The 179,203-nt window shown below is 43.8% G+C and carries 149 protein-coding genes and 1 riboswitch; of the genes, 94 read left to right on the top strand and 55 right to left on the bottom strand.

From position 1 onward, the window contains the following. Positions 1–594 precede the first annotated feature (594 nt). On the top strand, positions 595–1,794 hold the full coding sequence (locus VXP95_RS00745) for a PilT/PilU family type 4a pilus ATPase (protein WP_005246179.1): 1,200 nt from the start codon (positions 595–597) through the stop codon (positions 1,792–1,794). Positions 1,795–1,874: 80 nt separating this feature from the next. Here VXP95_RS00745 and VXP95_RS00740 read toward each other — a convergent pair whose 3' ends face one another. The 4 genes from VXP95_RS00740 to VXP95_RS00725 all read right to left on the bottom strand — a co-directional run bounded on the left by VXP95_RS00740 (position 1,875) and on the right by VXP95_RS00725 (position 7,094). Then, positions 1,875–3,077, bottom strand: coding sequence for an MFS transporter (locus VXP95_RS00740; RefSeq protein ID WP_416711183.1), 1,203 nt, complete (start codon positions 3,075–3,077; stop codon positions 1,875–1,877). 213 nt (positions 3,078–3,290) lie between these two features. Further along, complete coding sequence (gene gcvH, locus VXP95_RS00735; protein WP_004280423.1) at positions 3,291–3,665, bottom strand: glycine cleavage system protein GcvH; 375 nt, start codon at positions 3,663–3,665, stop codon at positions 3,291–3,293. Between the two features lie 82 nt (positions 3,666–3,747). Continuing rightward, positions 3,748–4,776 (bottom strand): AraC family transcriptional regulator, encoded by a 1,029-nt coding sequence (locus VXP95_RS00730; protein WP_064102928.1) that lies wholly within the window; start codon positions 4,774–4,776, stop codon positions 3,748–3,750. 464 nt (positions 4,777–5,240) lie between these two features. Beyond that, entirely contained in the window at positions 5,241–7,094 is a 1,854-nt protein-coding gene (locus VXP95_RS00725; protein ID WP_064102927.1) for an ABC transporter ATP-binding protein, read from the bottom strand. Positions 7,095–7,300: 206 nt separating this feature from the next. Between VXP95_RS00725 and VXP95_RS00720 the strand changes: the two genes are divergently transcribed. Beyond that, positions 7,301–7,954, top strand: coding sequence for a hypothetical protein (locus VXP95_RS00720; protein ID WP_416711180.1), 654 nt, complete (start codon positions 7,301–7,303; stop codon positions 7,952–7,954). Positions 7,955–8,067: 113 nt separating this feature from the next. On the opposite strand, the gene VXP95_RS00715 is transcribed toward VXP95_RS00720, so the two are convergent. Then, entirely contained in the window at positions 8,068–9,321 is a 1,254-nt protein-coding gene (locus VXP95_RS00715; protein WP_064096836.1) for a mechanosensitive ion channel family protein, read from the bottom strand. Positions 9,322–9,844: 523 nt separating this feature from the next. On the opposite strand from VXP95_RS00715, the gene VXP95_RS00710 reads away from it, so the two are divergent. Next, complete coding sequence (locus VXP95_RS00710; RefSeq protein WP_064102925.1) at positions 9,845–11,638, top strand: NAD-dependent malic enzyme; 1,794 nt, start codon at positions 9,845–9,847, stop codon at positions 11,636–11,638. A 196-nt stretch (positions 11,639–11,834) separates the two neighbouring features. On the opposite strand, the gene VXP95_RS00705 is transcribed toward VXP95_RS00710, so the two are convergent. From VXP95_RS00705 to VXP95_RS00685, 5 genes are all read right to left on the bottom strand, one after another. Next, on the bottom strand, positions 11,835–12,371 hold the full coding sequence (locus tag VXP95_RS00705) for a DUF2058 domain-containing protein (protein ID WP_416711179.1): 537 nt from the start codon (positions 12,369–12,371) through the stop codon (positions 11,835–11,837). 12 nt (positions 12,372–12,383) lie between these two features. Then, positions 12,384–13,061: a YoaK family protein gene (locus VXP95_RS00700; RefSeq protein ID WP_064102923.1), complete on the bottom strand. Its 678-nt coding sequence runs from the start codon at positions 13,059–13,061 to the stop codon at positions 12,384–12,386. Positions 13,062–13,103: 42 nt separating this feature from the next. After that, positions 13,104–14,300: a serine/threonine transporter SstT gene (gene sstT, locus VXP95_RS00695; protein WP_416711177.1), complete on the bottom strand. Its 1,197-nt coding sequence runs from the start codon at positions 14,298–14,300 to the stop codon at positions 13,104–13,106. 326 nt (positions 14,301–14,626) lie between these two features. Further along, positions 14,627–16,375 carry a SulP family inorganic anion transporter gene (locus tag VXP95_RS00690; RefSeq protein WP_064096687.1) on the bottom strand — a complete coding sequence of 583 codons (1,749 nt, stop codon included), beginning with the start codon at positions 16,373–16,375 and terminating at the stop codon, positions 14,627–14,629. Between the two features lie 183 nt (positions 16,376–16,558). Next, the gene (locus VXP95_RS00685; protein ID WP_064096688.1) at positions 16,559–16,876 is read right to left on the bottom strand and encodes an ArsR/SmtB family transcription factor; all 318 of its coding nucleotides are present in this window, start codon (positions 16,874–16,876) and stop codon (positions 16,559–16,561) included. 281 nt (positions 16,877–17,157) lie between these two features. On the opposite strand from VXP95_RS00685, the gene cysK reads away from it, so the two are divergent. The 4 genes from cysK to VXP95_RS00665 all read left to right on the top strand — a co-directional run bounded on the left by cysK (position 17,158) and on the right by VXP95_RS00665 (position 21,685). Continuing rightward, complete coding sequence (gene cysK / locus VXP95_RS00680) at positions 17,158–18,156, top strand: cysteine synthase A (RefSeq protein WP_064096689.1); 999 nt, start codon at positions 17,158–17,160, stop codon at positions 18,154–18,156. A gap of 184 nt (positions 18,157–18,340) precedes the next feature. Further along, complete coding sequence (locus VXP95_RS00675) at positions 18,341–21,034, top strand: heavy metal translocating P-type ATPase (RefSeq protein ID WP_416711175.1); 2,694 nt, start codon at positions 18,341–18,343, stop codon at positions 21,032–21,034. Then, a complete protein-coding gene (gene cueR, locus VXP95_RS00670) occupies positions 21,034–21,441 on the top strand; it encodes a Cu(I)-responsive transcriptional regulator (RefSeq protein WP_064096691.1) in 408 nt (135 codons plus the stop codon). The genes VXP95_RS00675 and cueR overlap by 1 nt, the downstream gene beginning before the upstream one ends. A gap of 49 nt (positions 21,442–21,490) precedes the next feature. Next, the gene (locus tag VXP95_RS00665; RefSeq protein ID WP_144724668.1) at positions 21,491–21,685 is read left to right on the top strand and encodes a heavy-metal-associated domain-containing protein; all 195 of its coding nucleotides are present in this window, start codon (positions 21,491–21,493) and stop codon (positions 21,683–21,685) included. A gap of 94 nt (positions 21,686–21,779) precedes the next feature. Here the strand turns inward: VXP95_RS00665 and VXP95_RS00660 are convergent, their stop codons facing one another. Next, a complete protein-coding gene (locus VXP95_RS00660) occupies positions 21,780–22,385 on the bottom strand; it encodes a TetR/AcrR family transcriptional regulator (RefSeq protein ID WP_064096693.1) in 606 nt (201 codons plus the stop codon). A 498-nt stretch (positions 22,386–22,883) separates the two neighbouring features. Here VXP95_RS00660 and VXP95_RS00655 point away from each other — a divergent pair, with 498 nt between their 5' ends. From VXP95_RS00655 to VXP95_RS00645, 3 genes are all read left to right on the top strand, one after another. Then, entirely contained in the window at positions 22,884–24,665 is a 1,782-nt protein-coding gene (locus tag VXP95_RS00655) for an acyl-CoA dehydrogenase C-terminal domain-containing protein (RefSeq protein ID WP_416711173.1), read from the top strand. Positions 24,666–24,748: 83 nt separating this feature from the next. Continuing rightward, positions 24,749–25,918, top strand: a complete 1,170-nt coding sequence (locus VXP95_RS00650; RefSeq protein ID WP_416711172.1) for a thiolase family protein — start codon at positions 24,749–24,751, stop codon at positions 25,916–25,918. Between the two features lie 125 nt (positions 25,919–26,043). After that, a complete protein-coding gene (locus VXP95_RS00645) occupies positions 26,044–27,540 on the top strand; it encodes a succinate CoA transferase (RefSeq protein ID WP_416711170.1) in 1,497 nt (498 codons plus the stop codon). Between the two features lie 106 nt (positions 27,541–27,646). Here VXP95_RS00645 and VXP95_RS00640 read toward each other — a convergent pair whose 3' ends face one another. After that, positions 27,647–28,714 (bottom strand): zinc-binding metallopeptidase family protein, encoded by a 1,068-nt coding sequence (locus VXP95_RS00640; RefSeq protein ID WP_312209466.1) that lies wholly within the window; start codon positions 28,712–28,714, stop codon positions 27,647–27,649. A 403-nt stretch (positions 28,715–29,117) separates the two neighbouring features. On the opposite strand from VXP95_RS00640, the gene VXP95_RS00635 reads away from it, so the two are divergent. The 11 genes from VXP95_RS00635 to VXP95_RS00585 all read left to right on the top strand — a co-directional run bounded on the left by VXP95_RS00635 (position 29,118) and on the right by VXP95_RS00585 (position 38,177). Then, positions 29,118–29,561, top strand: a complete 444-nt coding sequence (locus VXP95_RS00635) for a GNAT family N-acetyltransferase (RefSeq protein WP_416711169.1) — start codon at positions 29,118–29,120, stop codon at positions 29,559–29,561. A gap of 299 nt (positions 29,562–29,860) precedes the next feature. Further along, positions 29,861–30,745: a SphA family protein gene (locus VXP95_RS00630; RefSeq protein WP_416680294.1), complete on the top strand. Its 885-nt coding sequence runs from the start codon at positions 29,861–29,863 to the stop codon at positions 30,743–30,745. 34 nt (positions 30,746–30,779) lie between these two features. Next, positions 30,780–32,114, top strand: a complete 1,335-nt coding sequence (locus VXP95_RS00625) for an acetamidase/formamidase family protein (protein ID WP_416680293.1) — start codon at positions 30,780–30,782, stop codon at positions 32,112–32,114. An 88-nt stretch (positions 32,115–32,202) separates the two neighbouring features. Next, the gene (locus VXP95_RS00620) at positions 32,203–33,405 is read left to right on the top strand and encodes an aromatic ring-hydroxylating oxygenase subunit alpha (RefSeq protein WP_064096700.1); all 1,203 of its coding nucleotides are present in this window, start codon (positions 32,203–32,205) and stop codon (positions 33,403–33,405) included. 11 nt (positions 33,406–33,416) lie between these two features. Further along, positions 33,417–33,770, top strand: a complete 354-nt coding sequence (locus tag VXP95_RS00615; protein ID WP_416711167.1) for a hypothetical protein — start codon at positions 33,417–33,419, stop codon at positions 33,768–33,770. 11 nt (positions 33,771–33,781) lie between these two features. Beyond that, positions 33,782–34,243 (top strand): nuclear transport factor 2 family protein, encoded by a 462-nt coding sequence (locus VXP95_RS00610; protein ID WP_416711166.1) that lies wholly within the window; start codon positions 33,782–33,784, stop codon positions 34,241–34,243. A gap of 56 nt (positions 34,244–34,299) precedes the next feature. Beyond that, entirely contained in the window at positions 34,300–35,571 is a 1,272-nt protein-coding gene (locus tag VXP95_RS00605) for a styrene monooxygenase/indole monooxygenase family protein (protein ID WP_416711164.1), read from the top strand. Beyond that, a complete protein-coding gene (locus tag VXP95_RS00600; protein ID WP_416680287.1) occupies positions 35,558–36,082 on the top strand; it encodes a flavin reductase family protein in 525 nt (174 codons plus the stop codon). The genes VXP95_RS00605 and VXP95_RS00600 overlap by 14 nt, the downstream gene beginning before the upstream one ends. Next, complete coding sequence (locus tag VXP95_RS00595) at positions 36,079–36,849, top strand: SDR family oxidoreductase (protein ID WP_416711162.1); 771 nt, start codon at positions 36,079–36,081, stop codon at positions 36,847–36,849. The genes VXP95_RS00600 and VXP95_RS00595 overlap by 4 nt, the downstream gene beginning before the upstream one ends. Further along, complete coding sequence (locus tag VXP95_RS00590; RefSeq protein WP_395519626.1) at positions 36,846–37,178, top strand: non-heme iron oxygenase ferredoxin subunit; 333 nt, start codon at positions 36,846–36,848, stop codon at positions 37,176–37,178. Before VXP95_RS00595 ends, VXP95_RS00590 begins: the two co-directional genes overlap by 4 nt. A 6-nt stretch (positions 37,179–37,184) precedes the next feature. Then, positions 37,185–38,177 (top strand): 2Fe-2S iron-sulfur cluster-binding protein, encoded by a 993-nt coding sequence (locus tag VXP95_RS00585; RefSeq protein ID WP_416711161.1) that lies wholly within the window; start codon positions 37,185–37,187, stop codon positions 38,175–38,177. Positions 38,178–38,207: 30 nt separating this feature from the next. Here the strand turns inward: VXP95_RS00585 and VXP95_RS00580 are convergent, their stop codons facing one another. Continuing rightward, on the bottom strand, positions 38,208–38,855 hold the full coding sequence (locus VXP95_RS00580; protein ID WP_416711159.1) for a response regulator transcription factor: 648 nt from the start codon (positions 38,853–38,855) through the stop codon (positions 38,208–38,210). Beyond that, complete coding sequence (locus VXP95_RS00575) at positions 38,846–40,327, bottom strand: PAS domain S-box protein (RefSeq protein ID WP_416711157.1); 1,482 nt, start codon at positions 40,325–40,327, stop codon at positions 38,846–38,848. Before VXP95_RS00575 ends, VXP95_RS00580 begins: the two co-directional genes overlap by 10 nt. A 378-nt stretch (positions 40,328–40,705) precedes the next feature. On the opposite strand from VXP95_RS00575, the gene VXP95_RS00570 reads away from it, so the two are divergent. Next, positions 40,706–41,593, top strand: coding sequence for an EamA family transporter (locus VXP95_RS00570; protein WP_416711156.1), 888 nt, complete (start codon positions 40,706–40,708; stop codon positions 41,591–41,593). Between the two features lie 75 nt (positions 41,594–41,668). Here VXP95_RS00570 and pcaD read toward each other — a convergent pair whose 3' ends face one another. The 12 genes from pcaD to VXP95_RS00510 all read right to left on the bottom strand — a co-directional run bounded on the left by pcaD (position 41,669) and on the right by VXP95_RS00510 (position 52,894). After that, on the bottom strand, positions 41,669–42,448 hold the full coding sequence (gene pcaD / locus VXP95_RS00565) for a 3-oxoadipate enol-lactonase (protein WP_064102910.1): 780 nt from the start codon (positions 42,446–42,448) through the stop codon (positions 41,669–41,671). 91 nt (positions 42,449–42,539) lie between these two features. Further along, on the bottom strand, positions 42,540–43,745 hold the full coding sequence (pcaF, locus tag VXP95_RS00560) for a 3-oxoadipyl-CoA thiolase (protein ID WP_416705587.1): 1,206 nt from the start codon (positions 43,743–43,745) through the stop codon (positions 42,540–42,542). A 133-nt stretch (positions 43,746–43,878) separates the two neighbouring features. After that, positions 43,879–44,535: a 3-oxoacid CoA-transferase subunit B gene (locus tag VXP95_RS00555; RefSeq protein WP_416705588.1), complete on the bottom strand. Its 657-nt coding sequence runs from the start codon at positions 44,533–44,535 to the stop codon at positions 43,879–43,881. A gap of 21 nt (positions 44,536–44,556) precedes the next feature. After that, complete coding sequence (locus VXP95_RS00550) at positions 44,557–45,228, bottom strand: 3-oxoacid CoA-transferase subunit A (RefSeq protein WP_086044785.1); 672 nt, start codon at positions 45,226–45,228, stop codon at positions 44,557–44,559. 37 nt (positions 45,229–45,265) lie between these two features. Next, positions 45,266–46,486, bottom strand: coding sequence for a benzoate/H(+) symporter BenE (gene benE / locus VXP95_RS00545; protein ID WP_064096714.1), 1,221 nt, complete (start codon positions 46,484–46,486; stop codon positions 45,266–45,268). A gap of 58 nt (positions 46,487–46,544) precedes the next feature. Then, positions 46,545–47,330 (bottom strand): benzoate diol dehydrogenase BenD, encoded by a 786-nt coding sequence (benD, locus tag VXP95_RS00540; RefSeq protein ID WP_262737472.1) that lies wholly within the window; start codon positions 47,328–47,330, stop codon positions 46,545–46,547. Between the two features lie 18 nt (positions 47,331–47,348). After that, positions 47,349–48,365, bottom strand: a complete 1,017-nt coding sequence (gene benC / locus VXP95_RS00535; protein WP_416711154.1) for a benzoate 1,2-dioxygenase electron transfer component BenC — start codon at positions 48,363–48,365, stop codon at positions 47,349–47,351. A 92-nt stretch (positions 48,366–48,457) separates the two neighbouring features. Continuing rightward, on the bottom strand, positions 48,458–48,949 hold the full coding sequence (gene benB / locus VXP95_RS00530; RefSeq protein ID WP_071320743.1) for a benzoate 1,2-dioxygenase small subunit: 492 nt from the start codon (positions 48,947–48,949) through the stop codon (positions 48,458–48,460). Continuing rightward, a complete protein-coding gene (gene benA / locus VXP95_RS00525) occupies positions 48,946–50,334 on the bottom strand; it encodes a benzoate 1,2-dioxygenase large subunit (protein WP_416711153.1) in 1,389 nt (462 codons plus the stop codon). Before benA ends, benB begins: the two co-directional genes overlap by 4 nt. A 72-nt stretch (positions 50,335–50,406) precedes the next feature. Further along, positions 50,407–51,327, bottom strand: a complete 921-nt coding sequence (gene catA / locus VXP95_RS00520; protein ID WP_064096719.1) for a catechol 1,2-dioxygenase — start codon at positions 51,325–51,327, stop codon at positions 50,407–50,409. 153 nt (positions 51,328–51,480) lie between these two features. Beyond that, positions 51,481–51,771 carry a muconolactone Delta-isomerase gene (gene catC, locus VXP95_RS00515; RefSeq protein WP_064096720.1) on the bottom strand — a complete coding sequence of 97 codons (291 nt, stop codon included), beginning with the start codon at positions 51,769–51,771 and terminating at the stop codon, positions 51,481–51,483. 13 nt (positions 51,772–51,784) lie between these two features. Further along, positions 51,785–52,894 (bottom strand): muconate/chloromuconate family cycloisomerase, encoded by a 1,110-nt coding sequence (locus VXP95_RS00510; protein WP_064102901.1) that lies wholly within the window; start codon positions 52,892–52,894, stop codon positions 51,785–51,787. 115 nt (positions 52,895–53,009) lie between these two features. Between VXP95_RS00510 and VXP95_RS00505 the strand changes: the two genes are divergently transcribed. The 3 genes from VXP95_RS00505 to VXP95_RS00495 all read left to right on the top strand — a co-directional run bounded on the left by VXP95_RS00505 (position 53,010) and on the right by VXP95_RS00495 (position 56,948). Further along, positions 53,010–53,924, top strand: a complete 915-nt coding sequence (locus VXP95_RS00505) for a LysR family transcriptional regulator (RefSeq protein ID WP_064096722.1) — start codon at positions 53,010–53,012, stop codon at positions 53,922–53,924. A gap of 219 nt (positions 53,925–54,143) precedes the next feature. Then, the gene (locus tag VXP95_RS00500) at positions 54,144–55,517 is read left to right on the top strand and encodes an MFS transporter (RefSeq protein ID WP_064102900.1); all 1,374 of its coding nucleotides are present in this window, start codon (positions 54,144–54,146) and stop codon (positions 55,515–55,517) included. 108 nt (positions 55,518–55,625) lie between these two features. After that, positions 55,626–56,948, top strand: a complete 1,323-nt coding sequence (locus tag VXP95_RS00495) for a DcaP family trimeric outer membrane transporter (protein ID WP_416711152.1) — start codon at positions 55,626–55,628, stop codon at positions 56,946–56,948. A gap of 42 nt (positions 56,949–56,990) precedes the next feature. Here VXP95_RS00495 and VXP95_RS00490 read toward each other — a convergent pair whose 3' ends face one another. Continuing rightward, a complete protein-coding gene (locus VXP95_RS00490; protein WP_416711150.1) occupies positions 56,991–58,409 on the bottom strand; it encodes a PLP-dependent aminotransferase family protein in 1,419 nt (472 codons plus the stop codon). Between the two features lie 470 nt (positions 58,410–58,879). Here VXP95_RS00490 and VXP95_RS00485 point away from each other — a divergent pair, with 470 nt between their 5' ends. The 4 genes from VXP95_RS00485 to VXP95_RS00470 all read left to right on the top strand — a co-directional run bounded on the left by VXP95_RS00485 (position 58,880) and on the right by VXP95_RS00470 (position 63,631). Next, on the top strand, positions 58,880–60,517 hold the full coding sequence (locus VXP95_RS00485) for a long-chain-fatty-acid--CoA ligase (protein ID WP_416711149.1): 1,638 nt from the start codon (positions 58,880–58,882) through the stop codon (positions 60,515–60,517). Positions 60,518–60,816: 299 nt separating this feature from the next. Further along, positions 60,817–61,839: a flavin reductase family protein gene (locus tag VXP95_RS00480; RefSeq protein ID WP_064096727.1), complete on the top strand. Its 1,023-nt coding sequence runs from the start codon at positions 60,817–60,819 to the stop codon at positions 61,837–61,839. A 42-nt stretch (positions 61,840–61,881) separates the two neighbouring features. Beyond that, the gene (locus VXP95_RS00475) at positions 61,882–63,048 is read left to right on the top strand and encodes a fatty acid desaturase family protein (RefSeq protein WP_064102898.1); all 1,167 of its coding nucleotides are present in this window, start codon (positions 61,882–61,884) and stop codon (positions 63,046–63,048) included. A gap of 232 nt (positions 63,049–63,280) precedes the next feature. Continuing rightward, on the top strand, positions 63,281–63,631 hold the full coding sequence (locus VXP95_RS00470) for a hypothetical protein (RefSeq protein ID WP_064096729.1): 351 nt from the start codon (positions 63,281–63,283) through the stop codon (positions 63,629–63,631). An 81-nt stretch (positions 63,632–63,712) separates the two neighbouring features. Here the strand turns inward: VXP95_RS00470 and VXP95_RS00465 are convergent, their stop codons facing one another. After that, the gene (locus VXP95_RS00465) at positions 63,713–64,423 is read right to left on the bottom strand and encodes an HAD family hydrolase (protein ID WP_416711148.1); all 711 of its coding nucleotides are present in this window, start codon (positions 64,421–64,423) and stop codon (positions 63,713–63,715) included. Positions 64,424–64,704: 281 nt separating this feature from the next. Between VXP95_RS00465 and VXP95_RS00460 the strand changes: the two genes are divergently transcribed. The 4 genes from VXP95_RS00460 (at position 64,705) to uca (ending at position 70,957) form a co-directional block, all read left to right on the top strand. Next, positions 64,705–65,598 carry a LysR family transcriptional regulator gene (locus tag VXP95_RS00460; protein ID WP_004280389.1) on the top strand — a complete coding sequence of 298 codons (894 nt, stop codon included), beginning with the start codon at positions 64,705–64,707 and terminating at the stop codon, positions 65,596–65,598. Positions 65,599–65,804: 206 nt separating this feature from the next. Further along, a riboswitch (guanidine-I (ykkC/yxkD leader) is annotated at positions 65,805–65,918 on the top strand. Positions 65,919–65,948: 30 nt separating this feature from the next. Beyond that, complete coding sequence (locus tag VXP95_RS00455) at positions 65,949–66,686, top strand: urea amidolyase associated protein UAAP1 (protein ID WP_064102896.1); 738 nt, start codon at positions 65,949–65,951, stop codon at positions 66,684–66,686. Positions 66,687–66,697: 11 nt separating this feature from the next. Beyond that, positions 66,698–67,348 carry an urea amidolyase associated protein UAAP2 gene (locus VXP95_RS00450; protein WP_144724712.1) on the top strand — a complete coding sequence of 217 codons (651 nt, stop codon included), beginning with the start codon at positions 66,698–66,700 and terminating at the stop codon, positions 67,346–67,348. Positions 67,349–67,351: 3 nt separating this feature from the next. Continuing rightward, positions 67,352–70,957, top strand: a complete 3,606-nt coding sequence (gene uca / locus VXP95_RS00445; protein ID WP_416711146.1) for an urea carboxylase — start codon at positions 67,352–67,354, stop codon at positions 70,955–70,957. Positions 70,958–71,029: 72 nt separating this feature from the next. Here uca and VXP95_RS00440 read toward each other — a convergent pair whose 3' ends face one another. Continuing rightward, on the bottom strand, positions 71,030–72,925 hold the full coding sequence (locus tag VXP95_RS00440; protein WP_416711145.1) for an AAA family ATPase: 1,896 nt from the start codon (positions 72,923–72,925) through the stop codon (positions 71,030–71,032). 613 nt (positions 72,926–73,538) lie between these two features. Here VXP95_RS00440 and VXP95_RS00435 point away from each other — a divergent pair. The 4 genes from VXP95_RS00435 to VXP95_RS00420 are packed head-to-tail and all read left to right on the top strand — an operon-like array spanning position 73,539 to position 76,945. Further along, the gene (locus VXP95_RS00435) at positions 73,539–73,670 is read left to right on the top strand and encodes a hypothetical protein (protein WP_004647016.1); all 132 of its coding nucleotides are present in this window, start codon (positions 73,539–73,541) and stop codon (positions 73,668–73,670) included. After that, positions 73,663–74,106 (top strand): CopG family ribbon-helix-helix protein, encoded by a 444-nt coding sequence (locus VXP95_RS00430; RefSeq protein ID WP_004894906.1) that lies wholly within the window; start codon positions 73,663–73,665, stop codon positions 74,104–74,106. Before VXP95_RS00435 ends, VXP95_RS00430 begins: the two co-directional genes overlap by 8 nt. An 11-nt stretch (positions 74,107–74,117) precedes the next feature. Then, positions 74,118–75,926 carry an allophanate hydrolase gene (gene atzF, locus VXP95_RS00425; protein ID WP_416711143.1) on the top strand — a complete coding sequence of 603 codons (1,809 nt, stop codon included), beginning with the start codon at positions 74,118–74,120 and terminating at the stop codon, positions 75,924–75,926. Then, on the top strand, positions 75,923–76,945 hold the full coding sequence (locus VXP95_RS00420; protein ID WP_416711141.1) for an ABC transporter substrate-binding protein: 1,023 nt from the start codon (positions 75,923–75,925) through the stop codon (positions 76,943–76,945). Before atzF ends, VXP95_RS00420 begins: the two co-directional genes overlap by 4 nt. Before the next feature lie 66 nt (positions 76,946–77,011). Here VXP95_RS00420 and VXP95_RS00415 read toward each other — a convergent pair whose 3' ends face one another. The 5 genes from VXP95_RS00415 to VXP95_RS00395 form a co-directional block, all read right to left on the bottom strand. Next, positions 77,012–77,341, bottom strand: coding sequence for a DMT family transporter (locus VXP95_RS00415; protein WP_416680243.1), 330 nt, complete (start codon positions 77,339–77,341; stop codon positions 77,012–77,014). 8 nt (positions 77,342–77,349) lie between these two features. Then, positions 77,350–78,231 (bottom strand): hypothetical protein, encoded by an 882-nt coding sequence (locus tag VXP95_RS00410; RefSeq protein WP_416705601.1) that lies wholly within the window; start codon positions 78,229–78,231, stop codon positions 77,350–77,352. After that, the gene (locus VXP95_RS00405) at positions 78,228–79,235 is read right to left on the bottom strand and encodes an isopenicillin N synthase family dioxygenase (protein WP_416711139.1); all 1,008 of its coding nucleotides are present in this window, start codon (positions 79,233–79,235) and stop codon (positions 78,228–78,230) included. Before VXP95_RS00405 ends, VXP95_RS00410 begins: the two co-directional genes overlap by 4 nt. A 77-nt stretch (positions 79,236–79,312) precedes the next feature. Then, the gene (locus VXP95_RS00400; protein WP_064096740.1) at positions 79,313–80,194 is read right to left on the bottom strand and encodes an ABC transporter ATP-binding protein; all 882 of its coding nucleotides are present in this window, start codon (positions 80,192–80,194) and stop codon (positions 79,313–79,315) included. Further along, entirely contained in the window at positions 80,194–81,138 is a 945-nt protein-coding gene (locus VXP95_RS00395) for an ABC transporter permease (RefSeq protein ID WP_416680239.1), read from the bottom strand. Before VXP95_RS00395 ends, VXP95_RS00400 begins: the two co-directional genes overlap by 1 nt. 318 nt (positions 81,139–81,456) lie before the next feature. Here VXP95_RS00395 and mtlD point away from each other — a divergent pair, with 318 nt between their 5' ends. Further along, positions 81,457–83,583, top strand: coding sequence for a bifunctional mannitol-1-phosphate dehydrogenase/phosphatase (gene mtlD / locus VXP95_RS00390; RefSeq protein ID WP_416711137.1), 2,127 nt, complete (start codon positions 81,457–81,459; stop codon positions 83,581–83,583). 65 nt (positions 83,584–83,648) lie between these two features. Here mtlD and VXP95_RS00385 read toward each other — a convergent pair whose 3' ends face one another. Beyond that, complete coding sequence (locus VXP95_RS00385) at positions 83,649–84,653, bottom strand: CmpA/NrtA family ABC transporter substrate-binding protein (RefSeq protein ID WP_416680235.1); 1,005 nt, start codon at positions 84,651–84,653, stop codon at positions 83,649–83,651. Between the two features lie 10 nt (positions 84,654–84,663). Then, positions 84,664–85,242, bottom strand: a complete 579-nt coding sequence (locus tag VXP95_RS00380) for an ANTAR domain-containing response regulator (protein ID WP_004280362.1) — start codon at positions 85,240–85,242, stop codon at positions 84,664–84,666. Between the two features lie 503 nt (positions 85,243–85,745). Here VXP95_RS00380 and nirB point away from each other — a divergent pair. The 13 genes from nirB to VXP95_RS00315 all read left to right on the top strand — a co-directional run bounded on the left by nirB (position 85,746) and on the right by VXP95_RS00315 (position 101,591). Further along, positions 85,746–88,292, top strand: coding sequence for a nitrite reductase large subunit NirB (nirB, locus tag VXP95_RS00375; protein ID WP_416711136.1), 2,547 nt, complete (start codon positions 85,746–85,748; stop codon positions 88,290–88,292). Between the two features lie 24 nt (positions 88,293–88,316). Further along, on the top strand, positions 88,317–89,927 hold the full coding sequence (gene nirD, locus VXP95_RS00370; protein ID WP_416711135.1) for a nitrite reductase small subunit NirD: 1,611 nt from the start codon (positions 88,317–88,319) through the stop codon (positions 89,925–89,927). A gap of 182 nt (positions 89,928–90,109) precedes the next feature. Beyond that, positions 90,110–92,887, top strand: coding sequence for a molybdopterin-dependent oxidoreductase (locus tag VXP95_RS00365; protein ID WP_416711133.1), 2,778 nt, complete (start codon positions 90,110–90,112; stop codon positions 92,885–92,887). Then, the gene (gene mobA, locus VXP95_RS00360) at positions 92,884–93,510 is read left to right on the top strand and encodes a molybdenum cofactor guanylyltransferase (protein ID WP_416711132.1); all 627 of its coding nucleotides are present in this window, start codon (positions 92,884–92,886) and stop codon (positions 93,508–93,510) included. The genes VXP95_RS00365 and mobA overlap by 4 nt, the downstream gene beginning before the upstream one ends. Before the next feature lie 230 nt (positions 93,511–93,740). Beyond that, entirely contained in the window at positions 93,741–94,769 is a 1,029-nt protein-coding gene (gene moaA, locus VXP95_RS00355) for a GTP 3',8-cyclase MoaA (RefSeq protein WP_416711131.1), read from the top strand. Positions 94,770–94,771: 2 nt separating this feature from the next. Continuing rightward, complete coding sequence (locus VXP95_RS00350) at positions 94,772–95,038, top strand: MoaD/ThiS family protein (RefSeq protein WP_416680223.1); 267 nt, start codon at positions 94,772–94,774, stop codon at positions 95,036–95,038. A 1-nt stretch (position 95,039) separates the two neighbouring features. Continuing rightward, a complete protein-coding gene (locus VXP95_RS00345) occupies positions 95,040–95,549 on the top strand; it encodes a molybdenum cofactor biosynthesis protein MoaE (protein WP_416711129.1) in 510 nt (169 codons plus the stop codon). A 78-nt stretch (positions 95,550–95,627) separates the two neighbouring features. Then, a complete protein-coding gene (gene moaCB, locus VXP95_RS00340; protein ID WP_416711128.1) occupies positions 95,628–96,551 on the top strand; it encodes a bifunctional molybdenum cofactor biosynthesis protein MoaC/MoaB in 924 nt (307 codons plus the stop codon). After that, the gene (locus VXP95_RS00335) at positions 96,548–97,789 is read left to right on the top strand and encodes a molybdopterin molybdotransferase MoeA (RefSeq protein ID WP_416711126.1); all 1,242 of its coding nucleotides are present in this window, start codon (positions 96,548–96,550) and stop codon (positions 97,787–97,789) included. The genes moaCB and VXP95_RS00335 overlap by 4 nt, the downstream gene beginning before the upstream one ends. A 26-nt stretch (positions 97,790–97,815) precedes the next feature. Beyond that, positions 97,816–98,580 carry a molybdate ABC transporter substrate-binding protein gene (gene modA / locus VXP95_RS00330; RefSeq protein WP_416705680.1) on the top strand — a complete coding sequence of 255 codons (765 nt, stop codon included), beginning with the start codon at positions 97,816–97,818 and terminating at the stop codon, positions 98,578–98,580. Positions 98,581–98,586: 6 nt separating this feature from the next. Next, positions 98,587–99,270 (top strand): molybdate ABC transporter permease subunit, encoded by a 684-nt coding sequence (modB, locus tag VXP95_RS00325; RefSeq protein ID WP_416680215.1) that lies wholly within the window; start codon positions 98,587–98,589, stop codon positions 99,268–99,270. 1 nt (position 99,271) lies between these two features. Beyond that, on the top strand, positions 99,272–99,913 hold the full coding sequence (locus VXP95_RS00320) for an ATP-binding cassette domain-containing protein (protein ID WP_064096754.1): 642 nt from the start codon (positions 99,272–99,274) through the stop codon (positions 99,911–99,913). A 328-nt stretch (positions 99,914–100,241) separates the two neighbouring features. After that, positions 100,242–101,591 carry an MFS transporter gene (locus VXP95_RS00315; RefSeq protein ID WP_064102881.1) on the top strand — a complete coding sequence of 450 codons (1,350 nt, stop codon included), beginning with the start codon at positions 100,242–100,244 and terminating at the stop codon, positions 101,589–101,591. Between the two features lie 302 nt (positions 101,592–101,893). Here the strand turns inward: VXP95_RS00315 and cynS are convergent, their stop codons facing one another. After that, the gene (cynS, locus tag VXP95_RS00310; RefSeq protein ID WP_064096756.1) at positions 101,894–102,343 is read right to left on the bottom strand and encodes a cyanase; all 450 of its coding nucleotides are present in this window, start codon (positions 102,341–102,343) and stop codon (positions 101,894–101,896) included. Positions 102,344–102,629: 286 nt separating this feature from the next. Between cynS and VXP95_RS00305 the strand changes: the two genes are divergently transcribed. The 3 genes from VXP95_RS00305 to VXP95_RS00295 all read left to right on the top strand — a co-directional run bounded on the left by VXP95_RS00305 (position 102,630) and on the right by VXP95_RS00295 (position 105,676). Next, positions 102,630–103,439 (top strand): formate/nitrite transporter family protein, encoded by an 810-nt coding sequence (locus tag VXP95_RS00305; RefSeq protein ID WP_064096757.1) that lies wholly within the window; start codon positions 102,630–102,632, stop codon positions 103,437–103,439. A 66-nt stretch (positions 103,440–103,505) separates the two neighbouring features. Beyond that, a complete protein-coding gene (locus VXP95_RS00300) occupies positions 103,506–105,236 on the top strand; it encodes a protein kinase domain-containing protein (protein WP_416711125.1) in 1,731 nt (576 codons plus the stop codon). Between the two features lie 239 nt (positions 105,237–105,475). Continuing rightward, the gene (locus VXP95_RS00295) at positions 105,476–105,676 is read left to right on the top strand and encodes a hypothetical protein (protein ID WP_064096759.1); all 201 of its coding nucleotides are present in this window, start codon (positions 105,476–105,478) and stop codon (positions 105,674–105,676) included. Between the two features lie 161 nt (positions 105,677–105,837). On the opposite strand, the gene VXP95_RS00290 is transcribed toward VXP95_RS00295, so the two are convergent. Then, positions 105,838–106,005 (bottom strand): hypothetical protein, encoded by a 168-nt coding sequence (locus VXP95_RS00290; protein ID WP_416711123.1) that lies wholly within the window; start codon positions 106,003–106,005, stop codon positions 105,838–105,840. 305 nt (positions 106,006–106,310) lie between these two features. Here VXP95_RS00290 and VXP95_RS00285 point away from each other — a divergent pair, with 305 nt between their 5' ends. Both VXP95_RS00285 and VXP95_RS00280 read left to right on the top strand, forming a co-directional pair. Continuing rightward, a complete protein-coding gene (locus VXP95_RS00285) occupies positions 106,311–107,228 on the top strand; it encodes a LysR family transcriptional regulator (protein WP_064096760.1) in 918 nt (305 codons plus the stop codon). A gap of 467 nt (positions 107,229–107,695) precedes the next feature. Then, positions 107,696–109,861, top strand: coding sequence for a TonB-dependent receptor family protein (locus tag VXP95_RS00280; RefSeq protein ID WP_416711121.1), 2,166 nt, complete (start codon positions 107,696–107,698; stop codon positions 109,859–109,861). A 20-nt stretch (positions 109,862–109,881) separates the two neighbouring features. Here VXP95_RS00280 and VXP95_RS00275 read toward each other — a convergent pair whose 3' ends face one another. Together VXP95_RS00275 and VXP95_RS00270 are read right to left on the bottom strand one after the other, a co-directional pair. Then, the gene (locus VXP95_RS00275; protein WP_225215744.1) at positions 109,882–110,493 is read right to left on the bottom strand and encodes a MarC family protein; all 612 of its coding nucleotides are present in this window, start codon (positions 110,491–110,493) and stop codon (positions 109,882–109,884) included. A 25-nt stretch (positions 110,494–110,518) separates the two neighbouring features. Continuing rightward, positions 110,519–112,555, bottom strand: a complete 2,037-nt coding sequence (locus tag VXP95_RS00270; RefSeq protein WP_416705615.1) for a choline transporter — start codon at positions 112,553–112,555, stop codon at positions 110,519–110,521. A 269-nt stretch (positions 112,556–112,824) separates the two neighbouring features. Between VXP95_RS00270 and betI the strand changes: the two genes are divergently transcribed. The 5 genes from betI to VXP95_RS00245 all read left to right on the top strand — a co-directional run bounded on the left by betI (position 112,825) and on the right by VXP95_RS00245 (position 120,007). Next, positions 112,825–113,403 carry a transcriptional regulator BetI gene (gene betI / locus VXP95_RS00265; protein ID WP_416680196.1) on the top strand — a complete coding sequence of 193 codons (579 nt, stop codon included), beginning with the start codon at positions 112,825–112,827 and terminating at the stop codon, positions 113,401–113,403. 20 nt (positions 113,404–113,423) lie between these two features. Further along, positions 113,424–114,899, top strand: coding sequence for a betaine-aldehyde dehydrogenase (betB, locus tag VXP95_RS00260; RefSeq protein WP_416711120.1), 1,476 nt, complete (start codon positions 113,424–113,426; stop codon positions 114,897–114,899). Between the two features lie 11 nt (positions 114,900–114,910). Then, positions 114,911–116,566, top strand: a complete 1,656-nt coding sequence (gene betA / locus VXP95_RS00255) for a choline dehydrogenase (RefSeq protein ID WP_416711118.1) — start codon at positions 114,911–114,913, stop codon at positions 116,564–116,566. 129 nt (positions 116,567–116,695) lie between these two features. Further along, complete coding sequence (locus VXP95_RS00250) at positions 116,696–117,466, top strand: hypothetical protein (RefSeq protein WP_416711116.1); 771 nt, start codon at positions 116,696–116,698, stop codon at positions 117,464–117,466. Positions 117,467–117,805: 339 nt separating this feature from the next. Continuing rightward, positions 117,806–120,007, top strand: coding sequence for an OsmC domain/YcaO domain-containing protein (locus VXP95_RS00245; protein ID WP_416711115.1), 2,202 nt, complete (start codon positions 117,806–117,808; stop codon positions 120,005–120,007). 258 nt (positions 120,008–120,265) lie between these two features. On the opposite strand, the gene VXP95_RS00240 is transcribed toward VXP95_RS00245, so the two are convergent. Together VXP95_RS00240 and VXP95_RS00235 are read right to left on the bottom strand one after the other, a co-directional pair. After that, a complete protein-coding gene (locus tag VXP95_RS00240) occupies positions 120,266–121,978 on the bottom strand; it encodes a 4Fe-4S dicluster domain-containing protein (protein ID WP_416680186.1) in 1,713 nt (570 codons plus the stop codon). A 228-nt stretch (positions 121,979–122,206) separates the two neighbouring features. Beyond that, positions 122,207–123,043 (bottom strand): IclR family transcriptional regulator, encoded by an 837-nt coding sequence (locus VXP95_RS00235; RefSeq protein ID WP_416711113.1) that lies wholly within the window; start codon positions 123,041–123,043, stop codon positions 122,207–122,209. Between the two features lie 494 nt (positions 123,044–123,537). Here VXP95_RS00235 and VXP95_RS00230 point away from each other — a divergent pair, with 494 nt between their 5' ends. The 6 genes from VXP95_RS00230 (at position 123,538) to VXP95_RS00205 (ending at position 131,615) form a co-directional block, all read left to right on the top strand. Continuing rightward, positions 123,538–124,692, top strand: a complete 1,155-nt coding sequence (locus tag VXP95_RS00230) for an acyl-CoA dehydrogenase family protein (RefSeq protein ID WP_416711112.1) — start codon at positions 123,538–123,540, stop codon at positions 124,690–124,692. A 31-nt stretch (positions 124,693–124,723) separates the two neighbouring features. Next, positions 124,724–125,923, top strand: coding sequence for an acyl-CoA dehydrogenase (locus VXP95_RS00225; protein ID WP_416711110.1), 1,200 nt, complete (start codon positions 124,724–124,726; stop codon positions 125,921–125,923). Between the two features lie 254 nt (positions 125,924–126,177). Further along, positions 126,178–127,458: an MFS transporter gene (locus VXP95_RS00220; protein WP_416711108.1), complete on the top strand. Its 1,281-nt coding sequence runs from the start codon at positions 126,178–126,180 to the stop codon at positions 127,456–127,458. A gap of 40 nt (positions 127,459–127,498) precedes the next feature. Continuing rightward, complete coding sequence (locus tag VXP95_RS00215) at positions 127,499–128,170, top strand: 3-oxoacid CoA-transferase subunit A (RefSeq protein WP_086044821.1); 672 nt, start codon at positions 127,499–127,501, stop codon at positions 128,168–128,170. Then, positions 128,170–128,829 (top strand): 3-oxoacid CoA-transferase subunit B, encoded by a 660-nt coding sequence (locus tag VXP95_RS00210; protein ID WP_416711184.1) that lies wholly within the window; start codon positions 128,170–128,172, stop codon positions 128,827–128,829. Before VXP95_RS00215 ends, VXP95_RS00210 begins: the two co-directional genes overlap by 1 nt. A 206-nt stretch (positions 128,830–129,035) precedes the next feature. Then, positions 129,036–131,615, top strand: a complete 2,580-nt coding sequence (locus VXP95_RS00205) for an EAL domain-containing protein (protein ID WP_416711107.1) — start codon at positions 129,036–129,038, stop codon at positions 131,613–131,615. Between the two features lie 170 nt (positions 131,616–131,785). On the opposite strand, the gene VXP95_RS00200 is transcribed toward VXP95_RS00205, so the two are convergent. From VXP95_RS00200 to VXP95_RS00190, 3 genes are all read right to left on the bottom strand, one after another. Next, complete coding sequence (locus VXP95_RS00200) at positions 131,786–132,985, bottom strand: MFS transporter (protein ID WP_416711105.1); 1,200 nt, start codon at positions 132,983–132,985, stop codon at positions 131,786–131,788. 17 nt (positions 132,986–133,002) lie between these two features. Continuing rightward, entirely contained in the window at positions 133,003–134,268 is a 1,266-nt protein-coding gene (locus VXP95_RS00195) for a DcaP family trimeric outer membrane transporter (RefSeq protein ID WP_416711103.1), read from the bottom strand. A gap of 114 nt (positions 134,269–134,382) precedes the next feature. Next, positions 134,383–135,681: an MFS transporter gene (locus tag VXP95_RS00190; RefSeq protein WP_416711101.1), complete on the bottom strand. Its 1,299-nt coding sequence runs from the start codon at positions 135,679–135,681 to the stop codon at positions 134,383–134,385. A 454-nt stretch (positions 135,682–136,135) separates the two neighbouring features. Between VXP95_RS00190 and VXP95_RS00185 the strand changes: the two genes are divergently transcribed. The 3 genes from VXP95_RS00185 to VXP95_RS00175 are packed head-to-tail and all read left to right on the top strand — an operon-like array spanning position 136,136 to position 139,675. After that, on the top strand, positions 136,136–136,909 hold the full coding sequence (locus tag VXP95_RS00185) for an enoyl-CoA hydratase (protein WP_005096905.1): 774 nt from the start codon (positions 136,136–136,138) through the stop codon (positions 136,907–136,909). A 2-nt stretch (positions 136,910–136,911) separates the two neighbouring features. Next, positions 136,912–138,432: a 3-hydroxyacyl-CoA dehydrogenase gene (locus VXP95_RS00180; protein ID WP_416711098.1), complete on the top strand. Its 1,521-nt coding sequence runs from the start codon at positions 136,912–136,914 to the stop codon at positions 138,430–138,432. A gap of 25 nt (positions 138,433–138,457) precedes the next feature. Further along, a complete protein-coding gene (locus tag VXP95_RS00175; RefSeq protein ID WP_416711096.1) occupies positions 138,458–139,675 on the top strand; it encodes a 3-oxoadipyl-CoA thiolase in 1,218 nt (405 codons plus the stop codon). Between the two features lie 113 nt (positions 139,676–139,788). Here the strand turns inward: VXP95_RS00175 and VXP95_RS00170 are convergent, their stop codons facing one another. After that, complete coding sequence (locus VXP95_RS00170) at positions 139,789–140,226, bottom strand: PaaI family thioesterase (protein WP_416705629.1); 438 nt, start codon at positions 140,224–140,226, stop codon at positions 139,789–139,791. A gap of 110 nt (positions 140,227–140,336) precedes the next feature. On the opposite strand from VXP95_RS00170, the gene VXP95_RS00165 reads away from it, so the two are divergent. From VXP95_RS00165 to VXP95_RS00130, 8 genes are all read left to right on the top strand, one after another. Then, complete coding sequence (locus VXP95_RS00165) at positions 140,337–141,092, top strand: class II aldolase/adducin family protein (protein WP_416711095.1); 756 nt, start codon at positions 140,337–140,339, stop codon at positions 141,090–141,092. Continuing rightward, positions 141,089–142,012, top strand: coding sequence for a 2-hydroxyacid dehydrogenase (locus VXP95_RS00160; RefSeq protein WP_416705631.1), 924 nt, complete (start codon positions 141,089–141,091; stop codon positions 142,010–142,012). Before VXP95_RS00165 ends, VXP95_RS00160 begins: the two co-directional genes overlap by 4 nt. 36 nt (positions 142,013–142,048) lie before the next feature. Next, entirely contained in the window at positions 142,049–142,837 is a 789-nt protein-coding gene (locus tag VXP95_RS00155) for an enoyl-CoA hydratase-related protein (protein WP_416705632.1), read from the top strand. An 11-nt stretch (positions 142,838–142,848) separates the two neighbouring features. Continuing rightward, complete coding sequence (locus tag VXP95_RS00150) at positions 142,849–143,829, top strand: NAD(P)H-dependent flavin oxidoreductase (protein WP_416711094.1); 981 nt, start codon at positions 142,849–142,851, stop codon at positions 143,827–143,829. Positions 143,830–144,039: 210 nt separating this feature from the next. Continuing rightward, on the top strand, positions 144,040–145,839 hold the full coding sequence (locus VXP95_RS00145) for an acyl-CoA dehydrogenase C-terminal domain-containing protein (RefSeq protein ID WP_064101551.1): 1,800 nt from the start codon (positions 144,040–144,042) through the stop codon (positions 145,837–145,839). Positions 145,840–145,968: 129 nt separating this feature from the next. Continuing rightward, positions 145,969–146,808, top strand: a complete 840-nt coding sequence (locus tag VXP95_RS00140) for an alpha/beta fold hydrolase (protein ID WP_416711092.1) — start codon at positions 145,969–145,971, stop codon at positions 146,806–146,808. Positions 146,809–146,820: 12 nt separating this feature from the next. Further along, positions 146,821–148,317, top strand: a complete 1,497-nt coding sequence (locus VXP95_RS00135) for a flavin-containing monooxygenase (RefSeq protein ID WP_416711090.1) — start codon at positions 146,821–146,823, stop codon at positions 148,315–148,317. Between the two features lie 76 nt (positions 148,318–148,393). Next, positions 148,394–150,076: an AMP-binding protein gene (locus VXP95_RS00130; RefSeq protein ID WP_416711089.1), complete on the top strand. Its 1,683-nt coding sequence runs from the start codon at positions 148,394–148,396 to the stop codon at positions 150,074–150,076. A gap of 70 nt (positions 150,077–150,146) precedes the next feature. Here the strand turns inward: VXP95_RS00130 and VXP95_RS00125 are convergent, their stop codons facing one another. Then, positions 150,147–151,370, bottom strand: a complete 1,224-nt coding sequence (locus VXP95_RS00125) for a CaiB/BaiF CoA transferase family protein (RefSeq protein ID WP_416711087.1) — start codon at positions 151,368–151,370, stop codon at positions 150,147–150,149. A 358-nt stretch (positions 151,371–151,728) separates the two neighbouring features. Between VXP95_RS00125 and VXP95_RS00120 the strand changes: the two genes are divergently transcribed. After that, complete coding sequence (locus VXP95_RS00120) at positions 151,729–153,000, top strand: MFS transporter (RefSeq protein WP_144723717.1); 1,272 nt, start codon at positions 151,729–151,731, stop codon at positions 152,998–153,000. A gap of 75 nt (positions 153,001–153,075) precedes the next feature. Here VXP95_RS00120 and VXP95_RS00115 read toward each other — a convergent pair whose 3' ends face one another. Next, on the bottom strand, positions 153,076–153,567 hold the full coding sequence (locus VXP95_RS00115; RefSeq protein WP_064096841.1) for a MarR family winged helix-turn-helix transcriptional regulator: 492 nt from the start codon (positions 153,565–153,567) through the stop codon (positions 153,076–153,078). A 502-nt stretch (positions 153,568–154,069) separates the two neighbouring features. Here VXP95_RS00115 and VXP95_RS00110 point away from each other — a divergent pair. From VXP95_RS00110 to aliA, 4 genes are all read left to right on the top strand, one after another. Then, entirely contained in the window at positions 154,070–154,834 is a 765-nt protein-coding gene (locus VXP95_RS00110) for a glucose 1-dehydrogenase (protein ID WP_416711085.1), read from the top strand. A gap of 75 nt (positions 154,835–154,909) precedes the next feature. Beyond that, complete coding sequence (gene badI / locus VXP95_RS00105; protein WP_101162355.1) at positions 154,910–155,692, top strand: 2-ketocyclohexanecarboxyl-CoA hydrolase; 783 nt, start codon at positions 154,910–154,912, stop codon at positions 155,690–155,692. A gap of 12 nt (positions 155,693–155,704) precedes the next feature. Beyond that, positions 155,705–156,862 carry a cyclohexanecarboxyl-CoA dehydrogenase gene (aliB, locus tag VXP95_RS00100; RefSeq protein ID WP_416711083.1) on the top strand — a complete coding sequence of 386 codons (1,158 nt, stop codon included), beginning with the start codon at positions 155,705–155,707 and terminating at the stop codon, positions 156,860–156,862. Positions 156,863–156,910: 48 nt separating this feature from the next. Continuing rightward, positions 156,911–158,578, top strand: a complete 1,668-nt coding sequence (aliA, locus tag VXP95_RS00095; protein WP_416711081.1) for a cyclohexanecarboxylate-CoA ligase — start codon at positions 156,911–156,913, stop codon at positions 158,576–158,578. Positions 158,579–158,688: 110 nt separating this feature from the next. Here the strand turns inward: aliA and VXP95_RS00090 are convergent, their stop codons facing one another. Together VXP95_RS00090 and VXP95_RS00085 are read right to left on the bottom strand one after the other, a co-directional pair. Continuing rightward, positions 158,689–159,366 carry a type 1 glutamine amidotransferase domain-containing protein gene (locus VXP95_RS00090; RefSeq protein WP_064101540.1) on the bottom strand — a complete coding sequence of 226 codons (678 nt, stop codon included), beginning with the start codon at positions 159,364–159,366 and terminating at the stop codon, positions 158,689–158,691. 169 nt (positions 159,367–159,535) lie between these two features. Continuing rightward, positions 159,536–160,420, bottom strand: coding sequence for a LysR family transcriptional regulator (locus VXP95_RS00085; RefSeq protein WP_064101539.1), 885 nt, complete (start codon positions 160,418–160,420; stop codon positions 159,536–159,538). A gap of 177 nt (positions 160,421–160,597) precedes the next feature. On the opposite strand from VXP95_RS00085, the gene VXP95_RS00080 reads away from it, so the two are divergent. The 6 genes from VXP95_RS00080 (at position 160,598) to VXP95_RS00055 (ending at position 167,832) form a co-directional block, all read left to right on the top strand. Continuing rightward, on the top strand, positions 160,598–162,127 hold the full coding sequence (locus tag VXP95_RS00080) for a CoA-acylating methylmalonate-semialdehyde dehydrogenase (RefSeq protein ID WP_416705641.1): 1,530 nt from the start codon (positions 160,598–160,600) through the stop codon (positions 162,125–162,127). An 11-nt stretch (positions 162,128–162,138) separates the two neighbouring features. Beyond that, a complete protein-coding gene (mmsB, locus tag VXP95_RS00075) occupies positions 162,139–163,029 on the top strand; it encodes a 3-hydroxyisobutyrate dehydrogenase (protein WP_416711079.1) in 891 nt (296 codons plus the stop codon). 86 nt (positions 163,030–163,115) lie between these two features. Continuing rightward, positions 163,116–164,765: an AMP-binding protein gene (locus tag VXP95_RS00070; RefSeq protein ID WP_416711078.1), complete on the top strand. Its 1,650-nt coding sequence runs from the start codon at positions 163,116–163,118 to the stop codon at positions 164,763–164,765. 59 nt (positions 164,766–164,824) lie between these two features. Beyond that, entirely contained in the window at positions 164,825–165,952 is a 1,128-nt protein-coding gene (locus tag VXP95_RS00065) for an acyl-CoA dehydrogenase family protein (RefSeq protein WP_416711076.1), read from the top strand. 19 nt (positions 165,953–165,971) lie between these two features. Further along, entirely contained in the window at positions 165,972–166,745 is a 774-nt protein-coding gene (locus tag VXP95_RS00060; RefSeq protein WP_416711074.1) for an enoyl-CoA hydratase, read from the top strand. A 25-nt stretch (positions 166,746–166,770) separates the two neighbouring features. Continuing rightward, the gene (locus VXP95_RS00055) at positions 166,771–167,832 is read left to right on the top strand and encodes an enoyl-CoA hydratase/isomerase family protein (protein WP_416711073.1); all 1,062 of its coding nucleotides are present in this window, start codon (positions 166,771–166,773) and stop codon (positions 167,830–167,832) included. Between the two features lie 85 nt (positions 167,833–167,917). Here the strand turns inward: VXP95_RS00055 and VXP95_RS00050 are convergent, their stop codons facing one another. Together VXP95_RS00050 and VXP95_RS00045 are read right to left on the bottom strand one after the other, a co-directional pair. Then, positions 167,918–168,088, bottom strand: a complete 171-nt coding sequence (locus tag VXP95_RS00050; RefSeq protein WP_004280276.1) for a hypothetical protein — start codon at positions 168,086–168,088, stop codon at positions 167,918–167,920. Positions 168,089–168,300: 212 nt separating this feature from the next. Beyond that, the gene (locus tag VXP95_RS00045; RefSeq protein WP_416680141.1) at positions 168,301–169,170 is read right to left on the bottom strand and encodes an SDR family oxidoreductase; all 870 of its coding nucleotides are present in this window, start codon (positions 169,168–169,170) and stop codon (positions 168,301–168,303) included. A gap of 661 nt (positions 169,171–169,831) precedes the next feature. Between VXP95_RS00045 and VXP95_RS00040 the strand changes: the two genes are divergently transcribed. The 5 genes from VXP95_RS00040 (at position 169,832) to VXP95_RS00020 (ending at position 175,905) form a co-directional block, all read left to right on the top strand. Next, the gene (locus VXP95_RS00040) at positions 169,832–170,605 is read left to right on the top strand and encodes a glucose 1-dehydrogenase (RefSeq protein WP_064096798.1); all 774 of its coding nucleotides are present in this window, start codon (positions 169,832–169,834) and stop codon (positions 170,603–170,605) included. 289 nt (positions 170,606–170,894) lie between these two features. Next, the gene (locus VXP95_RS00035) at positions 170,895–171,947 is read left to right on the top strand and encodes an NAD(P)-dependent alcohol dehydrogenase (RefSeq protein ID WP_416711072.1); all 1,053 of its coding nucleotides are present in this window, start codon (positions 170,895–170,897) and stop codon (positions 171,945–171,947) included. A 274-nt stretch (positions 171,948–172,221) separates the two neighbouring features. Further along, positions 172,222–173,907 (top strand): phosphoethanolamine transferase, encoded by a 1,686-nt coding sequence (locus VXP95_RS00030; RefSeq protein WP_416680139.1) that lies wholly within the window; start codon positions 172,222–172,224, stop codon positions 173,905–173,907. A gap of 1 nt (position 173,908) precedes the next feature. Next, complete coding sequence (locus tag VXP95_RS00025) at positions 173,909–174,580, top strand: response regulator transcription factor (protein WP_191730716.1); 672 nt, start codon at positions 173,909–173,911, stop codon at positions 174,578–174,580. Between the two features lie 5 nt (positions 174,581–174,585). Beyond that, a complete protein-coding gene (locus tag VXP95_RS00020) occupies positions 174,586–175,905 on the top strand; it encodes an ATP-binding protein (protein WP_416711071.1) in 1,320 nt (439 codons plus the stop codon). 50 nt (positions 175,906–175,955) lie between these two features. Here VXP95_RS00020 and VXP95_RS00015 read toward each other — a convergent pair whose 3' ends face one another. The 3 genes from VXP95_RS00015 to VXP95_RS00005 all read right to left on the bottom strand — a co-directional run bounded on the left by VXP95_RS00015 (position 175,956) and on the right by VXP95_RS00005 (position 178,240). Further along, on the bottom strand, positions 175,956–176,642 hold the full coding sequence (locus VXP95_RS00015; RefSeq protein ID WP_416711070.1) for a phosphatase PAP2 family protein: 687 nt from the start codon (positions 176,640–176,642) through the stop codon (positions 175,956–175,958). Between the two features lie 38 nt (positions 176,643–176,680). After that, the gene (locus tag VXP95_RS00010) at positions 176,681–177,067 is read right to left on the bottom strand and encodes a diacylglycerol kinase (RefSeq protein WP_064096803.1); all 387 of its coding nucleotides are present in this window, start codon (positions 177,065–177,067) and stop codon (positions 176,681–176,683) included. Between the two features lie 672 nt (positions 177,068–177,739). Next, positions 177,740–178,240 (bottom strand): Hsp20 family protein, encoded by a 501-nt coding sequence (locus tag VXP95_RS00005; protein ID WP_064101534.1) that lies wholly within the window; start codon positions 178,238–178,240, stop codon positions 177,740–177,742. Positions 178,241–179,203: the final 963 nt, after the last annotated feature.

Genomic DNA, 179,203 nt, shown 5'->3' with positions numbered 1-179,203 from the left:
TGTGCTTGACTTGGAAATGTCCATATAGGACATTTCTATTTGGTTATTAGGTAGGACATTTCTACTTGGGAATAACATCAATTTTTTATTTCTTATAAATCATGTTTTTATGGATTTTTCATGTTCCACGGTCATTTAGCAATCAATGTTCCATGGTTCTATTGAGTTTTAATAAATAATATCCAGTTTTTTAATGAGTTATTATTCCATATGCGGAAACTCAAATTGGATTTATAGAAGCGAGTAAGTTGGGTAATCATAAGAAACGAAAATATGTTATGTCTTTGATAGATATTAAATGCGCCGTTCAAAGAAACTTTATTTATTGTAAATCATAAATAATGAGTCATCTACGAGAATTCAACCTTTAAAATTACAATCCTATTTTTTTGGCAGAGTTACTTTAAAAAGCTTGAATACTTCTACTTAATTTAATTTTTATTGAAGTACATCACACAAATATTAAAAAATATTTTCTTTATAAATCAAATATATTTGAGCATATTTATAAAACGCTGCACAATGAAATCAAAATATATTGGCATAAATCTAAGATCAAGATTTGTGCAGTTGTGCATTTCCGGGGGAAAGAAAATGTTCACGGCAGAACTGTTGGACGAAGCAAAAAAATTCATGCATCACATGCTGACTAAAGTAGTGGAATATGGTGGCTCAGATTTATTTATTACGGCTGATTTTCCACCGAGCATCAAACATCAAGGCTTAATGAAACCTTTTGGACAACAGGAACTTACAGCTGAAAAAACCAAACTGTTTGCCTACAGTCTGATGAATGATAAACAGCGTAAAGAATTTGAAACTGAACTTGAATGTAACTTTGCCATTACTGTACCGGGCGTCTCCCGTTTCCGGGTCAATGTGTTCCAGCAACAACTTAATGTGGGTATGGTGATTCGTACCATTACTGCAGAAATTCCAAATTTCCAGAAACTGAAATTACCGGAATCCCTGAAACATGTGATTATGGAAAAACGTGGACTGGTACTGGTAGTCGGAGGAACGGGTTCAGGTAAATCAACTTCACTCGCAGCCATGATTGACTACCGAAATGAAAATTCAGCAGGGCATATCATTACCGTAGAAGATCCGGTTGAATATGTGCATAAACATAAAAAATCCATGATTACTCATCGTGAAGTCGGAGTGGACTGCCATTCCTGGCATAATGCGCTGAAAAATACCTTGCGTCAGGCTCCGGATGTAATTCTGATCGGGGAAATTCGCGATACTGAAACTATGGAACATGCGATTGCTTTTGCGGAAACTGGCCATTTGTGTTTGGGAACTCTGCATTCCAATAATGCCAACCAGACTTTGGACCGGATTATCAACTTCTTCCCTGAAGAACGCCGGAATCAGTTATTGATGGATTTGTCTTCAAATATGAAGGCGATTATTTCACAGCGTCTGATTCGGACTCAAGATGGTAAAGGCCGTCGGGCAGCGATTGAAATCATGCTGAATACACCTTTGATTTCCGACCTGATCCTGAAAGGCGAGTTTCATGAGCTGAAAGCCATTATGGCTAAATCCCGTGAACTGGGCATGCAGACTTTTGACCAAGCCTTATTTGACCTGTATAACCAAGGCGCCATTTCCTATGAAGAAGCTTTGCGTAATGCCGATTCTACCAATGAGTTACGTCTGCAGATCAAGCTGAAAAGCAATCGTCAGGACAGTACTGCACCAGCTAGTGAAGCAACCCAATTCACCATGATGCAAGATCCAAAAGCGGATGAGAAAGAAGCAGAGAATACTTCGGTGTCAGAATAAACCTTTACTCAAAACATCACAGGCAGAATTTTCTGCCTGTTTTGACTTATATTATTTATTATTCAATCCAATCCATAAAATTAGTCAGTTTTGCGTTGTATCAGCAGCTTAAAATAAACAATGCTGCTCAGCGTTAAAAGACCACACAAAATAAAAGCCAACTGATAACTATAAGCGGCAATGATGGCGCCAATGAGCAATGAACCGATGGCAATACCCAAATCATAGAATGTATAAAAAGTTGAGGTTGCATAGCCAATCCGATGCTTGGGGGCACGTTGAATCGCCAAGGTTTGAATACAGGGCTGCACACTGCCAAAACCTACTCCAATCATGACAGCAGCAAGCATGAATCCCCATAAGCTCTGGATCTGGCTCAGTAAAAATAGGCCCAAACTAAAAGCCAACAATGCCGGATAAATCACATATTGTGGACCTTTACGATCATAAATTTTTCCGGTGATCGGCCGTAAGCTCATCATGGAAATTGCAAAAACCACAAAGAACAAACCAGCATAAGCCATTAAACCTTTGCTGGCTGCAAAGGGAGCAATAAAGGACATAATGCTGGCATAAGAAAAAGAAATCAGCATGGCCAGTACCGCAACAGATAATACCGTCTTTTCTACAAAATCTGTCAGCTCAAGTGATGTTTTCTTGTTAGAATTTTCAATTATTTTTTCAGGTTCTTTGACCGGAATCAGAAAACAGAAGGTAAATCCGATAAAGACCAGGGCAACCAGCAGTATGCTGACCTGAAAATAAGACCAGTATTCCATCAGGCTCAGACCTATAAATGGCCCTAAAACAATCCCCAGATTAACCGACATGACAAAATAGCCCATACCTTCGCCTTTACGCTGTTCCGGAATAAACTGGTTTACGACAGGCACACAAACTGTGGTCAAGATACTAAACCAGATACCATGCAAGAAACGGATGATAAACAGAATCGTGAGCTGATCAGCGAACAGGTAAGCTAAGGAAAAAATATTGAAAAATATTTCTGAGACAATTAAGGTTTTGCGTATACCGAATCTTTCGATAATTAAGCCGCTAAAAGGACGCACTGCAATGGCAGAAACCATAAATAAAGTCATGGCCAGACCGGCCTGGGTTAGATTACCGCCTAACTCTTTCAAGATGTAAATTGGCAAAATTGTAGTTTGTGCAAAATAGAAAATAAATAAAAACAGGTTATTGGACAGACAAAGTACAAATGACTTGGTCCAAAGAAGTGAAGTATTGTCGTTCATGAGGATCCTGAATAATATGTGCGACAAGCGCTGAGACTGCACATGAGTATTATTTTTATAAGCAAGCACGACAGATGGGCTGCAAAGCAAGTACCTTAATCACTTTAAGAAATATATGTGAAAAGTGCAATAAGTTTCCGACAGAAATACCTTGAGTTTAATCGGGAAAAATAAGTAAAAAGTTTGTCTTTTCTATAAAAAAATCAGCCCGGAGGCTGATTATCTGAATCTTGGACCAGCTTAGAGTCCAGCTTCATATTCTGTGTTGGAGAGCAGTTTTTCGACATCGGCCATATTGTCCGGCTTGATTTTATAGATCCAGCCTTTGCCATATGGATCATCATTAATAAAATCAGGATCATCTTCAAGATCAGGATTAATTTCAACCACTACACCAGACACCGGTGCATGAATATCGGAAGCAGTTTTGACAGATTCAACTACACCGGCCTGTTCGCCCGCAGTGATATGTGAATCAAGATCTGGTGCTTCGACATAGACCAGATCGCCTAATGCATCCTGTGCATGGTCGGAAATACCGGTCACAACAAGATCACCCTCAATGCGCACCCATTCATGTGTACTTGCGTACTTTAATTCTGCAGGATGATTCATTGATAACTCCTTAAAAATCTTAAGATCATTTTTGACATGTTTTATACATTCTTTTTAAGCAAAACAAAAGGCTTATACTTCCTTATAAATAAGGATCTTTGCGCCAGTTGCTCGGGCTGCGACCACTCCAGCGTTTAAACGCCCGGCTAAAATTGGCGACATCGCTATAACCCAGTTCATCGGCAATCTGTTCCAAGGTAAAATCTGTCCGGGATAATAACGAGGTAGCATGCCGGTAACGCACTTCATCGACCAGGGTAGAAAAGGAGGTGCCTTCGGCGGCAAGTTGACGTTTTAAGGTACGGTCAGACATATGCAAGCGATCAGCCACACTTTCAATACTGAGATAGTGTTGCTCGGCATGGGTCAAGATATCCCGGACACGCATGGCAATCCGGTGCCGTTCGCCCAAGGCAGAAAGTTCTGTTTCACACTGGTTAATCGCAATCTGGCTGGCAATCGGATCGGCATGTACCAGCTTGTTCATCAGGTAGCTTTTATCAAAACTCAGAATTAAATGCGGCTGTTCAAAGCGGAACTGATGAGTAGGGAACTTTGCCATAAAGCGTTCAAAACCTTCCGGCTTCTTAAAATCGAAGTCGATTTCTCCCGTTGCATCGTTAACGCCTGTAATCGCTTTGGCCATACTGATCAGACCAATCATCAAGGCAATGGAAATTTCGGTGCGCAGCGGTTCAAGCTGAATATCGGTTTGCAGTTGTACCGTGGCTTTAGCACCAAAAGTCGAGAAAAATAGTTGCAGAAAGGGTAAGCGAAGTTGAATAAATCGATTCGCCAGTACCAGCGCATCAGTAATATTATTCGCCGTCATAATGGCATAGCCAATAAAGCCATGAATCGAGATCCGCATCTGTGTGCCGAGATGATAGCCCAAGGTCGGTTCCCCGGTCAGTTTCAGGGCATATTTGACCAGTTCATTGGCGACAGGAGTTGGAATACGAAAATCAGGATCTGCCAACTGTTCACTGGTCAGGCCAAAAGGTTTGAAAAGCGACTCATTATTATAACCCCAGCGGGAAATGACATCGAGAAGCAGGAGACCGTAAACACCTGGAATTCCTTGGTCTTGGCGTGGAGCAATTGTTTTCATGCGCGATCCGTTGCACTCATTCAAATTTTTTTATTTATGAATAGATATTGGCATGAAGCCACCAAATTTTTCATTAAAATTGTTGGACAAAATTTTGGCGATTGTGACTGTGCCTCTGGCAGATTAGCCTGAATTCAGCCTTAAAATCAATTAAACCACATAATTTTGTTGATGAAATTAGAATTATTTTATTGAACCTGTCGTATTTCTGCATGGGCTAGCCCAAAATCTGAGAATACGGCGTAAGTGTAAATTAAAATTGAAACATGCTTCATGAGGGTACTTTCAATGCCCATATGCTGGGGAATTTCAGTAAAAAATATCGGATAGATGGCAACTCAAGGTTCATCTGTAGAGAAGATTTTAAAAAGAAAGGTCTGGGCAAAGTTTTCTTTTGTCCCAGACCTGTTCAGTATTGAAGCCGATCAAATCATCAGAAGTTTTGAAATCTTCTAGAGATCATATTATTCATGATCTTTTGATGCTTTGATTTGTTGCTCAATCAGCATGCCGCCAGTTTGACGCTGCCAAAGCTGGGCATAGATACCATTTAATGCCACCAGTTCATCATGCGTGCCTTGTTCGGCAATTCGACCCTGATCCATTACAATCAGACGATCCATCTGCGCAATGGTCGAAAGGCGATGCGCAATGGCAATTACGGTTTTACCTTTCATCAGTTCATCCAGGCTGTTCTGAATGGCAGCTTCTACTTCAGAATCCAGTGCACTGGTGGCTTCATCCAGAATCAGAATCGGCGCATCTTTCAGGAATACACGTGCAATTGCAATCCGTTGACGCTGACCACCGGAAAGCTTCACGCCACGTTCGCCTACATAGGCTTCATAGCCTTTTTTGCCGCGTAGATCAGTCAGATTTGGAATAAATTCTTCTGCTTTGGCTTTACGCACAGCTTCATACATTTCTTCATCGCTGGCATCAGGACGGCCATATTTAATGTTTTCCGCGACCGTGCGATGCAGCAGTGAAGTATCTTGGGTCACTAAAGCAATATTCTTGCGCAAACTGTCCTGAGTGACCTCATCAATATCCTGACCATCGATCAAGATACGGCCCTGGTTGAGATGATAAAAATGCAGCAACAGCTGAATCAGGGTGGATTTCCCTGCACCTGAACGGCCGACAATACCAATTTTTTCACCTGGATGAATGGTGAGATTAAACTGATCAATGACGTTTTTATCATTATAGGCAAAGCTGACATTTTCAAATTTAATTTCACCATGCTTTAGCTGCAGTTCTTTGGTACCTGGTTTATCTTCAATGGTAATTTTACGGCCTAAGGTCTTCATGCCATCTTGGATGGTACCCACATTTTCAAACAGGGCGGAGGTCTGCCACATCATAAATTCGGCAATACTGTTCAGTTTCAGTACCATTGCCGTAGTTGCGGCAATAATTCCCAGCTCGGCCTGACCTTCCATCCACAGCCAGATCGCGGTACCCAGTACGCCACCGTACAACACCACACTCAGCAGTAAAATACTGATTTCGTATTGCGCACCCAGACGCATCTGTTTATATACCGTGACCATAAATTCCTGCATCGAAGTTTTGGCATACTGGCTTTCGCGGCCGGCATGGGCAAAAAGCTTCACGGTCTGGATATTGGTATAGGCATCCGTGATACGGCCGGTCATGACCGCACGGGCATCCGCCTGGGCATTGGAAATTCGGCTCAAACGAGGAATAAAGTAACAAGCTGCACAGATGAACAAGGCTAGCCAGACCATCAGTGGAATGATCAGCAAGGGGGAAATTGCACCCAAAACAATATTGATGGTGATGAAATAAATCAGCACATAAGCCAGCATGTCACCCAGAATTACCCAGAACTCGCGTACTGCCAACGCCGTTTGCATGACCTTGGCCGATAAGCGTCCGGCAAAATCATTGTGGAAAAAATCCAGGCTTTGTTTCATCAGCAGATTATGAAAGCGCCAGCGTAAACGCATTGGGAAATTACTGTACAAAATCTGGTGCTTGATCAGCGATTGTGCACTGGCGAAAAAAATATTGGCCAGAAGAACAATACTCAGTAAGGTTAAATTACTGGCATGTTGCTCCAGAAAAGTATCCGGCTGGCTTTTACTCAGCCAGTTCACCAGGTCACCAATTTTTGAGTAAAGTAAGGCTTCGAAGCTGGCTGCACCAGCAGTACACAGTACCAGAATCAGCAAATAACGGCGTACGCCATAGGCTGCCTGCCAGACAAATGGAAAAAACCTGGTTGGTAAAGGTTGGTTGAGATTTTTGGTGGGATAGGGGTCAACCAGTCTTTCAAGCCATCGAAACATTATCGTACTCTTATCATGCATTTTGCTTTTCGAGAATTATAAAGGATTCTGTTTTTTTAAGCCCGTAATTGGGTGAAATTGCCACAAAATTATTTAAAAGTCAGACTTTACTTTTCAATATGGATACGTAATTCTAAACCCATAATTATATTAAATTTTAATCAATTTTTTATAATCAAAATAATCTCAAAAGAGAGCAGTAAGATATGAGTATTTGGGTAGTAGCTAGCCGTAAACGAGGCTCAGGAAAAACCATGATTGCCATGCATATCACTGAGTTATTACGTGGGCAAAGTCCTACGTTATTGCTTGATGCCAATCTGGAGCCGCAGGGTTTTGAATGGGCAAATCTGAAAAATGAAAAATTTTCTTTCGAGCATCTGGATGTCTTAAAACATGACAGTCATAGTCTGGATCACCGGCTGGATATGCTGAAACAGCAGTTCAGCTATATTATTGTTGATATTGATGGGCAGGATACACCTGCCTTACGTTCAGTCCTGAAACATGCAGATAAACTGATTATTCCAAGTTCCATTAATCCAGAAGATAGTCAGCTTGAAACCGAACTGGTGCAATTGGCGATTGGGATTGCACAATATAATACTCAATTAAAAGTTTATACTGTATTAAATAAGGTTCCTGAACAGCAGCTTGCGGAAATGAAGCAGACACAGAACCTGCTCAAGAATATTCCCGGTACGCAGTTTCTGAATACAGTAATTTATGAGCATCAAGGTAGCCAGAATTTATTATTAAATGATGCAAGTATCTGTGACGATCAGATCAATTTAGAGCCTGATTTTTATAAAATGCTGCAGGAGCTTATGCAGGAAAAATCCTCTAAAATTTCAGGCTGACCCCCCAAAGATTAAATTTATATTTTAAATTATTGATTTTTTATCAAAACAGAATAGTTAAAAGCCTGAAATAGGACAGTATTTCAGGCTTAAAAAATTGTCGGAACTTATAATTAACTAATAATGGAAGAAGGTTGACTAAATGCTTCTTTTAAATCAAGACCTGAAGGGGCTTGGTACACTTTTAAACCAAATTCAGGAATAATCGCCAATAGATGATCAAAAATATCAGACTGGATATTTTCATATTCGGCCCAAACCGTGGTATTGGTAAAGGCATATATTTCTAGTGGTAGACCTTCACTGGTCGGTTGTAACTGACGCACCATCAGGGAGTGATTTTTGCTAATTCCCGGATGCTGTTGCAGATAGAACTCTACATAGGCACGGAAGGTACCAAGATTGGTGAGACGGCGCTGGTTGTACTGTGAATGATGGCTCAGTTGCAGGTTAAATTGTTCCAGCTCTTCTGATTTGGTATTTAGGTACTGATCCAGCAGAATAAAATTTTTCAGCTTGTTCTGTTCTTCAGCCGACATAAAATGTACGCTGTTTTGATCAATGTGAATCGAGCGTTTGATCCGCCGTGCCCCAGCTTCCTGCATGCCACGCCAGTTTTTAAAGGTATCCGTAACCAGTTTGTTGGTTGGAATCGTGGTCACTGTTTTATCGAAGTTCTGTACCGTAATGGTATGTAATGACATATCAATGACATCGCCGTCTGCGTTCAGCGAAGGCATTTCAATCCAGTCACCAATCCGTACCATGTCATAAGATGAAATCTGTACTGAAGCCACCAGTGACAAAATGGTATTCTGGAACACCAGCATCAGTACCGCGGCCATGGCACCAAATCCGGCCAGCAAGGTAAAGACATCTTTTTTCAGGAAAGTTCCCAGAATCATCAGACCACAAACGATGAAGATAATCAGTTTGACCAGCTGTAAATAACCCTTGATTGGCTTGTTACGCGACTTAGGATTGCGTTGATAAATCAGGTTGAAAATATTTAGCAGTTCACCAATTGCCAGAGCAATGGTCAGGAAGATGAAGGCTTGTGCACCCATCTGGATGAAGGTCTCAACCTTGTCAGATAAATGCGGAACGGTGGTAATCCCGTTCATAATTACAATTGCGGGCACGATATTGGCAATGCGACGAATCACGCTATGCTCGGCAATGATTTCATTATGTGCAAAAGGCATTTTGGAAATCATTTTACGAATTCCACGTACCACAACCTGTTTGGCAAATAGATTGGCAAGAATGGCCAGTAAAATCACAATACTGAGTGAAGACAGCATTTCCAGCCATGGATACTGATCTGCCCAGACCTGTATATTCTCGATCACCTTAAACTGTTCCAAGTTATCTTTTCTCATTCAATTAAAAAATAGTTATAGAGTTTATAGCTTTAGCATGAATTTTTTAATTTTAAATAAACTTTTAATACATTTCCTCATATGCTGTTTACTATCAAACGGTTAAAAAGGCCTGAAAATACAGCTCTAGCTTGGTTTCAAGTTTCATATTCAATAGATTTGCTACTGAATATTTTTTATGAGAAATAAGTTTTATTTTTCAATATATAATATTTGAAGTTACAAAATATAGATTTTTACTTTTATTAATAACTAATATCATTTAATACAAGAAGAATTAAATTGAAATCAATTTTTTAATTATCTCATTTAATATTAATGCCTAAAGGTAGAATAATTATTAACACAGAATTTAAAAAAATAATGATTTCAAAAAAACTCGCAGTGCATAAAGAAAATATGCGAATAATATTTTAACAAGTGTTGATTCTAAAAAGATGCTCGGCTGAGCTGATATTTAATCCAGATACTTTCTCAACATCCTATAATTATTTTAAAAGGTATGAATATGTATACTCGTCAAGCTAAAGTGGTTGTTGAAAATAACCAGCGTAAATTTAAAACTACTGCACGTGGCTATGAAGTTTTGCGTGATCCTGCCTTAAATAAAGGGACTTCATTTAGCATAGAAGAAAGAAAAGCTTTGGATTTAACCGGGATTTTACCACCCGTGGTAACGACTGATATGGAACTGCAATTAAATCGCGCCTATCAGGCTTACCAGGCCTGTAACAGTGATTTGGATAAGCATATTTATATGTGGCGTCTGCATGATAATAATGTGACATTGTTTTATGCATTATTACAGCGTCATATGCTGGAAATGTTGCCTGTGGTTTATGACCCGATTGTGGGGGAGGCAATTGAAAATTATAGTGAAATCATGACACGTCCACGTGGTATTTTCTTGAGTATTAATGAACCTGAAAGTATTGAAGAAAAGCTTCGATCCTATGGTGCTGAATCTGGGGATATTGATCTGATAGTCGCTTCCGATGCTGAGGAAATTCTGGGAATTGGAGACTGGGGTTCAAACGGGGTAGATATTTCCATCGGTAAGCTGGCGGTTTATACCGCAGCTGCGGGAATAGATCCACACCGGGTTATCCCTGTTATTCTGGATGTAGGCACCAATAATGAAAAATTATTAAATGATCCGTCTTATGTCGGGAACCGGCATGAACGTATTCAGGGCAAAGTTTATGATGATTTTATAGATGCCTATATAAAAGCTGCAAGAAAGTTATTTCCACAAGCTGTTTTGCATTGGGAGGATTTTGGTTCGACCAATGCCCGGCGGATTTTAGACCGTTACCGAGAAACCCTTCCAACCTTTAACGACGATATTCAGGGCACAGGTGCTATTGTGATGTCTGGCCTGTTAAATGCAGTTAAATTAAGTCAAACACCGTGGACTGAACAGCGGGTAGTGATCTTTGGTGCAGGCACAGCAGGCTGTGGTATTGCAGATCAAATCTGTGCTCAAATGATTCGTAGCGGCCTGACAAAAGAACAAGCCATTTCCCGAATCTGGTTAGTCGATTTGCCCGGCTTATTAACTGAAGATATGAATGATGGTCTTCTATATTTCCAAAAAACCTATGTGCGTAAAAATGCTGAAGTTGCTGGTTTTAATCGGGTAGTTAATCATACTGCGATAGAGGCAAGAACACGTTGGCCCCATATGGCAGCATTACAAGCAAAAGCTAATCAAAATAAAGGGATTATTGATCTTGCAGAAACTGTTGCACAAGTAAGACCCACTATTTTAATAGGAACGTCTACCACACCGGGTCAATTTACAGAACAGATTGTAAAAAATATGGTCAATCATGTTGAACGTCCCATCATCTTCCCATTGTCCAATCCGACATTACTACATGAAGCAACACCGCAACAGCTGATTGAGTGGACGAATGGGAAAGTATTTGTGGCAACCGGAGCACCATTTGATGATGTGATTTATCACAATGTGCGTTATAAAATTGGCCAGGCCAATAATGCGGCACTTTATCCAGGTTTGGGTTTTGGTGCAATTGTTGCCAAAGCTCAAAAAATCACGGATGAAATGATCTTTGCCGCCGCCCAGGCCGTGGCCAGTCAGGCAAATTTAGGTTCTGAAGGTGCCTCGTTATTACCGTCAAATGCCGATCTGAGAGTAACTTCCAGCGTTGTGGCTTTAGAAGTGCTTCGTACTGCACGGGACCAAGGAATTTCTGAGCTTAAAACAGAAGAGTCTGATGTTGAGGTGATTCGTCAGGCTGCTTGGTGGCCCGTATATGTACCTGTAGAAGCCATCTAGTTTCAGCTTAAAAATGAGGATGCAGATGAGACGTAAGCTGCATCTTTTATTCTGAAAAAAAATTTAATTTCGTTACAACGGGGATGGTGTTACAAATTTGAGTCAAGGTCTATTTTGAATCATTCCAATTGAAGGCTTTAGATTAGAGATTAAAAAAACCGGCCTGAGCCGGTTTTTTTATTAGATAAGAATAGGCTTACCACATCAAATCATCTGGAATGACATAATCTGCATACGGATCTTCTTCATCAGTCGTTTCTTCATTTTTCTCTGAATTATTCACGATGATAAAGCCTTGCATTTTGGCATTGATACGATCCGCCAGCGCTTTAGGCAGGAAAGCATAGCTTTCATTTTCGCGGGCGATCACCAGGCTTCCTGCGACCAGGGCATTATAAATCTGCTGATTCAGATAGACTTTCTTGATTTTAGAATCATCAATAAACTGATAGGCAATTTCACCGTCAGTGTCACGAATTTTATGCTGATTGATCATTTGCATAATGGCAGCTTTGAGTTCTTTTTCCTGTAGCGCTGCTTTTTTCTCTCGTTCAATCGCCTGATCTTTTGCCAGCTTTTCCTGTTTGGTCTGTTCAATTTTAGCCTTGATTTCAGCATCACTGCTATCGCCAGTGCGCTTTTCGTGAACGGCCTGTTTTGACAGTTTTTTTGCTTTCTTATTATCGACCAGACCTGCCTTTAACAATTGTGCCTGTAATGCGTTTTTAACCATAAGAATGTCCAGTTATGAGTCGAATTGATGTCGATAACGTATATAAATCACCCAGTAGGTGAGGCTGAGGGTCAGACTCAACACGACCGGGATCAGGAATGAGTTTAATTTTAAATAAGGGTAAACCCAGCTGGCAAGAAGACCACCACCGAAAAAACCGAGTAAAATCAGAACATGTAAAATCACCCGGCGTGGTTCCACATCCAATCCGCGTATACGGTAGCCTAAGGCCAGACCAAGATCGGTCAGTACGCCAGATAAATGCGTGGTGCGAATAATTGCGCCCTTATAATGGCTGACCATGGCATTTTGTACGCCCATTGCTGTACAGGCCCAGAGCAGGCCATAGCGAGGAAAATAAGGGAGCAATATCCAGCTTAGCAGAATAAACAAAGCCACCAGGCTGAGCGGATAGCCATAAAGACGTCCTAACTGAAAGTGACTGTTACCCAGAATAAGACCGCTATACATTGAGCCAATGACATAACATAGCGTTACCAGAAACAGATACACGATATGCTGCGGTTCCCAATTCACCAGCGCCATGGCCAACATACTGATATTACCGGTCATATGGGAAACGGATTGGTGCAGGACGGTAATCAGACCGAGTACATTAATCATGCCGGCATTCACGGCAAGAAAAAATGCACCCAGATGAATCCAGATGGGTAAACGCTGTAATGGCATAACAACATCAATGGCTAAACATATTGTTTAATTAATATAAAATCAATTTGATGCGCGGTCTACTGCTGTCGTGAACAAAACGTCAGTCGATGAATTTAGCGCGGTTTCAGTAGAATCCTGTAATACACTGATTACCATACCAATTGCAACAACTTGCATGGCAATGTCTGAAGAAATACCAAACAGGCCACATGCGACCGGAATCAATAGCAATGAACCACCGGCAACACCAGAAGCCCCGCATGCCGAGATTGCAGCCACCACCGAAAGAATCAGCATGGTGGTAAAATCGACATTAATTCCCAAAGTATTCACGGCAGCCAATGACAATACGGTAATAGTGACAGAAGCACCAGCCATGTTGATTGCAGCACCGAGAGGTATTGCAATACTTGCAGTCGATTCTTTGACACCTAAACGTTTTGCCAGATCCAGGTTTACTGGAATATTGGCTGCCGAACTACGGGTAAAGAAAGCAGTAATACCACTTTCTCGCAAACAAGTGAACACCAGTGGATATGGGTTATTACGCGTGATTAAGGCAACCAGAAGCGGATTAATGACCAGAGCCACAAAGACCATGGTTCCGAGCAACACGGCAAGTAAATGCACGTAACTGGTCAGCGTTTCGAGGCCAGACTCAGCAAAAGTCACTGCAACCAGACCAAAAATACCTACAGGCGCAAAACTGATAACAAGACGAATGACATAATTCACCGCAAAGGCTGCATCATTCAAAAGTGTCTTGGTTGTATCTGATGCATGACGGAAAGCAATACCTAAGGCTACTGACCAAGCCAGGATACCAATAAAGTTAGCTTCAGCAATGGCAACCACCGGATTAGCGATAAAACTGAGCAGCAAATTTTTCAGAATTTCTACCAGACTGCCAGGTGGCTGCAAGTCAGTTTGTGTAGCGATATCCAGGAACAGTGTACTTGGGAATAAAATACTCGCAACCACAGCGCTGAGTGCAGCAAGGAACATACCAACCGCATACATTATCATAATCGGCCTGATAGCAGAGTTAGACTGACCCACCTTAAAATTCGCGATAGAAGCTAACACTAAAATGAAAACCAGAATCGGTGCAACAGATTTCAAGGCTTTAATAAACAGGTCGCCCAGTAGGCTTAATGAGGGAGCAACTTCGGGAAATACCACAGCCACAGCCACGCCTAAAATAATGGCGATGATGATTCGAGAGACTAAGCTCATGCGCGTAAGGGCAGAAAACATAAGATTGCCTTGTGAAAATTACGAGGGCGAAATGGGGAAAAAAGTCGTGCTATTTTATACTTAAATTAAACAGGGCTTCGACTATATTTTCATATTAAAGTCAAACTATTGATATTATTAATATATTCTAAAGTTAACTGGTTTTAGATATTTTTTTTTGAAGAAAAAATCTGCACATGATGGATAAATCCTCTCGGAGAAAATTTTATAGATGAAATAAATATCAATTTCAGACCAAGAAATTCAAATTATATTTGAAAATTCATAAAAGACATGAACTCATATCCGCTTTATATAGCCGGGCATGAGTATAAGTCTAAATGGTCCTAAATTGTATAATCTTTATGCTGTTCAAAGATCTCTGGCGCCAGATCTCGGATCGCCTGAAAATGTGTCAGATAAATCCGGCCACTCAGATGCTTCATCAATCTGGACGCCTGCAGTTTATCCATCACCGGGCCTTTGACTTCTGCGAAATGCAGGTGAATATCCAGTTTGGCCAATTCAGCATTTAAATCTTCCAGCATTTCCAGAGCACTCAGATCAATGGCACTGATACTGGAACAGTTTAAAATCACGTGTTGTAGCTTGTCATTCAGGCTGATCTCATTGATCAGATATCCTTTGAAGTTATTGGCATTCAGAAACGATAGATTTTCATCAATCCGCAGTGACAGCACCCGATCTGAGGTGATGACCTGATGGCGCTGAATATTGCGAAAATGCTGGGTTCCTTCAACTAGACCCACGACTGCAATATGCGGCCGGCTGATGCGCCATAACATCAGCACAAAAGTTGATACAATTCCAATCAGCAAACCAGTAGAAATGTCAATCAGCACCACGCCCAGAAAAGTAATCCACATGGCAAGACCATCTGCTTTGGAATAACGCCAGGCATCAACGAATGGCTGAAAGTTAACCAGTTTCCAGATCGAGACAATAATTGTGGCGGCCAGAATTGTCAGGGGCAGATCTTCAAAAAATCCGGTAAAGAACAGGCTGACAAAAATAATCAGAATTGAAGATAAAACACCAGCCATAGGGGATTTGGCACCGGCATCAGCATTCACCACAGTCCGTGACAGGCTGCCCGTTACCGGAAAGGCTGAGCTTACGCCTGCACTGATATTGGCCAGGCCAAGCGCGATCAGTTCCTGATTACTATCTAGATGGCTGCGCTGCTGCAATGCTGTGGCTTGCGCAATCGAAAGCGATTCTACAAAGCTGATCATGGCGATCATGCTGGCACCAGGCAACAAGGTCATGACCAGTTCCCAGTTCCAGTGTGGAAAGGATAAAGGTGGAAAACCGGATGGAATTGCACCGACAGTTTTAATGCCATAAATCTTTAAATCCAGAAATACAATTGCAGCAATGCCGAGACACACCAGAATCAGGGGTACCGCCCGGACCAGAAAATCTGTAGGACCAATCCGGCTTTGTACAGCCTGAGATTTTAATAACTTGGGCAGATAGATCAGCAGACTGATAGACAGCAGGCCGAAAATCAGGCTAGGAAGGTGCAATAGCGGGAAGTATTGCAACAAGCTACTGACAAACTCCGGAATATTATTGGCTTTTAAGGGGAGATCAACCAAAAACTTTAACTGGCCAAAAGCAATGAGCAATGCTGATGCAATGATGAAACTTTGAATCACGGGATGACTGATTAGCTGGATCAGAAAACCAAAACGGAATACGCCTAAAAGCAGGGAGATAATGCCAACCATCAGTGCCAATAACATTGCAGCTTCAATATAGACCGGGGAACCCACTTCAAACAAGGGATTAAGCGTGGCGAAGGTCATCATGGAAATGATGGCCACGGGGCCGATTGACAAAGTCGAACTACCACCGAGCAAAGCATAAATGATCATTGGCAGGATGCTGGCATATAAACCCATGATCGGTGGCAAGCCTGCAAGCATGGCATAGGCCATCCCTTGGGGCACCAGCATCGCCACTACAATCAGGGCAGCCAGAACATCGGATTTAAATTTGACTGGCGTATAGTGGCTTAACCAGGCCCAGGCAGGGAGTTTATGCAGAATTTTAGACTTGGAATTTGGCATAAAAAGGTCTAAATCACAAATATAGATATATTATGCACAAATTCTGCTAAGAAGTCTTAGCTGTTCTAAATATGTGATGATTCATATTTAGAATCATCGGAACAAGTCACATTGCATCTAAAAATCTGGAATTCTGATTTTTATAATGTAAAACACCCTTAATGTCTAAAATTTAAATAACCATTAATTTACCTTATTGCTGCAATATAATTGGTAAAGTGTATTTAAGACGACAATCAAATTTTGGTCTTTAATTGAATAATAAATCTGTTTGCCATTACGCCGGGTATGGACTACATCACTTTTACGCAGCATCATCAGCTGCTGGGAGAGCGTAGGCTGTTTGATTTCAGTCATTTGCTCGATTTCTGAAACATTCAGTTCCGCTTGTGACAGATGGCATAAAATGAGAAGACGGTCAGTATTGGCCAGAGATTTTAAAATGCCGACGACCTGTTCTGCTGAATTGCGCATGGTCGTGATTTCAAAATCGGTTTTCATTCAATATATCCATTATAAAGTTACAGCCAGTCAATTATACGGGGCTGGGTCCTTAATACATTGCTAAAAACAGTTAAGTTTTATGGTTTTTAATGAATTGAATTATCAATTAAAATTATATTTTAAATATTGATAGATAAGATAAATTTATTGCAGCATGTGAGAAGCATTTTAGTTCTCATTCGTGCAATGAAGTGCAAGTTTCATCAAACATCTACAAAGCACAAAAATGCTTGTATGATGTTTAAATGACTTGAACCAATAACATCAGGGATATCATCATGAGTACAGATTCAGCTTTTCCAGTACCGAGTAATCTAGGTATAGCGGTTTATAGTAATAATGCAGAGGCGATTGGAAATACACCACTTGTTCGCATTAATCGTGTGATTTCAGGTCCAGCCAATGTACTTGCAAAAATTGAGAGCCGTAATCCTGCATTTTCAGTAAAGTGTCGTGTGGGTGCAGCACTAGTTGCTGATGCAGAAAAGTCAGGCAAACTCAAGCCGGGGATGCATATTGTGGAGCCAACCAGTGGCAACACTGGGATTGCACTGGCTTTCGTTGCTGCAGCCAAAGGCTATGATATTACTTTGACCATGCCATCGAGCATGAGTATTGAGCGCCGTAAAGTGGTCAAAGCGCTAGGTGCTAATCTGGTACTGACAGATCCGGCTAAAGGCATGAAAGGGGCAGTAGAAGAAGCACAACGTCTAGTCAATGAGAACCCTGAACTGTACTACCTGCCACAGCAGTTTGAAAACCCGGCCAATCCAAAAATTCACGAAGAAACCACAGGACCAGAAATCTGGGAAGCAACCGGTGGTAATGTGGACATTCTAGTTGCTGGTGTAGGCACCGGCGGTACCATTACTGGGGTTTCACGTTATTTTGAAAAAGTGAAAAACAAGCCTTTATATTCAGTGGCGGTGGAACCTGCTGAATCTGCAATTATTGGTCAGGCGAAGCGTGGTGAAACCCTAACCCCTGGACCACACAAAATTCAGGGTATCGGCGCCAACTTCATTCCAGGTAATCTGGAGCTGGACCTAGTCGATGAAGTGATTGCCATTAATAGCGCAGAAGCAGTTGAATGGGCACGTAAAACTGCCGCTCAAGAAGGTATCCTTGTGGGAATTTCATGTGGTGCAGCGATGGCAGCAGCGGCCCAGGTGGCTGCTCGTCCTGAAAATGCCGGCAAGAATATTGTGGTGATTTTGCCAGACGGCGGTGAACGCTACCTGTCTTCAATCCTGTTTGAAGATATTTCGGCTGACTAGAGTCCGGTACATTTTAGATCAAAAGTATCGCCATAAAAGCCCGACGTTATGTTCGGGCTTTTTATTGAGCTACATGCCTTCATATAAGGAAAAATAAAGAATTTATCCCAAAACCTTGACCTTCCCATAATGGTAATGTTTAAGCTATGGGATAGGTAGTGAATGGGCGAATGGAGAACACGGAATGAATATATCAGCGACTCCCCGGTTGCATGAACAACAGGTGCAGATTAGCGGTATGACCTGTGCCTCCTGTGTAGCTCGGGTGGAAAAAGCCTTAAAAAAAATTGAAGGCGTGGTCGAGGCATCTGTCAACCTGTCGACTGAAAAAGCTTTTATTAAAAGCCAGCAGCCGATTGCTGCCGCTGCGCTGGTTCAAGCAATTGAAAAATCCGGTTTCGATGTGCCGACGCAACAGTTTGATTTGAATATTGAAGGCATGACCTGTGCATCCTGTGTGGCTCGCGTAGAAAAAGCACTCAAAAAAGTGGAAGGCGTTCTGGATGCACAAGTGAATCTGGCCACTGAAAAGGCGCATGTGAGTGCGATCAATTCTGTGCCATTGTTTAAACTAACTCAGGCAGTGCAAAAAGCTGGGTTTGATCTTCAGACTGACCGGATTGAACTTGCCATAGAAGGCATGACTTGTGCTTCATGTGTAGCACGAGTCGAAAAAGCTTTATTGAAAGTAGAAGGTGTCAGCGAAGCACAGGTTAATCTGGCCACCGAAACTGCCTGGGTGAAAGCCTCACATTCTCAGATTCCGGCATTGATTGCTGCTGTGGAGAAAGCTGGTTATCAAGCTACACTAAAATCCGGTACCGATCTCTCAGCAGAGAATCATGTGGCTTTTCAGGAAAAGAAAGCCAATGAAACTGCACAGCTGAAACGCGATTTATGGTTGGCACTTGTTCTGACAATTCCCGTATTTATTCTGGAAATGGGTTCACATCTGATCCCAGCTTTTCATCACTGGATTACCCATATACTGGGAACACAAAACAGCTGGTACATCCAGTTTGTATTGACCACCCTGGTACTGCTGATTCCAGGACGACGTTTTTATCAGCATGGTATTCCGGCATTATTACGTTTGGCACCAGATATGAATTCTCTGGTCGCAGTCGGAACTATTGCAGCTTATGGATTTTCCTGTATTGCGACCTTTTTTCCGCAGCTATTACCGCAGTCGACCGTGCATGTGTATTTCGAAGCGGCTGCCGTCATTGTTACGCTGATCTTGCTGGGGCGTTATCTGGAGGCCAAAGCCAAAGGGAAAACTTCAGAAGCGATTCAGTATCTGGTCGGTTTGCAGCCGAAAACAGCCCGAGTACAACAAAATAATCACTGGGTTGATCTGGCTATTGCTGATGTGCAGCAAGGTATGCTGATTGAAATCCGTCCGGGTGAAAAAGTTGCTGTCGATGGTGAAGTTGTTAGCGGGCAAAGTTATATCGATGAAGCCATGATTAGTGGTGAACCTTTACCTGTGGCCAAACAGGTTGGCGATCAGGTCGTGGGGGGTACGGTAAACCAGAATGGAACCTTGCAAATCAAGGCCACTGCGGTCGGACAGGATTCGGTGCTGGCACAGATTATTCAAATGGTAGAACAGGCGCAAGGCTCAAAATTGCCGATTCAGGCCGTAGTCGATAAAGTAACCTTATGGTTTGTACCTGCGGTCATGGCGCTAGCGGCCTTGACCTTTATGGTATGGTTCCTGTTTGGGCCTGAGCCGAATCTGACCTACGCATTGGTAAATGCAGTTGCTGTACTGATTATTGCCTGTCCATGTGCGATGGGGCTGGCGACTCCTACCTCGATTATGGTCGGAACTGGACGTGCAGCAGAACTGGGCGTGCTGTTTCGTAAGGGCGAAGCATTGCAGTTATTGCAGCAAACCAAAGTCGTCGCACTGGACAAAACTGGAACCTTAACTGAGGGAAAACCGCTGCTGACCGACTTTGAAGTTACGGCAGATTTTAATCAGCAGGAGGTATTGCAGCTCGTCGCTTCAGTGGAGGCTAAATCTGAACATCCGATTGCTCATGCCATCGTTCAGGCTGCCCGCAAGCAAGAACTTGAACTGAGTGAAGTAACCGATTTTGATTCGATCACTGGTGCAGGGGTCAAAGCACAGGTTGCCGGTCAGCAGCTGCATATCGGTGCAGAACGTCTGATGCAGGACTTGGGTCTAAATGTCGATCTGTTTAAGTCTGCTGCACAAAAACTCGGTGATCAGGGCCGCAGTCCATTATATGTGGCAATTGATCAGAAACTGGCTGCGATTATTGCCGTCGCCGATCCGATTAAACCAACTACTTATAGTGCGATTCAGGCCTTGCATGACCAAGGCCTCAAAGTAGCGATGATTACGGGTGATAATCAGCATACCGCGCAGGCGATCGCCAAACAGCTGAAAATCGATCAGGTGATTGCCGAAGTCTTGCCGCATGAAAAAGTCGATGCAGTACGTCAACTCCAGCAGCAATATGGTGTGCTCACTTTTGTTGGAGATGGAATCAATGATGCACCGGCACTGGCCCAGGCCGATGTTGGTATGGCGATTGGTACCGGCACCGATGTCGCGATTGAGGCGGCCGATGTCGTATTGATGTCAGGCAATTTACAGCATGTGGCGACAGGCATCGGCTTGAGTCAGGCCACTATGCGCAATATCAAACAGAATCTGTTTTGGGCCTTTGTCTATAATATTGCCTTAATTCCGATTGCCGCAGGTGTGCTGTATCCGTTTTGGGGTATTCTGTTATCGCCAATGTTTGCCGCAGGCGCAATGGCATTGTCCTCCGTGTTTGTCGTTAGCAATGCCTTGAGATTAAAGGCTTATCAACCGGTGCAGTTTAAGGAGTCAGCGTGATGAATATTGGCCAAGCCGCAAAACGCTCAGGCATCTCTGCAAAAATGATCCGATATTATGAAGAAATTGGCTTGTTGCCCGCTCCGAAACGAAGCGATGCAGGCTATCGGGTTTATACTGATGCGGACATTAAAACCTTAAGTTTTATTCAGCATGCACGTGAACTGGGATTTTCATCGGAGCAGATGAAAGAACTGCTGGGCCTGTGGCTGAACAGCTCACGCCAGAGCAGCGAGGTCAAACAGCTGGCTCAAAAGCATATCCAGTTTTTACAACAGAAAATTGCCGATATGCAGCATATGCTGATGATATTACAGCAATCGGTGGAGCAGTGTGCCGGCAATGAACAGTCCGATTGCCAGATTTTAAAACAGATTGAACAAGGTGTCAGAACTGAGCAGCAATGACATGCGCTGTATTCACATCAATTTTTAAATCGATCCTATGGAGCTAAACATGAAATTCCGTATTGAAAACATGACTTGTGGTGGCTGCGCACGCAGTGTCACTGCCACAATTAAAGATCTGGATGAAAATGCCACAGTAAATATTGACGTGGCCAGCAAGCTGGTCGAGGTTGAATCGAGTGTGAGCGAATCCGAGATTGTTGCAGCTTTAACTGAAGATGGTTTTCCACCTGTGGCAGCTTGATATTGATCAGATAAGATGACATAAAATATTTTTATAAACTCATAGTCTAGAATAAAAAATGCCTGAGTAAATCAGGCATTTTTTATTCAGATCATTATACCGACGAAATTTTATCCGGTGTCATGAGTGCCTGATTAATATACAGCTTGATCAGACGTTCGCGTGAACCAATCGCTTTTTGATAATTGCTTGAATTTAATAACAGTGAGGCACCATAGGTCACAGTCCAGATATAAGATAAATAATCCCGAATCGACATGGCGCTTTCTAAAGCAACCAGATAATCATGAGTGATATCTTTAATCCGGAGAATCCGTTCTTCACGAATACGATAAAGCTCCTGAAATAAATCTTTCAGATTCTTTTCATTATTGGTTAAACGCTCTTCGATGACATGCAACAGAATGGTCCGGTTGGAATTAAGCATGTGATAGAGCATATATTGTGAAACATAATTTTTAATATCATTATTATGCTTTTCTGATATTTCAAGAATTCTTTTTTCATTGAGAATAATTAATTCTAAATATAACTGGTTCTTGCTTTTAAAATGCTTGTAGATGGTTCCTTTGGCAATATCCAGTTCACTGGCGAGTTCACTCAAGGTGATGTCCTGATTATTGTCAAGCAGCAAACTCTCTGCCATGTTCAGGATCTTCTCTTTACGAAGAAGGAAGTTCTGCTGTCTTACAGTCATCATCTTCTTGGTCCATACTTTTTGAAAAACAACCTTCCAAGAATATGCAATTTTGCACGTGATTACTATAAAACTAAGGTCGTGATATTTATCTTATTTTGTATATTTATGCAGCAACTGCTGGCAAATAAAAATAGGCAGGGTGACAAGCTCAAAATATTGTCAAGAAAATTGAACCCTAGAGATCAACTTTGCTAAATAAAATTCCATTTCCAGTATATTTATTTTATTGTTTCAGCGCACCAAGCTAAATCCTTTGACGGTATTAAGCCCGCATTCATCAGGGTTTTGCGCAGAATACAGAGCAATATTAAGCTGACATATTCAGTAGATTATACTGGACAAGAAGATGTGAGTTTCAAAGCAGTTTTATGAGTCACTTTATTATTCACTGTTGAATGAATTTGATATCAGGATTTTGCAATTGTCTGCAGTAAATCTAATCAAAATCAGAAAATACCTGGCAACAGGATTGAGTATCACCATTTTAGGAAGTTGAAAATGCCGATTTATAATGCGCCGCTGAAAGACATGGAATTTATTTTAAATGATGTATTTCAGGCTGAACAATTTTGGCAAGGTAACGAAAATCTTGCACATCTCGATATGGCGACTGCAAATGCGGTTCTGGAAGAAATGGCAAAATTTTCAAAAAATGTCATTCTGGATCTGAATCGTCCTGCAGATGAAGAGGGTGGTGCTCAGTTTAACAATGGGGTGGTGACGACACCCAAAGGTTTTAAAGAAGCGTTCAGACAGTTTGCCGAAGGTGGCTGGGTAGGCTTGGGTGCTCCTGAAGAATGGGGCGGACAAAACATGCCGAAGATGCTCACGGTTCTGGCGGATGAAATGATCTGGAGCACCAATCCATCTTTCATGCTTTACCCGCTATTAACGGTGGGTGCAGGTATGGCCATCAATGACCGCGCCTCACAGGAACAGAAAGAAACTTATTTACCAAAATTCTATACGGGTGAATGGTCGGGCACCATGTGTCTGACTGAACCACATTCCGGCACAGATCTTGGCATTATCAAGACCAAAGCTGAACCGAATGAAGATGGTTCATATAATATTACCGGTACCAAAATTTTTATTACCAGCGGCGAGCATGATCTGAGTGAAAATATCATTCATCTGGTGCTGGCAAAAACTCCGAATGCACCAGCAGGTTCACGTGGTATTTCATTATTTATTGTGCCGAAATTCCTGGTCAATGCAGATGGATCACTGGGTGAGCGTAATGCAGTATCTGCCGGTTCAATCGAACATAAAATGGGAATTAAAGGCTCGGCGACCTGCGTCATGAACTTTGACGGCGCCAAGGGCTATATGGTTGGCAATGAAAATGAAGGTCTGGCTGGCATGTTCGTGATGATGAACTACGAACGTTTGTCTATGGGAATTCAGGGCATTGGTGCAGCAGAATTTGCCTACCAGAATGCGGCACAATATGCGACGGACCGTTTACAGGGCCGTGCATCAACTGGTGCAAAATCTCCAGAAAAACCAGCCGATTCAATTCTAGTCCATGGCGATGTACGCCGTATGCTGCTCAATGTACGTGCTAACAATGAAGCTTCACGTGCGTTTGCGGTGTATGTAGGTCAACAACTGGATATTACCAAATACTCAACCGACCCTGAAGCGGTGCGTAAAGCGACTGACCGTGTGGCGCTGTTAACGCCAATCGCCAAAGCTTATTTGACCGACAAGGCACTGGATTCTGCACTGGAAGCGCAAATGTGCTTCGGTGGTCATGGCTATATCCGTGAATGGGGCATGGAACAGTGTATTCGTGACCTGCGTATTTCACAGATTTATGAAGGCACCAATGGCGTGCAGGCAATTGACCTGATTGGCCGTAAAACCACCAAATGTAATGGGGCTTATATCGCAGAATATATTGCTGAAATCCGTGAATTTGCCCAAGGCCTGGATGATGCATTAGCAGTTAAAGCTGCCACCTTGGAAACCTGCCAGCAACTTGAAGACATCACCAGATTTATCGTCGAGCAGTCTCAGCAGAATCCTGATTTCGCCAACTCCATTGCTGTTGATTATCTGCATGCTGTAGGTCTGCTGAGCTTTGTCTATATGTATGCACGTATCAGCAAAGCGGCGGTTACCAAAGAAGAAAGCTATTTCAAGAACAAGCTGGTACTGGCCAATTACTATGTTGCCAAAGTCCTTCCGGATTTAAGTGCACGAATTCAGCGTATTCAGGCGGGTGCGGAACTGGTGATGCAGTTGCCTGAAGACTATTTTACCGCACAGGCTTAACCCGCAATGATTGCGAAGGACCAGCCCTACAGCGCTTTGGCTATGTAGGGTTGATAACAATGATGAAAAAGGATGAAACTAAAATGATCGTAATTGTAGATGCAGTACGTACCGCGATGGGCGGTTTTCAAGGTTCACTTTCAAGCTGTACCGCGCCGGATTTGGGTGCTGTGGTGATCAAGGAAGCAGTGGCACGTGCAGGTCTGTCGGCCAATGATATTGATGAAGTGATTATGGGCTGCGTTCTTCCTGCCGGTTTAAAACAGGGTCCGGCACGTCAGGCCATGCGTCAGGCGGGTCTACCGGATTCCACCGGGGCGACCACGATTAATAAAATTTGTGGTTCAGGCATGAAGGCGGTGATGCAAGCAGCAGACGCAATCAAGGCCGGTTCAGCAGAGATTGTGGTTGCAGGTGGTATGGAATCGATGTCAAACGCACCCTATTTAATGGACAAGGCACGGGCCGGATTCCGTATGGGGCATGGAAAAGTCATTGACCATATGTTCCAGGAAGGTCTGGAAGATGCGGAAACAGGTCTGTCGATGGGAATCCTTGCTCAGGAAATGGCAGATAAAAAGGGCTATACCCGTGAGCAGCAGGATGCCTATGCGATTGGCTCATTAAATAAAGCCGTGACAGCGGTGCAGCAAGGTTTCTTTAAAGATGAAATCGTACCGGTCACTGTCAGTAGCCGTAAAGGCGATGTCGTGGTAGAACAGGATGAACAGCCTTTAAATGCCAAGGCTGACAAAATTCCAACCTTACGTCCAGCTTTCAAAAAGGATGGAACAATTACTGCGGCAAATGCCAGCTCCATTTCTGATGGTGCTTCGGCACTGGTTGTGACTTCTAGTGAAATTGCCGCGCAGCGTAACTTAAAGCCGCTGGCTAATATTGTGGCCTATGCTAGCCATTCGCAGCATCCATCAGAATTCACCATTGCACCAGTGGGCGCGATTGAAAAAGTCCTGAAAAAAACGGGTTGGGATGCTCAGGAGGTTGACCTTTGGGAAATCAATGAAGCTTTTGCCATGGTGACCATGTTAGCAATAGATGCCTTTGAACTTGATCCAGCAAAAGTGAACGTCAATGGCGGTGCCTGTGCGCTTGGTCATCCCCTAGGTTCTTCCGGTTCCCGAATTATTGTGAGCTTGATTCATGCCTTAATGCGTACTGGTGGCAAGAAAGGCATTGCAGCACTGTGTATTGGCGGTGGGGAAGCAACAGCGATTGCTGTAGAACTGATTTAAGTCTTTTCATAATTGCATGATCATATGCTCAAAGTAGCAAACTTAAATATTTTTTGAATTAGACCACAATGCTTCTGGTACGCCAGGAGCAGGCGTCTCTTTATTTTTAATTTTTGAGAATTTTTATGAACGGTTTAGAGCGTATTCGTTTGCTCGCATTACAAGATAAAGTAGTACCTGTAGAAAAAGCACTACAATTGATTCAAGACGGTGATGTAATTGGTTTGAGCGGGTTTGGCGGCGCCGGCGAGGTGAAAACTGTGCCTTTGGCATTGGCTGAATATGCCCGGCAGCATCCGATCCGTATTACCTTGGCGACAGGTGCAAGTCTGGGGAACCGGATTGATGGGAAACTGAATGAAGCTAACGTTATAACCCGCCGTTATCCTTATCAGGCTGATCCTTCTTTACGTCAGGCCATCAATAATGGTGAAGTGATGTATATCGATCAGCATCTTTCTGAACTGGCAGACAATATCCGTCATAAAAACCTGCCGGCGATTAATGTAGCTATAATTGCCGCAACGGCCATTACTGAAGATGGCCAGATTATTCCGACCGGTTCTTGTGGAAACTCGGCGAATTTCATCGAAATGGCAGATCGGGTCATTGTTGAAATTGATACAACAGTTAATCCGGTCCTAGAAGGCGTACATGATATTTATTTGCCTAAAGCCCGTCCAAACCGTGGTCCGATTCCTTTGACGCAAGCCAGTGACAAGATAGGCACAATCGGAATCCATGTTGCACCTGAAAAAATTGCTGCGATTGTCATTAATGAGATTCCGGATACTTCTTTCGCAATGGATGAGCCGGATGAAGAAACACTGGCGATTGCCAGCCACTTAATTCAATTCTTTGAAAATGAAGTCGCCGCAGGGCGGTTACCTGAAAATTTGGGGCCGCTGCAGTCCGGAGTAGGTTCCGTGGCAAATGCCGTATTTGCAGGTTTTGAACATTCTAATTTCAACCATCTGGAAATGTATTCTGAAGTCCTGCAAGACTGTACTTTCCAGCTTATCGATTCAGGAAAAATGACCTTTGCTTCTGGTTGTTCCATGACCCTGAGCGATGAGTGTGCGGCACGGGTGATGAAGAATTTTGATCAGTACAAAGATAAAATTGTGTTACGTCCACAGGAATTATCCAATAATCCTGAGCTGATTCGCCGTCTGGGTATAATTGCAATCAATACCGCACTGGAGTTTGATATTTACGGGAATGTGAATTCAACCCATGTCGCTGGCACCAAGATGATGAATGGTATTGGCGGCTCAGGTGATTTTACCCGTCATGCACATATTGCGATCTTTGTGACTAAATCCTATGCCAAAGGTGGTGCGATTTCGTCTGTGGTTCCACTGGTGAGCCATACAGATCATACTGACCATGACGTGGATATTCTGGTAACAGAGCAAGGTTTGGCCGATCTGCGCGGATTGGCACCACGTGAACGTGCCCGCAAGATTATCGATATTTGTGCTCATCCCGATTATCGCAAAAGTCTGAATGATTACTTTGAGCGCGCCTGTGCGCATGGTGGGCAAACACCGCATTTGTTAAATGAAGCTTTGTCCTGGCATGCCCAGTTTGAAGAAACCGGTTCAATGAAAACGGCTTAATTGGTTTAATTATAGTGATTTCAAAACAAAGCCCGTCATTTACTACGGGCTTTGTAATATGAGTGATATGGAACGAAAAATTTAGGTTTACAGGTATGTGGTCAGGCTATTTGAAGACTTTTTCCAGCACATGCCGGTGAATAAATCGTAGCTTGTCTTTAACTGTTTCGTTCAACTTGAACGGGTAGGCATCTTCCAGGCCCATACAACGGTTTAAGGCATTCAGATTAAAAGTCAGGGTAATCCAGTTTTTAAGGATATGTTCAAAGTCCTGCCCACCAATCGGGCATTCTTTAAAATTCATGCTGGCCAGATAACTGCCATTGCCCTCAACACGAAGACCACCATAATAGGCAGTTTCCAGGGTTTCCATCATATGCAGATAATGCGCCCAGGTTTCTGCCCAGTCTTCCCAGGGATGGGCTGTAGCATAAGCACTGATGTACTTTTCCTGCCAGTTGATCGGCGCACCTTTGTTATAATGGCGTTCAAGTGCTTTGCCATAGTTTTGCCGTTCATCCCCAAAATAATGGCGGAATTCATCGAGCAGCTCTGGGTGCATATGCTGCATGATGGCAAAATAATAATGTCCGCTTTCATGACGAAAATGACCTAATAGCGTCCGGTAGTTTTCACCCATATTCACGCGTGTAGTTTCCCGATAAACCACATCAGCCTCAATTGCATTTAAGGTAATGATCCCGTTGGCATGACCAATTAAAACAGGTTGGTCTTCCTGAGGAAGCAGGAAATCAAATCGCAGACCAAATGGATCATCCTCTGACTTTTTAGGCCGTGGCATCATGTTCATGCGCTGAGCCAAATACAGGAAACGGCGTTTGGCTTCTTCCAGCCGAAACCAGTAAATCAGGTTCTCTGAATTTTCCAGATCAGGAATGACATGGGTGAGCTGACAGGATTCACAAAACTCCTCGTCCTCATCGCTGGGAATCATCCAGTTACATACTTGATATTGAACGTAATTATGACAGGGTTTATAGCTGGTATGCTGGTAGTTCTTGGCAATTGGCACCCATCGTTCAGCACTCTGTTTTTCGAATGCACACAGATCTTTTTCCGAAGCAACATAACCGATCGGTGACAGACAATGATCACAAACTGATTTGTAAAAAAACAGCTGTTGCTTGCAGACAGCACATTCAAAATGTTTCATTAAACTCCCTGCAGGGAAGCGAACGACCTCAAATGTTTATCTTTGATGAACACCAAGAAAAGTTCAGAATGCCTACCTAAATTTCTTCCTGATAAAGAAATATCATAAAAATTTCATCGAAAATTCTATATGGATGAATTGTAAAGACAGGCTGCCTGATATTAAATGAAGCTTGGTTTTAATCAGAAAAGTATAGTTAAACAAGCTTTTAAATAAATGGATTTTTAAATAGAGTGAGTTGCCGTCTTGAAAATACGGACAAGGCGCAGAGAAGGATATTACCGAATATTCAGACCGGTTTTTAAATTTGGGGAAGTCCATTCAAGAACAGCCATAGCAGCTAACTTTTAAGAATAAAAACTTTTTAATGTGGACAAGCTAATAAAGAGGAATTTAAAAAAACATGAAAATCAGAAAAGCCACTATTCAGGATACTTGTGCCATTGTCGATGTGATTGCACCCTTTGTCGATGCCGTAATCAGTTCAGAAGAGGGTCGCCAGCGCTTTCAGCCTGAGATGATCCAGACCATTTTTGAGCGTCCGGACATTCATTATTTTGTGGCAGAAATCGATCATCAGGTGATAGGTGTCGTTGCTTATATGGAACCTGCACACTTCATGCATTTTTTCCTGAACCAAGCCTATCAGGGGCAGGGTTATGGCCGGCAAATGTGGCGCTTTTTAGAAAGCAAAATCCGCTGTCAAGGCCATTCAAGTATTACGGTAAAATCCAGTCTTTATGCCTTGGATATTTACAAGTGCTTTGGTTTTGTGGAAACGGGAAAATACACGGAACAACATGGAATCCGTTTTATCCCGATGCGAAAGGATTATCCGGATTGTTAAAAGCGGAATGAAAGGCCATCAAGCACATTTTTATATTCCAAAATTTTTCCCAAAGAATGGCCATTTTCTGACTGTTTTATAGGTGGTTTCACCTATAGCAATGTGCCATTTAGCTAAATTTTCTCCAGACAAACACCTAGAGTATTGCGCAGTTTCAGCTAGCCATCTTCAGGTTTTACCTATCTAAACACAGATTCGTCCTTATATTTCCCTGCCATGTTTCAGGTCTAGATTAAGTCATACGCTTGAGGCTTCAAAAGCCCTGCAAATAAACTTTGAAGACTAGGGGAAAGCTGTAAATGCTAAGCAAATATCTGAAATCAGTGGTATTCACCACAAGCCTGATCAGCTGTGCACCGTTCGCATTTGCAGCTGAAAATGGTGGTAGTGCCTATCCAGATGGCACAGAAAGTTTCCTAGGGGGTGCAATGCCACCTCCAGGTACTTACTTAGTGAGCTACAACCAGTTCTATTCAGCAGACAAATTCAAAAATGATCATCCGGTATTTGATGATTTCAAACTGGATACCTTTGCCACCGTCGCGCGTGGTGTGTATGTCAGCGACAAGACCTTTCTAGGTGCAACGTGGGGTATGCATGCATTTCTGGTTTATGCCAATGCGGACATCACTTTGGGCGGTGGACAAGATGAAAAAACTGCACTGGGTGATGTGATTATCGATCCATTCCTGCTGGGCTGGCACAAAGGTGACTGGCATGTGGCAACGGGTGTCGATTTCTATATCCCAATCGGTTCATATAACAAAAACCGCCTCGCCAATATTGGGCGTAACTACTACACCATTCAACCGATTGTTTCCGCAACTTATCTGAACCAGCAAGGCATCGAAGTCAGCACTAAGTGGATGTATGACATCAACTTTGAAAACAAAGACACCAGTTATGAGTCAGGTAATGCCTTGCATGTGGATTATATCGTTGCCAAGCACATGGGACCATTAGCGGTCGGTCTAGGTGGTTATGTACATCGCCAGCTTGAAGGTGACTCCGGTGAAGGGGCCGTGCTAGGCGATTTCAAGGCAAAAGCAGCCAGTATCGGTCCGCAAGTGCGCTACCAATTTTCTAAAGGTGTCGCAGTTGCCGCCAAATACCAGAAAGAATTTGATGTAGAAAACCGACCAGAAGGTCAGAAATTCGCACTTGATATCACAGTTCCATTTTAAACAGACAGTTATTTAAAACTATAGGGGTAATACGATGAAGATTGAAAACCAAGACTATGCAGCAGGCAGCACCAACGCAGTGGACTATCTGCTGGTCAATGAATTTTCGGGCGGTATTGTCGGTCCAAGCCAACGCATGCTTGGCCCACTGAAAAATGGCGGAACCTTAAAAACCGGTACGCCTCCGGGCTGTTGGGGTCCAATGATTACCCCTGCATTCCAAGGTGGTCATGAAGTGACATTGCCTGTGTTTATTGAAGGTGCAGAAGTCGGTGATGCGGTTGCACTTAAAATCAAGAAAATGAAAGTGACTTCGATTGCGACATCTTCAGGGGTGATGAGCTTCGTTGAAGGACGTTACCACGGCGACCCGTTTGTGGCGAAATACTGTAGCGCATGTGGTACAGAACAGCCGGCAAGCTATGTTGAAGGCATTGGTGAAGATGCCATCCGTTGCAAAAACTGTGATGCAGAAGTCAGTGCTTTTGAGTTTTCACACGGTTATGTGATCGTGCTGGATGAAGAAAACAAAGTGAGTTTGACGGTCAATCAGGAGATTGCCAACAAACTTGCCGGCAATGCCAATGAACTGTCTGCACTACCTGAACATGCAGCTCAACACTCAATCTTATCACTGGCTCGTGCCGATATGCCGGGAGTCGCAGCGCATATGCGTCCATTCCTTGGCAACATCGGAACCACGCCATCACGTGATCTACCTGACTCACATAACTGTCATGACTTTGGTCAGTACCTGATTAATGCACCGCACAAATTTGGCATGACGGAAGAAGAACTGCTTGCAGCAAAAACCGATGGCCATATGGATACCAACTCAATCCGTCCGGGTTGTATCTTGATCTGTCCGGTTAAAGTGCCAGGCGCCGGTGTGTACATGGGCGACATGCATGCACAGCAAGGCAATGGCGAAATTGCCGGTCATGCCACGGACGTGTCTGGTGAAACAGAACTGCAAGTTGAAGTAATTAAAGGTCTGACCATTGATGGTCCAATCCTGCTACAGGCAGCAGATGATCTTCCACCGATGGCCCGTCCATTTACCAAAGAAGAAAAAGAGAAAGTGAAAGCACTCGGCGAACGCTGGGGCCAGACCGAAATTGAAGAAAGCGGTCCAATCACCTTTATGGGTACCGGTAAAAACCTGAATGATGCGACTGAAAATGCACTGAATCGCGCGGCTAAAACTACGGGTCTGAGCTATGACGAAGTGATGAACCGCTGCACCATTACCGGTTCGATTGAAATCAGCCGTCTGCCGGGTATGGTACGCGCCACGTTCCTGTGTCCAATGCCAATTCTGGAAAAGCTCGGCATCGCAGATCTGGTGCGCGAACACTATCAACTTTAATCAAAACTGGATTTAACAACAGCTGCAGTGGCGCCACGCCACTGCCTGTTGAAAATAAATAACTTAGAAACTTGAACAGGAATGTCATATGAACAGTAATTCTAAACTCCGTTGGGGCGAACTTTATCCTGAACTCGGTATTGAACCTATTCCAACCGAGCCATGTATTTCACCGGAAATCTATCAGGAAGAAATCGACAAGGTATTTTCTAAAGTCTGGCTAAAAGTCGGTCGTGTCGAAGAAATTCCAAAGAAAGGCGATTACAAGGTCAAACGTCTGGATTTTGCTAAAACTTCCGTGATTCTTATGCATGGCAAAGACGGCGAAATCCGCGGCTTTCACAACATCTGTTCGCATCGGGGCAACAAGGTTGTAGTAGAAACCGACAACGAAACTTTCGGGTCAAACAAAGCTGCAGTTGTGACCTGCCGTTTCCATGGCTGGGTCTATGATGCCAAAGGTGATCTGGTCAGCGTACCAGAAGAAGAAAAATTTACCTCCTGCTTTGACAAAGGCCATAACGGTCTGGCACCCGTACGTACTGAAGTCTGGGAAGGCTTTATCTTTGTGAATCTGGATAATGAAGGCACTCAAGGTGTAGAAGAATTCCTGGGCGGCATGGGTACACATTTAGGCGGTTATCCCTTCCATGAAATGGAAGAATGCTTTGCCTATAACACGGTACTGAACTGTAACTGGAAAGTCGCGCATGATGCCTTTGCGGAGGCTTATCACGTAGCCACCATTCATGCCGGTTCATTCCCGAATGTCTTTGCCTCTGGCCTGCAAGAAGTACAACTGTTTGGCGATCACCGTACCTGTGCGGTCTGCCTCACCAAAAATGCCAATCCGAAACCGGCTGCGGCGCTTTCCGGGGAAATTACCGGAGCATCACTGGTCAATCACTACGAACGTACGCAGTTACCGAAGTCAGTGAATCCAAATGACCGTGATGATTTTTCATTCGAGCTTTCTGTCATTTTCCCGAACATTCTGGTGCATGTGACAGAAGGCGTATGGTTTACCCACCAGTTCTGGCCAGTTGGTCACAACAAAACCCGTTGGGAAGGCCGTTACTACCTGCCTAAAGCGAAAACCTATTCAGAGCGCTGGGCACAGGAATTTGCTCAGGTACTGCAGCGTAATGCCTGGTTAGAAGATACTGCAACCATGGAAGATACCCAGGAAGCACTGGAATCTAAAGCTAAAAAAGTCATGCATTTACAGGATGAAGAAATCCTGATTCGTCATGGCTACCACGTTCTTGAACAATACCTGAATCGCGCATAAGGAGAATGCACATGTCAAATATCATTTCACAATTGCCGGCTGACTTTGCTGCTCTGGAATCTTTTGTAGCGAGGTGGGCACTTGGAACCTCTAAACAGCGTCATCTGGCCCGTCTGAACTCCACCAAGGAAGAGCTGCAGGCATTTTATGATGCAATTCTGCCGGAAATGCGTAACCTGCTGGCGGCATTAGATCAATATCCATTGGGCTCATTGCCGGAAGAGCTGCACAAGCTGTACTGGCTCAGCCTGAGCTTTGCAGAAATCGCGCCGCATATCGAACTATATAAAGGTTCAGTTGGTGTGCCATATGCCTTTGAAGAAACCCGCTTTGTCTATGAAACTGGTGACGTGGTCAACGTTTAAAGGAATTAAATATGAGCCAGCACAATCTGGAAACCCGTTTGCACTACCTGGAAAGCTGCGAAGCCATTCGCAGCCTGGTCGGCCGTTACGCAACCGCAGCGGACCAGCACAACAACCCAGCCATTATGCAGCATCTTTTTCATGACGATGCGGTCTGGTGTGCGAATGGTTTTGGCGAATATCAAGGTCGGCAAAACATTCTGGATGCGCTGTCTGGCATTGCTGAAGCGCAGGTGCTGTGGAGCCTGCACATTATGGCCATGCCGGATATTGAAGTGCTGGATCAGCATCATGCCAATGTCAGCTGGATGCTCTGGGAAGTTTGTAATCTGGCCGAGAAAGGTCAGCAGGCCACTACCAGCTGCCTAGGCGGATTTTATCAAGCCACTGTTCGCTGTGATGAAGAAGATGATTGGAAATTTGACCGGGTGGAGTTGAACCTGGCGTTTAATCAGCCGTATCCGACAACTTGAGCGCAAATATAACGATAGCTGCTGCATCAGACACGGCCTAAAGAGGAATTCAAGAGATGAGAAAAATCGCAATTATTGGTGGTGGGCAGGCAGGTTTATTACTGGCATTCTCATTACTAGAAAAAAAATATGACGTCACTGTATATGTAGATCGTCCTGCAGATGAACTGTTGCATGGCCGCATGGTCAGTACCACCATGTTCTTCGCCAATACGCTTGAAGTGGAGCGCAAACTGGGTCTGAATGTCTGGGATGGCAAGGCACATCATGGAGAGGCGATTCATGTCGACTTCCGTGCGCCAGACGGTACGGTTGCATTGCCTTTGACTGGTTTCCTGCATGAAAATAAAGGCATTGCCATGGACCAGCGCACCAAATACCATCGCTGGCTAGAAGAATATCCACGCCGTGGTGGCAAGCTGGTAATCCAGAATGTGACACCTGAAGATTTGGAAATCATCTCTGCTGAAAATGATTTAACGATTCTTGCGGCGGGCAAAGGCAATATTACCAGCCTGTTCAAACGTAATGAATCCCGCTCGGTGCATCAGGCTCCGCCACGTAAACTGGCTGCGGCTTTGGTGGTAGGTGATGACTTGTGCGGACCGAACAGTTGGCAAGGTCAGCCATCGCAAACCTTGCACTTTAACTTTATTGCCGGTGCAGGTGAATATTTCAGCATGCCATTCTACAGCCATACCTATGGCCCGTGTCGAAGCTTCCTGTTTGAATGTGTACCCAATGGTCCAATGGATATCTTTGATGATGTGACCAGCGGTGACGAAATGCTGCAACGCATGAAAGAAGCAGTAGCTAAAGTAACACCAGACCAGAGCTTCCGTATGGTCGATAACATGGAACTGAGTGATCCGAATGCCTGGCTGAAAGGCGCATTCCGTCCGGAAGTCCGTTATCCGGTTGCAACTTTGGAAAATGGTGCTTCGATTTGGGGTATTGGCGACACAGTGATGGTCAATGACCCGATTGCTGGTCAGGGCGCAAACAATGCGACTCGTATGGTCGAGCATTATTTGCATGCCATTCTGGCGCATGGCGATGAAGCCTTTACTGCCGAATGGATGACGCAAGTCTTTGATGAATTCTGGGAATATTCAGGTCGCTATACCACTGAATTTACCAACCTGTTGCTGAATCCGCCAAGTGAAAGCCTGCTTCAGGTCTTGGGTGCTGCATCTCAAAACCGGGCTATTGCCGATGATTTCATGGGACACTTCAACCATCCACGTGGTTTCTGGCCAGCAGTCGATGGTGCGGAAGGCGCAAAAAGATATCTGTCACGTAAGGAGTTTAATCATGCAGCTGCCTGAAGTACTGTGGCAGGAAGTTGACCTGGCTGAAGCGAAAGCGCTTCGGCAGGCCTTCGGCGGTTTTGCCACCGGTGTTGCGATTGTCACCTGTCTGGATCAACAGCAACAACCTGTCGGACTGACTATTAATTCATTTAGTTCCGTGTCATTAGATCCTGCGCTGGTGCTATGGAGTCTGGTGAATCATTCACCAAGTCGTACGGTTTTTGAAAATGCAGAATACTTTGCCATCAATATTCTGGGAGCAGACCAGCAGGACGTTGGTCTGAACTTTGCCAAGCCGATTGCCGATAAATTCCAGCACGGTGTGTGGAATATTGAACAGTCTAAAGCGCCCGTATTGGAAGGGTGTGTGGTGCAATTTGTTTGCAAAAATGAAAAGCAGATTGAAGCCGGCGATCACCAGATTTTCCTTGGAAAAATTGAGCAATGCCGTCACAGCAATCAGCGTCCATTGCTGTTCTGCAAAGGACAGTTTAGTGAATGGCCACAATATAAGGAGGCTTCATGACCGATCTTAAGAATAAAGCTGTTTTAGTAACAGGTGGTGCAACCCATATTGGCCAGGCTGTAGTCAAAGAATTAAAAGGCCTGGGTGCGGACGTCATTATTGCTGATATTAATCAGGAACAAGGCCAACAGGTCGCAAATGAAACCCAAAGTCGCTATGAATATCTTGATCTGGCCAGTGATGACAGCATTCAGGCCTTAGTGGGCAAGCTGACACAAGTGGATATTCTGGTGAATCTGGCCTGTCTGTATGAAGACCATGGTTCACAATCGACGCGTAATGATTGGCAAAATACCTTCAATGTCACGGTATTTGGTCATGCTGCATTGGTACAGGCCTGCCGCCCATTGCTGAAAGCGAGTTCTGATGCTGCGGTGATCAATATCAGTAGTGTCAGTGCCCGTATTGCCCAGAAAGAGCGTTGGGTTTATCCAGCCTCTAAAGCAACCTTAGAGCAACTGACCAAAAGCATGGCACTGGATCTGGCTGCTGATGGTATTCGTATTCATGCTTTATCCCTAGGCTGGACCTGGTCGGTGCCGATGCAGATGATATCTGGCAATGACCGTCCGAAAACTGATCGTATTGCAGGCCGTTTCCATGTGCTGGGTCGTATTGCCGATGCTGAAGAAGTGGCGGAGGCCTTAAGTCTACTTTGCAGCCCAAAAGCCAAATTGCTCACCGGTAGCACCATCCATGCCGATGGCGGTTATCACACCTTGGGGCCTGAAGCGACAGATTCACCGATTGAGGAGTTGAGCGCATGAATATTCAAGTGAACAATATTGCTGAAAAATTTCTTTGCCTCACCTCGGATATTGAACAGGGGGAAGGCTTACAGGTCATTATCGACGGTTATCCACCACTCGCGGTGTTTCATCTGGAAGATGGTGAGTTTTATGTTACCGATGATACCTGTACCCATGGGGATGCATCTTTGGCTGATGGTGAAGTTGATGGCTGCGAAGTGGAATGTCCGTTCCATGCCGGCGCTTTCGATATTAAAACCGGTGAGCCGTGTGGTGCACCCTGCAGTATTCCGCTTAAAACCTACACTTCATTTGTACGTGATGGTCAGGTGTATTTGGTGGAGTAACGCGCTATGTATAAAATCCAGATTAAAGGACAGGGTCAATTTCACTGTGCAGCAGACGATGTTCTGCTGCGCGGCGGTTTGCGTGAAGGTTTGGGCTTGCCTTATGAATGCAATGCCGGTGGTTGCGGCACCTGTAAAATTGAAGTGTTGTCGGGTGAGGTTGAAAATCTGTGGGCAGACGCACCTGGGTTGTCTGATCGCGATAAACGTAAGGGACGTGTATTGGCTTGCCAGTGTCGGCCAAAATCGGACTGTGTGATCAAGGTTCGTTTAGATGAACAGTGCACGCCTAAAATTTTGCCAAAACAGCAAGCCGTGAAGCTCAAGCATGTGCAAGCGATTACCCATGATATTTTAGAAATTCATTTACAGTCGGATGAACCAGCCCAATTTATTCCAGGGCAATATGCGCTGCTCTGGGTAAATCAGGAATTGCTGCGTGCCTATTCGATGTCGAACTTGCCTAATGACGAAGGGCTGTGGGTGTTCCAGATTCGCCGTGTGCCGGATGGCAAGATGACCAATTTGCTGTTTGATGAGCTGCAGCGACAACATGCTGTGATTCAGATTGATGGGCCTTATGGTCTGGCACATTTGCAGGAACAGCCACGTCCGATTGTCTGTGTTGCCGGTGGCTCGGGCCTTGCGCCAATGCTGGCAATTGCGCGTGGTGTGGCGGCCAATCCGCGCTTGCAACATCATAAAGTCTGGTTCTTCCACGGTGGACGTGAACAACGCGATTTGTTGACCGAAAATCAGCTCAGGGATTGGACCGAATTGGGTGAACGTCTCAATTACGTGCCTGCCACATCTTCAGAACTGATAGACGGCATCCGTTCCGGTTTCATTCATGATGTAATCAATGATGTGCTGGGCGAGCACTTACCTGAGCATGAGATTTACTGTGCCGGGCCACCGCCGATGGTGAAATCCATTGAACAGATGGCGCATCAGGCGGGTATTCCACAACAACAGATTCACTTCGACCGCTTTTTCTAAGTTAAGCTGAATAAAATGATCAGGCGATGGTTAACCCATCGCCTGCATGCTTTTTTCCCGGCACATCAGCACCATATTCACAATCTGGGCAATTGACTCCGTCCCCAGTTTTTGTCGGATATGGGTGCGGTGAATCTCGACAGTTTTATGACTGATATTCAGCATCTGCGCAATATGTTTACTGGAGAGGCCATCGACCAGCAAATTAATAATTTCGTTTTCACGTGGTGACAAGGATTTCAGTTTCAGCAATTGCTGTTTGCGATTTTCAGCTGCGACAAAGTCCTGTTCTGCCTGTTGCAGGCAGGCCTGAATCTGGTTCAGCATATGCTGCGGATTAAAAGGTTTTTCCAGAAAATCAAAAGCCCCGGCTTTCATGGCATTTACCGACATCGGAATATCACCATGACCGGTCATGAAAATGATCGGAATATAGGCTTTCTGCTGATTGAGCTGTTGCTGTAATTGTAATCCACTCATGCCACGCATGCGGATATCCAGAATCAGGCAGGCTGGAGTATTCGGCCGTGGATAATTTAAAAATTCGGTCGCACTGCTAAATGTTTTAGTTTCTAACTGTACGGAGTCCAGCAACCAGGTCAGCGAGTTTCGGATATCCTGATCGTCATCAATGACGTAGACAATAGGCTCGGGAACATGAGAATTATTTAAATACATTTAGCACGCTCCTGTGCAGATAATGAAATATTAAAAATTGCGCCGGATTCACCTTGGCAGACCCATAAATAACCCTGATGGTTTTCAATAATGCTACGCGATAAAGTCAATCCGATCCCCATGCTGTCTTTCTTGCTCGAATAAAAAGACTCGAACAGTTGTTCCGGATTTTGTCCTTGCAGTCCCGGACCATTGTCTGCAATGGCAATTCGGGCATGCTGGTTGTGCTGCCAGGTCCGGATATAGATATCACGCTGACCTTCAGGATTGCGTTGTAACGCATCCACCGCATTAAAGACCAGATTAATGATGACCTGGCTAAACAGGGTTTCATCAGCAGAGATAGAAACCGGTGTCACACTCAGTTCATAATGAATGGTACAGCCGCCCTGATCGGCTTTCAGTCCAGTCAGGGGATGCAGATCCTGAATCAGTTGATTTAGAGAATGCACCTGAAAATTGGCTTCGCCTTTGCGCAAAAAGCTGCGCATACTGTGAATAATCTGGTTGACCCTTTTGGTCTGATCCAGTGCGGCATTCATGGCATCCAGCGTTTCAGTGGTATTGGCTAGGCCGTTTTGAATACGGATAATGCTGCCACCGACATAATTATTGAGTGCAGCTAAGGGCTGATTCAGTTCATGTGCCAGTGCGGTCGCAAGTTCACCCATGGTTTTGCAGCGTGACATATGGCCTAACTGACGTTCCCGAGCCCGCGCCATTTCTTCTGCTTCAATCCGTTCGCTAATATCGCGGTAATTGATCAGGATTCCCTGAATATCCGGATGGTCGAGCAGGTTGCGATAGGTGGCTTCATGATGCCGCCATTTGCCATTATGGTGCATAATTTTGTAATGCAGCACTCCAATCGACTGTTCAGCCGGTTTTTTAAATAACAGTTGCCGGACTTTAATCCGGTCATCCGGATGAATGACACTCAGCACATTTTTATTTAAAACAAAGCGGTCACGATAACCCAAAATACGTTGTAGAGAAGGGCTGGCATACAGTAGTTTGCCTTGCAGGTCCAGAATCGCGATGCCATCACCCGAGTTTTCCAGCAGCATCTTGAAATACTGATCTTTAGACTGCAGCTGATACTGATATTTCTTGATTTCACTAATGTTACGAACCAAAGCCAGTAGCTTGGGCTGATGCTCAATTTCGACCGTTTTCAGGCAAACCTCAACAGGAATCTGCCGTTGATTCTGCGCCTGAATGATCCATTCAAATGTAATTGCTTCATGACTGGCAGCTTGTTGCACCTTTTTTAAGGCATGGTAAAAATCAAAACCATGGCTATGCGCACTGATTTTTTCTACACTCATGCTGGTTAATTCAGATTTGCTGTAACCGGTGAGGTTTTCAGCTGCTTCATTGACGTCCATGAATTCGACACTGCCGATATCATGCACAAAAATAGCATCACCCGCCTTATCAAAGATGGTTTGATAATAATTTAAACTGGTCATTCTCATTCCTTACCTGAGATAGCATCCGGCGATCTGGTACAGGGGGTATTCGCCTTCAATGATGAATACTTGTTATTTTGTATTTCATATTGGAGCAAAGTAAAAAAGAGTTCAATTGCACTTTAGGTCTGATTGCATACTTTAAACATATAAAATAAATCCACATGACATCTATCAGCCTGGTTAGGTTTGATAAGCAAAATTAGTACCATTTTCACGTTTTTAGATCGCTATCAGATCATATTGTATTCATTTAGCCGACTCGTTCCTTAATATAAGCCAAACTTTCCGCTATCGGCCAGTATCCTATTTTTAATTAGTCAGCGCTTTTACTAAGGCATAGAATTAATTTACTTTTGAGGTAATAGCGATCAGTAGATGGCATTCAGCTGGATTTTTTTCACTTTAATGGCTGCATTTATGCAGGCTTGGCGTAACGCCTTTCAAAAACAGCTCAGTACCACGGTTGATGTGTGGGGAGTCACCCTGGCACGCTTTATTTTTGGCTTGCCATTTGCTGCGCTGTACCTGAGCAGCTTGTATTATTTCAAGCCAGTTGAAAGTGTGGTTCACTTCACGCCCAAGTTTTGGGTCTATGTAGTAATTGCGGGTTGTAGTCAGATTTTAGCTACGGCGCTGATGGTGCAACTGTTCAAGCAAAAAAATTACGCGGTTGGGGTTGGGCTGGCAAAAAGTGAAGCCATTCTGGCAGCCATTATTGGCGTGACCTTATTAGCAGATCATTTGTCATTTCTGGCGTGGATCGGTGTGGCGCTGGGCGGATATGCAGTATTTTTATTGAGTAAAGGCCAACAGGTCAACGGGTTTTCGGCCAGAACATTGGCGATCGGGATCGGCAGCGGTTTAAGTTTTGCCATTACCTCAATTCTGGTACGCGAAGCCAGTCTGGAATTAAGCAATTTGCCAACCTTGCATCGTGCGGCCTGGGTGTTGTTAATGGTGATCGGTTTTCAGTGTATTAGTATGCTGATTTACCTTAGCGTATTCAGTCGCCAGACTTTAGCGGCCATGTGGCAGCGTCTGGACTTAACTTTTAAAGTAAGCGTTTGCAGTTTTATGGCATCACTCGGCTGGTTTACTGCCATGAGCATGATAAGTGTGCCGGTCGTGAAAACCTTAGGGCAAATTGAGATTCTGTTTAGTATGCTGATTTCTGCATATTTCTTTAAAGAAAAACTGGCACGTACCGAGCATTGGGGTTTGGGCTTAGTGGTGATTGCAGCGATTTTAGTGATCTGGGCTTGATGCTGAACCAGTTTTTCAAAATCTAAGCATAAAAAAGCCACTGATCAACAGTGGCTTTTTCTTTGCATCTATTATTTAAGCTGCAATAAATTTCTGAACTGCCTGATTAAAGACTTCTGGTTGCTCCACACTGGAAATGTGCGAGGCATTGATTTCAAACAGCTGGCTTTGTGAAATTTCAGCTTGCATGGCTTGACCATCTGCAACTGTCGTCACTGGATCTTGCTGACCGGCCACAATCAGTACCGGCACAGAAATGGTTTTGATCTGTTCACGTAAATCCGCCTTAGCCAAAGCTTCGCAACAACTTGCATAACCTTCCGGGCTGCCAGCTCCAAGGTCGTTTGAAAGTTCTGCAACTTTCGCTGCGTTGCTCTTGATAAAGGGACCGGTAAACCAGCGTGATGCTGCAGTCGATGCAATCGGAGCCAAGCCTTGTTCACGCACCAGTGCGGCACGTTCCAGCCAGGCCTGTTCCTGACCGATCTTGGCAGCAGTATTGCAGATAATCACGTGGTTAAAACGTTCAGGTTTGTTAATCGCTAACCATTGCCCGGTTAACCCACCCATCGAGATACCACAGAAAGCGGCTTTCTGGATATTCAGATGATCCAGTAGATTGACCACATCCTGACCTAACTGTTCCAGGCTATACGGACCTTGCGGTGCAGAAGAAGCCCCATGACCACGAGTGTCATAACACACGACAAAATAGTCTTGCTGGAAAAATTCAATTTGTGGCTGCCACATGCTGAATTTGGTACCCAATGAGTTAGAAAAAACCAGGGCGGGTTTGCTGGCATCACCAAAAGTCTGGTAATTGATCTGGGCATCGTTGGATGTAAATGTTGGCATTTTTTTAAGTCCTTAATCTTATAAATCCCCCTGAGCAAGGCTTAAGCATTGCTTTAAGCTGAAGTGCAAGAAGGGGGACTTTTAATGAGGATTAAACACGTTCAATAATCAACGCGATGCCTTGACCGACACCGATACACATTGAACATAGCGCATATTGACCACCGGTGTGTTCCAGCTGGTTGAGTGCAGTCGTCACTAAACGCGCACCTGAAGCACCGAGTGGATGACCCAAAGCAATCGCACCACCATTTGGATTGACTTTCTCTGAACCGTCTTCGATACCCAAGTCACGGGTACATGCCAGTGCCTGAGCAGCAAAAGCTTCATTCAGCTCAATCACATCCATCTGCTCTAAAGTCAGACCGGTTTGTACCAGTAATTTCTTGATGGCAGGTGCTGGACCAAAACCCATGATTCGTGGTTCAACACCTACAACGGTTGAGCCAATAATTTTGGCACGTGGTTTTAAGCCATGCTGAGCAACAGCTTCATCAGATGCAATCAGCAGGGCAGCCGCACCATCGTTAATACCAGAAGCATTACCCGCCGTTACAGTCCCCTCTGCTTTCACCACAGGTTTCAGTTTCGCCAGAGCTTCTGCTGTGGTAGAGGCACGCGGATGTTCATCAGTATCGACAACGATCGGATCGCCTTTACGCTGCGGAATCACCACAGGAATGATTTCCTTGGCAAAGAAACCATTGGCCTGCGCTGCTGCGGTACGTTGCTGGCTGGTCAGAGCAAACTTGTCCTGATCTTCACGGTTGATATTGAACTGTTCTGCCAGATTTTCAGCAGTTTGCGGCATGGTTTCTACGCCGTACATTTCTTTTAGTTTCGGATTGATAAAACGCCAGCCCATGGTGGTGTCTTCAATCTTCTGGCTACGGCCATACGCTGTTTCTGACTTGCCCATCACGAATGGGGCACGCGACATGCTTTCTACACCACCGGCAATAATCAGATTAGCTTCACCCGCTTTAATCGCACGTGCTGCCATCGCAACTGCATCCATCGATGAACCACACAGGCGGTTCACGGTCGTTGCCGGCACCTGATAAGGCAGGCCTGCAAGCAGAGAAGACATACGACCGACGTTACGGTTGTCTTCACCGGCCTGATTGGCACAGCCATAGATCACGTCATCGACCTGTTCCCAGTTCACACTTGGATTGCGCTCCATCAACGCTTTAATTGGCAGCGCACCTAAGTCATCTGCACGGACAGGCGCGAGGCCACCGGCATAACGACCGAATGGAGTACGGATGGCATCGATAATATATGCGTTTTTCATTGTGTATTTGCTCACATATTTAAAAGAAGAAAACTCCTCCCTTTTTAAAGGGAGGTTGGGAGGGATTTAATGAAGTAGTTTTAATCCTCAAATCCTCCCTAAATCCCTCCTTTAATAAAGGAGGGACTTCCCCTTAATTTGATTGAGTCGCATCAATCAGTTTGGCACCAGTCATTGACTGCAATTCTTCAAATGACAGACCTTCGACTTTTTCAATCACTTTCATACCTTCAGGCGTCACATCAATCACACAAAGATCGGTATAAATACGGTCGACACATTTCAGGCCAGTCGCAGGATAAGACAGTTCAGCCACGATTTTGGGCTCGCCTTTTTTGGTCACGTGATCTGTGGTAATAAAGACTTTTTTCGCACCAACAGCCAGATCCATCGCACCGCCGACTGCAGGAATTGCATCCGGTGCACCAGTATGCCAGTTGGCCAGATCACCATTTTCAGCCACCTGGAACGCGCCCAGTACCGCGATGTCTAAGTGACCGCCACGCATCATCGCGAATGAATCACCATGATGGAAGAAAGAACCACCTTCGAGCAAGGTCACGAATTCTTTACCGGCATTGATCAGTTCTGGATCACGGTCTTCTTCAGCAGGAGGAGGACCGAAAGCCAGCAGGCCATTTTCAGAGTGCAGGAATACGTCTTTGTCGCTTGGCAGGTAGCTTGAAATCTTGGTTGGTAAACCAATACCGAGGTTCACATAAGCACCATCAGGAATGTCTTGTGCCACACGTTCAGCGATCTGGTCACGGGTCAGTTTGTTATAGCTCATGAATCTTCTCCTTATCCGTGATTACTGTGCAGGTTTAACTTGAACAACGTGTTGAACAAAAATTCCTGGGGTAATGATGTGCTCTGGATCCAGTGCACCCAGTTCAACCACCTCAGAAACCTGTGCAATGGTTACATCAGCTGCCATCGCCATAATCGGGCCAAAGTTACGGGCAGATTTACGGTAGACCAGATTGCCCCAACGGTCGCCCTGATGGGCCTTAATTAAAGCAAAGTCAGCTTTAATCGGATTTTCCAGGACAAAATCTTTGCCTTCATAGTTCAAGGTTGGTTTGCCTTCAGCCAGCAAGGTACCAAAACCGGTTGGGGTATAGATTGGACCTAAGCCCATACCTGCTGCCTGAATACGGCAAGCCAGATTACCTTGCGGCACCAGTTCCAGTTCGATCTTGCCTGCACGATAGAGTTCGTCAAATACCCAGGAATCAGACTGACGCGGGAAAGAGCAGATAATTTTACGCACAGCGCCCGCTTTAAGCAGTTTCGCCAGACCATAGTCGCCATTACCAGCATTATTATTGACAATAATAAGATCCTTGATTCCCAATTCGATCAGACCATCAATCAGTTCAGCAGGCTGACCCGCTGTCCCAAATCCGCCGATCATAATGGTAGAACCATCCTTGATCTGGGAGAGTGCTTCTTTCAATGATAATGAACTTTTATCTATCATAATCTGGTCCTTACATACCCTAAACTAATGGATGTCTTTAAATTCGTTTTGAATCTGATGTTGCAACCGGAACAGCATTACGGTCTTTCTGTGACAGCAGAAAATGTGCTACCAGGCCAATACAAATCCCCCAAAAGACTGAACTCAGCCCCAAGAAATGCATGCCGGAAGCAGTTGCTAAAAAGGTGATCAGTGCGGCATCACGTTGCGACTCTTTGCCCATCGCCATAGAGATGTTAGTGGCAATTGCTCCGAGTAAGGCCAGTCCTGCCAAAGCTGCAATTAATTCCTTCGGCATCAGGCTAAACAGCATGACAATGCTGCCGGCAAACAGGCCGCCTAAAATATAAAAAAGCCCGTTCGCCACACCCGCGATATAACGCTTTTCTTTCAGCTCGTGCGCGTCTTTGCCTAAACACAATGCGGCCGTAATAGAGGCCAATACAATAGTAATCCCCCCCACACAGGCTACTGCGAGCGAGGCAATACTGGTTGCACTGATAATTGGCTTGGCAGGCATGTCATATCCACTGATCTTGATAATGGCCATTCCTGGTAAGAACTGGCCCGACAGACTGACCAGAATAAGCGGGAGGGCCAGATTCAGGGTGGAACTCCAAGTCCATTCCGGTGCAATAAATTGCGGAATTGCCAGACTGAAATCTGCCGTGACCGGATTAATCTTGCCCAGCAGCATGCTTAAAATCACACCGGCAACCAGCACCCAGACCATGGCATAACGTGGACTGAAACGCTTGGCCAGCAAAAACACCGCCAGCATGCCAAAGACGATATAGGGCATGGTATCGGTCGCGGTGAACAGTCCTAAACCAAACTGCAGTAAAATTCCGGCCATCATTCCGGCAGCGACTTCCTGGGGAATCCAGGACAGCAATTTGTCGAAATAACCGGTAATCCCAATGAGAAAAATCACCACAGCAGAGGTGATATAGGCCGCAACCGCTTCATTGAGCGAAATATCGGGAAACAGCGTGACCAATAGTGCCGTTCCGGGCGCAGACCAGGCGGTGACAACAGGTATTTTGTATTTAATCGATAAAAAGATACCTGCGAGCGCCGCACCAATAGAAATTCCCCAAATCCATGAAATCATCATGTCTGGGGAAACCTGGGCTTGCTGCGCTGCCTGGAAAAAAATGATCAGTGGTCCTGAATAGGAAATCAGCACTGCTAGAAATCCTGCAACAGTCGCTGAAATTGACCAGTCATTTTTTAATGTCTGAAACAGGGTGTTCATTGGTAATGTGCCTCCTTGCGTCGAACCATGAGCCTGTCAAAAATCGTGATGATCAGGACTAGCCTTGATCTCCACCACCGACCGGTACTACGGTACCTGTCATATAAGATGATTCATCGGAAGCCAGGAATAGAATGGCATTTACTTGCTCCTGAATTGTGCCGTAGCGACCCATAAACGTACGGTCAATGGTCTGATCTACCACTTGCTGCATCCATTCTTGTTCAGATTCAGTCAGTGGATTGGCATTGCGCGGTACTTTACGGGGAGGTGCTTCGGTGCCACCCGTTGCAACTGCATTAACGCGAATACCATCTTTGGCATGTTCAAAGGCAAGGGAAGCCGTCAGGCCATTTACGCCACCTTTCGATGCCGAATATGGCACACGGTTAATGCCGCGTGTGGCAATAGAAGATACGTTTACAATGGTACCCTTCTGATTTTTAATCATTTCTGGTAAAACTGCACGGCAACACCATAGCGTTGGAAACAGCGAACGGTTCACTTCCTTGATAATTTCCTCTTCAGAAAATTCCTCGAAAGGTTTCATCCAGATCGCGCCACCGACGTTATTGATGAGCGCATCGACACGACCATAGGTTTCTAGCGCTTTTTCAACGACTGACTGAGCACCGGCAAACGTTTCCAGATTGGCTTTGACGGTAATCGCATCACCGCCAGTCGCTTCAATTTCAGCCAGAACTTCTTCCACATAAGGGGAAAGATCAGCCATGACGACTTGAGCGCCTTCGCTCGCCACTTGCAGCGCGACACCGCGCCCGATGCCCTGAGCGGCACCGGTCACGATTACGACTTTATTTTCAAATCTTTGACGATTAGACATTGAATAAATTCCCTCTAGTTAGTTTGCAGAGAATTTTTCAAACAGGAAGCTTGCAGGTTTTACGCCTTCTGCTTCTAGCCAGCCACGAACCGCTTCAACCATGGGTACTGGGCCACACAGGTAGATATCAACCTCACCAGCATTTAGCCATTCATTTTCAATATGGCCAGTGACATAGCCTTTACGTTCATGTGCAGATTCCGGGTTTGCCACTACAGTGCGGTATTCGAACCACGGGAATTTATCTTGCAATTCGTTTAATTTTTCAATTGCAACCAAGTCAAAATCATTGGTTACACCAAATACTAAACGTATTGGATGTTCTGAACCTTTTTCTTCAAGCACTTGCAGCATAGACATGAATGGTGCAATACCTGTACCGCCTGCTAACATCACTACTGGACGAGCAACGTTACGTAAGTAGAAGCTACCAAATGGACCAGTGAAGGTCATTTTGTCGCCCGCTTTGGCATTTTGGCTTAAGAATTCGCTCATTTTGCCGTTTGGTACGTTACGTACAACAAAGCTCGTTAAGCGGTTGCCTGGTTTAGAGCTGAATGAATAAGAACGGGTTTCTGTTGTACCAGGAATTCCGACATTGACATATTGACCTGCCAGAAAGTGAATGTCTGGTTGACCTTCGTCTAACTGGATATCAAAAGTAATAGTTGAATCAGACAGGTTTTCTACACGCGCCAGCGCACCCTGGAAAGTATGAATTTCGGTTTTACACACTTCTGAAGAAGCCTGAATCTGGAACACTGCATCTGACGTTGGCTTACATTGACAAGCCAGAATATAACCTTCAGCGGCTTCTTCAGGTGTTAGTGCATCTTCAATATAAGTTTCTTCAGGCATGTCAAATGAACCTGATTCACAAAACGCACGACACGTTCCACAAGCACCATCACGGCAGTCCAAAGGAATATTGATCTTTTGACGGTAAGCTGCATCAGACAGGGTCTCGCCCTGGGCAACAGAAATAAAACGTGTAACGCCATCTTCAAATTGAAGTGCAACATTGTGGTTTGACATGGCTGAATATCCTATATAAATCTTTGTAACTGGACCCTTCAGCCAATTTTCCATCTGGCTAAAGGGTTTTACCTGGCTGTAATAAAACAGTCTTAGAGGTGATAGATGTCGATGACCTGATTGATGTAATCGTTTTTCAGTACCACGTATTTGCTTAAAATCTGTGGTTTATCGCCTGAAAAATCGATTTCATAACGTGACATACCAAAGTAGCTGTAGCTGTTTTTGTAACGGAAGCTCAAAGTATTCCAGTTGAAACGTACGGTTACTTTGTCGCCATCACGTTCAACAACTTCAATATTGCTGATGTTATGGCTGGTACGTGTATCCGGCATGGTGGCAGACGAGCGTTCAGTCTTGATCCGGAACACACGGTCTTCCAGGCCTTGACGGTCCGGGTAATAAATCAGGGAGATTTCAGACTGTGGATCTGTGGTCAGCTTGTCATCATCATCCCAGGCTGGCATCCAGAAAGAAGCAGTAGGGGCATAACAAGTTAACCAGTCATCCCATTGTTCATCATCCAGAAAGCGTGCTTCCTGATACAGGAACTGAGCAATATTTTCTAAAGTGATGTCGCTCATGCGTTTTCTCCTTCAGTTGATGCTGCAATCTCTTTCTCGGTCGCAATACCTTTTTTCATCAGTTCTAACCAGTACTGGTGCTGAGCCAGGTATAAACCTTCATCTTCGGTTTTAATGCCAGACAGTTTTGGTTTTAAACCAATTTCATTGGCAGCATCATCAGGGCCATGGATCCAGTGCTTGGAACCACGGCACATGTCATTCCATTCCAGTGCGATACCGGCATAACCTGCCTGACAGGCACGGAATTCTTCCAGATCGTCTGGTGTAGCCATACCTGAAGCATTAAAGAAATCTTCATACTGGCGGATACGGCGGGTACGGGCTTCAGGTTCTTCACCTACAGGGCCGATACAGTAAATGGTGACTTCCGTCTTATCGACAGAGATCGGACGCAGTACACGGATTTGTGAACCGAACTGATCCATAAAGTAAACATTTGGATAGATACACAGGTTACGTGAGCGCTCGATCATCCATTTCGCCATAGCTTCACCGTATTTCTCGGTGTATTCATCTTTCTTGGCAAAGTTAGGACGGTCTTCAGGGTTAGCCCATTGAGTCCAAAGCAGCATGTGACCGTGTTCAAAACCGTAAGAACCACCGCCTTGCTTGCCCCATGAACCTGCGCTCATGGCACGGATGTTATCGCCAGCTTCTTTTTCTTTACGCTGTTGAGTCGTTGCAGCATAGTTCCAGTGAACGGCAGACACGTGGTAACCATCGGCACCGTTTTCTGCAGTCAGCTTCCAGTTACCTTCATAGGTATAAGTCGAAGAACCTCGTAATACTTCAAGACCCTGTTCAGACTGACCTACGATCATGTCGATGATTTTGGTCGCTTCGCCCAGGTATTCTTCCAGAGCAGGGACATCCGGATTCAAGCTGCCAAACAGGAAGCCTTTGTAGTTTTCAAAACGTGCTACTTTCTTCAGGTCATGCGAGCCGTCTTGGTTAAAACAGTCTGAATAACCCGCATCAGCCGGATCTTTCACTTTTAATAACTTACCTGAGTTATTGAAAGTCCAGCCATGGAAAGGGCACGTATAAGTTGCTTTATTGCCTTTCTTGTTACGGCACAATTGTGCACCGCGATGCGAACAGGCATTGATCATGGCATTCAGTTCACCTTGACGGTTACGTGCAATGATGATCGGCTGACGGCCAATATAGGTAGTATAAAAGTCGTTATTGTTTGGGATCTGGCTTTCATGCGCCAGATAAACCCAGTTAGCTTCAAAGATGTATTTCATCTCGAGGTCAAACAGGGCCTGGTCTGTAAATACTGAACGGTGCAGTTTAAATTCACCAGATTCAAAATCATCAACCAGTAATTCATCAATACGGTCTAAATGGCTGGTGTTAATTACGGGAATACGAGGCATGTCCTTTCTCCGACTTTCCAAGGGGGAAGTCAGCGGGATATATCTCGATGCATATCCCGCTTCTCAAGTGTATTAAGCGCTAGCGCGGCGACGATCAACTTCAGTAGAAGGTGCGTCTGCTTTCTCTTTCACAAGTTCAATATCGAATTGAATGTATTTGAAAGGACCTTTCAGGCCACGTTTTGCAATTTCAGCTTCATCAGTTACGTCTACAGCAGTTGCTACCAGGCCTTCACGGGTAGCGAATGCAAAGTCATCCCACAGGTATTGGTCGCCTTCAATGTTGAATTGAGTAGTCAGCTTGCGGTAACCCGGTGCAGACACAAAGTAATGGACGTGTGATGGACGGTTACCATGACGGCCTAATTTGTCCAGCACGAACTGGGTGGTACCTTCTGGAGGACAGCCATAACCCACTGGCATTGTCGTTAATGCAGTATATTGACCATCGCTATCAGTAATGATGCTGCGACGCAGGTTAAAATCAGACTGTGACTTGTCAAAGAATGAGTAATTGCCCAAGCTGTTTGCATGCCAGATTTCAACTTTGGCACCTTCAACGAGATTGCCATTAGTATCAGTCACTGTACCTTCAATGATTAAAGTCGGGATTTTGCCTTCTTCAGAACCATCATCCATACGGGCAAAGCTTACAGTTTCAGGTGCGCCAGCTACATATAACGGACCTTCAATCGTACGTGGCGTACCGCCAGTAATACCTGCTTTAGCATCTGCTTCATCAGCACGTAAATCTAAGTAATGTTCCAGCCCCAAGCCTGCAGCCAATAAACCTAATTCATTCGCTTGACCGGCATCAGTAAAGTATTCCAGGCCTTTCCATAGTTCTGACTGAGAAATATCAAGATCTTCGATAGCCTGGAAAAGATCACCCAATAAACGCACAACGACTTGCTGTACACGTTCATCTACAGGACCTGTCGCTGTATCAACGTTCATTTGCTTAACTAATGCATCAATTTCTTGGCGATTCATACTATTGCTCCTAAAGTATGTTTTTCATCTTTTCGTGGCGCACTTTTTAGCTTTTATTGGCTGGCTAAATTTGGCTGGCCACAATCCTTGTTGAAATACCCTCTGTTTTCGATTTGGAAGGGGAATCCGGTGACTCCCAATCCGCTCATTCAATTAACTGTCGTCATCTCGAACTGAAGACGGGTGACGGTTTAATGCCATCACTTCAATATTCATGTAAGGATAGAGAGGCAAGCCTTGTAACAGGTCGTGCAACTCTTCATTGCTTTCAACATCAAAAATACTGATGTTTGAGTACTGGCCCGTGATGCGCCAGATATGACGCCATTTGCCTTGACGCTGCAATTCCTGCGAATAGGCTTTTTCAACAGCCTTAATTTCATTTGCCTGTTCAACTGGCAGATCACGTGGAATGTTTACATCCATACGTACCTGAAAAAGCATGGGTTTCTCCTAATTACTGACGACGCAAGTTGTCAATCTTGTTTTCATCCAACTCAATCCCCAGACCTGGCCCTTTCGGAATCTCAAGTTCAAAGTTTTGATAGTTGAGTGGGGTTTTCAAAATATCTTCAGTCAGCAGTAGAGGACCAAACAGCTCGGTACCAAATGCCAGACTTTCAAAAGTAGAGAACACATGTGCCGAAGCAATCGTGCCTACAGGGCCTTCCAGCATGGTGCCGCCATACAGGTCAATACCTGCAAGTTTGGCAATCTTGCCTACTTCGCAACCTTCAATCAGGCCACCTGACTGGGCAACTTTGACTGCAAAAACAGATGAACCATTTTGTTTGGCAATCTCATACGCTGAGTGCGGACCCATTAGCGATTCGTCTGCCATGATGGCAACATCAAAACGTCGGGTCAGACGGCGCATGGCGTCTAGGTTATCAATTGCACATGGCTGTTCTATTAAATCAACACCACCATCTTGCAATAATTGAATTCCTTTAATGGCTTCCAGTTCTGACCAAGCACGGTTGACATCGACACGGATTGAAATGTCTTTACCCAGCGCTTTCTTGATTGCAAGCACATGTTCAACATCTTCTTCAACCGGACGAGAACCGATTTTAAGTTTGAAAATGTTGTGACGTTTTGCCGCAATCATTTTCTCCGCTTCAGCAATATCTTTTTCGGTATTACCCGAAGCTAATACCCAAAGAACCGGAATACTGTCACGCAAGCGGCCACCGAGGATTTCGCTTAATGGCAAACCTAAACGTTGTGCCTGTATATCCAGAAGTGCTGTTTGCATTGCACATTTGGCAAAACGGTTGCCATTAATGTTCTTTTTGATTGTTTGTAATGTCTGTGCAACATTTAAACCGGATAATGTTTTTAAAAGTGGGGCGAAATAAGTTTCGATATTAACTTTGACGCTTTCCGGGCTTTCATCACCATAACCCAAGCCACCGATAGTCGTAGCTTCCCCCCAGCCGATGTAACCATCTTCAGTGGTGATTTTGACCAATACCAGGGTCTGGGTTTGCATCGTTGCCACTGCCATCTTGTGAGGGCGAATGGTTGGAATTTCTACCAGCAAGGTTTCAACTGACTTATACATAATACGGGTTCACATTCTTGCTTTAATGCTTTGACTTGATATACCTTAAAAGAATAATGTTGATTGGTCTAAGATCGATTTAGCATTTTTTTATACTTTAAAGGTATTCAGTGCCATGGAACTCAGACATTTACGTTACTTCGTTGCCGTTGTCGAAGAACAAAGTTTTACCAAAGCGGCAGAAAAACTGTTTATTGCTCAACCACCTTTGAGCCGACAGATCCAAAATCTAGAGCAAGAGCTCGATATTCAGCTCTTTGAGCGTGGTAGCCGTCCTCTAAAAACTACTGAAGCCGGTCAATTCTTTTACCAGCACGCTGTTAAACTTTTGTCTAATGCGGAAGAGATCAAGTCGATGACCAAGCGAATTGGCATTACGGATCGGACCATAACTATCGGTTTTGTTGGCTCTTTATTGTTTGGCTTGCTGTCGCGCATTCTGTTTTTATTCAAACAGCAGCATCCACATCTCAAGATCGAGATGATGGAGATGAATACCCATGAACAGATTCAGGCGCTGAAAGAAGGGCGGATTGATGTAGGGTTTGGGCGTCTGAGAATTTCAGATCCGGCAGTAAAACGGGTGTTGCTGCGTGAGGAACGACTGATGGTCGCTGCACACTCCAGTCATAGCATGGCGCAACGGGTAGAAGGTTTAAATCTTTCTGAACTGGTTGATCAGCAACTGTTTTTATATCCCAATAGCGGCAAGGCGAATTTTGCCACCCAGGTCCGCGGTATTTTTTCTGAGTATGGCCTGGAACCCAAAAATATCCGTATCGTACGTGAATTACAGTTGGCACTAGGCTTTGTAGCTGCCGGAGAAGGGATTTGTATTGTGCCGGAAAGTGCACAAAATATTAAACTGGCCCACCTGAACTTCATTCCGCTTCTAGATGAGTTCGCTGTCAGTCCAGTATTCATGGCTATCCGTAACATGGATGAAAGTGAATACATCCGCTATCTGTTTGATGCGGTCTATCAAGTCTATGATCTGGAAGCAATTAGGTACGATCGTTCAGTATTTTAATAGTTCAATCTAGAAGCGTAATCAATCCTGCACAGCGGATAAATTCATGTAAGCACAGGCTAAGTTAAGATTATTATAATATATTTTATAATAAATTTAGCAACTTAACTGCAGCCAGACTTTATAGGTATAGAAACATGCCTATTCAGTTTTGGACATTCTTTCGCATTTTCTCCATTGTGGCATTCATAAATTGAACTTCACAATTTGGAGGTGGAGATGTCTACAAATAAAGTTAATATAAATACGCTGATTGATGAGGCGAAGTTTACCCCCTTTCACTGGGGGGTACTGATCTGGTGTTTGCTGATCATTATTTTTGACGGTTATGACTTAGTCATTTACGGCGTAGCATTACCATTGCTGATGCAAGAATGGTCGCTCAGCGCAGTGCAAGCCGGACTGCTGGCCAGTACCGCCTTATTCGGGATGATGTTCGGTGCCATGACCTTCGGAACGCTATCCGACAAGTTAGGCCGTAAAAAGACGATCATGATCTGTGTGGCGATTTTTAGCGGTTTTACCTTCATCGGGGCTTTCGCCACATCTCCAGTGGAATTTGGAATTTTACGTTTTCTGGCTGGTCTTGGCATTGGCGGTGTGATGCCTAATGTGGTGGCATTGATGACCGAATATGCTCCTAAACGTATTCGCAGTACGCTGGTTGCCCTGATGTTTAGTGGTTATGCGATTGGCGGGATGACTTCTGCGTTACTGGGTGCATGGCTGGTGCCACAATTTGGCTGGAAAATTATGTTCCTGCTTGCCGGTATTCCACTGCTCCTTTTGCCATTGATTTGGAAATACTTGCCAGAATCATTGATGTATCTGACTAACAAGCAGCAAACGGCTCAAGCACATCATATTATTCAAAAGATTTCTCCAACACAGGTCATTACCAGTGATACCCAGTTTGTACTGAATGAAGTGCAAAAAGGGGATGAAGCACCATTAAAAGCACTGTTTCAACAAGGCCGTAGCTTCAGTACCTTCATGTTCTGGCTGGCATTCTTTATGTGCCTGTTGATGGTTTATGCACTGGGCAGCTGGTTACCAAAACTGATGATCCAGGCAGGCTACTCGCTGGGCGCAAGTATGATCTTCCTGTTTGCCCTGAATATTGGTGGAATGGTGGGTGCGATTGGTGGCGGCTATCTTGCGGATAGATTCCATATCAAAAAAGTACTGACCATTATGTTCCTGTGTGGTGCTATGGCATTGATTCTTCTTGGCTTTAACAGTCCGCAATTCGTGCTGTATACCCTGATTGCTGTGGCAGGTGCTGCAACGATTGGTTCACAAATCCTGCTCTATACTTTTGTAGCACAGTATTATCCATCGACGGTACGTTCTACCGGCATGGGCTGGGCATCAGGCATTGGACGTATTGGTGCGATTGTGGGTCCGGTACTTACTGGCGCATTATTGACCATGAATTTACCGCATCAAATGAACTTCTTTGCAATTGCGATTCCTGGCGTGATCGCTGCGCTGGCAATTTTCCTGGTGAACTTAAAAACTTCCGTAGATGGCCAAGTCCTTGCAACGTCTAGCGTAAAGCCAAGTCCATTGACAAAAGAAGCGATACATTAAGTTAGATTTCAATCAATAAAGATAATATTCCCAATGATATAGATCGCCATCGTAACCAGTGGTGATCTGTTGCTAGAATCGAGACGCATAATAAAAAGCGAGTTTAGGATGAACACGACACAATTATTTAATCAACCACAAATCACATTCAAACGCACAGTTCTGATGAGCATGATGGCAATGAGCTTAGGGGGCATCAGTTTGTCATCTCAAGCCCAAACCCCAGCCCAGTCGAACCAACAGGAAATTGAACAACTTCGCCAAGAAGTTCAGGCATTACGCGCACTGGTTGAACAGCAGCAAGCTCAGACAGCCATGGTAATTGCCCCAGTGGCAATAGCACCAATACCAGTAAGTACGCCTGCAACTAAACCTGTCATGAAAATTGCCAGTGGTGCCGAGTTCAATTTATACGGTAATATCCGAGCGGATGCCTCTTATCAGGCTGAAGGTGGTTCAGCTACCCGCATGTATAACCAGATTAATGCTGTTCCACTTGAAGGCACAGGCGAACGTAGTGATGAGTTTAAGTCAACCCTGTCTGCAACCCGTTTAGGTATGGATTTTAAAACACCTGTCGGTGCTGGTGATAAAGCCCTGAGCGGTAAAATTGAAGTGGACTTCTTGGGTGGTGCCGGCTTTGATAACTTACGTATCCGTCATGCGTATATCAGTTATGCTAACTGGTTGATTGGTCAAACCTGGTCAAACTTTGCGGTACCTGATTATATCCCGGAAACTGTAGATGCCCTGGTTTATGCGGGCGGATCAATTAAACGGACGCCACAAGTACGTCATACCAGTACTTTTAGCCCGGCTACCAGTCTGGTCCTTGCAGTAGAAGATCCGAAAGATGGTTCCATCAAACAGCGTCTACCTGCTTTAACGGCACGTTTAAATCATAAGTTGGCAGATAATTTTATAGTCAGTGCACGGGCCATGGGTCATGAAAAACGTATCAACGAAGATGAAAAAACCGCATGGGGTCTAGGTTTAGGTGCCAAGTATGATCTTGTGCCAGGTACGACGCTCAAAGCTGACTACTATCACGTCAAAGGTGATAGCAGCTTTGTATCTTATGCCAATCCTGGGGTCATTGCAGCCACGAATGGTGATCTTTTACAAAGTGAATTTGATTCAATTTCAGTAGGTTTAACTCAGCAATTTAACGAGAAATTGCGTGGTACACTGGGTTATGGCTATATGAATTTTGACCAGGATAATGCATATATCGCTGCCAGCGCAAATCCAACCGCTATTAACAAAGACCTCTGGCAAGCTTGGGCAAATGTTTTCTATAGCCCAACAAAACCTTTGAGTTTCGGCCTGGAATATGTATATGGTGAACGTGAAGCCGTAGTGGCAGCACCAAATGGCAGTACTAAAGGTGAAGACAACCGAGTTAATGCAGTCGCAATTTATAGTTTCTAAACTTTAGCAATCTAGCAGAAGCACTTTAAAAGCGTGGATGAATCAATCCACGCTTTTGCGATTTTGAAGAATGATTTCTGCCAGCAGATTGATCGATTTTTCAATTCTGGCTGTCCATTCATAAGAACAATTCAGACGAATATAATGTTGGCTGGCATGATCCGGCCTAAACAGCAGTGCAGGGGCAATCGCAATATTCTGCTGAATCAGTTGCTCATATAAAACCTGACCGTCAAGTTGTTCAGGCAATTCGATCCAGAGGAAATAACCGCTGGAATAATAGTAAATTTCACAGATGCTTCCTAAACGTGCTTTAAGTTCCTGATAAAATTTCTTTTTATACTTTTCTAAATGCTGTCTTAAATGCCTTAAATGTTTTTCATAATGATGGTGCGAAATAAACTCGACCAGCGCATTTTGAAGTAAGGGGCTAACAGTTAGAGTACTCATGAGCTGTAAATGCTGAATGGCATCAGAAAATGGACCGGCATACACCCAGCCTACGCGTGCACCCATCCCCAGCGTTTTGGAAAAAGATGCACAGTGCAGCACCTTCTGGTGCTGGTCAAAGTATTTAACTGGTAGCGGTTTGGCTGAACCGTAATTTAATTCCTGATAAACATCATCTTCAATCAAATACACCTGATATTTATATAAAAGTTCTGCAATTTTCTGCTTAATTTCCGGATTAACAGTAAAGCCAATCGGATTATGTGCATTCAGCATTAGCCAGCACACCTTGATCGGATACTGTTTTAAAGCCTGTTCAAATGATTCCAGATCAAAGCCGAATTGTGGGTGTTCAGGAATCGTAATCACTTGCAACCCCAAACGTTCGGCTGCCTGCCAGGCACCATAAAATATGGTTTGCTGTAGCAGGATAAAATCGCCCGGTTGAGTTAAGGCCTGCAGGGACAAGTTTAATGCCTCTAGTGCACCGGATGTAATGACAATGTCATTGGGATGACATGGGATTCCTTGTAGTTGATAGCGGTTGGCAATCAGTTGTCGTAAGTCCTGATTGCCAGGCGGCATGTGATTCTGATTGTTATAACTACTTTTTCTTTTGGCCTGCTGCGCCAGAATCTGCATGAATTTGGCGTTATATAATAGTTCTGCATTAGGAAATGCTGAACCAAAAGGTACAATTTCGGCTGGCTGAGTTGATTTTAAGAAGTTAAAAACTACCGAGTTGATTTGGATTCTGGAATTTAAACCAATCTGGACGGGCTGTTTACGGGTGAATGGCTGGGCACGTTCTGCAACAAAATAACCTGATTTATCTTTGGCGTAGACCAGACCTTGGGCTTCGAGTTCCTGATAGGCATTCAGTACTGTCATCAGACTATAGCCGGATAATTGGGCCTGTTCACGAAGGGAAGGTAATTTTTCATACGCTTTCCATACGCCATTTTCAATCATTTGACGGATCGTCTGTGCCAACTTTTCAGACTTATACATACACTTTCTGAACTAAGACTGTTCTAATTATTTTGATTTATAGCATATTTTAATATGCTTAATATAACAAATTAAGACCAGGGTGGATGTCAGTTTATTTTCAAACATGCGTTACATTAACCTGTTGTACTGTTTTTCTAAGGTCAGTATCCCTATTAAACATGACCATTAAATGGGATAGCTGTATTAAGCCAGTCGACATTCAATCAATACACGATTATTAAACTGAATATCAGGCTCACTCTTTCTATGAAGAGTTTTTTTATTTCTATATAAATCGTGCTCTTATTTTATACGCCAGAGTCACTTCTGTAAATTTGTCACAATTCGATACTTACAAACCCAGATTTCCTTGCTAAATTCAGTCCACATGATGATAAAAATTATGTCACGGTCTCAGACCGAGCCATCATGCATATATAACAACGATATCAATACACGGACCAATAACAAGCACAAAGGAGTGGAGAATGCTCGGAAATATGATGTTTCAGCCTTTACTGATCAGCAGCATGATTGAACATGCAGGACGCTATCATGCAGATACCGAAGTAATTTCCAAAAATACTGATAGCAGTATTAAAGTTACCAATTGGGGCGAAATTCACCAAAACTCGAAACGTTTTGCCAATGTGCTGCAACAACTTGGCTTGGCGCAGGGAGATCGGGTCGCAACCATTGCCTGGAATAATCACCGCCATTTAGAATCCTGGTATGCCATTTCTGGTAGTGGTCTGGTCTGTCATACCATTAATCCGCGCTTGTTTCCTGAACAGCTGATTTTTATTATGAACGATGCCGCAGACCGTGTGGTGCTATTCGACAAGACATTTGTTCCTTTAATTAAAGCAGTGAAATCACTGCTGACCTCTGTAGAGCATTTCATCTGTCTGGATGCGGCTGATCCGGCAGTGACAGAAGCGATTCCGGAAGTACAATTTTATGATGACCTGATGGCTGGACAAAATGCAGATTTCGAATGGCCAGTGATTGATGAAAACTCGGCAAGTTCCTTGTGTTATACCTCTGGAACCACAGGTAATCCCAAAGGTGTGCTGTATAGCCATCGCTCTACTGTATTACATAGTTATGCAATTATTTTGCCTGACTCATTAAATGTCTCAGCTGCCGATATTATGTTGCCTGTCGTACCGATGTTCCATGTCAATGCATGGGGCACTCCCTATGCTGCCGCGATGGTGGGATGTACCCTGATCCTGCCGGGACCGGGTCTGGACGGGACAAGTCTGGTTAACCTGATTGATACCTATAAGGTTTCGGTAGCACTTGGGGTTCCGACCATCTGGCAGGGGCTGATTGCAGCAGCAAATCAGTCAGGTTCAAAACTGGAAAGCCTAAAACGGAATGTAGTGGGCGGATCGGCATGCCCACCGGCCATGCTCAAAGCGTTCAAAGAACAGTTTAATTGCGAAACGATCCATGCCTGGGGCATGACGGAAATCAGTCCACTGGGTACAGCCAATCAGCTCAAGACCAAACATTTGTCTCTGTCGGATGAAGAAAAACTGCAGATTCGTCTGTCTCAAGGCCGTCCGCCATTCGGGATTGATTTACGTTTGATCGATGCAGAAAAAGGTACGCATGAAATTGAACGTGATGGACTTAGCACAGGAAACTTACAGGTTAAGGGCCATTGGGTCATCAGTCATTATTTTGGCAAGGAAGAATCTGCACTGACAGAGGATGGCTGGTTCGATACCGGCGATATTGCCACGCTGAATCAGGATGGTTTTATGAAACTCAGCGACCGCTCCAAGGATTTAATCAAGTCTGGGGGGGAATGGATTTCATCGGTAGATCTGGAAAATATTGCCATGGGACATCCGGAAATTGCGATGGCTGCCGTGATTGCTGCCCAGCACCCTAAATGGGATGAGCGTCCCGTATTAATTGCCATTATAAAGCCGGGCAGCCAGCTAATTGAGACTGATCTGCTGGATTATTATGCAGACAAAGTTGCCAAATGGCAGGTTCCAGATCGAGTCGTGTTCGTTGATGCGATTCCACTGAGTGGTACTGGTAAAATGCTGAAAAAGGATCTGCGTGAATTATATGGGACCATTCTTTTGGAACAGGCGGCAGGTTAGAGCGTCCAGTTCAAAAGAGTTCTCTTAACATGCTACTCAACAAACTGATCTCGAATAGAGGTCAGTTTTTTATGTAAACATTCGATAGAGGTACAAGTTTAAAATTCTTTTTCTCAAGATATAGCGTTGGAATCGATACTTTTAGCGAATATTGTTAGACAAAAAGCTATATTGTGGGGGGTGAGCACATAATTTGACCTGTATTGACATGGTCTGAGCATGAGAATTCTTTATCCTGAACAATATAATAATTAGACAGTTGTACATTAATGAAACTGTCTGCGGATAAGGGGATAAAAATGACAAGCATGCCAACCTATCAGCCGCATTGGATACGGGAAGATTTCATTGATTTTATTGGTGAAAAAATCCATCCAACTTGGGCAATTAAAAAAGTTAAAGCTGCTGTTATGAGTATTCAAGCTATCAGCCCTGACTTTTTCAAGATTCATTTACGTCCGAATCATAATTTTAACATCAAGTCATTTCAGGCCGGCCAGAATATTGCAGTGACCATCAGGCTCGATGGTGTACGTCATCAGCGACATTATTCAGTAGTGACGGTATTAAAAAATGGCGATCTGATTATTGCAGTAAAACAGCAGGGGAAAGTTTCACGTGCCTTAAGCCTGATGCAAATTGGTGCGGTGGTCGAAATATCTCAGCCCCAAGGCGAGTTCACATTGCAAAAATCCACCCAGCCGATTTTATTTCTGGCTTCAGGCAGTGGTATTACCGCAATTTATTCCTTGCTACAAAAAGCGGTCATTCATTCTCTGGAACAGATTGACCTAGTTTATTTCACTCGAGATGATGCTTTTCATGCGGAGTTGAAAACCTTGGCTTTAATGCATCAAAACTTGAAATATCACCATTTCAATACGCTGGAACACCAGCAGCATCTAACCCAAGGCTTATTACAAAAGCTAGTGCCAGATTTGGCAGAGCGAAAAATTTATGCCTGTGGCTCTGCCGGGATGATGAAAGCTGCACTGAGAATCATCGATAAACTGGATTTGAAAGCCAATTTTCATTCAGAATATTTCCAGATTGCAGTCGATGAGAAAATTAAGGCGCAGCCGGTACAGTTTTTAAGATCGCAGCAAGAGTTTCAGGCCCAGGCCACTTTACTGGAAAGTGCTGAAAAATCAGGCCTGCGTCCTGCATATGGCTGCCGGATGGGAATCTGCAACACCTGTTCCTGTACCAAAGTCAGTGGTTCGGTACGCAACGTCCTGACCGGTGAAGTTGATCATGGCAACAATACCCAGATCAAACTGTGCATTTCCCAGGCAGTGAGTCCTGTGGTGATTAATCTATAACCTATTGATAAGCCATTAATTAAACTATAAGAAGGTGCTCCCATGAATATGCAAATTGATTTTAAACGACATAGCAAAAGCCAATTTCTCAGTCCTGAACAGATTGAGGAATTTGGTGCCAAAGTCGATGCAATCCGCCGCGAGGTCATGGATGATCTGGGGGAAAAAGACGCCGAATATATTTATAAAATCCGTAACTTTGTCCGCTATAGTGAAATTGCCTCACGTGGCATGCTGATGTTTGCTGGCTGGTTACCACCGGTATGGCTGGCTGGGACAGGTCTGCTCGGTCTTTCCAAAATCGTGGAAAATATGGAACTCGGCCACAATGTCATGCATGGCCAGTTTGACTGGATGAATGATCCGAGTCTGAATGGTGTGACCTATGACTGGGATACGATTTCAACCGGCGATGACTGGAAATATACGCATAACTATATTCATCATACCTATACCAATATTGTGGGGATGGATCATGATGTGGGTTATGGGCTAATTCGAGTCAGTGAATCCCAAAAATGGGAACCACGTTTCCTGTTCAATATTCCATTGGGCATTCAGTTAATGGTGTTTTTCGAATGGTATGTTGGCTTGCAGCGCCTGCATCTGGAAGACGTGATTGCCTATAAAACCAAGACCTGGAAAGAAGTCTGGGAAGAAGCAGCTCCTTTACGCAAAAAAATGCGCCGTCAGGTGTTAAAAGATTATGTATTTTTCCCGCTGATTGCTGGCCCAAATGCCATTCCAGTATTTACCGGTAATGCCGTTGCCAATGTGATCCGTAGCCTGTGGGCTTCTGCTGTTATTTTTAACGGACATTTCACTGAAGATGCCGAAACCTTTGAAATGGACAATACCGATAAGGAAACCCGTGCAGAATGGTATGTCCGTCAGATTCGTGGTTCGAGCAATTTTAGCGGTACCCAATGGTTGCATATACTGAGTGGTAATTTGAGCCATCAGATTGAGCATCATCTGTTCCCGGATATGCCGGCCAACCGTTATGTTGAGGTTGCTCCAAAGGTCAAAGCACTCTGTGCAGAATATGGTATTCACTACAACGAAGCCAGCTTTATGAAACAGTTTTCTACCGTATGGGTAAGACTGGCAAAATGTTCTTTGCCAAATGAATGGAATCAGCAAATTACCGGAAAAACTCACGCAGTAAAATCAGTGTTCAGTTACTTTAAGGCGAAGCTGGTGAGTTAATTATTTCAAGTTTCTCAGTTATCCAGTTTGGTACTCCTCAATAGATTTGGATGGTTTATTGAGGATTTTTTTATCACCCCAGTTCATGAATGGAATATGAAGATCATTTTCAAAAAAATGACGAAGGTTAGACAAACTCATTACGGTCGAAACGCTTCACCTACAAGTTGATGGTTTAGGCACAGTCCCTTCTTTTTATAATGGCCGCGTTCTATCATCTAAGGTCTCAATTTTGCAATATCTTAAATATTTTTCAGCAATCCCATTATTAGTGCTTCTAACAGCTTGTAATACCCCTGAAACGCCAGCACCAGATTATCAGGGCAATTGGAAAAACACCATGGAAAATCCAAAACTTGAAAATATTCTGGTTATTTCCAAAAATGGTAAAAATTATCTGATAACCAATACTATTAAAGATAAGGAAACCGGTAAAACCGAGAAAAAGAATCCAATGCCCGCAGCAGTGAGCGAAAATGGCCTGCTTCAGTTGAACGCAGGTGCAGGTATGGTCGATTTCGCAATCGATGAGAAAACCGGAAATCTGGTCGGTTCAGGTTCAGTCTACAAAAAAGCCAAATAGTCAGCGAGAATTTTACGCACAAGATAAAATCAAAGATGTCATGTGCAAGGATAAAGCATGACATCTTTTTTTAGGAATGCTTTATGGGAGGAAACTTAATAATTCAGCAAAATCTTCGACAAAATAATTCGCTTTGGCTTTGATCAAATCTATTTCATGAGCGGAGTGCTGATCATAAATTGCCACCACCTCGATGCCCGCATGATTTGCTGCTTCTACACCGACTAAAGAGTCTTCAATAATTAGACATTCCTCAGGTCGAAGGTTAAAGGTTTGCAAAACATTCAGGTAAACCTCGGGATGAGGTTTAATATTCTGGACATTTTCACGGGTGAGAATCAAGGCAAAATCCTTATCAAAGCTGATTTTAGAATTAATATTTCGATTGTTATCCTGATAGCGCTGTACATTGAATAAACTGGTGGTGGTGGTCAGAGCCAGAGATATCTGTTGCTGTTTTAAAGCCTGAACCAAGAGGTCGGCCCGAGGTTTTAACTCGACGATATCATCCAGAAAATGTCGGGAAATTGTATAACGACGATTTTTTACTTCTTCTTTAGCTGGTTCAAAACCGTATTGTTCTTTTAAAAATCCACAATATTCCAGATAAGGATCTGGCCTATGTCTCATGGCGGTAAGTTGAAGATCGCGTTGTTGCTGAATCTCATGTAAATCGACTTTTCTGTTGGAGAGCTCATCAATCAGGGCTGCATCGACCTGATTCCAGATGCCTACAGAATCAATCAACGTACCATCCAGATCAAAACAGACCAGCTTTTTATCCTGAAACATATAAGATTTCTCTGTATTTTCACCATCTATTGGGTGTGGCTGAGTATATCGCATACGATTTAAATGTTTAACTGACCTGAACAAACCGGGCTGGAAATTTTACGCTAAGGTACTTTTTAATGGATGTATTCATCTGGCAAAAGTATTTGTTTACGGAAAATTACAGCGAGTTTAATCCTGAAAATAGTTGCGAAGTGTTATATTTTAATCTGACCCTCAATAGACTTATGCGGATGAAAGACCTGTCCGAATGATGAGAAAGTTAAAGGAAATGTATTTCTGTGTTTGAACTTGACTGTAAATTGCTCAGTATTTTTTATTATGTCTATAAATTTAAAAACGTATCTCAGGCAGCCGATCATTTAGATATGAGCCAGCCAGCGGTGAGCAATCTGCTGAATAAAATTCGCCAGCATTATGGTGATCCTTTATTTTTACGTATTGGTAATGAGATGCTACCTACGGATCTGTCCAAACAGCTCTTTCCCTTGGTCAGCGAAGCACTGAGCAAAGTTGAAGCAATCAATAATTTTACGATCAATTTTGATCAGGTCACTTCACAGCAGCGCTTTACACTGGCGATGACCGATGTATCCCATCTGGTGTTATTGCCAAAAATTTCCCAGTATCTGAAGCAGCATGCATCCCATATCCGTCTGAATGTGCGTCCGATTACGTCAGAAACCAGCTATCAAATGGCCAATGGCGAGATTGATCTGGCTTTGGGCTTCTTGCCAAATCTGGAGAATGGCTTTTATCAGCAGAAACTGTTTGAGCAATATTATGTAGTGATCGCGGCGAAAGATCATCCGCGGCTCACGGGTGACAGCATCACGACCGAAGAGTATTTACGTGAAACGCATATCGATATTGATGCCGGGATGGGGCATTACCATATTGAAAATGAATTGCTGAATCTGGAACTTAAGCGTGACATTCTAATGCGTCTGCCAAGTTATCTGGGAGTCGGACTGGTAGTGCAGGAAACCGATGCGATTGCGACCGTGCCTTATTATTTGAGTGAAGTCCTGTTATCACGTGGCAATCTCAAGATCTTTAATGCGCCAATTGCGTTCCCGACCTATTCCGTAAAGCAGTATTGGCATATGTCCTGTCATCATAAAACCAGCCATCAATGGTTACGCAATATGCTGCATGAGATTTTAAGTAAATAACTCTACAACTTAAATAGTTTGATTGAGTTCTCATCTCTAGATTTTAAACTCCCGGTTCAAGCCGGGATTTTTTTATTTTGGTACATCTTGATGCCTTTTTCAGAGCCTTGCACCTGAAGTGATCAGTTCCATCTCAAAAAAAAGTATTACGAATATAAAAAATAGTATTACCAGTTTGGCACAGCCTTTGCATCTATCTAATCAATCATAAAGTGATCTAGGGTTCCGATACATGAAGATTCATGTAGGTCTGCGACCGAGAGTTCACGGCTAGGTTTTCTAAAACCAAAGCTACACGGAGGGATAAAAGCCCGGGAGGTAAACCGTACAAGTTAGATGCAGGGGCTGTTATGAGCACAACTACTTATCACGAAGATTCCGCACTTTGGACTGAACTTTTACCGGGTGGCCATCACTGGTCAGCGCGCATTCAACGTGGCGCAGTTTTACAACTCAAATCCTTGGGCGCAAATACCAATGTTTCACTGTTTTGTGTGAATAGTGAAGACAAGCTTGAAGCCTATAACATGCCAGACAGCCTTAAAGGTCAACACAGCGCATTTTTAAGTACAGGGCACATTTTGGCGTCAGATTTGGGTCGTGCGATGGTGTCAATTGTCAAAGATGACCACGGTTGGAATGATGCTTTTTGTGCACCAAGTACCGCACCGCAAATTGAAGCACAGTTTGGCACGAAGACCTTCCAGGATGCCCGTAACGATATGTACCGCAATGGCAAAGACAGTCTGCTTTTAGAGATGACCAAGTTTGGTTTATCGGCTACGGACTTAAGCAATACTTTAAACCTCTTCTCAAAAGTTCAACCGGATGACAACGGCAACTTGTCTTATGTGAAGTCTGACAATACCGATCAAGTGATTGAACTGCGCTTTGAAATGGATTGTTTGGTGTTTTTATCTAGCGCACCGCATGCCTTAGATAACTCATCTGAATATGTACCCGCTGATATTCAACTCTCACTGTTTAAAGCACTTCCTTTAGGCGACACCGATGTCTGCCGTGATTCATGCCCGCAAAATCAGCGTGCGTTCCAAAATAATAACCGCTACTACGCTTTAACTGCTTAAGGGGAATAATCATGACTGCATTAGTAAACCTAGAAAAATCAGTACTCAGCGAAGTTTGTCCTGCCGGTGAAGCGTGGATGTGCGAAGTCAAAAAAGGCCAGTATTTCCGCATCGTGGATCTAGAAGGCAATCAGGCGGTGGATACCTTATTTATTTCCGCACATAACCCTGAAGAGCGTTATAGCGCAACCGATACTTTGGCGATGAACCGTCAAATTTATCTCGAAAAAGGCACAACTTTATATACTAACTTTGGCAATAAAATCGCCACCATTAATGATGACAATTGCGGTCGCCATGACACTTTAGGCGGTGCATGTTCATGTGAAAGTAATACCGTACGTTATGCCCATGACAAATACCCAATGCACAGTTGCCGTAATAATTTCATGATCGCATTGTCGCAACATCCGATTGCGAAAAAGCATGGTCTGAATGTGCGCCATATCGGTCCAAACATTAACTTCTTTATGAATGTACCGGTGACTTCAGACGGTCACCTGAAATTTGATGATGGTATTTCTGCACCAGGTAAATATGTGGAAATTAAAGCGGAGATGGATTTAATTGTGCTGATCTCGAATTGCCCGCAACTGAATAACCCATGTAATGCCTATAACCCAACAAAAATCCAATTAATCATCCGTGAAGGCGAGGAGTAAGCCATGTTTAATAAAGTACTCATCGCCAACCGTGGTGCAATTGCGTGTCGTGTCATTCGTACCCTTAAAAAACTCGGCATTCAATCTGTTGCGGTCTACTCAGAAGCGGACCGTGATTCATTGCATGTGACTTTAGCCGATGAAGCAGTGTTGATTGGTGATGCACCTGCAAGCCAAAGCTATCTCAATGTCGATAAAATCCTAGAAGTTGCCAAACAAACTGGGGCAGAAGCTATTCATCCGGGTTATGGCTTCCTGTCTGAAAATGCGGAATTCTGTAATTTGTGTGAAGCACAAGGCATTGTGTTCTTAGGACCAAATGCGGAACAGATGAAAGCCTTTGGTTTAAAACACACGGCACGTGAGCTTGCAATTCAAGCCAATGTACCGTTACTTCCGGGTAGTCAGTTATTGGCTGATGAAGCTGAAGCACTGCTTGAAGCGGAACGTATTGGCTATCCTGTGATGCTGAAAAGTACAGCAGGTGGTGGTGGCATCGGCATGCGCTTGGTGTGGAATGCGGAAGAGCTGAAAGATGCTTATGCAACCGTGTCTTATTTAGCACAAGTCAACTTTAAAGATGCAGGTTTGTACCTCGAAAAATTTGTGCAAAATGCCCGTCATATTGAAGTGCAAATTTTTGGTGATGGCAATGGTTTAGTCTTAGCTTTAGGTGAACGTGATTGTTCGGTGCAACGTCGTAACCAAAAAGTGATTGAGGAAACACCTGCACCACATCTCAACGATGAGCAACGTGCCTATATTCAAAATGTCGCGATTCAATTGATGCAATCGGTGAATTACCGCTCCGCAGGTACAGTTGAATTTGTGATGGATACCGACACGCAAGAATTTTATTTCTTGGAAGTAAATACTCGTCTACAAGTCGAACATGGCGTCACTGAGCAAGTCTTTGGTGTCGATCTTGTTGAATGGATGGTGACTTTAGGCAGTGGTGATTGGGTTGCCCCAACATCAAAACTTGAATCTAAAGGTCATTCGATCCAAGTACGTCTCTATGCCGAAGATCCAATCAAAAATTTCCAACCAAGTGCAGGTTTGCTGACGCATGTTGATTTTGATGCCAATGCCCGTAATGAAACATGGGTAGAAACAGGCTCAAATGTCTCATCTTTCTATGACCCGATGATTGCCAAAATCATTGTCACAGCAGATGATCGTGAATCAGCAATTCAAACCATGACCGACACGCTGGCTAAAACCCAAGTGGCAGGCATTGAAACCAATCTTGAATATCTACAAAACATTATCGACTGCGATGTATTTAAAGCCGGTACACAGACCACGCGCTTTTTAAATACCTTTGAATGGAAAACCCAAAAAATTGAAGTCTTACAAGCGGGCATTCAAACTGCCGTGCAAGATGTCACAGGTCGTTTGGGCTATTGGGATGTTGGTGTGCCACCATCAGGTGCGATTGATCCGCTGTCTTTAAATGTCGCGAACCAATTGTTAGGCAATGCACCCAATACCGCAGGGCTTGAATGTACTTTGCAAGGTCCAAGCTTAAAATTCCATTGCGATAGCCAAATTGTATTAGCAGGTGGCGATATGCCATCGACTTTGGATGGTGTGTCTGTCCCGATGTGGCAAACTGTGAATGTGCGTAAAGGTCAGATGCTGAAATGTGGCAAGATCGCCACAGGTTGCCGTACTTATATCGGGATTAAAGGTGGTCTGAATGTGCCTGAATATTTAGGCTCACAAGCGACTTTTACCTTGGGTCAGTTTGGCGGTCATGCAGGGCGTAATTTACTGATTGGAGATATGCTTCCAATCACGGCATTTACATCCGATGACGTCAAAGCATTAATAGAAGATCAAATCCCTGCATTCTCAAACTCTTGGGAAATTGCGGTGATGTATGGTCCACATGGTGCGCCGGATTTCTTTACCAAAAACGACATTGATACCTTCTTTGCCAACGAGTTTGAAATTCACTTTAACTCAAGCCGTACCGGTATCCGTTTGATTGGACCAAAACCTGAATGGGCTCGTCAGGACGGTGGTGAAGCAGGTCTGCATCCATCCAATATTCATGACAATGCCTATGCGATTGGTGCGATTGATTTCACCGGTGATATGCCAATTATTCTCGGTCCAGATGGTCCAAGCCTCGGTGGTTTCGTGTGTCCTGCGGTAGTGATCAATTCTGAGCTGTGGAAACTCGGTCAACTCAAAGCAGGCGATAAAGTCAAATTTGTGCCTGTGAGTTACCATCAAGCGAAATTGCTGAATGAAAAATATCATGCGCAATTAAATGCTCAAGATACGCAAGCTGTCACTTTTGATGAATCGTTCTATCCTGAAATCAGCACGTTGAAATCTGCCATTTTAGATACCTTAAAAGGTCAAAATGGCACGCCTGATGTGGTGTATCGTCCTGCCGGAAACAACTATATGTTGGTGGAATATGGCGAACTGGTTTTAGATTTAAACTTGCGTTTCCGTGTTCATGCACTGATGCAATGGGTGAAAGATCAACACATTCAAGGCATTATTGACCTGACACCGGGTATTCGTTCGCTACAAATTCATTTTGATTCGACTCAGCTCGATCAGATTGAGTTACTGCGTATGCTTCAAGTCGCTGAAGAGCAACTGCCTGATGTCACCGAGATGCAAGTGCCATCACGTACTGTGTATTTACCGCTTGCGTGGGAAGATTCACAGACCCAACTTGCAACCGAACGTTATATGCAAACCGTGCGCCCTGATGCACCGTGGTGTCCGGACAATATCGAATTTATCCGTCGTATTAATGGTTTAAAAGACAAACAAGCCGTGAAAGACGTGGTTTATAACGCGAGTTATTTGGTCATGGGCTTGGGCGATGTGTATTTGGGTGCGCCTGTGGCAACGCCACTTGATCCGCGTCAGCGTTTAGTCACCACCAAATATAACCCTGCGCGTACGTGGACACCTGAAAATGCTGTCGGTATTGGCGGTGCGTATATGTGCGTATACGGTATGGAAGGTCCGGGCGGTTATCAGTTTGTCGGTCGTACCTCGCAAATGTGGTCACGCTACCGTAAAAACCCAGACTTTGAACAAGGTATGCCGTGGTTATTGCGTTTCTTTGACCAGATTAAGTTTTATGAAGTGTCTGAAGCTGAACTCATGCAAATGCGTGAGGACTTTAAAGCCGGTCGTTTAAAATTGCGTATTGAAGATGGTGTATTGAACCTGAAAGAATACAATGACTTCTTAATCGAAAACCAAGAGTCCATTTCTGCCTTTAAAGCAGTGCAACAAGCCAACTTTGATGCTGAACGTAAACGCTGGCATGAAGCAGGGCTTGCAGAATATGTGTCTGAAAGTCTGGATGCTGTAGATGATGGCGAAGGTGTTGAAGTGCCTGAAGGTGGTTGTGCGGTGGAATCGCATATGCCGGGTTCAATTTGGAAAATTGAATGTCAGTCGGGGGATATTGTGGAAGAAGGTGCAACCTTAGCTGTGATTGAAGCAATGAAGATTGAGATTCCAATTATTGCGCCTGAGCGTATGAAGGTTGAAGCAATTACGATTGAAAAAGGGCAGACGGTAAAAACGGGACAAGTGTTGTTTACGTTGGCGCCAGTGGCTTAAAGAATCCTCCCTAACCCTCCTTTTTCAAAGGAGGGAATTTCCCCTCTTTATTAAAGAGGGGTTAGGGGAGATTTAAGAATTACATTTTTCGATATGCTTAAATATTCGTTCACATAACGCTTTGGCTTTTGGTGTAAATTCCCAATCAGGTTTTTCATCGAAATCTTTGATGATTTCTCGGCAGAAATCTAGTTTATATTTTATTGTACCTACACCTTTACCATCAGCAAATGCAGTTTTATCAGTTGATGTTCTGGTATTTCGTATTTGATCGTCTAATAGTTTTCCTATTCCATAATCTTTATGATCAAAGTAATCAGATGCAGTGATTGAATCTAACTTTTCTATAGTAAACCCCTGTTTAGTTCTAGTTTGCATCTTGCTAAACTTTTTTTGAGCTACTCTAATGATTGCCTCTTTCGGCAGAGTATTTTCTGTTTCCTTGCACTCTAAAATTAAATAATTATCTTTTTTCAACTCACGCTTTAAAACTTCTACACGATCAGCTTTACCTTGAATATCACCATCAGCAATGAGTAACATTTCACTTGCGACAGCTTTAGCACTTAAACCTTTAGCTTCCAATTGATCAGCATATGTATCACTAAAGCACCAATGCACTAAATTACTTCCTGCATACTCTACAAATGTATAGTGATAATTCGGCATAAAACGACGATACTTTTTATAAAGCTCTTCATTCGATTCTTCTAATTCAGCTAAATATTTTTCCATATATTTAGTGATATAGAGCCGATCGGTAATGCCTTCTACCCATATCGTACAGTTCGCCAAATAAACAGAAGAAGGACGTACGCCTAATGAAGCAAGTAGGTCACGATCTCGGTCACAACGCTTAATTTTAAAATCAAATTCGCTTGGGTTATCTATTTTCGGTTGTTTTACAAATTTTTGAATTATGACTTGGTCAGATTCATCTGCCATATCGAGTAAATGATTGGAGTGCGTTGTAAAGAAATAATAGTGGTCAGTTTCATCCAAATAGAAATTCATAAGCTGACGAACCATACCTGCGTGCATATGTAACTCAGGCTCTTCTATAAAGAAAGCATGTCTTTTATCTTTGTTGATGAATGCTTCATAAGTCAAAATGATTGCTTGTTGTAAACCATCACCTAACTGTGAAATAGGGAATTGCCTATCACTACCTATTTTAATATTTACAACATCTTGATCATGCTTAGGGATAAGTGAAACAGGTTCATTATCAAAAAAATATTCGCTTAATTTTTCTTCATATTTTTTAATCAGTTCACGTTGTTCTGGTTCGCCTAAAAGGTGAATTTTAAGTTCATGGTAGAGGCCTTCACCTGTAATTATGTTTGATAAATTAAATTTTCTATTCTCTAAACATTCTCCGTTTGATTCTTTATCCATAAAGTAATCTTTATGGGTACGCTCATAATAGGCTTTTTTATTTTCTTCTAAATTAACAGGGCGCATACCTCTTAGTATAGGAATATAGGATTTTTTGCTAAAACCTAAAAAGTTATTAAAGTGATCTATATCTTTTTTAATTTTTTCATAAAATGTTTCTAATTCTTTGGTATTAGCATGAGTATATCTAGATAAATCATTAAATTGTTGATCAAAAAATCTTTTATACTCAGCTCTAGGAAATAAAGGTGCATTTAAAATATTAGTTATATGGGGTAATAGATGTGTTTTTTGATAACCTGATCTATTATCTAGGCTAAAGCTATACTCTGCTAGTGAATTGACTAAATTTTCAATATGTTTAATATCTTCATGATGAGTTAGGCTATTTAAAGAATGAAAGTCAATTATAGTTTGAAATAATGATCTTAGAAAACGACTTTTCCCTGCATTATTTTTCCCAATAAAAAAGTTTAATCTTTTTATTTCTATAATTTTATCGTAGTCGACTTCATTGTCTGAAGTATAATTGTCTAAGTTTTCAGCCCAATAATATAATTTTTCAGTCATAAAAAGCCCCCAAATATGGGAGCTAATTTAGCAGCAATTCATTACTTTTCAAATGAGTTATGAAATAGTGATTGATTCAAATCTGGTTGGTCTTTATTTTAGCAGTATAACACCTTAATAGATGACGGCCTGAATCACTTAGCCACACTTTGATGCACCCTCGAACCCCAATGGTGCAAAATGGCCTATTTTTTTAAGCATACTTAAAAAATAAATCATTCTTGTTTTGCCTCTTTTTACGTATGTAATTAATTTCCCACGCATTCTGCTTAAATTGCACTCTATTTTATATTGTGGCACGCTTTATGCTTTTATTTATATACAACATAAATACAGGAGAGCAATACACTTGATCACTCATAATCACAAACATCGGTTAACCATTCATGTATAAAAAGAATAGCAAGGGCATGATCATCAAAATGGAATAAACCGGTGAAATACAAAACTTACTTTTGCTTTAGAACAAGCCCCATCTCACTGTTATGGGGCTTTTTTTCGCCCCTTTATAAAAGTTTATTCACCTCATCCAAATAACTAAAAACTGGCACGCTTTCTGCATTTTCCTAAGTAATACGAAATTCTGGTTTTGTAATATCCACAGGAGATGCACGTGAACAATCCGACATCAAATAAAAAAATGCATCCATGGCTTCACTTTCTGGTTGAGCTACTCAGCGTACGCGCAGGCTTTCACATTAAACAGTCTTCCCAATATCAACCCAAGGATCAACATCGTGCCTAAACAAAAATTGGCACGGATCAGTATCACCGTGCCAGAAACAACGCTTCAGGCAATGGATCAAAAAATTGTCGAGCAGCACTATGAAAGCCGTTCGCAGGCCATTGTCGACATGATTAACCGTCACCTGATTGATGATCTGGTGATTCGCGATGAAGTCATGGTTGGCACACTCACCTTGCTCTATGACGTCAGTCTGAAACCGCTGCGCAGTCAGCTGGTCGATCTGCAACAGCAGTATCTGGCACAAGTGATCAATTCACTGCATATCCAGCTGGATGATGAAAAAATCCTGCAAGTCATGCTGATGCAGGGCGCGAGCAGTGACCTGAAAGAAATTAGCGAACAATTTATTGCACTGAAAGGCGTGATTAAAGGGCATCTCGAACTGATGGATGCTGTCATGCCGCCCATTCCACAAAATACCGAACACACTTAAGGAGAACAGCTGTGCACAACTTATGGACTGTACAGGACTGGCAACACGCCTACCAGAATAACAATATCCAGCTTAGTGACCTGATTGAGTATGTTGCCGAGTTTAAGAATGACGATCATGCCTGGATTTCAATTGCGACAGCAGCACAATTACAGGCACAAATTGATGCATTGACTGGTGCAGATAGTGCAAGCTTGCCACTTTATGGGGTGCCATTTGCAGTCAAGGACAATATTGATGTTGCAGGGTTCTATACCACAGCAGCATGTAAAGAGGTAGCTTATCTGGCGACTTCCGATGCAACCGCAGTAGCCAAATTAAAAGCTGCTGGAGCGATTGTCGTGGGTAAAACCAATCTGGATCAGTTTGCGACAGGTCTGGTTGGGGTGCGCTCTCCATACGGTGCGGTGAAGAACAGCTTTAATCCTGAATATATCAGTGGTGGTTCAAGTTCCGGTTCCAGTGTGGCAGTTGCGAATGGCCAAGTACCATTCAGCTTGGGTACAGATACTGCAGGTTCAGGACGTGTGCCGGCAGGGCACAATAATATTGTCGGACTCAAACCGACCAAAGGCTGGTTCTCGACTACAGGCCTGATTCCGGCTTGTCGCACCATCGATGTGATTTCGATTTTTGCCTTAACGGTGGATGATGCCTGGCAGGTGGCGCAAGTCATGCAAGGCTATGATGCCAGTGATGATTATTCCCGAGTACATCCTCAAAATGTACCGAGCCAATTTTCAAAAGGGAAAATTGCCATTCCGGATACACTGGAATTTTATGGCGATGCTGAAACTGAAAAAGCGTTTAATCTGGCGATCGCACGTGTACAAAGCTTGGGCTATACGGTTGAGCCGATTGATTTTGCTCCATTTCAGCAACTGGCGACTGCACTTTACAATCGCTCTTGGGTGGCTGAACGTACCAGTGCCGTAGAAAAAATGGTGCAACGCGAGCAGACCCATCCGGTAATTGGCCAGATTATTGCGCAGGCAGACCGGTTCAATGCGGTCGATGCCATGCAAGATGAATATGAACGCGCCCGCCTGAGCCGTATTATTCAAAATACACTGGCAGATTATGATGCCTTGATGGTGCCTACTGCACCCACTATTTATCGCATTGCAGAAGTAGAAGCCGATCCTCTGGTCAAAAACAGCCATATGGGCGCTTATACCAATTTTGTCAATTTTGCCGACCTGTCGGCTTTGGCTCTACCAAACAGCATTCGTGCCGATGGTCTTCCAACGGGTGTGACCTTTATTGCGCCAGCCTGGATGGATGAAGCACTGGCCAAATTCGGGCAAAAATGGCAGCAAGCAAGCCAGTTAAAGTTGGGCACATCTGAACTTAGCTATGAAAAAATAACTGAAATCTCATCGGGTCACAGCGTCAAACTGGCTGTCGTCGGTGCACATCTGACCGGTATGCCACTGAATTTTCAGCTGACCACACGTGGTGGCACCCTGATCAAGCAGACCCGGACTGCTTCACATTACAAACTCTATGCTTTAAAAAATACCACACCGCCAAAGCCTGGCCTGCAATACAACGCCAAAGGCTTTTCAATTGAAGTAGAGGTCTGGGACATTCCACGTGCACTGTTCGGGGACATTGTTGCAGAAGTTCCGGCACCTTTGGGGATCGGTAATGTCCAGCTGATTGATGGTACTTGGGTGAAAGGCTTTATCTGTGAAGGCTATGCACTTGAAGATGCAACAGATATCAGTCATTTCGGTGGCTGGCGCGAATTTATGAAATCTAAACAACTTTCAAATACCAAATTTAAATGTGAATGCATAGGGGAAGTCGCAAAATGATCAAAAAAGCACTGATGTCCGTTTCCGTACTGTCTGCAATCCTTTTTAGTGGCTGTGACAATACTGCTAAAGTACCTGAACCAAGTGCCAAGGCAGAAGGACGTGTGACGACTCAGCCCATCCGGATTGGTTATAGTGACTGGCCGGGATTTGTGGCCTGGCAGGTGGCGATTGAAAAAGGCTGGCTGGAAGATGCCGGAGTTAATGCCGATTTTAAATGGTTTGACTATTCTGCTTCACTCTCTGCATTCGCAGCGAATCAGCTGGATGCTGTACTGGTCACCAATGGTGATAATCTGGTCACTGGCTCTGGCGGTACCAAGGGTGTGATGATCATGGCGACTGATTATTCAGCTGGAAATGACGTAATTATTGCCAAGAATGGCATTAACTCAATTCAGGATCTGCGCGGTAAAACAGTTGCGACTGAAAAAGGCCTGGTCGATCACTTGTTACTGTCCACTGCACTAGAGGATGCCAAAATTGGCATGAATGAGGTCAAACTGGTCAATACCATGACCAATGAATTGCCACAGGTTTTTGCCACTCCCGATATTGATGCGATTGCGGTATGGCAGCCAGTGGCGAATCAGGCTCTATCTGCAGTGGCCGGTTCAAAAATCATTTTCACCTCTAAAGACAAGCCGGGATTAATCTACGATACCTTGACCGTGAATCCCGCCCATCTGGAAGCCAATAAAGAGCAATGGAAAAAGGTGATTCAGGTTTGGGATAAAACCGTCAAATACATCAATGACCCGGCGACTCGAGAAGACGCTGCGCAGATCATGTCCAAACGTGTCGGTGTCGATGCGAAAACCTATATGCAGTTCATTGATGGCACGCATTTGCTGGATCTGGCCGCCAATAAGAAAGTCTTTACCAAAGGTGATGGCTTCGACTCGATCTATGGTTCCAGCTACCATGTGAACAAGTTCAATGTGGCTAACGGCATTTATACGACTGAAATGAACGTGGATGGCGTGATTGTTCCAACGCTGGTACAAGAGCTGCAATAAAGCCTGATCTCTTGCATAAAAAATCCCCGGTCTGGGGATTTTTACTATCAGATGAATATTAAAAAATTAAAGCTGCGTACTTTTGGAAAAGACATTGATAAAAATAATGCCAATGATCATAAACGCCAGCCCGATCAGCGCCGGAAGATCCAGTTGCTGTTTAAACACCAAGAGGCCAACCGCTGAAATCAGGATAATACCGGCACCAGACCAGATTGCATAAGCAATGCCCATCGGGATGGTTTTCATGGTCAATGACAGGAAAAACAGGGCAACGGCATAACCGGCAATGGTGGCAAGTGAAGGCCAGAGCACGCTAAAACCATTGGAAGCTTTCAATGCAGAAGTTGCAATGACTTCTGCAATAATGGCAATCGAAAGATATAAAAAAGACATATTTCTCCCTATAACACCCGTGCTGCATGCTGCATCAGGTGATCCTGTTCTGACTTTAACCAGCTTTCAGCTTGTGTAGTCGTGGGGGTGGCATATTGAAATTGGTAATCCGGCTGGTATATATCCAGCTCAAAAATCAGGTCAATTTGACGACCATCTAAAATGACATGCTGAACCAGACTGCTTTCATTGAGAACTTCAAAATTTTCCAGCTTAAAGGCTTTGCCTGTTTCGCTTGTGCGGGTGCTGTAAGTTTTAGCTTGGCCATCAGTCCCGATAGAAACTTCAAAACTTTCCACCAAGGCAAACACGGTCGGATCGACTGCTTTCAAATCCATTTGAGCTACTACACTTTGCACTTCAGGCAAACGCGTCAGGGCATAAGCAATATGATCACCACAAATAATCAGACCACCATCCATTTCCAGTGTCTGACCAGATTGAACATCAATCGCAGATTGCAGCCGCAGCCCTAAAAATAAACCGTGCTGTACCTGCTGGCGCCAGTCTTCCACATAGACATTACTTGGAGAAAATTCCAGAATGCAGTTGCCAATCGCATGCAACCTGGCTGGTTCCGGCCATTGCACATGATTCTGGTAATTGGCGTAGTCTTTCACTTCCCAGGACAATAGCTGGCTAGCGCTATCCCAAAGCGTATTGCCAATCCAGCCTTGGCATTCCTGGACAGCAGTTCCCGTCTGGCTTTTTAGACGAAGATCAATGGTAAAACTGCGCGACTGAAACCAGTACACAATGGTATTTTCATCAGTCAGGCCATTATAAAAACTGATACTTTTACGCCGGAAAGCACCGAATAAAAAGCCCGGAATAATCTCTGGCTGAGGGATAGTGGGCTTTAAAGTCTTAATCACTTCAAACAGATTCATGATGCTGTCTCCGCCTGTTCTTCAAGTCCAAAAGAAGAAAGTGGTACAGCATTTTTTAAGATCAGTTCACCGCTAGCAACGCGCTGTTTTAAATATTGAAAGGTCTGGGCGGTCTGATTAAACAGATGCTCACCCCCGATCAGGGCAGAATATTTGGAATTTTCAGTGGGAATAACCGGTTCAATCACGGTGTCATAATTGCAGGCGCAAAATAGCGGGAACGAATAACGTTCTTCCGAGACCTTTTTCACGCGGTGCTTGGTGGCGAGATACTTACCATTTGACAGAATTTCCATCATGTCACCGATATTCATCACCAGTGTATTTTCAATCAGGGGAATGTCGATCCATTCGCCGGCTTTATTCAAAACCTGTAAGCCGGGTGCGGTGGGTAACAGCAAGGTAAAGCATTCGTAATCGGTATGTGCGCCAATGCCTTCGGCATCTTGCACTTCCGGATTATAGGGATAATGAATCAAGCGTAGCTGACTTGGTGCATCAGTAATTTTGCTTTCAAAAAAGTCCTCACGAACGCCCAATGCCAGTGCAAAGGCAGAAAAAATCTGCCGGCTGATCTCACGCAGATGACTGTAGTATTGGCTGACAATAGACTTGAAATCCGGATGGTCTGGCCATAAGGTGGGGCCAAGTAAAGGACAGTTTTTTTGTGTACCCTGATAATCATAATTGACATCATAGGCTTCTTTTAAATCATAACTGTTGCCGGCAAACTGTTCTTCGCCAATCGGCACATAGCCACTATGGTTTTTTGATTTGCCAATATAGTGCTGCATTTTGGTGTCCAGATCCTGAGAAAAATAGGACTGGGCTATTTCAATCAGGGCTTTGGCGTAGTCAAAATTAAACTGGCTACCTTGCAGATAAAGAAATCCGACTTCTTTACAGGCATGATCCAGAGCATGAGCAACTTCAATACGATCGGCTAAATCCGGACTTTGTAATTTTGAAATATCAACCAGTGGGAGTACATATTGCGCTTGCATGACAATCACCTCTAATGTTGGTCGTCCAACATAGCGATTAAAACCTTCGGGTCGTCCCAAAGGCATTTTGGATAATATTATTTATTGCTGCTGACCTTGGTCATACGCGGAATGACTGGCAGTTCTGCCAGTGCCGGATCCAGTTCATCTTCTTCAGCATGCACAAGATAATCGACACGTTGTCTTAACTGTTTAAATTCAGGACTAAGCATGACGTCTGGATGGCGTGGACGAGGTAGATCAACTTCGATAATTTCCTTGATTTCACCCGGATTGGCTTTCAGTGCCACAATCCGGTCGGCCAGTAAAATGGCTTCATCCATATCGTGGGTCACAAAAATGATGGTGATATCAATGTTTTGCCACAGGTCCATCAAGTGACGCTGCATTTTTTGCCGGGTATGTGGATCAAGTGCTCCAAAAGGTTCATCCATCAACAGGATTTTTGGTTCATTGACCAAAGCCCGGGCAATCGCGACACGCTGTTTCATCCCGCCAGACAACTCATGCGGATACTGGTTTTCATACTTTTCCAGACCAATGATATTGATCCATTCACGTGCCTGTGCTTCGGCCGCTGCACTACTTTGGCCTTTCATGCGCGGACCAAACATGACATTTTCCTTGACGGTTTTCCATGGAAACAGGGTATAGCCCTGGAACACCATGCCACGCTCCGGACTTGGGCCGGTAATTGGCTGACCATCTACCAGAATCTCACCACTGCTATAAGGATCCAGACCGGCGACGACACGGCTAAAGGTTGACTTGCCGCAACCGGAAGGCCCAATCACACAGATGAATTCACGCTTATGAATTTTCAAATTGAGTGCATTTAAAACCGTACGTTCAGTTTTGCCATGACTGAATTTTTGCGTCAATTGCTTCGCTTCCAGAATCACCGGACGGCTATAAATCTTGTCAAAGTATTCGCGGGTATTAAATTCAGTGTTTTGCATCAGTTAGCTCCCGGTTTCCATTTAAATAAGCGTTGTCCCAGTTTCATTAAAATCACATCACACAGCAGACCAATCACCCCGATAATCAGGATCGCGGCAAAGACATTGGGAAAGTTCTGATAGCGGGCTTGCTGGGTAATGAACCAGGTAATTCCGGAGGTGCTGCCGATCAGTTCAGCTACGATCAGGTACGTCCACGCCCAACCCAGCAACACGCGCAGATTACGGTAAATTTCTGGCATAGCCGCTGGAATCACCACATGAAACAGGCTTTTGAGTTTATTGGTGCCTAGGGTGAAACCGGCTTCAATCAGGCTGCGATCGACCAGACGAGTAGTATTAGCAATCAACAGAATCATCTGGAACAGGGTTCCAATCACAATAATGGCTATTTTAGGTGCATCATTGATTCCCAATATTGCAACGGCAAGTGCACCAAAAGCCGGAGCAGGCAAGTAACGGAAAAACTCGACAAAAGGTTCTGTTAACAGGGAAATTTTCTTGGAAAAACCACATAAAATTCCGAGTGGAATGCCAATCAGGCAAGAAATAAAGAATGCAGTAAAGACCAGCTTGATACTGTGCCACAGGCTTTCATAAAACCAGGGTGCATTCGGTTGAACAGGAGGGGTGGTAAACGCGGTTACCAATGCAATTGCCACTTGATGCGGTGCTGGCAAATAGATGGGATTGACCAGGATGCCTTGAGGTGGGGCCAGACCCTGATCCACTGCGGATTGGGCAGCGGAAAAAAACACGTCTTTATCGATTCGACTATTGACCTGTAAATAGCTCACACTACCGGGATTGGTAATCTCGACCTGTGGATGCCAGATAAATGGCAAATAGCTGACCGCACACCAAATCAGAATTGGTATTAAAAAAGACCCCAAGCCAAGTAGCAGTTTATTTCTTTGACTGAGTTCACGTGCAACGTAACTCATAGTGTTGCCCCTCAATATTACAAATTTTATAAAACGTAATACTGAATAAGCAAAATGAATGCCATTATGGGTGGGAACAGCCAAAATATTAAAATATTCTTATATTTCAAAAGAAAATTTAAAACGAAAAACAGGGATGATAAGTTACTTAAGTTAACAATTTGATTACATATGCAAACATAAAACATAGAATTTTAGTCTTTATTGGTTGTTTTATAATCAAAACTATTTCATATCTTTACATCGGTTTAATTCGACCCAGCTTTTCTTTAAGGTATTGCTCACTTCTTAACTCATTGAATTATAAAAAGGGGAGCAATGTTAGAGTTTAAAAATCAAATCTTACATGGCGCTATTTTCGATATGGATGGAACCATGTTCGATACGGAACGCTTGCGCTTTCAAACCTTGCAGCAAGCTTCACGTGAGCTGATTGGTGTCGAATTTTCTGAAAGTTATTTAATGCAGTGTTTGGGCCTCAGTGCCCGTAGTGCAGAGCAGCTAGCCAAAGAGCGTTATGGACAGGATGTGCCCTATGCCGAGATTCGCCAGCGTGCCGATGTGCTGGAACTGGAACATGTACGTCATCACGGTGTTCCCATTAAAAAGGGGTTATTGCAGGTATTGGAACGCCTACGCAAGGCAGGCCTGAAAATGGCGGTAGCGACTTCAAGTCGCCGTGCGATCGCAGAAGAATATCTGATCAATGCCAATGTCTATAAGTTTTTTGATGTACTGGTGTGCGGCGATGAGATTAGACAGGGGAAACCTCATCCGGAAATTTTTATCAGTGCAGCCGAAAAAATCAATTTAAGCCCGGCCCAGTGCCTGATGTTTGAAGATTCTGAAAATGGTTTGCGTTCTGCCTATGATGCAGGTGGTATGACGGTGCTGTTCAAGGATATCAAAATACCGAACGAGTCCATGCTGGCACAAGCCCAGTATTATTATGAAACGGTCGAAGATTTTTTGGGAGAACTGAACCAGTTTGTTCCGGTTCTGGACATGCCGGAACTGGAGACCGCTTTTCCGCAAACACTCAATCAGCTGACTGTCGGGATTCACGGTTTTGGTGCAATTGGGGGCGGTTATCTGGCTCAGGTATTATCACACTGGGATGGATACACTCGTCCGCGCAAAATTATTGCTTCGACACGTAATCCGCTGTATCAATCTAGCGTTAATGCTTTTGGCACTTACTGCATTCGCTATGGCCAGAATTCTTTTGACCAGCGTATTGAAAATATGAGCGTAATTGATGCGCATGATCTGGAACAGATGCAGAACATGTATATTGAATCCAGTCTTGTAGCAGTCTGCGTACCTGAGGAAGCACTGGTTTCTGAAGCAGAGGTCATTGCACAGGGCTTATACGCACGTTATCTGGCCTATGAGCAGCAGGATCAGCCACTGACCGTGCTCATTATCCTGAATAAAATCGGTGCTAAACAGCAGGTGATGCAGCAGATTCTGAACAGTCTGCAAACGATTACTGATGAACAGACCGCACAGAAGATTATGGATCAGCATTATTTCTGTGACACCGTGGTCAATCGCATGGTTTCCAAGCTATCTGACCAGAAGCTGTATCGTCAGTTACGCATCAAATACAACATGTTCAAGCAGTATCAACTGGATGAAGATTTATCCACCGTTGATCTGGATGATTCAACCGCATTGAATGCCGAGCAGGAACATCAGGCAGGTTTATATATAGAAGACCTGCGTCGTAATTTCCAGCCGAGCCATATCCTGCAATCGATGGATCTGATTCTGTTTAATGCTGAAACGGATATGCCAATTTATGTGGAAAATAACAGTCCGTTACTGGCAAAAATGCGGCAGATGATTCTGGTAGATGATATTGCCAATATCCAGCTGATTAAAAACCGCTTATGGAATGGCGTGCATGCGATGATGGCTTGGTATGCCAGTCTGCGTGGACATCAGACTATTGGTGTTGCCATGTCTGATCATACAGTCAGAAAATTTATGAATCAGGCCTTAGCTCAGGTGAAGCATGGTCTCTGCTACCAGATTCCAAAACATGCCTCAGACCTTGAACGTCTGGCTCAAAGCTTTAGTGAGTCCTGTGCCAATGCCTATCAGGATCCATGCGCACGTGTAGGTCGTGAGCCTCTAAGGAAACTTGAGCATAATGAGCGTGTTATGGGATCATTGGCCACCTTGCTTAAATATAGCTTGCCATTTGATGCTGTGTTAAAAGGCGCAGTGCTCGGTTATGTCTATGCCCTAGAGCAGGGTGAATGCGAGCAGCAGGAACTTTTGATGCATTTGCAGATTCAGTTAAGACATATGGCATTAGAGCCGCAGCTTTATGAGATTCTGTATGATGAAATGTCACAATTCATCAATCAGATTATTGCTGGAAAATTGTCCTTGCAAAAATTCATGCAACTGGATTTACAGCAAGCATTAAGCTAAATAAAACGTTAAATAAAAAAGACCCGAAATTTTCCCGGGTCTTTTTTATGGGAATATACAAAGTATTAAACAGTGCTAGATTCTTGTTGATAAATACAGGATTGTGCAATCTGTAGCTGATCATCTTCTGATAGATCAAGATTTTCCCATTTCTGCATCTGCTGCAGGAGCCAGATAAAATCATCGACTTTCGGTTCGGCACTTTCCCCAACAAAATTCCGGATAATATTCTTGATCTTGTGAAAGTCATAGACATGCCGCTGGGCGGAACATTCAAACTGAATAATCTGAAAGTCCACCAGCATGTCCCATACTTCTGATAAATCGCTGCGCTGCTTTAAATCATCCTGCGCTTTTTGTACAGCCTTGACCATTGCCTCTACAGTAAATGGATGCTGTTCTGCCCATTCTTGGGTCATGGCCAAGACTTTGTCGGCAACTTTTGGAATGACATTTTGGCTCGCTGCAACGATAAAACTATAGCCTTCAAGTTTGGCCTGAATATTCCAAGGTTCTCCCACACAAAAGCCATCAAATACCTGTTCCGAGATTCCTTTTACCATGAAAGGCGGTGGAGATGTCATCAGCTGGATATTCTTGGCAAGTTGTGGATCAGTCAGTGCCAGCCATTCTTTTAAACAGTAATGGTGAATTGAATATTTATACACATAGGCCAGATTGATCGGATGATTCTGTTGTAAAGCCTGCACAAGTTTCTTTGAGGTACTCTGTTCATCATCCCCAGGCTGGATGCCGAGTTCATAACACAGATCCTGGCGCAGACTAATAAAAGCCTGATTCACGCTCAGTACTAGAGGGGTTTGCAAAGCCACCTGTAACTGGTCTGTGCCCAGGGCAGCAGCGGGCAACATGGCGGACAGACAATGTGCAGCATCCAGAAAGCCATAGGCCAGACGGTCTCTTAGACTTGACCAGGAGGCCTCGCGGATTAAATTGATGGTTAATCCCTGCTCGGCAAAATACCCCTGTTTTTCGGCCCAGAGAATGGCAACACAATCAAGTAAAGGAATATAGCCAATATTGAGTTCAGTTTTTTCTAATGTGGACATATGCTTTTCCTTATTGGCCCAATAACAGCTTCTGTGCATCCAGTAAGCGTCTGGCCATTTCACCAATGGTGATCCGGTGACTCATGGCGTTTTTACGTAATAAAGCAAAAGCCTGTTCTTCTGTTAAGGCATGTAGCTGGATGAGCAGGGCTTTAGCTTTATCGATATCTTTACGGTCAATGAGCTTGTCCTGGGTTTCTTTTAAATCATTTAGCAGCTTTTTATGCTTACGGAACTGTTCAATCGAAATTTCCAGAATGCTTTCTAGTTTGGTGGGATCAATACCATCGACGATATAAGCCGTGATTCCGGCATCAATGGCACTTTTGATGGTGTCTTTATTGGAGTTCTGGGTAAACAACACGGTGGGAAGTTCATATTGGCTGACACAGCTTTCAATAATATCCCGATGCGGATGATCCATATTCAGCAGGATCACATCTGCATGAATACCCTTAACATGTACCATATTCAGGTCATTCAGGATTAAACAGGCCACCACCTGAAAATCATGTGAAAGTAAGGATTCCTGGATGAATTGGGCGCGCTCCAGATCATCATCAATAAGAGCAATTCGTAATTTGGACATGGAATATTTTCAAGTAAGGCCTAAGGAATATTCAAGCAGGAGTAAAGCAAAAAACATGCCATTAAATTGGTGCATAAAATTCTATTTTTCTGTTCAATTTGGTGCATAGCTTTAGGGATTTCAGCTGATAGCTGATCAAAATGAAGCATTTAGGTAGATCATCTGCCTGGAATAAGGCGTTTTCTTGTTGGAAAAGTTGGCACGGTTTCTGCATCTATTAAATCGTCAAAGATGACTTTCAATACTAACAACGGCCAACGATGTCCGTTCTGATCGTAATTGCATTTTCAAAAAATGTGATTGGTATTTCGTTCAGCACAGGATAAATGACATGGTCAGTTGTTCAGCAATACAAAACGCACAAGCGTTTCAACCCTTCCTCCAGCATTACAAAGCGCTAGGTTGCGGTATTCACAACATATTTAATCAGCAGACATATCAATGCCTAGACATGATATGCGGCTTTTTATCATCTTTAAAAAAACAATAGTTGGAGTACAGATATGAAAATTCTCATGATTGGGCATGGCATGGTGGGGCATAAATTCATCGAATCTGTACTGGAACAGGCCGGTGATGACATTGAGCTGACCATTTTGGCGGAAGAGCCGCATTTGGCTTATGATCGGGTACATTTGACTGAATATTTCAGCGGCAAGTCGGTCAAGGATCTGAGCCTATGCCGTAGTGATTTTGCCGATGCCTATGGCATTGATTTGCGTCTTAATACCAAAGCAGTTGAAATTGATCAGCTCAATAAAACCGTCACCACCAGCCAGGGTGATGTGCTGAATTTTGACAAGTTGATTCTTGCTACCGGCTCTTATGCCTTTGTACCGCCAATCCCGGGCAATGACCGTCAGAATTGCTTTGTTTATCGTACCATTGAAGATCTGGATGCCATTCGCGCAGCCAGCCTGAATGCCAAAACCGGTGTGGTAATTGGCGGTGGTCTGCTGGGTCTGGAAGCAGCGAAGGCTTTGCGAGATCTGAATCTGGAAACCCATGTCGTAGAATTTGCTCCGCGCTTGATGGCGGTGCAGATTGATGATCTGGGCGGCCGGGTACTGCGCTCTAGAATTGAAGACCTTGGTGTCAAGGTGCATACCCAAAAAGCAACCTCATCTATTGAAGATGGTTACAACGCTCAGCATGTAATGAAGTTCGGAGATGGTTCGGTACTTGAAACCGATATCATCCTGTTCTCGGCCGGTATTCGTCCGCGTGATGAACTGGCGCGCCAGAGCGGCCTGCTGATTGGTGAGCGTGGCGGCATCATCATTAATGATTATTGCCAGACCTCACATCCGGACATTTATGCCATTGGTGAATGTGCACTTTGGGACAATAAAATTTATGGTCTGGTTGCACCGGGCTATGACATGGCGCGGATCGCGGCAAAACATGTACTGGACCAAGAGAGCCATGCATTCGCTGGTGCCGACATGAGCACCAAGCTCAAACTGATGGGTGTGGATGTTGCTTCTATTGGTGATGCACACGCCATGTCACCAGATGCCTTGAGCTATTTCTATGCTGATGAAGCCGCGCAGGTTTATAAAAAAATCGTGGTGTCAGCAGACAAAACCAAGCTGCTGGGCGCAGTGCTGGTGGGCTGTGCCAAAGAATATAGCGATCTTCTACAAATGATGCTGAATGGTCTGGCTGTACCGGAGCAACCAGAAAGCCTGATCATGCCGGGCTTTGATCAGTCAACTTCAAAATCAGGTGGTAGTGGTATCGATTTATTGCCTGACAGTGCGACCATCTGTTCCTGTAATAACGTTTCCAAAGCTGATATCTGTTCAGCCATTGATGGCGGTGCAACTTCATTGGGTGCACTGAAAAAATGCACCCAGGCTGCAACGGCGTGCGGTGGCTGTGCGCCACTGGTAACGCAGGTTCTCAAATCTGAATTACAACGTCAGGGTGTCACGGTGAACAATCACCTGTGCGAACATTTTGCCTATTCGCGTCAGGAACTGTATCACCTGGTACGCGTGCATGAAATCAAGACTTTCTCTGACCTGATTCAGCAACATGGGCACGGCATGGGCTGTGATATCTGCAAACCGACTGTAGCCAATATTCTGGCATCCTGCTGGAATGATTTTGTTCTGAAACCAAGTCATGCCGGTTTGCAGGATAGTAACGACTACTACCTCGGCAATATCCAGAAAGATGGTTCCTATTCGATTGTGCCACGTGTGGCAGGCGGCGAGATTACTCCGGATGGCCTGATTACCATCGGTCAGATCGCCAAAGATTATGGTTTATATACCAAAATCACGGGCGGACAACGAATTGACATGTTTGGTGCACAGGTACATCAACTGCCTGAAATCTGGGAAAAACTGATCAATGCCGGTTTCGAGTCCGGACATGCTTACGGCAAATCCTTACGTACGGTGAAATCTTGTGTGGGTAGTACCTGGTGCCGTTTTGGAGTCGATGATTCTGTCGGCTTGGCGATTTTCCTGGAAAATCGTTATAAAGGCCTGCGTTCACCACATAAAACCAAAATGGCAGTATCCGGCTGTACCCGTGAATGTGCAGAAGCACAGAGCAAGGATGTCGGTGTCATTGCCACCGAAAAAGGCTGGAATCTATATGTATGCGGCAATGGCGGCATGAAACCGCGCCATGCTGAACTGCTCGCTTCGGATCTGGATACTTCCACACTCATCAAATATATTGACCGCTTCTTTATGTTCTATATCCAGACAGCAGACCGCCTGCAGCGCACCAGCGTATGGCGTGACAATATGGAAGGCGGGCTGGACTATCTGAAAGATGTCATTGTGCATGATTCACTGGGTATTGCTGCTGAACTGGAAAGCCGTATGCAGCATGTAATTGGCACTTATCAGGATGAATGGCGCAGCGCGATTGAAGATCCTGAAGTACGCAAACGCTTTAAGACCTTTATCAATGCCAAAGCAGCCGAGCAGAATGACCCGCATATTCAGTTTGCGCCTGTACGTGGCCAGATTCGTCCAAAGACAGAAGCTGAACGTGATTTAAACCGTATTCCAGTGGTTGAAGCCTAAATACCACAGTCAGGGAGAATGAAAATGACAATTTTAAAAGACATGAACGAACTGAACTGGTATGAAGTCTGCAATCTGGATGAGATCACTCCGAATACCGGTGTGGCAGCCCTGATTGAAGATCAGCAGATTGCAATTTTTCGCGTGGGTCAGGAACAGCGGGTTTATGCACTCAGCAATCAGGATCCGTTTAGTCTGGCCAATGTCATGGCACGTGGCATTCTGGGTGATCTGCAAGGTGAGCGTGTAGTCGCATCCCCAATTTACAAGCAGCATTTCAGTCTGGTGACCGGTCGTTGTCTGGAAGAACAAGAGCAGAAATTACTGGTATTTCCAACCCGAATTGAAAATGGCAAAGTTCTGGTGAGTCCGACTCCACAAAAAACTTATATTTCCAGTAATGGTCAAAACACAGAGCGCTTAAAACTGGTACTGATCGGGAATGGACTGGCGGGTATGCGTTGTCTGGAAGACTTGCTGGATATGGCGCCAGATCGTTATGACATTACCGTGATTGGGGAAGAGCCATGGGGCAATTACAACCGGATCATGTTGTCACCGGTATTGTCTGGTGAGAAAAGCTTTGCCGAAATTATGCTGCATTCAGCCGACTGGTATGCTGAAAAAGGCATTCGATTCATTGCTGGGGATGCTGCCATCGCTATCGACCGTTCGCGTAAACAGGTCCACACCCAACAAGGCGAAGTCGTTGCTTATGATCGTCTGATTCTCGCCACTGGTTCCAAACCCTTCATGCCACCTATTCCGGGTGCTGAACTTGAAGGCGTGATTAGCTTCCGGGATATTCAGGATGTTAACCGCATGCTGGATTACTGCAAAACCAGGCAAAATGCCGTCGTGATTGGAGGTGGGTTGCTGGGTCTAGAAGCAGCTTATGGACTGAAGCAGCAGGGGATGAATGTAACTGTGCTGCATCTGATGGACCGTATTATGGATCGTCAACTGGATATGAAAGCCAGTCAAATGCTGAAAAAATCAATTGAAGATAAAGGCATCCGGATCATCACTGAAGCCAACACCGAAGAGCTGCTCGGTATAGACGGCCACGTGACTCAACTGCGTTTAAAAGACGGGACAGTGCTGGATGCTGATTTGGTAGTTTTTGCCGTCGGGATTCGACCAAATAAAACTCTGGCTGAACAGGCTGGCTTGCGCTGCAATCGTGGAGTACTGGTGAATGACACCATGCAAACCTATGACCCGAGTATTTATGCAGTGGGTGAATGTATTGAGCATCGTGGTCAGACTTTTGGATTGGTTGAACCCTTATGGGGACAAGCCTTTATCTGTGCGACGCATCTGGCTGAACATGGCCGACTGACCTTTAAGGCACCGACTGTTCCGACCCAACTCAAGGTCAGTGGATGTGATGTCTTCTCGGCCGGAAATTTTGAACCTCAGGATGATTTTGAAGATATCGTGCTGAATGATGAAAAACGTCAAATCTATAAACGGATCATTATTCAGCAGGACAAGGTCATTGGTGCTGTGCTATTTGGCGATACCGAAGATGGGGCTTGGTATGCAGAACTGATTGCAGACCAGACACCAATTAGTAATATCCGCAGCAAACTGCTTTTTGGTCGGGATTTTGCATTAAAAAAGGCAGGGTAATCGGATAAACCTCCTCCAAACCCTCTTTGAAAAAGAGGGGAACCTCCCTCCTTTGCTAAAGGAGGGTTGGGGAGGATTAAAACTTTTGAGATATAGAAAATATTTAAATCAAACCTGTAAAAACTAGATATCAGAGATTTGGTGAAACACGTGAATTTGGATGATTAAGGAGCACAGCAGCAATGAATAGTATTCCGGTTATGGAACTAGATAGCTCTACTGAATCCCAAATAAAAACTACTCAGACGACCTGTCCTTATTGTGGAGTAGGCTGTGGCGTCATCGCGCACGTAAGCCAAACCCCGATGGGTGAAAAGGTTGAGATTGAAGGCGATGTTCAGCATCCTGCGAACTTGGGCAAGTTGTGTATTAAAGGCAGTCATCTTGCCGATACACTTGGCTTAAAAACCCGGCTTCTGCATCCGATGACAGGTCGAAAAGAGCAGCGGCAAATAAGCACTTGGGATCATGCCATTTCTAGTATTGCCAATAAATTTCAGCAATGTATTGATCAATATGGACGCGACAGCATCGCCTTTTATGTCTCCGGCCAGCTTTTGACTGAAGACTATTATGTGGTGAACAAGTTTGTAAAAGGCTATCTGGGTACTGCCAATATTGATACCAATTCAAGACTGTGCATGTCATCTGCTGTGGCGGCACATAAACGGGCTTTTGGCGAAGACCTGGTACCAGCCAGCTATACAGATTTTGAGCAGACAGAAATGGTGGTTCTGGTAGGTTCCAATACTGCCTGGTGCCATCCGGTGCTTTATCAGCGCATCATGAAAGCCAAGGAAGAGCGGGATTTATTCGTGGTGGTGATTGATCCGCGCTTTACTGCAACCTGTGAAGCGGCAGATTTACACTTGCCGATTTTACCAGGTCAGGATGTCGCGCTGTTTAATGGCTTGTTGCAGTATCTTCAGCAAAATGGTCATGCCGATCTGGATTTTGTTACCCAACATACTCAAGGTCTGGAGCAGGCGCTTGCCAGCAGCTCGACAGAGTCATCACTTGAAAGCGTGGCAAAATGTACCGGTATTGCTATTGAAAAATTAACCTTATTTTTTCAGAAATTTGCACAGACCGAAAAAATCATGAGCCTGTTTTCCATGGGCGTAAACCAATCCTCTCAAGGAGTAGACAAGGCCAATAGCATTATCAACTGTCATTTATTGACAGGAAAAATAGGCAAACCCGGTTCGGCACCTTTTTCCATGACCGGACAGCCGAATGCCATGGGCGGACGGGAAGTCGGTGGACTGGCCAATATGCTGGCCAGTCATCTGGATCTGGATAATCCGCAGCATCAGCAACTGGTGCAGGATTTCTGGCAAAGCCCGGTCATCGCGCGGCAGCCCGGATTAAAAGCGGTAGATTTATTTCAAGCGGTGGAAAGCGGGAAAATCAAGGCCATCTGGATTATGGCCACCAATCCGATCGTGAGTTTGCCCGATGCAGATCAGGTTAAACGCGCTCTGGAAAAGTGTGAATTTGTGGTCGTTTCCGATATTTGTCTCGACACCGATACCACGCAATATGCCGATGTACTGTTACCGGCATTGGGTTGGGGCGAAAAAGATGGCACAGTCACCAATTCGGAGCGCCGTATTTCCCGGCAAAAGGCTTTTTTGCCGGCTCCGGGTGAAGCCAAAGCAGACTGGTGGGCCATTTCTCGGGTGGCTCAGGTCTTAGGTTTTCGCGGTTTTGACTTTAGCAATAGCCATGACATTTTTCTGGAACACGCCCGTTTATCTGCCTATCAGAATGGTTCACTTTCGCAACGCGCAGATACACCCAATTTTCGCTATTTCAACCTGCAAGGTTTAACTCATCTCGGTTTTGCGGAATATCAGAATCTGGCATCGATCCAGTGGCCGGTTTGGGATAAGCAAGAAGTTCATCAGGTTGGTCAACTATTTAGCCAAGGCCAGTTTAGTCATGCAGATGGCAAGGCCAGATTGGTGCCGACGATTGCAGCCGATCCGGTACATGCTATTTCTGCTGAATATCCTCTGATTCTAAATACCGGACGCATTCGTGATCAATGGCACACCATGAGCCGTACCGGATTATCTGCCAGTTTATCCCAGCATCGTACTGAGCCTTATTGTGAGTTGCATCCGCACGATGCGCTGAAATATGGCTTGAAAGATGCCGAGCTGGTCGAGGTGAAATCCGCTTGGGGAAGTTGTGTACTCCGTGTGCAATTTTCACAAAATATGCGACGTGGCCAGATTTTTGCACCGATTCATTGGAACGACCAGTTTGCGTCCGATGCGCGGATTGGCAAAGTGGTGAATCCGGTGGTTGACCCGATTTCTGGCGAACCAGAATTTAAGCATACTCCAGTGATGATCCAGCCATTTTATACCCAGTGGCAGGGCGTGCTGTATGTGCGGGAAGGCTTTGAGCAGCAGATCCAGACCATAATTGAAAATACGGTGTGGTGGAGCAAAATTCAAACCACTCAGGCCATCCGGTATGAACTGGCAGACCGGCGCAGGTTTTCTGACATCACCGGGCAGATCAAGAGCCTGTTAGCCTTTGATGATGAAAGCTTTGAATGGCTGAATCTCGAAGATCAAACGGCGCATATCAGTCATAGTGTGGTGCTTCAGGATGGCCAGTTAATTGCCAGTTTCTATATTGCACCCCCGGAGTTGTTGCCAGATCGTGATTGGGTTGCCAGCCTGTTTAAACGCGAACGTCTCAGCGCCTTGCATCGTAAGGCATTATTGGCAGGTCAGGCCATGTCCATTAGCAACAGTGAAGGACCACTGGTGTGTAGCTGCTTTAAAGTCGGTAAAAACCGGATTATTGAAACCATAAAAACAAAAAATATCACACATGAAAAACAGGTGACCGCCTGTTTAAAAGCAGGAGGGAATTGCGGTTCATGTTTGCCAGAAATTAGGGGCCTCATTAAAGCCTGTCAGACGGAGTACATAGAATGACAAGAAAAACTGTTAAAACCGTTTCATACCCAGAAACCGAGGTGGTGATTCTCGCGGGTGGTCAAGCCCGGCGTATGAATGGCATCAATAAATTACTGCAAAAATTCGATGATGAAATCCAGCTGATTAAAATTCATCAGCAGATGAAATCACGTACCGCCAAAGTCTGGGTCAATAGCCACCGGGATCATTCCATCTATAAAATGATGATTCCATCCATTGATTATTATCAGGATGATGAAGCCGGCTTTCAGGGCCCGTTGATGGGCATGAAAAGTGCATGGTCGCATGTGCAATCAGACTATGTGCTGTTTGTGCCTTGTGATGTGACTTATATTCCCAAAAAAGTCATTTCACGTTTACATCAGGCCATGCAAAGGCACCCTGAGTGCAAAGTGGCAGTGGTGGAGATTAATGAGCGAGCCCTGTTTCCATTCTGCCTGATGAAACGCAGTAGCTTGCCAACACTGATTCAGCATCTTGAGCAAGATCAGCGCAGTTTAAAACTCTGTTTTTCCGATTTGCATGTGCAACGGGCAAGTTTTAAAAACCGTGCCCTGTTTTTTCACAGTATTAATTCATTTGACGAGTTACAGCAGTATCAGCAGCTCAGTTTTCTCTGATATTGAGCAACTAAAAACCGAATCAGTATTTTTTGATTCACCAAAATATTCCTTTTTGCATCTATTTAAGGGAGGTTTTGGACTAAAAAAGAACAAATATCGTCCACTAGCGTTAATTAAAATTAAATTTGTGCAAAGTTGGAACATTTATTGCTCATTCATAGTGAAGAAATAGGGCAGTGAACCAAAACTGTTAAATAACCGTGCAGCACTCATCATGGACAGTAGTAATGAACAGCATGACAGCTTTAGCACCTCGCAGTATCTTTCAGGATCAGTTTGGACGGCAGAAACGTAAGTTACGTATTTCTGTGACTGATCGCTGTAATTTCAAGTGCAGCTACTGCATGCCTGAGCATCCGGAATGGATGAACAAAAAAGATCTGCTCAGTTTCGAAGCACTGTATGCATTTTGCGAGTTGATGGTGCGCCATGGCATTGAGCAAATCCGGGTAACTGGTGGTGAACCGCTGATGCGTCAAGGCATTGTGCATTTTATTGCCCACTTACAAACCCTGAAAGCATTAGGCCTGAAACGTATTTCCATGACCAGCAATGGTCATTATCTCAAAGACTATGCACAAGCCTTAAAACAGGCCGGACTGGATGACCTGAATATCAGCCTGGATAGTCTTGATCCGGAACAGTTTCAGCAATTAACGAAAAAACAATTACAACCCGTCTTACAAGGCATTGCTGCTGCCCAACAGGCAGGTCTATCAGTCAAGATCAATAGCGTGCTGCTTAAAGGCATTAATGACGATCAGATTATGCCTTTAGTGAAATGGGCGCAGCAGCAAAAGCTGGAACTGCGCTTTATTGAGTTTATGCCGCTGGATGGTGATCAAAAATGGAATCCAGCCGATGTGGTGAGCGAACAGGATATTTTAAACCAGCTCAAAACTGAGTTTGAGATCAGCCGTTCTCAAGAGCAAGCGGCTAATCCGGCGCGTGGCTATCTGGTCAATGGACTGCCACTGGGGATTATTTCTACCATTACCCATTCATTTTGTGGCGACTGTGACCGCTTGCGCTTGAACGCACAGGGTGAGTTTTATAACTGTTTGTTTGCCAGACAGGGCCTGAACCTGAAAGCGGATATCGAACAATTGGCTCGTGATGGATTTGCCACCAATACATTAAAGGACAAGCTGCATTATTACATCTGGCACAAAGAAGCCGGTTTCCATGCGATCCAGCAGCAAGCGCAAACCCAAAAGCCCATTCGAAAAATCAGTATGCACAGTATTGGAGGATAAATATGTCACTCACGGATCAAAATTCGATTGAGATAAAAATTGAAGCTTTTGGTGCAATTGAACGGCAACTTCCGGCTGATTTAAGCCTGCTGTGTGTCGCAGAGATTCCAGTTTCTACCGTTCTGGATCAATTGCTGGTGCTTTATCCGAATGTAGATTCAATGCTAGAGCGCTGTGCCTGTGCCATCGGTGAGGACATTATTTCCAGACAGCACGTATTAACTCAGGACAGTACGCTGGTGCTGTTATCGCCTGTCGCAGGAGGTTGAGATGCAACTGAAGCAATTTTCCCGAATCCAGCAGAATGCTTTCCAGTTAGAGGATTTTGATGGAATCGCCAATTTTCCAGAATGTGGCGGCATCGGCATTTTCATCGGTACAGTACGCAATCACCATCAAGGTAAAGCGGTTCGTGCCTTGAAGTATACAGCTTATGCGCCTGTGGCTGAAAAAATGATCCGTGAAATTGAACAGCAGATTCAGGCCAAATATCAGGTGTCTTATGTACGTGTGGTACATCGTATTGGTGCACTGGACATCGGTGAAACCGCCATTATTGCCTTGGCCTATGCAGCCCATCGTCGTGAAGCATTCGCTGCCTGCGAGGAAGCCGTTGAACGGGTGAAACATGAAGTGCCAGTCTGGAAAGAGGAATTTTATATGGATGGGAGCAGCCAGTATGTCGAAGGCTGCTGTATCCGCAAAGATCACGAGCCTGCCCATTCTCATGCTACGCAGCATTCAGACACTCATCACTGTACGCATCATGCTGCACATTAAGCCTGAGCTCATATTCAGCATAACTATCACTTCAACTAATCAATTACAGCATTTAAATAAATATTTCAGGAACAGCGCATGAAAAATGTAGGGATGAAAGCAGAAAGTTATCGTACTGCCATTGCGACAGGCATCTTGCATGCACCACCACATTGCATCGAGCTGTTACGTCAGGGCAATACCGAAAAAGGCGATGCGCTGAAAACCGCCCGTATTGCCGGTATTCTGGGTGCTAAACGGACCGATGAATTGATTCCACTGTGTCATCCATTACCGATTTATCGTGCCGATGTGGAATATGAACTGTGTGATGCGCATGTCGAAATTATTGCTACCGTGGAAACCATTGGACCAACCGGTGTGGAAATGGAGGCTTTGACAGCGGTAAGTCTGGCGGGTCTGACCTTGTACGATATGCTGAAGCCGCATTGTGAACCGGAAGATTTGTCGTTGGATCAATGCAGGTTGCAGCAGAAAAAAGGTGGAAAATCACATTTTACCCGCGTACTTAAAGAGAGTCTGTCCGCTTCAGTTATTGTACTGTCCGATACGGTCGCAGCAGGCAAAAAGCCGGACACTGCCGGACAAAACGTACTGGAAATTTTGCAAGAGGCTAATTTTAACTCTATTAGTTATCAGGTCATTCCCGATAGCCCAGAACAGCTCTTGACCCTGATTGAACAGCAGAAAAATCAGTATCCGCTAATTCTAACTGTGGGCGGTACTGGTTTAGGTCCTAAAGACCTAACGGTTGAAACCCTGCAACCTTTGCTGCAACGGGAAATTCCCGGCTTGATGGAAGCTTCACGTAGTTTTGGGCAAAAACGTACCCCTTATGCGGCATTAAGTCGTGGCGTGGCGGGCTATATTGAGAACAGTCTGGTGATGACCCTGCCGGGAAGTCGGCAGGGTGCAAAAGAATCCCTGATCGCGGTACTTCCTGCGTTGGTGCACTTGTTTGATGTACAAAAAAATATTCCACATGCGGGAGGCTATCAATGAATCAGGCACTTTCGCATTCAGCCTGCGGTGCTGAACCGGGACTGATTTCTGTTGATCAGGCGCTGCAGATGTTACTGGAACAGACCCATGTCTTGGCAACTGAAAGCCTGCCGCTTGCTCAGGCTCTGAATAGCTATCTGGCAGAAGCGATTGATTCGACCATACCATTGCCGCTGTTTTCACAAAGTGCTGTAGATGGCTATGCGCTTTGTAGCTCAGACATGGTTAGTGCACAAAGCACTTTTGAACTCATTGGAGAGATTCGGGCAGGACAAAGCATCAAAATTGAATTGCAGCCGGGGCAGGCGGTCCGGATTTTTACCGGTGCCAGGATTCCGGCAGGCACTACAACGGTCGCCCGTCAGGAAATTGTCGAATACCATGCCAATCAAATCATTATCACAACAGACCTAAAACCTCATGCGGATATACGTGATGCAGGCGAGGAAATCGCTCAAGGGCAGTGTCTGGCAGATGTAGGACAAAAACTGCATGTAGGTGCAATTGCAGCTTTAAGTATGGCAGGTGTGAAGCAGGTTTCAGTCTATCGTTATCCTAAAATCACCGTTGTGATTACTGGAGATGAAGTTGCTTCCAGCATTGAAGACCTGAATTCCGGCAAAATCTTTGACGCCAATGCTCCACTAATTCAGGCCTGGTTTCAGTCACAGGGACAAAACGTAGATATTCTGCATGTGTCCGATTGTGAGTCCGAACTGCAATTATTACTGAACCGACTCAAACACCAATACGATGTCATCTTGACCACAGGCGGGGTTTCGGTAGGTGATTATGATTTTATTCGCCCGGTTGCCCTGAAGCAGGGTTTTGAGCAGATTTTCTGGAAAGTGAAGCAGAAGCCCGGAAAACCGATGTTATTTGCCAAGTATCGTCGAGATGATCAAAGTTACTGTTATCTCTTGGGTTTACCGGGAAATCCGGCTGCCGTGTATGTCGGGATGAAACTCTATATGGCAACTTTATTGAATGCCTTACAAGGGAAAAAGCAGTCACCTGCATGGCTCAGTGCGGTGATGACGCATGATTTGAAAGCGGATGCACGCGAGCGATTTTTAAGAATGGCTGCCGAATTTGATCAGGGTAACTTACAACTCAAGAGCCTGGCAAAGCAGCAGTCGCATATGCTGAGTAATCTGATGCAGGCCAACTGTCTGGTCCGTATTCCGGCAGGAACAGAAATCCATGCTGGTCAAGTCCTACAGGGTTTATGGATTTAAACTGAATGCAAAGTAGAAATAAACAGATGCAACTTTTCAGAATCTTATTCATCGGCATGCTGCCTATATCCGGCTTAACACATGCTGAGACAGTAAAAATATATGCTGCAGCCAGCCTGACCAATGCAATCACTGATATTTCCAAGCTATATCAGCAGCAACATTGCAATATTCGGATTATTCCTGTTTTTGGAGCCTCTTCTGTGCTGGCCAGACAGATTGCAGCGGGAGCTGAGAGTGATATCTTTTTTTCTGCAGATCTTGAATGGATGCATAATTTACTTAAAAAACAAAAAATTTCGATCGGTCAGATTCGACCTTTGCTCTTGAATGAACTTGTATTGATTAGTCCTATTCAGAAAAAAAATCATTTTAGAATGTCAGCCGACTTTAATTTTGCTAAAGCCTTTCAAGGTTATTTATGTACTGGGCAAATGGAATCGGTGCCTGCTGGGAAATATGCCCAGCAAAGCTTAACCCGGCTGGGCTGGTTGAATCCGCTTCGAGGCAGAATAGTCGGTACGGATAGCGTTCGTTCAACCTTGGCTTTTGTAGAACGTGGCGAATGTCAGGTCGGTATTGTGTATAGAACCGATGCATTAATGAGTAAAAAAGTTAGAATTTCGGGAGTATTTCCAGCCAGTACACATCGTCCGATTGTGTATCCGATTGCTTTAACCCGGCAGGGCCAGAAAAATCAGGCAGCAATCCAATTTTCTGAATTTATCCAGACGAACGCACAGGCCAGACAGATTTTTCAGAAATATGGCTTTAAGCTTAAGGTAGGCTAACTGCTCATGCTTACACCAGAAGAATTGAATGCCTTAGCGCTTTCAGCCAAAGTGGCGGGCTTTGCTACAGCGGTGTGCCTGCCATTTGCTATCGCCGTAGCATGGCTGCTGGCACGTTATGAATTCAGGGCCAAATTTCTCGTAGAGGCAATATTGCAGATGCCTATGGTACTGCCGCCGGTAGTACTGGGCTATCTTCTGCTCCTGCTATTTGGCTATCAGGGGATAATGGGGCAATATCTGCATGCATGGGGAATTCAGCTGATATTTAACTGGAAAGGTGCTGTACTGGCAGCAATAATTGTGGCATTTCCTTTAATGGTTCAACCAATTCGCTTGTCTTTTCAAATGATCAACCGACAGTTAGAACAAGTGGCAGGATCTCTGGGCGCTGCACCATGGCGGGTATTCTGTAGCATTAGTCTGCCATTGGCTTTGCCGGGGATTTTAATCGGCAGCATTTTATGTTTCAGTCGCAGTCTGGGAGAATTTGGTGCCACGATTACTTTTGTCGGTAATATTCCCGAAGAAACCCGTACGATTCCTATCGCCATTTATAGCCTGTTACAGCAGCCTGATGGAGAAAGCATGGCCATGCGTCTGGTCATTTTATCTCTGATTCTGGCTTTTTCTGCCTTGATTGCAAATTACTGGATCATGCAGAAGTATCAACGTAAATTGGAAGCTTAAGATGTTGAAGTGTGATTTTCAGTTTAATTACGAAAATTTCCAGCTACAGGCCAATCTGGATATGCAGATGCAGTTGATTGGTATTGTCGGAGCATCAGGAAGTGGGAAAAGCACCTTTTTAAAAAATATTGCAGGACTATTAAAACCATCACAAGGCTTTATTCATTTTCAGCAAAAAATACTATTTGATCATCAGCAGAAACTGAATATTCCTGTTCATCAAAGAAAAATTGCTCTGATTTTTCAGCAAGCCTTGCTGTTTCCGCATCTGAATGTCATGCAGAATTTAAAATATGCAGAACAGCTAAATATAAAAAATAAAGGTCAGCAGAAATTTATGTTTGAAGACATTGTGGAGTTACTCGAATTAAAGCCACTACTTCGGCATCGGGCGCATCAACTTTCTGGTGGACAGGCACAGCGTGTTTCTATTGGGCGTGCACTTTTATCTTCTCCCGATCTATTACTTTTGGATGAACCTTTAAATGGACTGGATCAAAAGCTGAAAAACCAGATTTTACCCTTTCTGAAAATTGTGATTAATCAAACAGATTTACCTATGATTTATGTGACTCATCATGTAGATGAAGTGGCGTATTTACAGGCACAGGTGCTGCATTTTGAAAAGGGAAAAATAGTCTGATTCAATGCTGCACCGATTTAAACCAGCAATGATTCCGAGCAGGTCATCCTCTCGCTGTTTTGCAAAAAATGCCTCAGAAGATAACTATTTTTTCACTATTTTTAAGAAAGAAACATCTAAGTTAAAAGCCTGAATATAAATTATTCTATACAAAACAATATCTTATTTTATTTTAAAAACAATCTGGCATGACCTGTGCATATATCTGATTAAAGTCAAAGAAGACTCTACATTTGTATGACGGCCAATGACGTCCGTTCTGATCGTTACTGATATGCCTCGGCATCACAGTGAATTAAATAAGTTCAGTTCTGGTAAGGAAATGGCTATGTCTTCAAATACAAGTCTCAATAAAGCAACAAAAATAAGTCTATTTAACTTCAGTACTTCAGCGATGCGAGCCTTCCATATGAGTTGGCTCGCTTTTTTTGTCTGTTTCTTTGCGTGGTTTGCCTGTGCACCGTTAATGCCCGTCATTGCCGGTGAATTCAGCCTGACCAAAGAGCAGATCGCCAATATCAATATTGCCGCAGTCGCCATTACAATTCTGGTGCGTCTGATCGTAGGGCCGTTATGTGACAAGTACGGTCCGCGTAAAACCTATACCGCTTTACTGATTATTGGCAGTATTCCAGTGTTTGGTGTGGCGTCGGCCAACAGTTATGAATCTTTCTTGTTTTTCCGTTTATTGATTGGCGCCATCGGTGCCAGCTTCGTGATTACCCAATATCATACCAGTATCATGTTTGCGCCAAATGTGGTGGGAACGGCAAATGCGACTACAGCCGGTTGGGGTAATGCCGGTGGCGGTGCGACTCAAGCCCTGATGCCTTTAATGCTGGCTGCTTTGGTGATGTTCGGTGTAGAACAGGCAATGGGATGGAGAATTGCACTTCTGGTTCCGGGTATTCTGATGATCATTGTCGGTGTATTGTACTGGAAGTTCACTCAGGACTGTCCACAAGGCAATTTTAAAGAACTCCGTGCTCAAGGTATTTCTGTTGGTAGCGATAAAAAAGGCGGCCTTGCAATCTTGATGCATGCCGCACGTAACTACCGTGTGTGGATTTTGTTTGGAGCTTATGCAGCCTGTTTTGGTATTGAAATTTTCATCCATAACATTATTGCCTTGTACTTTGTCGACAACTTCCAGTTTGGCCTAAAAGAAGCAGGCATGGCTGCCGGGATTTTTGGTTTACTGGCATTGTTTGCCCGTGCCTTGGGTGGCATTGTTTCAGACAAAGTTGCGATTCAAAAAGGTCTGGATGGTCGAACCAAAGTCCTATTTGCCTTGATCATGCTGGAAGGTCTGTTTCTTATTCTATTTTCGCAAATGAACAGCGCGACCTTGGCGATCATGGCGATGACTATCTTTGCCTTGTTTACCCATATGGCATGTGGCGCTACCTATGCACTGGTGCCTTTTATCGACCGTGATGCCTTGGGTGGTGTGGCCGGTATTATTGGAGCAGGTGGCAATGTCGGCGCGGTAGCTGCAGGTTTCCTGTTAAAAGGCATGCTGGATATTCAAACCACTTTGATGGTACTGGGTGGCTTGGTGGTGATTGCTGCAAGTTGTGTGTTGATGATCCGCTTCTCTGTCGAGCATAAAGAAAAAGAACAGCTGTTATATGAACAGGCAGTAAATGAACGTCATCTGGCGGAAGCACAGCAATAACACAACACGCCCTGATATAAAATGAATTGACAAAAAGGATAGCAATATCCTTTTTGTTGGTTTTGCTAACTCAATAATAAAATGATGAACTCAATATTCAGGATAGGAAAGTATTATTTTAAAAGGACAGGATGATTGAATTAATCGGATAAACAATAAAAGTATTTATAGTTTATATATTTAATTTGAGATGAAAAAATTATATATGTTTTAATAAAGATTATTAAAAAATAAATAAATTTAATAAGTGCAGATAAAATAAAAGCCATTTTAATAATGGCTTTTTTTTAAAAAAAAGTAGATCAATAAGTTTTATAAGGTAAAAACTTTCCGGATAATACGACATTCACCCGATCTCCGTTTGGATTATTCTCTCGTTGAATATCCATGCTGAAATCAATTGCACTCATAATTCCATCTCCGAATTCTTCGTGGATCAGTTCTTTAATGGTCATACCATAGACGTTGACAACCTCATACCAGCGATAAATCAGCGGATCTGTCGGCACACTAGTTGGCAGAGAACCTTTATAAGGTACGATTTGCAGCCAGGCAATGGCTTCATCAGTCAGTCCAAATATTTCACCAATTTTTTCAGCCTGTTCTTTATTAAAAGCCATCTGACCTAAACATGCAGCAGTCACCCATTCTTTAGAAAGGCCTATAGCTTCAGCGACATCTGCCCATTTGATAGACTTTAAAACTTTCGCTGAAATAATCATGTCTGTCACTTGTTGACGATGGCTAATCATAATCTTCTCCAATAGCTATATTTAAAAAATGACCACTATAGATAATGCAGAGATTGTGCCAATATAATTATAAGGATTAAATTTTAAAATAATTTATATTATTTTTATTAGTCGTTTAAAATGAGTGGCACGCTATTTGCTTTTATCTTTATTAAATATGGCAATGGCGCCATGACACGATTAATCTGTTTGAATAATGCAAGGCAAAGACGCCTAGGGTTGAAATAGACTTTAGGCGTTTTTTATTTGCAAACAGGCAAGTTATTTATATAAAGGGGATAAAAATATGGCTTATCTTGCTCCTGCAGAGTTTGCAAAAAAAGTAGTTGATGCCGGTGAGGCAAAACTTCATATGGCAACGCGTGATGTTTTGATTCGTGCTTTTATGGCAGGTGCAATTCTGGCGCTGGCAGCAGTATTTGCAGTTACTGTGGGTATACAAACAGGAGTACCGCTGATCGGTGCACTGTTATTTCCAGTTGGCTTTTGCATGTTGTATCTCTTGGGCTATGACCTGCTCACTGGGGTATTTGTATTGACCCCTTTGGCTTGGCTAGACAAACGACCAGGGGTGACGTGGTCACGTATTTTAAAAAACTGGGGTCTGGTTTTTTTAGGTAACTTTGCCGGATGTTTAACCGTGGCAGTGTTAATGGCCGCTGTCTATACCATGGGTTTCGCCGCTGAACCGAATGCGGTCGGGGTGAAAATTGCCCATATAGGTGAAGACCGGACTTTAGGCTATGCCGAATATGGTCTTGCTGGCTGGATCACGATTTTTATCCGCGGCATGCTGTGTAACTGGATGGTATCACTTGGTGTAATTGGTGCCATGATGTCAACCACGGTCAGCGGCAAATTCATCGCGATGTGGATGCCAATCATGCTGTTTTTCGCCATGGGCTTTGAACATTCAGTCGTGAATATGTTCCTGTTCCCATTTGCCATGATGATGGGCGGTGATTTCTCGATTACAGACTACTTCTTGTGGAATGAATTACCGGTTGCACTGGGGAATCTGGTGGGCGGTCTGGCACTGACAGGTCTGGCGCTCTATACCACGCATGTACGTACTGGCGCTAAAAAAGAATTCTAATCTAAGCATGATGATTTATGTCTTGAGATTAAAGGGATCGATTCGATCCCTTTTTGAGTATTTAAAATGAATAAAAAATTAAAGATCAGCATTGGGCAATATTCTTCTGCTGGAATCAAAGCACAGAATCAGGATTTTCACGGGGTCTATATTCCTGAAGGCCACGCGCTTAGCAGTAAGGGAATTGCCTGTGCAATTGCAGACGGGATCAGCAGCAGCAATGTCAGTCATATTGCAGCAGAAACTGCGGTCAGCAGTTTTCTATCGGATTATTATTCGACTTCAGATGCATGGAGTACTCAAACTTCAGCGGCACGGGTCATTCGTGCGACCAATTCCTGGCTCTATGCACAAACCCAGCAGAGCCGCGGGCGTTTTGATAAAGATCAGGGTTATGTCTGCACCTTTAGTGCACTGATTTTGAAACAAAACAGGGCGCATATTTTTCATACAGGCGATAGCCGGATTTATCGCATTCAGGCACAAGCCATTGAACAGTTGACGGCTGATCACCGGGTTTTCCTGTCATCAACAGAACATTATTTAAGTCGTGCACTGGGTGCCGACCATCGTATCGATGTCGATTATCAGCAGCTTGAATTATGTGAAGATGATTTATTTATCTTGATGACAGATGGTGTCTATGAATTTATGGAGATGCAGCTCATCTCGGAGATGCTGCAACAGAAACAACATCTGGATATCATTGCCAGGTCGATAATCGAACTGGCCTTAAAGCGGGGTAGTGATGACAATCTCACCATTCAAATCATTAAAGTGGAACAGTTGCCTGAGGAGGAATCCTTTCATATCAAGAGCCATGTTTTATTTCCGCAACAGCTGAGTCATGGCGACCTGTTTGAAGGTTATCGAATTGATAAAATCCTGCACCAAAATCATCGCAGCAGCCTCTATTTGGCGCGTGATGAAGCGACACAAAATCAGCTGGTCATTAAAACCTTGTCTGTTGATGTGCAGGATGACCTGAAAGCCGTAGAACAATTCCAGCTAGAAGACTGGGTATCGAAACGCTTGAAACATGAAAATCTGCTGCAATGTTACCCGCATAAGGGTAGCAAAAAGTTTTTATTCCAAAGCTATGAATACTTGCAAGGGGAAAGCCTAAGTCGCTGGCTGCATCGTCAAAAAACAGCTTTAACTTTACAGCAGTTGCTTCCCATCATTGAACAGGTGGCCAAAGCACTGAATGCCATGCACCGTCTTGAAATGCTACACCAAGATGTACGACCAGAAAATGTCATGCTGCTTGAACCAGCTGATACCTTGAAAGTGAAACTGATTGATTATGGATCGACGGCAGTCAGAGGTCTGGTTGAACTGAATCCCAAACATGCAGACGTTCCTTTAGGAACCTTGGCCTTTATGGCACCTGAGTATTTTATTAGACGTTCGCCCTCAGTAAAATCAGATCAGTTCTCGCTGGCGGTGATGAGTTATTATTTATTGACCAGACAATTGCCTTATGGGACAGACTTGGCGCGCTGCAAGAGTGAAAAGGCCTTAAAGCAGGTTCGATATCATCCACTTTATGAGTATCGACCGGATCTGCCATATGGGCTGGACAGTATTTTCAAAAAAGCGCTTTCTCTTCATCCGGAACAACGATATGAGGCTCTTTCAGCATTTATATATGAGCTGAAGCACCCAGATATCATATTAAAAAAATCTGTTTCACTTCCCTTCATTGAAAAGTATCCAGTCACTTTCTGGAAATCCTGCACAGCAGTTCTGCTGTTGTTATTGCTCTGGGTAGTTGCATTGCACTTTAGCCAATAAAAATAATTAAGATATGCTAGTGAACAGTTTTTGTTTTGAGGTACAAGGGTGACGTAGATTATGTAGCAATATAACAGTCAAAATATCTGTTTATTTTTTTATTTTAGATGATTGGCTATGGGCTTATGAAAAGAAGCTCTATAAAATAAAAAGTGCAGATAGATCACAGATAAGCATAAAAATATTGGAATAATAATTGCTTATTTTTAATACCACTAGAATAAAAAGGTAAATAAGCCATGAAACTTCAATTTTTTAGGCTGATATTAATCGCGAGTAGCTTCATTGTGATGAGCCAAACCAGTTTCGCGGGAGATGGGGGCTTACGTTTTGCTGAAAAGAATCAGGAAAAAGTGGCACAAATACAGGCCAAGAAAAAAGTAGCAAAAACACAAGCTCAGCCCCTACAAGCAAAAGCCAGTACAGAGCCGAAACAGTAAAACAGCAGCCATATAAAAAGACTTACCGTTCTTCCTAGATCTGATAGATAAAATGTAGAGTTTGGAATAGATAGACCGAAATTTTTGCAATGCTCGTAAATAAAAAACTCCCCGCATATTTTAAACCATGGGGAGTTTTTTATTTTGCATCTCAGGGAAAATTACTGAATTTGTTCCTCATCCTGTCTTTCCTGACGCAATTGATCCCGCTGACGCTGTGGATTCTGGATGCCTAATTGACCGCGCTGGATTTCCCGATCCTGTTTTTCTTGCGGATCAAGTTGTTCTTCAGTGAGTTCTTCATCATTTCGATCGATTGGATTCTGCATGGTCTTTTATCCTCTAAAATACTGTCTGTTTTTATTGTATGAATACAGCAAAATTAGTCTGTGAGTTTTATGCCTGAGTTATTTTTCTAACGTGTTGCAGCTGTAAGTTTAAGCAATATTTTATGGGGGGAATTTAATTAAAATAATTAACTGTATAAAAATTATAATTTTAACTTATGACAATCCTAGATGAGTCATACTCATTAATTTTCAATTTAAATGAAAAAAAATAACTAATTGTGAGCGATTGGGGTATGCTAAAGACAGAACAAATGTGATTACTTTTTGAATTTTCGGTATTTCCCATGATAGAACTCCGCCATTTAAGAACCCTGACCGCTCTGCGGGAGCATGGCTCCCTGGTTGCAGCCGCAAGTGATTTATGTTTAACACCATCGGCCTTATCACATCAGCTACGTGAGCTTGATCAGTGGTTTGGCGTTGAAGTGGTAAACCGGCGTAATCGTCCTGTAAGTTTTTCAAATGTGGGGTTACGGTTATTAAAACTGGCAGATGAAATATTACCGCAAGTTCAAAGTGCACAGGGTGATATCAGCCGTATTGTGCATGGTCAGACCGGGAGAATTGTCTTCTCTTCCGAATGTCATAGCTGTTTTGACTGGCTAATGCCATTGCTTAACCAGTACCGGATGCAATATCCGGATGTAGACCTGGACTTTGCCTCAGGTTTTGAATCGAACCCCCATGAATTACTGCAAACTGGAGAGTTTGATCTGCTGATCACTGCTGATCCAATTGCACTCAAAGGCATTGAATATTTTCCTATTTTTGAATATGAATCACGCCTGGTTTTATCCAATACTCATCCCTTGGTAAGAGCAAAACATATTACTGTTGAGGAGCTGGCTGAAGAAACGCTGGTGACTTATCCGGTAGATAAACACCGTTTGGATATCATGTCGCGTCTGTTTATCCCCGCTAATGTATTACCTAAAGCTATTCGTACCACTGATTTAACCCAAATGCTGATCCAGCTGGTAGCCAGTGGGCGCGGGATTGGTGCATTGCCAGACTGGGTGGTAAATGAATATGAACAAAAAGGCTGGGTGACTTCACGCCGTTTAGACTGTGTGGCGCCTGAAGGATTGCGCCGTACTTTATACGCTGGCTATCGTACAGAAGAAAAGCAGAAAGATTATTTTGAAGGCTTCTTGAAACAGCTGGACCGTTTTTCCAAAAAAAGGCAGGCTTATTACAACTAATCAATGAAAAATTGAATATCTTTAGACTTATTACTGCTAAAAAATCCTGTTAGTCAGGATTTTTTAATTTTAACTTTCCTGGTCTGCATCATTTTGATTGATCTATAAGATGATGCAGCTATTAATCCAGCTTTTGAATTTAATGAACTGGTTTAGTCGATCATAATTTCTGACAAGTATTACATTTTGCCAAGTGGGAATACATCTGTGCAGAATTAAATGGTATAACATTCAATATCAATTACTTAAAATTTAAATTCTAGGAACTTGTAGGAATATAGTTCTGATCTTGCAAATTCATTTTTAATAAAAAGATTAAATAAAATTTAAAAACATACGCTAATCAGTCAATTTTTTGGCAGAAAATAACTCCTGAAAATACCAAGGTTGATCTATGCTACAGCAAGATTTTTAATCCACATCTCAAGCAGATCAGGACCACTTATACAGGACTGTATAAACTCGCCATGCATATGACAAAAATACCTCTTAAAAAAAGCCCACTGAGCCTCATGATCCTGTCGATTTTCTCGGGGCATGTTTATGCTGAAACGGTCAGGGAATCGGGTAATGTTCAACAGTTGAATACTATCGTGATCAGTGCTGAAAAAAATGCCACTCCGCAACAGCAATCTCAGAAAGAACTGGCTCAGGTTTCAGGAGGAACAAATTTCATTGGTGAGCAGCAGCTAGGACAGCAGCGACTTGCAACCACGGCCGATGTATTCCGTTTGCAGTCAGGAATTTATGCCCAGTCTGCGGGAAATGAAGGAGTAAAAGTCTCAATTCGTGGCTCAGGAATTAACCGCACTTCAGGTGCGCATGCCTCTGGTACCTATGTCATGATCGATGATATTCCGTTTACAGGACCGGGCGGTACAGCTTATGAGCTGCTCGAGCCATGGTGGATTGATCATGTCGTGGTGTATCGTGGTGCCAACGGTTTAAAACAGGGTGGATTGTCTTTAGGCGGAACAATTAACTATAAAAGTAAAACTGGGGCAGAGCAGAATGGTTCTGAACTCAAATATGAAATGGGTAGCCATGGTTATCAGAAATATCAGTTCAGTACCGGCCGAAAACTGGATAAATCAGATTATTATCTGGTGGTAATAGCTAACCAGTTTGACGGAATTCAGGCTCATGCCAAAGGCGATGGCAAAGGTCTGGCTTTTAATCTGGGCTATCAAGTTAGTCCGGATATCGAAACTCGTTTTTATGCCCGTTACCGTGAAAGCCAGCATTTAACTCCGGGACGGATTACTCAGGAACAGCTTAAGCATAATCCTAGAACAGCAAATAGTTTTAATTTGGCAGTGGATGCCAAACGAATTCAGCCGGGCAGTACCTGGCTGGCCAATACCACAACCTGGAATTTACAGGATGATGCCAAACTGACCGGTAGTCTGGCCTATCACCATTATCCTCTGGATTTGCGTGAAAGCAGTTATCGCACGAATGTCGATTATGAAGACATTAGTACACGTTTCCAGTATGAAAAGCCTTACCAGTTTCTAGGTCTGGAGCATCAGGGACGTATCGCTTTACGCAGTACCACCCATCGCCCAAACAGTGGGGTAACGGAAACTATCCGACGTGATATGTCCATTGATGGAACATTATATCCGGCAGATACGGTTACTCGCCGTTATACCTATCGGGGTTCAGACAACGTGCTGCAATTTGATCAGGAAACTGCATTAAATGATCAGTTTAAACTGGATCTGGGATTCGCAGCAGCCTATACCCATCGGGAAAGTGAAGTGACTTATCCTGTAGCCAGCCCAGAAGTCAGCCGTTATGAATGGAATTTTGCACCACGACTTGGATTGACTTATCAAGCGAATGACGATGTACAATGGTTTGCCAATTTAAGCCGCAGCATTGAACCGACGCATCCTTGGTCTATGGTATGGTCTTCGCCTTATTATTTTGACAGTGGCATTGCTTCTGGCCGGGTGCGTGCTCCCATTTACTTGGATACACAAACCGCCAATAGCTTGGAACTGGGTGGCCGAGGACAATCAGTCTTTGGCGATTGGGCACTGAGCTATTACTATTCCAAAGTGAAAAATGAACTGCTAACTTCAGAACTGATCAAAACCTATGAAGATGGAGCAGAACGACCTTCAGAGCCAATTGCTGTTGAATCCAATGCCACGCCGACCATTCATCAAGGGGTGGAGCTAAGTCTGGATACGCCATTACATGAATCCCGATTTGGCGAGCTGCGTCTGCAACAGGCTTATACCCTTAGCGATTTTCATTATAAAAATGATCCATTATTTGGTAAAAACCAGTTGCCGGGGATACCCAAACATCTATATCAGGCACAGCTCAGTTATACATTATACAACGGCCTGTATATTGGCCTGAATACAGAATATGCGTCCAAAATGGCACATGATTATGCCAATAGCCGATTCAGTGATGACTATCAGATCTGGGGTGTTGACTTGGGTTATGCACCAGAACATCAGTTCTGGAAAACCTGGATTAACTTTAAAAATATTACCGATAAAAAATATGCAGCAGTCGTGATTCCAGGTTATGACGATCGGGGTGCAGATCTTGCCCGATCTTCACCGGGTGAAGGTTTTTCTACTTATGCCGGTGTGTCATTTAAATTTTAATTTTTGATAGAACGGATTTATCAGGTTTCTAATATTCCTGTAATACCTGTCACGATCATATCGATGGCAATAGTACCGATTAAAAGCGCTGCAACACGACCGACGATATCGACATACAGGTCAATATAGTTTGAATACTTGTGCTGTAAATGATCATGCAGGTATTTCATCAGGATTAGCAAGCTACAGGTCAGAAATAGGGTTGAGAAAATCACCAGAATGGTTTGCATTAAACTGAGTTGTATACCGGTGATCACAGATGCCGAAATGGTGCCCGGACCGATCATAAACGGCATGGCAATCGTGCCCGCCAGATGACTAGGCGCTCCACGCATCACGCCAATCGTATCAGCACCTTCAAAGACATAACGATAGCCAATCACCAGAAAGATAATACCGCCAAAAATCTGGAAGGACTCAAACCGTACATGCAAGACTTCATTAAAGAAGGCTTCACCGGTTTTTGCAAAAATGATGAACACAATAAAGCTGATCAGGCTGCCCTGAATCAATGCCATGTTGAATACTTTTGCGTCGGAATTACGGATAATTCCGAGCATGTAGATACTCATCAGAAAAGGATTGAGCAGGGAGAAAAACAGGGCAAAAGCATTCAAACTTTCTGACATCATTGCGTCCTTCCGTAGTTGAGTAATCCTAGATTTCACGATCCGGGAACAGCGGACGTTTACCTGGGCTGATCCGGTTAATATGCAGATACATCATATGGCGTTCATATTTATCCAGGATGTCATTGATCACCTGTTCCTTGCTATAACCGACCAGATCGTTGCCCTGAGAGCCTTCAAACAGATAACTTTCCAGACGATAATAATAACGTTTGGTTCGTTTACCACGTGAACTGAAATTTGGCGTGTCATAGCGTACCGGCCATATTTCGTAGACAAAGTTTTCTTCTTCATCGAGCTGAATGGTTAGATCCAAGTGATACAGTTCAGGTTCTTCTTCAAGCGATTTTTCCTGAATATTAACTTGAATACCTTTGTCAATTAACTCGGTTGCAACGGCCTCAATGGCCGGCTTGCAGACATTGTCCAGCATGGTCCGGGTCTGGGACAGGCTTGGATGCAGCATGACCCGGCTCAGACGCTTCTTCCAGTTCAAGATATCCACATTACCGACCACAGGTGCCGCATTCAGGCTGGTACTGGCCTGACGAAAATCCTCCAGACGCAAGGACTTATAGAGTCCCGCCATCACAAAGAAAATGACGAAACTAAAAGGCAGACCCATAATAATCGTGGTGTTCTGTAATGCTGTAACGCCATTCGCCATGAGCATTGCCAAAGTCAGCAAACCGATGGCAATGGCCCAGAACACACTGAGCCAGCGTGGTGAATCATGCTCAATATTAGTGAATTTGGTCGTGAAATTTCCCAATACCAGTGCCCCTGAATCCGCTGAGGTCACATAGAACAGCAAGCCGGTAATAGTGGCGACACCTGCAGTAAAGGTAAAGCCTGGATACTGCGCCAGCAAATCATAAAAACCATGTGCCGGATTTTCTAAAACTGTCGTAGCAAGTTGAGTATTACCATCAAAAATCACGCTGTATAAAGCACTGTTACCGAAAATAGACAACCAGGTCAGGGTAAATAACAGAGGAATAACCAAAGTCCCGGTGACAAATTCGCGAATGGTACGACCACGGGAAATACGGGCCAGGAACAGACCAACAAAAGGCGACCAGGCGATCCACCATGCCCAGAAGAACAGGGTCCAGCTATTCATCCACTCTTTCGGTTGTTCAAAAGGAAAACTCGTTAAAGAAAGCTTCGGGAACTGACTGATATAGTCACCAAAATTTTGAATCAAGGCGGCTAATAAAAACTCGGTATTGCCTACAAACAGAATGAATAGCAGCAGCCCAATTGACACATAGATATTAATTTCAGACAGGATCCGGATGCCTTTATTGACACCGGCAGTCACTGAAATAATAGTAATAATCACAGCAACGGCGATGAGTGCAGTTTGAATCCAGATATTTTCCGGTAAACCAAACAGCACATGCAGGCCGTAATTTAATTGCACAACGCCAATCCCGCAGGTGGTGGCAATCCCGAAAATCGTGCCGAGTACCGCAGCCGTATCAACCGTATGGCCAATTGGACCATTAATTCTTTTTCCAAAAATAGGATAGAGTGCTGATCGGATGGTGAGCGGTAAATTATAGCGATAACTGAAATAACCTAGAGCGACCCCAATCAGCGCGTACATACTCCAGCCGGTTAAACCGTAGTGAAACAGGGTCCACACCATGGACTGGCGCGCAGCTTCAAAAGTTTCGCCTTCGCCTACAGGCGGATTCATATAGTGGGAAAGCGGTTCCGCCACCGAGAAGAACATCAGGTCAATCCCGATCCCGGCAGAAAATAGCATCGCCGACCAACTCAGCAGGCTAAATTCTGGCTTGGAATGTTTGGGACCTAATTTAATCTCGCCATAACGGGAACAGGCGATAAAAACGATAAAAACCAGATACAGCGTTGCCGCCAGCAGGTAATACCAGCTAAAGGTACGACTGACCCAGTTTAAAATATTAATAATGACTTGATTGGCTTGTTCATTAAATAAAATGGTAATGATAGAAAACAGCAGAATAAGTGTCGCCGAAAAATAAAATACTACTTTATTCAGACCATCTTGCATCTCTTCATTTTTCTTTTGCATAAATCCATGACCATCGTTTTGTTGCCGGATGATTTACAGTGCAGTGTGATTTAAAAGTAAAAACATGCCATAAAGCTTCCCTGTTTTCGTGAATTACAAACTTTTGCAAATCCAAAACAAACTGCGCTGTACATCAAGGGTGAGCTGGCACTATAATTTTTATTAATTGAACGTTCAATTAAAAAAGCGTTTATTAATTGTTACATCATTCTGCTATTTATCTAGCAAAGTAACTTTCTATTGTTATATCCGTTATTCAGGTTAGACCTATGCCCAAAGTTGGTATGCAACCGATCCGCCGTCAGCAACTTATCGACGCCACCTTAGCTGCAGTCAATGAGCTGGGTTTTGCAGAAGCTTCAATCAGTCAGATTGCTCAAAGGGCAGGTGTCTCAACCGGTATCATAAGTCATTATTTTCAAGGTAAAAATGGCTTGATTGAAGCCACGATGCGTTACTTGTTGCAGCAATTAGGTACATCTGTTGCACAGATAAAGATGCAGGTTGATGACATACCGGAACAACGCTTACTGGCGATCGTACGTGGTAATTTTGCTGCTCCACAAACAGACAAGGCAGCCATGAAAGTCTGGTTGGCATTCTGGGCTAGCAGTTTGCACCAACCTGAATTACACCGTTTACAGCAGATCAATCATTACCGTTTACATTCCAATCTCAAATATGAATTCATGAAAAAGTTGAGTAAAGACCAGGCAGAGAAAGCCGCTCAAGGTCTGGCAGCATTGATTGACGGATTCTGGCTAAGAGGTGCTTTGGTAAGTGGCGAAATTGATCCAGAACTGCCGATTGAACTGTGTAGTGAATATATCCGGCAACAACTCAAATAACCCACCTGCGAGGAAATCCATTGACAACATTCAAACTGCAACGTCCTTATATTCATGGACAGTATGTCGATGCAACGTCCAATAGCACGTTTCAAACGATTAATCCTGCAACAGGCGAAGTTCTGGCAGACGTGCAAGTGTGTACGCGAAAAGATATCGATCGCGCTGTTGAATCGGCACAGAAAGGACAAAAGGTCTGGGCAGAAATGACGGCGATTCAACGTTCCCGTATTTTGAACAAGGCGGTTGCCATCCTCCGTGAACGTAATGACGAGCTGGCGCGTTTAGAAAGCCTCGACAGTGGTAAAGCTTTCAGTGAAACATCCACCGTCGATATTGCGACAGGTGCAGATGTACTCGAATACTATGCAGGTATTTTACCAGCATTAGAAGGCCAGCAAATCCCGCTCAGAAGCAGTTCGTTTGTCTATACCCGCCGTGAACCTTTAGGTGTGGTTGCCGGGATTGGTGCATGGAATTACCCGATTCAAATCGCCTTATGGAAATCGGCACCTGCACTGGCAGCAGGCAATGCCATGATCTTTAAAGCCAGTGAAGTAACGCCTTTAACTGCATTAAAACTGGCAGAAATTTATACTAAAGCAGGTGTGCCGCATGGCGTATTTAATGTGGTGACCGGTAGTGGTGAAATTGGTGGCTATCTGACTTCACATCCGGACATAGCCAAAGTTTCATTTACCGGTGGTGTCGCAACCGGCAAAAAAGTCATGGCCCAAGCTGCGAATTCCAGCCTGAAAGAAGTGACTATGGAGCTGGGCGGAAAATCCCCGCTGATTATCTGTGAAGATGCCGATCTGGATCTGGCGGCAGATATTGCCATGATGGCCAACTTCTACAGTTCCGGTCAGGTCTGTACCAATGGTACCCGCATATTTGTACCTTTAGCCTTGAAAGCCGAATTCGAAGAAAAGATTTTGCAGCGTATTCCTTATATCCGTATGGGGGATCCACTTGATCCTGAGACCAATTTTGGTCCAGTGTCCAGCTTCTCTCATATGGAAAAAGTATTGAGCTATATTGAAAAGGGCAAGATCGAAGGTGCACGCTTATTGTGTGGTGGTGGCCGTGCTGAAGATGAGCAGTTTGCGCAAGGCGCTTATGTGCTACCAACGGTATTTACCGATTGTCGTGACGACATGACGATTGTTCGTGAAGAAATCTTTGGTCCAGTCATGAGTATTCTGAGTTATGACTCAGAAGAAGAGGCGATTCGTCGAGCCAATGACACCGAGTATGGTCTGGCAGCTGGTGTCGTGACGCCGAATCTGGCACGTGCGCATCGTATTATTCATCAAATCGAAGCCGGTATTTGCTGGATTAATACCTGGGGCGAATCACCGGCAGAAATGCCAGTTGGTGGCTATAAACATTCAGGTGTCGGTCGCGAAAACGGTATTGTCACGCTACAGCAATATACCCAGACCAAGTCAGTTCAGGTCGAACTAAGTCCTTTCCAGTCTGTATTTAGCGCATAAGGGAGGATTGGATGAATTACGATTATATAATTATTGGTGCAGGTTCGGCAGGAAATGTGCTCGCAGTGCGTTTAACTGAAGATCCGGATGTGAAAGTCCTGCTGCTAGAAGCGGGTGGACCGGATTACCGTCTAGATTTCAGAACACAAATGCCAGCTGCGTTGGCTTATCCCCTACATGGACGACGCTATAACTGGGCCTATCTGACCGACCCCGAACCTCATATGAATAATCGTCGTATGGAGTGCGGGCGCGGAAAAGGTCTGGGCGGTTCTTCGTTAATTAACGGCATGTGTTACATTCGTGGTAATGCTATGGATCTTGAACAGTGGGCCAGCCTTAAGGGGCTAGAACACTGGAGCTATGCCGAATGTCTGCCGTATTATAAAAAAGCTGAAACGCGCGATATTGGCGGCAATGATTATCATGGTGATTCTGGACCGGTTTCGGTCGCAACACCGAAAAATGGCAATAATGAACTGTTCCATGCCATGGTCGAGGCAGGTGTACAGGCCGGCTATTCACGTACTGATGACCTGAATGGCTATCAGCAGGAAGGTTTCGGGCCGATGGACCGTACCGTAACGCCGCAAGGCCGTCGTTCCAGTACAGCACGCGGTTATCTCGATATGGCCAAAGGCCGGGATAATCTCATAATTATTACCCACGCCATGACCAACCGGATTCTGTTTAATCGTAATCAGGCGATTGGTGTGGAATATTTTGAAGGACAAAATACCTTACAGCCGATTCAGGTCTTTGCAGATCGTGAAGTATTGCTATGTGCAGGTGCAATTGCCTCGCCGCAAATCCTGCAACGCTCCGGTGTGGGTCCGGCTGAACTGTTAAAAAGTCTGGATATTCCTGTGGTTCAGGATTTGCCAGGCGTGGGTGAAAACCTGCAGGACCATCTGGAAATGTACCTGCAATATAAGTGCAAAAAACCTGTCAGCTTATATCCGGCACTCAAGTGGTATAACCAGCCAATGATTGGCGCTGAATGGTTATTTTTAGGAAAAGGTATTGGGGCCAGCAACCAGTTTGAAGCCGGTGGTTTTATCCGCTCTTCAGACGAATTTGAATGGCCTAATATCCAGTATCATTTCCTGCCTGTGGCGATTAATTATAATGGCACCAATGCCATTCATGAACATGGCTTCCAGGCTCATGTGGGCTCTATGCGTTCACCGTCACGTGGCCGTGTCCGTCTGAAATCCAAAGACCCGTTTGAGCATCCAAGTATTCTGTTCAACTATATGAGTACTGAGCAGGACTGGCGTGAATTCCGCGATGCCATCCGTATTACCCGGGAAATCATGCATCAGCCGGCATTAGATCCCTATCGTGGTGAAGAAATCAGTCCAGGAAAACATCTACAAACAGATGCTGAAATTGATGAATTTGTTCGTAATCATGCAGAAACCGCGTATCATCCATCGTGTAGCTGTAAAATGGGTGAGGATGACATGGCGGTTGTCGATGGTTATGGACGCGTACATGAAATGCAGGGGTTGCGTGTGATTGATGCCTCGATAATGCCTTTGATCATTACCGGCAACCTCAATGCAACTACGATTATGATCGCTGAAAAACTGGCAGACCATATTCGTGGCAAACCTGCTCTTGCGCCTTCATCGGCACCTTTTTACAAGGCGCCTCGCGCTTAAATCATGGTTTTATTCCTGTCATCTGGCAAAGCAGGAGTAAAACGAATTTCAATTTTTTCCCAAAAACGGAGATAAAACCTCGACTGCTTTCGTTTTATCTCCGGCTTTGCTTAATACAATTTATATTTTATGAAAATATTCAATCAAACAGTGCTGTTTGGCTGTGCTGCTGTTTCAAGTCTTTACTGTTATGCCGATGATGCAGAAGTAAAACAAATAGAAGCAAGCGGAAACTTGAGTGTGGTATCCAAATATATCTCCCGCGGTTTGACCAATGCACCTGAAAATGATGACGTTGCTGTACAGGCTGCATTGAATCTGGCTTATGGCAATTTTTATGTCGGATATTGGGGATCTACGCTTGGATACTCTTATGCAGAAGTGCAGGGGCGTCCGGGACATCGCTCAGACAAATTCGAGCATGACTTTCTGCTGGGTTATACCCATAGCAGCAAAAATTATGATTGGGATCTATGGAACGCAACCTATTATTATCCGGGCGGCAAGCATACTACCGGAAATGAGCTGGGTTTAAATGTCAGTCGTGCGTTGAATGATCAGACCAGTATCGGGGCCAGCATATCGACCTATCTGTATGATGTGGCTTATGCCAATCAGGGCGATACCTTTTATACACTTAACCTGAGCCATCAATTGAATGATCGCCTGAATGCCAGTGTTACGGCAGCAGGAAGCTATTTTAACGATGAAGGCAAATATGAGGGCGGTGAACTGGGCGATACCGAAAAGCAGTTTGCCTTTCGTTATGCTTCTGCCGGACTCAGTTATGCGCTTTTACCGCAGTTGAGTGTGTCAGGTGAATATATCTTTGGCGGTTATGACCGCTATGATGACAAGCAGCGTAATCTTGCAGTATTTGCGCTGAGTTATGATTTTTAAAATTATGAAATCATTCAGATTAGGCGGGTGAAAATCTGCCTTATCTGCAATTTTGATTAATAGTATAAGCCATGACTTGAAGTAGATTCATGCTCCGGTAGCTCGGGAAAGACTGAGGGTCTGGTTTAATCTGCCAGAATTTCAGACAAACATTATCAATTTCATAAAATAATTCTATAATAGCGCCCATTCTCGGCAGCGTTATCCAGACACTTAGTCAAATGGTATAACCTGACCATTTTCTATTTTTCATTCAAGTTCTCCTCCGTGAACCGGCTTGTATTCAGATTCAGCATCTTATCTGTCCGTGACGGCACATAAGAATATTTAGGTATCCACATGGAAATTAAGGTCAATTATCTCGATAATCTACGCCAGGAAGCCAAGTTCGATGACTTCACGGTGATTGCCGATCAGCCGATCCGCTATAAAGGCGATGGTTCGGCACCCGGCCCATTCGATTATTTTCTGGCGTCGTCGGCACTTTGTGCGGCTTATTTTGTCAAAGTCTATTGCGCAGCACGTGACATTCCAACCGATAATATCCGCCTTTCGCAAAACAATATTGTTGATCCTGAAAACCGCTATAAACAGATTTTTAAAATTCAGGTGGAACTGCCGGTTGATATTTCTGAAAAAGACCGCCAAGGAATTTTACGTTCGATAGACCGTTGTACCGTCAAGAAAGTAATTCAAACCGGTCCTGAATTTGTTATTGAAGAAGTAGAGAGTATCGATGCAGATGCTCAGGCCTTGTTAATGCCAAGTCTGGCTTCTGATCATACGACTTTCATTCCGGGTAAAGACCTTCCGCTGGAAGAAACCATTGCCAATATGTCTGCCATTCTGGCAGGCCTCGGCATGAAGATTGAAATTGCGTCTTGGCGTAATATCGTGCCGAATGTCTGGTCATTGCATATTCGTGATGCGCAGTCGCCAATGTGCTTTACCAACGGTAAGGGCTCGACCAAAGAAAGTGCGCTGGCATCTGCTTTGGGTGAATTTATTGAGCGTCTGAACTGTAACTTCTTCTATAACGACCAGTTCTGGGGTGAAGATATTGCCAATGCAGAATTTGTGCATTATCCAGATGAAAAGTGGTTCCAGCCAGGTCCGAATGGCGAACTACCTGCAGAAGTTTTGGATGAACATACCCGTGAAATTTATGATCCAGAAGATGAGTTATTGGGTACCCATCTTTATGATACCAACTCGGGCAATAAGGCTCGTGGCATCTGTTCATTGCCATTTGTACGTCAGTCTGATGGTGAAACCGTTTATTTCCCGTCCAATCTGATCGAAAACCTTTACTTAAGTAACGGGATGAGTGCCGGCAATACCTTGGCTGAAGCGCAAGTACAATGTCTTTCTGAAATTTTCGAACGTGCGGTAAAACGTGAAATTCTGGAAGGTGAACTCGCACTTCCGGATGTGCCTGAACATGTTCTGGCAAAATATCCGAAAATTATTGAAGGTATTAAAGGTCTGGAAGAACAGGGCTTCCCGGTTCTGGTCAAAGATGCCTCATTAGGCGGCCAGTTCCCGGTCATGTGTGTCACCTTGATGAACCCGCGTACCGGCGGTGTATTTGCCTCATTCGGTGCCCATCCTAACTTTGAAGTGGCATTAGAACGCAGTCTGACCGAGTTATTGCAAGGCCGTAGTTTTGAAGGCCTGAATGATCTGCCAAAACCAACCTTTAGCAGCAATGCAGTAACTGAACCGAATAACTTTGTTGAGCATTTCATCGACTCAAGCGGTGTAGTGTCTTGGCGTTTCTTCAGCGCGAAATCAGATTATGATTTTGTCGAGTGGGATTTCACTAATAACGGTCAAAATTCGAATGCGGATGAAGCTCAGGAATTATTCACGATTCTGGAAGACATGGGCCATGAAGTTTATATGGCGGTGTATCAGCATCTAGGTGCAACAGCTTGCCGTATTCTGGTACCGGGCTATTCAGAAATTTATCTGGTAGAAGATCTGGTTTGGGACAATACCAACAAGGCTTTGTTATATCGTGAAGATATCCTGAATCTGCACCGTCTGGATGATGAACAACTGGAAGCACTGGTTGAGCGTCTGGAAGAAGCAGATGAGGATGACTATACCGAGATCAAAACCTTGATCGGTATCGAGTTCGATGAAAATACTGAATGGGGCCAACTGACGATTCTGGAACTGAAACTGCTGATTTATGTGGCTTTGCAGCAATTTGAAGAAGCCAAAGATCTGGTTGAGCAGTTCTTGCAGTTCAATACCAATACCGTTGAACGTGGCCTGTTCTACCAGTGCATGAATGTCGTTCTGGAAGTCATTCTGGATGATGAAATGGAACTGGAAGATTATGAACACAACTTCCGTCGTATGTTTGGTGATGCCCGTATGGATGCCGTTCTAGATTCAATCGAAGGAACAGTTCGTTTCTATGGTTTGACCGAAACCAACATGCAGCTTGAAGGGCTGGATCGTCATCTACGTTTAATTGACAGCTATAAGAAATTGCATGCAGCGCGTGCCAAGTTTGTGGCTCAGCAATAATCCATAGATGAATGACTAAAATTTTTCGTCATTTGTTTTAAATCTTAAAAATGGCTTACTCGGTTTCGAGTAGGCCATTTTTATCTCTGATCCTATATGCAATCTTTTCTATTATTTCTATTCTAACTTATTAATTCCAGCTCCCGAGGGAACTGGAATTACCTAAAAAATTAAAGTGAAGTGTTAATACTAACTGCTTCAAGATTGGGTATATGAATGTGAGAAATAAATTTATTTCTCACATTCACAAGAATTACCTTACATATTCGGGTAATTCGGACCACCACCACCTTCCGGTGTCACCCAGGTGATGTTCTGGGAAGGATCCTTGATGTCACAGGTCTTGCAGTGCACACAGTTGGCTGCATTGATCTGGAAACGCTTGGAACCGTCATTATTTTCCATGATTTCATACACCCCCGCCGGGCAGTAACGCTGTGCAGGCTCATCCCATTTCGGCAGGTTCACTTCAACCGGAATGGACGGGTCAGTCAGTTTCAAATGCGAAGGCTGGTTTTCTTCATGGACCGTGTTCGATACAAATACCGAAGACAGGCGGTCAAACGTCAGCTTGCCATCCGGTTTTGGATAGGTCGGCTTGAAGTTCACTGCATCGACAGTTTTTAATGCCTTGAAGTCAGGCAGCAGATCATGCAGGGTGAACGGCACTTTAAACACGTTCTGGTCGATGAAGTTGAATGCACCTCCCATCCATTGACCGAACTTGTGCATGGCAGGACCGAAGTTACGCGAGCTGTACAGCTCTTCTTTCAGCCAGCTATGGTTGAACTTGTCGGTATAAGCAGTCAGTTCCTTAACAAAGAAATCTTCACCCTCTACAACACGTGCAACCGCCAGATCACCGCCTTTTTCTACACCCGCAGCAATGGCTTCAAATACCGCTTCACCGCAGAGCATGCCGGATTTCATTGCTGTATGAGAACCCTTGATCTTGGCGAAGTTCAGGAAGCCGGCATCATCCCCAATTAAAGAACCGCCCGGGAAAGTAAATTTCGGCAGCGAGTTAAAACCACCTTTGGTCACGGCACGGGCACCATAAGAAATGCGCTTGCCACCTTCGAGATACTGCTTGATCAGCGGATGGGTTTTCCAGCGTTGCATTTCCATGAACGGATACATATGCGGGTTTTCATAAGAAAGATCCACGATCATGCCCAGGGTCACCTGGTTGTTCTCGGCGTGGTATAGCCACCAGCCACCTGAAGAACCGGTTTCATTGAGTGGCCAGCCGGCACCATGCATCACCAGACCCGGTTTGTGCTTGGCTGGATCAATTTCCCACAGCTCTTTAATCCCGATGCCGTAATGCTGCGGATCGGCGTCCTTGTCCAGGTTGAACTTCTGGATCAGGCGCTTGCCTAAATGACCACGGCAACCTTCAGCAAATAACGTGTATTTAGCGTGCAGTTCATAACCCGGAGTAAAGTTATGTGTCGGTTCACCATCTTTACCAATACCCATATCACCGGTCTGGATGCCTTTTACCGTGCCATCTTCATGATAAAGAATTTCAGAAGCTGCAAAGCCCGGGAAGATTGATACTTCCAGTTCTTCGGCTTTCTGGCCTAACCAGCGCACCACGTTGCCGAGCGAGATGACATAGTTGCCATCATTATGCATGGTTTTAGGCACCATCCAGTGGGGTGCTTCCTGTGATTTTTCATCTGACAGCAGGAAGAAGGTTTTATCTTCAGTCACCGGGACATTCAGCGGGGCACCCTGTTCTTTCCAGTCCGGGAACAATTCGTTCATGGCACGTGGTTCAAGCACAGCACCAGACAGAATATGTGCACCGACTTCGGAGCCTTTTTCTACGACACAAACGGACAGATCGTTTAAGTTGTTTTCAATTGCAAGTTGACGGATTTTGATCGCAGCAGAAAGACCCGCAGGGCCTGCGCCTACGATGACGACGTCAAACTCCATCGATTCTCTTGTTATATCTTCCATAATATAAAATCCAATTTCGTATAGCGATATATATAGCATTATCTAAATCGGTTATGAAGCTTATTCTTGATCTTTTTATTTGAAATAGGACTTTATCTTTTTTTTAAATCTTATCTATTTCACAGCATTAAAAAGGTTTGCGGCAAATTCTGGGTAAAGTAAGAAGAAGATGTATAGACTGGGTATTCATAAAAAGAGCGACTGAATGTCGCTCTGATGATTAATTTTTTATATGTTGTTGAGATTCATTGCAATATTGTTCACCATATGAATCAGACGCGGTCCAATTTCATTTTCCAGTTTTTCCTGATTTAACAGATAACTTGGAGCCCCACAGTTAAACGTTAGTATTCCGTGTTTAGGGTGAACCAGTGGAACTGCCACGGAATTCACATCCTTAGCCCAGTCACCTAAAGACAGACAGTAGCCATAATCCTGATAATCACGGATTGCACGTTCCAGATTACGCTTAATGGTTGGCCACTGGTCTTCATTTCTTTTTTTGATCGCATCAAATAAATATTTGCGTTCTTTTACATCCATTGCTGCCAGACAGGCACGTCCCATGGCACTGCTATGAATCGGTAAGGTAGAACCGACAGGGCGGCGCATGGTCAGCGTCGATTCTGTATGTACCACTTCCAGATAAATCATGCTCAAACGGTCACGTGTAGCCATTGCCACAGGAGCTTGAGAATAACGCGACATTTCTTCCATAAATGGATAAGCCTGAGTCCGCGCAGAAATATTACTCAGAGCTGCATAGCCCAAAGCCAATACACCCACATCTAGTAAATATTTTGTGGTATTAGGCAATTGTTTTAAATAACCTAAAGAAACCAGGGTACTGGTAATACGCGCTACAGTCGGCTTAGGCAAGTTGGTTAATTGTGCAATTTCCTGATTTCCAAGTAATTGATTAGTTGAAGAAAAGCAGCGCAAGATTTCCAATCCACGCGCAATAGACGCAATAAATTGAGGATTGTTTTCTCTATGAATATGTGAAATCGGGTCTAAACGGATTTCATCAAAATTGGGAATTTCACCAGTTTTATTTTTTGTCATGTTCAAGGCAATTAAGGTTAAATTAGTAAATATGATAACAATATAATTTCACGATACAAAATAAAACACTTATACAAAAGATAAAATGTAGAAAAAAGTACCTAAATTATTTGTGAACGGAAAGAATGTGGTTATCCAAGCTTCAAGACAACATACAATCATCTGGTTTTCAGGTTAATGAAAGTCATTCAAAATTTCGATTTTCCCCCACAATAGCAATAATTAAGAAGCATTACCTCAAGAAGAAAGATGCAGCCTTATCTTCAACAAAGTTGATAGAAACAACGATTCTTCACTGGAAATATTTCGCATTGTGAAATTAAATCTTAAACACAACTGAACTCAAATGCCAGAAAAATTTCATTTTCAAGATAAAAATAAAAATTTTGGTAATTTTTCTTGCTAAAAATGATTTTATATGATTATTTATTTCGTATTGCGAAACAAAAATAATGGTAAAGGAATTTACCTAAATTATATCCATGGAGATTTATATGATTCGTGATCCAGAAATGTTAGACCAGCTTCTGTCGACGATTCGAAATTTTGTAAAAAATGAACTGGTGCCTCTCGAGCATGAAGTAGAAGAGAACAATGCCATTCCCGAACATATTGTGGAACAGATGAAAGAGTTGGGTTTGTTTGGCCTGACGATTCCAGAAGAATATGGCGGTTTAGGCATTACCATGGAAGAAGAAATTCTGGTCGCGATGGAGTTGGGCCAGACATCGGCTGCCTTCCGCTCTTTAATTGGTACTAACAACGGCATTGGCTCAAGTGGCATCATTATCGACGGTACAGAAGAACAAAAACAGAAATATTTACCGCGTTATGCAACCGGCGAAATTATTGGTTCATTCTGTTTGACCGAACCTGATTCAGGATCAGACGCTGCTGCTTTAAAAACCAGTGCAGTCAAAGACGGCGATTATTATATTTTAAACGGAACTAAACGCTTCATCACCAATGCCCCACGAGCTACGACATTTACCGTGATGGCACGTACCAATCAAGAGATTAAAGGTGCTGGTGCTATTTCAGCATTTCTAGTTGAAGCAGGCACACCTGGTTTAAGCCTGGGTAAAATTGACAAGAAAATGGGCCAACATGGTTCCTATACCTGTGATGTAATTTTTGATAACTGTAAAGTGCATAAAGATCAACTGATTGGTGGTGTAGAAGGGATCGGCTTTAAAACAGCAATGCGTGTACTGGATAAGGGCCGTCTGCACATTGCCGGTTATAGCGTTGGCATGGCAGAGCGTATGCTGGAAGACGCACTTAACTATGCAGTGGAACGCAAACAGTTTGGTCAGCCCATTGCGAATTTCCAGCTGATCCAGGGGATGTTGGCAGACTCTAAGGCCGAAATTTATGCAGCCAAATGTATGGTGCTGGATGCTGCGCGTCTGCGTGATGCGGGTCAAAATGTTACGATTGAAGCCTCTTGTGCCAAAATGTTTGCAACCGAAATGTGTGGCCGAATAGCTGATCGCTGTTTGCAGATTCATGGCGGAGCGGGTTATATCAGTGAATATTCAATTGAACGTTTCTACCGTGATGTGCGTCTGTTCCGTTTATATGAAGGAACCACACAAATCCAGCAAATTATTATTGCGCGTGAAATGATTAAACAAGCAACTGCCTAGTCTCATAATTTTAAAATAAGGAAATATTAAAATGACGACAAAAATTAGATTTGATTGGCAAGACCCGTTTTTAATCGAACAGCAACTGACATCAGAAGAGCGCATGATTCGCGATGCAGCGGCAGCGTACTGTCAAGACAAACTGATGCCGCGTGTACTGGAACAGTTCCGTCATGAAAAAACCGATCCGGCTATTTTCCGTGAAATGGGTGAACTCGGCTTGCTTGGCCCAACCATTCCGGAACAGTACGGCGGTGCAGGTTTAAATTATGTCAGTTATGGTCTCATTGCCCGTGAAGTTGAACGTGTCGATTCAGGTTACCGTTCAATGGCCAGCGTACAAAGCTCTCTGGTGATGGTACCCATTAATGAATTTGGTTCTGAAGAGCAAAAGCAGAAGTATTTACCAAAATTAGCAACCGGGGAATATATTGGCTGCTTCGGCTTGACTGAACCGGATCATGGTTCCGATCCGGGCAGCATGATTACACGTGCCAAAAAAGTTGAGGGCGGTTATCTTTTAACAGGCGCAAAAATGTGGATTACCAATAGTCCGATTGCCGATGTATTTGTAGTTTGGGCCAAAGAAGTTTCTGCTGAAGGTAATGTCGGTGACATTCGCGGCTTTATTCTAGAAAAAGGCTGGGAAGGGCTTTCTGCTCCAGCGATTCACGGCAAGGTGGGTCTACGTGCCTCAATCACCGGTGAAATTGTGATGGATAACGTCTTTGTTCCAGAAGAAAATGCATTTCCGGAAGTTCGTGGTTTAAAAGGGCCTTTTACCTGCTTGAACAGTGCGCGTTACGGGATTGCATGGGGTGCGATGGGAGCTGCAGAATTCTGCTGGCATACCGCACATCAATACACCATGGATCGTAAACAGTTTGGCCGACCACTCGCTGCGAATCAGCTGATCCAGAAAAAACTGGCAGACATGCAAACTGAAATTGCTCTTGGCTTACAGGTGGCTTTACGTTTTGGCCGCATGAAGGATGAAGGCATTGCATCAGTTGAAGGTACGTCTTTAATTAAGCGGAATAACTGCGGCAAGGCACTGGATATTGCCCGTTTGGCCCGTGACATGATGGGTGGAAATGGCATTAGCGATGAATTCGGTGTAGCCCGTCATCTGGTTAATCTGGAAGTGGTAAATACCTATGAAGGTACCCACGATGTACATGCCTTGATTTTAGGTCGTGCACAAACCGGAATTGCAGCCTTTTGCAACTAAACCTGAGATCTCCCTCTAGCCAGCATTGCTGGCTAGATTGTTTTACGGGTTTAAGAATTGTGCTTAATCATATCTTTCAATGTATTGCTATGTGATTTCACCGTATTCAACTTTTAAAAAACTTGAAAAGCATTTTTATATCACTTTGTTAAAGCGTGATAATGATCAATAAATATTATATATTTCAATTAAATAATTAAGTGAAATATTGATTTTTAAAAGGCACAGGAGTGCCGAAAAGTAGAAAGAGCATTATGGATACGATCAGTTCACAACAACACCCAGTGGAAGGTGGAAACGAACCCAAGCAAAGAGTCTGGATTCTGGCCTTTATTTTCTCATTTTTGGCATTACTGGTTGATGGTGCTGACATTGCATTATTAGCCTACAGTCTGACCAGTCTGAAACAAGAATTTTCATTAAGTAATATGCAGGCCGGTGCCTTGGGAAGCTGGACGCTTGCAGGGATGGCTATCGGCGGTTTTTTTGGTGGCTGGGCTTGTGACCGTTTTGGCCGGGTTCGTGTGATCGTCATTGCCATTGCATTATTTTCTTCATTAACCTTCTGGTTAGGATTCGTAGAAAGTTATGATCAGTTCAAATGGCTGCGCTTTACGTCTGCGATTGGACTAGGTGCTCTATATATTGCCTGTAACACACTCATGGCAGAGTATGTACCCACCAAATATCGCTCTACAGTATTGGCAACGCTTATGACTGGCTGGACTTTAGGCTCGGTGGTCGCAACTGTTCTGGCTGGATGGCTATTGCCTGAATTTGGCTGGCGATACCTCTATTATATTGCCATTATTCCAATTGTACTGGCCTTCGCGATGTACTTCTTGGTGCCTGAACCGAAAGCCTGGTTAGATGCGCGTAAAGCACGCCTGGATGCAAAAGCCAGTGGCATTGTGCAGGAAAAGCCCAAGAACACTTTCAAAATGATTTTTGAAGATGCACTTAGCCGTCGCATGTTTATCCTCTGGTCCTTCAGTACCGCATTTTTACAGTTTGGCTATTATGGAGTCAGCAACTGGCTACCGGCCTATTTAGAGACCGATCTGGGAATCAAGTTTAAAGAAATGACCATGTATATGATCGGAACTTTCCTGATCATGATGTGTACCAAAGTCATTGCCGGTTTTATCGCTGACCAGATTGGCCGTCGTGCGGTATTTGCTTTCGGCACCATGGGTACTGCGATTTTTATCCCTGTGATTGTCTTTGGTAATACGCCGGATAACATTCTCTGGCTGATGTTATTTTTTGGTTTTCTCTATGGTATTCCATACGGTATTAATGCGACTTACATGACAGAAAGCTTCTCCACCAAAGTGCGTGGAACAGCAGTGGGTGGTGCCTATAACGTCGGCCGACTGGGTGCTGTATTTGCACCTCTTACTATTGGCTATTTTGCTCAAGGAGGCTCAATTGGTACGGGCTTACTGATTATGGGGATTGCCTATTTTCTTTGTGGCCTGATACCCGCTTTCTTTATTAAAGACCGCTTATTTGATCCGCAAAAGGCAGATTAATCTGCACTTGCAATATAGATAGAACATGCTAGGAAGCAATATGATGAATAAAATCACACAGGATATCGAGACAGTACTCAAGCAAATTCCTGATGGTGCACACATTATGACCAGTGGTTTTGGCCTGGCAGGTCAGCCGGTAGAATTAATCGAAGCATTAATTGATCTGGGTCCTCGAGACTTAACTATTATTAACAACAATGCTGCTTCTGGAGATCGTGGGTTAACCAATCTGCTGTTGTCTGGACTGGTTAAAAAAATGATCTGTTCATTCCCGCGGGCCAATAACTCAACCGTCTTTGAAGACCTGTACAAGGCAGGAAAAGTTGAACTGGAACTGGTGCCACAAGGCAATCTGGCCTGCCGCATTCAGGCAGCCGGTGCTGGCTTAGGAGCTGTTTTTACTCCAACCGGTTTTGGTACCAAAATTGCTGAAGGTAAAGAAACCCGAAATATCAATGGAAAAGATTATGTGCTCGAATATCCGATTCACGCTGATTATGCCTTTGTGTATGCCAATCAGGCAGATCAGTGGGGCAACTTAACCTACCGTAAGGCAGCACGGAATTTTGGTCCGATCATGGCCAAAGCAGCAAAAACCACCATTGCACAAGTGCATCAGATTGTGGAACTGGGAGAGCTTGATCCAGAGATTATTGTAACGCCAGGAATTTTTGTACAGCATGTGGTCAAGGTTGGAGATATTAAATGATGAATATTCAAAAACGTAGCCGTGAACAGATTGTGGCTAAAGTGGTGCAAGACATTCCAGCTGGCTCTTTTGTGAATTTGGGTATTGGTTTACCGACACGCGTGGCTGGTTATTTAAAACCTGAACAAGGAGTAATTCTGCACTCGGAAAATGGCGTTTTAGGTTTTGCTGCCTTGAATGATCCTGAACAGGCAGATGATGACCTGATTAACGCCGGTAAAGAACTCGTAAGCATGCTACAAGGTGGCAGTTTTATGAATTCTGCGGACTCTTTCGATATCATGCGAGGCGGGCATCTGGATATCTGTATCATGGGTGCTTTTCAGGTTGCTATTAATGGTGATTTGGCGAACTGGCATACCGGTAATGCTGATGCTGTACCTGCTGTAGGTGGGGCAATGGATCTGGCCGTGGGTGCTCGATGTGTCTATGTCTGTATGGAGCATATGACCAAAAACGGTGAAGCAAAAATCGTTGAAGAACTAACTTATCCTCTAACAGGTAAGCAGTGTGTCAACCGCATTTATACCGATCTCTGTGTGATTGAATTAAAAGACAACCAGGCTCAGGTTATTGAAATAGTGGATGGCTTAAGTTTTGAAGAATTGCAACGGCAGACTGGCTGTAAATTAGTGGACAGTCGTCAACAAGCAGCCTAAAAATAAGTCCGCAATATTCTGATTGAGTAAAAGTATAGTTTTAGATCACAGCTTCGGCTGTGATTTTTAAATTTTAGAATTATTATCAAATACACGTAATATTGACCATATTTCCGCATTTTAAAGATATAAATACAAACTTTTGCTAATGATTATTTTAATAATAAGTCTAAAATGTTAACAAGCTAAGGAAGGTGATAGTCTGAATGAATAATAATTGTGATGATCAAGAAATTTTTCATATTTTTAATCTGATTGGTCGCCATACTGAACTTAAGCCTATCCTCGATGTCATTAGCCAGTGGCTTGAATCGCGCATTCCAGATGCGCTTGTCACCATTATGCTCTATCAGGATGACACCCAAACTTTAAATGTTATAAGTGGCAAACAGCACTTTTCAAAAGAGTACTGTAATGCTATTCAAGATTTGAAAATTGGGCCAAATCAAGGATCGTGTGGCGTAGCTGCTTTCTTACGTCAGTTGGTCATTAGTCCGAATTTAATGAAAGACCCAAACTGGCAGTCTTACCGTGCTTTGGTAAATGCAGAAAAATTGTCTAGCTGCTGGTCTATGCCGATTATTAATGCTTCAGATATTTTGTACGGAACGTTTGCTACTTATTATCGAACACCGAAAATACCGACTGAACATCATATTCAGCTTTTACAGCAAGCGGCAAAATTAGTTGCTCTCGCAATTGAGCTTGATCAGGAACGTCAAAAAAGACATGAGCTTAATGAAAAATACAGCTCATTTTATACCTATCATCCAGATATTATTTTTGAACTTGACCTGCAGGGACATGTGCTTAATACCAATATTGCTTGCGAAGAAATTACAGGTTTTTCTAAAGCGCAAATTCATGGTCAGCACTATTGTGCCTTCATACCGCCCGAATTTCATGAGCTGGCCAACTTTTCATTTATAGAAACGCTGCAAGGTAAATCTCAACATTTTGAGCTTCCAATCTATAATGTTACTGGAGATATTTTATGGCTGGATTTGACCAATTTACCGATTATACAAAATCAGAAAGTTACCGGCGTTATTGGCATTGCGCGGGATATTACTTTATCCCGTAAAAACAAGGAGGATTTGCGTTTATTAAAACGGGGAGTAGAAGCCAGTCCGAATAGTCTTTTTATTACCGATGTTTCAGAAGAAAGGTTAATGGTATATGTGAACCCGGCTTTTCTCAAGCTCACAGGCTATACAGAAACAGAAGTTTTAGGGCAAGGCTGTTTTTTCTTGCAGGGTCCAGATACTGATCCGGATCAAATTTCATTACTCAAGCAAGCAGTTAAAAAACAAAAAGAAATTCAGGTCACCATAAAAAGTTACTGTAAAGATGGCAGCTGGTTCTGGAACCGTTTAACCCTAGGTCCTATTTTTGATCAGACTGGAACCTGTACCCATTTTCTAGGAATTCAGGAAGATATTACCCAGCAACTTATTCACGAAGAATATATCCGGCATCAGCATACCCATGATTATTTAACCGGTTTGCCGAACCAGCATGCATTTAAGCAAATTCTGGAAAATATTTTTGAAGTACAGCATGAGAGTTCAGAACCTTTGGTGCTGCTATATATAGACCTGGATGACTTTAAAAATATTAATGACAGCTTGGGTCATCTGGTGGGGGATCAGATTCTTAAAAGTGTGGGTGAGCGGCTGCAAAAATTTATTCAAGACGATAACGTACTATGCCGCTTTGCTGAAGATGAGTTTATCTTACTGCTTTCAGGAATATATGAGTCATCTGAAGTGGAGGCGATCGCTGGAGAAATTCTTGAGCTTCTTTCCATACTTTTTGTTATTGATCAGTACAAAATACATTTAAGTGCCAGTATTGGTATTGTGGCGGATGACAGCTCAATCCAGCATTCATCTGAACTGATCTATCAGTCTGTTTTGGCAATGCAGGAAGCCAAAAGACAGGGGCGTAATATCTGGCAGTGGTATGAAAAAAACAAAATGCAGCCTGTCGCAGAAATAGATTATACCAATCTGCGTCTGGAACTCATGGAAGCGATCAATCAGGAAAATTTCGACCTGTTCTATCAGCCGCTGGTTCATCCTGAAACTGGACATGTAATAGGTGTGGAAGCCTTAATCCGTTGGTGTCATCCGCAACAGGGTTATATTTCCCCAGCAATTTTTATCCCTCTTGCAGAAAGAACCGGGCAGATTATTAGTGTAGGCCAGTGGGTGCTGGAAAAGGCCTGTTTAGATATTGCGCACTGGAACAAGAAACATAATAGCCAGATCACGGTATCGGTGAATATTTCTCCGCTACAATTCCGTAGAGCAGGCTTTTTACAGGTACTTGAACATGCGCTTCAACTCAGCCAATTACCGCCGGAACTACTTAAAATTGAAATTACGGAAGGTGTCATCATTAATGGTGCAGACCGAACCATAGAAATTTTAAAAGCGGTGCGTACTTTAGGTGTACAGGTTGCCATTGATGACTTTGGCACAGGTTATTCGAGTCTCAGTTATCTGCGTCGCTTGCCAATCAATCAAATCAAGCTAGACCGTAGTTTTATTGAAGAGTTGACCCTCGATGGTCAGGATGCTGCAATTGTGCAATCTATTATTCATCTAGCCCATCAGCTGGATTTGGAAGTTGTCGCAGAAGGTGTCGAAACCTTAAGTCAGGCCAGTTTGCTCTATCAGCAGGGCTGTGATTTGCTACAAGGCTTCTTTTATGCAAAACCTGCACCTTTAACTGAATTGAAATCTGTTTATCTCGCAATGGAAAATAGTAAATTGAATTAACTCTAAAAAATTAAGATATCAATATTTTCAACTGCTCTTCAGAGAGAAAGGAAACGTTAAAAGTCTAAAGAATTTTTCTATTTTTGAACGTATCATCTTTAGAATTTGCACTTGGTACAGAAAGCGGGATAAAAAATAAGCTTTTTAACCCCAAAGGTTTTTAACAGTATCTAAGGCTCAGGCTGAATATTGGCTAAATTTCTTTCTTGGTTTAAATCATAATAGTTAATCACAAAGATCAACACGGCAAAAATAAAACCTAAAATGACACAGGCAGACCAGCCATAGCTTTTCCATAAATGCAGCGATAAAAATGCCCCCAGACCGGCTCCCGAAAAATAACAGGTCATATAGATGGCATTAATCCGTGAGCGAGCCTGCATTGAAATTCGATAGACCAGATTCTGGTTCAGGACATGCAAGCAGGAAATTCCGAAATAAGCCAGAATCAAGCCCAGGATATAAATCCATAAATAATTCTGGGCAAAGAATAAGGGAATCCAGGCCAGAATCAGTCCGCATGTGGCCAGATGCGCAATCCATTTTTCCCGATGCCTGCCAATCATTTTACCGGTCCATTGAGAGGACCAGATGCCGACCACACCCACAATACCCATGAGACCAATCTGGAAATCATTAAAATGATACGGTGCTTCAGCCAGAATAAAAGTCATGGTAGTAAAGATAATACTCAGCATGCCAAAACCCAAACCTCCGATCATACTACGCCGGATCAGCATGGGTTCTGTTCGGGCAAAGGTAAATAGTGAGCGATAAATTTGCAATATATTCATCTGCAACTGGCTCTTGGCACTCGGCAACTGGAACCACATGGCCAGACTTAGCAGAAGAATTGCACAACCACTAAATAGGTATACCGCATGCCAGGACCATAAAGTAGAAATCAGTCCGGCCACGGTACGGGCAAACAGAATACCAACCAGAACACCACTCATGAGCAGGCCAACGACTTCGGCACTTTTATCACGTTGCGACAGGCTGGCGGCAAAAGGAATCAGAATCTGGGCGGTAATCGAACAAAAAGAGGCGAGTAGAGTAAAGCCATACAACATATGCAGATTGGTACTGGCTGACAGCCCAATAAGTGCCAGTCCGGTACAGAACATTAAACTGCAGATGTACAGCCGTTTTTCAAACAAATCTCCGAGAGGGACAAACAAAAATAACCCGGTGGCATAGCCAATCTGGGTTAAAACCACAGTCCAGCCAGACTGGGCTACACTGATCTGCAGATCCTCAGCAATAGAATAAATCAAGGGCTGGTTAAAATAATTACAACCTGCGCAGAGTGCGCAGGTCATTGCCATCATGAACATGAAACGGCGTGAAATTTGCCTTTGGGCTGACATCCTTGTCTCCTGAGGCCTTAAAAACTATAGTTGGCAGAGAGGTTGATACGCGAAATATCTGCTTCCTTATTGTCAAAGGTTTCACGCTTGCCATGATGATATTCTGCACCCAGATTAATCTTTGGAACAGGAGAATAGATCACGTTAGCCACATAGTCGGTTAAGCGCTTATTGGCTTCCGGATTGGCTTTGGCATAATCGCTAGAATCATCAAAATCGACCACACTGGCTGCAATACTGCTACGCCATTTCGGTGTGAATTTATGCGTAAATCCGATATTCAAACTGTTAAACTCATTCAGTAAAAGTTCATTATTGGTTGTATCCACCGAATAGTCGCCACCCCAAGCTGCGCCGTCAACCGTAGAACCCTGAATTAAAAAGGCAGCAATACGCTGATCGCCCACTATATGGAAATAGTTGCCCTGAATAGAGTTTCTATCATCAAAACGATAACGTCCACCAGCACCAACCCCCCAGCCAATTTTCTCGATATCACCTGTCGCGGTTTGCGCCTGCTTTTCATTGATAAAGCCTTGAGCTAACAGATGTACCGGACCGGATTGATGTACAAATTTGGTGGTTAAAGCAGGTAAGGCAGAGGAGCGATCACCACCGGCCATATATTCCAGGCCAATATTCCAGGTATTTTCCGGATCAAGCTTAAACGCATAACTGACCTGGGGAGTACGCAGGATCGAACCACCGAGCAATAAACTATAGTCTACCGCATCGGTGCTAATTTCCGGCGTAGACATGAGTGACCAGGCCTGACCAAAAGTCCAGTTATAATATTTAAAATATGCATGACGGATACGGAGGCCACCATCACCTTTGCCATTATTGGTCCAGAAATCGGCTTCCAGACGTGCGGAAATATTCGGATTACCTCCCAGATCTTTGGCTAGGAAACCAATACGGCTGGCAGCTGCAGTGAAATCGGAACGGACTGAATCAGGTTCAGTAAAAGGCACTTTATTGATCTGGTTAATGGTTCGGCCACGGGTTTCTGGCGTACTTTTAAAATCAATCGCGCCATCCAGACGGATCATTCCATACACATCCACATTGTCCATCATGCTACTTAAACTTTTGGAGTCTGCTACTTTAGACTGTTCCTGCTGTACTTTCAAAGCAAGCTGTGACTGTTTTTGCTGTTCCAGTTCAGACTGAATCTGTTTGAGCTGTGCTTCTAGAAACTGGATACGATCTTCCGATACTTCTGCTGAAAGTACAGTTCCTGATGCGATACCGCACAATGTGGCTAAAACTAATTTTTTCATTTCTTAATCCCTAAAGAAACTTTTAATCCTGAATGAAAGGAAACCTTTCTATACGTGTGGTCAATAATTGGAGAAAGAGGAAGACAGCAAGTTGTACTGTCTTCCGGAGAGTATTTATTCTGCTTTTTGCGGATCGTATAAACGGTCTTTAATAAACAGGGCCGGAATTAAGCCGCAGAAGAAGTAGGCAGCGCCCATCACCATCAAGCCAGTTCCAATTGAGCCATGCATGGCCAGATAGCCAATGGTAATCGGGGCAAAAATGGCACCGATCCGGCCAATATTGAATGCACCACCCACGGCTGTTCCACGAACTGCAGTCGGGAAGCTTTCAGTTAAATAGGTTGCATTAATGGCATATGGAATGCCGTACAGGAAACCAAAGATCAGCATCAGTACACCGATGTTATCTGGAGTGTGCATGTAGACCACGACCGGAATGAACAGCGCAGTTCCCATGGTGCCGAAAGCAAACACGATACGACGGCCGATCTTGTCAGCAACATAGCCCGCAATGATTTTGGCGAATATCATGGTCAAGAAAGTACCAATCATATAGATCGCCATTTCCTTGAATTTGATACCTAATTCAGCTTCCAGATAACTTGGCAGCCAGTTACTTACACCGAAATAACCGAATAAGAGAAAACCTGAGCTGAATGACCATAAGATAAACATTCTGCCGTGGGTTTTATCTTTTAAAATGGTGATATATGGATTGCCTTTTTTCGCATTATTATCCACGATCTGGCCAGTTCTTTTCATTTCCCGAACACGTTTCCACGATTCTGGTTCAGGCACTATAAAGTGCATGAGGATACCGAGTGCTAAAGGTGCAATCGTAATCCAATACAGCATACGCCAGCCGAACTCAGGAATAATCCAGCCTGAAAGCATGGTAATCACCAGAGAACCCAGAGTGAAGCCGGTCATCAATGTTGCCAGCACTGTGGTACGGTATTTGGTAGGCACATATTCAGACATCAAGGTATTACAGGCAATATACAAGCAGCCCAGACCTAAGCAGGACAGAGTACGTAACATTGCAAATTCAGTATAAGACTGCGCAAAACCTGAGTAGGCAGACAAGATCGAGAAGGCGATGGTTGCCAGTACAATGACGCGGACACGTCCAAATTTGTCGCATGCCCATCCACCAATAAAGCCTCCAATCCCCATACCTAAAAGAGAATAACTTCCCAAGGCCCCCGCCTGTACAGAAGTTAGGCCCCATTCCGCTTTAAGACTGGTCAGACTAAAAGCCAGAATCCCGATATCTGCACCGTCACAGAGCAAAATCAGAAAAGCAAAGACAAAAGCCGTCATCCATAGACGTTTTGGTGCCTGTTTGATGGTATCCGTGGAGGAGACATCGGTTTTATTGTCTCCTGTTACGATGGTATCGCTTGTCATTCTTATATCCTCTATATATTCAAAGTAGCATTTCCTCTGCTACCGCTAAATCCATTTTTCTTCCTCACGGAAACATAGTTTTCCTGATTTAACAGACTTGCTCTAAACACAACAGCCGCTGCATTTATTATCAGGCTACATTCGATTTTTCACGCTTTACGCAAAATCAAAATCCTCTCATTGCTGGAAAATTTGATTTCGTAAATTACTTTTAAGTTCTGCCTTATGGTGATTATTCATTGAAATGAATAATCAAATTGCATTTAAAATATTTAATTCCGTATTGCGAAATTAATTAATCATAAAATGAGCAATTGAACAAGAGTTTTTACTCTATTTTTATTTAAAAATAACTTTTTTGAATTCTGGAGTTAAAAATCCTTGATTTATAGCTTAAGAAACCTTAGTTTTATATAAAATAAAATTTCGCTATACAAAATAAATGGAGATTTTAATGGAACAGGTAGTTCAAGTAGAACAAGTTTCAGCACATGTAGCGATGGTTAAAATTCATCGACCAGAAGCGAAAAATGCCCTGAATACAGAAGTTCGCCAGAAACTTGCGGCGGCTTTTTTGCAACTGAATGATGATGAAAATGTCCGTGCCATTATTCTTACGGGTGGTGAAACAGATTTTGCAGCAGGTGCAGACCTGAAAGAACTGGCCAATGCAGAAACCATTCAAATGATGCAGCGTCGAACTGAACGTTACTGGCAGGCGATTGCGCAGTGTTCAAAACCGGTGATTGCAGCTGTAAATGGATATGCACTGGGGGGTGGATGTGAACTGGCGATGCATGCAGACATTATCATTGCTGGAAAAAGTGCCCAGTTCGGTCAACCTGAAGTGAAAGTTGGCGTGATGCCGGGTGCAGGTGGGACTCAACGTTTATTCCGTGCAGTAGGCAAATTTCATGCCATGCGCATGATCATGACCGGTTGTCTGGTGCCTGCACCGGAAGCCTATCAAATTGGTCTGGTGTCCCAGGTGACTGAAGACAGTGAAACCCTTGCTACAGCTATCAAGATGGCGGAAGGCCTAGCGAAAATGCCGCCAATTGCTCTAGAGCAAATCAAGGAAGTGGCTTTATTGGCTGAAGATGTGCCGCTTAATGCCGGACTTACCCTGGAACGTAAGTCTTTCCAGATGCTGTTCTCATCCGAAGATCAAAAAGAAGGCATGCAGGCCTTTATTGAAAAACGTAAACCGAATTATCAGGGACGATAAGCATGAGTATTCAGATTCAGAAAATCGGCATTATTGGTGTAGGCACGATGGGTGCAGGTATTGCCCAGATCGCGATTCAGTCTGGTCATGATGTGGTGCTGTTTGATGCCAAAGAAGGGGCAGCCGAACAGGCACAGGATAAACTGGCCAAAACATTAAATACCTTGGCAGATAAAGGTAAATTCAGCCATGAAAAAGCCGCTGAAGATATTGCTCATCTGTCGACTGCCCAGCAGCTAGAAGACCTGAAAGATTGTGACTTGATTGTTGAAGCGATTATTGAAAATCTGGAAATCAAGCAAAAACTGATGCAGCAACTGGAAGGAATGATAAAACCAGAGGCGATTCTGGCATCTAATACCTCTTCATTGTCGATCAGTGCAATCGCTGCCAACTGTGAGCAGCCAGAACGTGTTGCCGGTTATCACTTCTTTAATCCGGTCCCACTCATGAAAGTGGTCGAAGTGATTGAAGGCTTTAATACCCGTGCTGACATTATTGAAGCATTAACCCAGCTTTCTACAAAAATGGGTCATCGTCCGGTCAAAGCTAAAGATACTCCAGGGTTTATCATTAACCATGCCGGCCGTGCCTTTGGTAGCGAAGCCTATGCAATTCTGAATGAAAATGTCACACCATTTTATGAGATTGACCGGATTTACCGCGATGGGATCGGTTTTAAAATGGGACCTTTTGAGCTAGGTGATCTGACTGGTATGGATGTCTCGCATCCGGTGAGTGAATCGATTTATCAGCAGTATTATGAAGAAGCACGTTACCGTCCAAGCGTGATTACCCGTCAGCGTTTTATTGCCAAGCAGTTAGGTCGTAAAACTGGTAAAGGTTTCTATGATTACACTTCAGGTAGCAAAGAAGGTGATGTTACTCCAGCATTGGTTGATAAGCTAAGTCAATATCCATCAGTCTGGCTAGGCACCGAATATGACGAAGACCGTCAGGCACTTGAGCAATATCTGCAACAGTTCAACATTCAGATTGAGCAAACTGAGATACCTTCAGCAGAGGCTTTAATCCTGATTGCCACTTATGGTGAGGATGCAACATCAGCTGCGATCCGTTATCAGCTGGCACCTCAGCAAGTGGTGTGTATCGATCTGCTATATGGTCTGCATAAACACCGTACCTTGATGCCAACTTTTGTCACCCAACCTGAGCTGGTAAAAGCAGCCCAATCGATTTTCAATCTGGATGGTGTGACCGCCAGCGTAATTCAGGAAAGCGTCGGCTTTGTGGCTCAACGTGCTTTGGCAATGATTGTGAATCTCGGCTGTGATATTGCCCAGCAAGGCGTTGCAACGGTAGAAGATATCAATATTGCGGTGAAATTAGGCCTTGGTTATCCGTATGGACCAATTGAATGGGGGGATGTGCTGGGAGCTGAAAAAATTCTAAAAATTCTGGATCGTATGACTGCGATTACCCGTGACCAGCGTTACCGTTCAAGTCCTTGGTTGCGTCGCCGTGTTCAGCTTGGTCTACCACTTGTTCATACAACACATTAATTAGAAAGTTAAAGGAATAACACTCATGTTAAATGCATATATTTATGATGGTTTACGTTCACCAATCGGTCGCCATGCAGGAAGTCTGGCAAGCGTACGTCCAGATGATCTGGCAGCTACAGTCATTAAAAACCTGCTGGAAAAAACCGGTATCCCGGCAGCAGATGTAGAAGATGTAATCTTTGGTAGCACCAATCAGGCCGGTGAAGACAGCCGTAATGTGGCACGTTTTGCAGCGTTGTTAGCGGGTATGCCGGTAACAGTTCCAGGTCAGACGGTAAACCGTTTATGTGCATCAGGTCTCGGTGCTGTGATTGATTCGGCACGTGCCATTACTGCAGGTGAAGGCGAGTTGTACATTGCCGGTGGCGTAGAAAGCATGACCCGCGCACCTTTTGTGATGGGCAAAGCAGAAAGCGCGTATTCACGTGATGCCAAAATTTATGACACCACAATTGGTACCCGTTTCCCGAACCGTAAATTTACGGATCAGTTTGGCGCGCACAGCATGCCTGAAACAGGTGATAACGTGGCTGAAGAATTCGGTATTAGCCGTGAACAGGCTGATACCTTTGCTGCTGCATCACAGGCAAAATATCAGGCAGCGAAAGAAGCAGGTTTCTTTGAAGGTGAAATTACCCCGATTGAAGTTTCTCAAGGACGCAAATTGCCGCCTAAACAAATTACTGAGGATGAGCATCCACGTGCTTCTTCAACATTTGAAGCTTTATCCAAGTTAAAACCGCTTTTCGAAGGTGGTGTAGTAACAGCGGGTAATGCATCAGGTATCAATGACGGCGCTGCAGCACTGATTATTGGCAGTGAAAAAGTTCAGGAACAGTATGGCTTAAAACCTCTCGCTCGTATCCTGTCTTCTGCAGCCGCTGGCATTGAGCCACGCATCATGGGAGCAGGCCCAATTGAAGCGATTAAAAAGGCAGTACAGCGTGCGGGTTTGACGCTAGACGATATGGATATCATCGAGATTAATGAAGCCTTTGCCAGTCAGGTATTATCTTGCCTGAAAGGTCTGGATGTCGCTTTGGATGATCCGCGTGTCAATCCAAATGGTGGTGCGATTGCCATTGGTCATCCACTGGGCTGTTCGGGTGCGCGTTTAGCTTTAACCGTTGCACGTCAGTTACAGCGTACCGGTAAAAAATATGCCGTGATCAGTCTGTGTATTGGTCTGGGTCAAGGCCTGGCGATGGTGATTGAAAACCCTGAAGCTGCAACATCTTAAGTCATCACCTAAATGCCATGTATATGTGATATGCATGGCATTTTTTTATTGGGATTTTTCTTTCAAAATAAAAATCCCTGCACATGCAGGGATTGATTATATCGGTGTAAAGATTACTTACGACCAGTGACTAATAATGTTGCCGACCCAAAGGCATAAACTTTACCTTCTTTATCGATAATTCGGCCTTCTGAGGTCAGAACATTGCGTCCGATCCGGATAACTTCACCAATAGCTGTATAGGTTTCGCCGCTTTTCATCGCTTTCAGCATTTTGACATTCAGGTCAATGGTCGAGAAACTAACACCTGCATCTACTGTCGTATGCACGGCAGCGCCAGTGGCACTATCTAGAACCGTTGCACAAAAGCCGCCATGAATTCCACCCTGTAAATTGTAATGGCGCTGATCAGGACGCACCTCATATTCCACATAGTTTTCGCGCACCAAGGTCAGACGCATGGGAATAATTTCACTCATGGCTGAGCTGGGAATTTCCCCATTCTTAATTGCGCTGAGATATTCAAGTCCGTTTAATTGTGATGTGGGCATATCCACTCCTTGTAACGATTTATTTCGCTTTATGAAATAATATTCTGTTTTTCTGGAATTATGATATAACAGATAATGATCGAAATGCTATATTTTTCCAGGATGGAACGATGACAATAAAAAATCTCGTCACAGATGCTGAATGGCAGGCACGTTGCGAACTCGCAGCGCTTTATCGCATTATTGCGCATTACCGAATGACCGACCTGATTGATACTCATATCAGCCTAAGAGTTCCAGATCAACCAGAATGCTTTCTGATTAATCAATATGGTGTCGCATTTGAAAAAATGCGTGCCTCAACGCTGGTGAAGATTAATCATGAAGGGCAAGTGGTAGAAAGCTATGAACAAGACAAGCCGGTGAATATGGCAGGCTTTGTCATCCATGCCGCGATTCATGAAGCACATGCTCATCTGAATTGTGTCATTCATACGCATACCGCAGATGGCATAGCAGTTTCTGCACAGAAACACGGACTTCTTCCCATTTCCCAGCATGCGTTGAAATTTTATCAGCAGGTGGCCTATCACGAATATGAGGGCGTTGCATTGTCAACAGATGAACAAGAACGCCTGATTCAGGACCTGGGCGGCCATCGCGCCATGATTTTACGCAATCACGGACTTTTAACGGCTGGCGAAACGATTGCACGGGCTTTTCATGAAATCTATTTTCTGGAGCGTGCCTGTCAGGCGCAGGTGAAGGCCTTAAGTGGCGGTGCCGAACTGCATTATCCAGCAGAAGAAGTCCGAATTAAAACCGCCAGGCAGTTCGCCAGTCCTTTTGTGGAACCGATTTTACAGCGTGCCTGGCAGGCTGCGTTATCCCTGATTGAGCATCAATATACGGAGTATGCATCATGATTGTGATATCCAGTACTGTGCCGAATATTGAAGCCATTCTGGTGAAGTCTTTTCAGAAATATGCGCCTGAGGGCAGTTTTTGTACACTGGACAGCCCGGAAGCTGAACAGGCGACCACAGCAGCTTCGTGGTTTCCAGATCTGGAAAAACTCCGGCAACTTCCAGAACTTGGTCTGATTCATTCGATTGCTGCAGGAGTCGAACATTTAAATTTAAACGAGATTAGAGCTGACCAGTCAGTCTGCCGGGTACTGGATCCACATCATCAAAAGGGCATGTTTGATTATCTGCTCTGGGGCGTGCTGTATTTTCAGCGTTATTTTGACCGCATGATCCAGCAGCAAAAGCAGCAGCTATGGAAACAGTATCGTCAAAGTTATAGTCATCATATCCAGATCGGGATTATGGGCCTTGGCCATATGGGCGGTTATGTGGCAAAACGTTTTGCCGACATGGACTATCAGGTGTCTGGATGGTCCAATTCTCCAAAAGAGATTGCTCAGGTCAAAAGCTATGTCGGTACAGAACAGCTTTCCGAGTTCCTGGCCCACAGCCAGATTTTGATTAATTTAATGCCTTTAACTGCAGACAATACTGGCATCTTATCTGAACAGCTATTTAAAAAATTACCCGACCAAGCTGCTCTTATTCAGGTGGGGCGTGGGCAGCATTTAATCGAGCAGGATCTACTCAATGCACTGGATTCCGGCCAGTTACGTGGTGCAATTGTCGACGTATTTGAAGAGGAGCCATTAGCTGCTGAACATCCATTCTGGCAGCATGAAAAGATCGTTGTTACACCACATGTCGCCTCACATGCGCCCATGTCTGTGGTGGTGGAACAGATTCTGGAAAATGACCGACGCTTAAATCTCGGGCTGGATTTATGCCATCAGGTAGATGTCAATAAAGGCTATTAATTGTAGGGATACAGGCAAAAAATAAGGAAATTGATGATGTGGGAAACGATTCAAACTCAGGTTCAGCAAGGCGTCGCAACCTTAAGCTTTAACCGCCCGGATTCACTCAACAGTTTTACCCGGCAAATGCATGAGGAGGTGCAGCAGGTGCTGAAAAACTGGAATACAGATCCGGATATTCGGGTGATTGTGATCCGTGGTAATGGCCGGGCGTTTTCAGCGGGACAGGATTTAAAAGAACGTGCTGGACAGCTCGGCAATGTGCCTTTGCCTCCCGAAGGCTCACTGGCCAAATACTATAATCCCTTGATTAACCTGATCCGCCAGAGTCCCAAACCGGTAATCGCAGCAGTGAATGGTGTGGCTGCCGGTGCAGGTGCCAATATCGCGCTGGCCTGTGATCTGGTCATTGCCAAGGAAAGTGCCCGATTTATTCAGGCCTTTTCTAAAATTGGCTTGATTCCTGATGCCGGTGGCACCTGGATGTTGCCACGTTTAATCGGTTATGCACGTGCCATGGCACTGACTTTTCTGGGGGAACCGGTGCATGCCAAAGAGGCCGCTAAAATGGGCATGATCTGGAAAATGCTTCCAGATACAGAATTTGATATTTATATCGATGACATTGCACAGCGATTAGCTCAACAGCCGACTTATGCGCTGGCTTTAACCAAACAGGCCTTGCAACGCAGTGCTGAAAATAACATAGACCAGCAACTGGAGTTAGAACAAAACCTGCAATATCTGGCTCTGAGCAGTCAGGACTATAAAGAAGGTGTCCAGGCTTTTATCGAAAAACGCCCTGCACAATTTACCGGATGCTAAGGAGAATATTTATGAAAATTCAGACCCGTATTACCGAGCTTCTAGGCATTCGCTATCCAATTATTCAGGGCGGCATGATGTGGGTTGGTACCGCAGAAATGGCCAGTGCTGTATCTAATGCTGGTGGCTTGGGAACATTAACGGCATTGACTCAACCGACGCCTGAAGCCCTGGTCAAGGAAATTGCACGCTGCCGAGAAATGACCGATCAGCCTTTTGCAGTCAATCTGACTTTATTGCCCGCTGTAAATCCGCCGCCATATGCAGAATACCGACAGGCGATCATTGAAAGCGGTATCAAGATCGTAGAAACAGCAGGCAACAAGCCTCATGAACATATTGAGGCATTTAAGCAACATGGCATTATTGTCATTCATAAATGTACTTCCGTTCGTCATGCGCTTTCAGCACAAAGAATTGGTACGGATGTTATTTCGATTGATGGTTTTGAATGTGCGGGCCATCCGGGTGAAGACGATATTCCTGGCCTGATTTTAATTCCTGCCGCTGCTGATCAGCTCACTGTGCCGATTGTGGCCAGTGGCGGTTTTGCTGATGGCCGTGGTCTGGTCGCAGCTTTGGCTTTAGGTGCTGAAGGCATCAATATGGGTACACGCTTTTGTGCCACTCAGGAAGCGCCGATCCATCCAAACATCAAGCAGTTCTATGTCGATAATGATGAAAGGGCGACACATCTGCTGTATCGACAGTTCAGGAATACTGCCCGTGTTGCCAAAAATGCAGTATCTGATCTAGTGGTTAAAATGAGTGAAGATCCAGATCTGGAATTTGAACAGATTCGTCCCTATGTCAGCGGTTTAAAAGGCAAGCTCGCTTTAGAAAATGGCGATGTGGATGCGGGAGTTCTGACTGCAGGCCAAGTGATGGGATTGATTAATGACATTCCGACTTGTCAGGCGCTGATCAAAAATATCATGCAGGAGGCAGAGCAGATCGTTCATCAGCGTTTAGCTCAATTTTTTCCACGTTAATCAGCCTTAGTGCAGTCGCTGTATAGAAAAGCCATTCCACCATGAATGGCTTTTTTTATCCTGTATATTTTTTATTTTTAAATGGGAAATTTCATTGAATGACTAGATTTTATTCTTTAAATTATATTATAGTGGATTTAAAACATAATTTCGTATTATGAAATTAATTGTCATAAATATACAAATTAGAACTCATACAAGGGAATTACGATGAGAAATTATATTGCGCCATTAAAAGACATGAAGTTTGTCCTAAAAGACCTGTTAAACGTTGAACAGAAATATCAGGGCTATGCAAAATTCGCTGACAAGGTTTCTATGGATATTATGGAGCAATATCTGGAAGTTGCTGCGGACTTTTGCCAAAACGAACTTCTACCGATTAATGCGATAGGCGACCAGCAGGGTTGCCGTTTGCAGGATGGTGTCGTAACTACTCCAGATGGGTTTAAAGCGGCTTATGACAAATATGTAGAACTTGGCTTTACCTCTTTAACCGGTGATGAACAATATGGCGGTCAGGGCTTCCCAACTTTATACCGGATTGCTATTTCTGAAATTATTACTGCAACCAACTGGTCTTGGGGCATGTACCCAGGCCTGTCCCATGGTGCCATGCGTACTTTAGAGCACCACGGTAGCGATGAACAGAAACAGAAATTCCTGGTACCTTTAATTGCAGGCCGCTGGACTGGAACCATGTGTTTGACTGAATCTCATGCCGGTTCTGACCTAGGTTTAATCCGTACCAAAGCAGTGCCAAATGAAGACGGCAGTTACAGCCTCAGTGGTGAGAAAATCTTTATCTCAGCCGGTGAACATGATCTGGCTGAAAATATCGTGCATATCGTACTGGCACGTTTGCCAGATGCACCTGCGGGAACCAAGGGTATTTCACTGTTTATTGTTCCTAAATACAATCTGGATGAAGCTGGCAATGTAGCTTCCCGTAATGGTGTGGTGTGTAGCGCCATTGAACACAAGATGGGCATTCACGGCAATGCGACCTGTGTGCTGAATTTTGATAATGCCAAAGGTTTCCTGATTGGGCCTGAAAATCGCGGCCTGAACTGCATGTTTACCTTTATGAACTCGGCACGTATCGGTACAGCCATTCAAGGCTTGGCAGCAGCAGAATCTTCTTATCAGGGGGCATTGGCTTATGCCAAAGACCGTCTGGCGATGCGTTCACTTGAAGGTGCAAAAGCGCCAGGCCAGCCTGCAGATCCGATTATCGTGCATCCCGCAGTACGTAACATGCTGCTGACTCAAAAGGTGTTTGCAGAAGGTTCACGTGCACTGGCATATTATCTGGCGACCTATGCCGATATTGCTGAAGCAACGGATAATCCTGAAGAGAAGAAAGCAGCAGAGGATCGTCTGGCATTATTAACCCCAATTGCCAAAGCATTAATGACTGAAACCGGCATAGAAGCGGCTAAACATGGTATGCAGGTTTTCGGTGGTCACGGTTATATTGCTGAACATGGCATGGAACAGATTGCCCGTGATGCCCGTATTGCCAGCCTTTATGAAGGAACCACTGAAATTCAGTCCATTGACTTGCTGGCGCGTAAAGTGCTGAGTTCAAAACTGGGTCTGCTGACCGCATTGACTGATGAAATTCAGGGCTTTATAAAAGAGCAACAATATGCCCAGTTTAGCCAGCAAGTTGCACAAGTCAGTCAGTTGACTGAACAATGGCTGGAATTAACCAGAACCATTCAGGCACAGGCTCAGCAGTCTGCCAATGAAATTGGGGCAGCATCAGTTGACTACCTATATTTCTCTGGTTATGTCGTGTCCGCTTATCTGTGGCTGAAAATGGCAATTACTGCGCAACAGAAAATTGAAGAAGGCAATACTGATCCGTTCTATGCAGCCAAGATCAAAACTGCACAATTCTTCTTTGCACGTATTTTGCCAAGAACCTCAACCCACCTTGCCAATATTCAGGCGGGTGGTGAAAGCCTGTTTTTACTTGAGCCTGAAGAGTTCAAATTCGATTAAACCTTTTGACCCACGATACTCGTGTCGTGGGTCTTTTTTTAATAATTTTTGCATCCTAACCCAATTCAAATATTTAGATTTATTCTCGGGTGTTGAATAAACCATAAAACAACAAGATCAGGAGTCTATATGGATTTAGACATGATTACTCGACAGTGTCCCTATGCTGATCTGCAGCTTACTTTTCATGAAGTCGGACAGCGTTCTGCATTTCCCACCATTATTCTGATTCATGGCACCGGTGGAAATACCGACAAGCATTTCAGCTATATTTTTCCGATGTTGGGTATTCATCAGCGGGTTTTATCCATTGATTTGCATACCCCCGATAAAGCCGATCTGGCGGTGACTGATTTTAGCCAACAGGTTGAAGCACTGATTCAGCATGCGGTTGCAGCAGATGAAACCATTACAGTGGTAGGCTATTCACTCGGTGCCGTGATTGCTGCACAAGTAGCAGCCAGTTTAAAACAACGTGTAGCGCGTTTGATCCTGTTGGCCGGTTGGGCAAAAACCAGTTCAGTCCAACAACTGCGTACCACGATCTGGCAACAGTTATTTAGTGATCAATCTGCGGCCTTGCCGCATTTTGTCAATTATTGCCTGTATAGCGATGATTATTTGTCTGCACGTAGTGAACAGCAGGTGTTGGATCTGGCACGCTTTGTTAAACCTTCCCAGGATGCAGCCAAACAGCGTGAACTAAATTATCGCATTGATATTACATCGATCTTGCCTGAGATTCGTGCAGAGACGTTGATTGTGGCTTGCCGTGAAGACCGCATGGTGCCTGTAGCGCAAGCAAAATTACTGTTTGCTTCAATTTCGAACAGTCGCTATATCGAAATTTCTTCAGGACATGCGCTCTATATCGAAGCGCCAGCCGAAGTGGTGCAACTGGTCAACCAGTTTAGCCAGCATCCAGAACAATATCCGGTGAATCAAAAAATCCAGCCTTATATGCCTTAAAGGAGATAAATAATGCAAGCTCAAGGACAGCGCAGCAAGATTCTAATTGTAGGTAGTGGTTTTGGTGGATTAGGCATGGCAATCCGCCTTAAGCAGCAGGGCATCCACGATTTCAAAATTATTGAACGTGCAGCAGAAGTGGGCGGCACCTGGCGTGACAATACCTATCCCGGGGTTGCCTGCGATGTACCTTCCCATTTATATTCTTTCTCTTTTATTAAAAACCCCGACTGGTCACGCGTCTTTCCACACGGAGCAGAAATTCAGCGTTATTTAATTCAATGCTGTGATCAGGAAAATATCCGGCCACATATCGATTTTCATACCCAACTGGAAAAGGCCAGATGGAATGCACGAGAACGAATATGGGAAATTCACACCTCTACAGGTCTTTATCAGGCTGAGATCTTAATTACCGCAACTGGGCATCTGGCAGATGAGCATCTCCCGCAAATTCCGGGGCTGGAAGAATTTGAAGGCCAGGTCATGCATTCAGCACGCTGGAATCATCAGATAAGTTTGGAGAACCAGCATGTCGTTGTGGTGGGTTCAGGGGCTTCAGCCGTTCAGCTTGTACCGGAAATTGCAAAAACGGCCAAAAGCCTGACCGTATTGCAACGTAGTGCGCCCTATATTTTGCCCCGACCAGACCGACCTTATTCTGAATCAGAAAAACAGCTTTTCCGCAAAGATCCGGACAGTATGTCAGCCTTAAGACATTCCTTGTTTTGGGGCAATGAATACAATTTTGCCCAGCGCCGTAATCTGAAAAGCCAGTTTGAGCGGGTCAAGAAAAACTGCCTGCAATTCTTAAAACATCAGATTTCAGATCCTGAATTACAGCGCAAACTTAGGCCGAATTATGAACCTGGTTGTAAGCGCTTATTGCTTTCTAATGATTATTATCCGACTTTTCTAAAACCGCATGTCACGCTTGAAGGCTCAGCATTGGCAGAAGTTACGAAAGACGGTGTATTAAGCCAGGCTGGAAATAAATTTTCTGCAGATATCATCGTATTTGCGACAGGATTTGAAGCAGCACGTCCACCCTATGCCGCAAAGGTAGTGGGTAAACAGGGTTTAAGCCTGGAGCAGCAATGGTCCAGTGGTATGCAGGGTTATCAGTCAACGACCGTACACAACTTTCCAAACCTGTTCATCCTGAATGGGCCAAATACAGGCAGTGGACATAATTCAGCACTTTATTTTCTGGAAACCCAGTTTGATCTGGTGCTGGATGCCTTGCAGTTTTTTGAGCAGCAACAGATTCAGGTCTTTGAAGCAGATCAAGAAGCTGAAAATAGCTATATGCAGAAGCTACAGCAGCTTTCCCAAGGTAGTGTCTGGTTATCGGAAAGCTGTAAAAGCTGGTATCTGGACCCGGTCAGTCGCAAGCTGACTTTGGTCTGGCCTGATTATGCTCATTCATTTAGGGATAAAAATCAGCATTTTATTCGTAGCGGTTATCACTACAAGTATGTTGAATCGAGACAGCAGAAAGTGGTTTAAAAATATTTAATTAAAATCAAAATCTTATGGTTTAAATAATACAAAATAATTGTAAATCCAGGACAGGAGTATAGTCATGAGCAGTCAGCCATGGATGGAAGAATATAAAAAGTGGAATATCAATCCGGAGTTTACCCGGCCAGATCCTGAGAAAACGCTGAGCACGACAATTGCTGAGAATTTGGTGAAATTTCAGGATAAAACCGCATTTATCTATCTGGATCGCAAATTCAGCTATCACGATATCGATGTGTATAGCCAGAAACTGGCAAGCTATTTACAGAGTCTTGGATTGACTGCTGGCAGCCGTATTGCCGTGATGTTACCCAATATTATTCAGTATCCAATTGCGACCTTTGCCATTATTCGTGCCGGTTATGTGCTGGTCAATGTCAATCCCATGTACACCCAGCGCGAGCTCTATCATCAGCTACAGGATTCAGGTGCAGAAGCGTTGATTATCCTGAGACAGACTTTGGAGCAATTAACAGCACTAGATGAATGTCCTGAACTCAAATATGTCATTTCGACGCATCCGCTGGATTTTATTCAACAGCAGCCAAGTGCTATTTATAGTCAGGCAGTACAATATCCGGATCAACAGTTTTCTGACTTTAGGCAGGCAATAAATCAGGTAGAAATTATTGATTTCAAAACACCTGTACAGCATCAGGAAGATACGGTCATTCTGCAATACACGGGAGGTACCACAGGTGTTTCTAAAGGTGCTGAACTGAGTCACCGTAATATTCTATTTAATATCGCCCAGAACAGTACCGTATTTATCAGCCATTTTGGTGACCGTTATGCCACTGAAAATGAATATGTATTCTGTGCCTTGCCGCTGTATCACATTTATGGATTTACCATCTGCCTGTTCAGTTATGGTTTAAGCCGTGGTTTCGCCAATGTGCTGATTCCCAATCCGAGAGATCTGGATGCTTTGGCGGATCAATATCAGAAACATCCACCGACCGTTTTTCCGGGTGTGAATACTATGTTTAATGCCTTGGCGCATCATCCACGTTTTCGTGAACTGGATCATTCAAGCCTGAAAACCACAACCGGCGGAGGAGCATCTATTCTGAAAAATACGGCAGAGTTATGGCATGAGGTCACAGGCTGCCAGATTTATGAAGGCTACGGACTTTCTGAAACCTCACCAACTGCAACTTTTAACCCGCCTTTAAGCCGGCGATTTAGTGGCACGATTGGCTTGCCATTGGCAGGGACTGAAATTCTGATTCTGAATGATGAAGGAAAACCTGTAGCACTTCATCAGGCTGGAGAAATAGCCATACGTGGTCCACAGGTGATGAAAGGATACTGGCAGCAACCCGAAGCAACAGCACAGGTATTTACCAAAGATGGATTTTTTCTGACAGGTGATATCGGTTGTATGGATGAACAAGGCTATATCACCATTCTGGACCGCAAAAAAGACATGATTCTGGTGTCCGGATTTAATGTTTATCCCAATGAGCTGGAAGGCGTGCTGTCCAAACATCCTAAAATACTGGAATGTGCAGTGATTGGTATTGATGATGAAAAATCTGGACAGGTACCCAAGGCATTTATTGTGAAACAGGATGAAACTCTGACCCAAGATGAAGTCATGACTTATCTGAAGCAGCAACTGACCAGTTATAAACTACCCAAATACATTGAGTTTGTGGGTGGATTACCCAAGTCCGCAGTAGGCAAAATTCTGCGTCGTGAACTGCCTCGTACTGTTCAGTCGAGTGCCAAAGCCTGTTAAGGAATGATCTAGTCCATTAGATTTAAAATAAAAAAGGAATCGAAAGATTCCTTTTTTACTGCTTGCAGGCTTATCGCTGCTGGATGACTTTTTTGATTTTCAGTTCTTCTATTTCAGCAGAACTTAAATATTGACTCAAAATGGCATCGGTATCTTCACCCAGACAAGGTGGGGCCTTTTTATATTCTACCGGTGTCTTGGAGAGTTTAATTGGTGAACCGATTGAGGTGTAATCTTCACGTAAGGTATGCGGCATCTGAATCACCATATCGCGTGTCAATACCTGTTCTTCTTGCAACGTCTGTTTCAGGTCATTGATCATTCCTACCGGTACTTTAACCGCATGAATCAGATCCACCCAGGTTTTTGCCGGTCGAGTATAGAAATGAGCCTGTAGAACTGTGGTCAGTTCTTCACGATGTGTAACACGTCCTGAATTTTTCAAGAAGCGAGGATCTTCTGCCACCTTAGCCAAACCAACGGCCTGACACAAAGCTTGGAATTGCAGATCGTTGCCACAGGCAATAATAAATTCACCTTCCTGGGCTTTAAACACCTGATAGGGCACAATATTGGCATGTGCATTTCCGAAGCGACCGGGGACTTTGCCTGAGGTGAGATAATTCATGGCCAGAACAGAGAGGGAAGCAACCTGGGTATCTAACAGCGCCATATCAATATATTGACCTTCACCGGTTTTCTCACGGGACAACAAAGCCGCCTGAATGGCAATTGCGGCATATAAGCCGGTGGTCAAATCGGCAAAGGCCAGACCTGCTTTTTGCGGGCCACCACCGGGCAGGTCATCACGTTCGCCAGTGACACTCATCATGCCGCCCATTCCCTGAACGATAAAATCATAGCCCGGCTCTTGCGCACGCGGACCGTTTTGGCCAAAACCAGTAATAGAACAATATACCAGTCGCGGATTTAGCTCACTCAGACTTTCATAATCCAGCCCATATCGTTTCAAAGAACCGGCTTTATAGTTTTCAATGACTACATCACTCTGTTCAGCAAGTTTTTTGATAATACGTTGACCTTCAGGTGTAGATAAATCGATTGCAACCGAGTACTTGCCACGGTTGGCTGACAGGTAATAAGCCGATTCCTGGGTATCTTGTTGCTGATTGTTTTTAAGCCAGGGTGGTCCCCAGATACGGGTATCATCCCCATGATCCGGTTTTTCAATCTTGATCACTTCTGCACCCAGATCAGCCAGAATCTGGCTACACCAGGGCCCAGCCAAAATCCGGCTTAAATCCAGTACACGAAATCCTGTTAAGGCACCCATTATTACGCTCCCTGTTCGATCCTATTCAAATGACATATCGTTCTTATCCCTCTTTTTAAAGCTATATGAAAATGAAAGAACAATCAACTTTATGATAATAAATTTCGTATAACAAAATAAAACATCTAAAATGATTGAATATTCATCTTATTTTCTTTAGCCTGATGCAAATATAAGCATGAACGAGGAATAAGAGCTAACTGATAAAAAGGAAAAAGGGATCTCCCAGACAGGATTAAAAAAGGAGTCAATCAAGTGAATAAAAAACGGATTAGCCTTAAAGCATATTCATTAGCGGAATAGCTTTAAATATAAAAAGATCATGAAAACCTAAGGATAGGAAAACAGAGATTTAAATATGACGGATTTAGCTAGAGAATTAGAAAAGATTAAACCGACGACCAAACGAACCCAGCAAATTGCTTTTATTTTCGCTTTTCTGGCTTTACTGGTAGATGGCGCTGACATGTTGCTGTTGTCTTTCAGTTTAAATAGCCTGAAAGCAGAGTTTGGTCTCAGTAATCTGCAGGCGGGTACACTAGGCAGTTTTACCTTAGCAGGTATGGCGATTGGTGGCTTTATAGGTGGCTGGGCCTGTGACCATCTGGGCCGTGTACGTACCGTAGTCATTTCGATTCTGGTATTTTCTATATTGACCGCAGCCTTAGGCTTTGCACAAAACTTTGAACAATTTGCTGTTTTACGCTTTCTGTCTGCTTTCGGTATTGGCTCTTTATATATTGCAGCCAATACGCTCATGGCTGAATATGTTCCAACTGCATATCGCACCACGGTTTTAGGTACCTTACAGGCAGGATGGACCGTCGGTTATATTGTGGCCACTGTACTGGCAGGCTGGATCATTCCGGAATATGGCTGGCGAACCCTGTTTTTTATTGCCATTATTCCCTCGGTTATGGCGATTTTTATCCAGAAACTGGTTCCTGAGCCAGAATCTTGGCAGCGTGCACGTTTGCAGCGTCTATATGCCCCAGCTGAAATCACAGCACAGCAACCCGCCAAAAAAAGCACAGTTAAAGAGATTTTCGCGGATCATGCGAATCGCAGAATGTTTATTTTGTGGATCTTTACGGCCGGTTTTCTGCAATTTGGCTACTATGGGGTAAACAACTGGATGCCGGCATATCTGGAATCTGAATTGCACATGAATTTTAAATCCATGGCCGGCTATATGATTGGTACTTATGTGGCGATGATTTTCGGCAAAATTCTAGCGGGCTTTGCCGCAGACCGTCTGGGTAGACGCGCTGTCTTTTCGTTTGGAGCAATTGGAACGGCGATTTTCCTGCCCGTGATTGTGCTATTCAATACGCCAGATAACATTGCCTATCTGCTAATTTTCTTTGGCTTCCTGTATGGCATTCCATATGCGATTAATGCCACTTATATGACAGAAAGCTTCGCCACCTCGATTCGTGGTACTGCGGTAGGCGGTGCTTATAATGCAGGCCGTATTGGCGCCATGTTTGCCCCTGCAATTATTGGCGCGGCAGCTAGCGGTGGTTCAATTGGCCTAGGCTTTCTGATTATGGGCGGTGCCTATTTCTTGTGTGGGGCAGTGTCCGGGATATTCATCAAAGACCGTCAATACGATCCACAAAAAGCATAATTTCAACTTCAAAAAAAGAGCCTGAATACAGGCTCTTTTTTTATATTCATCAATTAAAGCTGTATTTCTATTTGTTTATTCTTGATCTGTTTCTTTATGCAGATGAATACTTTTTAAACCATCATTTACTTTATTGAGCAGATGAATCAGGGTAATCACATCGTCAAAGGCCAGCTTATTTAAGGCCTGACCATAAAAATCAAAGAAATCAGCTTGCAAGTTGTCCCATGTTTCCAAGCCTTCAGCCGTCAGTGCAACAATTTTAGCGCGGCGGTCCTGTTCACTAATGACCCGTTCCACCAGACCGTCACGTTCCAGCCGTTTTAACACTGCGTCCAGGTTTTGCCGGCTCACCCCGAGATATTCAGTCAGATCAGAAAAGGACATTCCTGATTTAACTTTTGGACGGGACAAAGCACCCAGTACTGCCCAATGCACTGGGGATATTTTCAGCTCATTGAGGCATTTACGGTCCAAACTGTTGCCCACCTGAAACAGCCGGAAAAAAAGCCGGTTATGAGCAGAATATAAGGATTGATCATATTTTTTTGACAAAGTATCACTCACAATAGTGGACATCCTCAAAACTGAAATAGCCGAGCCGCGCAGAGTATAGCCTATCGCTTTTTCGCACAAACCAGTTTCTATTATAATTTGTTTTAAAAATCATAGTGTTTTTGCAGAAATTTTCCTATTTAAATTCTGAGTCAATAAGTTTTATGGTTTGGAAATCTCCATTTTCTTTTCACTTCCATTGCGCTCACTCACCAAATATCTAAGGTTTTCTTCTCAATTTTAAAGGAATAAATTATCTGTCATGCAAAAGACATATTTTGACTCTAGAGTGAAGTCGGATTCAAATTAATCTAAAGCCAAAAACCAATATAGGTCAATACATTGAATAAATAAAAATATTAAGTTAATGATAAATATATAAATAATAATTTATAAATATTATTTTATGTAAATATATTGACATAAGTTCAATCTCTTTCTATTTTAGATAAAACACACCGAATTAAAACACCAGCCGATTAAATTCAACAACAAAATAGCGTAGGGATGAGCAATGAAAGGATTAAAAGACAAGGTTGTGATTGTGACAGGCGGAGCAGGCGGAATTGGTTCAGCCACCTGCCGACGTCTGGCAGAGGAAGGCGCCAAAGTCGCCATTTTTGATATGAATCTGGAAGCGGCTGAAAAGCTGGCGAATGAAATCAATCAATACGGTCAGGCACTGGCAATTCAGTGTGATATTACCCAAAGTGATGTGGTTGAGCAGGCGGTTCAAAAAACCGAAACTGAAATCGGTCCAATTGATGGACTGGTCAACAATGCCGGCTGGGATATTTTTAAACCTTTTGTTAAAACCAATCCGCAGGAATGGGAAAAACTGATACAGATTAATCTGGTCGGTATGCTGAATATGCATTTTGCAGTGCTGAAAGGCATGGTGGAACGCAATTCCGGCAGCATTGTCAATATTGCTTCTGACGCAGCCCGGGTCGGTTCTTCAGGTGAAGCAGTCTATGCGGCCTGTAAAGGCGGCTTGTTATCTTTCTCTAAAACGCTGGCACGTGAGCATTCACGTCATAACATCAAAATTAATGTGATTTGCCCGGGACCCACCGATACGGCTTTGCTTGCAGGCGTGACTGAAGGCGCATCAAATCCGGAAAAATTACGTGAAGCCTTTATTCGTGCCATTCCACTGGGTCGCTTGGGTCAACCGGATGATTTGGCTTCTGCCATTGCCTTTTTCTTGAGTGATGATGCTAGCTTTATTACCGGGCAGGTACTCAGTGTCTCTGGCGGTTTAACCATGAACGGTTAAACGGACATCATCATTAAATCTCATAACAATCACAGTTCAACCAGATAGATAAAAACAGTACAGGATGTAAAGAAAATGAATTTTGAAGATATCTTATATGAAGTTAAAAACGGTGTTGCCTGGATCACAATTAACCGTCCAGAAAAAATGAATGCTTTCCGTGGTACCACCTGTGACGAACTGATCAAGGCATTGAATAAAGCAGGCTATGATCGCAATGTCGGTGCAATTGTACTGGCAGGCGCGGGGGAGAAAGCTTTCTGTACCGGTGGTGACCAGTCCGCGCATGATGGCAATTATGATGGCCGTGGAACGATTGGCTTACCGATGGAAGAATTACATACCGCCATCCGTGATGTACCTAAACCGGTAATTGCACGCGTACAAGGCTACGCCATTGGTGGTGGCAATGTGCTGGCAACCATTTGTGACCTGACCATCTGTTCAGACAAAGCCATTTTTGGTCAGGTTGGTCCGAAAATGGGATCGGTTGATCCGGGCTATGGCACGGCATTTTTAGCGCGTGTGGTAGGTGAGAAGAAAGCCCGTGAAATCTGGTATATGTGCCGCCGTTATTCTGGTCAGGAAGCTGTGGAAATGGGTTTGGCGAATAAATGCGTACCGGCCGATCAACTGGATGCCGAAGTGCAGGCCTGGGCTGAAGAAATCTGTCAGCGTAGTCCGACTGCCATTGCAATTGCCAAACGCAGTTTCAATATGGATACCGCGCATCAGGCAGGTATTGCCGGCATGGGGATGTATGCGCTGAAACTTTATTATGATACTGAAGAGTCTCGTGAGGGAGTCAATGCACTGAAAGAAAAACGTCAGCCTGAATTCCGTAAATATGCCAAATAAGGAGACTGATCCATGAAAAAGAATCCTTATATCACTGAAGAACTCGAGTTTCTGGCAGAAACGGCAGAAAAATTTGCCCAGAAATATATTGCTCCCGGTTTTCTGGAACGTGATCAAAGCCGAGTCTTTGACCGTGATCTGGTCAAAAAGATGGGCGAAATGGGCTTTATTGCACCTGAACTTCCGGAACAGTACGGCGGTCAGGACATGGGCAGACTGGCGGCTGGAATTATCCATGAAGCCATTGCCAAAGCGGATTTAAGTTTCTCCTATATCAACCTGCTTGCTTCCCTAAATGGCCAAATTCTGGCCGAACATGGGCAGCCTGAAGTGGTTGAGCCTTGGCTGAAAAAACTCACTGCAGGCGAGGCTATCTTTTCAATAGCTTTGACCGAGCCGCGTGGTGGTTCAGATGCAGCGAATTTACGTTTAAAGATTGAACGTGATGGCGATGAATATGTCATTAATGGTGAAAAAACTTCGATTTCTGCGGCCGATCAGGCAGATGCTTCGGTGGTTTTTGGCCGCACTGGCGCCAATGAAGATGGTGCGCATGGCGTGACAGCGCTCTTGGTTCCGATGAATTTACCGGGCATCTGTACCACACGTTTTGACTGTCATGGTCAGCGCGCGATCGGTCGCGGTTCAATCTTTTTTGACAATGTTCGTGTGCCAGTCAATCACCGTCTAGGGGATGAAAACAAAGGTTTTGTGCAGGTGATGCAGGGCTTTGATTTTTCTCGTGCTCTGATCGGTTTACAGGTTTTGGCCGTTGCCCGGGTGAGTCTGGATGAAGCCTGGGAATATGCCGCGCAACGCGAAGCTTTTGGTCAGCCATTGACTGCTTTTCAGGGAGTTTCGCATCCACTCGCTGAATACGAAACTCAGGTTGAAGCTGCACGCTTACTTTGCCTGCAAACCTTATGGCTGAAAGACAATCATCTGCCCCATACCTCTGAAGCAGGCATGTGTAAATGGTGGGGGCCAAAACTGGCCTATGATGTAATTCATCAATGTCTGTTGACTTTTGGTCATGCCGGTTACGATCGCGGTGTGATGGAACAGCGGATGCGGGATGTACTCGGTTTCCAGATCGGTGATGGAACAGCACAAATCATGAAAACGATTATTGCGCGGCATAAGGCAGGACGTAAGGCTGTACCAGCTTAAGGAAAATAAGCACAGGCCTGAACTAAAATTATAATGAGGAGTAAGCGAATGGATTTCGATGCGGTTCTGATCCCGGCCAGAAAAGAGGCTATGCTTAAACAGGGACACTGGTTAAACCAGACAATACTCGATTTTTTACGCAGTGCCGTAGAAAGGAATCCGGACAAAATAGCGTTGGTAAGCGTTAAGGTTGAGAATCAAACTGAACAGACTTTCAGCTATCAGCAGCTTTGGGACATGACCAATAACATTGCGCTGGGTCTGAAACAGCTGGGTGTAGCAAAAAATGACGTGGTGTCTTGCCAGCTACCGAACTGGTGGGAACTTACCTTGCTTTACCTGGCGTGTAGCCATATCGGTGCCGTGCTCAATCCGCTTATGCCGATCTTCCGTGAACGTGAACTGGAATTCATGCTCAAACATGGTGAATCCAAAGTTTTTGTTGTACCGAAAATGTTCCGCAATTTTAATCATGAACAGCTGGCCAATCAGCTGCAAAACAAACTGGAAAGCTTGAAGCATGTAGTGGTGGTCAATGGTGAAGGCGAAAATAATTTTGATCGCCTGTTGCTCAATCATGGACTGGAACAAGATGCTTCAGCAGTTGCTGCGATGGATGGACTGGAATCTGGCCCGGATGACATTACCCAACTGATCTTTACCTCAGGCACGACCGGTGAACCGAAAGGGGTGATGCATACCGCCAATACTTTATTTTCCAATATTGTGCCTTATGCGAAGCGGCTACATTTAACTGAAAATGATGTGGTGTTAATGGCGTCACCTATGGCGCACCAGACCGGTTTTATGTATGGCCTGATGATGCCAATTCAGCTGAATACCAAAGTGGTGTTACAGGATGTCTGGGACGTAGCCAAAGCCGTAGATCTGATTCATCAGCATCAGGTGAATTTCACCATGGCCTCGACCCCATTCTTGAATGACCTGTCCAATACCGTGGCGGAACAGCATGACAAGGTTGATTCACTGAAAATTTTCCTGTGTGCCGGCGCACCCATTCCAGGTCCATTGGTGCAAAAAGCCCGGGAAATTCTGGGTGTTAAAGTCATATCAGCCTGGGGTATGACTGAATGTGGTGCGGTGACGCTAACCCGACCTGAGGATGAAGATGAGCGCTCTTTCAATACTGATGGCATCGCTTTACCAGGCGTGGAAATCAAGATCGTGGATAAAAAAGGTCAGAGCAAAGCCGTGAATGAATCCGGTCGTTTGATGATCCGTACCTGTTCAAATTTTGGCGGATATCTAAAACGGCCCCATTTAAATGATACAGATGCCGAAGGCTGGTTTGATACTGGCGATATTGCCTTTCAGGACGAGCAGGGCTATATCCGGATTTGTGGACGTAAGAAAGATGTGATTATTCGGGGCGGGGAAAATATTCCGGTCGCAGAAATTGAATCATTGCTGTATAAACATCCGAATATTGCAACAGTGGCTTTAGTGGCTTATGCAGATGAGCGAATGGGCGAGCGTGCCTGTGCAATCATCAAGCTGAAAGATCCGGCTCAACCTTTGAGCTTCAATGAACTGGTAGAGTTCCTGAAAACCCATAATCTGACTATGCAATATCTTCCAGAACGTTTGGAGATCTGGGCTGAAATTCCGATGACGCCATCCGGGAAAATCCAGAAATTTAAACTCAGAGAATTACTGGCTCAGCATATTGCCTCAACGGCAGTTGAAGCGAACTAAATCTGGGAATAAATAGATAAATTAAACCCTGAATAATATTGCCTTATTCAGGGTTTTTCTTGTTCAAAGAAAATGATTCTAAAGGTTTAATACAAACTTTAGAATCATGTCTACTTTAATAATTTTAATAAAGCTTCAGCCGTTGCAGCAGAAGAGGCGGGGTTTTGTCCAGTAATGAGCAGACCATCTTGTTGCACGTATACCTGCCAGTCCTCAGTTTTAGAATATTTCCCACCTTTTTCTTTCAGCATGTCTTCAACTAAAAACGGAACAATGTCTGTCAAACCCACGCCGTCTTCTTCGGTATTACTAAAACCGGTGACTGTCTTGCCTTCTACAATCGAACGGCCTTCGGCATCTTTCACATCACGCAGTACACCTGGTGCATGACAGACCAGCGCAACAGGTTTATCTGCCTGCAAGGTTTGCTCAATTAAAGAAATGGAATTCTGGTCTTTGGCCAGATCCCATAGTGGTCCATGACCACCCGGATAGAACACGGCATCAAAATCCTGATTTAAGACTTCACTCAACTTATGTGTATTGGCAAGAGCCTGCATAGCCACTTCATCTGCTTCAAAGCGTTTGGTGGTTTCGGTTTGCGCATCCGGCTCATTACTTTTCGGATCTAGTGGTGGCTGACCACCTGCAGGAGATGCCAAAACTACCTCTGCGCCTGCATCAACAAAGGTGTAATAGGGTGCAGCCAGTTCTTCCAGCCAGAAGCCGGTTTTTTTGCCAGTATCACCCAGCTGGTCATGTGAAGTCAGTACCATCAAGATTTTCATATTATTTTCCTGTATCTCGTTAAACATCGTGAATAATCGACTGTTAATTTAACAAGCCACAGAGGTCAGGAGTGTTGTGATACGTTCATTTGCTGTATCGATACGTTGTTAATTCAGTTGATTTAACTTAAAGAGGTGACTCTATATACAGCACAGTTGTATTTAATATTCATCTACCCATTAACAGATCTTGCTGAAGATCAGCCTGCTTGCGCAGGAAATCCCAGACCAGTTTTATTTTTGGTTCATGTTGCAGATCGACCAGCGTTAGCATCCAGAAAGTGTGGGTAAAACTGAGCTGATGACCCAGCACCTCTTTCAGTTCACTTTTATCATTGACCAGAAATTTCGGCAAAATGGCCAGTCCAGCGCCTGCACGCACGGCAATTTCCTGCGCCAGAATGCTGTTACTGCGAAAACAGGCACTGACTTGCAGTGGAAGACGCTCTAGCGAATAGAGTGCAGTGCTATAGACCAGATCATCAATATAATCGACAAAACGGTGCTGCTGGAGGTCTTCCAGTTTTTTAATTTCCGGATTTTGCTGTAAATAATGCTGACTGCCATACAGTTTCAGGCAGTAATTGGTCAGTCGGGTAATGATATAGGGTCCAGATTTGGGCCGGTCAATCGCAATCACAATATCGGCTTCTCGATGTGAAAGTTTAATCGCCTTCGGCACCGGAATCAGGTCAATGGTCAGCAAAGGATAATGTTGGGAGAATTCTGCCAAAAGACGAGCTAAAAATGCTGTACCAAAACCTTCTGGTGCACCAATTCTGACCCGTCCCTGCAAGGGATTATGGCGCTTGTCAATCTGGATAAAGGACTGTTCCATCTGTTCGACCCGTGGCACCAGTGCCAGCCCTTCTGCAGTCAGTTCATAACCTGTCGCTTCACGCTTGAATAGTTGCGTCCCTAGGGTATTTTCGAGGGCCTGAATCCGCCTTGCTACCGTACTGTGTTCCACTCCGATCAAGCGTGCGGCATTGGTGAGCGTTTTAGCACGTGCCAAAACCAGAAAAAAGCGTAAATGATCCCAATCTACTTTCATTTTCTATTTAACGTCCTGTTAAATCCCTGTGCATATTTGCACAACCATCGTGCATCAATTTCTATTGGTGGTCAAAGTGTTCTTTGTTAGTCTGCTAAAACAGCGCAAAAATTATACGTTAAATAAAAGCCATTAAAGGCTCACACAACGACAATAACAAACCAGCACGGAGCGATCATGAACGCTATTTCTCATCCCCAGCAAAGTACCGGATTCACTACCGCAAAACTCCTGATTAATGGTGAATTTGTCGAATCAAAAACCAGCCATTGGCAAGATATTGTCAATCCTGCCACTCAGGAAGTCTTGGGTCAGGTGCCTTTTGCCACTGCTGAAGAAGTCAATGCAGCGATTGAGGCTGCACAAAATGCCTTTGCCAGCTGGCGCCAAACCCCGATTCAGGCACGTATGCGGATTATGCTGAAATTGCAGGATCTGATCCGTACTAACTTAAAAAGTATTGCCCAGGTCTTAACAGCAGAACAAGGCAAAACCCTGGCCGATGCCGAGGGTGATATCCAGCGTGGTCTGGAAGTGGTCGAGCATGCCTGTTCAATCGGTTCATTACAGATGGGTGAGTATATTGAGGGCGTGGCACGCGGTGTCGATACCTATACCTTGCAGCAACCACTGGGTGTCTGTGCAGGGATTACGCCGTTTAACTTCCCGGCGATGATTCCACTCTGGATGTTCCCAATGGCGATTGTCTGCGGCAATACCTTTGTCTTAAAGCCTTCTGAACAGGATCCATTGTCGACCATGATGCTGGTTGAACTGGCGATTCAGGCAGGTGTACCGGCGGGTGTGCTCAATGTGGTGCATGGCGGCAAAGAAGTGGTCGATCAATTGTGTACCCATCGCGATATCAAAGCGATTTCTTTTGTCGGTTCGACCGCAGTCGGCACGCATGTCTATAACCTCGCGGGCCAGCACGGAAAACGTGTGCAGTCGATGATGGGCGCCAAAAACCATGTGGTAGTGATGCCAGATGCCAATAAAGAACAAACCTTAAATGCGTTGGTCGGTGCAGCTTTTGGCGCCGCTGGTCAGCGTTGTATGGCACTTTCAGTGGCGGTGATGGTCGGTGAGACCAAGCACTGGGTCGATGAACTGGTCAATAAAACCAAAACTTTACAGGTGAATGCCGGGCATGAACCGAATACCGATGTTGGACCAGTGATTTCAACCCGTGCCAAAGCACGTGTCATCGATTTAATTCACAGCGGTGTCGAACAAGGTGCTGAACTGCTGCTGGATGGCCGTGATGTACAGGTTCCAGGCTATGAAAAAGGCAATTTTGTCGGGCCAACGATTTTTAATCAGGTTACGACCAATATGCGCATTTATAAAGAAGAAGTATTTGGTCCAGTACTGGCCATCATGTATGTCGATACTTTAGAGCAGGCAATTGCGCTGATTAATGCCAATCCATTTGGTAATGGCGTTGGACTGTTTACCCAAAATGGTAATACTGCGCGTACCTTCCAGAACCAGATTGATATCGGTCAGGTGGGCATTAACATTCCAATTCCTGTCCCTGTCCCTTTTTTCAGCTTTACCGGTTCACGCGGTTCAAAACTGGGGGATCTAGGTCCTTATGGCAAACAGGCGGTGCAGTTCTATACCCAGACCAAAACCATCACCAGCCGCTGGTTTGAAGATGATCAGGAAAATAGTGGTGTGAATACCACAATCAGTCTGCGTTAAGGAGCATCAGTATGAAGATTGCATTTATCGGTTTAGGCAACATGGGTGGTCCGATGGCGCAGAATCTGCTCAAGGCGGGTCATCAGGTTTTTGGTTATGACTTAAGTGCAGTGGCTTTACAGCATTTTTCAGAAGCGGGCGGTGTAGTCTGCGACAGTCCACAAGCTGCCGCGAAGCAGGCGGAGATCGTGGTCAGTATGTTGCCCGCAGCCAAGCATGTGCGTGAAGTCTATTTAGGTAAAAATGGTATTTTAGAGGTACTTCAATCGGGCAGTTTGTGTATCGACAGCAGCACCATTGATCCGCAAACCATTCAGGAGGTTGCCGCAGCAGCGCAAGCCAAACAGATTCGCGTCTGTGATGCACCGGTATCCGGCGGCACTTTAGGTGCCAAAGATGGCACTTTAACCTTTATGGTCGGTGCAGATGATGCCACCTTTGAGGCCGTCAAACCGGTTCTCGGTTGTATGGGTAAAAATCTGGTGCATTGTGGGGCGGTGGGAACAGGACAGGTAGCAAAAATCTGTAATAATCTGATTCTGGGCATTTCCATGACTGCTGTTGCAGAAGGAATGGCGCTCGGAGCCAAACTGGGTATTGATCCACAGGCTCTGGCTGGCGTGATCAACAGTTCCACCGGACGTTGCTGGAGTTCTGAAATTTATAATCCGTGGCCCGATATTTGTGTCAATGCGCCGTCATCGCGAGGTTATACCGAAGGTTTTGCCGCACAATTGATGCTCAAAGATTTAGGTTTGGCTGTCGATGCAGCGCAGCAGGTGGATCAGCCGGTGGTACTCGGTAGCATGGTACAGAAACTCTATCAACAGCTCTGTCAGGAAGGCGATGCCCATCTGGACTTCTCCAGCATTATGCATCAATACACCACGCCAATTGCTTAAAACTTAAAAGATTCAGATGGAGCAAGGATTCGCTTCAATAACTACACCTTGTCATTAATAACGATAAATTCAGGCTGAGGTTTAACATGTTAGATTATCAAACAACGGTTCAAGACTTTGATTTAAATACGGTTGCAAGCCAGTTTCTCTCCGGTTCAATGCAGGCAGTGAATGCCTGTTATGAATGCTGTGACCGTCATGCCAATTCCGATGCCATTGCCTTGTACTGGCATGGTAAAGATGGCCGTAAAGAAAAATATAGCTTTGCCGAGCTCAAAAAATACTCCAGCCAGTTTGCCAATTTTCTTAAGTCTCAAGGCATTGGTAAAGGTGATCGTGTTTCCGGATTATTACCGCGTACGCCGGAGCTGATCATTACCATTTTAGCGACCTGGCGGATTGGTGCAGTCTATCAACCGTTATTTACTGCCTTTGGTCCCAAAGCCATCGAGCATCGCATTCAGCTGGCGCAAAGCAAGCTGGTGGTGACTGATCTGGCGAATCGGGACAAATTATCCGAAATTAGCAACTGCCCGGCGATTGTGACGGTACATGCCGAAACCGAGGCAGAACGCTATCCGCACGACCTAAGCTTCTGGACGGTATTAAACCGTCAGGCTGAAGCTTGTGAGCTGGAAATCCTGAATGTTGATGATCCATTTTTATTGATGTTTACCTCGGGTACCACCGGACCGGCGAAACCGCTTAAAGTGCCGTTAAAAGCACTGATTGCTTTTGCAAGCTATATGCAAAATGCCATTGGTCTAACTCCTGAAGACGCGTTCTGGAATATTGCTGATCCCGGCTGGGCCTACGGTTTGTATTACGCGATTATTGGTCCCTTAATGCTTGGACATTCGACCTTGTTTTATGAAGGCGGTTTTAATGCCGAAAGTGTCTGCGAAATTGTTAAGGAATATGGCATTACCAATCTGGCTGGCGCACCGACTGCTTACCGCATGATGATGGCAGCCGATCCTGCTCAAATGGCAAAACTGCGCGGCAAGTTACGTGCCGTCAGCAGTGCGGGAGAACCGTTAAATCCGGAAGTGATCCGCTGGTTTAAAGAGGTACTGGATGTGCCGATTTATGACCATTATGGCCAGACTGAAGTCGGGATGGTGGTGTGTAATCATCATGCCCTGGAACATCCGGTCCGTTCAGGTTCGGCAGGCTTTGCCAGCCCGGGTTACCGGATTGCCGTTGTCGATGAACAGGGGCATGAATTAGCAGCTGACATCCCGGGCATCCTGGCAGTGGATATCAGCCAGTCCCCAATGATGTGGTTCTCTGGCTATGAAGAAAGCCGTAAATCTCCCTTTGTCGGCCACTACTATTTAACGGGTGATACCGCGGAAATTCATGCTGATGGCAGTATGAGTTTTGTCGGCCGTAGTGATGATGTCATTACAACGTCAGGCTATCGGGTGGGTCCATTTGATGTGGAAAGTGCCTTGCTGGAACACGATGCGGTGATTGAAGCTGCGGTGATTGGCGTGCCTGACCCCGAGCGCACTGAAGTGATTAAAGCTTTTGTGATCCTGGCGAATAACTTTACAGCTTCGGCCCATCTGGAAGAAGAGCTGGGTCAATTTGTGAAAAAGCGTTTATCTGCGCATGCCTATCCACGCCTGATTGAATTTGTGACTGAATTGCCGAAAACTCCAAGCGGTAAAATTCAACGCTTTTTACTCCGGAATCAGGAAATCAATAAACAGCAATCTAAAACTGCATAGGCTCATAAAGCCAGCAGATTGAATAAGAAGACCAAATAAAGAGATTGAAGGAAGCATCGATGCAACTAACGGAAGAGCAACAACTGATTCAGGATATAGCCAAAAGCTTCGCCCAGGAACAGATTAAACCCTTTGCCGGCGAGTGGGATCAAAAAGGTATCTTTCCCAAAGATGCATTGGCCCAAATGGGAGAGCTGGGTTTTTTAGGTATGCTGATTCCCGAGGAATGGGGCGGCTCGGGTACAGGTACACTGGCTTATGTTCTGGCCTTAGAAGAAGTCGCTGCGGCCGATGGTGCAACATCCGCGATTATGAGCGTACATAACTCGGTGGGTTGTGTGCCGATTTTCAAGTTCGGCACAGAAGAGCAAAAGCAGCAATTTTTAAAGCCTTTGGCTCAAGGTGAAATGATTGGGGCCTTTGCGCTGACCGAACCGCATACAGGATCGGATGCTGCCGCGATTAAAACCCGAGCGGTCAAGGAGGGCGATCATTACATTCTGAATGGCGCCAAACAGTTCATTACCTCAGGCCACAATGCCGGGATGATTATTGTGTTTGCTGTGACTGATCCAGCTGCGGGCAAAAAAGGCATGAGTGCATTTTTAGTGCCGCGAGATACACTCGGCTATGAAGTCATTCGGGTCGAAGAAAAACTGGGCCTGCATGCTTCGGATACCTGTCAGATTGCCTTAACCGATGTCCGCATTCATGAAAGTTTAAGACTCGGTGCCGAAGGTGAAGGTTTAAAAATTGCCTTGGCCAATCTGGAAGGTGGACGGATCGGCATTGCGGCACAGGCTGTGGGTTTGGCGCGTGCCGCATTGGAAGAAGCAACGGCCTATGCGCATGACCGCGTGGCTTTTGGCAAACCGATTTTTGAGCAGCAGGCGATTTCTTTCCGCTTGGCCAGTATGGCCACCGAAATTGAAGCTGCACGGCAACTGGTACATTTTGCAGCACGCAAAAAAGAAGCCGGTGAAGCCTGTTTAACTGAAGCTTCCATGGCCAAGCTATTTGCTTCAGAAATGGCAGAACGCGTCTGTTCCAAAGCGCTGCAGATTTTTGGTGGCTACGGTTATCTTAAAGATTTTCCGATTGAGCGGATTTATCGCGATGCGCGGATTTGTCAGATTTATGAAGGCACCAGCGATATTCAGCGTCTGGTGATTGCACGCAGCCTCTAATTTTAAAAGGACTTATTTCATGCAGTGGCAAACGATTTTATTAGAACAACGTAATGGTGTCGGGCTGATTACTTTAAACCGTCCGCAAGCATTAAATGCACTGAATAACCAGCTGATTGTTGAAATGAATCAGGCACTGGATCAACTAGAAAAAGATCCGGCAATTGGCTGTATTGTGATTGCCGGTTCGGAAAAAGCTTTTGCTGCCGGTGCCGATATTAAGGAAATGGCAGATCTGAATTTTCCACAAATTTATCTGGATGATTTTTTCAGTCTGGCCGATCGAATTGCCCAGCGCCGTAAACCTTTAATTGCCGCAGTGAGTGGCTATGCCTTGGGTGGTGGTTGTGAGCTGGCATTGATGTGCGACTTTATTTACTGCGCCGACAATGCAAAATTTGGTTTGCCTGAAGTCACCTTAGGCGTGTTGCCGGGCATTGGCGGTACCCAGCGTTTAACCTTGGCGATTGGTAAGGCCAAAGCCATGGAAATGTGCCTGACGGCACGGCAGATGGGGGCGCAGGAAGCGGAACAAAGTGGTTTGGTGGCTCGGGTATTTGCCAAGGAAGAATTGCTGGAACAAACCCTGCAAGCTGCCGAAAAAATTGCTGAAAAGTCGCTTACTGCCGTGATGATGATTAAAGAATCAATTAATCGGGCCTTTGAAGTGAGCCTGGCTGAAGGCCTGCGCTTTGAACGCCGGGTATTCCATTCCATTTTTGCAGGTTCCGATCAAAAGGAAGGCATGCAAGCCTTTGTGGAAAAACGGCCAGCCAAATTTACCCATCAATAAGAAATTCATACCAGGAACAAAAATAATGAGTGATGAAAATAATTTAGCGATTCGGGTCGCAGGAGGTCTGGGCATCATCAGCCTGGACCGCACCAGCCATTTAAATGCCTTAACCTTGCCAATGATCCAGGGCATTCAGGCGCAACTCAATCAGTGGCGCCATGAGCCAGAAGTGCAAGCCATCCTGATCAATTCCAACAGTCCCAAGGCCTTCTGTGCCGGAGGAGACATCCGTTATCTGTATGACAGCTATCAGGCCGGCAATACCCGGTATCAGGATTTTTTTGCCACTGAATATAAGATGCTGAGCACCTTGCGTAATTTTCCAAAGGCCGTGATCGTGATGATGGATGGCTATGTACTGGGAGGCGGCTTTGGACTGGCTGAGGCCTGTCATATCAAGGTCGCCAGTGAAAAATCACGTTTTGCCATGCCAGAAACCGCGATTGGTTTTTTCCCTGATGTCGGTGCAACCCATTTTCTGTCCCGACTGGATGAAGTCGGTGTCTATATGGCATTGACCGGTGAGCAGATCAGTAGCAGTGATGCACTGTATCTGGATCTGGTGGATTATCATGTGCCGAGTGAGCGTTTTGCTGAACTGGAAGCGGCATTGATTGCAGCGCCGGTATTAAACCCGATGGAGATTCAAAAGATTATTAGTTCCTATATTACGCATCCTGTAGAAAGCGAGCTACAAAAAAGTATAGAGCATATTAATCAGCATTTTGGCTATCAACACCTCGAGGAGATTGAACAGAGTCTTGCTCATACAAGTAATTCAACCGATCAGGAATGGGCTAGTAAAATGCTGGCAATTTTGCAGCAGCGTCCGGTCATGGCCAAGCAAACCAGCTTGAAGTTACAGCAAGCCGGACAGAATTTGTCGCTAGAAAAATGCATGCAGTTAGAACGCGACTTGCAAGATGTCTGGTTAGAGCAGGGCGACTTTATTGAAGGGGTTCGTGCGCTGATTATTGATAAGGACAAAAATCCGCAGTGGCGAACCGAGAATGCAGAATTTGAACAAACACTGGAAAAGCTCTGGCCAGCATGGACTCAGCAGCATATCGAAAACATTACTTAAAGCTGATGCTAAAAGACTCTCTATAATTTAATTATAGAGAGTCTTTAGATGTGTCCTATTATAACGTCATGAATATGAATTTTGCTTAATGAGACGTTTTCTTTTTCTTGCCGCCGCCGTCTTGTTTATTGACCGTCGACCAAGCAATACGTTCGGCTTCTTCTTCAGAATGCCCACGCTCTTTTTCGCTTTCTTCAATATGTTCAGCCTGCCGTTTCTGCTTATCGGTATAGGCTGATTTGTCACCTCTAGGCATTTTTATATCCTCCTCAGGTTTGACTGAAATTACTATAACAAGGGCTGGTTTCTATGAAGGTAAGTATTTGTTTGACTTATTTTATAAAAGAAAAATAGGATCTAGAAAATGTTTTATACACTAATGTTTAAAAAGATTTCGTAAAAATATATGTCCTGAAATCAAGGAGATGAAGATAACGGTCAGCTAGAACCATTATCTTCTTTGCTTGATTAGCCGTTAATAATACTGCCGCCATTCACATGAATCACCTGGCCTGAAATATAACTGGCTTCTTCACTGGCCAGGAATAAATAGGCTGGTGCCACTTCACTTGGCTGCCCCATACGGCCCATTGGGGTCTGTTTACCGAAATCCTCAAGTTGATCTTCGTCAAAGCTGCTTGGAATTAACGGTGTCCAGATTGGGCCAGGTGCTACACCATTAACTCGAATTCCAGTTTTATTTTTCAACAAATTGGTAGATAAGCTACGGGTAAAGGATGTAATAGCACCTTTCGTACTTGCATAGTCAATTAACTGGTCATGCCCATGATAACTGGTGATACTGGTAGTATTGATGATGCTATCACCGGCTTGCATATGCGGAATCACTGCCTGAGTCAGATAAAACATGGATAGAATATTCACGTTGAAAGTTTTAAATAATTGTTCAGGTGAAATATCGGTAATACTTTCTTGCGGATACTGAACCCCTGCATTATTGACCAGAATATTGATGGTTTTAAATTCCTGTAGGGTCTGTTCAACCATTTTCCTGATTTCTTCTTGATCCTGTAAGTCACATTTAATCAGCAGGCATCGTTGCCCTTCATTTTCCACCATTTTTTTAGTGTCCAGCGCATCGCGATCTTCATCCAGATAACAAATAGCGATATCAGCACCTTCACGGGCAAATAGGACCGATACAGAGCGGCCAATCCCGCTATCACCACCGGTAATCAAGGCAACCTTGCCTTTTAATTTTTCGCTGCCTTTATATTGCGGTTTTATCACTTCCGGTGCAGGATTCATTTCATTTTGTGCACCCGGCTGATGGTCTTGTTTTTCACTTGAAGCTGGGCTTTCAGGATAATGATTCATATCTTTTCCAATTCCAATGATTTTAGCCATATGAGAACAAAATATATTAGTGGCTTTTGGAAAAAATAAGATTGCATTCAACATTTCATAACAGAATGTATTCGAGATTTATCAATTATTCATCCAGATTATCATTGGTCTAATAACTTAATTACATTAAATAAAGATATATAAATATTATGAGAGGAGATACGTTTTATTTGATGTCGGCCCATTGCCCGTACAACTTCAAGCAAATCATGATCGACTTCTTTTGGGTAATCCTCTGTAGCTTATCTCTTATGCGTTGCATAGATAATAAAAAGTGCAAAAATAAAAGTCTTTATTGAAACCAGACTGAATAAAATACATTTTCCATAACAATTTTCTTTGATATTTAAATGAAAGTTATACTAATTATTTTAATAAGATGGAATATTTTAAAATAGAAGAATCCTAAAGAATAATAATCTTAAAAATAAATAATATTCGTGTATTAAATTGATATTATTTTTATGAATAAAATTGATATTTATAAGTAAAAATTACAATTACACCTACTATTACAATTAAAAATAAATTCTAAAGTAAATATATTACTTTTAGAGTGCTGAAAATTTATGATAGGGAAAAATCTTAACCTCATAAAGTTATATGACAATGTATTAATACGAGGTATCTCATGCAAAACTCTCTAATAGATTTAACAGGAAAAGTGGCTTTGGTTACGGGAGGGGCGGCAGGGATTGGCCATGCCTGTGCTCTTACTCTTGCTCAGGCGGGAGCTAAAGTCATGATTGCGGATTTAAATCAGGAGAAGGCTAAACAGGCTGCTCAAGAAATCCATGAAAAAACAGGAGGTGAAGTCCAGTGTGTAGCCTGTAATATTCTGGAAGATGATGACCTCGTAAACGCCGTAGAAACCACCCGAAATACTTTTGGAGCTATCCATATATTAGTAAATAATGCGGGCGGTGGAGGTGGTGGCCGGGAATCACCTTCAAAAATTACAGTTGACGACTTTATCAGAGACTTCAAATTAAATGTATTTGCAGCCTGGCGACTTTGCCAACTGGTTGTTCCTTATATGAATGAAGCCGGATACGGCTCAATCGTCAATATTACCTCAATGAGTTCCATTAATAAAAGCCCAGCCATGAGTGGCTATGCCTCTTCAAAAGCTGCCCTTAATCATATGGGCGCTAACTTGGCCCATGATTTTGGGCCTATCGTCAGAATTAATGCCGTTGGGCCAGGAGCAGTACGTACTGCTGCATTAGCAAAAGTACTTACGCCGGAAATTGAAAAAAAAATGTTAGCTCATACTCCTTTACAACGACTGGGTGAAGCTGAAGATATTGCAAACGCAGTATTATTTTTTGCTTCTCCAATGTCTTCCTGGGTTTCTGGGCAAACATTGTTTGTAAATGGTGGGGGAGAGCAAACTCTTGACTAATTTTTAAAATATAAAATTATTATAGTATTTTAATGATTTATTTTATAAAGATTGGATGAGATGTTATTTTCAGGCTTAAGATAAACGGACTGATTGATCATTTTTAATGAAAATTCAGTCTATATTTTAAAGCCATCAGATCAGACATAAACTTTTTGATTTTTATACTATTTTAATAATACCAGTCCTTGATTTTTTATTGAAATTTTAGCGACTATTCAAAATTAATACTTCAGGATAAATATTTATTTATCAGATTTTATCCTGACCACAATATACGAGAAAAAATATGAACACCGAAGTATTGGGATATGCCGCACATTCATCACAAAGCCCTTTAGTACCTTTTAAGTTTGAACGCCGAACGCCACGTGAAGATGATGTGGTGATCAAAATTGAATATTGTGGTGTCTGTCATTCCGATTTACATCAGGTTAGAAATGACTGGGGATTTAGTTTTTATCCCATAGTTCCAGGTCATGAAATAGTAGGACGCATCATATCGACGGGTTCTGGAGCTAAAAAATATAAAGAGGGTGATCTGGTAGGAATTGGCTGTATGGTCGATTCATGTCGTACCTGTTCAGCCTGTCATTCAGGATTAGAACAGTATTGTGAACAAGGAAATATTCAGACCTATGGCAGCCTGGATCGTTATGACCAGCAGCCTACTTATGGCGGTTACTCACAAATAATTGTTTGTAGTGAAGATTTTGTATTGAAAGTACCTGAAAATCTGGATACTAAAGCTGTGCCTCCACTTCTGTGTGCAGGCATTACCACCTGGTCACCTTTACGTCACTGGAATATTGGCAAGGGCAGTAAAGTAGCGGTTGTGGGCTTAGGTGGTTTGGGACATATGGCAATTAAGCTGGCCAATGCCTTGGGCGCAGATGTGACCTTATTTACCCGTTCAGTCAATAAAGAGGGGGATGCAAAAAAATTAGGTGCCCATCAGGTAGTGCTATCCACAGATGAAGCTCAAATGAATTCCATCGCGAATCAGTTTGATTTAATTATAGATACGGTACCTTACAACCATGACTTGGAGTCATATATTCCAACATTAACTTTAGATGGGACCATCGTTCTGGTGGGATATCTGGGAGAGATTCGTGCAAATTCAGTTCCACTGATCATGGGAAGAAGATCAATTGCCGGTTCTGTAATTGGCGGAATTAAGGAAACTCAGGAGTTACTAGATTTCTGTGGGGAGCATAATATTGTTGCTGATGTGGAAATGATTGAAATGCGCAATATCAATGAAGCTTTTGAACGCATGTTAAAGAGTGATGTGAAATACCGTTTTGTGATCGATATCAAAACTTTAGTCGAAAATTAATTCTGGTTTTTCTGCTCTATATCCTCTTATGTGCGAACAACCTTATCAAGGTTTGACTTGTAATCCTTACGTATATATATGATAGTTTGAAAAGACATCCAAAAATAATTGGATGCTCTTTTTATACCTGAAGCATCTAAAACAGGTTGATTAATAGTGACAGACTATTAAACGATTGAAATCAAAAAATATATTGTGAATATACATCTCTTTAAGCCATTTTTAAGATTCAAATTATAAGCTGAAACATCTTAAAGTCTTTGAGCCATGGATTATGCTGAAGCTATTTTCCCATTCTTATTTTTTTAGTCAACAACCGAAAAAGTCGATCAGTCTTTTAGGTTTTAACGTGTTGCTGGCTATTTGGCTGGGATTGATCCTAAACTTTGCTTTCTATCAGAAAATCCATGAATTTACGCCTTATACCAATCTAAAAGCAGGTCTGTTACTGGCTGCCACGGCACTGATCATTATTGCGTTTTACAATCTGATATTACAGTGGCTGAACTGGAAATGGAATGCCAAAATACTGGCCAGTGTCCTGATCATTATAGGTGGTTTTAGTGCTTATTTTGTTAATAGTCTAGGGGTCGTTATTACGCCTGACCAGATCCAGAATATGCTGCAAACCGATGCCCGTGAAGTTCGAGATCTCTGGTCAATGCGACTGGTCATCTGGACATTGGTGTTTGTGATTTTTCCCCTCTGCGTTGTGTGGATACTGAAAATTAAGCCTGCATCGCTTGGACATCAGCTAGTGCATAAGAGCCTGAGCAGTGTGCTCTCAGCCGGTTTAATTCTGGGATTGTTATACTGTTTTTATATCGATTATGCAGCGATCTTCCGAGAACATCGCGATCTGAAAGGCATGCTTTCGCCACAAAACAGCATTGCGTCTACTTTGTCTTATTATAAAAAGAAAGCACCTAAAGCAAATTTGCCTTTGGTGGTTTTCGGCGAAGATGCACATCTGTTACAGCAGGCCCAAATGCAGGATCATCCTAAATTGATGGTGCTGGTTGTGGGAGAAACTGCACGTGCCGAGAGTTTCGCTTTAAATGGCTATACGCGCAATACCAATCCTGAACTGAGCAAGTTAGCGGTGATTAATTTCAATCAGGTCAGCTCCTGTGGAACTGCAACAGCCGTTTCAGTCCCTTGTATGTTTTCGGGCATGTCACGTGAAACCTATGATGAACAGTTAGCCAGCCACCGAGAAGGTTTACTGGATATTGCGCAGCGCGCCGGGTATCAGGTGACCTGGATTGATAATAATTCGGGCTGTAAAGGTGCCTGTGACCGGGTACAAAAATACCAGATTCCGGCACAACTGAAACAGAAGTGGTGTGATGCCGGTGGTGAATGTTTTGATGAAATCCTAGTGGATAGCCTGAAAGATTATCTGGCACATCTGGATAAAAACAACCCGACCCCACAATTAATTGTACTGCATCAGATGGGTAGTCATGGCCCCGCATATTACAAGCGTTCCAAAGCGCCATATCAGCCATTTCAACCGACCTGTAATACCAATGCCATTCAGGGCTGCAGTACAGAAGAATTAAAGAATAGCTATGATAATTCGATTGTATATACAGACCATGTTCTTGCCCAGATCATTGAAACTTTAAAGCAGCAAACTCAATATCAAACCGGTTTCTGGTACCTGTCTGATCATGGAGAATCCACCGGAGAGCATGGTTTATACCTGCATGGTGCTCCTTATAGCATGGCGCCCACTCAGCAAACCCATATCCCAATGCTGATGTGGTTTTCCGATACCTGGCAACAGTACCATGCCCGGCAGCTAAGCTGTTTAAAAACACAGACCGGACAGGCACGCAGTCACGACCATCTTTTCCCCAGCTTATTAAGTATGCTGGATATAAAAACGCAAGTGATTGAAGCTAAAAATGATATGCTTGCACAATGCTCATCATCATTAAAAAACAGAGCTTGAGATGCATAAAATACTGATTATTGAAGATGACTTTATGATTGCCGAGTCGACTGAAACATTGCTTAAACTGCATCAGTTTGAGGTGTACTGGGTCAATAATGGGATTGAGGGTTTAAAACAGTTACAGCAGCAGGTCTACGATATTGTCCTGCTCGATTTAGGCTTGCCGATGATGGATGGCATGCTGGTGCTAAAGAATATCCGGCAGAAGTTTCCTAATTTACCGGTACTGATTATCTCCGCTCGGGATCAATTACAAAACCGGGTAGATGGGCTGAATCAGGGAGCAGATGATTACTTGATTAAACCCTATGAGTTTGAGGAACTGCTGGCCCGTATTCATGCCTTAATGCGACGTGCCGGCTTCAAAAATACTGGCACACATATCGATAAGAAGTTAGCACACAGTGGGCTGGAGCTGGACCTGGAACAGCACATCGCATGCTTTAATGATGAACCGATCGAGTTGTCTAATCGGGAATGGTCTATTCTCACTGCACTGCTCATGCATCCTAGCAAAATTTTTTCTAAAAACGATTTAGAAGACAAGCTTTATGATTTTGATAGTGATGTCAGCAGTAATACGGTAGAGGTCTATATTCATCATCTGCGGGCAAAACTAGGAAAAGACTTCATCCGCACCATACGTGGGCTAGGGTATCGCTTAGGATGAGCGCCATGCAAAAACGTTATTCCTTGCAAAAACGTCTGGTTATTTATATTTCATTATTTAGCCTGGTATTAGGCTGTGTGCTGATCTTTGCAGCCTACCGGATTGCACTCGAAGAAATTAATGAAGTACTGGATAAACAGATGCAAAGTCTGGCAGAGCGCATTGCAGAAAATCATCCGCAGCCCCTGCAGAGTCAAATCGATCTGGCAAAACAGTACGGTGAAGAAGATTTATTTGTAGATATCTGGTCCTATACAGATACAGCCACTTCCTTGCATCCTCACAATGTTCTGGTTGCACCGGTCAGGAAAGCAGGTTTCTACAAGCATCAAACGCCGTATGGAACCTGGTTAACTTATATTATTCCTGGTAAGCAATTACAGATTCAGGTGAGCCAGCAGCAAAATGTCCGGCAGGAACTTGCTCTGGAACTGGCAGCCAATATGTTTCTTCCCTATGTGCTTTTTTTACCTTTTGCATTATTCGGTTTAGGCTGGATGATCCGGAAAAATTTTCAGCCTCTTAATGATTTTAGAACTGAATTGGCCAGCCGCAAGGCACAAGATTTAAAGCCGATTGCAATGAAAGATTATCCCCTGGAGCTGGAACCGACCATTCAGGAAATGAATCACCTGTTCGGTCGAATTTCTCTGGCCCAACAGGAACAACGTCAATTTGTGGCGGACTCTGCACATGAGTTACGTACGCCACTCACGGCCTTGAATTTACAGCTACAAATTTTGCTACAGCAATTTCCGCAAAGTAAGTCTATCCATAACTTGAGCCAAGGCATTTTGCGCATGCAGCATCTGGTTAACCAGTTATTAAGTCTCGCCAAACAGGATGTAAGCGAAGGTTTAAGTGAGCCGGTTCAATTGCTGTCACTGAATCAGATGACTGTCACTTGTATCGAAGAACTGATTCAGTTGGCACTGCAAAAAGAGATAGATTTAGGGGTGGAGCAGCAGCAGGAACTGTTGATTCAGGGCCAGGCTTCGGCCTTGCATTCAATTATTTATAACCTGATCGATAATGCGATTAAATATAGTCCGAAGGATGGCGTAATTAACGTATCGATTTTCCAGCAAGGCCAGCAGGCAGTTTTACAGATCGAAGATAGCGGAACCGGGATTGATACGGCTCAATTCAATCAGATTCGGCAACGCTTCTACCGGATACATAATCATGCAGAAATTGGCAGTGGTTTGGGTTTGTCTATTGTAGATAAAGCCACCGAACGCCTGGGTGGAACGCTCGAATTTTCCCGAAGTCTCAATCTGGGTGGCCTTTGTGTCCAGGTCAATTTTCCTTTAGCCGAAGCCTAATGAGATAGGCTTCGGATTATTTTGGCGTTGAGGCTGTTTGATTTAACATGCTAAAGAACAGTTTCTTCTATCTCTAATTTGTGGCTAAACAGCGCATAGCCGATAACATTCAGGCACCAGATAATCCAGCCAGTCCAAAGGTTATGACTCAGGAAATGCGCTCCACGCATCATTTGTGCCCAGCCCATGGCTAATCCTAAAATTACTGCAGCGATCAGAAAGAAATAAGCCCGCTTGGGATTAGACATACGATAAACAAAATAGCCAGCCACCAAGGCAAAACCGCTAGAGGCATGCCCCCCAGGAAAACAGTGGCCAGCAGTAGCACTAAAATCCCATAAAATACCATCATAAGTGGGAATAACCATATTCCAGGGACAGGCATGGGCCGACTGGGATTTTAAAATTCCGATCGAGGCTGTGGTCACTGCCACCATGCTAAAGAAATAGCCAAATTCCCAGCGGCGTGTATGCCAGTTCTGCCATTTTAGTGATACCTGCCAGCCCAGAAATAATAGGATATACACCAGAATCAGCATGTCTTTAACATAACGGTGATTAAGTTCTGCCAGCGCCCAGTGTTGTCGCAGGGGAAATTGACCGTGATCATCGATAAAGGGGTAGATAAGCTGTAAATCAAGCACTCCTCCAATATCAAAGAAGTTCAAAAGAACCAAAAAACTGAATATCAAAAGTAAGGTTTGGGTCAATAAAAACCGGGAACGGTCAGTGATCATTTTTAATGGCCCATTTCAGGCAGTAGCAGGCGCAGTGGTCAAATCGAATGACCAGCCAAAATGATGCCCCAAGTCACTGTAATTAGACTGAGTGCTACAAACTGGGCAGCACTGCCCATGTCCTTGGCATTTTTAGACAGCTCATGCCGTTCCATGGAAATACGGTCTACCACAGCTTCTATGGCTGAGTTAATCAGTTCAATGATCAGTGCCAATAGACAAACAGCCACCATGAGTGCTTGCTCAGCTGGACTAACCGAAATCCAAAAGCTTAATGGAATCAAAATAAGGTTGATGAGCAGGATTTGCCGAAAGGCGGCCTCATTTTGAAAGGCTGTTTTAAAACCAGCCAGGGAATAACGTGCTGCATTCAAAATACGCAGGATTCCCGAGGTACCTTTATAAGGTGATCGGTAGGAGGACATAGAACGGATTCGGTCAATCAGAGATGAAGTAAAGCATAAATTTCCAAGCTTAAAACTCTCTTAAAAAATCCAAGGCCTTATAGAATTTTTATACATGGTGTTTACATTTTTTTGCGCGAAATTAAGCGATTTTTAAGCTTGGACTTTTATATTAAGACTGAAGTGAGATGTCGTGTTGATATAGTTCCCCTAGAGTAGCAGGTCGCCAATTCTTTTAGGCACCTGCTTTTTTTTAGCTTAAATAAATTATGAGTAAAAAAATTGGCAATAAACAGCTAGCATAAAGCCCGGCCGAGCCTGCTCAAAACAGCGTTACGTGCGGACACCGTAAATCTGAATAAATCAATGTGCCATGAAGTCCAGACCAGTGAAAGCCAGAGTTTAAGAATTGACAGCCAAATTGAACGATTTGTTGTTGTGATCAATTGAGTGATATTAATCACACTTTCTTATAAGTCAGTGATCGGATTTATGAAATTTAGGGGTGATTATCTTGTTAAAAAGTGATCTAATCAGTCTCACAATAACAATAAATAATTATAAAAAATCAGAGGTAGGGAAGATTTAACTCTCTAATTCTTGAACATAAAAAGAATTAAAATAAAGAATTAGAGAGTTATGCTTTTCCTGACAGATGAGTCCTAAGCTACACCAGGAACCGAAAATTTTAAGTTATTCCGCTTTAGACTGTGATTGAGATTCCGAGTTAGAGTCTGCTTTAGAGTCATCTAACATCTTCTGTTCATTAGACTTACGCCCAATTGGAATTTGACGTGACATATTTTCTTCATCAATGTTGCGTTTCAAGTCTATGGTTAGTAAACCATTTTCATAATTGGCCTGTTGTACTTCCATATTATCATCTAAACGCAGCGATAGTTTGAATGACCGCTTAGAGATTCCTTTATGTAAAAATTCAACCGTAGATTCTGAGCTTTCTTCTTCAACATTCCCAGTTATAACCAATAATTGATTTTCTACATTAATTTGAAGCTGATCTTCATTGAATCCTGCCGTAGCAACAGAAATGCGATAATCATTTTCTCCTACCTTTTCAACATTATAATAGGGATAATTAGGCGTAACTGTTTGCAGGGCATAGTCGAATAAATCATTGAAACGATCAAAACCCATGCTTCTGCGTAATAGTGGTGAAAGATTTGAATTGCTCATCAAAAGTTCTCCAAAAAAATATTAGAACCAGTATTTTTATACTGATATTCATAGATTTAATAAATACAGATAGAAAGCAACATCTAAAAATATTAGATTGCCTTTAATTAATATAGGGTAATAATATTTATACTCAATAATTTTAATGTTTAATAAAACATAATTTTGTAATAAATCTTATTAAATAAGATTTATTAAATTCCCTATTGAATTTAAAAATTTATTTAAAAAAATTTTGTTAATTTTATTCATTTAAATCAATAGCTTTAATCTTAAATAAATATTTATTAAAATATTAAAAAATAATTTTTTATTATTATCAATAATTTAATTAAATATAGATCTCGATTTTATATAAAAAATTATTTCCAATGCACTCACATTTATTTATTTTTAAAAAAAGATGATGGCCTACAAAACATTCGTATCTAAAAATAAATCGGAATTTTTATTCAACACTTTAATTAATAAATAATATTAATTTTAAAATAAACAAATGTCTTATCATTATAATTATTATTAAATTAATTTTTTATATTTAAAAAATCACGACTTGAGTTTCTTGGTTTTTATTTTATAATTTATATTACTCTACATACTATAAGATGTAATTAAAGCAATACTTTTCTTTTAAATCTGCATTCTTAGCGAGTAAACCAAAGCCCTGATGAGGGAGGAAAAATATCCTCATTTTTTTGCAATATCTTTTTATACATACGAATCGGAACGACTTAATCCAAAAATGATGGGGAAGTTGGTGAAATTGGTCTAGCTCATAAGAGTGAAGTGAACGTGGCTATATTAATACAGCAATTACTGGCTCACTTAACAAGGAGTGGTTGGAAACTCAGTTACTGTCTGTTCAGCAAGCAACGCTCATAGTTTTTAGGACTTACGCATTGACGGATTTAAAAAAGTCTCAAACTACTTTATAACGTATCTGTGATCAGACGAACTAAACAT

The sequence above is a fragment of the Acinetobacter sp. 226 genome (assembly GCF_048147925.1).
GTDB classification, from domain to species: domain Bacteria; phylum Pseudomonadota; class Gammaproteobacteria; order Pseudomonadales; family Moraxellaceae; genus Acinetobacter; species Acinetobacter pecorum.
This window is presented reverse-complemented; position numbering and strand designations above follow the sequence as displayed.

Excerpts from the sequence above, each read along its gene's own strand:
- VXP95_RS00745 (WP_005246179.1), top strand. The coding sequence starts at position 595 with ATGTTCACGGCAGAACTGTTGGACGAAGCAAAAAAATTCATGCATCAC.
- gcvH (WP_004280423.1), bottom strand. The coding sequence starts at position 3,665 with ATGAATCATCCTGCAGAATTAAAGTACGCAAGTACACATGAATGGGTG.
- VXP95_RS00730 (WP_064102928.1), bottom strand. The coding sequence starts at position 4,776 with ATGAAAACAATTGCTCCACGCCAAGACCAAGGAATTCCAGGTGTTTAC.
- VXP95_RS00725 (WP_064102927.1), bottom strand. The coding sequence starts at position 7,094 with ATGTTTCGATGGCTTGAAAGACTGGTTGACCCCTATCCCACCAAAAAT.
- VXP95_RS00720 (WP_416711180.1), top strand. The coding sequence starts at position 7,301 with ATGAGTATTTGGGTAGTAGCTAGCCGTAAACGAGGCTCAGGAAAAACC.
- VXP95_RS00710 (WP_064102925.1), top strand. The coding sequence starts at position 9,845 with ATGTATACTCGTCAAGCTAAAGTGGTTGTTGAAAATAACCAGCGTAAA.
- VXP95_RS00705 (WP_416711179.1), bottom strand. The coding sequence starts at position 12,371 with ATGGTTAAAAACGCATTACAGGCACAATTGTTAAAGGCAGGTCTGGTC.
- VXP95_RS00700 (WP_064102923.1), bottom strand. The coding sequence starts at position 13,061 with ATGCCATTACAGCGTTTACCCATCTGGATTCATCTGGGTGCATTTTTT.
- sstT (WP_416711177.1), bottom strand. The coding sequence starts at position 14,300 with ATGTTTTCTGCCCTTACGCGCATGAGCTTAGTCTCTCGAATCATCATC.
- VXP95_RS00690 (WP_064096687.1), bottom strand. The coding sequence starts at position 16,375 with ATGCCAAATTCCAAGTCTAAAATTCTGCATAAACTCCCTGCCTGGGCC.
- VXP95_RS00685 (WP_064096688.1), bottom strand. The coding sequence starts at position 16,876 with ATGAAAACCGATTTTGAAATCACGACCATGCGCAATTCAGCAGAACAG.
- cysK (WP_064096689.1), top strand. The coding sequence starts at position 17,158 with ATGAGTACAGATTCAGCTTTTCCAGTACCGAGTAATCTAGGTATAGCG.
- VXP95_RS00675 (WP_416711175.1), top strand. The coding sequence starts at position 18,341 with ATGAATATATCAGCGACTCCCCGGTTGCATGAACAACAGGTGCAGATT.
- cueR (WP_064096691.1), top strand. The coding sequence starts at position 21,034 with ATGAATATTGGCCAAGCCGCAAAACGCTCAGGCATCTCTGCAAAAATG.
- VXP95_RS00665 (WP_144724668.1), top strand. The coding sequence starts at position 21,491 with ATGAAATTCCGTATTGAAAACATGACTTGTGGTGGCTGCGCACGCAGT.
- VXP95_RS00660 (WP_064096693.1), bottom strand. The coding sequence starts at position 22,385 with ATGATGACTGTAAGACAGCAGAACTTCCTTCTTCGTAAAGAGAAGATC.
- VXP95_RS00655 (WP_416711173.1), top strand. The coding sequence starts at position 22,884 with ATGCCGATTTATAATGCGCCGCTGAAAGACATGGAATTTATTTTAAAT.
- VXP95_RS00650 (WP_416711172.1), top strand. The coding sequence starts at position 24,749 with ATGATCGTAATTGTAGATGCAGTACGTACCGCGATGGGCGGTTTTCAA.
- VXP95_RS00645 (WP_416711170.1), top strand. The coding sequence starts at position 26,044 with ATGAACGGTTTAGAGCGTATTCGTTTGCTCGCATTACAAGATAAAGTA.
- VXP95_RS00640 (WP_312209466.1), bottom strand. The coding sequence starts at position 28,714 with ATGAAACATTTTGAATGTGCTGTCTGCAAGCAACAGCTGTTTTTTTAC.
- VXP95_RS00635 (WP_416711169.1), top strand. The coding sequence starts at position 29,118 with ATGAAAATCAGAAAAGCCACTATTCAGGATACTTGTGCCATTGTCGAT.
- VXP95_RS00630 (WP_416680294.1), top strand. The coding sequence starts at position 29,861 with ATGCTAAGCAAATATCTGAAATCAGTGGTATTCACCACAAGCCTGATC.
- VXP95_RS00625 (WP_416680293.1), top strand. The coding sequence starts at position 30,780 with ATGAAGATTGAAAACCAAGACTATGCAGCAGGCAGCACCAACGCAGTG.
- VXP95_RS00620 (WP_064096700.1), top strand. The coding sequence starts at position 32,203 with ATGAACAGTAATTCTAAACTCCGTTGGGGCGAACTTTATCCTGAACTC.
- VXP95_RS00615 (WP_416711167.1), top strand. The coding sequence starts at position 33,417 with ATGTCAAATATCATTTCACAATTGCCGGCTGACTTTGCTGCTCTGGAA.
- VXP95_RS00610 (WP_416711166.1), top strand. The coding sequence starts at position 33,782 with ATGAGCCAGCACAATCTGGAAACCCGTTTGCACTACCTGGAAAGCTGC.
- VXP95_RS00605 (WP_416711164.1), top strand. The coding sequence starts at position 34,300 with ATGAGAAAAATCGCAATTATTGGTGGTGGGCAGGCAGGTTTATTACTG.
- VXP95_RS00600 (WP_416680287.1), top strand. The coding sequence starts at position 35,558 with ATGCAGCTGCCTGAAGTACTGTGGCAGGAAGTTGACCTGGCTGAAGCG.
- VXP95_RS00595 (WP_416711162.1), top strand. The coding sequence starts at position 36,079 with ATGACCGATCTTAAGAATAAAGCTGTTTTAGTAACAGGTGGTGCAACC.
- VXP95_RS00590 (WP_395519626.1), top strand. The coding sequence starts at position 36,846 with ATGAATATTCAAGTGAACAATATTGCTGAAAAATTTCTTTGCCTCACC.
- VXP95_RS00585 (WP_416711161.1), top strand. The coding sequence starts at position 37,185 with ATGTATAAAATCCAGATTAAAGGACAGGGTCAATTTCACTGTGCAGCA.
- VXP95_RS00580 (WP_416711159.1), bottom strand. The coding sequence starts at position 38,855 with ATGTATTTAAATAATTCTCATGTTCCCGAGCCTATTGTCTACGTCATT.
- VXP95_RS00575 (WP_416711157.1), bottom strand. The coding sequence starts at position 40,327 with ATGACCAGTTTAAATTATTATCAAACCATCTTTGATAAGGCGGGTGAT.
- VXP95_RS00570 (WP_416711156.1), top strand. The coding sequence starts at position 40,706 with ATGGCATTCAGCTGGATTTTTTTCACTTTAATGGCTGCATTTATGCAG.
- pcaD (WP_064102910.1), bottom strand. The coding sequence starts at position 42,448 with ATGCCAACATTTACATCCAACGATGCCCAGATCAATTACCAGACTTTT.
- pcaF (WP_416705587.1), bottom strand. The coding sequence starts at position 43,745 with ATGAAAAACGCATATATTATCGATGCCATCCGTACTCCATTCGGTCGT.
- VXP95_RS00555 (WP_416705588.1), bottom strand. The coding sequence starts at position 44,535 with ATGAGCTATAACAAACTGACCCGTGACCAGATCGCTGAACGTGTGGCA.
- VXP95_RS00550 (WP_086044785.1), bottom strand. The coding sequence starts at position 45,228 with ATGATAGATAAAAGTTCATTATCATTGAAAGAAGCACTCTCCCAGATC.
- benE (WP_064096714.1), bottom strand. The coding sequence starts at position 46,486 with ATGAACACCCTGTTTCAGACATTAAAAAATGACTGGTCAATTTCAGCG.
- benD (WP_262737472.1), bottom strand. The coding sequence starts at position 47,330 with ATGTCTAATCGTCAAAGATTTGAAAATAAAGTCGTAATCGTGACCGGT.
- benC (WP_416711154.1), bottom strand. The coding sequence starts at position 48,365 with ATGTCAAACCACAATGTTGCACTTCAATTTGAAGATGGCGTTACACGT.
- benB (WP_071320743.1), bottom strand. The coding sequence starts at position 48,949 with ATGAGCGACATCACTTTAGAAAATATTGCTCAGTTCCTGTATCAGGAA.
- benA (WP_416711153.1), bottom strand. The coding sequence starts at position 50,334 with ATGCCTCGTATTCCCGTAATTAACACCAGCCATTTAGACCGTATTGAT.
- catA (WP_064096719.1), bottom strand. The coding sequence starts at position 51,327 with ATGAATCGCCAAGAAATTGATGCATTAGTTAAGCAAATGAACGTTGAT.
- catC (WP_064096720.1), bottom strand. The coding sequence starts at position 51,771 with ATGCTTTTTCAGGTACGTATGGATGTAAACATTCCACGTGATCTGCCA.
- VXP95_RS00510 (WP_064102901.1), bottom strand. The coding sequence starts at position 52,894 with ATGTATAAGTCAGTTGAAACCTTGCTGGTAGAAATTCCAACCATTCGC.
- VXP95_RS00505 (WP_064096722.1), top strand. The coding sequence starts at position 53,010 with ATGGAACTCAGACATTTACGTTACTTCGTTGCCGTTGTCGAAGAACAA.
- VXP95_RS00500 (WP_064102900.1), top strand. The coding sequence starts at position 54,144 with ATGTCTACAAATAAAGTTAATATAAATACGCTGATTGATGAGGCGAAG.
- VXP95_RS00495 (WP_416711152.1), top strand. The coding sequence starts at position 55,626 with ATGAACACGACACAATTATTTAATCAACCACAAATCACATTCAAACGC.
- VXP95_RS00490 (WP_416711150.1), bottom strand. The coding sequence starts at position 58,409 with ATGTATAAGTCTGAAAAGTTGGCACAGACGATCCGTCAAATGATTGAA.
- VXP95_RS00485 (WP_416711149.1), top strand. The coding sequence starts at position 58,880 with ATGCTCGGAAATATGATGTTTCAGCCTTTACTGATCAGCAGCATGATT.
- VXP95_RS00480 (WP_064096727.1), top strand. The coding sequence starts at position 60,817 with ATGACAAGCATGCCAACCTATCAGCCGCATTGGATACGGGAAGATTTC.
- VXP95_RS00475 (WP_064102898.1), top strand. The coding sequence starts at position 61,882 with ATGAATATGCAAATTGATTTTAAACGACATAGCAAAAGCCAATTTCTC.
- VXP95_RS00465 (WP_416711148.1), bottom strand. The coding sequence starts at position 64,423 with ATGTTTCAGGATAAAAAGCTGGTCTGTTTTGATCTGGATGGTACGTTG.
- VXP95_RS00455 (WP_064102896.1), top strand. The coding sequence starts at position 65,949 with ATGAGCACAACTACTTATCACGAAGATTCCGCACTTTGGACTGAACTT.
- VXP95_RS00450 (WP_144724712.1), top strand. The coding sequence starts at position 66,698 with ATGACTGCATTAGTAAACCTAGAAAAATCAGTACTCAGCGAAGTTTGT.
- uca (WP_416711146.1), top strand. The coding sequence starts at position 67,352 with ATGTTTAATAAAGTACTCATCGCCAACCGTGGTGCAATTGCGTGTCGT.
- VXP95_RS00440 (WP_416711145.1), bottom strand. The coding sequence starts at position 72,925 with ATGACTGAAAAATTATATTATTGGGCTGAAAACTTAGACAATTATACT.
- VXP95_RS00420 (WP_416711141.1), top strand. The coding sequence starts at position 75,923 with ATGATCAAAAAAGCACTGATGTCCGTTTCCGTACTGTCTGCAATCCTT.
- VXP95_RS00415 (WP_416680243.1), bottom strand. The coding sequence starts at position 77,341 with ATGTCTTTTTTATATCTTTCGATTGCCATTATTGCAGAAGTCATTGCA.
- VXP95_RS00410 (WP_416705601.1), bottom strand. The coding sequence starts at position 78,231 with ATGAATCTGTTTGAAGTGATTAAGACTTTAAAGCCCACTATCCCTCAG.
- VXP95_RS00405 (WP_416711139.1), bottom strand. The coding sequence starts at position 79,235 with ATGCAAGCGCAATATGTACTCCCACTGGTTGATATTTCAAAATTACAA.
- VXP95_RS00400 (WP_064096740.1), bottom strand. The coding sequence starts at position 80,194 with ATGCAAAACACTGAATTTAATACCCGCGAATACTTTGACAAGATTTAT.
- VXP95_RS00395 (WP_416680239.1), bottom strand. The coding sequence starts at position 81,138 with ATGAGTTACGTTGCACGTGAACTCAGTCAAAGAAATAAACTGCTACTT.
- mtlD (WP_416711137.1), top strand. The coding sequence starts at position 81,457 with ATGTTAGAGTTTAAAAATCAAATCTTACATGGCGCTATTTTCGATATG.
- VXP95_RS00385 (WP_416680235.1), bottom strand. The coding sequence starts at position 84,653 with ATGTCCACATTAGAAAAAACTGAACTCAATATTGGCTATATTCCTTTA.
- VXP95_RS00380 (WP_004280362.1), bottom strand. The coding sequence starts at position 85,242 with ATGTCCAAATTACGAATTGCTCTTATTGATGATGATCTGGAGCGCGCC.
- nirB (WP_416711136.1), top strand. The coding sequence starts at position 85,746 with ATGAAAATTCTCATGATTGGGCATGGCATGGTGGGGCATAAATTCATC.
- nirD (WP_416711135.1), top strand. The coding sequence starts at position 88,317 with ATGACAATTTTAAAAGACATGAACGAACTGAACTGGTATGAAGTCTGC.
- VXP95_RS00365 (WP_416711133.1), top strand. The coding sequence starts at position 90,110 with ATGAATAGTATTCCGGTTATGGAACTAGATAGCTCTACTGAATCCCAA.
- mobA (WP_416711132.1), top strand. The coding sequence starts at position 92,884 with ATGACAAGAAAAACTGTTAAAACCGTTTCATACCCAGAAACCGAGGTG.
- moaA (WP_416711131.1), top strand. The coding sequence starts at position 93,741 with ATGAACAGCATGACAGCTTTAGCACCTCGCAGTATCTTTCAGGATCAG.
- VXP95_RS00350 (WP_416680223.1), top strand. The coding sequence starts at position 94,772 with ATGTCACTCACGGATCAAAATTCGATTGAGATAAAAATTGAAGCTTTT.
- VXP95_RS00345 (WP_416711129.1), top strand. The coding sequence starts at position 95,040 with ATGCAACTGAAGCAATTTTCCCGAATCCAGCAGAATGCTTTCCAGTTA.
- moaCB (WP_416711128.1), top strand. The coding sequence starts at position 95,628 with ATGAAAAATGTAGGGATGAAAGCAGAAAGTTATCGTACTGCCATTGCG.
- VXP95_RS00335 (WP_416711126.1), top strand. The coding sequence starts at position 96,548 with ATGAATCAGGCACTTTCGCATTCAGCCTGCGGTGCTGAACCGGGACTG.
- modA (WP_416705680.1), top strand. The coding sequence starts at position 97,816 with ATGCAACTTTTCAGAATCTTATTCATCGGCATGCTGCCTATATCCGGC.
- modB (WP_416680215.1), top strand. The coding sequence starts at position 98,587 with ATGCTTACACCAGAAGAATTGAATGCCTTAGCGCTTTCAGCCAAAGTG.
- VXP95_RS00320 (WP_064096754.1), top strand. The coding sequence starts at position 99,272 with ATGTTGAAGTGTGATTTTCAGTTTAATTACGAAAATTTCCAGCTACAG.
- VXP95_RS00315 (WP_064102881.1), top strand. The coding sequence starts at position 100,242 with ATGTCTTCAAATACAAGTCTCAATAAAGCAACAAAAATAAGTCTATTT.
- cynS (WP_064096756.1), bottom strand. The coding sequence starts at position 102,343 with ATGATTAGCCATCGTCAACAAGTGACAGACATGATTATTTCAGCGAAA.
- VXP95_RS00305 (WP_064096757.1), top strand. The coding sequence starts at position 102,630 with ATGGCTTATCTTGCTCCTGCAGAGTTTGCAAAAAAAGTAGTTGATGCC.
- VXP95_RS00300 (WP_416711125.1), top strand. The coding sequence starts at position 103,506 with ATGAATAAAAAATTAAAGATCAGCATTGGGCAATATTCTTCTGCTGGA.
- VXP95_RS00295 (WP_064096759.1), top strand. The coding sequence starts at position 105,476 with ATGAAACTTCAATTTTTTAGGCTGATATTAATCGCGAGTAGCTTCATT.
- VXP95_RS00290 (WP_416711123.1), bottom strand. The coding sequence starts at position 106,005 with ATGCAGAATCCAATCGATCGAAATGATGAAGAACTCACTGAAGAACAA.
- VXP95_RS00285 (WP_064096760.1), top strand. The coding sequence starts at position 106,311 with ATGATAGAACTCCGCCATTTAAGAACCCTGACCGCTCTGCGGGAGCAT.
- VXP95_RS00280 (WP_416711121.1), top strand. The coding sequence starts at position 107,696 with ATGCATATGACAAAAATACCTCTTAAAAAAAGCCCACTGAGCCTCATG.
- VXP95_RS00275 (WP_225215744.1), bottom strand. The coding sequence starts at position 110,493 with ATGATGTCAGAAAGTTTGAATGCTTTTGCCCTGTTTTTCTCCCTGCTC.
- VXP95_RS00270 (WP_416705615.1), bottom strand. The coding sequence starts at position 112,555 with ATGCAAAAGAAAAATGAAGAGATGCAAGATGGTCTGAATAAAGTAGTA.
- betI (WP_416680196.1), top strand. The coding sequence starts at position 112,825 with ATGCCCAAAGTTGGTATGCAACCGATCCGCCGTCAGCAACTTATCGAC.
- betA (WP_416711118.1), top strand. The coding sequence starts at position 114,911 with ATGAATTACGATTATATAATTATTGGTGCAGGTTCGGCAGGAAATGTG.
- VXP95_RS00250 (WP_416711116.1), top strand. The coding sequence starts at position 116,696 with ATGAAAATATTCAATCAAACAGTGCTGTTTGGCTGTGCTGCTGTTTCA.
- VXP95_RS00245 (WP_416711115.1), top strand. The coding sequence starts at position 117,806 with ATGGAAATTAAGGTCAATTATCTCGATAATCTACGCCAGGAAGCCAAG.
- VXP95_RS00240 (WP_416680186.1), bottom strand. The coding sequence starts at position 121,978 with ATGGAAGATATAACAAGAGAATCGATGGAGTTTGACGTCGTCATCGTA.
- VXP95_RS00235 (WP_416711113.1), bottom strand. The coding sequence starts at position 123,043 with ATGACAAAAAATAAAACTGGTGAAATTCCCAATTTTGATGAAATCCGT.
- VXP95_RS00230 (WP_416711112.1), top strand. The coding sequence starts at position 123,538 with ATGATTCGTGATCCAGAAATGTTAGACCAGCTTCTGTCGACGATTCGA.
- VXP95_RS00225 (WP_416711110.1), top strand. The coding sequence starts at position 124,724 with ATGACGACAAAAATTAGATTTGATTGGCAAGACCCGTTTTTAATCGAA.
- VXP95_RS00220 (WP_416711108.1), top strand. The coding sequence starts at position 126,178 with ATGGATACGATCAGTTCACAACAACACCCAGTGGAAGGTGGAAACGAA.
- VXP95_RS00215 (WP_086044821.1), top strand. The coding sequence starts at position 127,499 with ATGATGAATAAAATCACACAGGATATCGAGACAGTACTCAAGCAAATT.
- VXP95_RS00210 (WP_416711184.1), top strand. The coding sequence starts at position 128,170 with ATGAATATTCAAAAACGTAGCCGTGAACAGATTGTGGCTAAAGTGGTG.
- VXP95_RS00205 (WP_416711107.1), top strand. The coding sequence starts at position 129,036 with ATGAATAATAATTGTGATGATCAAGAAATTTTTCATATTTTTAATCTG.
- VXP95_RS00200 (WP_416711105.1), bottom strand. The coding sequence starts at position 132,985 with ATGTCAGCCCAAAGGCAAATTTCACGCCGTTTCATGTTCATGATGGCA.
- VXP95_RS00195 (WP_416711103.1), bottom strand. The coding sequence starts at position 134,268 with ATGAAAAAATTAGTTTTAGCCACATTGTGCGGTATCGCATCAGGAACT.
- VXP95_RS00190 (WP_416711101.1), bottom strand. The coding sequence starts at position 135,681 with ATGACAAGCGATACCATCGTAACAGGAGACAATAAAACCGATGTCTCC.
- VXP95_RS00185 (WP_005096905.1), top strand. The coding sequence starts at position 136,136 with ATGGAACAGGTAGTTCAAGTAGAACAAGTTTCAGCACATGTAGCGATG.
- VXP95_RS00180 (WP_416711098.1), top strand. The coding sequence starts at position 136,912 with ATGAGTATTCAGATTCAGAAAATCGGCATTATTGGTGTAGGCACGATG.
- VXP95_RS00175 (WP_416711096.1), top strand. The coding sequence starts at position 138,458 with ATGTTAAATGCATATATTTATGATGGTTTACGTTCACCAATCGGTCGC.
- VXP95_RS00170 (WP_416705629.1), bottom strand. The coding sequence starts at position 140,226 with ATGCCCACATCACAATTAAACGGACTTGAATATCTCAGCGCAATTAAG.
- VXP95_RS00165 (WP_416711095.1), top strand. The coding sequence starts at position 140,337 with ATGACAATAAAAAATCTCGTCACAGATGCTGAATGGCAGGCACGTTGC.
- VXP95_RS00160 (WP_416705631.1), top strand. The coding sequence starts at position 141,089 with ATGATTGTGATATCCAGTACTGTGCCGAATATTGAAGCCATTCTGGTG.
- VXP95_RS00155 (WP_416705632.1), top strand. The coding sequence starts at position 142,049 with ATGTGGGAAACGATTCAAACTCAGGTTCAGCAAGGCGTCGCAACCTTA.
- VXP95_RS00150 (WP_416711094.1), top strand. The coding sequence starts at position 142,849 with ATGAAAATTCAGACCCGTATTACCGAGCTTCTAGGCATTCGCTATCCA.
- VXP95_RS00145 (WP_064101551.1), top strand. The coding sequence starts at position 144,040 with ATGAGAAATTATATTGCGCCATTAAAAGACATGAAGTTTGTCCTAAAA.
- VXP95_RS00140 (WP_416711092.1), top strand. The coding sequence starts at position 145,969 with ATGGATTTAGACATGATTACTCGACAGTGTCCCTATGCTGATCTGCAG.
- VXP95_RS00135 (WP_416711090.1), top strand. The coding sequence starts at position 146,821 with ATGCAAGCTCAAGGACAGCGCAGCAAGATTCTAATTGTAGGTAGTGGT.
- VXP95_RS00130 (WP_416711089.1), top strand. The coding sequence starts at position 148,394 with ATGAGCAGTCAGCCATGGATGGAAGAATATAAAAAGTGGAATATCAAT.
- VXP95_RS00125 (WP_416711087.1), bottom strand. The coding sequence starts at position 151,370 with ATGGGTGCCTTAACAGGATTTCGTGTACTGGATTTAAGCCGGATTTTG.
- VXP95_RS00120 (WP_144723717.1), top strand. The coding sequence starts at position 151,729 with ATGACGGATTTAGCTAGAGAATTAGAAAAGATTAAACCGACGACCAAA.
- VXP95_RS00110 (WP_416711085.1), top strand. The coding sequence starts at position 154,070 with ATGAAAGGATTAAAAGACAAGGTTGTGATTGTGACAGGCGGAGCAGGC.
- badI (WP_101162355.1), top strand. The coding sequence starts at position 154,910 with ATGAATTTTGAAGATATCTTATATGAAGTTAAAAACGGTGTTGCCTGG.
- aliB (WP_416711083.1), top strand. The coding sequence starts at position 155,705 with ATGAAAAAGAATCCTTATATCACTGAAGAACTCGAGTTTCTGGCAGAA.
- aliA (WP_416711081.1), top strand. The coding sequence starts at position 156,911 with ATGGATTTCGATGCGGTTCTGATCCCGGCCAGAAAAGAGGCTATGCTT.
- VXP95_RS00090 (WP_064101540.1), bottom strand. The coding sequence starts at position 159,366 with ATGAAAATCTTGATGGTACTGACTTCACATGACCAGCTGGGTGATACT.
- VXP95_RS00085 (WP_064101539.1), bottom strand. The coding sequence starts at position 160,420 with ATGAAAGTAGATTGGGATCATTTACGCTTTTTTCTGGTTTTGGCACGT.
- VXP95_RS00080 (WP_416705641.1), top strand. The coding sequence starts at position 160,598 with ATGAACGCTATTTCTCATCCCCAGCAAAGTACCGGATTCACTACCGCA.
- mmsB (WP_416711079.1), top strand. The coding sequence starts at position 162,139 with ATGAAGATTGCATTTATCGGTTTAGGCAACATGGGTGGTCCGATGGCG.
- VXP95_RS00070 (WP_416711078.1), top strand. The coding sequence starts at position 163,116 with ATGTTAGATTATCAAACAACGGTTCAAGACTTTGATTTAAATACGGTT.
- VXP95_RS00065 (WP_416711076.1), top strand. The coding sequence starts at position 164,825 with ATGCAACTAACGGAAGAGCAACAACTGATTCAGGATATAGCCAAAAGC.
- VXP95_RS00060 (WP_416711074.1), top strand. The coding sequence starts at position 165,972 with ATGCAGTGGCAAACGATTTTATTAGAACAACGTAATGGTGTCGGGCTG.
- VXP95_RS00055 (WP_416711073.1), top strand. The coding sequence starts at position 166,771 with ATGAGTGATGAAAATAATTTAGCGATTCGGGTCGCAGGAGGTCTGGGC.
- VXP95_RS00050 (WP_004280276.1), bottom strand. The coding sequence starts at position 168,088 with ATGCCTAGAGGTGACAAATCAGCCTATACCGATAAGCAGAAACGGCAG.
- VXP95_RS00045 (WP_416680141.1), bottom strand. The coding sequence starts at position 169,170 with ATGAATCATTATCCTGAAAGCCCAGCTTCAAGTGAAAAACAAGACCAT.
- VXP95_RS00040 (WP_064096798.1), top strand. The coding sequence starts at position 169,832 with ATGCAAAACTCTCTAATAGATTTAACAGGAAAAGTGGCTTTGGTTACG.
- VXP95_RS00035 (WP_416711072.1), top strand. The coding sequence starts at position 170,895 with ATGAACACCGAAGTATTGGGATATGCCGCACATTCATCACAAAGCCCT.
- VXP95_RS00030 (WP_416680139.1), top strand. The coding sequence starts at position 172,222 with ATGCTGAAGCTATTTTCCCATTCTTATTTTTTTAGTCAACAACCGAAA.
- VXP95_RS00025 (WP_191730716.1), top strand. The coding sequence starts at position 173,909 with ATGCATAAAATACTGATTATTGAAGATGACTTTATGATTGCCGAGTCG.
- VXP95_RS00020 (WP_416711071.1), top strand. The coding sequence starts at position 174,586 with ATGCAAAAACGTTATTCCTTGCAAAAACGTCTGGTTATTTATATTTCA.
- VXP95_RS00015 (WP_416711070.1), bottom strand. The coding sequence starts at position 176,642 with ATGATCACTGACCGTTCCCGGTTTTTATTGACCCAAACCTTACTTTTG.
- VXP95_RS00010 (WP_064096803.1), bottom strand. The coding sequence starts at position 177,067 with ATGTCCTCCTACCGATCACCTTATAAAGGTACCTCGGGAATCCTGCGT.
- VXP95_RS00005 (WP_064101534.1), bottom strand. The coding sequence starts at position 178,240 with ATGAGCAATTCAAATCTTTCACCACTATTACGCAGAAGCATGGGTTTT.